Origin of the sequence: Rahnella aquatilis CIP 78.65 = ATCC 33071 (assembly GCF_000241955.1) — a bacterium.
GTDB lineage: Bacteria > Pseudomonadota > Gammaproteobacteria > Enterobacterales > Enterobacteriaceae > Rahnella > Rahnella aquatilis.
Map to the genome: position 1 here is coordinate 2,181,265 of NC_016818.1, position 230,686 is coordinate 2,411,950.

Genomic DNA, 230,686 nt, shown 5'->3' on the forward strand with positions numbered 1-230,686 from the left:
TCCTACGGCTCGCGGCGCGGTAACCACGAAGTGATGATGCGCGGGACGTTCGCCAATATCCGTATCAAAAATGAAATGGTGCCGGGTGTGGAGGGCGGATATACACGTCATATTCCGTCGCAGGATCAACTGGCGATTTACGATGCGGCGATGCGCTATCAGCATGAGTGTGTGCCGACAGCGGTGATTGCCGGTAAAGAATACGGTTCGGGTTCAAGCCGTGACTGGGCGGCGAAAGGGCCGCGTCTGCTTGGGGTACGTGTGGTTATCGCAGAATCATTCGAACGCATTCACCGCTCGAATCTGATCGGGATGGGGATTTTACCGCTCGAGTTCCCGCAGGGAGTGACGCGTAAAACGCTGAAACTCACCGGCGATGAACAGCTGAGCATCAGCGGGTTACAAACCCTGACGCCGGGGCAGGCTGTCGCGGTGCATATCACGTTTGCCGACGGTCATACCGAAACGATCGATGCACGCTGTCGTATCGATACCGGCAACGAGCTGACGTACTTCCGCAACGGCGGCATTCTGCATTATGTGATCCGTAAGATGCTGTAAACCTGATCTTCTGCCACTAAAAAAGGGCACCTTCTTAAGGTGCCCTTAATATTTTCATCAGACTATAAACCCTTACTTGTCGAGCAGGTGGCCCATTTTGGCGGCTTTGGTCGACAGATAGCGTTCGTTTTCCGGATTACGGCCAACGATCAGCGGAACGCGTTCCGTAATGTTGATACCGGCTTCAGTCAGAATTTCGACTTTCTTCGGATTGTTGGTCAGCAGGCGGACGGAATCGACGCCCAGCAATTTGAACATGTCGGCGCACAGCGTGAAGTCGCGTTCATCTGCGGCAAATCCGAGCTGATGGTTAGCTTCGACCGTGTCGTAACCTTTATCCTGTAAGGCGTAGGCGCGGATCTTATTCAGCAAACCAATGTTACGGCCTTCCTGACGGTGATACATCAGGATGCCGCGGCCTTCTTCGGCGATATGATTCAGTGCGGCTTCGAGCTGAAAACCGCAGTCACAGCGCAGGCTGAATAAAGCATCACCGGTCAGACATTCGGAGTGAACGCGCGCGAGAACCGGCGTTTCACCGGTGATGTCGCCAAAAACTAACGCCAGGTGGTCGTGCCCGGTGGCCAATTCTTCAAAACCCACCATCAGGAAATCGCCCCAAGGTGTTGGCAGATTGGCTTCTGCCACCCGTTTCAGCTGCATTTTACGCTCCAAAAAAACCACAAATAGTCTTTATTTACAGTAAGTATTGTACTTGTTGATGCGCATCCTACTTTCTGATGCGGCCTCTGGATAGGGAATCGGTGCCTTTCCATTACGACAGGGCACCATTTTGCCACAGTTTGAGTCACATTTTAGCGGGAATATTTGAACGATTAGTTCATAACTTATGAATTATAACCGCTTCTTCAACAACTCACGCTAAAGGAATGTTAAGCAATAACAACGTTGATACACTCCCACTCTTTTTACGCATGACTGAAAGGACGACTATGTTTGATATCGCCAGACGCACCGCTCTCGGGGCTGTTCTTTTACTACTGATGCCCGCAGCGGTGTGGGTAAGCGGCTGGATGTGGACGCCGGGCGGTAATCCCGCCGCGCTGCGTCTGCTTTATTGGATCACGGAAACGGTGAGTGAGCCATGGGGCATTTTGACGACTGTGATCCTTTGTGGCTGGTTTCTATGGTGCCTGCGATTTCGGCTGAAACCGGCCGCAGGCCTGGTGGTGATCATCGTCTTGTCCGTGCTGGCCGGTCAGTATGTTAAAGATTTTATCAAAGGCGAAGTCCGTGAACCTCGCCCCTATGTCGCATGGCTGGGGACAGATCATCAGATGAACATCGATGAATTTTACGCTCAAAAAAGTAAAGCGCGTGCCCGGCAGGTGAAAGAGGTGCTGGGCGACAACGTGCAGATCCCGCACTGGCTGAATAAAAGCTGGCAGAATGACACGGGATACGCATTTCCTTCGGGCCACACAATGTTTTCCGCTACCTGGGCTTTACTGGGTATCGGGCTATTGTGGCAGCGTAAACACTATAAAACGGTCACCGTACTGATGGTGTGGGCGGTGGTAGTGATGGGCAGCAGGCTGATGCTCGGCATGCACTGGCCACGTGACCTGATGGCTTCTGTGGGCATCAGCTGGCTTCTGGTGACGCTGGCCTGCTGGCTGACGGAACGCTATATCGGACCGCTGGCACCACCACCGGCAGAAAAGCAGGAAATCAGCGAGCGCGAATAATCCTGCTTTCTGATCCCTCAGAGGGCGGAAACCTAAAGGGGTTCCTGCTAAACCCCTTTAATTCATGATTTTCATCCCCATATATTTCCCATAGCCCAAATTGCCGTGGTGTTCACGGCACCACCCAAAAGTCGAATGAAGTTTCTACAGACGGCACTTAAAACCTTCGCAATGTTTCCCTGCTTTGTGCGGAAATGCTAACTTATTAGGTCGGAACGAGAGTTTTTGGCATAATTCATCCGGTACATCCGGCATTACAGGAATGAATGTGAAATATCTGCTGATTTTTTTATTTTTGCTGGTCATCGTTGTGATTTCTATCACCCTCGGTGCCCATAACGATCAGACTGTGACCTTCAATTATTTGCTGGCGCAGGGGGACTACCGTGTTTCCACATTGCTTGCCGTGCTGTTTGCGACCGGTTTTATTCTTGGCTGGATAATCTGTGGTTTGTTCTACCTGCGCGTACGCCTGTCACTGGGACGTGCTCAGCGTAAAATTAAACGCCTGGAACAACAAATCGAACCCGCGGCTGTCGTTACGCCGCCAGCAGCATCTTACGATGTCAGCAAGGAATAACCCTCTATGTTAGAACTGCTGTTTCTGTTGTTGCCCGTTGCGGCCGCCTATGGCTGGTACATGGGGCGCAGAAGTTCTCAGCAGGACAAACAGGAAAATGCTAACCGCCTGTCACGTGAATACGTCGCGGGGGTTAACTTCCTGCTTTCCAATCAGCAGGATAAAGCGGTCGACCTGTTCCTCGAAATGTTGAAAGAGGACAGCAGTACGGTCGAAGCGCACCTGACTCTGGGTAACCTGTTCCGCTCCCGTGGTGAAGTCGATCGTGCGATCCGTATCCATCAGTCGCTGATGGAAAGCGCTTCGCTGACTTTCGAACAGCGACTGCTTGCCGTGCAGCAACTGGGGCGGGATTACATGGCTGCCGGTTTCTATGACCGTGCGGAGGACATGTTCAACCAGCTGGTGAAAGAGCAGGATTTCCAGTTGTTTGCTCTGGAACAGTTGTTGATTATTCATCAGGCCACCAGCGACTGGCAGAACGCCATTGATGTGGCGGAACGTCTGGTCAAGCTCGGCAAAGAAAACCGCCGTAAAGAAATTGCGCATTTCTGGTGTGAACTGGCATTGCAGGCAATGGTGTCTGAAGATTTCGATAAGGCGACCGGCTTGCTGAAAAAAGCCGCAGCAGCGGACAAACTCTGTGCCCGAGTCTCCATTATGCAGGGGCGGATTTTACTGGCGCAGGGCGAATACCGCAAAGCGACAGAGGCCTTGCAGCGGGTGCTGGAGCAGGATAAAGAGCTGGTCAGCGAAGCGTTACCGATGCTGCAGGAGTGTTACCAGAATCTTGATGATACGCTGGCATGGGCGGAGTTTCTCAAACGTTGCGTGGACGAAAATACCGGCGCTACGGCAGAACTGATGCTGGCTGAAATCATCCATGACGAAGAAGGGCGTGAGACAGCGCAAAACTATATCAACCGTCAGTTGCAACGCCATCCGACCATGCGGGTGTTCCATCATCTGATGGATTACCACCTGGCCGATGCGGAAGAAGGGCGTGCAAAAGAGAGTCTGGTATTGTTGCGGGATATGGTGGGTGAACAGATCCGGACGAAGCCACGCTATCGTTGTCATAAATGCGGCTTTACCGCGCATTCACTCTACTGGCATTGCCCGTCGTGCCGTGGCTGGGCAACGATAAAACCGATCCGCGGATTAGATGGTCAGTAGTTTTCCCGTCCTGCTTCGCGTTGCAGATGCGTTTACCGCCTTTCTGCAACACGAATTATTTAGGGAAAACGGGAGATGTTTAAATCTTACTTTTTCTTGCTGCTCGTCTTACGGGCACTTAGTAACGTACGTAATTTCTTGATTTCTTTGGTGGTCAGCGCCGGTTCAGTCTCTTCTGCAAGATGCTGATTATCAATTTCGTGTTCAGTGGCTTTTGCGGCTTTTTTGCCTTTGGGCGCAGCAGGGTTAAAACTCTCTTCCAGGCGTGCCGCGACTTCTGCACTTAATGAATGTTCCGCGTCTGCAGCGGCGTTTTTGATCAGTTCTTTTAATTCAACCGGGATCTTAACGGTCAGGGTTGTTATCTCACTCATTTTTCAGCCTTTCCTTAGAGTAAAAGTAACAAGCTATGCCAGCCTTGTTGCATCGTCTAGTGCTTCACAAAAATTTAATAAAACTGTCACATTATGTGTAGCTGTGAATTCAGTGCCTTGCCATGTAAAATGCGGGCGGCAAAAATAATATTTTTCCTTCCTGATTTAAAAACTGACAAGAGGCTGACGAGATGAAGTCCGAAAATAACACTAACAACAAAGACTTAAATACATCACCGATTGTTGTCGCTCTCGATTATGCAGATAAAGCCTCGGCACTGGCGTTTGCCGACAAAATCGATCCGCGTGATTGCCGTCTTAAAATTGGCAAAGAGATGTTCACCCATTTTGGTCCGCAGATGGTTAAAGATCTGCAAACCCGTGGTTTCGACGTTTTTCTGGATCTGAAATTCCATGACATTCCTAACACCACTGCGCGCGCGGTGGCGGCTGCGGCAGATCTGGGTGTCTGGATGGTGAATGTGCATGCCAGTGGCGGTGCACGCATGATGACGGCGGCCAGAGAAGCGCTGGCACCTTTTGGGAAAAATGCGCCGTTACTGATTGCCGTCACCGTGCTGACCAGCATGGAAGACAGCGATCTGGCGGATTTAGGTATCGAACTTTCTCCGGCTGATTATGCTGAACGTCTGGCGCGCCTGACACGTGACTGCGGCCTCGACGGCGTTGTGTGTTCCGCGCAGGAAGCGACCCGCTTTAAATCCGTTCTCGGGCAGGCCTTCAAACTGGTGACGCCGGGTATCCGCCCGGCTGGCAGCAAAACAGACGATCAGCGTCGTGTCATGACGCCGCAGGACGCGCTGGCGGCAGGCGTGGATTATATGGTGATTGGCCGGCCGATCACGCAATCTGCCGATCCGGCGCAGGCCTTGCGTGAAATTCTTGCCTCACTGCGCTAAGAAGGAAAACCATGAGCAATGACAGCAACAGCCGTTTAGTGTATTCGACAGACAGCGGCAGAATTGATGAACCCAAAGCCGTGGCAGAACGTCCGAAAGGCGACGGTATTGTGCGTATTCAGCGCCAGACCAGCGGGCGCAAAGGAAAGGGCGTGTGCCTGATCACCGGTGTCAGTCTTGATAATATTGCCCTGGAAAAACTCGCGGCAGAACTGAAAAAGAAATGCGGTTGTGGCGGTGCAGTGAAAGAGGGCGTGATTGAGATCCAGGGTGATAAACGTGACCTGCTCAAACAACTGCTGGAAGCCAAAGGGATGAAAGTGAAACTGGCGGGGGGTTGATCTGTCTGTAACGATCTCGGACCGTTAATAATAAGATGCTGCATCCGCAAAGGAGCAGCATCTTGCTTTAGCTTTTAGAGATATCACAACGCGAAAACACGTTGTTTGTCATCCATCTGATGACAATAAAGGTGACCTGAAAAACAATCCAATCCTATTTTTAGCTTTATTCGTTGCTTAACGCTTACGTTTTTGATGCCAGTTAAATAGAACTTATCTCCCGGTTGTTTTACTTGCTGACCTGGTGTCCGACGATACCGCCGACCGCCGCGCCACCTAACGTCCCTAAGGTACTGCCATCGGTCAGAACTGCACCACCCAGCGCACCTGCACCCGCACCGATTGCGGTGTTACGATCACGCTTAGACCAGTTACCACAAGCGCTGACAGACATCGCCAGAGTCAGAACCAGTGCAATACTGGCAACACGTTTATTTACGAGCATCATAATTTTTCTCCTATCCAGACGCAGTTGTGCATCCGTTAATTAAAAATAGTGAAATTGGTATACATTCACTAGGTGAATAATCTTAATTCACCAAGGATGCTCTTTCTCACCACACAAAAGACTAAAAAGCTGGACAAACATTCAACGGTTTGTAGAACAAACGGGCACTTTTACGTTTGCAGCAGATCTGTACGCACTCTTTAGCGATTTTCCCCATACCTGCATACACCCGCCACCCAGACAATAAAGCATCGCAATAAGAGGAAACCAAGATGCTAAAGCAACTGAAAGAGCAGGTATTAGAGGCCAACCTGGCACTGCCTCGCCATAATCTGGTGACCTTTACCTGGGGAAATGTCAGCGCCGTTGACCGCAAGCTTGGCCTGGTCGTGATTAAACCGTCGGGAGTGGAATACGACCACATGGGCGTGGACGACATGGTGGTAGTGGAACTGGAGACCGGCAAAATCGTCGAGGGCAGCAAAAAGCCCTCTTCCGATACCGATACCCACCGGGTACTGTACCTGAATTTCCCGGAAGCAGGGGGTATTGTTCATACGCATTCGCGCCACGCGACCATCTGGGCGCAGGCCGGTTTGGATATTCCCGCCTGGGGCACCACCCACGCGGATTATTTCTATGGCAACATTCCCTGCACGCGGCTGATGACCGAAGAGGAAATCGCCGGGCGTTATGAATGGGAAACCGGTGAAGTGATCGTCAAAACCTTCGCAGAAAGACATCTGTCACCGGCAGACATCCCGGCTGTACTGGTACATTCGCACGGGCCGTTTGCCTGGGGGAAAGATGCCGATAATGCCGTGCATAACGCAGTCGTGCTGGAAGAGATCGCCTACATGGGCATTTTCTCCCGCCAGTTAACGCCGCAGTTGCCGGATATGCAGCCGCAATTACTGGATAAGCATTACCTGCGTAAACATGGTAAGAATGCCTACTACGGCCAATAATCCCCTGCAACCCGAGACAGATAAGAATGGGTCAGCCCACCAGGCTGACCTTAATACCGGCGGCGGAAAGCTGCTGCTGATATTCAGGGGATAATTTGTCGTCGGTAATGACGTGGTTGAAGGCGCTGACCGGTCCCAGCGGGTTAAGGTTTATTTGGCCGAATTTCGATGAATCCGTCAGCACAATGTTTTCCGCGCCTTTAGCCACCACCGCATTTACTACATCAGCACGCAACATGTCACGGCCGGTAAAGCCGGTGGTATCGGTGAAGCCGTCGATCCCCATGAACGCTTTGCTGAAATTCATCTGTTGCAGACACAGTCTGGTCAGCGGGCCGACCACGGTCTGGCTGGTTTTCTGATACATTCCGCCAAGCAGAACCACGTCACAGGGCATACTTTTCAGTAAAGAGGCCACATAGCTGCTGACGGTAATCACCGTCAGGTTCTTCTTGTCGGTAAGATATTGCGACAGCAGGGCGATGCTGCTGCCACTTTCGAAAAATACCGTCTCACCATCGTGGATCAGTGAAGCCGCAAACTTCGCCAGTTTCTGCTTCTGGGCAAAATTCGACATCATGCGGGTATCCACATCATCGGTCTGGATCGCGACAGCGAAACCATGGGCGCGGCGCAGATAATGCCGCTGTTCCAGCAGCGTAAGATCGTGGCGGATCGTCACTTCTGACACCTGACAAATCTGTGACAACTCACTGACGCTGATGCGTTGCTTATCGTTTACCCATTGCAGAATAACTTGCTGTCTGTCGTTCATAACCGCCCAAAATACGGGCGGCCTGCGCCGCCCGGAGAAAGTAAAATTCAGATGCGAACTTTAAAGTGAATGTTCAGTGCGGGCGATAATATCATCCTGAGCCTCCGGCGATAAGGCCGTAAAGAATGCGGAGTAACCGGCAACACGTACCACAAGGTCGCGATAGTTCTGCGGTTCCTCACGCGCTTTCAGCAAGGTCTCGCGGGAAACAATGTTGTACTGAACATGCCAGCCGCGATGTTCCTCAAAGAATGTCCGCAGCATGAGCATTAACGTCTCGCGATCGCTTTCATTTTCCAGTGATGCCGGATTCAGTTTCTGATTAAGCAGTACGCCGCCGAGAATGGCTGCTGTCGGTAATTTGCCCAGTGAATTAAACACCGCCGTCGGCCCGAGATGATCGGTACCGGACGCCGGGCTGGCCCCTTCCGCCAGCGGCGTAAAGGCTTTACGTCCATCCGGCGTGGCGGTGGTTGCGGCACCAAACGGCACGTTGGCCGAAATAGATGATGTGCCCGCATAATACGTGCCCCCGACCGGGCCGCGTCCGAAGCGGGTGTTGTGATAATGCGACAGTTCATCGATATAGCACTGATACGCACGCACCAGCAGATTATCGACCTCGTCATGATCGTTGCCATATTTCTCTGCGCCGTTAATCAGCCGCTGACGCAGTCTTTCGCCGTCCAGCCCCGCATAATCCGACGCCAGCGCGTCTGCCAGTTCCTGCTGGCCAATCAGGCCCTGATCGAATACCAGTTTTTTCACCGCCACCAGGCTGTTACCCAGATTGGCGATCCCGACCTGCAAGCCTGAAACCCAGTCGTATTTCGCACCGCCTTGCTTGATGGTTTTCCCGCGTTCGATACAGTCATCGACCAGCGCCGAACACAGAATATCTTGGGCATTTTCTTCCAGAACCGTATCAACCACGCATTCGATTTCGATGGATTTACGGGTGTAATAACGGATTTGCTCATCCCACTGCGCAAAAACCTGCTCGAAATTATCGAAATTCCCCTGCGACAAACCTCGTTCCTGCGGCAGGAAACGGGTATGGCTTTTCGCATCGTACCCCTGTTCCAGCGCGGCAAGCATGACGCGGGCAAAATTGATAAAACTCATGCCGGTACAGCGATAGCCCCACTTGCCACCGACCGCCGTTTCGATGCAACCGATGGCGGCATAATCATACGCATCCTGTTTTTCGATACCCAGTTTGATGAATTCTGGAATGACAATTTCATCATTATTGAAGGCGGGCATGCCGAAACCGCAGCGGATTACCTGCACGCAGGCATCAAGGAAATCACTGCTCATGCCGGCGTGATAGCGCACGCTGAGATTTGGCTGAGTGGACCGCAATTGTCCGCAGGATTCCAGAATGGCGTATGACAGCGGATTTACGGCATCGGATGCCACGCCGTGATGCAAATTCTGACCGCCGATGGTGACGTTCTGGTACAGCGGGCTGCCCGCCGACGCTTTGGAATGCGTACCGGAGCGGATCTTGTTCACTTCCAGCAATTTCAGCCAGCAGCTTTGCAGCAGTTCGATGGCCTGATCGCGCTCCAGCGTGTGTTCCAGCTCAACGTCACGGCGATAAAACGGATACAGATACTGATCCATCCGGCCAAACGACACAGAATGACCATTGGATTCGATTTGCAAAATAAGCTGAATGAAGTAACACAGTTGCAACGCCTGCCAGAAATTTTGTGGCGGCTGATGGGCAATCACCTCGCAGTTGGCGGCGATCATCAGCAATTCGTTGCAGCGCGACTCGCGGGTTTCTGTCGCGGCCATGTCCCGTGCCAGTCGTGCGTAACGCGCGATGTGGTCACTGACCGCGCCGAGCGTGATATCAATGGCTTTCAGCAGTTGCTCTTTATGCAGATCTTCCCAGTCAGTCAGCTGAATGCGGCTGCGGCGCTCATCCACCTTAGTGCGTAACCCGTCCAGCCCCAGTTCCAGCAGCAGCGGGAAATTCACGGCCAGATGGGCATCACCGGAAGTCATATTGCCTTCGGCTTTCACGATGCCGCTGTCGAGCAAGGCTTTTTGTTCATCGGTAAACATGCCGTAGCAGCGGTCCTGCACGGTCTGCCCGCGCCACCACGGGCAGATTTCATGCAGGATTTTCTTATTGGCTTCACTGACCGCAAAGCCTGCACCCGGCCGGTCAGCCAGAGCATCAATTTCACTTTCGATCCATCCGACGGTGTACTCCGGGAAAATCGGTGCGGCGCGTACTTCGCTGGCCTGATTACCGACGATCAGCTCGTCATGTTTGATCCAGATAGTGCGTTTGCTCAGATGTTCAGCCAGCGCCAGGGCACGACGCACCGCGAGCGGTTTGTCGGCATGTTGCTGATAAACCTGCGTGTAATGCTGTGCCCGCTCGGTACACACCGGCGGCTTCACGATGTGGATCAGGGATTCTTTATGAGAACGGATACGGGCGGAAAGGGTGTTCAGATTCAGTTGGGTCATTTTTCTTATCCTCTTAACTGTGCACAAAGTCCTTTTTCTGCGGCGTATTGTTCAGCGAACGTCAGCAGGTCAGGGTCATTTAACGGCTGGCGTGGTGCCAGATAGGGTTGTCCCAGCAGGACATATTTATTGATGCCCAGCGTGTGGTACGGCAAAAAATGAATGGCTTCGCAGCCGGTTTCGTCCGCGGCAAAATCCACGATCTGGCGGATGGATGTCCGGTCGGCATTAAAATCAGGTATTAACGGCACACGGACGATGAGCTTTTGTCCGGCCGCTGCCAGGCGACGGAAATTATCCTTCACTCTTTTGACGGAACCGCCGGTCAGACGGCGGAAAGGTTCATCGGCCACATGCTTGAGATCCGCCAGCAATAAATCCAGCGCCCCCAGCGAAGGCTCAATGTATTTCCACGGCACATGCAGACAACTTTCCACGGCGGTGTGCAGCCCTTCATGATGGCAACGTTGAAGCAGTGTCAGCGCAGTTTGTGGCTGCATGAAAGGTTCGCCGCCGGAAAGCGTTACACCGCCGCCGGTGCGGGTATAAAAAGGTTTATCCCGCAGGATTTGCTGCATCAGGAGGTCAATATCCGCGTCATCGCCGCAAACACTCAGTGCGCCGGAAGGACAAACCTGCCCGATCTGACAGAGATCTTCGGCCTGAAATTTTTCTCTGCGAACCGCAATACTGCCGCTTTCCACGCTGACGGCATGGGGGAAAGTCTTCGCGCAGTGCTGACAACCCGCACTGCACAAACGTGAATCGAACAGCACGTCGGGTGTGGCGGAACGGCTTTCCGGGTTCTGGCACCAGGTACAGCTCAGGGAACAGCCTTTCAGAAAAACCACCGTGCGGATCCCCGGCCCATCATGTGTGGAATAACGCTGCACATTGAAAATCATCTTGATGCTCCTCGGTGCTCAATATCTTCTTTCGTAATTTACTATCTTTCATTCGAAAGTGATGTTGATGATGATCAACAAACCTTCTGCTTGCTGGCGTACACTCTCTGGACTTTGCATTCACTCACAAGTTTCAGGGGAAAAGGTCATGGAGCTATATCTCGATACTGCCGATGTCATCGCGGTAAAACGTTTGTCGCGCATCCTGCCGTTGCAGGGCGTCACCACCAATCCGAGCATTGTGGCGAAAGAAGGTAAATCGTTATGGGAAGTGTTGCCTGCACTGCGTGATGCTCTGGGCGGTAACGGTAAATTGTTCGCACAGGTATTGGCTGCCGACGCCGAACAAATGGTTGCAGAAGCGTTGTTATTAACGCAAAGGGTGTCCGGTTTAGTGGTGAAAGTGCCTGTGACCTGTGAAGGTCTGGCAGCCATTAAAAAGCTCAAGGGCATGAATATTCCGACGCTGGGCACGGCGGTATATGGCGCAGGTCAGGGGTTACTCTCGGCGCTCGCCGGGGCGGAATATGTTGCGCCTTACGTGAACCGTCTGGACGCGCAGGGCGGTGACGGCATCGCAATGGTGAAAGATTTGCAGGGCTTGCTCAGTCTGCACGCGCCGCAATCGAAGGTGCTGGCCGCCAGTTTCAGAACGCCGCGGCAGGCGATAGATTGTCTGCTGGCAGGCTGTCAGTCCATCACGTTGCCGGTTGATGTCGCTGAACAGTTGCTTAATACCCCTGCGGTCAACGCGGCGATTGAAAAGTTTGATACTGACTGGCGTCAGGCGTTCGGCACTTCCTCGCTGAGCTGATATTTTGCGTGACACCCGGCCCGCACAGGCAACTGCTGCGGGCTTTTCTGTTTTTGTGCGTTAAGAATTTTCGTACAAATAATTCGGAAATGTGATTTCCCTCCGCAATCAAATATTGACGAATTAAATTTATAAAACTAGCGATCTAAAAAATAGAAACATCGTTTCAATTTATGAAGTGAATCACTTTTATCACTCTGAGAAATGGATAACGTAGCGGCATTCGGTAGTCCGTTACTTTTAAATCAGGTGAAAAAATATGCACATTAAACGAGCGATAGAAAAAATCCCTGGCGGGATGATGTTGGTGCCTCTCTTCATTGGTGCGCTGTGTCATACCTTCGCGCCTGATTCCGGTAAATATTTTGGTTCCTTCACCAACGGACTGATGACCGGTACCGTACCGATTCTGGCGGTGTGGTTCTTCTGCATGGGGGCCTCCATCAAACTCAGCGCAACTGGCACGGTCTTGCGCAAATCCGGCACCCTGGTGGTCACCAAAATCGCGGTTGCCTGGGTTGTGGCGGCAATAGCATCACGGTTTATGCCGGAAAATGGCGTGGAATTCGGTTTCTTCGCCGGGCTTTCCGTGCTGGCGCTGGTGGCAGCGATGGACATGACCAACGGCGGTCTGTACGCCTCAGTAATGCAGCAATACGGCACAAAAGAAGAGGCGGGCGCATTTGTGCTGATGTCTCTGGAATCCGGCCCGCTGATGACCATGGTGATCCTCGGCACAGCAGGCATCGCCTCTTTTGAACCGCACGTCTTCGTCGGCGCCGTGTTGCCGTTCCTGGTCGGTTTCGGCTTAGGCAATCTCGACCCTGAACTGCGTGAATTCTTCAGCAAAGCGGTACAAACGCTGATCCCGTTCTTCGCCTTCGCACTCGGTAACACCATCAACCTGACCGTCATCGCACAAACCGGCCTGTTAGGCATATTACTGGGTGTGTCGGTTATCGTTATCACCGGTATCCCGCTGATCCTCGCCGACAAATTCATCGGAGGCGGTGACGGTACCGCCGGTCTCGCCGCCTCCAGTTCTGCCGGTGCCGCTGTGGCAACGCCGGTCCTGATTGCCGAAATGGTGCCGCAGTTCAAACCCATTGCCCCGGCTGCAACAGCGCTGGTCGCCACCTCGGTTATCGTCACCTCAATTCTGGTACCGATTCTGACCGCGATGTGGTCAAGAAGAGTGAAGAGTAAAGCGGTGAAAGGCAAAGTGGCGATGGATCCGCCGATGGCGAGTGTCAAATAGGGTAGAGCGGTTGGGGGGCGTTCAATCCCCCCGGTTCAGGATTGTGATAGTTTCGGTTTTGAACTGAAGCCGTAAACGTGGACACCAGTTTGGTGCAGGGGGAGGAGCAAAGCAAAACCCTCATTTTCAACGTTATTGCGCTTTAATCGCCATGGCATCCCGCATGGTAAAGAACAAATCCGTCTGGTCGGTCAGACCGACAACATTCGCTGCATGCGGGCCAAACGCCGCAATACGCAGTTGCGTGCCGGTATGTCCCTGCGAATCATCTTCTGAGTTGCCGTAACTGATGGTCATCGGCGCACCGTCTTTGGTGGTCAGCGTCTGCGTCAGGCCGGGAGCCTGTGCATCGGTTTCGATAATCTGACTGGAATGGGCGTGGTCGGCGGTGACGATAACCAGCGTATTGCCGTCCTGACGGGCGAACTCCAGCGCTTTTTGCACGGCTTCATCCAGATCCACCGTTTCACCGAACTGTCCGCACGGATTAGCGGCGTGATCCTGTTTGTCAATTGATGCCCCTTCAACCTGCAGGAAGAACCCGTTCTGATTGGCTTTCAGCAAATCGATGGCTTTTTCCGTCATGGCGGCAAGTGTCGGGATGTCGGCGGTGCGCTGCGGATTGGCTTCGCAGGTGACGGCGGGCTTATCAATGTTGCCGTGATAAGTGGCTTTCGGACCCTGCCAGCGCACCGGCATGTTGCCTTCAGAGAACAGGCCAAGAACCGGTTTCTTCTGGTCTGCCAGCGTGACCGCGTTGAGCTGTTCTGCGTTTTCCACCCACACATAACCCTGAGCCAGCGCTTGTTCTTTCAGGGACTTACCCTGGAACTCACCCGCTTTCGCCAGTTGGCTGAAAGATTTTCTGCCGCCGCCCAGCGTGACGTCTGCGCGGGCTTGCAATAACTGTTCAGTGATCGAACCGCGTCCGCCGTTTTCCAGTGCGTTGCTGGCGCATTTCTCTGCTGTTTCTTGCGGGCCGTAGCATTTGCGTGAGGTCACATGGGCGATTTGCGCAGCAGGGGTTGCGTCCTGTAATTCAGCAGTGGAGACGTTGCCGGTGGCTTTACCCGCAGCTTTGGCGATCTCAAGAATGGTCTGGTGATCTTTGCCGTTTACATCCACACCAATCGCGCCGTTATAGCTTTTAACGCCGGTTGCCCAGGCGGTGGCTGATGCTGCGGAATCAGTCACATAACTCGGTTTCTGCGTTTTCTTATCGAGAGAATAGTGTGTGTACTGGCCGGTCAGCGGCAGGGCGTCGATGCCTTTGAAATAGCCGCCTGCGCCTTCTGCATAGTTACGCGCAGATGTAATTTCAGAATCACCCATGCCGTCGCCAATCAGCAAAATCACGTTTTTCACTGTCTTGTCTGAGAGTGAAGCCTTCAGCGCGGCGGTCTGATCACCGCTCAGACGGCGGGCACCGCCCGGTTCCGTCAGCACACCTTTTGCCGCACGATCGGTCAGCGTGTCAGTTTCAGCGGCCAGGGTGGTGGCAGAAGCGGAGAGCAGCAGGGCGGCAGTGATTGCGCGGGCGACCAGAGATACGGATTGTTGCATTGTTAAAACTCCTTTTTATAAACCGTCGGAAATAGAAATACACATATAGATATTTTTTGTTACCGGTAGGTTAAGTCAGAGTTGTGACGTTTTAATGACAATGAAAAGAGCCCTTAAGTCCGACTCTGGCTTTCCCACTTTTTCGAAATATTTATCTCTTTTCTCATTTGTCAGTAAAAGATATATGCCCGCAAAAATCAGGTCTAAGGCAGGGCAGGTGTTGCTCTATGAATGATAAAAACCCTCTGATGGTCTTGCCTCTTTTACCGCAATTCTTTTGTGATTTTCGCAGGTTCTAACCAGGAAAAGACACTTCAATGCGTTCATAAACAGAGGTAAATGATGGTTGCGATGTGCAGAATTCAGGGCATTAAAAATAAGGGAGAGGAACAAAAAGGGCGTCTTTACAACGCCCTGAGATGATGAGGTTATTCGTCTGACGGGGGTTTCTTACCCGGCGTGCGCAACGGACGTTCAACAAATTGCATGGTGCGCTTATCGAAATACCGGCTTGGCCAGATAATCGAAGGCGGCACGCCGATAGCCTGGCTTATCAGCAATTCTCCTTTTGGCCACGGGCGGGTAAGCGCATTGGCTAAGGTGGTTGAACATAAACCCGCTGCGCGTGAAACCGCAGACAAGGTGGTGCCTTTTTTACGCAGTGCGGCAATGATGTCGGCGGGATGCCAGTCCTGATTAATCAGGGTTTCCCCCTCATGCTGCTGAATATACGAGGTAGGAAACGGCAGAAAAGTCGGACTATGGGGCAGTTTCATATGTATTCTCCGATGTGATAGTTAACCACCACTGGAGCTGCGAAACTCTTAGGGTGGTGGCTCAGACAAGGTTCGCAGTACCGGTCACATCGGAAGCCGGCCAGCCCGGAGGCTGCCTTGCCAGAGTCACCATAGAATGTACAAATTACAAGCATCTGTAACTGACAGGTGTACGGAGGCTAATACATAATTATTACATATGTATTTCCGATGTGGTATTCAGGCTGCGAAACCTCGCCGCGTTTTTTCACGCAGCGAGGCGAATATAACGTAAGGAAGGGTTATAAACCAACTGGATAACGACAGAGATGGGATATGCTTTCCAGAGAAACAGGTCTGTTGAAGAGAATGACAGCAGGCTTTTTTGTCCGTGAGGACGAGGATAATAAAAGGGCAGGCGCATTGCCGGAAAACCAGTAATACACCTGCTTAAAAACGTTCAATTAGTGAGTCGGATAATCAGCGTGTCGGATGATTCACTTCCACCGGACGCAAATCAAACAGCAAGACTTCTGCCTGGTCGCCATCCGTGAAGGTGAGTTTATCTTCCTGACGGATACGTGCACCATCACCGGTTCTGAATTCAATGCCGTTCACTTTGATGCTGCCGCGAGCCACGTGAACATAGGCATAACGGTCAGGGTCGAGGTCGAAGGTAGCCTGTTCCGCACCGTCGAAGAAACCCGCGTAAATTTTCATGTCCTGACGCACGGTCAGTGAGCCATTGTCACCTGCTGGCGAGATAATCAGGCGGAACTGGCCGCGTTTTTCCGCTTCAGGAACAGACACCTGCTGGTAACCCGGTTGGGTGCCATTTTCAGACGGTACAATCCAGATTTGCAGGAAATGCACGTTTTCCTCACCGGAGTGGTTGAACTCACTGTGTGTCACACCGGAACCGGCGCTCATCAGTTGCACGTCGCCGGGGACAATCACAGAACCGGTGCCCATTGAATCTTTATGCTCCAGTGCGCCTTCCAGCACATAAGAGATAATTTCCATGTTGCTGTGCGGATGCGCGCCAAAGCCGCGGCCCGGTGCAACCTGATCATCGTTGATGACCAGCAGGTCTGAGAAGCCAACCTGTTTTGGATCCCAGTAACTGGCGAAGGAGAAGGTGTGACGTGAATGCAACCAGCCGTGGTCACCCAATCCGCGTTGTTCAGAGAGACGTTGTTCAATCATGATGTACTCCTCAGTTTGTCAGGGGGGAAGCGCGTTTGCCCTTCCGATGAACAGAGAATACACGTAAACTAATTTGCTCAACAATGCGATGGTTTGACTATCACTGTCACGTTTGAGTTGACAATAAGTGACGTGATAATAAAAGGGCAGACAAGATGCAGATAGAAGATCTTCGTATTTTTATTGCCGTGGTGAAAGCGGGGAATTTTACCGCTGCGGCTGAACAACTGATGCTTTCAAAGCAATATGTCAGTCGCCGCATGGCAACGCTGGAGGCTGGTTTAAATGCGCGGCTGCTCAACCGTAACACCCGCAAACTGTCGGTGACTGAATCCGGCCAGTTGTTCGCGCAACATGCGCAGCGGATCCTCGACGATATCGAAGAGGCCGAACGGGCGGTGTCGCCCAAACGGCAGGCGCTTCAGGGGTCGTACCGCATCAGCATTCCGATGTCGTTCGGTATCAGCCATCTTTCGCCGCTGATTGCCGAATTTTTAGGCCAGCATCCGGCGATTCAGTTTCAGGTAGAACTGGTTGACCGCTATGTTGATCTGGTCGGTGAAGGTTTCGATATCGCGCTGCGCATTGGTAATCTGGCGGACTCCTCGCTGGTGGCGCGGCGGCTTGGCGAGCTGAAGCGGGCTATCTGTTGCAGCCCGGAATATCTTCAGCGCAAGGGGATGCCGGAAACACCGGAGGATTTGCTCAATCATGATTGTCTGCGTTACGGGCGCGAAGGGCAGACCGGCTGGGAGCTGGAACTGCACGGCAAACGCCGTCTGTTCGAGGTGCGCGGGCCGATTGTCAGCAATAACGGCGAAGTGCTGCGCGATGCGGCCGTCGCCGGACTCGGGCTGGTATTACTGCCGGAATTTATCGTCGGCCCGGCGCTGCAATATGGCGCACTGGTTCGGGTACTGGATGCATTTCATCCCGGCTCGCTCAGCCTGCACGCCATTTATCCGCAGCATCGCCAGCGCAGCGAAGTCACCCGCGTATTTCTCGATTTTTTACAGCAAAGGCTAAAGGCACAACTGCTGGTGTCGGCCTGAGATACGCGCCGCAGATGTTAGCTGACCCGCGTCACATTTTTTTAGCGATCACACATAAATCCAGTGTTTTGTAGGATTTGCATCGTTTTTTCCTATAAAAACTGCCGTACTTTGATGTTACGAGAACGTTAACTGAAGGGGCGGAAAATGAATCATTCATCTGAACAATATCTTGCTGCGCTGGGCGCAACACAACCGTTAACGCCAGCGCAGGCTGACGAGCTGGAGACGCGCGGATACCTTGTTATTCACGATGTTATCGACCAGGACTGGCTGGAAGATATGCGCGCCACCTTTGACGCGCTGGTGGAAAAGGAGGGCGATAATCTCGCCGTTGAACACCATCAGGAAGCCACCGCAACCCGTATCGCCAATATGATCAACAAAGGTACCGTGTGGGAAAAAGTGTGGTCGCATCCGCTGATCCTGTCCGTCTGCCACCATATCTTCGGCGGTGCGTTTAAGGTTTCGAGCCTCAATGGGCGCGAAGCACTGCACCGGGGCGGCCATCAGCCGCTGCACGCCGACTGGAAAAAGCCGCGTCCGGATTTCCCGAAAGTGCATCTGGTCAATGCCATCGTGGCGATTGACGATTTGAGCGCCGCCAACGGCGCACCACGCATTATTCCCGGCACCCATCACCGCCCGGAACTGCCGGAGGATGTGCTGGCGGATGTTGAATTATCGCATCCTGATGAAGTGGTGTTTGAGGCACCGGCGGGCAGTGTGATGATCTATAACGCTCACGCGTGGCACGGCGGCACCAATAACCGCGCCGGCACCCGTCGCCGCGTGCTGCACAGTTTGTATATCGACCGCGCCGATGCCCAGCAGCAGGACCAGCGTAAATGGCTGAAGCCGGAAACGGCAAGCCGCCTGACTCCTGCACAGAAATGGCTGCTCGACGTGCTGTGAATTGCTGTTTATTTCCTGAAGCCTGGCCTGCCGGTCAGGCTTTTTTATTGTCTTTTACCGGGCTTTTTGCCGGACATCAGAGGGCGGTCACAGTGCGGCAGGCTGCATCACCGCGTATTTGTTACGTGTATGTTATGATGAAAAGAAATCCTCTGAGAGACTGCCATGCTGCAAGACGTGATAGAAACACTGTTCCGGTCGCTGTCCGGCAGTGAGGCGTTTGCTGTCAGGTTTCCTGATAATTCCCAGCCGCCACCTGATCTGGCCTCGGTGGTCAGTTTTCCCCGTATTGAATTTGTGATTGAAGGTGAAGTCCGCGATCGCAGCATTGCCGCAGGTAAAGGGCTGCTCAGGCAGGGCGATGCGCTGTACATTCCGGGTGGAAAGTGGAATCTGACGGTGTGGGACAAACCCGCGACAGTTTTGAGTATTCTGTTCAGCAAAGAAAAACTGGGTTTCAGTTTGCAGTTCTGGGATGGCGTGACATTTACCAGCACGGATAAACAAAGTGTTTCGCGCCTTGGCCCGCGCGTGGGCTCGTTTTTGTTGCAGGCGATGAATGAAATTGTCTCCACGCCTGACGACCAGCAAACCGCGCGCTGCGTGGTGGCGGGGCTGTTAAGCCATTGCCAGGAACAACTCGCCAACAGGGCGCAGATCCTCACCCGCAGCGGGGCGCTTTTTGAGGTAATCAAAAAGTATATTGAAGAGAATGCCTCCCTGCCGCTGACGCGTGAAAATGTGGCAAAGCGTTTCCATATCACGCCGAATTACCTGTCTCATTTATTTCGCAAATCCGGTGATATTGGCTTCAGCGAGTACCTCAATCACGTCCGGCTGGAAAAGGCAAAACTGTTGCTTAAAGGCTATGAACTGAAGATTAAAGAAGTGGCGACCAGCAGCGGCTTCGTTGACAGCAACTATTTCTGCCGTGTTTTTCGCAAAAGCACCGCCCGTTCGCCTTCTGAATATCGCAGCCAGTGGCTGAGTCAGTTGTCGGAGCGAAAGTCGTAACCCGCCTGTAGCCAGAACGTAAAATATTTCGCACCGCAATGGGGCGAACAGTGTGTTTCTGGTGCAAAAAAACGTCATTCCCCGTTCACTTTTTTGCCTCACTGCCCGCCATATCCGCCGAAATCCGCCACTGTCCCTGCGTTTTGCGAAGTTGGCACTGTGCTTGCTAGGTTGTACATACAAGTTAGTACATGTCAGGTCTGCAAAATAATAACCAGCAGGCGCCCTGTGAAAAACACTCCGTAATGTGGCTGGAAACCTAATGATTTCATTTGAGAACATAAGCAAATTTTACGCAGATGGTACGGTGGCGGTAGACAGGCTGTCGTTCAGCGCGCCGACGGGAAAAATTACCATGCTGGTCGGACCGTCGGGCTGCGGCAAAACCACTTCATTGCGCATGATCAACCGGCTAACGGAACCCTCTTCAGGCAACATTTTGCTGAACGGACAGCCTGCTGCTGACATGGATCTGGTCAAACTGCGCCGCAAAATGGGGTATGTGATCCAGAATGCCGGCTTGTTTCCGCATAAAACCGTGCAGGACAACATTGCGGTCACGGCGCTGCTCAACGGGGCGACACGCACGGCAGCCCGTAAAAAAGCCCTCGGATTACTTGAACTGGTCGGGCTTTCCCTGACGATGGCGGAGCGCTATCCGTGGCAGTTGTCCGGCGGTCAGCAGCAAAGGGTTGGCGTGGCGCGTGCGCTGGCGTCGGACCCGGAATTCATGCTGATGGACGAACCTTTCAGCGCCGTCGATCCGGTGGTGCGCGAACAGTTACAGGATGAGTTTTTAAGATTACAAGGTGAAATCGGCAAGACCATTATTATGGTCACTCACGATATTGATGAGGCGATGAAATTAGGCGATCAGGTCGCCGTTTTCCGCCCCGGTGGTCGTCTGGCGCAAATCGCCTCGCCGGTTAAGTTGCTCAATGAACCGCAGGATGCGTTTGTTGCTGATTTTATTGGCCGTGACCGCGGATACCGTAAACTTTCCTTTGATAGGATCCCGGAGAATATCAGCCTGACGAAAGAACCGGTGATCGCGCCGGGTATTTCCGTCAGCGAAGCCAGAGCCCTTGCCGGAGATAATGCCTGGTTGCTGGTGGTTGAAAATGAGTGTCCGCTCGGCTGGTATGATGTGACCCAAAATAAAATCACCGTAGACCCTGAAGATATTAATCTCGGCAGCACTTTTGCGCCGAAAAATGGCACCCTGCGTCAGCTCATGGATTCGGTATTAAGTTCCCCCTGTCAGCGCGGTATCGTGGTTGATGAACATCAGCGCTTTATCGGCACGGCAAATATCGAACAGGTATTTTCACTTTCTCATTCCCGCGCTGTGAGGTAATGCCATGCGTTTTGACTGGTTATTTCAGCAGCGGGAAAATATAGCCACGCTGCTCGGCTGGCATATTTACCTGTCGGTTATTCCGGTATTAATCGGGCTGGCACTGGCTATTCCGGTAGGCGGTATTTTGCACCGCTGCGGGAAATTTAAAGACGGTATTCTTAATGTATTAGGTTTGCTTTATACCATTCCTTCTCTGGCGTTATTTGTTTTATTACCCGGCCTGCTGGGGACAAAAATTCTGGACACGGTGAATGTCGTGGTGGCCCTGACGCTTTATGCGTTTGCGCTGCTGATCCGCACCGTGTGCGACGGGCTGGATTCTGTTCCCCATGAAACCCGTCAGGCCGCCGTCGCCATGGGCTACCGGCCATTGCAGCGTTTTCTGAGCGTGGAATTGCCGCTGGCCGTGCCGGTTATTGCCGCCGGTATGCGGGTGGTGGTGGTATCGAACGTCAGCATTGTGTCCATTTCAGCACTGGTCGGCATGCCGCAACTGGGGGCGTTATTCACCCAGGGTTTCCAGTTACATTTCCTGACGCCGATTATTGCCGGTATTTTCCTGTGTATTGTGCTGGCGCTGTTGCTGGATAATCTGGTGCTGCGTACCGGCAATAAAATGACCACCTGGCAACCGAAAAGGAACGCTAAATGATTAACTGGTTGCTGGACTCCGGTCACTGGCTCAACGATGACGGCCTGCTGGTGCTGATATTTCAGCATCTGATTTACAGCATTGAAGCCTTGTTTATTGCGGTCATCATCGCTTTTCCGATCGGGTGTTATGTCGGTCATACCGGCAAAGGTGCGACGTTATTGATCGGCAGCGCCAATGCCATGCGTGCGTTGCCCTCATTCGGATTGATCATCTTACTGGTGATTATATTCGGGCCGGTGTTTGAATCGGATCTGGCCTTTATTGTGCCTTGTCTGATTGTGCTGATTATTCTGGCGTTGCCGCCCATCATGATGGGGGTCTATTCCGGTATCCGGGCGATCAATCCGGCGGTTATTGACGCCGCAACCGGCATGGGATATTCACCGCTGAAATTACTGCTGACGGTGGAAATACCCTGCGCGATGGCGTTGATATTATCCGGCATCCGCAGTGCTGCGCTGCAAATTGTGTCTACGGCCACGATTGCTGCCTATGTTTCCCTGGGCGGTTTGGGGCGGCTGATTATTGATGGCCGTGCGCAGAATGATTATCCGCAAATGGTTGCGGGTGCTTTTATGGTGGGAATATTAGCGTTACTGGTTGATGTATTTTTCTCTTTTTTAATTCGTTTCATTGTTTCACCAGGATTACGGCAACGTGAGCGTCGCCGTAAAAAAACAATTCCTTTATCAAATAACTGAATTATCTACTCACTCATTCCGGAGCCTGACAAAAATGAAATTGAAAAATCTGCTCGCCGTTGCCCTGTTTTCTGCTGCTGTCGTACACGTCCCTGTCGCTTTTTCCGCTGACACGGCGGGCACCATTATCATCGGTTCGGCGGATTTCCCGGAAAGCCAGCTGATTGCCACGATTTATCAGCAGGCGCTGGCGGCGAAAAACGTCAAGGTGGAAACCAAACTTAATATCGGCAGCCGTGAGGTATATATGCCTGCGCTGCTCGACGGCTCAATCAACCTGATCCCGGAATACAGCGGTGCCACGCTGAGTTATCTCGACGAAAAAACCCAGGCGCATTCTTCAGAAGATGTGGCGGCGGCGCTGGCCAAAGCACTGCCTGAGAAAATCAAAATGCTGGATATTTCTGCTGCGCAGGACAGCGATGTACTGGCGGTCACTGAGAAAACCGCCAAAAAACACAATCTGAAAGACATCAGTGACCTGGCACCGGTGGCAAAAACGCTGGTACTGGGCGGCCCGGCAGAATGGAAAACCCGTCGTGAAGGGGTGAAGGGGCTGAGTGAAGTGTACGGACTGACCTTTAAGAATTTCAAAGTGCTCGATGTTGCCGGTCCGCTGACGCTGTCTGCACTGACCAACAATCAGATTCAGGTGGCGGACATGACTTCAACCGATCCGGCGATGAAAACCAAAAATCTGGTGGCGCTGGAAGATTCAAAACACTTATTCCCGGCGCAAAACATTGTGCCGCTGATTGCTAAAGACAAAGCCAGCGAAGTGGTGGAAACCACGCTGAACAATGTGTCCAGGCAACTGACCACCGGCGATTTGATCGTGATGAACGGCAAACTGGCGAACTTCGAAAGTGTGGATGCCGTGGCAAAAGAGTGGCTGACCGGGCACGGGCTGAATAAATGATGACGCGTACTGTCATTTTAGGCACGGCGGAAACCACCGTCCGTGACATCACGGATATCGCTTACGGGGCGCCGGTGCTGCCGGACCCGTCAGCGTCAGAGGCCATGCTGATCGTGCACGAGAAAATCAGGCAGGCGATTGCTGACAATAAAGTGATTTATGGCCTGACCACCGGCGTGGGCGACCTGGTCACTCAGCGCCTGTCGCCGGAGCAAATCTCCGACGTGCAGATCAATATGCTGAAAAGCCATGCCTGCGGTACGGGGCCGGTTCTGGCGCAGCATGAAGTGCGGGCGATGATGGCGGTGATGATGAAATCCCTGCTACAGGGATTCAGCGGCGTCAGTCCGGCGCTGGTGCAGACGATGGCCGGGATGCTTAACAAGGGGGTGACGCCGTGGTCACCCGCCAAAGGGTCAGTCGGTTATCTGATTGCCACCGCGCATATCGGGCTGTCGGTGTTCGGCTACGGAAAATCGTTCTATCAGGGCGAACTGTTACCGGCACGGGAAGCGCTGGAACGGGCGGGGATTGCCGTGCGTATTCCCGGCCCGCGCGAGGGGCATGCGCTGGTCAGCGGCACGTATGAAATCACTGCGCTGGGGTGTCTGGCGGCAGACACCTTCCGCGAATTGCTGCCGGTGGCGGATGCCGCAGGGGGCATGAGCCTGGAAGTGCTGAAGGGGAATATCCGCGGATATGACGCCCGTCTTCACGCGCTGCGCCCGCACGATGGCCAGCAGGAAACTGCGCGGATTTTGCGCTGTCTCCTGCGAGACAGTGAGATCCTCGATAAATACCGTGATTTTCGCGTTCAGGACGCGCTGAGCCTGCGCTGCATTCCGCAAATGCACGGCGCGGTGCGGGACGTGTTGCGTTATTGCCTGAAAACGCTGACCACGGAAATCAATTCTGTCACAGATAATCCGGTGTTTATGGTGGAAGACGGCGAGCTGAACGTACTGCCGGGCGGCAACGGGCACGGTGCGCCGGTGGCGCTGTGTCTGGATGCGCTGGCGATTGCCATTGCACAACTCAGCACCGGTTCGCAGGCCCGTTCTGACCGCCTGACGAACAGCCATCTCAGCGGATTACCGGCTTTTCTGGTGGCGGGTGGCGGGGCACATTCAGGGATGATGATCCCGCCGTACGCTGCCGCCGCGCTGGCAGGGGAAAACCGTGCGCTGGCGGCACCGGCCAGCGTGCATACCGTTTCCACCTGTGCCGGACAGGAAGACCATATTTCCATGGGCGTGACAGCGGCGCGCAATGCCCTTGATGCGGTTGAAAATGCCATTGATATCGTGGCGATAGAAATCCTGTGTGCCACGCAGGCGGTGGAATTCCACCGGCCACTGCGCGCGTCGGCGGGCACGGAAACCGTGCTGTCTCTGGTGCGTGAGCAGGTGGCCTTCCGGCAAAGTGACGAGGAAATGTACCCGGATATGCTGGCCATCCGCCAGCTCATCAAACAGGGCGATATCTTCCGCGCGCTGACCCCTCTGATTTTCGCAGACATGGCTGACGGAGAAACCGCATGAGTGCATCAGCAACATCCCGGCCGCTGGAAGGGATCAAAGTGCTCGACCTTTCCCGCGTGCTGGCCGGACCTTACTGCGCTTCGCTGCTCAATGATTTGGGTGCGGAAGTGATCAAAATTGAAATGCCGGGGAAAGGCGACGATTCCCGCGATTTCACCCCGCATGTTAAGGGTGAAAGCACCTATTTCATGCTGCTCAATCATGGCAAAAAGAGCCTGACGCTGAACCTGAAATCTCCGCAAGGGCGGGCAATGCTGGAGCAACTGATTGAAGGCGCGGATGTGCTGGTGGAGAATTTCCGGCCCGGTGTGACCACCCGTCTGGGCATTGATTATGACGCCGTGAAGAAGATCAATCCGAAGCTGGTGTATGCGAGTATTTCCGGTTTTGGTCAGCACGGGGCGCTGGCGCATAAAGCGGCTTATGATCATGTGATCCAGGCGATGGGTGGCATCATGCAGGTCACCGGCTGGGCGAACGGCGAACCGACGCGGGTAGGGGATGCGATTGGTGATGTGGTGTCGGGGCTGTACTGTTCGTGGGGCATTCTGGCGGCATTGCTGCAACGAGGCATTACCGGCCTCGGGCAACATGTGGATGTCGCGATGCTCGATGCGATGGTATCGATGCAAATGGTCTCGCTGACACAACTGCTGGGCGGCATGCCGCTGGCCGGACGGCTGGGTAATGCACACCCTATCAGCGCCCCCATGGACAGCTACCGTGCGGCCGACGGTTATCTGGTGATTGCCGTCGCCAATGACAGCCTGTTCCGCCGTCTGGCACAGGCCATTGGCAAACCGGAAGTGGTACAGGATGCGCGCTTTGCCACGGATCCGCAGCGCCTGAAACATCAGTACGAATTACGGGTGCTGATTGAAGAATGGCTGCACGACAAAACCGTGGACGGGGCGCTCGCCCTGCTTGATGCAGACGGCATTCCTGCCGCCCCGGTCTGGGGGCTGGATCAACTGTTGCAAAGCCCGCATGCCGCCGAACGCGGATTACTGCATCAGGTGATGCATCCGGTCGCCGGTGAAATCAGTATCTTACCGCAGCCGGTGAAGCTGAGCGGCATGAAACAGATACCCGATTTAATGCCGCCACAACTTGGCGAACACACCCGTGCCATTCTCAGTGCGCAACTGGGTCTGTCTTCGCAGGAGATGGACACACTCACGCAACAGGGCGTTATTTAACCGGAGGCAGACAAGATGGGATCCACACAAGTTGCGGTGATTGGCGCGGGCACCATGGGCGCGCGCATCGCGGCGGTATTTGCTGCCAGCGGTTTTAAGGTGGCGCTTTATTCGCGCACTGAAAACTCGCTGCACAAGGCTGCAACAGTGATCGACAGCATCGCCGCCGGGCTGGCGTCGTCGGTCACCTTCACCACGTCACTGGCGGAATGTCTGAAAGGCGCACAGATTGTTTCAGAGAATATCGCTGAGGTGCTGGCACTCAAGCAGCAGATTTTTCAGGAGATCGAAAAACAGGTTAGCGACGACTGCCTGCTGACCACTAACACCTCCAGCGTTCCGGTCGGGCAGATTGCCAGCGTGCTGGCGGTGCCGTCGCGCTTTATCGGCCTGCACTGGTTTAATCCGGCGGAGGTGATGCCGATGGTGGAAATTGTCTGCGGGCCGCAAACGCATGAGAAAACGCGTCAGCAGGCCGCCGCGCTTTGTCAGCAACTGGGCAAACAGACGGTGACCATTCATAAAGAAGCGCCGGGTTTTATCGTCAACCGGCTGCAATACGCCATGCTGCGCGAGGCGTTGCATCTGGTCACGGCCGGAATTGCCAGCATTGAAGACGTGGATTTTGCCGTACAAAGTACGCTTGCACCGCGCTGGTCGGCGATGGGACCGCTGAAGCTGATGGATTTTGCCGGACTGGACACGGTGAAAAATGTCGCCGCGATATTACTGCCAGCCTTATCCTGCGACGACGAGCTGCCGCCGTGGTTGCTGGCGCACATTGAGCAGGGCAATCTGGGCACCAAAACCGGCGCCGGGTTTTATCCGTGGACGGCGCAGGCTATTGAAGAAGGTCTCGCGCACCGTAACGCCACAATCCTTGCCATCAGCGGGATGCAAAAACCATGAGCGCACTTATCCGCTGTGAACGTCATCAGGGCGTGGCGCATATCATTCTTAACCGGCCGGAAAAACTTAATGCCCTGAGTGCAGAAATGCTGACGCAGTTGCTGGAAAAAATGCGTGAACTGGACGGTGATAAACAGATCCGCGCGATAGTGATTTCCGGTTCGGCGCGCGCGTTTGCTGCCGGTGCCGATACCGGCACGCTGGCCACTGCCTCAGCGATAGCCCTTTACACCAGCGGTTTCAGTGAGAAATGGGATCAGATTGCCGCCATTGAAACGCCGGTTGTCGCGGCATTATCCGGTTATGCGCTGGGTGGCGGGCTGGAACTGGCGTTGCTGTGCGATATCGTGATTGCCGATGACACAGCCATTATCGGGCTGCCGGAAACGCACATCGGCATTATCCCCGGCGCGGGAGGCACCCAGCGGCTGGTCAAATCGGTAGGGAAATCACTGGCGATGGAAATCATCCTCGCCGGGCGGAAAATCACTGCCGCACAAGCGCTGGCCGCCGGACTGATCAGCCGTATCACCACGCCGGAAACGTTAACGGAACAGGCGTTAAAGATTGCGCAGAATATTTCCCGTGCTGCACCGCTTGCCATTAAGATGGCCAAAAAAGCCGTGCTGGCGAGTTTTGATATGGGCTTAACGGCGGGCGTCAGTTATGAACGTTCGTTGTCGGCCCTGATTGCGGCCAGCGAAGACCGCAACGAAGGCATGCGTGCACTGGCGGCGAAAGAACAGGCGGCGTTTACCGGCAAATAACGTCCGGCGAATAACGTCCGGAAAATTCGTCCGCCGCCGTGTTCCGTGCGACATACAAGGCAGGAATGATGTCATCAAACAGAACGCTATCAGAAGTCATTGCGGATGCCGGAGACGAGCCTTCTCCGCTGTATAAGCAGGTGAAACAGGGGATCATTAATCAGATCCTGCACGGACACTGGCAGCCGCATCAGCGTGTGCCTTCAGAAAGTGAACTGGTCGCCGAGCTGGGGTTCAGCCGGATGACCATCAACCGGGCATTGCGCGAGTTAACCACCGAGGGCTATCTGCTGCGTTTGCAGGGCGTCGGCACCTTTGTGAATGAAATGAAAGCCTTCACGCCGATGCTGGAAGTGAATAACATTTCTGACGAGATCAAAAGTCGCGGGCATTTTCATACCTCCCGCGTATTGCACCTGGGGGAGCAAATTGCCAGTGACAGCGTGGCGATGAAATTTATGTTGCCGCCCGGCGTGATGTTGTTTCATTCGGTGATTGTGCATTACGAAAATGACATTCCGGTGCAGCTTGAGGACCGGCTGGTGAATCCGGACATTGCGCCGTTGTATTTACAGCAGGACTTCACTCAAACAACCCCTTTTGCCTATCTGACCCAACGGGCACCGCTGACGGCGGGCGAGCATACTATTGAAGCGGTGATGGCCGGTAACGACGAGCAGCGCCTGCTGAATATTGAGCAGACCGAACCGTGCCTGCAAACCCTGCGCCGCACCTGGCATCATGAAAAAGTGGTGACCTGCGCCCGGCTGTTATATCCGGGCGGACGCTACAAAATGTTCGGCAGCTTTAAGAAATAAACTGAACAGGATCAGGCAAGGATTCAGGAGAACTGTGGCTTGTGACTTCGGCGGTAAATTCTATAGTGAATGCGTCATTAACGACTCAGGAGTTGACTGATGAAAACTGTTGGATTTGCTGCTTACGATCCGAAAAAACCGCTGGCGCCGTATACGTTTGAACGCCGCGGCCTGCGTGATAACGATGTCGCGATGGAAATTCTGTATTGCGGCGTTTGCCATTCCGATTTACATACCGCAAGAAATGACTGGGGCTGGAGTTATTATCCGATTGTTCCCGGTCATGAAATCGTCGGGCGTGTCACCAGTATTGGTAAAGGCGTCACCCGCTACAAATTGGGTGATCATGTCGCCGTGGGGTGCATGGTGGACAGTTGTCAGGAATGCGATCAGTGCAAAAAAGGTGAAGAGCAGTTGTGCCGCGAAGGTAACACCGGCACGTACGCCGGTTATGACCGTTTCACCAAAGAGCCGACGCAGGGCGGATACTCCAAGCATTTAGTGGTGCGCGAGGAATTTTGTCTGCGTATGCCGGAAGGGTTAGATCTCGCCAAAGCCGCGCCGCTGTTGTGCGCCGGTATTACCACCTGGTCACCATTGAAAACCTGGAACGTCAAACCGGGCAGCCGTGTTGGCGTGATTGGTCTGGGCGGTCTGGGGCATATGGCAGTGAAACTGGCGGTCGGTCTGGGTGCAGATGTGACGGTGGTGAGCCGTTCAAATGCCAAAGAAGCCGATGCGCTGGAATTAGGCGCAGGCCGTCTGCTGGTCAGCGCGGACAGTGACGCGATGGCGCAGGCACACGATCATTTCGATCTGATCATCGATACCGTGCCGGTCAGACACGACATCACGCCGTATCTGCCATTGCTGGATGTGGACGGTACGCTGGTGCTGGTCGGGCAGGTCGGGCCGATGGAAGAATTTAACACTGTCCCGCTGCTGTTAGGCCGTCGTCGCGTGGCCGGTTCGCCAATCGGCGGGATCCGCGAAACGCAGGAAATGCTCGATTTCTGTGCGGAGAAAAACATTCTGCCGGATTGCGAAATGATCCGCATGGATGAAATTAACGAAGCGTTTGAGCGTATGGAAAAAGCCGATGTGCGCTATCGTTTTGTGATTGATATGGCTTCGCTGGCCGCGCCTGCCACGGTCTGAACTGTCGCAGCAAATTAAGACAACCATGGCTCCTGCGGGAGCCATTTTTTCAGGCAGAAACCGGTAATGCGGCGCGTCTTTTCAGCGGCACGGTGATAAAAATCAGGCACGCGACCACCAGCCCGATGCCTGTCCAGCCCACCGGTGACAGCCGTTCGCCGACAATCACCGCCGCCAGTACTGCGGCGACCGCCGGTTCCAGCAGCGTCAGGGTGGTTGCCATGCTGGCCGGAATGCGGGCCAGGGCATAACCGAAACAGACATAACCGACAAACATCGGGATCAGCGCCATGTAGGCGCCGACCAGGGCGTTATTCCATGACGCCAGCAGGGGCGCACCGGTCACTAACAGCACCGGCATCAGCAGCACACCGCCGAGCCCGAACGTGGCACCCATTGCCGCGCGGGAAGGGACGCCGCGCTGCATTAAATGACGCGCGGCCCACGAGTAGAGTGCGTAAGTCAGTCCGGCAATCAGGCCGAGCGCCACACCGGCAATCGCGTAGTCGCCCTGACCGGCGGCGGCATGGCCTGTGCTTTTCCCGATGCACAGTAACGCCATACCCGCCACACCCATGGCCGCGCCGGTCATCCAGCGGCGGCTGAGGCGTTGTCCGTCGAGATAATATTCAATCAGCGCGGATAACAGCGGGGCGGAACCGAGGGAAATCACCGTGCCGACCGTAACGCCCGCCAGGTGCATCGATGCGTAAAACGCCAGCGGATAAACCGCGACTGCCAGCGCGCCGGTGAGTAACATGCGCCAGTTTTTCAGCAGTGTTGCCCGGCTGGCGACCATCCCGCTGGCGGAAATCAGCGCCTGCAATAATCCGCCCAGCCCCATCGCCACCGCACCAATCGCCAGCGGGCTGACCTCGGGCGCAAATGTCGCGGCCGTACCGGTTGTCCCCCAGAGAAAGGAAGCAAATACCACCGCGAGTACGCCTGTCATACGCTCACGAGGCGTTATCATCATGGTGCCTCCATCATTGAGGCCGCCATCGCCATCGCCTGACGGACGCATTGACCGTTGCCTTCCAGGCCCGCACGTGAAATCGCGCCTTCCAGTAAAAATGAAAAATGTCGTGCCATCAGCCGGGCTTTGGCCTCGTCATCCGGGAACAGTTCGAGAAGATGCGTGGTCACGATGGCTTCAACATGTTCTTTATGCCCGCGCACGGCCTGCCTGCCGGGCGCTCCGGCGGGCAGTTCGGCGGCGGCATTCAGCAACCCGCAGCCACGAAAGCCATGTTCATAGGCAAATTCAGCGTGATCGTCATAGGCCTGAAATACGGCGAGCACTTTTTCCTGCGGCGTTTTGGCTTTTTTAACACGTCGGGCGTACAGCCCCAGCCATTCGTCATGACGGATTTCAATGTACGTCGCGACCAGTTCGGCCTTGGATTCGAAATTGTTATAGAGGCTTTTTTTGGCGACACCGGCACGTTTGACGATGGCATCAATCCCGGTCGCGGCAATGCCGTCGTTATAAAACAAAACGCGGGCGGCACCGAGCAGCCGGTCGCGTGCGCTTTCAGGAGCGGATTCAGTCAGGGGCATTTATTTATCTCGCGCTGTTCAGATGATAGGTAGGTATACCAGTCTACCTACTTCTTGTAAACACCGGCTGAGAATAAGAAAAAGTGACGACTTAACCGTGCCTTTAGTAAGGGAAAGAGACATAATCCGCTAAAAGCCGTGGAGAGACAGCAGGTTGAGGTCATCCGCCGCAGGCAGAATTATTGTTAACTTCCGGAGGGATAAAAATGCTTCATGAATGGCTCAATGCCTTGCACGTGATTGCGGGCGTATTGTGGATTGGCGGCATGCTGGTCATGGCGCTGGTGTCGATGGCCTGTTCGCAGACATCCGGTGCAGCGGAAAGCGCAGGGCAGAGGTTGTTGCTCGTGACGGTACGCAAATGGACGCGCAGTGTCACCAGCCCGGCGATGATCCTGCTTTGGGTGGCCGGGATTGTGATGATCGTCAGTTATGGCAAATTTCCGCACGCCTGGCTGCTGATAAAAATGGTGATAGTGCTGGTTCTCTCCGCGCTGCACGGCCTGCTTTCAGGCGATTTACGCCGCCGCGCCACCGGTCAGCCGGTCAAAGATTTTGCGCTGGTGCGCAATGCCGGTGCGGTGATTATTGTCGGCGTGATCCTCATCGGCATTCTGGCGATCATCAGGCCTTTTTAAAGGTGCCACCAAAAGCCCGCAAATTTGGACTGCACCCCCAAATTTGCGGGCTTCTTTTTATGGCGTATTAAATTAAGTACAGGGCAAAAATCACGCCACTGTCAGTTTTTCGTGCATGTTATCCCTCTGTTAATCCCTGCCCGGGATATGTTTCACCGCTAATCATTAACTTCGATGCCGATCACATTAATGATTTTCCCCGGTCCGGGCGGATTGTCACAGATACCAATCCCTCTGATAATGTTACCGATAACATGTTACCGGTAACGTCGAGGAAGAAACATCAATAGCGTTCCGGAAGATACCGGTGTCGGCCGGATGGCTTTTACGATGTTTTAGAAGGGGGAATACTATGATTAATAAAGCGTTAGTCCGCGTGACGCAGCGCATTACCGCACGTTCTGCGAAAACCCGTGAAGCCTATCTGGCCCGTATGGACGCTGCCCGTTCGCAAACCGTTCACCGCGCCCGGCTTGCGTGCGGCAATCTGGCGCATGGCTTTGCCGCCTGCCAGCCGGATGAAAAGAATTCCCTGAAAAATTGGGTACGCAGCGATATCGCCATTATTACCGCCTACAACGACATGCTGTCGGCGCATCAGCCTTACGGCCTTTATCCGCAACGTCTGAAAGACGCCCTGAAATCGGTGGGTGCGGTCGGGCAGGTGGCGGGCGGTGTCCCGGCAATGTGTGACGGTGTCACGCAGGGGCAGGACGGCATGGAGTTGTCATTGATGAGCCGCGATGTGATTGCGATGTCGGCGGCCATCGGCCTTTCACACAACATGTTCGACGGTGCGTTGTATCTGGGCATATGCGATAAAATCGTGCCGGGCTTAGTGATGGCGGCGCTGTCATTCGGCCATCTGCCTGCGGTGTTTGTGCCCGCCGGGCCGATGAGCACCGGTTTGCCAAATAAAGAGAAAGTGCGCGTACGTCAGCTTTATACCGAAGGCAAAGTGGACCGTCAGGCATTGCTGGAAGCGGAAGCCGCGTCGTATCACGACATCGGCACCTGTACATTTTATGGCACCGCCAACACCAATCAGATGATGATGGAAGTGATGGGGCTGCATTTACCGGGTGCATCGTTTGTGCCGCCAGATTGCGCACTGCGCGATGCGCTGACCGGCGCGGCAGCGCGGCAGGTCACCCGTCTCACCGAAACCTGCGGTAACTATCAGCCGCTCGGCCAGATGGTAGACGAAAAAACCGTGGTGAACGGCATTGTTGCGCTGCTGGCGACCGGCGGTTCCACCAATCTGACCCTGCACATGGTCGCCATGGCACGGGCGGCAGGCATTATCATCAACTGGGATGATTTCTCTGAATTGTCTGATGCCGTGCCGTTGTTATGCCGCATTTACCCGAACGGCCCGGCGGACATCAACCAGTTCCAGGCCGCAGGCGGCGTACAACAGGTGGTGCGCGAGTTGCTGAAAAATGGCCTGTTGCATCACGATGTTAATACTGTGGCCGGTTTCGGGTTAGCGCGTTATACGCAGGAACCCTGGCTGGAAAACGGCGTGCTGGCGTGGCGCGGAGCAGCGGAGCATTCGCCCGACACAAACGTCATCGCCAGCGTGCAACAGCCGTTTGAGCATCATGGCGGCACCAAAGTGTTGTCGGGCAATCTGGGGCGTGCGGTGATGAAAACCTCGGCGGTGCCCGCGGATAATCAGATTATCGAAGCGCCTGCTGTGGTGTTCGAAAGCCAGCATGACATCGTGCCCGCATTCGAGGCCGGTATGCTGAACCGCGATTGTGTGGTGGTGGTACGTTTTCAGGGGCCGCAGGCCAATGGCATGCCTGAGCTGCATAAACTGATGCCACCGCTGGGGGTATTAATGGATCGCGGATTCCGTGTCGCGCTGGTCACCGACGGCCGCTTGTCCGGCGCTTCCGGCAAAGTGCCTTCCGCCATCCACGTGACACCGGAGGCTTTCTGCGGCGGCATGTTAGCAAAAGTGCGAGACGGTGACATTATCTGCGTCAACGGGCGAACCGGCGAACTCGAATTGCGGGTTGACGCTGGCGAACTGGCTGAACGAAAAGCCTGTCAGCCTGATCTGAGCGCAGAGCATATCGGTTGCGGGCGTGAGCTGTTCAGCGCCTTGCGCAGTCAGCTTTCCGGCGCGGAACAGGGCGCCTGCTGCATTACTTTTAACTGAACGTGACGGAGAATATCTCTCCGCGATGCCCCTTTAAGAATTCCTTAACGTAACGTCTGTAGGATGAGCGTTCTGACTGCCAGAAGTCTGGAATTCTCACCGCAGATATTTTCAATAAAGGGGCATCGTCATGGTATTAAACACCGCAGTGACCGCCACGATTGGCAGCATATTGATCACCCTTCAGTTTTCCTCTCTCATCATCGCCTGGTGGCGGATGCGCAGCGGCGTTCCGCGCGATGAAGCGCATGAAACCTCGGAATTTATCGTGCTGGTGCGGCCGTTGTGCGGGCATAACGCCTTCGAAGAGGAGACCATGCGCTCCAGTTTTTATCAGGATTATCCCGCTTACGAAATTGTGTTCTGTGTGGCGTCACGGTTTGATCCGGTGATCCCGCTGGTGGAGAAACTGATGGCGGAATTCCCCGATAAGCCTGCACGCCTGCTGATTGGCGATGACAGGATATCCGCCAATCCGAAAGTGAATAATCTTAATAAGGCCTGGAACAATACCACCGCAGGCGTGGTGGCGATGGCAGACAGCAACCTGCTGTTACCGCCGGATTATCTGCGTTCACTGGCGAATACCTTTGACAGTCAGACCGGGCTGGTGAGTTCTCCGGCAGTCGGAATGATCCCGGAGAATTTATGGGGTGCCGTAGAAGCTGCGATGCTGAATACACATCAGGCGCGCTGGCAGTATCTGTCGGATTTTCTCGGTAACGGTTTTGCGCAGGGGAAAACGCTGTGCTGGCGGCGCGAGGTGCTTGATAATGGCGGCGGAATGGCCGCGCTGGGCAGTGAGCTGGCGGAAGATGTCGCCTCAACCAAACTGGTACGCCGTGCGGGGCTGAAAGTCCGTCTGCCCGCGCAACCTTTTGCGCAGCCCATCGGGCATCGCAGCCTGGAAGCGGTCTGGAGCAGACAACTGCGCTGGGCGCGCATCCGGCGTGCCGGTTTTTTCTGGCTGTTTGTGCCGGAAATTATTATGGGTTTCCTGCCTGCGCTGGCGGCAGTGGTCTGGCTGACCCTCCGCGGTGATTTACCCCTGTTTGCACCGCCCGCGCTTTTTGTGTTGTGGTATGGCGGCGAATGGGCGCTGGCCAAAGCGCTCGGCTGGCCGCATCAGCCAAGAGATATTCTGGCGATGTGCATCCGCGATATTCTGCTGCCTGCCTTGTGGTTATGGTGCTGGACCGGACGCGGCTTTACGTGGCGCGGCACGATGTTGGGGGAAAGGCACTTAGCTAAAAAACAACCGGTGTCTGCCAGTCAGCACTCAGGGAAATAAGGACAGTATGTTTTCTCTTGAAACACTCGAAACGCTTATCAGAACGCACGGCCTGTTGATCATGACGCCGCTGGCCATCCTTGAAGGGCCGGTAGTGACGGTGATTGCGGGCTATTTCGCACGTCTCGGCTATTTCAGCGTGTCCGCCATGTTTACCGTGGTGATGGTGGGAGAAGTGCTGGGGGATATCATTTTTTACTCGCTCGGGCGCTGGGTGATCAAAGCTGACGGACAACCGCCCGGCTGGCTGGCCCGTCTCGGGCTGACACAACCACGGCTGGAAAAAATGGTGAAAAGTTTTGATCGCAAAGGCGGGCGGTTGCTGGTGATCGCCAAGCTGACCCATTCCGCTGGCGCACTGGTGCTGACCGGCGCGGGAATGGCGCGGATGCCGCTGGTGCCTTTTCTGTTCTATAACATCGTCGCAGCCATTCCCAAAAGCCTGTTTCTTCTGGGCATCGGCTGGGTGTCCGGCGATATCATCGCAGAGGTGAACAACTGGATAGCCTGGGTATCCCTTGGCCTGTTCATCCTGCTGGCCGTGACGGGTGTGCTCTGGGTAAGGTCTAAACAATGATCACGGTGAGTTGCATTATTCCGGCACACAATGAGGCCGGTCGTATCGGCAGGGTGCTGGATGTGGTGCAGAACCATCCTTTGCTGCTGGAGATTATCGTGGTGGATGACGGTTCCACCGATAACACCGCGCAAATCGCGCAGGGCAGGAACGTCAGGGTGATCAGCCTGCCTGAAAATCGCGGTAAAAGTTTTGCCGTGGCCGAAGGCATTGCTGCGGCAACGGGCAGCCATCTGCTGATGCTGGATGCGGATCTTGTCGGGCTGAGTGATGACGATATTACCGCGCTCATCCGGCCGGTGATGCAACATCAGGCGGATGTCACGATAAGCCTGAGGCGTAACAGCCCGTGGGTCTGGCGGTTTATCGGACTGGATTATATTTCCGGTGAGCGGGTGTTTGCGCGCGGGTTAGTGGCAAAGCATCTCGGGGAGATCCGCCGGTTGCCGCATTTCGGGCTGGAAGTCTGGATCAATCAGCGCTGGATTGCCGCCGGATTTCGCCTGCAGGTCGTCAGATGGCCGGACGTTATCAGCCCGTATAAAGCCGCAAAAATCGGCTGGTTGCGCGGATTACAGGCTGATGTGTCGATGATGCGCGATATATTCCGTACCATCAGTTTGCGCGAAGCCGTGCGGCAAATTATCTGCCTTAAGCGCAAAGCCGGCGCCTGAATGTGCGTGCCTTTTTGTCCCGCTGCTGTCTGCATCGCGGCATTAATCTCCCATAAAGTCTCCGGTACGCCGCTGACCGGCACCCACAAGTTTGATACCCCGAACTTTAAGAAATGACCAGTCCTGATATAGGTTGATACTTTTCAACTCAAAAAAAAGCCCCGACAGTCGCGGGGCTTTTTCACTAAAACGTCGGGGACGCAATTAGTTGATCTGAACTGGCATACCGGAACGCATCTCGATAGCGCGCTGAACCACCGTCTGATTGACCGCAGGATCCATCGATACACTGCTTGCGCTGCCGGTCAGCGTGATTGGCAGTGGTTGCTGAGAATCAAACTCTTCCTGGTTAGAGGACAGCGGGTTGTGGATCTCAACATAACGTTTGCCGTCTGGCTCAACGGTGGCTTTCACCGGCTCGTTGATGAACTGAACGCGGGTACCTTGCGGGACGTTGTCAAATAACCATTTGATGTCGGCATCACGCAGACGCACACAACCGTGGCTCACGCGCAGACCGATACCGAAGTTGGCGTTGGTGCCGTGAACCGCATACAGGCGGCCAACGTACAATGCGTACAGACCCATCGGATTGTCCGGGCCGGCAGGGAAGACGGCTGGCAGGAATTCACCACGGGCAGCATATTCTTCATGCATTTTCGCCGTCGGGGTCCAGGTCGGACCGGCTTTTTTACGCTGAACGGTAGTGACCCAGTTCATCGGGGTGTCTTTACCCAGTTCACCGATACCGATTGGCAGCACGACCACAGTATTGGTGCCTTTCGGGTAATAATACAGACGCATTTCAGCACTGTTGATTACGATGCCTTCATGCGGAGTTTCCGGCAGGATCAGTTGCTGAGGAATGGTCAGCACGGTGCCCGGGGTTGGCAGGTACGGGTCAACGCCAGGGTTAGCTTCGAGCATGTTGCTCAAACCCATCTGGTATTGCGCTGCAAAATGTTCCAGCGGCAGGCTGCTGCCCTGCGGAACAGTAACTGTGATGTTTTCACCGACCAGACGACCATTATTGGCCGGAAGAGGGTAGACCACAGCAAAAGACGCCTGGCTATATGCAGCAACTGCCAAAACCAGGGTAAGGATTGCGCGAATGCTCATTTTCATATTTTCGTTGGTCGTTAATGCCACACTGGCAGTTGTCAGGATGTTAATTCCCCCCGATCCGATCGAAACCGGCCGGAGGAATAGTGTACTTGCACATAGCACTTGAAAGGGATCCGGTATGTGTAACGAATCGCATTTCAGGGCCGCTAATTATAAGGATTTATTTCAAACAGGCCAAAGCTTTCTCACCTTGTTCGAAAAGTTCCCTGCCACAACCGCATTTTTTGCGGCAGCCTGCACATTTCCTTCACATTCCTGCGCTTATTTACGGCAAAACGGCACCATGACCAGCGCGGCAATAAACATCCAGGCCATGACCTGAAAGATGTCATTGAACGCCAGCGTCAGAGATTGCGCCGCCACTTCCGTGCCAAACACGCCTTTCGCCATCAGCAATGCCTGCGCTGTGTCAGGCGTCAGGTGGCCGATTTTTTGCGCCAGCGATCCTATTACTTCCTGCGCATGATCCCCGTATTGCCCCAGTGATTCACCGAAACGTGCCGCATGTACCCGGGTCCAGTCCTGCAACCAGGTATTCACCGTGGCAATACCCACCGCGCCGCCGAGATTACGCATCAGATTAAACAGCCCGGAGGCGTAGCGCAGTTCAGGCCCCTGAAACGCAGTCAGCGCCATGTTCACACTCGGCACGATGCACAACATAATGAACAGGCCGCGCACCACCTGCGGCCAGAAAAACTGTTCTGCTCCCCAGTAAGGGGTCACGGCGGTCGTCAGCCATAAACTCAGGGCAAAACCGGATAAACCCACGCTGATCAGTATCCGCCGGTCAACGCGGTTGATTAATCTGGCGGCAATAATCGTGCTGAAGAATTGCCCGACGCCGACCACAAACACCGTTGTGCCGATTTCCAGACTGTTGAAATCGCGGATGCGGCCAAGGAAAACCGGCGTCAGGTACGTTGAGGCATAAAGACCAAAACCGACCACCAGATTGAACAGACAGGCGAAGGTGAATGTCGGGTCACGGAAGGGCGTCAGGCGAACGATCGGGTTTTTGGAATAAAAGGATCGTTCGAGAAACAAGACAAAGGCCACCAGCGAGAACCACGCCGAAATCTGGATGTGCGGATCGCTGAACCAGTTCTTGCGCGGGCCTTCTTCCAGCACATATTCCAGACAACCGAGCGCTGTCGCCATCGACAATAAATGTATCCAGTCGATGCGTTTAAGCATCGGGAAATCGGCTTTATCCACATGAATAAACAGTACGGCACCGGTGGCGACCAGAGCGCCGGGCAGGATGTTAATGAAGAAAATCCAGCGCCAGTCAAGTAATTGTGTCACCACGCCGCCGACTGTCGGCCCCAGTGTGGGAGCCAGTACGCTGACCATGCCAAGGATCGCCGGGATCAGCGCCTGTTGCTTGCCCTTAAACATGGCAAAGCCGGTCGCGAAGACTGTCGGCACCATCGCCCCGCCGGTAAACCCCTGCAACGCGCGAAAGAAGATCATCGACTCGATATTCCACGACAATCCGCAACCGATGCTGCTGAGGGTGAACAGCGCTGCCGATGCGCTGAACAGCCAGCGGGTGGAAAGTGCCTGTGTCAGAAACGCGGAGAAGGGGATCATCACCAGTTCGGCGATCAGATACGAGGTTTGTACCCAACTGATTTCATCCGGTCCGGCGGAAAGCCCGGCCTGCACATCGTTTAACGAGGCGGCAACAATCTGAATGTCGATCAGCGCCAGAAACATACCGAACGCCATGATACTGAAAATCAGAAACTTACGTGATGTCGGGTAATCCGCAGGCGAAAGCGTCGCGGATGGCGTCAGGGTAGCAGACATTTTTGTGAGATCCCGGGGACTTGTTTATATGATGATCATCATATTAATATGATGGCAATCATGCAATGAGTGGAAGTAAAAATGAGCGAAGCAATAACAGGTGAAGAGAACCCGGCCCCGGCATTAAAAGCCCATAAACGATCAAAGCGCATTTTTGTGGTCAGCGGTATTGCGCTGGTGGTCGCCCTGGGCGGTACGGCATGGCTACTGGCGGCGCCCGCGTCGGAATCCACGGATGATGCGTACCTGACGGCGGACGCCACCACCGTTGCGCCAAAAGTAAAAGGTTTTGTGTCGAAGGTGCTGGTGCGTCATAACCAGCGGGTACACGCCGGAGATAAACTGGTGCTGATCGACAGCGAAGAGTTTACGGCGCGTCTGGCCTCTGCGCAGGGAGAACTTGACGATGCCCGCGCACAGGTGGCGCAACAGGAAGCGGCGTTGCTGAGCCAGCAGGCACAGGAAAATCTGGCGCTCACCCAAATCAATGCTGCGCGTACAGCGATCCGTTCCTCGCGTGCGGAACAGCAACATGCTGAAGCTGAACAGCAGCGTTATCAGTCGCTGGCGGTCAGCGGTGCCACATCGCGTAATGATGCCGACCGGTACAAAACGGTGGCGGTGACGGCAGAACAAACCTCGGCGCACGCTGCGGCCATGCTGGATGTCGCCCAAAATCAGGCGGCGGTGACACACGCCCAGCGGGCAGAAATTCTGGCGGCGCTGGCCCTGGCGAAGGCCGCAGTGGTGAAAGCGCAGGCGGCACAAGCGCTGGCGCAGCAGGATCTCAGCCACACCACTATTGTTGCTGCCGTTGATGGTGTAGCGGGAAACCGGCAGGTGCAGGTTGGCGATTACGTCACACCCGGTCAGCGGCTGATGACGCTGGTACCGGAGCAGGGCATTTATGTAACGGCCAACTTCAAAGAAACGCAGACTGGCAGAATGCAGCCGGGACAGCGCGCGGACGTGCATGTGGATGCGCTGCCGGGCGTGACATTTCGCGGTGAAGTCGACAGCCTCGCGCCGGGTTCCGGTTCAACGTTCGCATTGCTGCCCTTTGAGCCGGGCACCGGTAACTTTACCAAGATTGTTCAGCGGGTGCCGGTGCGGATCCGTCTTGACGCCGGTCAGCCAGATTTAGCGGCGCTGCGCCCCGGATTATCCGTGGATGCGCGCGTTTCGTTAACCGATCCTGTCAGGTAAACTATGACAGCAATTTTCTGATTATCAGGGTGTTACTATGCGCTACGAAAGTGAACATAAACCTAAAATCCGCGAGCGGATCGTGAAGGAAGCGGCGAAAGCCATCCGCGCCAAAGGGCCGTTGCAGGTCAGCGTGGCGGGCGTGATGAGCAAAGCCGGTCTGACGCACGGTGGGTTTTATGCGCACTTTGCCTCGAAAGATGCCCTGATCGAAGCGGCCATCGGACAGATGTTTAATCAGGTCATGGCCCGCTGGGATAAAGATAATCAGGGTCTGACGGCGCAGCAGCAACTGGCGGGCTATATCGATTTTTACCTGTCGCCATGGCACCGTGATAATCGTGCACAGGGCTGTCCGGTGTCGGCGCTGGCCTCAGAAACACCACGCATGCCTGCGCCTTGTCAGGCTGAGTTCGCGCGCGGCATCGAACGTATCCGTGGGATGATTATCCGTCAGCTGACTGAAATGGGCGTGAACGAGCCGCAAACGCAGGCGATATCGGTGAGTGCGGAACTGATGGGCAGTTTGTCACTGGCGCGCTGCGAGCCGGACAGGCAGGTATCCGATGCCCTGCTGGAAAGGGCGAAGACGTCGCTGAAAGCGCGGTTAAATTTGCAGGAAGAATAAACTCTCAGAATTGCTCCCTCCCCAGCGAAGGGGAGGGTTGGGGTGGGGTATTAAGTAATAAATCAAAAAGTTAAGGTTTTCTTAAACAAGGTGTTAGCCCTTAAAACCCCCTCCCAGCCTCCCCCTTCGCAGGGGGAGGAGCTGAAAAATCTATCAGAAGTCATAACCTACAGTGGCCACCACAGTACGTTCCTGACCCCAGTAGCAGTAGCTGGTGCCGTAACAGGCTGCGACATATTTTTTGTCCAGCAGGTTGTTGGCATTCAGTTGCACATACGCGCCTTTCAGCTGCGGGCTAAACTGCACCAGATTCATACGCAGTGACGCATCGACCAGCGTGGCAGAAGGCATGTGACGGGTGTTTTCGTTATCCGCCCATTGGGTGCCGATGTAACGGACACCTGCCCCCATATCCACCCCAATCGGCGTGTTGTACTGACCCCAGATGGACGCCATTTGTTTTGGCGTCACATACGGCGTGTTGCCGTTGTTCTCAGCCGCATCACGGATACGCACTTTGTTATAGGTATAACCGGCCATCACGTTGAAGCGTTCGGTAACCTGTTTCTTGGCTTCCAGCTCCAGACCTTGTGAACGGATTTTACCTGCCGGTTCGTAGTAGCTGCCGACCACCACGCGGTTACCCACGTCTTTTTGCGTCAGATCATACAGCGCTGCGGTGTACATATCGGAAGTGCCGACCGGCTGGTATTTGATCCCGGCTTCGTATTGCTCGCTCTGCATCGGTTTTAGCAGCGTGCCGTCAGCGCCCGGCAGGGCAGACGGTGTCATCGCCTGGCTGTAGCTGACGTACGGAGAAATGCCGCTGTCAAAGGCGTACAACAGGGAAGCGCGGCTGTTGAAATGACTGTCTTTACGTTCGCTGTTGCTGGTGGTGCCGTAGATGCTTTCTTCGCTGCGGCTGGAGGTTTTCAGCGTGTCGTAACGGCCTGACAGAGTCAGATACCATTTGTTCCAGTTCATCTCATCTTGCAGATAGGTGCCCATCTGCTCATAACGGTTTTTACCGCGCTTAAGGCTGTAATAATCCAGAACATCACCGCCCACACCAGTATACGGGTTGAGGTTTTCTGCGTAGGCAGCGTCAGATTTCACGTCATTGATAAAGTGGGAGTAATCAAAGCCCAGCACCACTTTATGCGCCAGTTCGCCGGTGGCGAAATCGGCTTCCAGCTGGTTATCAATCGCGAAGGTGTCCAGAGACGATTTTTCACCGGAATAATAACGGCTCATCTCGGTACGATCTGCATTCCAGCCTGCCTGATACACCTGATCCAGTTCGGTATTGGAATGGGTGTAGTTGGCGTTCTGGCGGAACGACCAGACGTCGTTAAACGCGTGCTGGAATTCATAGCTGTAGATTTGCTCCCAGCGTTTGAACTGGTTGCGCGTGCTTTCACCATCGAAGAATCCACGGCTCAGTTTCTGACCGTAGAGGCTACCGTCAGCCGGAACCGCAGCGTGATAGCCACCGGACGGATCTTTTTGCAGATACGCGCGCAGTAAAAGCGAGGTATTTTCATCCGGTGTCCACAGCAACTGTGGCGAAATCGCGTAACGCTCTTCACGCTGGTGATCGTACTGGGTATCGCTGCTGCGGGTCATACCGGTCAGACGGAATGCCAGCTGATCGTTGATGGCGTTGGTATAATCGAACGCGCCGCCTTTGGTGTTTTGCGTGCCGCCGGAAAGCTGGAAATGGCCTTCTTCTGCAAACTGCGGCCGCTTGGTGGATTCCACCACGACACCGCCGGGAATGCTCTGGCCGTAAAGGGCAGAAGACGGGCCCTTCACCACATCAATACGCTCAAGGAACCATGGATCAACCTGAATGGAGTTGTAGGTCGCGCCGTCGCTCAGGATACGCAGGCCATCGAGGAAGGTGTTGTTGACATCACCGCCGTGGAAACCGCGCAGGGAAATCGTGTCATAACGCGTTGCGCCACCGGCAAAGTTGGTGAATACGCCCGGCGTATAGTTCAGTGCAGCGTTAACAGTCGTCGCGTTCTGATCCGTCATTTGCTGACGCGTCACCACTGAAACTGCCTGACCGGTGGTGATCAGCGGCTGATCGGTTTTGGTGGCGCTTTTACTGGTTTTCGCGCTGTAACCCTGCGTCGCAGCATCGGCGGTATCCGCTGGTGCGGCTTTGACAACGACGGTGTCTTCAGCAGCCATTGAGGCAGCCGGCACAGCCAGTGCCAGGGCGCACAGGAGCACTGAGCGTTTGAGGGGGAAAGCCAACAACATATTCATAATCCCTATAAATAACTCAATAATGATCGAGTGATTAATTGATGCGTGTGTAATGAAACCAAAAGCCAACATGTGTTCCGCACAAAAGCCGTTACGCGCTAAGGGCGGTAACTTAACCGAAACGTGACGGATGTTAAACTTAATGATAATTGTTATCATTATTATTTTATAAATTCAAGGGAACTTTACGCTAAAAGTGTGAAGTGGTGCATTTTTAACCTGATGAAAATGAGGGTTTTTTGCGTGAAGCAATAAAAAATCTGAGCAAAATGGCCGGAAGTGATTAGGGTTAATAGTGAGATTTTTAAACAGGTTCTTTACGTAAAAATTCATGGCCGGGAGGCGAAAATGAGTCAGGGGAGTCAGGAGGAGTACAACGGGAAATGGGCAGCGGTCGATAACTATCTGGTGAGTCATTTAGTGGAAAGCGATCCGGTTCTGGAACAGGTACTGAAAAATAATCATCTGGCCGGTTTACCCGCGCATGATGTGGCCCCCAATCAGGGGAAATTACTGGCGCTGCTGGCACAAATCACCGGTGCGCAAAAAGTTCTGGAAATCGGCACGCTCGGCGCGTACAGCACTCTCTGGCTGGCGCGGGCGTTACCGGTGCTCGGAAAAGTCGTGACGCTGGAAGCCGATCCGCACCATGCGCGTGTCGCACAAATCAATATTGATCTGGCCGGTTTACAGGACAAAATTACCTTACATACCGGTCCTGCGTCCGAAACGCTGCCAACGCTTCAGGCAGAAGCCCCCTTTGATCTGATTTTCATTGATGCAGATAAACCGAACAATCCGCTTTATCTCGAGTGGGCGCTGAAACTGTCAAAACCAGGCACATTGATTATCGGCGATAACGTGGTGCGGGAGGGTGCGGTGGCCGATGCTCACAGCAACGACGCCCGGGTGCAGGGCGTGCGTCGTTTCATTGAAATGATTGAACAGGAACCGCGTTTATCGGCGACCGCGCTGCAAACCGTCGGCAGCAAAGGCTGGGACGGTTTTGTGATAGCACGGGTCACCGGTTAACAACGTTTAACGCGCCAGACCAAAGCCAATGGGAAACAGCGGACTTTCGCTGTCATGGGGCATATCGGACTGTTGTTTAAGCACCGCCTCTTCAGAGGATGGCAGTTCAAACGGCAGCTTGCCGGTATAAGCTTCGTCGCGGGTCAGTCGGGTAAACAGCACGGTATCGCTGACACCGAAATTGCCAATAATCACTTTCGCTTTGTCCTTCACGTTGGTCAGGATCGCCGGACGGTCGAGATAAACGGTGACGATGGTCGGCACTGCTTTGCTGGCTTTCACGATCGCCTGATAATCTGCGTTGTCACCGGTAAAGGCCAGCGAGCCTTCGTGATGGCGCTTGCCAAAGAACCAGGCTTTATGCGGTTGTTCGTACGGGGCATGGGCGCGGATCAGCGCAATATCGGCTTTCTCCGGCGCATCCACCACGGTAAAACCGGCCGCTGTCGCGGCCTGCGGTTCGATGCCATACAGCCAGATCTTTTTGCCTTTTTTCAGCGGTAACACATCATCGGTGTTTTGCAGCAATACCAGCGCATGTCCCTGCGCCGCATTGGCTTCTTTTTGCCAGTCAGCGCGCCCGACGGTTTGGGTGGCTTTCTGCACATCGACATACGGATTTTCAAACAGTCCGGTCTGGAATTTTTGTTCAAGAATACGCACAACAGATTCATCAAGGCGTTGTCCGGTCAGTTGCCTTTCATTCACCGCGCTGACCAGCAACTGCGAGTTGGTCACACCGCCAAACTGATCGACACCCGCCAGCACGGCTTTCACAAAACGCTGTTGCGGCGTCAGGTTTTCGACACCCCATGGCATGCCACCGGGCACCGGTTCTTTGCCTTCCGGCGAACCGTTCAGGCATTCGCCTTCGCAATTGCTGGTGATCAGCCAGTCGCTGAGAATGACGCCTTTGAAGCCGTATTGCCCGCGCAGAATGTCGGTCAGCAACTGATGACTGAATCCGGCACCGACCTGTTCGAGCGGTTTGCCGTCCACGGAAACATTTTTCAGGATGGAATATGTTGGCATGACGCTGGCGACGTTGGCTTCAAACGCGCCGGTAAACGGATAGATGTGTTCTTTGAGATTATTGCCGGGGAAGACGGCGTTTTTGCCGTAGACGTTGTGGCTGTCAAAACCGTTCTCAGCCGCGCCATAGCCGACCCAGTGTTTGACCACGGAAATCACGCTGCCCTGATTTAACCCGTCAGGACCGTTTTGCATCCCTTCGATATACCCGCGCACCATGTTATGCACCCGTGTCGGATCTTCGCCGAAGGTGCCGCTGATACGTGCCCAGCGCGGCTCTGTGGCCAGATCGGCCTGCGGTGAAAGTGCCTCACGAATACCGACGGCCAGATATTCCTGACGGACGATATCGGCGTAACGGCGGGTGAGTTTCTCATTGCCAATCGCCGCCAGTCCTAAGGTTTCCGGCCATCGGGTGAATTTACCGGAAGAGGTACTCGCACCGACCAGATACTCGAATGCGTTACGCGGGTCACTGCTGATGGTGACCGGAATACCCAGTCGCGTCTTTTCGGCAATCTGCTGCAGTTTATTGTTTTCCTCCGCCATCATGGCCGGATCGTCCGCAGAAAGCCGGGTGATCAGACTGTTGACCTTCGCACCGGCAATCATCTTTTCCGCCGCTGCCATGTCATAATGCGTTCCGGCACCCACCGGGCTGCTGGCCGTCGGGGCCGAGCCGTGCATCATCACCCCTGCTTTTTCCTCCAGCGTCATGCGTTTCACCAGATCCGCTGCGCGTTCTTCCGGCGTCAGTCGCCAGTCTTCATAAGGTTCCAGTTTCCCGGAATGATCGAGATCTTTGAACTGTAAACCGTCGACAGTCAGCAGCGTTACGTCGCGCTGGCTAAGTTCCGGTTGGTTATCGGCGGCAAAAACAGAAGGTGAGCAAAGCAGCAGGGCAGCGACAGCAAGGCTCAGAGGTTTGATTTTCATCATCGTCCTTAATGGTTGATAACTATAGAAGAACTCAATTCCCCATCAATAACCTATTTGCCTGCTGAATGTTGCGATCTGCTTCGCAATGATGTCAGCCGAATGCCAGTCCGAGCACCGCACCAACGGTCAGTACCCATAACGGGTGGATACGCTTACTGAGCGCCAGCAGGGTACACAAGACGATCACCCCCGCAAGCGTCAGCGTGGTGGCAGAGGCTTTGGCGATCAGTAAGCCGCTTGACACCACCAGCCCGACGGTCACCGGCACCAGCCCGCGCTGCACGATTTGCCGCCACGGACGGTCTTTATATCGTTTCCAGCCGCCCATCACGATAAGCGTAATAACCGACGACGGACCGAATTTCGCCAGTGAAGACACCAGCAAACCTGACCATCCGGCAACCTGCCAGCCAATCAGCGGTACGATCATCATATTCGGACCGGGGGCGGCCTGCGCCAGGGCAAACAGGGCACTGAATTCCTGCGCGCTCATCCAGTGATGCACCTCCACTACCGCGCGTTGCATCTCGGGGAGAATGGTATTTCCGCCGCCAAATGCCATCACGGAAAGTTCGGTAAATAACAGGGCAAGAGAAAGTAAAACCGGCATCAGAATTTACTCCTCGCGCAGATGAAAATACTGACCGGCGCCAGCACCAGCATGACCGGCAGCATCGGGAAACGGAATGCGGCAATTGCCATCACACCGACAGCGACCAGCGCCAGTTGCAGCCATTTACCCCGCAGCGGGGCGAGCATTTTGATGCCGGTCGAGAGCAGTAAACCGGCCGCCGCCGCCGCCGCCATCCCGGCGAACAGATGTTCCACCAGCGGTTCATTCTGATAGCGTGCATACACCAGACCGAGCAGTACCACGCAAATCGTCGGCGCGAGGATCAGCCCGAGCAGCGCCGATAATGCGCCGCGCAACCCGCGAAACTCCATCCCCAGCGCCACCGAAAGATTAATGATGTTGCCACCCGGTAAAAACTGACACAGCCCGAGCAGTTCGGTGAACTGAGCGGCGGTCAGCCAGCGGCGTTTATCGACCAGCATGTGTCGCGCCATCGGCAGCACGCCACCGAAACCGGTCAGACCAAGGACGAAAAAGCCCATAAACAGTTGCCTGCAATCGGGTTGCGCTGCGGTATTGTCCTCTGTCTCAGGCATTAATTTTTCCTGCGTTTGCGCTGACATTTTCCTACTCTCCCTCAACGTTAATTCAAAGCCGCCAGAGGCGTAAATTCTGTTAAGGATCATGCGCGTGGATGTGCCATGATGTCTAATGCATTTATTAATGGATAAAGATACCCTCAAGGTATGGTTATGATTGAACTGAAACGTCTGAATGCGTTTGTCACCGTGGTGGAAGCGGGCAGCATTACCCGTGCCGCAGAACTGCTGTTTATCCAGCAGCCGCCGCTGACGCGCCTGTTACAGGGGCTGGAGCAGGAATTTGGCATCCCTTTATTACAACGCCTGCCGCGTGGGGTGATCCCGACCGAAGCGGGCGAAGTGTTATTGCAGGAAGCCCGTGCCGTGCTGGCGCGCGCCGCTCAGCTCAATGCCGCCATGCACCGCGCCGCGCAGGGCGAACAGGGACGGATCCGCATCGGTTTCACCAGTTCCGCCGCGCTGCATACTTTTGTGCCCGCACTGCTGCGGCGCTATCGGGAAATTTATCCGGCAGTCAGTACTCAGCTTGAGGAAAGTGGCAGCGGCGAATTGCTGGCCGCCGTGGTGGCGGGCGAGCTGGATGTCGCCTTTGTGCGCATGCGGGTCAAAGATATGCCGGAATTAGAGATGGAAAAGGTGCTGGAGGAACCGATGTGGGTGGCAGTGCCGGCCGGACACAAACTGGCGTCGCCACCAGCCAGTCAGCCACTCAGACTCGAAGATCTGAGTAACGAGCCTTTTGTATTATACCGTCGTCGCGCCGGTCAGGGATTGTACGATGCCATACTGGGGGCGTATGTCCGCGCCGGTTTCAGTCCGCACATTGTGCAGGAAGCGCCGCGTTTAACCTCGTGCCTGAGCCTGGTTGGTGCAGGACTGGGGATTTCTATTGTGCCGGAATCCATGACCCGGCTGGGCGGAGACGGCGTGGTATTTTTGCCGCTGGACGCCACCACACAACTCAGCGCACCGTTGTATCTTGCGCGGCGGGAAGACAGCCATTCATCGGCTATAATCAATACGTTTTGCGATCTCGTAAAATCGCAACTGACTGTTCGTTAAAGATGTTGTTCGGAAATGTGTTTCTGTGTGGATTCCAGCGTAATGTCGTCGGATTCGATGGCGCTGAGCAGAGAATCAAGCAGGCCGGGGAAGCGGGCGTCCAGATCTTCGCGGCGCAGGGAAAGCAAATTGGCGCGGCCGTCCGGACGCTGCCAGATGACACCGCTGTCACGTAATACGCGCCAGTGATGGGTCAGCGTCGATTTCGACAGTCCCTGCAATAATGTCCCGCAAGGATGCTCGCCACCTTTTGCCAGTGTGCGTACCACGGCCAGACGTAACGGATTTCCCAGCGCAGTCAGAACATTTTCGAGGCGGATCTGCTCGCGCTCCGGGTGATTGGCTATCATATTCTTCCTTTACGTTAATGACGCTCATTGGCGGCCGCGCAATATAGCCTATCCCTCTGCCGCTGTACAACGCGACGGCCTCTGCCCAATTTCATCAATAGAATAAAATTATTGTACGACTATACACGTACAATTGTAGTATACTCTCCGCATTAAGAATTTTAGTACTCATTACTTTGTGACGGGACGTGAAAACCACTCCCCGCCAACTTAGCCATCAACCAGTAAGGACGTTATATGGCTCGCAAAACGCCAATCGAGCGCTACCGCAATATCGGTATCTCAGCACACATCGACGCAGGTAAAACCACCACCACCGAGCGTATTCTTTTCTATACCGGCATGAATCATAAGCTGGGAGAAGTGCATGACGGCGGTGCGACCACAGACTGGATGGCTCAGGAGCAGGAACGCGGCATAACCATTACCTCTGCCGCCGTGACCTGTTTCTGGCGCGGGATGGATCACTCCTTCGATGAGCACCGCATTAATATTATCGACACCCCGGGGCACGTGGATTTCACTATCGAGGTGGAACGTTCCATGCGTGTACTCGACGGTGCGGTGATGGTGTACGACGCCGTGGGCGGTGTGCAGCCACAGTCTGAAACCGTCTGGCGTCAGGCCAATAAATACAAAGTGCCGCGTCTGGCCTTCGTGAACAAAATGGACCGCCAGGGCGCAGATTTCTTTCGTGTCCGTCAGATGATGGTGGATCGCCTGAAAGCCAATCCGGTGCCGGTTGTGATCCCGATCGGTAAAGAAGAGCATTTCACCGGCGTGGTGGATTTGCGCAAAATGCGCGCCATTTTATGGGACGACGCGACACAAGGCATGACCTTTACCTATGAAGCGATCCCGGCAGAATTGCAGGCGCTGGCGGAAGAGTGGCGCGAGAAAATGGTCTCGGCAGCCGCCGAAGCCAATGACACGCTGATGGATAAATATCTCGAAGAAGGCACGCTGACTGAGGATGAAATTACCGAAGGGCTGCGTCTGCGCACCATCGCTGGTGAAATCCAGCCGATGCTGTGCGGCAGTGCGTTCAAGAATAAAGGCGTGCAGCGCATGCTTGATGCCGTCATCGAACTGATGCCGTCTCCGCTGGATATTCCCCCGGTTGCCGGCACCGACGAAGACGGTAACGAAGCATTCCGTCATTCCGATGACGACGAGAAATTCTCGGCGCTGGCGTTCAAGCTGATGACTGACCCGTATGTCGGCCAGCTGACGTTTGTGCGCGTGTATTCCGGCGTGCTGAAAAAAGGCGACAGTGTGTATAACCCGGTGCGTGGTAAGAAGGAGCGTATTGGCCGTATCGTGCAGATGCATGCCAATGACCGTATCGAGATTGACGAAATCCGTGCCGGTGATATTGCGGCCTGCGTCGGGCTGAAAGATGTGACGACCGGCGAAACCCTGTGCGACCCGTCGGACATTATTACGCTGGTGCGCATGGAGTTCCCGGACCCGGTGATCTCGCAGGCCATCGAGCCGAAGACTAAAGCCGATCAGGAGAAAATGGGGATCGCACTGTCACGGCTGGCGTCGGAAGACCCGTCGTTCCGCATCCGCACTGATGAGGAATCCGGCCAGACGATCATTTCCGGCATGGGTGAACTGCATCTGGAAATCATCGTTGACCGCATGAAACGTGAGTTCGGCGTGGAAGCCAACATCGGTAAACCGCAGGTGACGTACCGTGAAACGGTGCGCAAAACGGTGACGGATGTTGAAGGGAAATTTGTGCGTCAGTCCGGCGGTAAAGGCCAGTACGGCCACGTGGTCTTCACGCTCGAACCGCTGCCTGCGGGCACGGGTTTTGAGTTTGTCGATGCGACAAAAGGTGGCGTGGTGCCACGCGACTATATCCCTGCGGTTGAAAAAGGGGTCACGGAAGCGCTGAACAACGGCATTCTGGCCGGTTATCCGGTAGTCGATGTGAAAGTCACGCTGACCTTCGGTTCATACCATGAGGTCGATTCCTCGGAAATGGCGTTCAAAATGGCGGCGATCTTTGGTTTCAAAGAAGCAGCGAAACGTGCCGATCCGGTGATTCTGGAACCGATGATGAAAGTGGAAGTGGAAACACCGGAAGAGTATGCCGGTGGCGTGATGGGGGATTTATCGTCGCGTCGCGGTACGGTGCAGGGCATGGAAGAGATCGCGGGCGGTGGCGGTAAAATTATCAAAGCCGAAGTGCCGCTGTCTGAAATGTTCGGCTACTCCACCGTTTTGCGGTCGATGTCGCAAGGCCGTGCAACCTACAGCATGGAGTTCAACCACTATGCCGAGGCACCGCGCAATGTGGCGGAAAACATCATCGCATCGCGTGGAAAATAAGCATAACAGGCGTACTCTCCGCCAGAGACAAAACGGTCCGCAAGGGCCGTTTTTTTGGTTTTTGAAAAGGATGCGATAGATTATGGCTTCATTGTGTGACACTCTTATGCGCATGTCATGTGTGTATAAAGAGGGTGTTATGTTATCCATAGCAGGAAATAAAAAGCGAACCAATGTCACCTTGAGTGCCGATCTGCTTGAACAGGCCAAAGCATTCGGCATTAACCTGTCAGCCACGTTTGATAAAGCATTAGGAGAAGCGGTGAAAGAGAAACAAAGGACACTGTTTTTAGAAGAAAATCAGCAAGCAATGGATTCATGCAATGCCTTTACTGAAAAGGCAGGACTCTTCTCTCAGGGACGCGGAGTATTGTAATGGCGCAATTTGATGTGTATGAAAACCGGGGGGATGGCAAAAACCTTTATCCCTATTTTATGGATATCCAGAATCCATTATTTGAAAGGCTGAACGAACGGGTAGTGATCCCGCTGACTTCACTCAGTAATCTGAGACCCGTCAGGCATCTTCACCCTCTGGTGCGTATACACAATCAACAATATGTGCTGATGACAAATCTGCTCACCAGCATCAGTACAACGCAGTTGCGACATGAGCCCGAGTTTAATGCTGATATTCATCGTGCGGATGTCGTGGCTGCTCTGGATTTACTGGTGACAGGAATTTAAGGCGCAGATATCTGCGCCTTATTTATACACGCTGAATTAGCTGACCAGTTTACTGACGATGGTTGCCACGTGTTTGCCCTGATGTACGGCAATACGCAGTTCTTCTGCGCTCGGCTGTCGTGAACCATCGCCACCGGCAAGCGTGGTTGCACCGTAAGGGGTGCCGCCGCGAACCTGTGAAATATCAAACAGTTCAGGCGTAGTGTAACCGATCGGGACGATAATCATGCCGTGATGGGCGAGGGTGGTCCAGGTGGATGTAATCGTCATTTCCTGACCGCCACCGGTACCGGTTGAGCTGAATACGCTGGCGACTTTGCCAGCCAGTACGCCTTTAGCCCACAGGCCACCGGTCTGATCGAGGAAGGTGCGCATCTGTCCTGACATGTTACCGAACCGGGTCGGTGTGCCGAAGATGATGGCATCGTAATCCCCGAGTTCTGCGGGAGAAGCCACTTCCGCTGTCTGGTCAGTTTTACCGCCAGCGGCTTTAAACGCCTCTTCAGGCATGGTTTCGGGTACGCGTTTTATCGTGACTTCAACTCCGGGTACGCTGCGTGCCCCTTCTGCAACACTTTGCGCCATCGTTTCAATATGACCATACATGGAATGATAGAGAACCAGTACTTTTGCCATCTTTAACTCCTGTTGAGGTGATGTTTTTACCGTATCCTGCCCGGTTTTAGAGCCGGTAATACGGGCGAAAAATTCGCTTAAAAATCCCACGTTTACTCCTCCGCCAGGCAGGCGGTTTTGATGAGCAAGAGAGTTCATCGTCCGCGCATCAGCTCTGAGTTACAAACGCAAATTTTTGAACAGACTCATCAATTAATTAGGGCAATGGGTCGGATAAACGCATTGCCTGATCAATAAGAAACAAGCGGAAGGAACGTTTCGCTCATCTACATACTAGAACAGATGTGCGCATTTCGCGGGAGGGGAGGTTAACCCCTGTCAGGGGGCGCTTTCCCAACTGACCAATATGGAGACTTCATCCGGTTTGGCAATAAACTTACTGAGCGTGGCGGTGTGACCGTCTTTCATTATCACCGAGACGGCAACGCCTGTCACACCCTCGGTCAGAGGGGTTTCCTCGACGCGCTGTAACATTTTCAGGCAGGCATATTGCTGCTCCGGCGGCAGGTGTTTGAATTTATCGCTATGGCGTTTTTTCATTTGAGACTGGCCTTGAAAGAGATGAAGAGGCTGAAACGGTCAGCCTCTTTTTAATCGTGCGATTACCAGCCAACGCTCATGCCTGCGCCATAACCCACGTTATTCTGTGAGTCATCGGAGACTGACATTTTTACGATGGTGGCTCTGCCCGCGTGGAAGGAAGCACCGACTGACAGCGCATTCTCTGAATCGTAACCGCCCACACCAGCACCCACCGCGAACTGCTGAGATTCCTGCACCTGCGGAATATTGGCCTGAGCCATGGCTGAGGCTGAACCGGCAGCCGCTTCTTTTTTGTTGTCATCAACCTGCGTTTTCAGATCAGAGAATCTTTTATTGGTGTAGTCATTTGCCTGAGCCAGTGTATGGGCATCGCCCTCAGTCCGGCTGTGGGATTCAGCTAAAACTTCGGCGTGAGCCCCTGCGGCTAATTGCTGGATTTGCTGATCGTAGTATATATGTTCGATCTGCTGTTCATGGGCAATTTTAGCCTGAGCGGCGGCGATCTGTTTTTTCGTTTCTGCCTGCGTTTTCTGTGTTGAGTTCTGAGCTGTCTGGGCGAGAGCAACCACATCTACATGTTGCATCGAAGTCCGCTGACGATTCGCTTCTGCCATTTCATCACCCTGGATAGATTCGCTGTTGGCATTAACTTTAGACATGTCGGCATCTTTTCCGTCAGTACCTGCTAAGCCGGTATCGCCCTTAGCGCCATCTTTACCATCAAGGCCATCACGTGGGGCATTCGCCGCCGCATAACGCAAAGCAACCTGTTCAGCTTGTTTTTTTTGCATCTGTGTCTGAACGTCTACCGGTATACCAGTGGGATCATTTTTTATGGGTGTGAGTAACACCGGCGTTCCTGTTGGATCATTTTTGACAGGTGGCTGTGCAACTGAAATCGTGTGTTCCGCCGGAGTCAGGTTGGTCATGGGAAGAGTGGCTGTCTGTGTAATCGGCGTTTCCATTCTTGCCAGTGGATCAAAAACGGGCATCTGGACATTTCTTGAGCCATTCCAGTAGGTGTTGTTTTTGAGATAGTCGGAAACCTGAATAAGGTCGTTTTTCCGCAAGATCTCATTCTGCTTATCTGAAGGAATTTCCGGATTATTGGCAAAATAGGCTCTGGCAGCATCCAGGTTATCCCCCGAAAGTTGTGCATGAACAGCCTGAATAACACTTGTTGAGAGCACCACACCAAGGCATATGCGCTGAATGGCTATGCGTAGTGCCCGGAAGTCCGCCGGAGCCTGAAGCCTGTGTTTCTTACAGGCTTTGCCAGCGGCGATGATCTGAGTGTTGCGTTCTGTAAACTGAGTGTTCATTTGTTTTTTCCGATCTTGAAATAAGTATCTACTAGCGACAAATAATAGGCGTTATCAGGACGATATTTTTGTCTCTTCAACAAAATCATACATGCGATGAATGTGACTTGCTTCACGCATTAGCCAGTCATTTGACTTATGTCAAGAAATGTAAAGTTATTGCGCTACATGAATTTGTTTCATGCAGAGCGCTTTTTAGTGGCTAACAGGCACATATTTTTGTTTCTGGGGTTATAAAAGGAGCATTTTTAGTCGCCAGTAGCGACCAGATGAAATATCTATGGGATTCTTGTACAATATGCGCGGGTTTAAGAAATTGGGGATAAGTGAATGGCTGATAACGCAAAAGAGTTCCTGGACTATGTCCGGAGGCTGGATATTGATCAGCCCGCGTTGTGTATCCTGCTGGGACTGCCACGCAGTACGCTCAATAAGTGGATCAATGGTACGGTGACACAGATCCCTCAGGTGGCCGTAACGGCAGTCAGGATGCTTTGGTTTATGCGCAACAGTGATGAAGCACTGTTTGAAAAATGGGCAATGGTGCAGGATTTTGGTGTGACTGCCGACTATGCCGTCAATGACAAAGCCCAGGAGTTTTTACATACCATTAAGCGCGAACCGAGTGCGTCGATCAAAAAGTTGCTGACCCAATAATTGCGCTGACAGGACGTGGTGTGCGAGATAAAGAACGCGAAAAAGGCGATTACCTGAGAGGTTAATCGCCTTTTTTACGATCAGGGCAGGGTGGAAACGTCAGACAACGACGTCGAAAATCATCTTCACTGGTTCGATATTAGTGAAGTTCGCCACGTCAGCGACGAAATCCGCAGCATTGTCTTTCATGCCTTTTTCGAAGTCTTCCATTGAGTTGCAATAGATGTGGCAGGCGGCGACAAAGGGGGCTTCAGCCGGTGCGCCTTCAGGCATTTTATCGATGGCGTAAGAATGGCAAAACTCGCCCATGCGGCGTTTGATCAGCGGTAAATGCACATCGCGATAGTAATCATGATCAAAGGTTCCGTTTGCGATATTTGGATACAGCACGCTGTATTTAATCATTTTATGTCTCGTCTCTTTCCCGGATAAAAATCCATTTTAGCCTACCAGCACAGGATGCGCCGCGCCATTTGTGCCTGATGTTATTTGTCTGAAAAATCATCCATCTGCCTACATGTACTATGCTTAATGAATTGATATTTAGTATGGGATAAACATGGGATTTTTAGGTTGGACAGCAGCGGTCGGAGGACTGCTATTGATTATGTCACTCGCCTCGGGGTGGATTTCCCGCGGTCCGGTGACGACGTTTGGTTTATATCTTGCTGCCGGGATCGTTTGCGGTCCCTGGGTTCTGGATTTATTGCATATCGATCTGGTGGCGTATTCCACGCTCACCGCACATTTCACTGAAATCGCCATGGCGGCGTCTTTGTTTATTACCGGGCTGAAACTGCGGTTGCCTTTTAGTGCCCAAAGCTGGCGCGTTGGCGTATTACTGGCCTTTCCTGCCATGTTACTTACCGTCCTGTGCGTCGCGGCTATGGCTCATTACATTACCGGTATTTCCTGGCCGCTGGCACTGGCGCTGGGCGCCATTATCGCGCCAACGGATCCGGTGCTGGCCAGCATGATTGCGGTGAATGATGCCAATGACGATGACGGGCTGCGGGTAGCGCTTTCCAGCGAGGCGGGGATGAATGATGGTTCCGCGCTGCCGATCCTGATGCTGGCCCTGATGCTGATTACCGCACACGACGGGTTGTCCTCGCAGGAACTGTGGCACTGGGCGGGCCGCGATGTGGTGTGGGCTTTACTGGGCGGGCTGGCGATAGGGTTTGCGATGGGGAAACTGGTGGGGCTGAGTGCGACACGTTTTCACAGCCGTCAGCGCACGGTTGCACCGAGTGATTTTCTGGCGTTGTCACTGATTGCACTCAGTTATGCCGCCGCGCAATCTCTTGATGCTTCCGGTTTCCTTGCGGCCTTTGCCGCCGGTGTCGGGCTGCGCAGCGCGGAAGTGCGCGTGGTTTCCCTGCATCCGCCGGAGGATATGACTGAGGGTTCGCGCCCGCCACCCGCTGAAGGCATGGTTAATCCGCACCAGCGTCACTCCATGCAGGCTGAGAAGCCGCGCAATTCGATCGGACTGATGGTTGGTGATGCGCTGTCGTTTGGCGATACCATTGAGCGGATTTTTGCCGCCGGGATTGTCATGGTGCTCGGGATAACGCTGGCAGAACATTGGGAGCCTATGGGACTGCTGATTGCCGCGCTGCTGTTTATCGTCATCCGTCCTCTGGCTGTTTATATCACGACAATAGGCGTACACGTGCCGAAGGGGAGGCGGCTGATGATTGGCTGGTTTGGCATTCGCGGTATCGGCAGTATGAACTATATCGCTTACGCCTGGACGCACGGATTACAGGGGGCGGATGCCAACTATATGACCAATATTGCGTTCACGGTGATTGTCACCAGCGTGGTGATCCATGGCATAACCGTATCACCGATATTGCACTGGCGGCAGGCGAGGCAGGAGGCGGCGCAGGAAGAACGGGAGGCGAGGGAAAGAAGCCAGGAAAAAGAAGCATAAAGAAACGGACGCTCAGGGCGTCCGTTTTTGTCTCTGGCATTGCGGTCAGGCAATCTGTTTTTTACTGAGGCTGAGCATAAAGAGCACCGCAGCGCACAGCACAACAGAAGGGCCTGCCGGCGTATCATAGAATGCCGAGAACGTCAGGCCGCCGGTCACGGCAATGATGCCAGTCGCCACCGCGAAGCAGGCCATTTGCTCCGGCGTTTTAGCGAAGCGTCGCGCTGTCGCGGCGGGAATAATCAGCAACGAAGTAATGATCAGCGCGCCGACGAACTTCATCGCCAGACCGATCGTCAGGGCCGTTACCAGCATCAGGACGATGCGCGAACGTTGCAGATTCACACCATCGACATGAGCAAGTTCCGGGCTGATGGTCATGGAAAGCAATGCCTGCCATTGCCAGCAGAGCACCGCAATGACCACCGTGACACCGACCGCAATCATCCAGATATCGCTGTAAGTGACTGACAGCAAATCGCCGAACAGATACGCCATCAGATCCACCCGCACGCCGGACATCAGGCTGACCACGACCAGACCGAGCGACAGCGCGCTGTGCGCCATAATCCCGAGCAGGGTGTCGACGGCCAGATGCGGTTTACGCTCCAGCACCACCAGCAAGACGGCCAGCAATAACGTGACGGCGATAACGGTATAGAAAGGGTTAACATTGAGCAGTAAACCAAACGCTACGCCGAGCAGAGAGGCGTGGGCCAGCGTATCGCCAAAATAGGACATCCGACGCCAGACCACGAACGAACCCAGCGGACCGGCCGCGACAGCCAGTAACACACCGGCCAGCCAGCCGGGTAATAACAGCGCAATCATGCGTCACGACCTCCGGTATTACGTAAAATGATCTTCCCTTTTAAATCGTGACGATGGTTGTGATTATGGCGGTAAATCGCCAGTTGCTCTGCGCCACGGTTACCGAACATCGCAATAAATTCGGGATGTGTAGAAACCACTTCCGGCGAGCCGGAGCAGCAGATGTGCTGGTTCAGGCACAGTACTTCGTCCGTTTTTGCCATCACCAGATGCAAATCATGCGACACCATGAGCACCGCGCAACCCAGTTCGCAGCGCAGGCTGTCGATCAAATTGTACAGCGCCAGTTGTCCGTTGACGTCAACGCCTTGCGTCGGTTCATCAAGCACCAGTAACTGCGGGCTGTTCATTAACGCACGCGCCAGCAGAACACGCTGATTTTCCCCGCCGGAGAGTTTTTGCATCGGTTGATCCAGCAGATGCGCGGCCTGGACGCGTTTGAGCGCAGGCAGAATATCGCTTTTCTTCACACCCGGTTTCAGGCGCATAAAGCGGCTGACGGTCAGGGGCATGGTGGGATCAAGATGAATTTTTTGCGGAACATAACCGATACGTAAACCGGGTTCGCAGGTCATCGTGCCTTCTGTCGGCGCAATCAGGCCAAGCACAACGCGTACTAATGTGGATTTTCCCGCGCCATTCGGGCCGAGAAGGGTCAGAATTTTCCCCGGTTGCAGGCTTAACGAGATGTTGGACAGCACCCGTCGCGAACCGAAAGTCACTGAAATATTTTGGAGCGTAGCTAATGTGGGCATGTCATAGGGTCTTGCAGAACAAATCGGATGTTATAATATTGCGTTTCGCTAAAAATAACCAGTTTTCCCCCAACCCGAAGGTGAGTTCACTCAGCATGATACAGAAAAAAAGCGTTAAACGGATGTTCCTGGCAGCCGCAATATTGAATTCAGGTGCGGTTTTCAGTACCCAGGCTGATGTTCTGACTTCCGTACGCCCGCTGGGTTTTATCGCCTCTGCCATTGCCGACGGCGTCATGCCAACGCAAGTGTTACTGCCGGACGGCGCATCGCCGCATGACTTTGCATTGCGTCCTTCAGATATTCAGCGCATGCGCAGCGCTGACCTGGTGGTGTGGGTGGGACCGGAAATGGAAGCCTTTATGACCAAATCAGCGGCGCAACTGCCGCCGAACCGTCAGGTGGCTATCGCGACGTTACCGGCAGTGAAACCGCTGCTGCTCAAAGGCAGTGACGACGATGAACATGACCCTGATCACGCCCATGATCATGACGATGATGAACACCGTCATGGCGAATATAATATGCACGTCTGGCTGTCGCCGGAAATCGCCCGCGAAGCCGCCATAGAGATCCATAACAAGCTCGTCGCGCTGGTTCCGCAGAAAAAGCAACAATTAGATGCAAATTTATCTCATTTTGAAGACAGCTTGACAAAAGCTGACAAAAACCTTGGTAGTATTCTGCAACCTGTTCAGGGTAAGGGATATTTTGTTTTTCACGATGCCTATGGCTACTTTGAGAAACACTTCGGCCTTTCGCCGCTTGGTCACTTCACGATCAATCCCGAAATTCAACCCGGTGCACAGCGATTACATCTCATTCGAACACAGTTGGTTGAGCAAAAAGCGACCTGCGTTTTTGCTGAGCCACAATTCAGGCCAGCCGTCATAACGGCTGTTGCCCAGGGAACAAAAGTGCGTATGGGCACATTGGATCCGCTGGGGAGCAGCATTGCACTGGGGGCGGACAGCTATGTGAACTTTCTGTCACAGCTGACGAACCAGTACCTGAGCTGCCTGAAGTAAGCTAAAAGGACAGAATTTAAGTGCAGCTGATAGCCCGTTCTATCGCTCTGGCGTATAGCAACCTTCCACGGCCCCACCGCATTATGCTGGGGTCGCTTACCGTCGTCACACTGGCTGTGGCCGTATGGAAACCGTTAGCTTATCACCCGGACAATGACCTCTCTGATACCCGACCGCTGGTTAAAAATATCACGCTTGATAATCAGCAACTGCGTTCGCTACTTCCTGAAGCCAGCGAGCCTATCGACCAGTCTCCCCCCGCTGATGATGACATCCCGCAAGATGATCTTGACGACAAAACTGTCAATGAAGCGGGCGTGCATGAGTACGTGGTTTCTACCGGCGATACCCTCAGCAGCATTCTGAATCAGTACGGCATTGATATGTCGGAAATCGCTGCGCTTTCAGACGCCAACCGCGATTTACGTAATCTGAAAATTGGTCAGCAAATTTCGTGGACGCTCAATGATGCCGGTGATTTACAGCGCCTGACATGGGAAAAATCGCGTCGCGAAACCTATACCTTTGACCGTTCCGGAAATACCTTCAAATCCTCTCTGGAAACCCTGAAAGGGGAATGGAAAGACTCCGTATTGAAAGGGACGCTGAACGGCAGTTTTGTCACCAGTGCCAAAGCGGCAGGGCTGAGCAGCGCTGAAGTCAGTGCTGTCATTAAGGCGCTGCAATGGCAACTCGATTTCCGTAAATTGAAGAAAGGCGACGACTTTGCGGTACTGATGTCCAATGAAGTGCTGGACGGTAAGAACGAGCAAAGTGAATTGCAGGCCGTGCGTATGCGCACTGGCGGTAAAGACTACTACGCTGTGCGCGCCGAAGACGGTAAGTTCTATGACCGTACCGGCAGCGGGCTGGCGAAAGGTTTTCTGCGCTTCCCGACAGGGAAACAGTACCGTGTTTCGTCTAACTTCAATCCGCGTCGTCTGAATCCGGTGACCGGGCGTATTGCGCCGCACCGTGGTGTCGATTTCGCCGTCCCAGTCGGTACGCCGGTGCTGGCGGTGGGCGATGGTGAAGTGGTCGTTGCCAAGAATGGCGGTGCTGCGGGTAACTATGTGGCAATTCGTCACGGTCGTCAGTACATGACCCGTTATATGCATCTGCGTAAACTGCTGGTGAAACCAGGCCAGAAAGTGAAACGGGGTGATCGCATTGCACTTTCCGGCAATACCGGCCGCTCAACCGGTCCGCATCTGCACTTTGAAATGTGGATTAACCAACTGGCTGTGAATCCGCTGACGGCTAAACTGCCTCGTACCGAAGGGCTGACAGGTAAAGATCGCAGTACTTATCTGGCCACCGTGCGTCAGGTTGTTCCTCAACTGAAGCTTGACTGATTTCTTCGCGCTTAATTTTCCAAGGCAGTGATTTATTGCAAAATAAATCACTGCACTTATCATTAAGGCAGAATTTGTCATAAGAGCCTGAGCATGCAGCCAGAAAAAGAAAAACGATCTACCGTAGAATTCATTCCGCAGTTTCAGAAAGCCTTCTATCATCCGCGCTACTGGGGCGTCTGGCTGGGCGTCGGGGCGATGGCCGTGATGGCGTATCTGCCTGCGAAGGTTCGCGATCCCCTCTTAGGCAGTCTTGGCCGTCTGGCCGGAAAGTTTGCGAAAGGCGCACGGCGTCGTGCGCAAATTAATCTGTTGTATTGCCTGCCCGAAACGCCTGAAGCCGAACGTGAACATATCATTGATGAAATGTTCGCCACCGCGCCACAATCCATGGTGATGATGGCTGAACTGGCGATCCGTGACCCTAAAAAAATCATGCAGCGTGTTCACTGGCACGGCAAAGAAATTGTCGACCAGATGCATGCCGAAGGCAAAAATGTGATTTTTCTGGTACCACACGGGTGGGCTGTGGATATCCCGGCGATGCTGATGGCCGCTGACGGACATCCGATGGCCGCTATGTTCCATAATCAGAAAAACCCGCTGACCGATTATTTATGGAATACCGTCCGCCGCCGTTTTGGTGGCCGCATGCATGCGCGTAATGACGGCATTAAGCCGTTCATCAGTTCGGTGCGTCAGGGTTACTGGGGTTACTATCTGCCGGATCAGGATCACGGTGCTGAGCACAGCGAGTTCGTCGATTTCTTCGCGACCTACAAGGCGACATTGCCTGCTGTCGGGCGTCTGATGAAAGTGTGCCGTGCGTCGATCATTCCGTTGTTCCCGGTCTATAACGGCCGCGAACAACGGCTTGATATTTATGTGCGCCCGCCGATGGATGATCTGGCCACTGCCGATGATAACCGTATCGCGCGGCGGATGAATGAGGAAGTGGAAGTCCTGGTCGGGCCGAATCCGGAACAGTACACCTGGATCCTCAAGCTGTTGAAAACCCGCAAACCGGGTGAGCCGGAGCCGTATTCGCGCAAAGAGCTTTATCCCAAAAAGTAACCGTAAAAAGATTTGAACAAGCTGAGGCTCACACCTCAGCTTTTTTTATGCCTTTTCAGGAATGCGCCTGAGAAACGCGGCAATCAGTAATGCGCCGGTCAGGCCGGGAATCATGCCCGCCAGCATAAAAATGCCGTTGCCCAGCGCGAAATATAACTGCTTTGTCACTTCAATGCCCGCCGCAAAAACCACAATAGTGAGCAGTCCCAGCGCCGCAGCGACCGTGCCTTTGCCGGTTGGGCTGGAAAACAGCGTCAGGCGGTAAAGCCCGGCATTCACCAGTCCTGAGCCCAGCGCATAGAGGCTTAACCCGCCAATCATCCAGCCCCAGGCGTGTTCCATAAACAGCGCGGCATAGGCACTGACTGCCAGGCCGAGAGCGATCGGTGCGATACCGAGCCAGACTGGCGTGCGGATATTCACTTTGCCACTGAGTTTGCTCAGGGTGATGTTACCGATAATCAGCCCGGTGAACACCGGCACCTGTAAACCTCCGTACTGAAGTGGCGTCATCCCCGCATCCTGAATCAGCAACACCGGCGACTGTGCCACCCAGGCCAGCAGCGGAAGGGTGACCAGCCCGATAGACAACGAGCCGAGAACCACGCCGGTATTGGTGAAAACTTCGCGATAATCGCTCAGTAACCGGCGCATTGAGAATCTTTCTCCGCGTCCGCTGGCGGTTTCCGGCATGCTGCGCCACAGACCCCAGAATGAGAATGCAGCGACCAGTGAGAACAACACAAACATGGCTTTCCATGGCGCGTAATGAATGAACGCCGCGCCAGCCAGCGGCCCGAGCAGGGGGGCTATCAGCGTGATATTTGCCATCAGTGCCATCAGTTTAACGCTCATCGTTTCACTGAACGCTTCCTGAATGGCGGCATAACCCACCGCGCCGATAAAGCACAGGCTCATCCCCTGTAAAAAACGCATCAGAATGAACTGTTCGATGTTTTGGGTGAAAACCGTCAGCAGACAGGTGATGGTAAAAAAGGCCACGCCTGCCAGCAACACCGGCCTGCGCCCGAGCCGGTCAGAAAGCGGCCCGAGCAGCCATTGCAGCAAGATACCGCCGCACAGATAAGCGGTCAGCGAGGTTGAAACCCAGTCGGCACTGGCGCTGAAGTCATTGATTACCTGCAACATACCCGGCTGGATCATATCGTGGGCGATATAGGTGGCAAATTCGAATAATACCAGCGACAGCGGGAACAGCCACTGGCGTGTGCGTAGCCTTGACGCGGGCGGTGAAAGTGACGACATAACGTTAACTCTCCGGATCTTAAAATCGAAAAAGCGCGGCCTGTAAAAGCCGCGCTAATAACCATCACATTAAGAGGATTTTTCAGTAGCGGTTGGCATAGGCCGCAATGGGGTTTTCCAGCGTACCGGCGAATTTCAGGTTCTGCGCCGGGTCTAACAGGTTGATCATCTGCTGGTTATTCGCCAGTTGCAGACGGTTCAGACACGAATGTGTGAACCGGGCGCCAAACATGTCATAACGGGCAAATTTCTCCGCCAGTTCCGGATACTGAATCTGGTAATCACGTACCACTTCAGCCACCCCCTGCCAGAACTGCCCGGCAGAATAATCGCTATGCTCTTCCAGAATACGGGCGATAAAGCGGAATACCCCGGCAAACACATCGGTGAAGATCGACAGAATTTTCAGATCTTCCGGTACATCTACCGCCAGACGTTTGGCTTTTTCAGGCAGACTGGCGTCCGGGTTCATTACCGCAATTTCCTCGGCGATATCCTTCATGAAGGCGTTGACCGGAATATTGTTTTCGAAACGCAGGATCAGGTTTTCACCGTGCGGCATGAACACCAGATCGTACTGATAGAAGCAGTGCAGCAGCGGGCTGAGATAGGCATGCATGTAGCGTTTAAGCCAGTCGCCGGTGGCCAGACCGGATGATTTGATCATCTCGACAATCAGCGCATCGCCATGTTTGTCGGTGTGCAGCAGGGCGGCCATGGTCATCAGCCGCTGGTTGGACTGTAACAAGGCGACCGGATTTTCACGCCACAGCGCCGCGAACATTTTCTTATAGGGGCTGTCGCCTTTGATGGCTTTTTCGAAATAGTGATTGTGATAACCGAGCGACGCCACTTCCTGCAAAATGCTGAAACCAGTGGATTGCAGATACGCATCGTTTTCCACCAGGTCTGCCAGCCATTCATTGATGCCCGGCGTGGTCGCCATGTAGTACGGTGAAAGCCCGCGCATAAAGCCCATATTCAGGATCGACAGCGCTGTTTTAACGTAACGACCTTTCGGACGGCTGGCATTGTAGAAGGTGCGGATCGACTGTTGCGCCAGATAGTTATCATCACCTTCACCGAGATAGATCAGAAACTGGCGGGCAATATCCGGCGCGAAAACGGTCAGTAATTTGTTCTGCCACTGCCACGGATGTACCGGCATGAAATAGTAATTTTTCGGATCGACACCTTTATCAATCAACTTTTGCGTGAAAGCACAAATCTGCGCTTCGCCCAGTTCTTCTGCGATCAGTTTTTCATACGGCAAACCTTCGACACTGGCGAAATGGGCTTTGTCATGATGAACCGCGACCCAGACCAGTTGCAGGGGACTGGCGGCTTCCGGCGCGTAACGGACGTAATCACCGGCATCAAAACCGATACGGCCGTTGTTGGCAATAAAGGCAGGATGGCCTTCGGTCATGCTGGTTTCGACGGTCTGGAAATCGGCCTCACACAGTTGTTTCGCTGTGGTGTGATTGTTCGCCAGTTTGTAGGCACTGCTGTAAAGCGTGCTGCTGATTTCTTCCAGATAGGTCGGCAGCATGGCTTGTGAAATGCCAATCTGTTGCGCGAATTCAATGATGAATTTAACGGCGTCCAGCGGCTGCGGGGTAAAATTATCCAGACGCTGAATGCTGCCGAGATCAATCATCCAGTCATTCAGAGGCAACTGACGCGCACGGAAACGGTATTCAATTTCTGAGGCCGGAACTGCCAGCTGATAGTCAGTCCAGGTGCCGGTTGTTTTCAACGCCTGAGGCGCGAGCAGACGCTCATGGGTCAGTTCGGACAGGCACTTACGCAGCAGAAGGGCATTCGCTTTCGCCCAGATTTCCGGTTGCAGGTGTTCACCGGTTTGCAGTTTTGCAGGAGTCATGATGTGTTTTTCCTTCTGGCTTGCCTGATAAAAATCTTCACGCTGACAAAATGCCAGCCATGCCGTTTTGTGTGTCAGTTGAATCTGTTTCTGATAGCGGAAACCGGCGCGCTTATTCAGCTTGTGAATTTTTTCGTTGCGAACATCCGGCTCGACCACCACACGGCGGACTTCGGGCTGGCTGAACAGATATTCCATGACGGCCGAAAACACCTGCCAGCTGAAGCCGGACAGCGGTTTTTCAGCCGGTGACAGCAGAATATGCATGCCCATATCGCCGGGCTGGACGTCGTAATGTTCATGCAGAGGGTCGTCCTGAACCGGATAGCATTCGATGAGAAATTGCGGCTGACCGTTGATTTCGCCCATCAGTGCGGCCTGCGGTTTACCCTTCGTCAGGTCGCGGTAAAAACTGTCGACTTCCGCGACAGTACTGTTTTGCATTCCCCAGAAATGCGCATAAGACTGCGTCATCCAGCCGTGTAACACGGCGGCATCTTTTTCCAGAGCCAGCGGGCGTAAAGACAGTGTTCCTGCGTCGCGCTGGCAGGAAAATAGGGAGGGAGAAGTGGCTTCAGACATGGGTAAATTCTCCGTTAGTTTGCGCCAGGGCTGCGGGTGCCGAAGGTCTGGAAGGCGATGGATTTCTCCACCGGATACACTTCACGGCCGAGCATTTCGCGGATAATGGTGCTGTTGCGGTAACACGCCATGCCCAGATCCGGGGTGACGAAGCCGTGCGTGTGCAGTTCGGCGTTCTGTACGAAAATCTGGTTGTGCGCATCAATGCTGTAATTGCGGTTAACCGCGTAACGGCCTGCGTCATCCCACTGAATGCGGTTGTAAATGCCTTCAACAAACTGCGGTGGCTGATAGGCGTAACCGGTCGCGAGGATCACCGATTCCGTGCGGTGAAGGTATTCCTGCTGTTGCTCGTGATGCAGCAGGCTCATTTCCAGTTCGCCGCTGCGGTTGCGGGTCAGCGCCGTCAGTTCAGAATGCGTATACAAATCGACATTCAGCGGGCCGTCGAGGCGTTTGATGTACATCAGGTCATAGATGTCATTGATCAGACTGATGTTAATGCCCTTATACAGGCATTTTTGTTCACGATTGAGCTGATCGCGCTTGCTCACCGGCAGTGCGTGGAAATAATCGATGTATTCCGGTGAGGTCATTTCCAGGGTCAGTTTGCTGTATTCCAGCGGGTAAAAACGCGGGGCGCGGGTCACCCACGTCAGATGGTAATCGTGCTTATCAATATCAGAGAGCAGATCATAGTAAATTTCCGCCGCGCTCTGACCGCTGCCGACGACGGTGATAGATTTTGAATTCTGAACCTGTGCTTTGTTAGGCAAATAGGCCGAAGAATGATGCACATTCCTGCCGGCATCCCGTGCACAGGCGGGCATCCACGCCGACGGTCCTGTGCCGAGAACCAGTCGTTTGGCGCGGTAAATCTGTTTTTCACCGCTTTGGGTGGAGCGTGTTTCGACCAGATAGCATTCCTGTGCGGCATCCCAGGTGACCAGTTCCACGCGCGTGGAGAATTGCAGGCTGGTCAGCTGACCGCATGCCCACTGGCAATACTGGTTGAATTCTTTGCGCATCATGAAGAAATCTTCACGGATGTAGAACGAATAGAGTTTTCCTTGTAATTTCAGGTAATTGAGAAAACTGTATGGGCTGGTCGGATCGGCGAGTGTCACCAGATCGGCCATGAACGGTGTCTGTAAATGTGCGCTTTCCAGCATCATACCGGTGTGCCAGTCGAAGCTGTCATTCTGGTCTAAAAACAGACCGTTCAGCTCTTTCACCGGTTCCGTCAGACAGGCCAGTCCGAGATTAAACGGACCGATGCCCACGGCGATAAAATCATATGTTTGGTCGTTTGAACGAGTACTCATAGTGCGGCTCCTTTTACCGGTTTTTCGCGGCGCTCAGCGTGCTGGCAGTCAGTTCTTTGCCGTAATGCGTGATCAGGCTAAGCACATCGGCAACGTCTTCCGTGGTGGTGGTGGGGTTCAGTAAGGTGAATTTCAGATACTGACGCTGATGCACTTTGGTACCGGCGATAACGGCGCTGCCGTCGCGGAAAATGGCCTTGCGGATCCCGGCATTGATTTCGTCAATCTGTTCATGACTCAGCGACACTCGTGGTACGAAACGGAACACCAATGTGCTCAGTTCCGGTTTATGCAGCACGTCAATATTCGGATTCTGTTCCATCATCTGATGCGTTTCTGTTGCGCGCGCCAGCAGCATATCGAACGATTCGCCTAATGCCTGCTGACCCATAATGCGCAACGTCAGCCACATTTTGAGGGCATCGAAACGTTTGGTGGTCTGGATACTTTTGTTCACCAGATTCGGCGTGCCTTCCAGTTTCGCACTCAGCGGATTCAGGTATTCGGCGTGATGCGTAACGTGCTCCAGATGGCTGTGATCGTTAACCAGGAATGCGCTGCAACTCACCGGCTGGAAGAAGGATTTGTGGTAATCCACGGTGACGGAATCGGCCAGATGGATCCCTTCAATGCGCTGGCGATGTTGAGGAGATACCAGCAAACCACAGCCGTAGGCGGCATCAGCATGCATCCAGATTTTTTCCTTGCGGCAGATTTCAGCGATCTCATGCAGCGGGTCGATGCTGCCAAAGTCAGTCGTACCGGCGGTTGCCACGATGGCAATCGGAATCAACCCTTCAGCGTGGCAGCGCTCAATCTCCTGAAGGAGCGCGGTAATATCCATGCGGAAAGCACTGTCGCAGGCGACCGGCACCACGGCGTCGTAACCCAGGCCGAGCAGGGCAGCGGATTTCTGAATACTGAAGTGGCTGACCTGTGAACTGAAAATGCGCCAGCGGTTGGCTTCCGGCGGCAGACCCTGATACTTGATGCTGTGTTGCGGACGGGTGCGCTTGCAATGGCTGTCTCGTGCCAGCAGCATGGCCATCAGGTTAGACTGCGTACCGCCACTGGTGAAAATACCGTCTGACTGTGCGCCAAAGCCGATACGGGCGAGTGTCCAGTCAATAACTTTTTGCTCAATGAGAGTGCCGCCTGCGCTCTGATCCCAGGTATCTACCGAGGAGTTGATGGCGCTGATAAACAGCTCCGCCAGCTGGGAAGGCACCACGGTCGGGCAGTTGAGATGCGCGAGGTATTTCGGATGGTGGAAATAGACCGCGTGCTGAAGATATAAATCATCCAGTTCTTCCAGCGCCAGTCGGGTTCCGTCTAAAGGTTTTGTCAGATCAATATGGCGAAATTGCTCAGCTAATTCAGTCGGGGAAACGCCGGAAAAAGGTTTCTCAGTATGGTTAATATGGGATTTAATTAATTCAAGACCTTGTTCAATCTGCGCCTGCCATTCAGGGGTACTGTTCTGGTTAAAAATATAACCTTTATTTTTGCTTATATTCGCCTGAGTGGTTGTCAGGTCTTTCGTGCCGGATTGCATTAATTCCCAGTTATTTATCTGGCTCATTCTGGATCCTTTTGGTTAGTCCTTTTCATCCTCAGCAGGCGTGGGGCGGCCACCCGGATAAAGTCAGGATTTAGCAGTGAACGTAGGCATCAGCAGGCAGGGCTGATGGCCATGCCTGTAAAATGTATGGTTAAATATTTTATGTTATAAAAAATAAATAGTGATATGTCTTGTTTGATTTCCTTAGTGCGGATTTATACAAGGTTTTAACGATTGAGCATTATTATAAATGCAAATCATTATCATTCAATAACGAGAGTGAACATTTGCTCATAACGAAACTTTTTGATTGTTTAATGTGATCAGAGTCACACTAAAGCTTAAATCAAATGCAATATATACATATTCCTATGGGAAGAATCTGTATCTGTTATACGTTTGTTGACTTAAAAGGCTGGCTGTTTTGTGATGAAAAGTTATATTTAAGCGTAATGTTTGTAGGTGTAATAAATTTCGCTGCACAATGTTTTATACGGTGAATCAGATTATTTCAAAGTAATGGCAAAATAATGATCACCTTAAGAAGGTTGGCTGACCAGCAGGCGGGAAAATAAATTTCGGGGCAGGGCGAAAGTAAAAAGGCCGGTTAAGTTAACCGGCCCCATGTTTATATCTTATTACATTTTGACATTATTCTACACGCAGAATACGGCTGGTATTGGTGGTGCCGACGGTGCTCATGACATCACCCTGGGTGATGATCACCAGATCGCCTGACAAAAGGTAACCTTTATCACGCAGTAAATTCACGGCATCCTGTGCGCCCGCCACACCGTCATTCGCGCTGTCGAAGAAGACAGGAGTCACGCCGCGGTAAATCGCGGTAAGATTCAGTGTGTGTTCGTGGCGCGACATGGCAAAGATCGGCAGACCGGAACTGATACGTGACAACATCAGCGCGGTACGACCCGATTCAGTCATGGAAATGATCGCCGTGACGCCTTTCAGATGGTTTGCTGCATACATGGCGGACATTGCAATGGCTTCTTCGATGTTATCGAATTCCACGTCCAGGCGGTGTTTGGAGACGTTAATGCTTGGGATTTTTTCTGCGCCCAGACAAACGCGCGCCATGGCCGCCACAGTTTCAGCAGGATACTGGCCCGCTGCCGTTTCCGCTGACAGCATGACCGCATCGGTGCCATCGAGCACGGCGTTCGCGACGTCCATCACTTCTGCACGGGTTGGCATCGGATTGGTGATCATCGATTCCATCATCTGGGTCGCAGTGATCACCGCACGGTTGAGCTGACGCGCACGACGGATCAGTTTTTTCTGGATACCGACCAGCTCAGGGTCACCGATTTCAACACCCAGGTCACCACGGGCAACCATCACGACATCGGAAGCCAGGATGATGTCATCCATTGCTTCATCCGACGCCACCGCTTCAGCGCGTTCAACTTTAGAGACGATCTGCGCATTACAGCCTGCATCGCGGGCCAGACGGCGTGCGTAGTTAAGATCTTCGCCGGTGCGTGGGAATGAAACTGCCAGATAATCTACGTCCATTTTGGCCGCAGTAATAATGTCTGCTTTATCTTTTTCAGTCAGGGCTTCGGCAGAAAGACCCCCGCCCAGCTTGTTGATGCCTTTATTGTTAGACAGCGGGCCGCCCACGGTGACTTCCGTAAACACCTTCATGCCCTGAACTTCCAGCACTTTCAACTGCACACGGCCATCATCAAGTAACAGAATGTCACCCGGCACCACATCAGCAGGCAAACCTTTATAGTCGATACCGACTTTTTCTTTATCGCCTTCACCCTTACTCATGTTGGCATCGAGCAGGAATTTATCGCCGATATTGAGGAAAACTTTACCTTCCTTGAAGGTTGATACGCGGATTTTTGGACCTTGCAGATCACCAAGAATCGCGACGTGGCGGCCGAGGCGGGCGGCAATTTCACGCACCTTGTTTGCACGAAGAATGTGATCTTCAGCGGTTCCGTGGGAGAAATTCATACGCACAACGTTTGCACCGGCAGCAATGATCTTCTCAAGATTATTGTCGCGGTCAGTTGCAGGGCCGAGCGTGGTAACGATCTTCGTTCTTCTGAGCCTTCTGGACATGCCTAACTCCGTTAACTGATGAAACATGGTATTGCAAAAAAACAGCGAGCCCACATTAGGTTTAGGTGTAATTGTAATACAAAAGGGTTTCACCTGTGTGACCCGCTGACCTCATGTCTGACATTTACCCTGCGCACTTTGCGTGAAGATTTCCTGCCAGACTCCCTATTAAATCAATGATGATACGGTCATATATTGTGTGAATGATTTGATGTGCCGACTCGAATGACGAGCTTACTCTGGCAGGTTTGGGACAACCATTCCCTTATCAAAGCGCGATTCTTTCAACGCTTCTTTGACCCGCTTCAGGTTATCTCTGAATTTTGCACCACGACGCAACGTAAACCCGGTAGCCAGCACATCAATCAAGGTTAACTGGGCGATTCGTGAAACCATCGGCATATAAACGTCGGTATCTTCCGGAACATCCAGTAACAGGGCCAGCGTGGCCTCATGCGCCAGTGGCGTATTAAAGGACGTGATGGCGATGACCGTGGCGTCATTTTCGCGGGCAAGCTGCGCCAGCTCGACCAGATTTTTGGTGCGGCCAGTGTGGGAAATCAGCACCACCACATCGCCTTCGCTGGAGTTCATGCAGCTCATACGCTGCATGACGATGTCATCGAAATACACCACGGGAATGTTAAAGCGGAAGAATTTATTCATGGCATCATGCGCCACGGCGGCTGAAGCGCCCAGTCCAAAGAAGGAAATCTTTTTCGCCTGGGTGAGTAAATCGACCGCACGGTTGATGGCGGTAATATCAAGGGTATTTTTCACCTGATCGAGGCTGGCCATGGCGGATTCGAAAATTTTACTGGTGTAAGCGCTGACGCTGTCGCTTTCATCCACGTTACGGTTCACATAAGGTGTACCGTTTGCCAGACTTTGTGCCAGATGTAATTTAAAATCCGGAAACCCTTTTGTGTCGAGGCGACGGCAAAAACGGTTTACAGTAGGTTCACTGACGTCCGCCATGCGGGCGAGAGTGGCAATACTGGAGTGAATGGCAATGTGCGGGGCTGCGAGGATAACTTCGGCGACTTTGCGTTCTGACTTACTCAGAATGTCAAGGTGGGTCTGGATTTTTTCCAACGTATTCATAAGCATGACACTCATAGGTTTCAACGATTTCTTTGAAAAGAGGAAATCGTGTTGATTTGATGAAAATATACTACGCGCTTAATGCCGTTGGCAGCGTCAGTCAGGCGAAAAAACCGCTTTTTTTGTCAGAGTTTGACCGAGATCTAACTTTCAGTATGGTAAATTCTGTTCAGTTTTGTCATAAAATTACAGAATGTTGTGGGTTTTGACAGCAGCTGAGAGACTTATGATAAAAACAAGGTTTTCCGCAGAGTTATCCCCCTGTCAGATCATGGTTTACGGCTCACGGGCAATCAGAGTACATTGTTGCTGAAATAAAATTACAATATGTACCCGAGATAATTCGAGTTGCGGCTCACGCACAGCAACCAGAAATATGTTAGGTATTCCTGCATTGAGGAGAAGAACATGGCGGTAACTCAGACAGCCCAGGCTTGTGATCTGGTAATTTTCGGTGCAAAGGGCGATCTTGCGCGCCGTAAGCTGTTGCCTTCCCTGTATCAGTTAGAGAAAGCGGGTCACATTCACCCGGACACCCGCATCATCGGTGTCGGACGTGCGGAATGGGACAAAGCGGCCTATACCGAAGTGGTTAAAGAAGCGCTGACCACTTTCATGAAAGAAAAGATTGATCCGCAACTGTGGGATAAACTCAGTGCCCGTCTTGATTTCTGTAACCTTGATGTCAACGATGTGAAGCATTTCAAAGTGCTGGGCAAAATGCTCGACCAGCAAAATCGCGCCACCATTAACTACTTTGCCATTGCGCCAGGTCACTTCGGTGCGATTTGCCGCGGTCTGGGCGAAGCCGGGCTGAACAAAGAGCCTGCGCGGGTCGTGATGGAAAAACCACTGGGACACTCTCTGGAGTCTTCTCAGGTTATTAACGATCAGGTGGCGGAATACTTTGCTGAGTCCCAGGTTTACCGTATTGACCACTATCTGGGTAAAGAAACGGTACTGAACCTTCTGGCCCTGCGTTTTGCTAACAATCTGTTTGCCAGCAACTGGGATAACCGCACCATCGATCATGTGCAGATCACCGTCGCTGAAGAAGTCGGTATCGAAGGCCGCTGGGGTTACTTCGATGACGCGGGTCAGATGCGCGACATGATCCAGAACCACTTGCTGCAAATTCTGACCATGATCGCCATGTCGCCTCCGGCTGATCTGAGCACCGACCGTATCCGTGACGAAAAAGTGAAAGTGCTGCGATCCCTGCGCCGTATCGACCAGTCCAACGTGCGTGAAAACACCGTGCGCGGCCAGTACACCGCCGGCTTTGTGCAAGGCAAGAAAGTGCCGGGGTATCTGGAAGAAGAAGGCGCGAAAAAAACCAGCAGCACTGAGACCTTTGTTTCTATCCGCGTGGATATCGACAACTGGCAGTGGGCGGGTGTGCCGTTCTACCTGCGTACCGGTAAGCGTCTGCCGAGCAAATGTTCAGAAGTCGTGGTGTATTTCAAAAACCCTGCGCTGAACCTGTTCCGTGATTCTTACCAGCAGTTGCCGCAGAATAAACTGACGATTCGTCTGCAACCGGACGAAGGTATCGAGATCGAAGTACTGAACAAAGTGCCGGGTCTTGAGCACAAACACCGTCTGCAAACCACCAAGCTGGATCTGAGCTTCACTGAAACCTTCAATGAACAGCATATTGCGGATGCTTACGAGCGCCTGTTGCTGGAAACCATGCGTGGGATCCAGGCGCTGTTCGTGCGTCGTGATGAAGTGGAAGAAGCCTGGAAATGGGTCGACTCCATCATGAATGCGTGGGCGGCAGAAAGCGAAGCACCAAAACCGTATCAGTCCGGGACATGGGGTCCGGTAGCGTCTGTGGCGATGATCACCCGCGACGGTCGTTCATGGAACGAGTTCGAGTAACGGATAATGCATTGAGTAAATGACTCCCCAAAATAATTGAAGTTGCAGCTAACACCGTTGCGGCTTCAGGTGTGGCGGGGAGGGGAGTATCGTCCAATCGGGTGTGGTCGGTTTCTGGCAGGATTTTTTATTCTGCTGGTCCCTGTGGCAGGGGCGCGCCATCAATCACAACGGTGCCTGCGGGCATAAATGGAGAACAAGATGAAAAACTGGAAAACAAGCGCGGAACAAATTCTGACCTCAGGGCCGGTTGTTCCTGTGATTGTTATCAACAAACTGGAGCATGCGGTCCCGCTGGCCAAAGCACTGGTTGCCGGTGGCGTGCGTGTGCTGGAAGTGACGTTGCGTACCCCATGCGCGATGGATGCGATCCGCGCTATCGCAAAAGAAGTACCGGACGCCATCATTGGTGCGGGTACCGTGCTCAATCCTGAGCAACTGGCTGAAGTGACCGAGGCAGGTGCTCAGTTTGCGATTAGCCCTGGCCTGACTGAGTCTTTACTTAAAGCCGCCAATGCCGGTTCTATCCCTTTAATTCCCGGGATTTGTACTGTATCCGAACTGATGATGGGTCTGGATGCCGGTTTGCGTGAATTTAAATTCTTCCCGGCTGAAGCCAATGGCGGCGTGAAAGCGTTGCAGGCGATTGCCGGCCCGTTCCCGCAGGTGCGTTTCTGTCCGACCGGCGGGATTTCACCGGCGAACTATCGTGATTACCTGGCGCTGAAAAGCGTGCTGTGTATCGGTGGTTCATGGCTGGTACCAGCCGATGCGCTGGAAAGCGGTGATTACGCACGGATCACTGAACTGGCTAAAGAAGCCGTGGCCGGTGCTAAGATCTAAAACTGCGACGTACTAAGAATGAAAACCTCCCGCGGGAGGTTTTTTTATGCCTGAAAATCAGAGGCTAACGTGCCGCGATAATCTTAATTTCAATCTTGTATTTCGGATTCATCAGGTTGGCCTGCACGGTACAGCGCACCGGTGCATTGCCCGGCGATACCCAGGCATCCCAGGCTTCGTTCATCGCCGGGAAATCTTCTTTATTGACCAGAAACAGGGTGGCATCGAGAATTTTGCTCTTGTCTGAGCCTGCTTCAGTCAGCGCGGCATCGATGATTGCCAGTGTTTCCGTCGTCTGGTCTTTTGCATTCGCGTCCAGATTTTCCGGCACCGCCGTGTAATAAATGGTGTCGTTATGAATAACGATGTCGGACATCCGTGGTTCAGGGCGGATACGTTCGATGGTCATGTTTTTGGCTCCGGTTAGTCACTTTTTTTGATGGCGCTAAGGGTATCACAAAGGTTGAATGCGTTGGATTGGCAGATGGCGGTGGTAGTCGGGGCGAGGGATTGGCATAATCACTGCTGATCCGTACAGGTAGAGAGACAGAGTGACAGACGATTTCGCAACAGACGGCGCACTGGCGCAGAAAATTGAAGGTTTTAAACCCCGTGAACCTCAGCGTCTGATGGCGCAGGCTGTCAGCAAAGCCATCAGCGGTAAGCAAGGGCTGGTGGTGGAAGCCGGTACTGGTACCGGTAAAACCTACGCGTATCTGGCACCGGCATTGCGCTCCGGCAAAAAAGTCATTATCTCCACCGGATCCAAAAACTTACAGGATCAATTGTATTCCCGTGATTTGCCCAAAGTTGCCAGTGCGCTGAACTTCAAAGGCCGTCTCGCTCTGCTGAAAGGGCGCTCAAACTATTTATGTCTGGAACGTCTGGAGCAGCAATCGCTTTCCGGCGGCGATCTCGCCAGCCAGGCGCTCAGCGAACTGGCACATCTGCGTCACTGGTCGAGCAGTACAGAAGAGGGCGATATCAGCACCTGCACCGTGGTGCCGGAAGACAGCTTTGTCTGGCCGCTGGTGACCAGTACCAACGACAATTGTCTTGGCAGTGACTGCCCGTTATACAAAGAATGCTTCGTGGTAAAAGCCCGCCGTAAGGCGATGGACGCCGATGTGGTGGTGGTGAACCATCATCTGTTTATGGCGGATATGGTGGTGAAAGAGAGCGGCTTTGGCGAGCTGATCCCCGAAGCTGACGTGATGATTTTTGACGAAGCGCATCAGATCCCGGACATTGCCAGCCAGTATTTTGGCCAGCAGGTCACCAGCCGCCAACTGCTTGATATGGCTAAAGACATCACCATTGCTTACCGCACGGAGGTCCGTGACTCGGTGCAGTTGCAGAAAAGCGCGGACCGGCTGAGCCAGAGCACAATGGATTTCCGTCTGGCGCTCGGCGAGCCCGGTTTTCGCGGCAATCTTCGTGACGTTCTCAGCCAGCCCGCCATTCAGCGTGCCTTACTGTTGCTCGATGACGCGCTGGAGCTGTGCTACGACGTGGTCAAATTATCACTCGGCCGTTCTGCATTGCTGGACGCCGCGTTTGAACGGGCAACGCTTTACCGCAACCGTCTCAAGCGCCTGAAAGACGTGTCGATCCCGGGTTACAGTTACTGGTACGAATGTAACTCCCGCCATTTCGTACTGGCGCTGACGCCGTTGTCAGTGACTGACAAATTCAGCGAGATGATGAAAGAAAAACCGGGGGCGTGGATTTTCACCTCTGCGACGCTTTCGGTGAACGACCAGTTGCATCATTTTACCGAGCGCCTGGGGCTGGATGAGGCAGAAACATTGTTGCTGCCGAGCCCGTTTGATTACGCCAGACAGGCGTTGTTGTGCGTTCCGCGCTTTTTGCCTGAATCGAACGGGCAGGGCAGTTCGAAACAGCTGGCGCGCATGCTGCGTCCGCTTATCGAAGCCAACAAAGGCCGCTGTTTCTTCTTGTGTACGTCTCATAAAATGATGCGCGAACTGGCGGAAGAATTCAGGGCCAGCCTGACGCTGCCGGTTTTATTGCAGGGCGAAACCAGTAAGGGTCAGTTGCTGGCGCAGTTTGTCGAAGCCGGTAACGCGTTACTGGTCGCCACCAGCAGCTTCTGGGAAGGCGTGGATGTGCGTGGTGACGCGCTGTCGTGTGTAATCATCGACAAACTGCCGTTCACGTCGCCTGACGATCCGTTGCTCAAAGCCCGTATTGAGGATTGCCGTCTGCGCGGCGGAGATCCGTTCAATGACGTACAATTACCGGATGCCGTCATTACCCTTAAGCAGGGCGTCGGACGCTTGATCCGTGATACGGCTGATCGCGGCGTGATGGTGATTTGTGATAACCGGCTGGTAATGCGTCCGTATGGTGAAGTTTTCCTCAACAGTTTGCCGCCCACACCGCGCACCCGTGATCTGGCACAAGCGATCCGCTTTTTACAGAACGCCGGAGAGCAGAATTAGCCCTTTGTTTATGCTAAGATGCCGCCCCGAAAAAGGTTCTTATACCGGTCGTATTTCACGTTGCAGATGCGTTGACTGCGCTCGCTCACCCCTGTCACTTAGTTATCTAAGCTCCCGGGGATTCACAAGCTTGTCGACTTCCTGCAACCCGAAGTATTTAGGGTATAACTTATTAATTTCCCCGCCTGAGGTTTGGCATGTCCACGCGAATTTTAGCAATTGATACGGCGACAGAAGCCTGTTCCGTTGCGCTTTACAATCAGGGCGAAACACTCGCTCATTTTGAACTCTGCGCCCGCGAACATACGCAGCGCATTCTGCCGCTGGTGCAGCAGATCCTCGCCGAAGCGGGGCTTTCACTGAAACAACTCGACGCCCTGGCTTTTGGCCGGGGACCGGGCAGTTTTACTGGCGTGCGTATCGGCATTGGTATTGCTCAAGGTTTATCGCTTGGCGCAGAACTGCCTTTGTTACCCGTCTCAACATTGCAAACGATGGCGCAGGGCGCCTGTCGCCAGACCGGCGCTGACCGGGTGCTTACCGCCATTGATGCGCGTATGGGGGAAGTCTATTGGGGCGAATTTACCCGCGATGCACAAGGTGTCTGGCATGGCGAAGATACTGAAAAGGTGATCAAACCTGAACAGCTTCTGGCGCGTGCGGGTGAGCTAACCGGGCGGTTTGCCACCGCAGGTACTGGCTGGGAAGCTTATCCACATTTGTTGGGTGAATCTCCGATGGTGGAATTATTTGATGGCAAAATGTTACTGCCGCAGGCGGAAGACATGCTGCCGCTGGCGCTCCGGCTCTGGGAAAACGGTATTCGCGTTAATCCGGAAGATGCTGAACCGACCTACCTGCGTAATGAAGTGACGTGGAAAAAGCTGCCAGGCCGATAAGTCATGGCAACTTGTGCATCAAAAGACGGTCAAAATGAAGAGTTTGCACAGGAGTCATCGTAATGCGTAAGTGGTCTGTTGTTCAGCAGTTATCAGGGATCGCGGGTAAGAAAATGGTGCTGAGTGCCGTGGCGCTCAGCGTGTTGGTATTATCAGGTTGTGTCACGGTACCTGATGAAATTCGCGGTACCACGGCTACACCGCAAATGAATTTACAGGCGGTGCAGGGCGCGCCGGGGTTGTACGTCGGGCAGGAATCGCGTTTTGGCGGTAAAGTGATTTCCGTGACCAACTTGCAAAACAAGACGCGTCTGGAAATCGCGACCGTTCCGCTGGATGAGGGTGCACGCCCGATTTTAGGCGCAGCATCGCGCGGACGCATCATGGCTTACATTAACGGTTTTGTGGATCCGGTGGATTACCGCAATCAGCTGGTGACCGTCGTCGGGCCAATTACCGGCGTGGAAAAAGGCACCATTGGTCAGACGTCTTATGACTTCGTTACCGTCAATGTCAACAGCTACAAACGCTGGCGGATACAGCAACAGGTCGTTATGCCGCCTCAACCTATCGGCCCGTGGGGGTATGGTTTTGGCGGGCCGTATGATTCCTGGGGGCGAGGATTTGGGCCTGGTTGGGGTCCCGGCTGGTATAACACAGCACCGGCACGGGTCGAAAACGTCGTTACAGAATAGACCGCCTGCGCCGCACGAAACAACGCCTGCACAGGGCGCACTTCTCCCGGCGACAGTAAAACCGGCAGCGACACATTCTGTTGTGTCGTGGCCAAAGAAATGACATGAAGAGAAGATCGTTGTTAAGGCGGCTTAATTGCCGCCTTTTTATTTTCTGCCATGGATGGTTTGGCAAAGTAAGGGCACAGAAAAAGTGACCCGCCTCTCAACCTCGACATTGTTTGAAACGCAACTGGTAAGCTGAGTTAAAATATTGTTAAAGACGTGATAAAACTCGTCGAATAGAGACGGCAACAGAACATGATTTCAGGAGTGATACCTTGGAAAAGGTTTGGCTAAAACGATATCCGGCAGATGTTCCTGAGAACATCGATCCTGACCGCTACAGTTCGCTGGTCGAGATGTTTGAAAATGCCACATTGCGTTACGCAGACAACGCGGCATTTATCAACATGGGCGAGGTGATGACTTACCGCAAGCTCGAAGAGCGTAGCCGTGCTTTCGCCGCCTATTTACAAAATGAACTGGGACTCAGAAAGGGCGACCGCGTTGCCCTGATGATGCCGAATCTGCTGCAATATCCGATTGCCCTGTTTGGCGTATTGCGCGCCGGTATGGTGGTCGTCAACGTCAATCCGCTGTATACGCCGCGTGAACTCGAGCATCAGCTTAACGACAGCGGTGCCAGTGCCATTGTGATTGTTTCCAACTTCGCCCATACCCTGGAAAAAGTGGTATACAAAACCCAGGTTAAGCATGTGATCCTGACCCGAATGGGCGATCAGCTTTCTGCAGCGAAGGGCACACTGGTTAACTTTGTGGTGAAATATATCAAACGGCTGGTGCCGAAATACCACTTGCCGAACGCGATTTCCTTCCGCACCGCCTTACAGCGCGGGCGTCGCCTGCAATACATCAAACCCGATATCATTAATGATGATCTGGCTTTTCTGCAATATACCGGCGGAACGACAGGCGTGGCGAAAGGGGCGATGCTGACCCACCGCAACATGCAGGCAAATCTGGAGCAGGCGAAAGCGGCCTATGCACCGTTGTTACAGCCGGGGCATGAACTGGTGGTGACCGCACTTCCGCTGTATCACATTTTCGCACTGACAGTGAATTGCCTGCTGTTCCTTGAACTGGGCGGTAAAAGCCTGCTCATCACCAATCCGCGCGACGTGCCGGGGATGGTCAAAGAACTCGGCAAATATCCTTTCACGGCTATCAGCGGCGTGAATACGTTATTCAATGCATTGCTCAACAATGAAGATTTCCGTGAGCTTGATTTCTCTTCACTGCGCCTTTCAGTCGGCGGAGGAATGTCGGTGCAGAAATCAGTGGCTGAGAAGTGGGAAAAACTGACTGGTAAACATCTGCTGGAAGGTTACGGACTGACAGAATGTTCACCGCTGGTGGCTGGCAACCCGTATGATCTGAAACATTACAGTGGCAGTATCGGCCTGCCGGTTCCGTCTACGGAAGTCCGCCTTGTGGACGATAACGGTCAGGATGTCGCGCCGGGCCAGCCTGGTGAGCTGTGGGTTAAAGGCCCGCAGGTTATGCTGGGTTACTGGCAACGACCTTCCGCCACCGATGAGGTGCTAAAAGATGGCTGGTTATCGACGGGCGATATCGTTACAGTGGACGAGCAGGGTTTCTTACGAATTGTTGACCGTAAAAAAGACATGATTCTGGTTTCCGGTTTCAACGTCTACCCTAACGAAATTGAAGAGGTGGTTTCACAACATGACAAGGTACTCGAAGTTGCCGCCATTGGCGTGCCGGATGAGTCGTCGGGTGAAATCGTCAAAATTTGCGTGGTGAAGAAAGACCCATCACTGACCAGCGAAGAGCTCCTCGCACATTGTCGCCGGTTATTAACCGGTTACAAAGTACCGAAGATTGTTGAGTTCCGCGATGAGTTGCCGAAGTCAAATGTTGGTAAAATCCTCAGAAGGGAACTTCGTGATGAGCAGGTGAAACCGAAAGCCAGTCCGAAGCAGGATGCGGCATAGCGGGTTGCCTGTTCAGTCAGAAAGAGTCAGATTCTTAACGCCGGCGATGTCCGGCGTTATCACGTTATAACGCAGTAATGATTAAGAGAATGATGTTTTGAATTATCAGTTGATCACCACCAATGACGCGCTGGAGCAAGTTTGTCTTCAGGCCAAAGCGCACAGTAAAATTGCGCTGGATACCGAATTTGTTCGCACCCGCACTTACTATCCGCAACTGGGGCTTATCCAGCTATTCGATGGCGAACGGCTGACGCTGATTGACCCTTTACCGATCACCGCCTGGCAGCCTTTCATCGATTTGCTGGTCAATCCTGATGTCATCAAATTCCTGCATGCCGGCAGTGAAGATCTGGAAGTGTTTCTGAATGCTTTTGGGGTGATGCCTTCACCGCTGATTGACACGCAGATCCTTGCCGCGTTCAGCGGGCGCCCGTTGTCCTGTGGTTTTGCACGTCTGGTAGCTGAAACTACCGGCGTTGAGCTGGATAAAAGCGAATCGCGCACGGACTGGATAGCCCGTCCTTTGAGCGAAAAGCAATGCGTTTATGCCGCGGCTGACGTGTGGTATTTACTGCCGCTGGCCGATCAGCTGATGCGTGAAACACAAGAAGCAGGGTGGATGGACGCCGCGCTGGATGAATGCCTTGCACTGTGCCGCCGCCGTAAGGAAGTGCTGCAACCGGAACTGGCTTATCTGGAAATCAGTAACGCTTTTCAGTTGCGTCCACGTCAGTTGGGGTGCCTGAAATTGTTAGCCGCGTGGCGCCTTAACCAGGCCCGTCAGCGTGATCTGGCCGTTAATTTTGTCGTACGTGAGGAAAACCTCTGGCAGGTGGCGCGCTATCAGCCAACATCGCTGGGGGAGCTGGAAGCGCTGGGGCTGAGTGGCCCGGAAATTCGCTATCACGGGCGTACATTGCTGGCGCTGGTGGATGAATCTAATGCACTGGATGAAACGGAACTTCCTGCACCGATTTTGAACCTGATAGATCAGCCGGGTTACCGCAAAGTCTTTAAGGATATTAAGGCTCTTATTCAGACTGTCAGTGAAGAGAGCAAACTGAGCGTTGAAATGCTGGCATCACGTCGTCAGATTAATCAGTTACTCACCTGTCACTGGAAGCTAAAAGATAAAGAATCACAACCGGAATTAATCAGTGGCTGGCGCGGGAAGTTGTTAGCTGAAAGGCTAAATGACATTTTGAGCAATTATTAATCCCTTCTTTTAAGAAGGAAAATGAACAGGTGTTAAAAAGGAGCGGGCAAATGTCCCGCTCTTTTTATTTTATATTTCCCGATAATCCTTAAGCATAAAATATCGCTAATCAGGCCAGTGTAGGGATATTAAATTCCAGTCTGAATAAGATGAGTCTTAATCAAAATTATCACCAATAAACATAAACAGACGGGAAATTAGCCCGTTCTATGGAGATATATACAGTGGTTATTTTGAGTCAGGAAGAAAAAAACAGAAGGGAACGGGATAAAAGGCAATAGCCCCCTGAGAAAACAGGGGGCGTTATGCTGAAAAAAACACCTGCAAACACGGCAAACAGACTGCTGTCATTTAGGCGTTTCTTCCGATTCTGGCAGGGTGACGTTAAGTTCCAGTACAGAAATATCGTCACCTTTTTGCTCGAACTGAACCTGCAACATTTCCGGGTCAATCTTAATGTACTTACAGATGACCGCCAGAATGTCACGTTTCAGTTCAGGCAGATACGATGGTTCACTATCCCCTCGACGCCGTTCGGCTACGATGATCTGTAGCCGTTCCTTGGCTATATTGGCTGTCGATTTTTTGCGGGACAGAAAGAAATCTAACAATGCCATGGTTTATCCCCCAAAAAGGCGTTTCAGGAAACTCTTCTTCTCTTCCTCAATGAAACGGAATGCACGTTCTTCCCCAAGCAGACGGCTGACCGTATCGTCATACGCTTTCCCTGCATCGGATTCCTGATCAAGAATAACCGGCTCGCCCTGGTTGGACGCACGCAGTACAGACTGATCTTCAGGGATAACCCCAATCAGAGGAATACGCAGGATTTCCAGCACATCTTCCATGCTCAGCATGTCGCCACGGCTGACACGGCCCGGGTTGTAACGGGTAAGAAGCAGATGTTCTTTGATAGGCTCTAAGCCTTGTTCCGCACGGCGAGATTTTGAAGACAAAATGCCCAGAATGCGGTCGGAGTCACGAACGGAAGAGACTTCTGGGTTGGTGGTGATCACGGCTTCATCGGCGAAATACAACGCCATCAGTGCGCCGGTTTCGATGCCCGCAGGGGAATCGCACACCACGAAATCAAATTCCATTTCGGCTAAATCGTTCAGGATCTTCTCCACGCCTTCGCGGGTCAGCGCGTCTTTATCGCGTGTTTGCGAAGCCGGAAGAATAAAGAGGTTTTCGGTGCGTTTATCTTTGATAAGCGCCTGATTCAGCGTGGCATCACCCTGGATCACGTTAACGAAATCATAAACCACCCGGCGCTCACAGCCCATAATCAGGTCGAGATTACGCAGACCGATATCGAAATCGATAACAACAGTCTTTTTGCCTTTTTGAGCTAAACCGGTAGCAATGGCCGCGCTTGAAGTGGTCTTGCCAACGCCCCCTTTACCCGATGTAACAACTATGATGCGTGCCATGAATGGATTCCTTGTCAAAAGGGCTTAGTTTAAAGGTTGAATGGTTAACACATTATTTAACAGGCTGAGGCGCGCTGCCTGACCGAGGTAATCGGTCGGGATTTGATCACTCAACCAGTATTGCCCTGCGATAGAGACGAGTTCAGCGCCTAACTGCGTGCAAAAAATCTGACAATTTGCATCGCCTGCGGCGCCAGCCAGCGCTCTGCCTCGCATCATGCCGTAGATGTGGATATTGCCATCGGCAATCAGTTCCGCACCTGCGCTGACACTGTTGGTCACGATGAGGTCGCTGTTACGGGCATAAATTTGTTGGCCGGATCTGACCGGGGTACTGACAATGCGTGTTTTAGCCGGGGCATTGTCGGGCACGACAGGAACCGGTGGTTCTGCGGCGATACGCTGTGCGCGGCCTTCACTCAGCAGCGGTAAACCGGTGCGGGAAAGGGCGCGTTTTTGCGCTTCATCTTTGCAACCACTGATGCCAACAATGCGAAAGCCTGCAGAAGCGACAGCCTGTTGAATGTCTTTCCAGTTTGCTTCACCGGTCAGCGAGGCAACGTTGATAACAACAGGGGCATTTTTCAAAAAGGCTGGAGCTTGCTCCACTTTTTCCTGTAATGCCTGATGAATAACCTCAGGTTGTGAACTATGTAAATGAACAACCGATAAGGTAAAACTGCTGCCTTTTAGTTCTATTGGCGATTGTGACATCTATCCTGACTCAGTCTCAGCAACTCTAAATCCCCGGAATACCACTCGGGGGGCGATATTCCGATGTACGATAAGCATGTTATAGTTACAGTTATATCTAGGCAAGCCACCGTTTCAATAAAATAGAGTTAAAAAAATGCTTTGTGTGATCTATAGAAGTACTAAACGAGACCAGACTTATCTGTATGTCGAAAAAAAAGACGATTTTTCCCGTGTGCCTGAAGAATTACTCAAAGGTTTTGGCGTGCCTCAGTTCTCAATGATGCTAAACCTGGCAAACCGTGAAAAACTTGCCACGGCAGATATTGCTAAAGTGCGTCAGTCGCTGGAAGAACAGGGTTATTATCTGCAGGTTCCACCGCCGGTAGAAAGTTTATTGAATATTCATCTGAACGACGCCAGCAAATAACACATTTCTGACATTTGTTTCGGCAATCCCCCAACTTTCAGACGGCATGACTTGCATTCATCGTTGTCGTGCTCAAAGCTTATAGTGATGAATCACTTGCAGAAGTCAAAAGGAAGAAATTGATGAAATTGTCGGCACTGGCCGTGTTAACACCGCTGATTATCCTTAGCGGTTGTGCAGCGCAGAAAGCGACTTCAGGGCAAACAACCACGCCGTCCGCGACGGCCACCGCGCCAACCGCTGCCGCACCGGCAGCGCCTTCTGGTAAAACCTCTCTGGCTGAACAGGGGCGGGACCCGGCTGAATTCCCGGCTTATATCGAAAAACTTAAAGCACAGGCGCTCTCACAAGGGATCAGCCAGCAGACTGTCGACAGCACCTTCGCTAACATTCATTTTGTTGATCGCGTAATCAATTCAGACCGCAATCAGCTCGAAAAGAAAATTACTCTCGATGATTATCTGACCCGCGTTCTGCCTGAATGGAAGATCAAACAGGGGCAGGAACAGCTGCAGAGTAATTTGCCTGCGCTGACCAAAGCCAGTGACCGTTATGGCGTCCAGCCGCAGTACATTGTGGCGTTATGGGCGATGGAAAGCAGCTTTGGGAAAATACAGGGCAAAGAAGATGTGTTTTCCGCGCTGGCCACGCTGGCATTCGAAGGGCGTCGTGAAGCGTTCTTCACTAAAGAATTTATGTCCGCACTTAAAATTGTCGATTCAGGGCATGCCACCAGCGACATGATGAAAGGTTCCTGGGCAGGAGCGATGGGGCAGTCGCAGTTTATGCCAAGCTCTTACCTGACTTACGGCGCTGACGGCAACGGCGACGGCAAAATAGACATCTGGAAAAACACCGATGATGTTTTTGCCTCCACGGCCAATTATCTGGCGAAAGAAGGCTGGAAAGGCGATCAGGGCTGGGGCCAGGAAGTGAAATTACCGGCTAACTTTGATGGTGCTCTGGCGGGGCTGAAAAACAACCAGATGCATCCGGCCAGTTACTGGCAGCAGCGCGGCGTGACGCAGGTTGACGGCAGCCCGCTGACGTCCACAGCCACCCGTGCGTGGATTATCACACCGGATGACACTCAGGGGCGCGCGTTCCTGGTTTACGATAACTTCCGTACGATCATGCACTGGAACCGTTCAACCTATTTCGCGCTGAGTATAGGCATGATGGCGGATGGTATAACGGGCGTACAGGCCCCGGTGGTTTCCGGCGATTCTGCACCGGCTACAACCCCGGCGCCTTCTGCACCGTTAGCACCGGCACCGCATAACCCGTTCAGCGGCTGAAATTCCTAACTTCAAGGAGAGGCTGTATGTACCAACACAGAGACTGGCACGGCGCATTACTGGATTTTCCGGTTAACAAAGTCGTGTGTGTCGGCAGTAACTACGCGGATCATATTAAAGAGATGGGCGGGCAGAAAGCGGCGGAACCGGTGTTATTTATCAAACCGGAAACCGCCTTGTGCGATTTTCGCCAGCCCATAGCCCTGCCGAAGGATCTGGGTTCGGTACATCATGAAGTCGAACTGGCTGTGCTTATCGGTACACCGCTAAAACAGGCGACGGAAGATCGCGTCGCTAATGCTATCGCCGGTTACGGGCTGGCGCTTGACCTGACGCTGCGGGATTTGCAGTCAGCGTTCAAACAAGCCGGACAACCCTGGGAAAAAGCCAAAGGGTTTGACGGTTCCTGCCCGATGAGCGGATTTATTCCGGTGAGTGAATTTGGTGATGCACAGCAGGCCGAACTACGGTTAGAGATCAATGGAGAAGTGCGTCAGAGCGGGAATACCCGCGATATGCTGACGCCGCTTCTGCCGCTGATAGCCTACATGAGCCGCTTCTTTACGCTGCGTGCGGGCGACATCATTCTGACCGGTACACCACACGGCGTCGGCCCGTTAAATGCGGGTGATGAAATTGTGGCTACACTGAATGGTAAACAGGTTAACTCCCGCGTCATCTGACGGTGTTTCTCCTTTGCGCCGGAGTTGATTTCCGGCGGCTTTACTTGCATCTGCAGGCTAAAGCGTCTATATAAGCACCCTCATTTTCTTTATACCGGATGCACATTATGACTGAACCCGCTTTTTGGCAGCAAAAAACGCTGTCTGAAATGACCGACGAAGAATGGGAAGCATTGTGCGACGGCTGCGGACAATGCTGTCTGCATAAGCTGATCGACGAAGACACCGATGAAATCTACTTCACCAATGTTGCCTGTAATCAGCTCAACATCAAATCTTGCCAGTGCCGTAACTACGAACGTCGTTTCACGCTGGAAGAAGATTGCATCAAACTGACCCGCGAAAATCTGACAACCTTCGACTGGCTGCCGCCAACCTGTGCCTATCGCCTGATCGGCGAAGGACGTCCGTTGCTGCCGTGGCATCCGCTGCTGAACAAAGCATCGAAATCGGCCATGCATACGGCGCAGATCTCCGTACGCTACATTGCTGTGCGCGAAGATGATGTTGAAGACTGGCAGGATCATATTTTGAATAAACCGAGCTGGGCGAGATAACCTGCGTTGTTGATGCTCTGAAAACAAAAATCCCCGGCAATCGCCGGGGATTTTTATTGCAGATGCTTTTACTCTAGATTTCAGAATCGGGTCTGACACTGTTCATCGCACTGAGTGCTTCGGCATCCAGCTCCGGATCTTCTTTATCAATCAACCGGGTGAGTTCAATGAGTGCCTGGAATTGCTCGAACAAAATCTTAGCGTCTGATTTAAGCACCTCATCAGCAGAGTCGAGCGCTGAGTTGATGGCTTTGTTCACGCTTTCGATAATTTCCTGGGGGCCGCCATTTTTACCGACAGTTAAAAATATAGCACTCAGCAAAAGGGACTGAGCCTCAACCTGCGCGGTAAGTTGCTTGGAATCAGCTTCCATCCGGGAGATTTTTGCGACCATACTTAAGATGATATTTTTCATTCATTGCCCCCTTCAGACAAAGAGTATTTATTGCTTCTTATTTCTACGCCAGGTTATGAAAACTTCATAATCATATTTGGTAAAACCCGGCAGATTGTCTCAGCCGCTGAGAGTATCAGGCATCCGGGTGGTTTTTCCCTTCTTCGATAAAGTCTTCATCAATCTCATCGGTATTGTTCTGATGATCCCGGCCAGAAAGAATGTTCCAGCAGGCGATGAATAATGCTGCAATCAGCGGACCAATCACGAAGCCATTGATGCCATACACTTCCATGCCACCAAGCGTGGTGATCAGGATAAGATAATCCGGCATTTTGGTGTCTTTGCCGACCAGCAGCGGGCGTAAAACGTTATCCACGATGCCAATCACCACCACAAAGAAGGCCACAATGAAGATCCCCTGCCATAGCATCCCGGACGCGAAGAAATAGATGGCGGCTGGCACCCAGATAATGGCTGAACCTACTGCCGGAATGATCGACAGGAACGCCATCAGTGCGCCCCAAAGCAGGCTTCCGTCCAGACCGGCGATGTAAAATGCAATACCGCCCAGCGCGCCCTGAACAATCGCCACCACAACGGTACCTTTTACTGTTGCCCGCGAAACGGCTGCAAACTTCATAAACAGGTGATGCTTTACATACCGTGACAATGGCAAGGTGGCGAGTGTCATATTGACCAGATAAGCGCCATCCTTGATCAGGAAGAACAGGATATACAGCATGATGCCGAAACCCACGACAAAGCCGAATGTGCTCTTACCTATCACGAAAACGCTGCCAGCCAGGTACTGACTGCCTTGCAGTGCAACATCAGAAAGTTTTTTCTGGATCTCCGCGGTGCTGTCGAGATCATTGTCTGACAGGAAGTGCCGTGCCCATCGTGGTAAATGACGGATGAAATCCGCGAGGATCACGGGTAACTGTGTCTGATTTCCCTGCAGTTTGGTGTAAACCGCATTGAATTCAAGCGCCAGCGACGAGGTTATAATAGCCAGAGGGGTGAAGACAATCAGACAAATAATCAAAACGGTCAGCAGAGAGACCAGGCCGTTACGATCACCGACAACCTGTTTCAGCCGGTTCTTTAACGGATTGAAAATGACAGCGAGAATAATTGCCCATAGTACGGAAGAGTAGTAAGGCCTTAATACATCGAAAAAAGCCAAAGTGACGATAAAAAGAATCGCGATGAAAAAGCCTTTGGAAAATCCCTTAATGAACATTTTTGTTCCTCTGATAAATCTTTTAGCCCTCGTAGCATAGAATGCATTGACGAATTTACAAACGTAGGTCTTTTTTTGTGCAGTGTGTGCAGTGTGTGCAGTGTGTGCAGTGTGTGCAGTGCGGAGAAGGAAGAGAAAATCTTACCTCTGATCAAAGCAACGCCGGGATTAATGGAACTCCGCCATTGCACCCGCGTTAATACCAGTCATTCCATTTCCCTTAAACGTCACTGTTGATTTCTTCCCTGATGTTTAAATTTTATTTAAACAGGCCGTATAACACGAAACCTGCGACGACCCAGAAGACGACGCAGGTTCCAACACAAATGGCCCAAATGGCCCAGACGGGAAGATTTTTCATTGCACGTTCCAATAATGGTAATAAAACTCACAGAGGCAGAGGGCCCGAGTTGAACAGGCGCTGCAGATAATACATCACGTCTGTTTTGGAAAACATCTTCTCCTCCACAGACATAAAAAAAGCGCCATGACAGGCGCTTTTCTGTTACTGCGATGGCTGAATTAACGACCAAATAAATCGCGGCGTTTTGGTTTGACGAACTGAGCCAGCAGCACCAGAACAGCAATCACCATAAACACGCTGAAAATCACCACCAGCCACTGCGGCATACCCAGTGACAGGAATTCCCATTGTTTTTCTGCACAATCACCGCTGGCGATAAACATCCACGGGAACCACTTGTCCAGTGGCAACCAGGTTGGGAAACGCGCGGCAAAATCACAGGTGGCAAACGGAGAAGGATGCAACTGAATCATGGTGTGTTCCCACGACAGACGGATGCCTTCGTAAGCACTGTAGATCCAGATAAGGATCCCGGCATAGCGTAACCACGTGGAAGGCGCGATAGCACCGACGAGGCCAGCCAGCAGAATACCCATCAGGGCACAACGTTCATAAATACACATGACACAGGGCTTAAGTAACATCACGTGTTGGAAATACAAGGCAACCAGCTCAAGTGCCAGCGCAGTCAGAGCCATCAGAAGCCATGCACCGCGGCCTTGTGAACAGCGGTTAAGATATTGCAACATAGAAAATTTTTCCCTGCAGTTAGCTACTGACACGCAGTGTAAACCAATTGCTTGCTGCTGCCAGCCTGTCCGAATAAATATTCGGTAAATAATTAATATAAATCGGACAATTCGACTTTAAATTCGGTAATTTTCTGAATGAAGCCACTTACAGGAAATTACCGACTCAATCTCTACCCGATCAATGCACCGGCATGATGTCATTTACCGGCGGCAAACTCAGCCATCCCATATCGCTGTACCACTGCGTCATATCCGGCAGCAGATACTGAACACACAACAGACCGACGAGCGTCATGACAATAGTGTACGGCAACGCCATCCAGACCATCCTTCCGTAAGAAAGTCGGATCAGCGGGGCAAGGGCAGAAGTCAGCAGGAACAGGAATGCCGCCTGACCATTGGGTGTCGCGACTGAAGGCAGGTTGGTGCCGGTATTAATAGCCACGGCCAGCATCTCAAATTGTTTCAGATCGATTATTCCACTTTCCAGCGCTGATTTTGCTTCATTGATGTAGACCGTACCGACGAAAACGTTATCTGAAACCGACGAGAGCAGTCCGTTGAACAGATAAAAGAGCGAAAGCTGGTTGGACGGCGCAGCCTGAAGCACAAAGTGAATGACCGGGCTGAACAGATGCTGTTCGATGATCACGGCGACAATGGCAAAAAAGACCGTCAGCAGGGCGGTAAACGGTAATGAATCCTGGAATGCCTTGCCGATCGCATGTTCATCTGTCACACCACATAACGCGGTAGCAAAGATAATCACCGTCAGCCCGATCAGGCCAACTTCAGCCAGATGAAATGCCAGCGCAACAATCAGCCACACGCCAATCACCGCCTGCACAACCAGTTTGATACGCTCCTGCCTGGTATTGTTCTCGCTGTTTTTTTGATCAAACTTTTTAAGCACTTCATACACCGGATGTGGCAGTTGTGCGCCATAGCCAAACCAGCGGAAGCGCTCTACCAGCGCACAGACAATAAAGCCGCAGATGAAAACGGGCACGCTGACCGGTGACATGCGGATCAGAAAATCGGTGAACTGCCAGCCTGCGCTTTTCGCGATGATCAGGTTTTGTGGCTCACCGACCATCGTCATCACGCCACCGAGCGCCGTACCGACCCCGGCGTGCATCATCAGACTGCGTAAAAATGCGCGGAATTGTTCGAGCACCGCCTGATGCTGCTGATTGCCGGTAAAAGAGCTGTCGTCATTGACCTCAGCATTTTCGTTCTGATTGGAAGCGACGTTGTGATAAATCGAATAAAAGCCCACTGAAACGCTGATTACCACGGCAATAACGGTCAGCGCATCCAGGAATGCGGAAAGAAAGGCGGCAGCAAAACAGAACGCCAGTGAAAGGGCGATTTTATTGCGCAGATTCAACAACAGCTTGGTGAACACGGTTAACAGCAACTGTTTCATGAAATAGATGCCCGCAACCATGAAAATCAGCAACAGGATGACTTCAAGATTAGACGAGATTTCTTCGCGGATCCGCTCTGCGCTGGTCATGCCGATCATCACGGCTTCGATGGCGAGCAATCCACCCGGCTGAAGCGGGTAGCATTTGAGCGCCATGCCTAATGTGAAGATGAACTCGACCACCAACAACCAGCCCGCTAAAAAGGGGCTGACGAGGAAGAAAATCAGCGGGTTAATAATCAGGAAAGCCAGAATAGTTATTTTGTACCAGTCTGGCGACTGACCGAGAAAATTCTTTATGAATGCGCGGCTGTAGGTTGTTTCCATATTCCCCATAGGTCCTTTATATATATTTTGTCAGTGTTTCAAAAAGATAGATAAGTTTAATCGTCTGACTGGATTTTTCCACTGGAAAGGGCAATGCAATAAATTCATGAAAAATGTGCAATTCTGCCAGCCCCTGCACAGTTTCAACATTAGTTCCGTCCCGGCGCTATAACAGGCCATTTTCATCTGGTATGATGAGCTGAACTATATCCCTAATAAAAGCCCCACACGGAACGACAAACACATGGTTATTAAGGCACAAAGTCCTGCCGGTTTTGCCGAAGAGTATATCATCGAAAGTATCTGGAACAGCCGCTTCCCTCCGGGTTCAATTTTGCCTGCTGAAAGAGAGCTTTCAGAACTCATTGGCGTAACCCGAACCACATTGCGTGAAGTGTTACAGCGGCTTGCCCGCGACGGTTGGTTAACTATTCAGCATGGTAAACCAACGAAAGTGAATAATTTCTGGGAAACATCCGGCCTGAATATTCTTGAAACGCTGGCGCGTCTGGATCACGACAGCGTACCGCAGCTTATTGATAATCTGCTGTCCGTGCGTACCAACATCGCGACGATCTTTATCCGCAAAGCGATGCGTACCAATCCGGAAGAAACCCAGCAGGTTCTGGCAAAAGCCGCTGAGGTAGAAGATCATGCCGAAGCCTTTACTGCGCTCGATTACGGCATTTTCCGTGGTCTGGCATTTGCTTCCGGCAACCCGATTTATGGCCTCATCATCAACGGGCTGCGCGGACTTTATACCCGCGTCGGGCGCTATTACTTTTCCAATCCTGAAGCGCGTAAACTGGCGATCAGTTTCTATAAAAAACTGTCAGAAATCTGCCACGAAAAAAGTTACGAGCAGATTGTGGATTGCGTGCGCAATTACGGTCGTCAGAGTGGGGAAATCTGGCACAGCATGCAGGGTGCGATGCCGGGTGATCTCACCGAGCAAAAGCATCGTTAAGTGTGAGATAGACAAATATCAGAAAGGGCGCTTAGCGCCCTTTTTTAATGCCAGAAGCCCATTCAGTTACAGCGGGGTCGGACGTGGCGGGCAACGCTCCAGCAGCTCAACGCTGCCGTCTTCATTGAGTTGCTCGATAAAGACATCAAAGCCCCACAGGCGGTGGACGTGTTTCATCACTTCACGGCGGCTCTTATCAAGCGGCGCACGATCCTGCGGAATGTAGCGCAGGGTCAGCGAGCGGTCCCCGCGCAAATCCACATTCCACACCTGAATATTCGGTTCGTGATTACTCAGATTATACTGCGCTGACAGCTCCTGACGAATTGCACGGTAGCCTTCCTCATTGTGGATCGCCGAGATTTCCAGATAGTTATTGTGATCGTCATCAAGCACAGTAAACAGGCGGAAATCACGCATCACTTTCGGTGACAGAAACTGGCTGATAAAGCTTTCGTCTTTAAAGTCACGCATCGCAAAATGCAGTGTGTCGAGCCAGTCTGTACCGGCGATATCCGGGAACCAATAGCGGTCTTCTTCCGTCGGCTCCTGACAGATACGCTTAATGTCCTGCATCATCGCGAAACCCAGCGCATACGGGTTGATGCCACTGTAATACGGACTGTTATACGGCGGCTGATACACCACATTTGTGTGACTGTGCAGGAATTCCAGGATGAAACGGTCGGAGACTTTTCCTTCGTCATACAGATGATTCAGGATGGTGTAATGCCAGAATGTCGCCCAGCCTTCGTTCATGACCTGTGTCTGTTTCTGCGGATAAAAGTACTGGCTGATTTTACGCACAATACGCAAAATTTCACGCTGCCAGGATTCCAGCAGAGGCGCATTTTTTTCCATGAAATACAGCAGGTTTTCCTGCGGTTCCGGCGGGAAACGGCGCGCCTGTTCCGGCGCATCTACGCTGTCTTTGCGCGGCAGCGTTTTCCACAGGGAATTGACCTGGCTCTGCAGGTATTCCTCACGGCTTTTTTGCCGCGCCAGTTCTTCCTGCAGGGAGATTTTTTGCGGACGTTTATAACGGTCAACACCGTAATTCATCAGTGCGTGGCAGGAATCCAGCAGCCGCTCGACCTCATCAACACCATAACGCTCTTCGCATTCGCTGATATAACGTTTGGCGAACAGCAGGTAATCAACGATGGAACTGGCGTCGGTCCAGCTTTTAAACAGGTAGTTATTTTTGAAGAAAGAGTTATGCCCGTAGCAGGCATGCGCCATCACCAGCGCCTGCATGGTGATAGTATTTTCTTCCATCAGATAGGCAATACACGGGTTGGAGTTAATGACGATTTCGTACGCCAGACCTTGCTGCCCGTGCTTATATAACTGTTCAGTTTCGATGAATTTCTTCCCGAATGACCAGTGCGTGTAATTGATCGGCATGCCAATGCTTGAATAGGCATCCATCATTTGTTCGGAGGTAATAATCTCGATTTGATGCGGATAGGTTTCAAGCCGGTAGGATTTGGCCACCCGGTCAATCTCTTCGAGGTAGGTTTGCAATAACTCAAACGTCCAGTCCGGTCCATCGCTAAGACGTTTGTCCTCAGTTTTTTGCTTTTGGGTCACTGTCGTCATAAGCCGCACCCTCATTCAGTTATGGACGCTACAGAGTGTTTGATTCACAACCTTTTCTTAAGATTTCGCACGTCCATTAATAATCGTAGCTCAATCTGAGTGTGCCGTTAAATAAACACCATGAATCCATTCCTCAACAAATCTATATCCTTAAGGCAGGATACTGTCAATCGGTGAGCAATGAAGAACCCAAAGCCGCGTACAGTCTGGCTTTGGGCGAACAATATCCGGGGAAGGCGTAAACAGCGGGGGATTAACTGCGGATAAACGCTAACAAATCCTGGTTTATCTGATCTTTATGTGTGCTGCATAAACCATGAGATGCGCCCGGATAAACCTTACCTTTGCCATTTGGCAACAATTTAAGCGCAGCTTCGCTGGAGGAGGCCGGTGGCACAATCTGGTCATCATCACCGTAAATCACCAGCGTCGGGATGGTCATCTTCTTCAGGTCTTCGCGCTGATCGGTTTCAGAAAACGCTTTAACACAATCATAAAGTGCTTTTATTGAACCCTGCATGCCCTGGCGCCAGAAACTTTGGCGTAAACCTTCTGACACCTCGGCGCCGGGGCGGTTGAAACCATAAAATGCGTCGGGCAAATCCAGGAAAAATTGGGAACGATCTTTTGTCACACCGTCACGGATACCATCGAAAACAGAAAGAGGTAACCCGCCGGGATTAAAATCTGTTTTGATCATAATCGGTGGCACAGCTCCAATCAGCACGGCTTTTGCCACACGCGAGGTACCATGGCGGCCAATATAACGGGCCACTTCGCCACCGCCGGTAGAGTGCCCGACGTGTATCGCGTCCCTGAGATCCAGATAGGCCGTCAGTTCGGCCATGTCATCACCGTACTGGTCCATATTATTGCCTTCCCATGACTGAGAAGAACGCCCGTGCCCGCGGCGGTCGTGGGCAATAACACGATAACCATGGTCTGCCAGAAACAGCATCTGATCTTCAAAAGCATCTGAAGAAAGGGGCCAGCCGTGACTAAAAACCACCGGCTGTCCGCTGCCCCAATCCTTATAAAAAAGCTGTGTACCCTCTTTAAGCTTCAGAAAGTTTGAGTTATTCACAAGCGACTCCTTATGGCTGAAAATTGCTGAAATGAACGGTGCAAAACAGAAACCGATTGAAGTGTAGGTCAGTAATTGCGCTGTTGCGATATGAGTCACATTTTAAAATGGCAACGCAGCGGGAGCCCGGGGCAAAAATTAACCTGATACCTGGTAGGGTTTATATCTTGAAGCCTGATTTTTACAGGCACCGCATTCACCTCCGCTTTGCCTCTTTTTATCAATCCCCGTTCAACCTGAACGTCAGTTCCCTGCGCGGCGTGAGGGAATATCATATGCATGTTGGTTTTTAGGTTTTTATTCTGAAAAATAACCTGTATGCAAGAATAATAATCTGCAAAGAAACTCACCCTGATGCGGCGAATGACTTGTGATATCAAGGCAATCAATGCTGCCATAACATCATAAATTTCTTCCGGGAGGGTGGTAATGTTGCGCAATATCGTTATTTATTGCTGGCTATTGAAATAAATGCTGTCATGAACGATAAATACATGTGAAAGACCTCACGGTTATGAGTATCTGTGTTGGTGATTTTTCTCAGTCAGGTTAATTTTCTGTCATCAGAATATTATGCTTTTTTTTGTCATGGAGTGGAGTCGATATGCGTGTGGTGATTTTAGGCAGTGGTGTGGTCGGTGTCGCCAGTGCATGGTATCTGGCTAAAGCGGGTCATCAGGTGACAGTCATTGATCGTCAGTCAGGTCCGGCAGAAGAAACCAGCGCAGGTAATGCAGGACAGATCTCACCGGGCTATGCTGCGCCGTGGGCGGCTCCGGGTGTTCCGGTTAAAGCCGTCAAATGGATGTTCCAGAAGCACGCGCCGCTGGCGATCCGCCTCGACGGCACGCAGTTCCAGCTGAAATGGATGTGGCAAATGCTGCGTAACTGCAACATGGACCATTATCAGATCAATAAAAGCCGCATGGTTCGTCTGGCAGAATACAGCCGCGACTGTATGAAAGCGCTGCGCGAAGACACCGGCATTCAGTACGAGGGGCGACAGGGCGGTACGTTACAGCTTTTCCGTACCGTGCAGCAGTTTGAAAGCGCAGCCAAAGACATTGCGGTGCTGGAAGACGCCGGCGTGCCGTATCAGTTGCTCGAATCCAGCCAGCTGGCAACCGCAGAACCGGCACTGGCACAGGTCGCACACAAACTGACGGGCGGTCTGCGTTTACCCAATGATGAAACCGGCGACTGCCAGATGTTTACCCGTAAACTGGCAGACATGGCGCGTCAGGCGGGCGTTATTTTCGAATTTAACCGCACGGTGGATAAGCTGCATATTGAAAATGGCGAAATCACTGGCGTGCAGTGCGGCAATGAGATCGTCAAGGCGGATGCTTACGTGGTGGCGTTCGGCTCCTATTCCACCGCGTTGCTGCGCGATCTGGTCTCCATTCCGGTTTATCCGCTGAAAGGCTATTCCCTGACGATTCCGATTACCGATCCGGCATCTGCACCGGTGTCTACTGTCCTTGATGAAACCTACAAAATCGCCATCACCCGTTTTGATGACCGCATCCGCGTCGGCGGAATGGCGGAGATTGTTGGCTTCAACCTGAAGCTGGCGCAGGCACGCCGCGAAACGCTGGAGATGGTGGTGAAAGATCTCTATCCGAACGGTGGCAACGTCGGACAGGCCACGTTCTGGACAGGGTTGCGCCCGATGACGCCGGATGGCACGCCAATTGTCGGACGTACGCGCATTAAGAATTTGTATCTCAATACCGGCCACGGCACGCTGGGCTGGACCATGGCCTGCGGCTCAGGGCAGTTGCTCTCGGACATTATGTCCGGCGTGACGCCTGCGATCCCATCCGATGATCTCTCGGTTGAGCGTTACAGTCCGGATTTCATCGTCCGTCCGGCTGGCCCGCACAAAATGCATCCGGTAGGCTGAACCTGCTGTCATCCGATCCCATGCGGGGGTTGATACCGCATGGTTTTTACTTTGCTTATTGCCGGAGCTGGTATGCCACGCCCGATTTCAGCCACATTATCTCTGTCTGCGTTAACTCAAAACCTGAACATCATTCGCGGTTTTGCCCCCAACAGTAAAGTCTGGACGGTGGTGAAAGCCAACGGCTACGGCCACGGTATATCCCGTATCTGGCGCAGTTTATCCGCCACTGACGGGTTTGCCTTACTCGATTTCAACGAAGCCATTTTATTGCGTGAATCCGGCTGGCAGGGGCCGATATTACTGCTTGAAGGATTTTTTACCGCAGAGGATTTGGCGATGGTTGATCACTATCGCCTGACCACGTCCATACACAGCGAATGGCAGATAAAAGCCCTTGCGCAGGCCAGTGTCAGCCAGCCGGTCAGTATTTACCTGAAAGTTAACAGCGGCATGAACCGCCTGGGCTTTGCGCCTGAGCGCGCCGGTGCTGTCTGGCAGCAGTTACGCGAGCTGAAGCAGGTGGGGGAAATCACGCTGATGAGCCATTTCGCCACCGCTGACAGTGTGGAAGGGGTTGATGCGCAGATGACGGTGATTAACCTCGCCGGGCAGAACATTCGCGGCCCGCGATGTCTGGCCAATTCCGCTGCGACGTTGTGGCATCCGCATACACATCATGACTGGATCCGTCCGGGAATTATTATCTATGGCGCGTCGCCAAGCGGAGAGTGGAATGATATTGCGCATACCGGCCTGCAACCGGTGATGACGCTTAAAAGCGAGCTGATCGCCATACAGGAACTTAACGCTGGTGCGCGTGTGGGGTATGGCGGACGTTACAGTGTAACGAGTCCTCAGCGTATCGGCGTGGTGGCCTGTGGCTATGCGGACGGATATCCGCGCCATGCGCCTTCCGGTACACCGGTTTGGGTAGACGGCGTGCGAACGACGACGACGGGCACGGTTTCAATGGATATGCTGGCTGTGGATTTAACGCCATGCCCGCAGGCGCAGATTGGTGCGCCGGTTGAATTGTGGGGGAATAATTTACCGGTGGATGACGTGGCAACAGCGGCCGGTACGCTGGGTTACGAACTGCTGAGTGCGCTGGCACCCCGCGTACCGGTGTCGACAATCGGTTAAAAAACGTATTACGGCTCCAGACGGGTCAGCCGGCCCGTCGATTTTTTGCTGGCGCGACGTGCCAGCATCGCCAGACATCCTCCCGCCAGCATCACCAGCGACAGGCTCAGCTTAGGCTGTAGCGGTAATGCCATCGCGATAAAACCAAGCAGGGCACCGCCCGCCATTTGCACCGAACCGACCAGTGCCGAAGCCACACCTGCTTCACCGGAGAACGGTTCCAGCGCATAACTGGTGGCCGGGCCCATCAGGAAAGCCAGACCGGCACAGGCGCTGGCGACCGGCACCATATACAGCCAGGTTGCGGTTTGTTCCGCAGGCGGAACCAGCGTGATCCCAGCGATTAGCCCGAGGCAGCCAATAAACATCAGGATGCCGCCTGTTTTCAGACATACCGGACGTCCCACTTTGCGGATAATCCGATTGGCGATAAAGCTCATCCCCATGATCCAGAAGCCATTTGCGCCGAATACCAGTGAAAACTGCAGTGGCGTCAGCCCGGCAGTGTTCATCAAAACGGTCGGCGCCAGCGAGACATAGGTCAGCGCCATACCCATTGCACCTGCATTCACCAGAGCAAAAGTAATGAAACGCGCATTGAATAAAATGCGGGCATACTGACGGAACGGCAGGCCGCTGTGGGTCCGGGTATCAGCAGGGCGCGTCTCCGGTAGTTTGAATATCACCAGCAGCATCACTGCCAGCGTATAACCGGCCAATGCCCAGAACGGCGCGCGCCAGCCATAATATTGTGCGATCAGTCCACCGATCAGCGGAGCCAGCGCAGGGATAATATTCAGCGTGCCGTTAAGGAAACCATACGCACGGGCGGCATCGTTGCCACTCATCCGGTCGCGTACACCGCTGAAAATCACCACGGAAGTGCAACACACCGCCAGCCCCTGAATGACTCGGGATAATAAAAACATCCACGGTGTTACGGACGTCGCGGCCACTATCGCCCCCGCCAGATACACCACGACGCCAGTAATGGCGAGAGGACGACGACCGAATTTATCGGCCAGCGGACCGGCCACCAGTTGCCCGAGCCCCATCACCAGAATAAATAACGAAATCGAGGACTGAATGACCGCCTCGGTGCTCTGTAAACCGCGCGCGATGGCGGGAATGGCAGGCAGGTACAAATCAATACCTAAAGGGCCAAGCAGCACCATGCTCAGCAGCAGGAAAAGGAATTTTTGCATTGAAAACATCACTGTCAGTCATCCGAAAGGACGCTAAGGGTAATGATTTCGTTAATGAATGGAAAGAAGCTTGTGATAATCAGGCTGGCGGACGCTGTGAATAAAAACGGACACCCGCGGGTGCCCGTGATCTAAGCCGTGACGAAAGACTTATTTTTTCTTCCAGAAATCATCAAACACCGTGACCGGCGGCTGACGTTTATGTTCAGTGCGCAGGTACCAGCCTTCAATAATGGTGGCATATTTATCGTCGATTTTCTTGCCTTCCAGATAGTCGTCGATCAGTTCGTAGGTCACACCGAGCGCGGCTTCATCTGGCAAGGCAGGGCGGTTATCTTCCAGGTCAGCGGTCGGGGCTTTGGTATAAAGATGTTCCGGGCAGCCCAGTTCTTTCAGCAGCGCTTTCCCCTGACGCTTATTCAGACGGAAAATCGGGTTAATGTCCGTGCCGCCATCGCCGTATTTGGTGAAGAAACCGGTCACGGCTTCGGCCGCATGATCAGTTCCGACCACCACGCCTTTTTTCATCCCGGCGATGCTGTACTGCGCTTTCATGCGCTCGCGGGCTTTTTCGTTCCCTTTAATGAAATCACTCAGTTCGATACCAATTTCACGTAAGGTCGCTTCGCTCGCGAGTACGGCATTTTTGATATTGACGGTCAGAACCTGATCCGGCTGGATGAAGGTAATGGCATCCTGACAGTCCGATTCATCAGCCTGCACGCCATAGGGCAAGCGCACCGCAATGAACTGGTAATCGCTATCGTTGGTTTGCGCACGTAATTCGCTAATTGCTGTTTGGCAAAGTTTGCCGGTAAGAGTAGAATCTTGCCCGCCGCTGATACCCAGAACCAGTGTCTTGATGAACGGGTGGGCCAGCAGATAACTTTTGAGAAAATCGACGCTCACACGAACTTCCTGTGCGGCATCGATGTGCGGTTTAACGTGCAGAGCCTGAATAATCTCTTGTTGTAAAGCCATGACCACTCCTCCTGAAGGCTGCCTTCGAGGAACCCGAGGCAAAAATAAGACGTTATCAAGACAAAACTACCCCGCATCGCTCAAAAGGACAAGATTCAGCGACGAGTTAGGCGGAAATCTGTACGCTGCCAGCTCGCAATATTTCGAACCAAAGTGGCAGGAAGAACTCAAGTGTGGCGCGTCATAAATCATTTTCACTCCTCATTGAAATAAGAAATCAATGAAAGAAAGCGTAATGATTTCGTATGTTTCTATTGCCGGAAATATATGTCACTCGGAACTATCCAAAAAAGCCGCTTTATTAAGATATTCCGGGCTGAGTGCGTTATATTTGTTGCGGTAGAAATATTTGTATGCATATGCCATCGAAATGGAGTTGCCAGGCTTGATTAACGGATCCTAATTAATGGCATAAATCGTGTGGTTCCAGTGTCGTTATTTGCCTTAAGTCTTATTGGGGAAACAAAATGTTTTTTCGGGTTGTACGTCGTTTACCAGCTTGTGCCGTCGTCTGCGGTGCAGCGCTGTTCAGTATTTCAAGCCTTGCAGACACCACAATCTTCACCGCGTTAGATGATCCGGCTCAGGCGAAAAAGCCGTTCGAGGGCAATATTCAGGCGGGTTACAGTGCGCAAACCGGTAACACCAGCAACTCCACGCTGAATGCTGATACCACCATGACCTGGTTTGATACCAACACGGCTAACAGCCTGTGGGGTTCTGCGCGTAACACCTCTTCTTCCGGTGTCCGTTCATCAGAGAAGTATCAGGCCGGTGCCCGTACGCGTTATAACCTTGACAACGCGAACTATATTTTCGGACAGGGAAGCTGGCTGAGCGACCGTTATAACGGTTACCGTTCGCGTTCTGTTGGCGCTGTCGGTTATGGTCGCCAGATCTGGAGCGGTCCGGTTCATACGCTGAATCTGGAAGCAGGTCCGGGTGTTCGTCATGATGAATTCGAACAGGGCGGTAACACCACCCGTGCGCTGGCTTATGCTTCAGGCACTTACGGTTACCAGATCAGTGATACTGCGCGCTTCACGCAGGGTGTTTCTGTATTAGCGAACGATGAAACGACGCTGAACTCAGAAACCGCGCTGACCGTTGCGATCAACTCCCACTTCTCGTTGAAAGTGGCGTATGACGTTACCTATAACACCAAGCCACCAGCCAGCGCGCCGGATAAAACCGACACCGTGACGTCTGTAAACCTGGTGTACGGTCTGTAATTTCCCCTCAGGAAATTATGCAAAAAAGCCGGAGGAGAAATCCTCTGGCTTTTTTTATGGGTTATTTTTGCCGCTCTATGGCACTCAATTTTCATTAAACCGATGGTTATTAAGTCTCTCAATTATATTCTCTGAATCCTGTTATTAAGCCACGCAATATACCCCTATAAACCATGTTTTCTTATGTTTCGCGTTCTGCCGCCAGCAATGTGTTTTTCATAAGCTTAAAAAAAATCCTAAAGTAAATGTTATGTCTGCCGATAGAAGCTGGATGTTTAATCTTAAATCAATGCCATAGCCACTTCTGATGCTGTGTTTTTGAGGCATACAGGAAAGCGGTTCAGGCCATAGAAAACACCCGGATATGGAAATCATAAGCTTTGTTACACCATTAGCCCGCACTGTTTCGGCGTGTGCGCGTTCTTCCCGGCGGTGGCAAGTTTTCAGCCTGCTGGCACTTAGCGGAATGTTTTCCCTCGCCGTGCAGGCCGCGCCGCTCAGCCCCGCCGACCGCGACAGTATCGAACAGCAGCAGCGGCAACTTCTGCAGCAGAACCAGCAGCAGCGTCAGGAACTGGAGCGCAGCACGTCAGTCGCCCCCGCTCCGCAAACTCCCGTACACTCCGGCGGCCCGTGCTTTGATATTCACGACATTACCCTCAGCGGCGCAGACCATATGCCCGCGCGCATCCGGCAAAAACTGACTCAACCCTATCTGCAACAGTGCCTCGGTATTGGCCAGATTAATGCCCTGGTGAAACAGGTCTCCGACTGGTATATCGGCCAGGGCTATATCACCAGCCGCGCATTTCTCACCGAACAGGATTTATCTTCCGGCACGCTCAGCCTGACGGTGATGGAAGGCAAACTCGAAGCCATCAAAATGGAAAACCAGCGCGGCGCAATGCTGGCGATGGCGTTTCCGGGGCTGACCGGCAACATCCTTAACCTGCGCGATATCGAACAGGGGATGGAGCAGATTAACCGGCTGCGCAAAACGCCGGTGCAGATTGAAATCCAGCCCGGCAGCCAGCCGGGATACTCCCTCGTCAGCCTCACCTCAAAGCCTGAGTTTCCCCTGCAGACCAGCGCCGGTTTTGATAACTCAGGGCAGAAAAGCACCGGCACCGGACAGGTCAGCGGCTCGCTGACCGGCAATAACCTGCTCGGGCTGGCGGACCAGTGGTTTGTCAGTGCGTCACGCAGCAGCGACGGCGCAAGCGACCACGACGCGAAAAGCGTGCAGGCGGGCGTTAATCTGCCTTACGGCTACTGGCTGTTTGATTACAACTACAGCTACAGCGACTACCTGAGCACCATTGAATCGCAGGGCTATCTCTGGCGCTCCACCGGCGACAGCCAGGCACACCGCTTCACCCTTTCCCGCGTACTGTTTCGCAACGGCGACATGAAAACCGCCGCCAGCCTCGGGCTGACGCACCGCCTCAACCGAAATTATCTCAACGACGCCCCGCTGGAAAGCAGCACCCGCAGCCTGACCAGCTGGACCGCAGGCATTAATCACAGCCAGAAACTCTGGGGCGGATACGCCACGCTTAACCCGGCGTTCAGCCGTGGCGTGCCGTGGTTTGGCGGCGAGAGTGATGAAGATAAAAACCCGGATGCCCCGCGCGCGGAGTTCTCCAAATGGACGCTGTCCACCAGCTATTACCGGCCTGTCACCCAACGCATTACCTGGCTGACCAGCGCCTACGGCCAGTGGGGCGATGACCGTCTTTACGGCAGCGAACGCCTCACACTCGGCGGTGAAAGCTCGGTGCGCGGGTTCAAAGAGCAATACCTCTCCGGCGACAACGGCGGCTACTGGCGTAATGAGCTGGATACCCAACTTTTCACGCTGCCGGTGCTCGGCCAGATCAGCGCCGTGACCGCGCTTGACGGCGGCTACCTGCAACGCAGCAATCACGACACCAATGCGTCCGGCACCTTATGGGGCGGGGCGGTGGGTTTATCGAGCAGTAACGCACATTTCTCCAGCCAGTTTACCGTCGGCTGGCCGCTGAGCTATCCGGACTCCCTGTCGCCTGACCGCGTCACGGTCTACTACCGTATCGGCTTCGTACTGTAAAAATGAGAAGGAATTCGGCGATGAAATCGATCACAGAGCAACCGGTCGCGTTATGGCGTAAAGCGCTGGCCTACGGGCTGATGGGATGGCTGGTCTGGCAACCGGTGATGCCCGCATTTGCGGCGGGTATCACGGTAGCCGAAGGCAACACCCGCACCGATCAGGCGGGTAACGGCGTGCCGGTGGTGAACATCGCCACCCCGAATCAGGCCGGGATTTCGCATAACAAATATAACGATTTCAACGTCGGCCAGCAGGGCCTCATTCTCAACAACGCCACCGGCAAACTGACCCGGACTCAGCTGGGCGGGCTGATCCAGAACAACCCCAATCTCACAGCAGGTCAGGAAGCGAAGGGCATCATTAACGAAGTGGTGTCGTCGAACCCTTCACAGCTTAACGGCTACATGGAAGTCGCGGGAAAAGCGGCGAACGTCATGGTCGCCAACCCCTACGGCATCACCTGTAACGGCTGCGGCTTCCTCAACACCCCGAACGCCACGCTGACCACCGGTAAACCTGTGCTGAACGCGGACGGTTCGCTGCAGTCCCTCGACGTCACGCAGGGCGCGATCACCGTTGAAGGTCAGGGGCTGGATGCCCGCACGAGCGACTCTTTTTCACTGATTTCCCGCGCCGCGCAGATTAACGCCGGGCTGTACGCCAGAGACCTGAACGTCACCCTGGGTGCCAACCGTGTCGATGCGCAGGGCAATGCCACGCCGATATCCGGCGCAGGCGTACCGTCGGTGGCGATTGACACCGGCGCACTCGGCGGCATGTACGCCAACCGCATTCATCTGGTTTCCAGTGACAAGGGCGTCGGGGTCAACCTCGGCAACCTGAATGCCTCGGTCGGCGATATGCAGATTGATGCCAGCGGCAGGCTGACGCTAAGTAATGCGACCGCCGCCGGCAAGCTGACGGCGAATGCGCAGGCCATCGCCCTTAACGGTACCCAGCAGTCGGGCGGCGATATGGCGATCAACAGCCAGGGGCAACTGGCCGTTCAGGGGAGTCAGGTGACCAGCGGCGGCAATATGACGCTGGCCGCTGACCAGCTCAATTCAGGCAATACCGCGCAGGTGTCTGCGGCAGGTAATATTCATGCTACCGCCGGTAATGGCAGCCAGTGGCAGGGCAAGCTGACGGCGGGGAAAGATCTCCAACTGAACACCGGAGATCTGACCAATAACGGGCTGATTGCTGCAAACGGAAACGCCCGTATCACCACGCAGCGGCTGACCAATACCGGCACGCTGCAGGCACAGGGGACGCAAGATCTTCAGGCGACAACGCTGGATAACAGCGGGGTGGTGCAGGCCAGCGGTGCCCTGACCCTCACCGCCGGAGAAACACAGCTTGGCGGATTGCTGTCGACTGACAACCAACTGACCGGGCGTTTCGGGCAACTTTCCACCCTCGCAGGGTCGCAGATTCAGTCCGGTACCGATGCGGATATCGGCGTGCAGGGCAGTGCGGTACTCGGCGGTAACGTCCGCGCCGGACAAAACCTGCGGCTCAGCAGCGGTTCACTGAGTTCGGCCAGCAGCGCTAAGCTTTACGCCGTCGGGAATGTGCAGGCGGAGGCGGGTAATAACGGTGTGTGGAACGGCAGCCTGACGGCGGGCGGTAATCTGGGCGTCAGTGCGGGCGACATGACCAACAACGGCACGCTGGCCGCCAGCGGCAACACGCAGCTGAATGTCGGTTCACTCAGTACCACCGGTGATTCGACGATCACCAGCGCAGGCGCGCTTTCGCTGACGGCTGATGACGCGCAGCTTGGCGGTCTGATCTCCGGTGATAATTTGCTGACCGGACGTTTCGGCGAGCTGACCACGCTGGCAGGGTCGCAACTTCAGTCGGGCACGGACGCAGATGTTCAGGCAACCGGCAAAGCGATATTAGGTGGCAACCTGCGCGCCGGGCAAAATCTTCTGCTCAGCAGCGGGTCACTCAGCTCAGATAATACCGCGCAGGTTTATGGCGTGGGCGATGTGCAGGCCAATGCGGGCAATAACGGCGTGTGGAACGGCAGCCTGACGGCGGGCGGTAATCTGGGCGTCAGTGCGGGCAACATGACCAACAACGGCACGCTGGCCGCCAGCGGCAACACGCAACTCACCACGCAAACACTGACCAACGGCGGCCTGATCCAGGCGCAGGGCACACAGACTCTGAACGCCAGCGAACTGAACAACAGCGGCAAAATGCAGTCCGGCGGTGCGCAAAACATCACTGCCAATACCCTCAGTAATCAGGGGCTGATCGGCTCGCAGAAGGGGCTGGATTTACAGGTTGCTGACCAGATGACCGTAGGTGAACAAGGCTCGCTGTTTGCCGGAGACCGGCTGAACATCGGCGGCGGTCAGATGATTGTCGACGGCACGCTGACCGGCAAAAATGGCCTGACGCTCAACAGTACTTCCCTGAACGCCGGGCAAAACTCGCTGATCACCAGCCTTGGCGATATTCAGCTCAATGCTGCGCAGCAGGCGCTTGGCGGCCAGTTGTCGACCTCCGGCAACGTGGGCCTGAACGCCACGGATCTGTCCGTCGGGGCGCTGGGTTCCGTTCACAGCGATAAAGATTTATCCCTGACGGCAACCGGCAGCGCCACGCTGGCCGGTGCGCTCGACGGCAACACGCTGGAAGCCGGTGGCGGTACATTGCAGGTGACCGGCAGCGGTTCACTGGCCTCCACGGGAGATATGCAGTTATCCGCCCGCCAGCAGCAGCTCGACGGCACCACCAGCGCGGGCAATACTCTTTCGATCACCGCTGACCGGCTGAATGCCGCACAGGGTGGTAAAACCTCGGCGCAAAATGACGTGCAGGCCACGGTTGCCAGCGGCGGCCAGTGGTCCGGCAGCCTGATCGCCGGGCGTGACCTGAACTTTACCGCACACGATTTCAGCAATGGCGGCACGCTGGCCGCTAACCGCAACGGCCAGTTCAGCTTCGGCACCCTGACCAATAACGGCCTGCTGCAGTCCCTCGGCACGCAGCAGCTTGACGGCGACACCTTCAATAACAACGGCACGGCGCAGTCCGGCGGTGACCAGACGCTGACCCTCAGTCAGTTCAACAATCAGGGGCTGACCGGTACCCGCGGCGACATCATACTGAACGCGGACGGCGTGACCAACGGTGATACGGCAACCTTACTGGCTGGCGGTCAGCTGACACTCAACACCGCACAGGCGGATCTGGGCGGCACGCTGACCGGCACGCAGGGGGCGACGTTTAACGCCACCGCGCTGACCACCCGCGCCGGATCGGTACAGTCCAGCCAGGGCGATGTGGCTCTGAAGACTGATACTGCGAACTTAAACGGTTTTCTCTCCGCCGACGGCAACGCGGCGCTGACCACGCAACAGCTCACCACCGGCAACGGCTCGCAGACGCAGGGTAAAAACGCGCTGGGGATCAGTGCGTCTGAAAAAGCCGATCTGGCCGGGAAACTGGTGACTCCGGGCACGCTCACGGTGCAGGCCGGTACGCTGACCAACGGCGCGGCGCTGGGCGCGGACAATGTGGATATCACGGCCACCTCGCTGACCAACAACGGTGCCATCACCGCCGACGACGGCCTGCATGTGAAAGCCGGTACCTTGCAGCAGCAAGGCAGCCTGTCTGCGCAGAACCAGATGACGCTGGAAGGCCAGACGCTGGTCAATCAGGGCAATATCTCCGGCGGTAACGTCGGCGTGAATGTTAGCGGCAGCCTGACCAATCAGGGCACCGGCGTGATATCGGCGGGTAATGGTCTGACCGTGACGGCACCGGTTGTGATCAACAACGGCCAGCTTCTGGCACAAACGGTCGGCGTGAATGCCACGGGTATCAGCAACAACGGGTTGATGCAGGGCAACGGCGGTACCACGCTCACCGCCAGCACCTTAACCAACGGTGCGCAGGGGCAGGTATTGTCCGGCGGCACGCTGGGTGTGCAGGCAGGCGATACGCAAAATCAGGGCAGGCTACAGGGCAGCCAGCTGACCCTGACCGGCAACAGCCTGACCAACGGCGGCACGGCATTAGGCACGAATGGCCTGAACGCGCAGATGCAGGGGGATCTGAACAACAGCGGCAGCCTGCTCTCTTCCGGTGATGTCACGGTGAACGCCGCCACGCTGGAAAACAGTGGCCAGTTGCTCAGCGATAAAACCGCCACGGTGACGGCTGACCACGTCAGCAACACAGGGCAGATACAGGGCGACACGCTCGCGCTTACGGCGAACAACGCGGACAACAGCGGCAACCTGATTGGCCTGAAGGGCCTGACGGCGCAACTGCAGCAGGATTTAACCAACGCCACGTCCGGCAAGATGCTGACGCAGGGCGCACTCACCGTCACCGCCGCGCACGTCACCAACAACGGCAACTGGCAGGCCGACAGCGCCGATTTACACGCCGGTCAGTTAGATCTTAATGGCGCGATCCAGACCGCCGCACTCGCGAAGCTGACTCTTACCGGTGGGCTCAACACGCAGGCGCAGGGCAAAATCATCTCAACCGGTCTGGCTATTTTGCAGGCGGCGAACCTGAATAATCAGGGGAACTGGTCGGCGGATAACCTGACCCTGACCGGCGGTGCGCTGATCAGCAGCGGCGGCATCAGCGGTGTCAGCGCGCTTGCGGCCACGCTCAGCGGGCAACTTCAGGTTCAGCAGGGCGGCACATTACTCAGCGGCGGCAGCGCCACGCTGAACGCCGGGAATATTGCTAACAGCGGTACGCTTCAGGCCGGTAACCTGACGTTCACCACCAACAGTATTAGTAACACCGGGCAGTTACAGGGCCAGCAAAGCCTGCAGGGTACGGTACAAAACGGCATCACCAACCTGAGCGGCGGCACCGTACGCAGTCAGGGCACGTTAGATTTGGGCGCACAGACGCTGCTCAATCAGGGCCAGATGCAGGGCGACGGCGTCAGCCATCTGACCCTCACCGGTAATCTCAACAACCAGGGCACCTTACTGACCGGCGGCAGGCTGACAGTGTCTGCACCGGTGCTGACCAACAGCGGCACGCTGCAGGCGCAGGGCCTGACCATGACCGGCGGCACGCTCAACAACAGCGGTACGCTGACCGGACAGGGCGACAGCGCGCTGAACGTCACGCAGATGACCAATCAGGGCCAGCTTCAGGGCGACCGGCTGACGCTGACCGGTAACGAACTGCATAACACCGGCACGGTATTGGGCAGCCAGTCGCTGGGGCTGAATGTGCAGAACGCCGACAACCAGGCGGGCGGCAAACTCTACAGCGCAGGCAACCTGACGCTGGTGACGCCGGTGCTGAATCAGGCGGGCAGCCTGCTGGCGCTGGGGGATATGACGCTGCAACTCGGCTCGGGCTTTACCCAGACCGGCACGCTGGCGGCAGGGCAGACCCTCAGCCTCAGCGCGCAGGGCGACCTGAACGTGCTCGGCACCCTGCAGGGCAACGGCATCCAGCTCAGTTCCACGGGCAACTTTACCAACAGCGGTCAGCTGCGCGGTGGCGGCGGTACGGTGGGCGTGGACGCCGGCAACATCCAGCTCAACGGCAGCGGCAGCGTGCAGTCCGGCGGGGATATCCGCGTGGCCAGCCGTGGCGTACTTAACAACAGCGGCTTTGTCGGCGGGGCGGGCAACGTGGTGATGTCCGCTGGTGGCCAACTGACGAACAGCGCGCTGCTGTACGCCGGTAACAACATGCAGTTGCTGGCCGACAGTATTCACAATAACTACGGCGATATTCTGGCGGGCAACAGCCTGTGGCTGCAGCGGGACGCGGCGGGCAACGCCAACAGCGAAGTGGTCAACACGTCGGGGGATATCGAAACCACCAACGGCGATATCACCATCAATACCGGCCATCTGCTGAATCAGCGGGACGGGTTGAGCACGTCGAGTTCTTATCAGGCGGCGAATAGCCCGGCATCTCTGGGGCAGGCCACGATGAGCATTCAGCTCGGCTTGTTAGATGATGATGAAATTGGGGTTTATACCGGAACGGGCTGGCGTCACACCGGTGGGAGCAATGGCAAAGGAGACGGCGCTGAAGAAGAATATACTTTTGTTGGTTTAGCGCCTACGAAAGCTGCCTCTGACAGAAAATTTCTTGTAGGTACTTCCACTGTAACCGCCATTGCCAGTGGCGGGGCGGGCCGCATTGCCGCAAACCGCAATTTAACGATATCTGGCGACACGTTAGATAATATTGCCAGTACTGTTCTTGCCGGAAGCAACATAACGCTTTCCGGCACCAACCTGAACAACCAGTCCTATGAAAACAGCATTGAGAATGAGTACCTGACCTATCAGTACAGTGGCACAACAGGGGTGCAACCGGCCGATGCCACCGTTATCCCTGATATCCGGAAAGGGAAAAGAAGGGGGGTAGACTACAGGACGGATTTAGGGGATAAGTTTACCTACACATTAACCGGTGGACCCGCTTACGAAACCCTCAGCACCGGCGAAGGTCTCCGCGCCGTTATTCAGGCCGGTGGGGCGGTTAACGCCAGTTTCAGTAATAACATCAGCAATACCACGACCTCTGCTAACGCAGGCGGTTTATCCCATGCGATAAGCGCCCCGTCTCTGAACGGTACGTCGGGCCTGCAACAGGTCAGCGGCTCGCAAAGCAAACAGCTGGCATCCGCACAAAACCTGACCGTCGGCTCGGTACAGTGGAACAATTCCGTCACCGATGCGTTAAAGCAGATTGGCAATCAGGGCGCTGCGCTGACGGATTACCCGCTGCCGACCGGCAATAACGGTTTGTTTGTGGCGAGCACTAATCCTGCCAGCCCGTATCTGATCACTACCAACCCACAACTGGGCGGGATCGGTAAAACCGATCCGTCACTGTTCAATGCGCTGAACGATTACCTTGCGCGACCGACGTCTGCGATATCTGCCGTGGGCAAACAGGCCACCTCGGGTGGTACCGGCCTGAGCTCTGCGGCCTTTTCTGCAACGCCGGTGGCAGGTCAGGTTGTCCATCCTGCGGTTCAGCCGGGCACACCTTCCGGCCCGCGTATTGAAACGGCACCGGTCTATACCGACGAGAGCAAATTCCTCGGCTCGGCCTACTTTATGGACCGGCTGAAGCTGACGCCGGATTACGACTACAAATTCCTCGGCGATGCCGCCTTCGATACCCGTTATGTCGATAACGCCGTGCTCAGCCAGACCGGGCAGCGCTACGTCGGCGGCACAGGGTCAGACCTCGCGCAGATGCAGTATCTGATTGATAACGCCGCCGAACAGCAGGCCGGTCTGGGCCTGCAACTGGGCGTCAGCCTGTCGCCGGAACAGGTCGCTGCGCTGACCAAAAGCATCGTCTGGTGGGAAAAAACCACCGTCAACGGCCAGACGGTTCTGGCACCTAAACTCTATCTTTCTGCCAACGACACCCACGCGGTGACCGGCAGCGTGATTTCCGGGAACACCGTCAATCTCGACGCCGGGCATATCGTCAACGCCGGCAGCACCCTGCAGGCCGAAACGCAACTGGCTGCGAAAAGCAGCAGTTCGCTGGATAACCTTAACGCCGGGCTGATTGCCTCTAACGGCAGTCTGCAGCTGAGCGCGCTGGGCGATATCAATAATATCGGTTCCTCCATTAGCGGACAGACCGTGGCACTGGCCTCGGTCAGCGGCGATATCAACAACGTTACGCAGGCGCAGCAGTGGACGGCCGCGCCGACCACCAGCAAAAGCAAAACGTCTCAGCTGACCTTCAGCCAGACCCAGACCGGCGACGTGGCCGGTATCTCGGCCACTGACGGGCTCTCGCTTACCGCCGGTCACGACATCAACAACACCGGCGCCCGGCTCACGGCGGGCAGTGACCTGCAACTGGTGGCGCTGAACGACATCAGCATCACCGGCAATGCGCTCAGCACCAGCAAAACCACGGCGAAAAGCAGCGCGCAGACCACCGACAGCCAGGCCAGCACGGTCAGCGCGGGCGGTAATTTGTCGGCCAGCGCGGGGCACGACCTGACGGTGGCGGGCAGCGCCGTCACCGCCAAAGGCGACGCCACGCTGGCGGCAGTCAACGACATCAACCTCAACACGATGGACCAGAGCAGCCATCAGACCAGCGGTAAAAATCAGACAGACAGCAACAATGCCACCCGCACGGTGGTGAGCAGCGGCGGTGACCTGACGCTCAGCGCCGGGCGCGACCTTAACTCGCAGGCGGCGCAACTCACCGCTGACCTCAACGCCTCACTTAGCGCCGGCCGCGACGTCAACCTGAACGCGCAACAGACCAGCACCTACAGCGAAACACACGGCAGCAAAAGCGTGAGTATCCGCGAGAATGTGGGGCAGGAAGGAACGGCGGTGGTCAGCGGCGGGAGCACCAAAATTAAAGCGGGTCAGGATGTAAATGCTAACGCAGCAAGTGTTACGGCGAAGCAGGACATTGCCGTCAATGCTGGCCGAGATGTCAATCTTGATACCGCCACAGAGAGCAGTTATGCCTACGATGAGAAGACCAGAACCAGGAAGCACCTTTTCTCGAAAACCACCACACACACAATCAGTGAAGACAGTTCCACTCACGAAAAAGGTTCGCTGCTAAGTGGCGATAATGTTGCTGTTACGGCGGGCAATAATTTACTGGTGAAAGGTTCTTCGGTGGTCGGCGATGGTGATGTGACGCTGAAGGCAGGGAGCAATGTCGATATTGTCGCGGCTACAAACACGGATTCAAGCTGGCGGCTGAGCGAGACCAAAAAAAGTGGCCTGATGGGCACGGGTGGTCTTGGCGTGACGATTGGGTCATCACAGACACGCCATGAACTGAAAGAGCAGGGAACATCGCAAAGTCAGAGTGTGAGTACTGTGGGAAGCACCGCTGGCAATCTGAGTATCACTGCGGGGAGTCAGGCGCATATTGGTGGCGCAGACCTTGTAGCGGCTAAGGATATGTCGATAACTGGCGACAGCGTCGTTATTGATCCCGGACACGATAAACGCAGCAGTGATGAAAAATTTGAACAGAAATCAACGGGGCTTACGCTTGCACTTTCCGGTGCTGTTGCTGATGCGGTGAATTCTGCTATTGCTGCCACACAGAGCGCGAAGCAGGAAAGTGATGGACGTCTGGCGGCGCTGCAGGCGACCAAAGCGGCACTTTCCGGTGCTCAGGCCATGCTCGCTAAACAGCAGGCTAACGTCAGTGCAGACCCGAATAACGGCGTAGGTATCAGCATTTCGCTGACGTCGCAGCAGTCAAAATCATCGCAACATCAGCAAAGTGATACCGTCAATGGCTCCACGCTGAATGCGGGGGACAATTTATCGATTACTGCGACAGGCAAAGGTAACGACTCACACAGTGGTGATATTGCTATTGGCGGCAGTCAGCTAAAAGCGGGTGGTAATACGTCTCTGAATGCCGCCCATGATATCTTGCTGACCGGCGCGGCAAATACCCAGGAAAGCACGGGCAAAAATAGCAGCAACGGCGGCGGTGTTGGCCTGAGTTTCGGAGTAGGCAGCGGGAGTGCCGGACTGAGCATATTTGCCAGCGTTAATGGGGCAAAAGGCAATGATAAAGGTAATGGCACCCGTTGGTCAGAAACCACGCTCGACAGCGGTGGTAAAGTCACCCTCAACAGCGGACGTGATACCACCTTGTCAGGCGCGCAGGTGAACGGCAATAAAGTCGTGGTTGATGCTGGCCGCGACCTGACTATCACCAGTCTGCAGGACAGCGATGACTATAAATCGAAGCAAACCAGCTTCGGTGCAGGTGGCAGCTTTACCTTTGGTTCCATGAGTGGCTCAGGCTACATCAACCTCAGCCAGGATAAAATGAACAGCACCTACGAGAGTGTCGTAGAGCAAAGTGGCATTTATGCTGGGCAGGATGGGTTTGATATCCATGTGGGCGATCATACCCAACTGAACGGTGGTGTGATTGCCAGTCAGGGAACGGCGGACAAAAACCTGCTGGATACCGGTACGCTCGGTTTCAGTGATATCGGCAACGAAGCAGATTATAAGGTCAGCCACAGCGGCATCAGTCTGAGCGGTGGCAATGGTGCCAGCGTGATGAGCAACGCGATGTCGAACGTGGGTAACGTTCTGGCCGGGCTGAACGGTAAAGGCCATGCGGATGGCACCACCCAGTCGGCGGTGGCAGACGGAACCATTATCGTTCGTGATACCGCCAATCAGCAGCAAAGCGTGGCCGATTTAAGCCGTGACACAGACCATGCAAATGGCAGTATCAGTCCGATTTTTGACAAAGAAAAAGAGCAGAAGCGCCTGCAGGCGAGCCAGCTGGTGGGTGAGATTGCGGGTCAGATGACCGATATCGTCAATACTTATGGCGATATCCAGGCGTTGAAGGATCTGGGCGGTGTGCCTGAAGGGATGTCTGCGAATGACAGAGAAAGTTATCTCAAAACTCTGCGAAACAGTGATGCTTATCAGGCCGAAATTAGAAATTATGGTATTGGCAGCAATAACCAGATGGTGGTACAGGCACTCAGTGGCGTATTGCAGGGGATTGTCAGCGGCAACATCAGTGGAGCAATCGCAGGGGGAATAAGCCCGCTGATTGCCCGGGAAATCAAAAGTCACACGCTGAATGAAGACGGTACGACCAATGTCGCGGCTAATGCGATGGCCCATGCCGTCTGGGGCGCTGTAGCAGCGCAAATATCCGGAGGCAATGCAGCAGCGGGGGCTGCCGGCGCGTTCAGTGGTGAACTTGCCGCGCGTTATATAGCGGAATATTATTACCATGCGACCACTCAGGCGGATATAGATAAACTTTCGCAGAGCGACCGGCAGGAAATCAGCTTACTGAGTACGCTGGCGGCGGGTGTTGCCGGAGCAACAGCGGGCAATAACCTGTCTTCTGCGACGACAGGGGCGCAGGCGGGGAAGAATGCGGTTGAGAATAATACGCTTGGAGCGGTTATTCAGGGCGGGAAACTGGCGATTCAAGGTTGCGCCGAAGTCACGGTATGTCGAAATGCGCTGGTTGAGAAAGGGATGGGAGCCCTGCTCGGTATAGGTGCAGCTAAAACAGTATTGGATAATCTCTCTTCAACTGAAAGGGATTATGTCTTTAGTGTGGCGATGTCGGGTAAGGCTGACCTGATAGAGAAACTGACGCCTGAACAACGGGCTGCCTATAATTATATGGTAGGTCAGGATCAGAAAGGACTCATCACCATTTTCCCGAAACCGGACATGGATCTGACGGGCGGCAAGCTGGTGAATCCGGCTCAGGATGAGCAGAAAGGGACGGCGTTTGTTACGCCAGATCAAAGTGGTAGTCAGGGTGCCAGTAACACAGGTAACAACGCAGGTGTGCCTGATGTGGGTAGTAATACCACGACTACGCCGATTGCAGAGCAGAATCCGGATGATTTGGCTTATACATCAGAGAAAAGTAAATATGTTCCTAGTCCCAAACATGCTGCTGGAGGTTGGGGAACTCCTATGGACTTAAGTGATTCGAAGGCTCAGGAAGTATTAAATAACTCCATTCAAGGTGGTAAGCAAAAATATGGTGTTAGTGATGGTAAAATCTATGAATTTCAACCTGATAATGTTGGCGGATGGCATGGTTATCCAGTGCCTGGGACAGAAGCACCACCAAAAGTATTACGTGAGTTTCTTGCTAGAGGTGATATTAACAAAGCCGAATACAATAAAATGATTAAAGGTAAATAGTTATGAATAAGCTGAATATCATTTTGCTTAATTCTGCTGAATCGAAAAAAGCACAAGCTGTTGAAATATCGATAAAAAACAATGGCGTTTTGCATGCATTGTTTACCGGGATAGTCGATTTTCAAGCATTAATTGAGTGGTTAAAAGAAAATGAAGATGCAATTCGAAAAGCGGACTTTCCGATAGTTAATTTAACTCAAGACTCTTTAGCAAAAAAAGTCCATTGCTTTTATGAGAGTGTGGACGTTGATGACGATGATCTCATTGATGCAATGTTTGATTATAGAACATCCCATTGCCTTAGATTTGCATGTCGTGGAGTGGATTTCCCTGAGATTTATATTGGGAAGTTAGGAAGTAAACATGAAATATCTTTATTTACAGACAATGAAACTTGGCGATATTTTTTTGATGTTGATGATTTTTTTGGCAAATTGAAATGCTGAATAAGTCCCGACTCTAGAGCCGGGATTTTATTCTATAGCCTCAGCTATGATGCTGATTCTGTAGTCCCTCCGCTTTTTAGCACCACCGCCAATGAGGATCTCCGGCCAGTTTTTGCCTCGCATAGATAACGGGTGGCATATCACCCAGTGAGCTATGCGGACGTTCTTCGTTATATTCTGCGCGCCAGTCTGTTAGCACACGGACTTTTGACAGTGTTCTGAACAGATACATATCGAGTATTTCTGTTCGTAGCGTTTTGTTAAATCGCTCAATAAATCCGTTCTGCATTGGCCTGCCTGGCTGAATAAAATCGAGTATCACGCCGTGCAACTCTGCCCATTCAGCTAAAGCAGCGGCTGTAAGTTCTGGCCCGTGATACCTATTGAATGCATCTGGTTAGCGTTTAAGTCAGCCATTTTCTACAACTTGTAGTGTCTGTCACAAGTGGAGAAAATCAATGAACACTCCTGTTAGCAATGTCAGCATGTCGGGGACACTGATTGCCCTGGATATCTCTAAAAAACATCATGATGCAAAAATTCGGTACCCGGATGGACGAACGTCTTATCTGCGTATTGAAAACACACTGGAAGGGTTCAACCGACTGCTTGCTCTCACCGCTTCACCCCATGACAGTATTATCGCCGCCTTTGAACCTACCTCTGATTATCATCGCAACATCGCATGGTGATTACATCAGCAGGGAGTAAAGTGCCATCTTGTTTCATCTGTCAGATGTGCTCGGGCCCGCGAGATGCTGTTTAAAACCTGGGATAAAAATGATCGTAAAGATGCCAGTGTCATCATGTATTTGCTGGAACAGGGTTTATCTTCGCCATTTTATGATCCTCTGGCGAATGGCGTTATCGATATACAGGAAATATCAAACACCTACCATCAGGTTACGCTGGCACGAACCCGCTGTCTGAACAGCCTGGTGAATCACTATCTGACCCTTTATTTTCCCGAGGCTGAACAATTTCTGCATATGTCCCGGGCAGAGTGGTTCTGTCAGTTTTTACTTCAGTTTCCCACACCGTCCTGTATCACATCACTGAACCGGGATTTGTTTGTAAAACAGGCATGGGATGTTGTTGGCCGGAAGCAGTATAAACAGCAGTTTCTTGAGCACCTCTATGATATTTCAGCGAATTCCATTGCGTTACCGTTGTCGGATGGTTCTCTGGCAGTAACGACGTTCAAATTACAGCTTCATCGATATGTCGAGCTTTCGGCTCAACGGTTGCAGCTTGAGAAACAGGCAGAAAATTATTTACAGGAACGGAGTGATTACCAACATTTACGTACAATCCCGGGTATTGGCGCAGTCATTGCCCTGATGATAATTGCTGAAAGTGGTGATTTGACACGTTTCGCGCATTACCGACAGTATCTCAGCTTCTGCGGTTTTAACCTTTCCGCCAGCCAGAGCGGGCAAAAACACAGTGGTTACCGATTGTCAAAACGTGGAAACGCACGGTTAAGATATGCATTCTGGCTTGCCGCCACCGTAGCCGTAAGAACGAGAGAAAACAGCTTCCGGTACAAATATGAACGTTATATCCGGGAAAATGGAGATAAACCCGATCAGAAAAGAAAAGCCATGACGGCAGTGGCAACAAAAGTCGCCAGAGTAGCGCATGCGATTGTAAAACAGGATATTGATTATAAAGGGTATTATGAAATAAGCCATGGGACGTGATTCAATGGGCCGTAAGGCGCATCGCGACCATTAGATAATGCTCAACGTCCATGGCTTCCCAAAATGCTGTGTTAAGTCCTGTCGGGCCATCCGGACCCTTGTATATCATGGTAAGCATGTTTATAAGCCAAAAGGAAATGAGCAATATCGGATATAAAATAAACCATCACCTTCTTATCAGATGGCGGGAGCCCTTTGCGTAAAAACAGTTGACTCAGACGGTAGTCCGTGATACCAGCCGGCAAGCGCAGGATGTGGGTACGCTGAGCCGAAATACCGACGATGCCAATGGTCATATCGACAAGATTTTTGATAAGGACAAAATTCAGACCGATCAGCAGGTGACACAACTGGCTGAGCAGGTCATGCAACAAACGGCAAGCAATGTTTTAAACCAGTTGTCGGTCAATGCGAAAGACGATGCCGCGAAAAAACTGTCATCAGATGCTGCTTATCAGGCGGCTGATGCAGGCCAGAGGAAAAGCATGGAAGATGCTGCTTTTCTGGCGGTGGATCAGAAATACGGCATTGGCAGTCCGTACTGGACCGCAGCAACGGCTATCAGCGGAGCGCTTGCCGGGCTCACCGGTGGTGATATGGGACAGGCGCTGGCGGGCTGGCCCCTTATCTGTCCCTGGCCGTGAAGGCGGCGACCACAGACGCCAAAGGCAACGTTAACGAAGTCGAAAATATCACCGGGCATGCGCTTGCCGGCGCAGTGGTCGCCTATCTGCAGGGCGGTTCTGTGTCGGGCGGTGCAGCGGGTGCCGCGACAGGCGAACTGGCTGCACAACTGATTGCGAAAGAGCTGTATCCGGGGGTAAAACCGGAAAACCTGACGAATGAGCAAAAAGCTAATGTCAGCGCACTGAGCACGCTGGCCGCCGGACTGGCAGGCGGCGTGGCGGGGAATTCTTTGCTTGCTACAGGGACGGGGGCGGTTGCTGGGAAAACGGCGGTGGAGAATAATGCAGTTGGCTGCTCAGCGCGTACCTGCCCAACTAGTCTCGGTGACGATATTATGCACGGTGGCGGCATGGGCGGCGGAACAACAGGTGGCGCGGCCGGTGCAGGAATTGGGGCGATTATTGCCGGGATGTTTGGTGATGATGAGAAGCATGACCAACCGAATGTTGGCAAGGATCTGACAGATGCCGATAAAGCCGAACTGGGTGGTACGGGTTCAGGAACACCGGGCGGCTGGGGGCCAGAGGATGAGGAAAATGCGCGGAATCAAGAATCTACTTAATCTATTGAATGACCCATCATTTAGGAAGGCGATCAATAAAGGGTTGACTCAGTATTTAGGAGAGAAGAAATGAAGTGTAATTATTTGATGGAAAAGGAAATGAAGGTTGCAGATTGGAGGGGGTTATCTCTTCCTGATGATTTGCAGTCATGGATTAATGGCGGTTTTTTAGAAGATAACGGCTGTGTTTTTTTACGCTCTCTATACAAAAATTACCAAGGGTTAGATAATTTCCCTGATAGGACAGGGGTTGAATGTTTTGTAAACTCTTTTCATATTGATGATTATGTATCCGAACGGTATCTGGATTACTCATTTTTATTTTGTGAGCAAATATTAGCTTGCTGGAAAAAATACAATCAGTCCCAGAAATTAAATGTGATTATTTCTCATGATGAATTTGGTGCAGTGGTTAAGTTTCATGTGAAGCGTCAGAACGAAAATTGGTTAAGTAGTAATCTTGAAGGATATAAGGAAGCAGTTTTAGAAACCAGTGAACCTATTTAACGTTAAAAACGTCCTAGCCCTCGCGCCGGGAACGTTATTTTTACCGGTCAGACTCTCCGTGCTGCCTTCATCCCATTGCTCTTGTTCGTGATCTTTGGCGGTGGTCTGGAAATGCTTCAGCAACCGGACAGGAAATCTTTTGTGGCCACCGCCAGTTGGCCATGCCCCGACACCCTAGCGTTAAAATAAAAAACCCCCGGCGCTGGCCGGGGATGAGGGTGTGATTACTCGGCAAACATCAGGCCGCCGGGGTAATGCTTCATCCATTTCGCTGCCGTGTCCGTGTCAAAGGCTTCGCAAAAGCTCAGTTTTATTTTTCAGTCTGTAAAAGCATCTGTAGGTGACTCACTGACGGGCAAAGACGATCTGTAAGCGCCCCACATATCAAAATAATCGGAAATTGTTAGCTATAAATATTTAAAATTCAGTTGGTGCTAAGAAACTGCTGGAGTTGTTCAAAATGTTGCGCAGTCTGGGGGCGATGAGTGCCTGAATCTAAATAAGTCTCTGGCGAGTGAAGCGCAGTGGGCTGGCAATGGGGTTAAAGATCCTTTATATGATGCACCTAGTTAGCAGCAGAATGTGCTTACAAGGACGTAAAATTTTCCCTCATACACGTCATGGCCTCACAGGGAATCGTAAGAAAAGATTTTGCAGAGAAAAGCGCTTCCCCAGAATGAAGGGTAAATATCTGCTCTGATTGAAAAGGGAAAGCGCTTGGGAAGAGGGAAAACAGCTGGATAATGCCACTTAACCAGCTGTTTTAAAGGCTAAACATCAGCGGTCTTGAACTTGCTTATGAAACAGTTCCCTGAATACCGGATAAATATCTTCCTGTTCACGGATATGCTGCATGGCGAAATTATCGAATTTCTCCTGTAGCACTTCGTATTCACGCCACAGCGTCTGGTGGGCGCGGCGGGTGATTTCGATATAGCTGTAATAACGCACCATCGGCAGGATCTTCTGTGCCAGAAGCTGGTGGCAGAGCGGGGAGTCGTCAGCCCAGTTATCGCCATCGGAGGCCTGCGCGGCATAAATATTCCACTGTGCCGGGTCGTAGCGTTCCTGAATGACTTCATCCATCAGTTTCAGGGCACTCGACACGATGGTGCCGCCGGTCTCCTGCGAGTAGAAGAACTCCTGTTCATCCACTTCTTTAGCTTGTGTATGGTGACGGATATAGACCACGTCAACGTTCTTATACGTCCGGCTCAGGAACAGATAGAGCAGGATATAGAAACGCTTGGCCATGTCCTTGGTTGCCTGATCCATCGAACCGGAGACATCCATCAGACAGAACATCACCGCCTGGCTGGAAGGCTCGGGGCGACGTTCATAGTTTCGGTAGCGCAAATCAAAGGTATCGATAAACGGCGTTTTGGCGATTTTTGCCCGCAGCTCAGCAATCTCTTTGCGCAACCGTTCTTCTTCCAGTAATTGTGCCGGTTCGCTGTGCTCGACCTCGGTCAGCGTCGATTCCAGTTCACGCAGCTCCCGTTTTTTACCCGCGGTCATCGCCGTACGGCGGGCCAGCGAGTTTTGCAAAGAGCGCACCACACTGATATTAGCCGGTACGCCGTTAGACGTATAACCGGAGCGGTGGGTTTTAAATTCATTCAGCTGTTTATGCTGGTTTTTTCTCAGGTTAGGCAGCGCCAGATCTTCAAACAGCAGATCGAGATATTCGTCCTTTGAAATCTGGAATGAAAACTCATCTTCGCCTTCACCATCCTTGCTGGCATCGCCCTGACCACTGCCGCCGCCACCGCCCCCCTGCGGCCGTTCGATGCGGTCATTCTGTACAAAGTGGTCGTTGCCGGGATGAACACGGTGGCGCAAGCCACCGCGACCCTGATGAAACATGGGCTCGTTGATATCGGAATTGGGGATCGAAACTGATTCCCCGCTATCCACGTCGGTAACCGAACGCTTGTTGATGGCCTCGGCAATCGACTGTTTGATTTGCGACTTATAGCGGCGCAAAAAGCGCTGGCGGTTCACCGCGCTTTTATTCTTGCCATTCAGCCGACGGTCAATAAAATACGTCATATTTCCCCCAAACGACGTTGCCAACGATCTTCTGTTACGAGGATTTTCTTACGCGCAGGTACCATTCACACAGCAGTCGTACCTGTTTGCGTGTGTATCCTTTCTCCATCATTCTGTCGACAAAATCATCATGTTTTTTCTGTTCATCCGTCGACGTCTTGGCGTTAAACGAGATAACTGGCAGTAATTCCTCGGTATTTGAGAACATTTTTTTCTCAATCACCGTGCGCAGTTTTTCGTAACTGGTCCAGTTTGGATTGCGGCCGCTGTTATTGGCACGGGCACGCAGCACGAAGTTGACGATTTCGTTACGGAAATCCTTTGGATTACTGATCCCGGCCGGTTTTTCAATTTTTTCCAGCTCGGCATTCAGCGATTCACGATCGAAAAGTTGTCCGGTATCCGGGTCGCGGTATTCCTGATCCTGGATCCAGAAGTCGGCGTAGGTAACATAACGATCAAAAATGTTTTGTCCGTATTCTGAATAGGACTCCAGATAAGCGGTCTGGATCTCTTTGCCGATAAACTCAGCGTATTTCGGGATCAGATAACCTTTCAGGTGTTCCAGATATTTTTCAGCGATGTCCTGCGGGAACTGTTCGCGCTCGATTTGCTGTTCAAGTACGTAGAACAAATGCACCGGGTTGGCGGCCACTTCTGCATGGTCAAAGTTGAAAACACGGGAGAGGATTTTAAACGCGAAACGCGTCGACAGCCCGTTCATGCCTTCGTCCACACCCGCATAATCGCGGTATTCCTGATAGGACTTGGCTTTCGGATCGGTATCTTTCAGGCTTTCACCGTCATATACCCGCATTTTGGAATAGCTGCTGGAGTTTTCAGGCGTTTTCAGCCGCGAGAGAATCGAGAAGCGCGCGAGCGTTTCCAGGGTTCCCGGTGCACAAGGTGCATGCGAGAGTTCACTGTTGCTGAGCAGTTTGTCGTAGATTTTCATCTCTTCAGACACGCGCAGGCAATAAGGCACTTTCACGATGTACACACGGTCAAGGAACGCTTCATTATTCTTGTTGTTACGGAACGTCACCCATTCAGATTCGTTGGAGTGCGCCAGAATAATGCCGTTGAACGGCAGGGCGGAGATCCCTTCCGTACCGTTATAGTTACCTTCCTGAGTCGCCGTCAGGAGCGGGTGCAGCACTTTAATCGGTGCCTTGAACATCTCAACGAATTCCATCACACCCTGGTTTGCACGGCATAATGCACCGGAATAACCGTAAGCGTCAGGATCGTTCTGTGCGTGGTTTTCCAGTTTACGGATATCCACTTTCCCGACCAGTGCGGAAATGTCCTGGTTGTTTTCGTCGCCCGGTTCCGTTTTGGCAATGGCAATTTGTTCGAGAATCGACGGCCAGACTTTCACGACTTTAAACTTCGTGATGTCGCCCCCGAATTCATGCAGACGTTTTGCCGCCCAGGGCGACATGATGGTGCCGAGATAGCGCGGAGGAATGTTGTATTCTTTTTCCAGAATATGCGCATCTTCCTGCGGGTTAAACAGGCACAGCGGATGGTCGTTTACCGGGCTGCGTTCGCCGTTGGCGCTCAGCACGTAAATCGGTACGCGTTGCATCAGGGATTTCAGCCGTTCGGCCAGTGACGATTTACCGCCACCCACCGGGCCCAGTAAATAGAGGATTTGTTTCTTTTCTTCCAGACCCTGCGCGGCGTGTTTCAGGTAGGAGACAATCTGTTCGATAGCCTCTTCCATGCCGTAAAATTCTTCAAATGCAGGGTAACGTGCAACAACACGGTTCGAGAATAAACGCGACAGGCGTGGTTCAAGCGCGGTATCTACCATCACTGGTTCACCGATTGCCATCAACAGACGTTCCGCCGCATTGACATAAGCACTGCGATCTTGCCGTGCAATGGTAAGAAATTCCTGCAGTGTGAACTCTTCGTCCTTGGCAGCCTCATAGCGCTGGCGATAGTGGTCAAATATGTTCATACGATGCCCGTCCTTCGTTATTTTACCCTTGGTTCTTGAAGCGTTAGCGCAACTTCAATGACTCGGGTAACGCACAGGTTAATGAGAGCTTTTTTCAGCGCCCCCGGAAGAAAGATCTCCCACCTGAATACAGCAACCCTTATGCCAACTTGCAGAACCCCTTCAAAGCTGACAGTCGCGATGATATGTTTACTGTCAGACCCGGTGGGACGGGCAACCGTTCAGGCTAAGTCTTTCATCTATTTATAAGCGTAGTTTGGCATTAAGAAAATTTCCTCTATGGTTTTGGCGTTTTTTAAGTCATATCAATGACTCAGTTATCAGGAATGCTCTGAAAAGCCTTGCAGGACGTGCTCTGCAGAGCGGAAGGTGTTTCTTTAGTCATTTTTATTTCATATTTTGCAGTTAAATTGTGCGATCGCCCCGGTTTTTCTGGATATGTCTTTTTATAGACCCAGAATTGCTAAGCGTGACGTTTAAGGTTCATTTACACTAGCGACGTTTTTTTACTTAATGGAATTAAGACAATGAAAATGATTAATCTAAAAACACTGTCCATTGTTAGCGCGGCAGTGCTTTGCAGTCATGCTGCTGTGGCGGGAACCTGGCAGGTAGGTGCATCTGCGCTGGTCGCTCCGGATCCGTACCGTGGTAATAATGACCACGTCTACCCGGTGCCGGTCATCAATTATGACAATGATGATTTCTACTTCCACACCCTGATGGCGGGCTATTACCTGTGGAATGATGATGCCAACAAACTCAGCATCACCGGCAGCTACTTCCCGTTAAGTTTCGACCCAAGTGACAGCGACGATAAACGCATGAAGCGCCTGGATAAACGTCACTCAACGCTGATGGCAGGTCTGGCCTATTCGCATGACGCTGAGTGGGGGACAATCCGCGCCAGCTTTAATGCCGATACGCTCGACACCAGCAATGGCATGACCGCCGATCTGGGCTATCTGTATGCCATCAAAGGCTCTAACTGGGCTGTGGTGCCGGGCTTTGGTGTGACCTGGTTCAGTTCGAATCTGACCCAATATTATTATGGTGTCACCAAAGACGAATCCCGTCGCAGTGGTTTCCACAGTTATTCCCCGAACGACAGCTTCAGCCCATATGTTGAAGTTTCTGCTAAATATAACTTCACGCCAGCCTGGCAAGGCTTCGTGACCGGCCGCTACCTGCGTCTGTCCAGTGAAGTCACCGACAGCCCGATCATTGAAAATGACTGGACGGGCGTGTTATGGACGGGTGTGACTTACACCTTCTAAGGCAATGCACCATTATGGTGAACATATTGCACATTGATGGGGCGTATCGCCCCATTTGCACATTTATAGATCAGTAAATTTTCAAAGAATCGAATCAACTTTTCAGCCATGACCCAACCGGAGGAAACAGATGAAAGCGAAGACCGTGCAATTGCCTGATGGCACGACAGTACCCGCAATCGGACAAGGGACCTGGTATATGGGGGAACGAAACAGTGATCTCCGTGCCGAAGTGAAGGCCTTGCAGCAGGGGCTGGATGCCGGTATGACGCTGATCGACACCGCAGAAATGTACGCGGATGGCGGCGCGGAAAGGGTGGTCGGTGAAGCGATATCCGGGCGGCGTGATGAGGTGTTTCTGGTATCAAAAGTGTATCCGCATCATGCCGGTGGCGCGAAAGCGATCGCTGCCTGTGAGCAAAGTCTGAAGCGTTTAAAAACAGATTGTCTAGACCTGTATCTGTTGCACTGGCGTGGTTCGATTCCGCTACATGACACTGTTGCGGCGATGGAAAAATTGCAGCAATCCGGCAAAATCCGGCGCTGGGGTGTCTCTAATCTTGATACTGACGATATGCAGGCGCTGTGGAAAATCCCCGGAGGCAATGCATGCATGACCAATCAGGTGCTGTATCACGCGGCAGCCCGTGGCATTGAGTTTGACCTGCTGCCGTGGTGTGAGGAGCACGGCGTTCCTGTTATGGCCTATTGCCCGCTGGCACAGGCCGGAAAGTTACGTCATGACGTTCTGACGGCGCCGGTGATGCAGGAAATCGCCAAAACACGGGGCGTTAGCAGCGCGCAGATTGCACTGGCCTGGGTAATACGCTCGGGTAACGTGATCGCCATTCCTAAAGCGGTGCAACCACAACATGTGAAAGATAATGCGGCGGCGCTGACAATCAGCCTGACGGAAGATGAAATAGCGCGAATTGACACAGCGTTTCCGGCACCGAAACATAAAATGCCGCTGGATATGGTCTGAGGTCAGCAATTCGTATCAACCAGCAGACGACAAAAGGGGCCAGTTGGCCCCTTTGTCATGTTTGCGGCAAACTCACACCGGTTATTTCCGGATTGAGAAAGTCACCGCCAGGCGTGCCGGAGCGGCATGCGTAGATTTATGCGTGTGGGAAACCTGCGCCGTTTCAACACACACCATGGTTTTATATCCGTCATCCGGCATATCAGCCATGCTCACCGACAGTGCAGAACCCGGATTCCAGGCCACCACATCGGCGTTATTTTCATGCGCGACAACCAGCGTACGTTTCAGAACCGGGTCAACGATTTCGCTGATTGCTTGTGGCTGGGTGTAGATGCGGTCAGTCTGGCCCGTGAAGGTCAGATCACCTTCTTCCTGTTTGGCTTTCGCGCCATCGACTTTATCAATAAAGCTGTTACCCAGACCTTTAATACTGACATCGGCGATATCACCAATGTTGAAATAGGTGTGCAGGGCGCTGTTGGCTTCGAAATCACCGGTAGATTCCAGCTCGATGTGGCAGGTGGCGCCTAGCGTGAAGCGCGCTGTCAGTGTGAACGCATGCGGCCATAATTCCAGGGTCTCAGGGGAATTTTTCAGCGTTAAGGTCAGTACCACACCGTCGTCAGTTTCTTTGTGGTCAGTCAGTTCCCACGCAACGTTACGCGCAAAGCCGTGTGAAGGTTTGCCCGCAGGACCAAACCACGGCCAGCAAATAGGGATACCACCACGAATAGCGACGCCTTCTTTGAAAGCGCTGGCACTGCTCATCCACAGCACCGGTTCTTCGCCTTCAGGCTGCCATGACAGCAAATGCGCGCCTTGCAGGGCAACCGCAGCGCGTACTTTAGGATGGGTTACCACAAGCACCGGCAGTTCGTCGATAAGACGCTGGCTGACGGAGGCAGAGATTTGGTTTACGACCGGAAGAGAAAAGAGTTGTTCTGTCATTATTTAAAGTCCTGTCAGGGTTAAACAATTACGATTTAAAACCAAGACTACACATGAACCAAACCTGTCTGTTTGATCGCACTCATGTGCTGATAAAAAAGTGCATCCGACAGAAAGCAAAAGGGCGACTTGCGTCGCCCTTCAATCAGTTCATTCACATAACCAATTATTTGGAAACGTGAGCGATCAGATCCAATACTTTGTTGGAGTAGCCAGTTTCGTTATCGTACCAGGAAACCAGTTTCACAAAGTTGTCGTTCAGCGCGATACCTGCTTTCGCATCGAATACGGAAGTCAGTTTTTCGCCGTTGAAGTCGGTAGAGACTACGTCGTCTTCGGTGTAACCCAGAACGCCTTTCAGGTCGCCTGCTTCAGAAGCTGCTTTGATTACTGCGCAGATTTCTTTGTAAGACGCTGGTTTTTCCAGACGTGCAGTCAGGTCAACAACAGAAACGTTAGGGGTAGGAACGCGGAACGCCATACCGGTCAGTTTACCGTTCAGAGCCGGAATTACTTTACCGACTGCTTTAGCAGCACCGGTAGAAGAAGGGATGATGTTCTGGGATGCGCCGCGGCCGCCGCGCCAGTCTTTGTGAGACGGGCCATCAACGGTTTTCTGAGTTGCGGTAGTCGCATGAACAGTGGTCATCAGGGCTTCAACGATACCGAAGTTGTCGTTGATAACTTTAGCCAGTGGTGCCAGGCAGTTAGTGGTGCAAGATGCGTTAGAAACGATTTCCTGACCTGCGTATTCTTTATGGTTAACACCCATAACGAACATTGGGGTGTTGTCTTTAGAAGGACCAGTCAGAACAACTTTCTTAGCGCCTGCAGTGATGTGCTTACGAGCCGTCGCATCATCCAGGAACAGACCAGTCGCTTCAGCTACAACGTCAACGTTAACTTCATTCCATTTCAGGTTAGCTGGGTCACGCTCAGCGGTAACACGGATGGTTTTGCCGTTAACAACCAGGTGACCGTCTTTAACTTCAACAGTACCGTTGAAACGACCATGAGTTGAGTCGTACTTCAGCATGTATGCCATGTAGTCTGCGTCTAACAGATCGTTGATTGCTACGATCTCGATGTCAGAACGTTCTTGAGCAGCACGGAAAACAATGCGACCGATACGGCCAAAACCGTTGATACCTACTTTGATAGTCATATATTCCACCAGCTATTTTTTTAGTGAATAAAAGGTTGGTTGTAAAATTACAAAAACCTTGCTGAGCGTCAAGCGGAATCGTGTCAATTATTGCTGTAAGTCAAAGCGACGACCTACTGTTGCTCGCTTATTGCACGTTCCGTTTTTTTAATCGGCTCACAACCACATGGGGGCGAAAAACAGAATATAAAGAGCCGGATGAACAGGAGTGTGATCGCCATCACAAGTTGTAAGCTGGCTAACGCTGATGCCATACAGTTTAGGACAAAACAGACAGACTCGTTGTTAATTTTTTGTTATTATAAACTGTTATTTAAGTTGATTTTTATATTCGTCAGAGAACGAGAATCATGAGCATTGAAGCCAAATCTTCCTCTACACTTGAGCAACTCACTGAAATTCAACGTTATGTCACACAGGAGCACGGAACGGAACCTCCATTTTCTGGAAAGTTGCTGCACAACCGGCGGGAAGGGATTTATCATTGTGTGGTTTGTGGCTCAGCGTTGTTCTACTCCGATACAAAATACGATTCCGGCTGTGGCTGGCCAAGTTTTTATCAGCCTGTACACCCCGATGCGATCAAATATCTTACTGATAAGTCGCATAATATGGCGCGCGTCGAAATCCGCTGCTCGCGCTGTGAAGCCCATCTGGGGCATGTATTTCCGGACGGCCCGAAGCCGACGGGTGAACGTTACTGCATAAATTCTGCCTCAATGAGTTTCACTGATGGCAAAAATGGCGACAAAACCGCCGGTTAATCCGCATAATAATTGTGCTGTAATCTTACCGACAAAATCGATTCAGCTATTATTCAAAACTGTATGAATAATAGGAGCGAACAGAGGTGCTCAGATGGAAATTAATCAACTTATTGATGTGATGACGCCGGAAATATACGCACGTCTCGTGCAGGCTGTTGAACTCGGAAAGTGGCCGGACGGCGTAGCGCTGACGCCGGAACAGAAAGACCACAGCCTGCAGGCTGTGATGCTGTATCAGTCGCGTCACAACGTCGATGCCCAGCACATGAGCATCGGCACGGACGGGCAGATCGTCACCAAAAGCAAGCAGGAACTGAAACAGCAATTTGCGCAGGATACGCTGATTAAACTGAAGCCTGAATGAGCGGGCGGGTTGCGAAACTGCTGTTTATTGATAAAAGGTGCTGAAGCGCCTTTTATCAAGTCAGGCGGGAAGGCAAATTCAGCCTGTTACTGCCTCAGATGTACTGATTTTTGCCCCTGCTTTACGCATCGCTTCAACCGCTTCAGCACTGTCTTCGGGGTGCAGATTTACGCCACGACAGCCATCGGTAAGTAATGTCACCTGATAACCCAACTCCAGCGCATCCAGCACCGTGAACTTCACGCAGTAATCCGTCGCCAGCCCCATCACATACAAATGCGTGATCTTCGCCGCTTTCAGCCAGTCATTAAGTACAGTGGCAGCACGGTGACCGTTATCGAAAAAGGCGCTGTAACTGTCGATATCCGGGTTGGTGCCTTTCTGTACCACAAAGTCTACCTGCGGCAGGTGCAGTGCCGGATGAAACTCTGCCCCCGGTTCACGCTGAACGCAGTGAACCGGCCACCAGACTTGCGGCAAACCGTTCAGATCGCCGATTGTCCAGGGTTCGGCGTGGGAATTTGCGGCAAAGCTGCGATGTCCGGCCGGATGCCAGTCCTGCGACGCCAGCACGGGGATGTCATGGCTTTTACACCATGTCATCATCCGGTTGGCGACCGCAATCGTGGCATCGCCGTCAGTCACCGCCAGCGCGCCGCCGCGACAAAAATCATTTTGCAGATCAACCAGCAACAACGCAGATTTCATAGTGCCCCTTATTTATTCAGTAAGTTCGCCACGCAGGTTTTGCTGCATCAGTTCGCGGATGTCTTCCGGAGAATGCGACTGGCTCAGCAGGTAGTGCAGCTTGGTCAGCGCCGCTTCCACCGTCATATCAAAGCCGCTGATCACGCCGGAATGGGCGAGAGCGTTGCCGGTGGCATAGCCGCCCATGTTGACGCGTCCGGAAATGCACTGCGTCAGATTGACCACCACGATGCCGCGCTCTGAAGCGTCTTTCAGCACTTTCAGCAGGTCCCCTTTTTGCGGTGCGTTACCCACGCCGTAGGAGCGCAGGATCAGCGCTTTCACCGGTTGCATCAGGAAATTTTGTACCACTTCGGCGGAAATGCCCGGATAAATTGTCACGACGCCAATAGGCTGCGGCGTGATGTGGTGAACTTTCAGTTTTGCAGCAGCGACTTGCGGCAATGATGGCGTAGAAAGGCGGCGGATGTGGATCCCGGCTTCCAGCAGGGGTGAAAGATTCGGTGACGCAAAGGCATCGAAACCATCGGCATGTGCCTTGGTGCTGCGGTTACCCCGGTACAGGCGGTTGTTGAAGAACAGGGTGACTTCGTTGACCGGATGATTCGCCGCGATATACAGCGAGTTCAGCAGGTTGATTTGCCCGTCAGAACGTAATGCTTCCAGTGGGATTTGTGACCCTGTCACAATGACCGGCTTGCTCAGATTTTCCAGCATGAACGACAGTGCAGAAGCGGTGAACGCCATGGTATCGGTGCCGTGCAGGATAACGAAACCGTCATAGTCGTCATAATGCGCCTGAATATCATCGGCAATATGCTGCCAGTCTTCCGGCGTCATATCGGAGGAATCCATCAGGGGGACATATTCCTGAATGGTGAATTCAGGCATTTCAGGGCGGTGGAATTCAGGCATCAGCGCCAGCTGACGTTGTAAATGGCCGGAAACCGGAATGTAACCCTGTTCAGAACGCTGCATACCGATTGTGCCGCCGGTATAGGCAACGTAAATAGATTTTTTAGTCATTGACGATGTTCTTTTTTTAGAAAGGTGAAAGCAACTGCGCTAAGTATAAAGGCTTATCTGCAGGTGTCCCACCCTAAAAAAGCCCGACGTTCTCAGTGAGAAGCGTCGGGCTGTGCAATCCGGTGGATCTTTATCCCAAAACGGAACGTTACTTCACGTCACCACAGGTCAGACAAAGTGCGTAACGGTTTTGCGGGTCGTTCATGTTGCTGAATAGGTCAGCCTGGGATTTCAGCTCTATGGCCATTTTGCTGACAGGCGCAGGCAGATACGCCTGGATCGCCGCCGGTAACATGGCGTGGACCGATGCGCTGACCTGCGAGAAAACCAGGTCGCTCAGGCTTGGTTCGCTGACATACCAGTTCAGTTGCCATTTTGGCAGTTTCGCCAGATCAGCGGCTTTCTTCACAGCATCATCAAAATCACCCAGTTCATCGATCAGGCCATTGGCTTTGGCATCTGAACCGATCCACACGTGGCCCTGAGCAATCTGATCGATCTGCTCAGGTGTTTTGTGGCGGGAATCGGCAACCAGACCAAGGAAAGTTTTATAACCATTCTCAATATTGAGCTGCATCATCTGCGAAAATTCCGGCGGCAGCGCTTTGGTGGACGCAATATCTGCCAGCGGTGACGTTGCCACGCCATCGGTATGCACACCCGCGTAATCGAGCGTGTTCTGGTAGGTATTGATCACACCAAAGATACCGATGGAGCCGGTGAGGGTGCTCGGGCTGGCGATGATGTAATTTGCTGGCGTTGAAATCCAGTAACCGCCGGATGCCGCCATACCGCCCATCGAGACTACAACCGGTTTACCTGCGGCTTTCGCAGCAGCCAGTTCGGAACGGATCACTTCAGAAGCACTGACGCTGCCGCCGGGGCTGTTAACGCGCAAGACAATCGCTTTCACTTTCGGATCCAGACGTGCATCGCGAATTTGCTGTGCCGTGGTGTCGCCACCGACTGCGCCCGGTTGTTCTTCACCGTCGTTAATCGCACCGGTCGCAAAGATCACCGCGATTTGCGGTTCGTTATTGTCCGGTTTTGGTTTCGGTGAATAATCGTAGATGCTCGTGTAGTTAAAGTCTTTGGTGTCTTTATTCCAGCCAAAAGCCTTCACCATATCGTTTTCGGCGTCGGTGCGTGAGGCCAGCACATCCACCAGTTTGGCTTTCAGCGCATATTGCGCCATATCACCGCCGGTGGCCTGCATACCGGCCAGCACACCTGCCGCACCCGGGAACAGTTGTTCAGGCGTTATCTGACGGTTGGCTGACACGGTGTTGAGATAGTTGGTCCACAATCCGCCAATCCAGCGGCCGTCTGCCTCACGGGCGGCGGGAGACATATCATCACGAATCAATGGCTCAACGGCAGATTTATACGTCCCGACGCGGAAGATATTGGTAGTGACTTTCAGCTTATCCAGCAGCGATTTGTAATACAGATTGTTGGTCGCAAAACCGTGAAGGTCGACCGCGCCCTGTGGCGACAGGTAAATTTTGTTGGCATAGCTGGCCAGATAATATTGTGACTGGTCATAGCTGTCGCCGATGGCGTAAACCGGTTTGCCTGCATCGCGGAATTCACGCAGCGCTTTACCGATATATTGCATCGATGACTGATCCGTGCCGGTGAAATCGGTCAGCTGCAACACAATCCCGGTGACGTTTTTGTCATCTTTTGCCGCGCGAATACTGTCGACGAGATCAAACAGCGAGTTTTCCTGCAAACGGCTGCTTGAGGTGCCCAGCAATTCACGGCCCCACTGGCGGACTTTATTATTCACTGATGGCTTATCGACCACCGATCCGCTCAGGTCAACCAGCAGTGCGCCTTTGGTGGTTTCAACCGGTTTGTCCTGCACGGCATACCAGATGCCAACACCGGCCAGAATGATCAGAATAAGAAATACGTTGAGAATAAATTCTCTGACGAAATTAAGAAGACGCCAGGTCCACTTAAAAAAACCGGCGATAATTCGCCACAATGTGCGCATGGTCTCTCCAACAAGACAGATAAGTCCCGCTATCCTAATGACCCGCCGGAAAAATGTCAGCTTTAAATCATGTCAGAGTTTGGCAGTGATGCATTATCCGAAAGCCAGTTGACCGTTGGAAAAAGGCGTTACGCTTATGTTAACGTAATCCCAATAGCCATTATTCTCAGGAGAACATGATGGACGCTTTGGACTTATTACTTAACCGCCGTTCCGCTTCACGCCTGGCTGCTCCGGCACCGGCGGGGGAAGCGCTGCAAAACATCATCCATGCCGGTATGCGGGCCCCGGATCACGGCGCGTTACAGCCCTGGCGTTTTGTGATTGCTGAAAACGACGGTCTGACCCGCTTCAGTGAAGTGCTGCGTGCGGCGGCCATCAAAGACGGCGCCGATGAAAAAGCCATTGAGAAAGCCACCCAGGCACCCTTGCGCGCCCCGCAAATTATCACCGTGATTGCCGCCTGCAAAGAAAGCCCGAAAGTGCCGCAGTGGGAACAGATGCTTTCTGCCGGTTGCGCGGTGCATGCCATGCAGATGGCCGCACTGGCGCAGGGTTTTAACGGCATCTGGCGTACCGGCGCGTGGACCGATCATCCGGACGTCCGTAAGGCATTCAAATGCGGAGACAGCGATAAAATCGTTGGCTTCCTGTATCTCGGCACGCCTCAGCTGAAAGCCAGTTTGCAGGTAATCCCCGCCGACAGCACGCCATTCGTCACGCATCTGTAAAATCATACCGCTCGCTTATTAACCGGTTTTGATCGGCCTTTTCCGATTAAACCGGTTTTTTGCTGCCTAAATGAGCGACCGCCGTCGCGGATCCTTTTAACCATCTTACTAATTACGCCGCCAGCGGCTAACATAGCCACTCTGCATGATGAGGACGTAGTGAAATGAAGGGTGGGATAATGGAAATCTTTGTCGTGATTACACCGCAAACAGGTGCCTGTTGATGCGTCTGTTCATTGCCGAAAAACCCAGCCTTGCCCGCGCGATTGCGGATGTCCTGCCTAAACCTCATCGCCGGGGCGATGGCTATATTGCCTGTGGTAACGATCAGGTGGTGACCTGGTGCGTCGGCCACTTACTCGAACAGGCACAGCCCGATGCCTACGACAGCCGATTTGCGCGCTGGTCACTGGCTGATTTGCCGATCATTCCTGAAAAGTGGCAGCTTCAGCCGCGTTCTTCCGTCGCCAAACAACTCAACGTCATTAAGCGTTTATTGCTCGAAGCCTCGCAGGTCGTCCACGCCGGTGACCCTGATCGCGAAGGGCAATTGCTGGTGGATGAAGTGCTGGATTACCTCGAACTGACGCCGGAAAAACGTCAGGCTACCCAGCGCTGCCTGATTAACGATCTCAATCCGCAGGCCGTCGAACGCGCCATTGAGCGTCTGCGCGACAACCGTGACTTTATTCCGCTGTGCGTTTCGGCACTGGCCCGTGCCCGCGCCGACTGGCTTTACGGCATCAACATGACCCGCGCCTACACCATTCTGGGGCGCAACGCCGGTTACAACGGTGTGCTCTCGGTCGGACGTGTACAGACGCCGGTTCTCGGACTGGTGGTACGCCGCGACGAAGATATTGAAAACTTCGTGCCGAAAGATTTCTTTGAAGTGAAAGCGCATATCGTGACGCCTGCCGAAGAGCGTTTTGTGGCGCTGTGGCAGCCAAGTGATTCCTGCGAGCCATATCAGGATGAAGAAGGGCGTTTGCTGCACCGGCCGCTGGCCGATCACGTCGTGGCGCGCATTGCCGGACAACCGGCGATGGTCACCGGCTATAATGACAAGCGTGAGAATGACATTGCGCCGTTGCCGTTTTCGCTGTCCACCTTGCAGATTGAAGGCTCGAAAGCCTTTGGCCTGAGCGCCCAGCAGATCCTCGATATCTGCCAGAAATTGTACGAAACGCACAAATTGATTACGTATCCGCGTTCGGATTGCCGATATCTGCCAGAAGAGCATTTTGCCGGCCGTCACGCTGTGCTGAACGCCATCGGTGTTCACCGGCCTGATCTGATGCCGCAACCGGCGGTGGATACCGACTTGCGTAACCGTTGCTGGGATGACAAAAAGGTCGATGCGCACCATGCGATCATTCCGACGGCGCGCAGCAGCAACGTCAACCTGAGCGACGACGAACGCAAAATTTATGGCCTGGTGGCGCGTCAGTATCTGATGCAGTTCTGCCCGGATGCGGTTTATCGCAAATGCGTCATCGACCTGGATATTGCGGGCGGTAAATTTATCGCCAAAGCACGTTTTCTGGCTGAGGCGGGATGGCGCACATTGCTGGGCAGTAAAGAACGCGACGAGGAAAACGAAGGCACACCGCTGCCTGTGGTCGCCAAAGGTGACGAACTGTTGTGCGAGCGCGGCGAAGTGGTTGAACGCCAGACGCAGCCGCCGCGGCCTTTTACCGATGCTACATTGCTTTCCGCCATGACCGGGATTGCGCGTTTTGTGCAGGATAAAGAACTGAAAAAAATCCTGCGTGCGACGGACGGACTGGGTACGGAAGCGACGCGTGCCGGAATTATCGAGCTGCTGTTCCGCCGCGAATTTTTGTACAAGAAAGGGCGCTATATTCATTCCAGCGATACCGGCCGCGCGCTGATCCACTCGCTGCCGGACATCGCTGCCCGCCCGGATATGACCGCCGACTGGGAATCCACGCTGACGCGTATCAGTGAAAAGAGCTGCCGTTATCAGGATTTCATGCAACCGCTGGTGGCGACGTTGCAGAATCTCATCATGCAGGCCAAAACGAACCGGGTGTCTTCGGCATTCCGCAGTCTGCCTTCCAAACCGGCGGCGGCGAAAGGCAAAAGCGCCCCTAAACGTCGCAAGGCGAGCACCAAAGGGAAGGAAGCAAACAGTGATGAATAATGTCTTTATCCGTAGCGTGCTGATGGCAACGCTGGTCAGTTCCGGGTTACTGGCGGCTCCGGCGATGGCGAACCGCAGCAATATCGGTAACGGTGCGGACGTTGTAGTGCCATTGCCGCCGCAAATCTGGGAGAACAGCGGCAATAACAATAACAGTGCGCCGACCTGCCATAATTGTTGTATCTACAACAACCAGAGTTATAGCGAAGGGGCCGTGGTCACCGCCGACAGCGTGGTGTTGCAATGTTCACGCGACCCGAATGTGGTGGGCACCAACGAACTGAAATGGGAAGTGTTGAAGAAATAACACAGTCTCACTATTCAGATAAAGAAAAGGCGCGTGACTGGCAACAGTCCGCGCCTTTTTATTTGCCGGGTTGTCGGCCCTGGCTGCTAGGCGGCAAATTTCGCCAGGTACGCTTCAATAAGCGGAATATCCGCCGGTGCCAGTTCAAACGACAGTACCTCGTCCGGCGTTACCCAACAGATTTCAGAGTGACACTGTAACCTAATCTCACCGCTAAACCCGCACACCCGCCAGCCATGCAAACGAATTAACCGTTCAGACTGTTGCACAACGCTGGTAGCGATGAAATCTTCCACCGTGGCAGTGATGCTCATTTCTTCCTGCAACTCGCGCACTAATGCGGCAGGCTGACTTTCCCCGACTTCCACTTTTCCGCCGGGGAATTCCCACAAACCGGGCTGGTCGCCGGACGCATCCCGGCGGGCGAGCAGCAATTTGCCTTCACGCTCAATCAGGGCGGCGACCACCTCAATCGTTTTGATGGTCATTATTTCAGGTCGAACGTTGCCCAGATTGGCGCATGATCAGACGGCTTTTCCATTCCACGGATATCGTAATCAATGCCGGTGGCGGTGCAACGCGCGGCCAGCGGCGTGCTCGCCATGATCAGATCGATACGCAGGCCACGGTTTTCATCGAAGCCACGTGAGCGGTAATCAAACCACGAGAATTTATCGGCAGTGTCCGGGTTCGCCGCACGGAAGGTGTCAACCAGCCCCCAGCCTTTCAGGCGATCCATCCACTCACGTTCTTCCGGCAGGAATGAACATTTACCCGTGCGCAGCCAGCGTTTACGGCTGTCTTCGCCGATACCAATGTCCAGATCGGTCGGGCTGATATTGACATCGCCCATCACCACCACCGGATTATTTACCGACAAACTGGTACTCAGGTAATCCTGCAAATCGCGGTAAAACTTCTCTTTGGCCGGAAATTTGGTCGGATGGTCGCGGCTTTCACCCTGCGGGAAGTAACCATTGATCACCGTCAGAATGCCTTGCGGGGTTTCAATATCGGTCATGATGATGCGGCGCTGAGATTCTTCACCATCACCGGGGAAACCACGGCGTACAGCGACGGGTTCTTGCCGGGTCAGCATGGCAACGCCGTAATGGCCTTTTTGTCCGTGATAAAACACGTGATAACCGTGCTGACTGACTTCTTCCAGCGGGAACATATCGTCATGCACCTTGGTTTCCTGTAAACCAATAACGTCAGGCTGGTGCTGTTCGATTATTGCCGCAAGCTGATGCGGGCGGGCGCGCAATCCGTTGATATTAAAGGAGACGAACTTCATAGTCGGGAACCATTTGGCGATGAAATCAGAAGGACGATAGTAGCAGAAAAAGGCGGCAGGGCGAAACCGGCATATGCCCGGTTCTGCCAGCAGAAAACACGGTGCCAGCAAAATGCATACCGGATCCTCATGGCAACCGGATGTCTTCCAGAGAATTATTTTGTCAACTTTTCGTGACAGTCTCTTCTTCCGCTGTACATGAAAGAGTATTATGCCTGCAGCGATTTCCGCACCGGCAGAAAAAGGTCAACACTGATGCGTCTGGAAGTTTTTTGCGAAGACCGCCTGGGTCTCACCCGTGAACTCCTCGATTTACTGGTTTTACGCAGTATTGATTTACGCGGTATCGAGATTGCCTCGATTGGCCGCATTTACCTGAATTTTTCCCAACTGGATTTTGATACTTTTCGCGCCCTGATGGCTGAAATCCGCCGCATTGAGGGTGTGACGGATGTCCGCACCGTGTCGTTCATGCCTTCTGAGCGGGAGCATCGTGCGCTGCGTGCTTTGCTGGTTTCCATGCCGGAACCGGTTTTTTCCATTGATATGAAAGGCAAGGTCGAGCAGGCCAACCCGGCCGCGATGGCATTGTTTGAACTCGATGAAGACAAAATCCGCAATGTGACGGCGGCAAACCTGATCACCGGTTACAACGTCACGCGCTGGCTGGAAAGCGAAAACGCCCAGCCGCACACCGAACGTATTGTGATCCGCAGCCAGGATTTCCTGATGGATCTGACACCGATCCACGTGGATGACGAAGACGAAAAAGGCGGAATTGCCGGTGCTGTCGTCATGCTCAAATCGGCGGCCCGTATGGGACGTCAGTTGCAGGATCTGACCGTTAATGACGACAGCGAGTTTGACCACATCGTCGCGGTCAGCACCAAAATGCGTCATGTTTTGGATCAGGCGCGCAAACTCGCCATGCTGGACGCGCCGCTGCTGATTGTCGGTGATACCGGCACCGGCAAAGATTTACTGGCGCACGCCTGCCATCTGCGCAGCGCACGCGGCAAAAAACCGTTCCTTGGCCTTAATTGTGCATCGCTGCCGGATGACGTGGTGGAAAGCGAGCTGTTTGGCTACGCGGCCGGTGCCTATCCGAATGCGCTGGAAGGCAAGAAAGGCTTCTTTGAACAGGCTAACGGCGGCTCTGTGCTGCTTGATGAAATCGGTGAAATGTCGCCGAGAATGCAGATCAAACTGCTGCGCTTCCTCAATGACGGCACGTTCCGCCGTGTGGGCGAAGAGCATGAAGTGAAAGTTGACGTTCGCGTGATGTGCGCCACGCAGAAAAATCTGGTGGAACTGGTGCAGCGTGGCGAATTCCGTGAAGACTTGTATTACCGCCTGAACGTGCTGAGCCTGACGCTGCCGCCGCTGCGCGACCGGCCTGCGGATGTGATGCCGCTGACCGAGTTGTTCGTGGCACGTTTCTCTGATGAACAGGGAATGCCGCGTCCGAAACTGTCTTCACAGCTGGCGAATTACCTGACGCATTACGGCTGGCCGGGTAATGTCCGCCAGTTGAAAAACGCCATTTATCGTGCACTGACGCAACTGGAAGGCGGAGAGCTACGCCCGCAGGACATCGTTCTGCCGGACTTTGACGCGGAAGTCACGATGGGTGAGGAAGCACTAAACGGTTCGCTTGACGATATCAGTAAACGTTTCGAACGTTCCGTCCTGACCCGGCTTTACCGCACTTATCCGAGTACGCGTAAACTGGCGAAACGTCTGGGCGTATCACATACGGCCATCGCCAATAAACTGCGTGAATACGGACTCAGCAGCCGTCGCGGAGAAACGGGCAACATCGAAGAGTAATTTGTTGTCGGAAAATAGCGCCTGAAAAAAAGCAACGGATTACGCCGTTGCTTTTTTTTCATCTGTGATCTGTGAAAGCGGGAATTACTTCAGCACAGCCAGCGCAGATTCATAGTCAGGTTCAGTGGTGATTTCATTCACCAGTTCGCTGTACAAAACGTTGTCCTGACCATCCAGAACCACCACCGCACGGGCGGTCAGACCAGACAATGCGCCGTCGGTGATGCCCACGCCGTATTCAGATTTGAAATCACCGCCACGCAGGGTGGACAGGGTGACCACGTTAGACAGACCTTCCGCGCCGCAGAAACGCGACTGGGCGAATGGCAGGTCAGCGGAAATGCACAGCACCACGGTGTTGTCGATTTCGCCCGCCAGCTGATTGAATTTACGCACAGACGTGGCGCAAACGCCGGTATCGATGCTTGGGAAAATGTTCAGGACTTTACGCTTGCCCGCGAAGCTGCTCAGGCTGACATCAGAAAGATCTTTGGCGACCAGGGTGAAAGGCCTTGCTACATCGCCTTTCTGAGGGATTTTGCCTGCAACGCTAACCGGGTTGCTTTGAAAGTGTACTGTCTGGGTCATGATTATTTCCTATTTCCATTTGAGTCAAACGGCTTTCAGTTTAGGGGAACAATGCTATGTTGGATATAGATTATTTGTTAATAACTTGTATGTATTGATTGTATCCCGCAGGGCGCATTTCACGACTGGAGACGCTATGAGAAGTGTTCGCTTTTATCCGCAAGCCTGGCCGCTGCATACGCCGTTTGTTATCTCCCGTGGCAGCCGCACTGAAGCACGCGTGGTGGTGGTCGAAATTGAAGAAAACGGCATTCGCGGCGTCGGGGAATGCACGCCGTACCCGCGTTATGACGAGAGTGAAACCTCGGTAATGGCGCAAATCGCCAGTGCGGTTACTGCCATCGAGCAGGGTGCCAGCCGCGAAAAACTGCAACATTTACTCCCGGCGGGCGCTGCCCGTAATGCGCTGGACTGTGCGTTGTGGAACCTTCAATCCCAGACGAGTGGCCTGAATTTATGGCAGCTGACCGCTACTGAACCGCTGCCCTCCGTCAGCATGGCGCAGACCGTGAGTATCGGTTCGCCGGAAACGATGGCCGAAGCGGCGCTGGCCCTGCAGCAAAAGGGGGCGACGCTGCTGAAAATCAAACTGGATGACCGGCTGATTGCCGAGCGGCTGGTGGCTGTCCGTGCCGCCGTGCCAAATGCTTCGCTGATTGTCGATGCCAATGAAGCCTGGCAAAGCGACGGGCTGGCGGCGCGCTGTCAGTTGCTGGCTGATCTGGGCATTCTGATGCTCGAACAGCCGCTGCCCGCCGGGGAAGATTCGGCGCTGGAAAACTTTATCCACCCGCTGCCGGTTTGTGCTGATGAAAGCTGTCATACGGTGGAAGGCTTACCGGCGCTGAAAAACCGCTATGACATGGTGAACATTAAACTGGATAAAACCGGCGGTCTGACCGGCGCGCTGCTGCTGGCTGAAGCCGCGCGTGAACAGGGTTTTGAGATTATGCTCGGTTGTATGTTGTGTACTTCGCGGGCCGTTCGCGCCGCGTTACCCCTGACGGCAGGTGCGAAGTTTATCGATCTTGATGGCCCGACCTGGCTGGCGCAGGATGTCGAACCCGGGCTGAAGTTCCACTGCGGCGGCATCGATGTTGCCGGTTCGGACTGATTTCATCCGGCTTTTTATTCATCAAACCCGGCGGTTTTGTGCGCGAAGGCAAATCTGTAACGATTTCTTATAGGGGATTATTACCGATAATGATAAAACTCGTGAATGTTTCAGGGCGTAGCCCTTTGTCAGTTCAGGAGAATTTATGCCGCAGGGAAATTCATTTCCGCTTTTATCGTATTCCGCATGCGCTGCGCTGGTGGCACTGACTGCCGGTCAGGCCATGGCCGCTCAGGTTCCCGCCGGTACTCAGCTTGCCGCGAAACAGGAAATTGTCCGTCACATTAAAGACGAACCCGCCTCGCTGGATCCGGCGAAAGTGGTCGGCCTGCCGGAAGCGCAGGTGGCACGTGATCTGTTTGAAGGGCTGGTGAATCAGGACGCCACCGGGAAAAGTATTCCGGGCGTGGCGGAAAGCTGGCAAAACCAGAACAATCAGGTGTTCCTGTTCACGTTACGAAAAGACGCTAAGTGGTCGAATGGCGATCCGGTCACGGCGCAGGATTTTGTTTACAGCTGGCAACGTCTGGTGGATCCGAAAGGGTCATCAACCGGTGCATGGTTTGCAGGGCTGGCCGGCATTGCTAATGCTGATGCGATCATCGCCGGGAAAATGCCGGTGGATAAACTGGGCGTGACCGCCGTCAGCCCGACGCTGTTACGCGTTACGCTGGATAAGCCGGTGCCTTATTTCGTCAGCCTGCTGGCGAATTTCAGCCTGTTCCCGGTACATAAAGCCACCGTTGAAAAATACGGTGATGACTGGACCAAACCGGGCAATCTGGTGGGTAACGGCGCGTATGTGCTGAAAGACCGCGTGGTGAATGAAAAACTGGTCCTGGAGCCCAATCCTCATTACTGGGATCACGCCCATACGGTGCTGACCAACGTCACCTTCGTGCCGATCAACAAAGAGTCCAACGCCACGAAACGTTATCTGGCCAATGATATCGATATCACCGAATCCTTTCCGAAAGACCAGTATAAAAAGTTACTGCGTGATCTTCCGGGGCAGGTTTATACGCCGTATCAGCTCGGCACTTATTATTACGCCTTCAATACCCGCCGTGCGCCGACTGACGACGCCCGCGTGCGTCAGGCCCTTTCCCTGAGTATCGACCGCAAAATCATCGCTGAAAAAGTGCTGGGTACCGGCGAAAAACCGGCGTGGCGCTTCACGCCGGATGTGACGAATGGGTTCAAACCGGCTGAAAGTGAGTTACAACAATATTCGCAGGAAGAACTGAACGCACAGGCGAAAAGCCTGCTGGCGGCGGCAGGTTACGGCCCGTCTAAACCGCTGCACCTGACGCTGCTGTATAACACCTCGGAAAGCCATCAGAAGATTGCTATCGCGGTGGCCTCGATGTGGAAAAAGACGCTGGGTGCCGATGTGAAGCTGGTCAATCAGGAATGGAAGACGTACATCGACAGCCGCAACACCGGTAATTTCGATGTGATCCGCGCCTCCTGGGTTGGCGATTACAACGAAGCGTCGACCTTCCTGTCGCTGCTGACTTCCACACATAACGGCAACATCAGCAAATTCAGTAACGCGGAATACGACAAAGTGATCAGTGACGCCAGCCGTGAAACCAGCGAAGCGCGCCGCAACAATGACTACAACAAAGCGGAGCAGATTATTACCGGGCAGGCACCCATTGCGCCGATTTATCAGTACACCAACGGCCGGCTGATCAAACCCTGGGTAAAAGGCTACCCGATTAATAATCCGGAAGACGTCGCTTACAGTCAGGAAATGTATATTCTGAAACACTGATCTGACTGACATAAAAAAGCGCCCGCAGCGAATAGCCGCGGGCGCTTATTTTTTATCCCATCCTTCAGCTTTTACGGCTGTACAGACGCAGCAAAAGTGCCGCACCTGCCGCAATCGTTGCCAGCGCTACCACACCTGTCCAGCCACCGGTTGCCAGCGCTTTACTGCCCAGCGCCGCACCGGCTGACATGCCGATAAAGACGACGGTGAACAGCAGGGCGTTCAGACGACCACGGGCCGCCGGTTCAAGACCATAAACCAGCGTCTGATGTGCTACCAGCGTAGCCTGAATACCTAAGTCAAAACCGATGGCGCTCAGTACAATCAGCGCCAGCTGAGCGTGCGGTGACAACAGCGGTAACAGGAACATCGCCGCAAAAGAAATCATCACCAGCGCTGATCCTATCTGAGTCACACGCGCCGGACCTTTCTTATCAGCTAACGCACCGGCCAGCGGTGCCGCCAGTGCACCGGCTGCCCCCGCCAGACCAAATGCCCCGGCTACCGCGCTGCCCAGATGAAACTGCTCGTTGAGCATAATCGCCAGCGTTGACCAGAAGGCGCTGAACGCCACGGACAGTAAACCCTGAGCCAGCGCCGCATGACGCAGCGTCTTATAGTTTTTCCACAGGCCAAACATCGAATGCAGCAGGCTGGCATAGCTGATGCGTGTGTCCGGTGTGAAACGCGGCAGAACGCGCCACAACGCCACGCCAATCAGCGCGACGCTCAGCGCCGCCAGCTGATACATCACCCGCCAGCCAAAATACCCGGCCACAAAGCCACTGAGTACGCGGGAAAGTAAAATCCCGACCAGAAGCCCGGTCATCACGGTGCCCACCGTTTTCCCCCGTTGCGCGGCTGGGGCAAGATGCGCCGAGGCGGGCACGATATCCTGCGCCATGGTTGCGCCGATACCGGTGATCAGGCTGGCGACCAGCAAGCCGTGAATACCCGGTACAAAACCACACAGCAGTAACGCAGCGGCCAGCAAAATGCTTTTCAGCAGGATAATGGTGCGGCGGTCATGGCGATCGCCCAGCGGAATGAGAAACAAGATCCCCAATGCATAACCGGCCTGAGTGAGCGTCGGGATCAGACCAACGGACGTGGTGCTGGCTTGCAGATTACCGCCCATAATGCCGAGCATCGGCTGACTGTAATAAATCGAGGCGACGCTTAACCCCGCACCGGCGGCCAGTGTAAAAATGATTTTGCCCGACAGGGCGGATCCCTCAACTTTGGACGTGCTGGTAAGTTCTGACATAACGTGACCCCTGAATGATAAGTTTGTCGCTGCAAGTGCGTGAATGCATTCTTCACCTGAATGGTTATAAGTGGTAGCCTGCATAAAGGTAAAACTGTTATACGTGAGGCGTATGAACACACCCGTCACCAGCGGTATTGACCGCATCGACCTGATGCAAACCTTTGTGCGTATTGTGGAAAGCGGCAGTTTGTCTGCGGCTGCGGCGCAACTGAGCACCAGCCAGCCGACCGTCAGCCGCCGTTTGCAGTCACTCGAGCGCCTGCTGGGTGCGAAACTTATTCTGCGCACCACCCACGCGATGAAGCTGACCGACGACGGCCAGCGGTGTTATGAGCAGGCAAAATTATTGCTCGAACGCTGGGTCTCGCTGGAAGATCAGCTAAGCGGTGCAGGTGATGAACCGGTGGGGATCCTGCGGGTGCGTGCGCCGCATGCGTTCGGGCAGGACCAGCTGATCGCGCCGCTGACCCGTTATTTGCAGCGCTATCCGAATCTCTCCGTGGACTGGATGCTCAATGACCGCACGCCGGACTTCATTTCCGAAGATATCGACTGCGCCATTCAGGTGGGCAATGTTGCCGATCCGTCGCTGGTCGCCATCTTGCTGGCCGAGGTGCCGCGTATTGTGGTGGCGACGCCGCAACTGTTGCAACGGCATCCGGTTAGCCAGGTCAGCGAGCTGTCGCAATTACCGTGGATTTCTTTCAGCACGTATTACCGCAACGAATTCACGCTTAAACATGACAATGACGGCAGAATGGAAAGTTGCAGCATCGCGCCGCGTATGGCGACTGACAGTTTATACGCCATGCGTAAGGCCGCGTTGTCGGGATTAGGAGCGGGCATTGTGTCCGCGTGGATTGTCAAAGAAGACATCGCCGAAGGGCGTTTGCAGCGCGTATTACCCGGCTGGAACGCCTTGCCGCTGCCGGTTTATCTGGTCTATCCGTATTCCAGTTATTATCCGGCGCGTTTGCGAAAATTTCTCGAAATGATGCGCAGCGTGATGCCTGAACTGGCCGAAATGCAGGCACCTGGCGGGTAGAAACACCTGACTCTATCGCGAAACTCAGAGACTTAACGCTAAACTTAAAACAGATAACGAAGAAAAAGCGAGGAACGTCGTGGAAGTCATTAAGGGAAAAGAACTACAGGTTTCAGATGCCGTTTATGCTTTCCAGATGGACGGACAGGGTGGCGTGAACGACATCAGTCCGCACTGTGTCGCCAGTGAAGATAAACCCTGCTGGCTGCATCTCGATTACACGCTTCCCGCCAGCGAAGAGTGGATCAACAGCACGCCGGTGCTGCCGGATACCGTGCGCGAGGCGCTGGCCGGTGACAGCGTCCGTCCGAAAGTTATGCGTGTTGGTGAGGGCACGCTGATCACCTTGCGCAGCATCAATCTTAATGCTGATGCGCGGCCCGATCAGCTGGTCACCATTCGCGTCTATCTCACTGATAAAATGATTGTTTCCACACGGCACCGGAAAGTATTTTCCATGGAAGAGATGATCGGGGATATGAAACAAGGCAGCGGGCCGAAGAATACCGGACGCTGGCTGGTGGAAATTTGCGATGCGCTGACCGATCACACCAGTAGTTTCATCGAAGACCTGCACGATAAAATTATCGATATTGAAGATGATTTGATGGAGCAGCAGGTGCCGGAGCGGGGCGCGATGGCGTTGCTGCGCAAACAGCTTATCGTTTTACGCCGCTATATGGCGCCGCAGCGTGATGTGTTCTCGCGCCTCGCCAGCGAACGCCTGCCGTGGATGAATGACGATGACCGCCGTCTGATGCAGGAAATTTCTGATCGTTTAGGGCGCGGGCTGGACGATCTGGATGCCAGCATTGCGCGTACTGCCGTGCTCTCCGATGAAATCAGTTCACTGATGGCTGATTCACTGAACCGCCGCACTTACACCATGTCGCTGCTGGCGATGGTCTTTCTGCCTGCGACCTTCCTGACCGGTCTGTTTGGTGTCAATCTGGGGGGTATTCCTGGCAATGCGTCGCCGTTTGGTTTCGCGATTTTCTGTGCCTGTCTGGTGGCGCTGGGCGGTGGTGTCGCGCTGTGGATGAAGAAAAGCCGTTGGTTGTAGAACCATTAACTTACTGAAAAACAGCAAAAAAAAGCCGGTCATAAGACCGGCGTCGTTCGAATTAAATTGTGCTATGCATTAATTCTAAAAATTTGGAAATAAGACAATATGGAGCACAACGCCCATCGCTTGACGTTGCATTCACCTGCGGAATAGATACTGCACCGATTCAGCCATTCTAATGTTGATTTCGCTCAATCTTTTTTAAGGTTTCTCCCCTGCGGAAGGCCTGTACAGGCATTTTTGCTTGCCTGTCTTATTTTCGACATAACAGGAGATCGCTTTGCATAACCGGGAAATGATTCATCAGGCGTATGAAAATACGACCGTTAAAACATCCGATATCTGGAATACTCACCGCGACACGGGCGAAATCCGCGCCGAACCTTTTTATCACCCGACGCGGCTGGCCATTACCAGCGGTAATCGCGCAGGGCCCTCGATGGCGGGGCTGCTGGCAGACTTAGCCACGGCTGCGCAGGGGGATCCGCTGGCCGATGTGGCGCGGGTTAACGGAATGCATTTCACCTTTTTCGCCATCACGCAGGCGCTGTATGAAAAACCAGAAGACGCGAAAGGTCTCGCGGATCTGATCAGCATCTTCGAACAATATTGCCGGGGCCATGTTATGCAGATCAGCGATCTGCGGCTGGTGGCTTTACCGGATCAACTTCTGCTGGCTGGATTTCCGGACGCGGAAAGTTTGCGGGTGAGGCAGGCGCTGGTGGAACATCTGCTGAATACGCCGTGGGCAGCGAAGATCAGAGAGCGATTTCCTGACACGGAAATCCCGCAAGTCTTCTGGCACAGCACCTTGCTGCGTTACAGCGCGCAATATCTGCCTGAATCGCTGCGTGTCTGGTTCCATGAAAACCAGCAGAAAGACTTTGGCTCGCTGAGTTTGCCGGTGAAACTGGTCATGACGAATTACAACTGGACTGAGACGTTCACATTAGCCTGAGAAACAAAAAGCCCGCATTGCGCGGGCTATAAGATTCACAACGAACGCGGCGCCGGAGACTATTTAATTTCCAGCACCTTCAGTCGTTCAACCGGCGCCGCCAATTCATCTTCTTCCGGCTGCCAGCCAGCAGGCTGCAGCGGAATATCTTCACGGTCAAACGCCAGATCTCCACCGTCGACTACGGCGTCGCCATGACGGATTCCTTTAAAATCGAACAGACTCATGTCGTTCAGATGTGAAGGCACCACATTTTGCATGGCGCTGAACATGGTTTCGATTCGACCCGGGTATTTTTTATCCCAGTCTTTCAGCATGTCGCCGATGACCTGACGTTGCAGGTTCGGCTGCGAACCGCAAAGGTTACACGGGATAATCGGATATTCGCGTGCAATCGCAAAACGTTCGATATCTTTCTCGCGGCAGTACGCCAGCGGACGGATCACGATGTGTTTACCGTCGTCGCTCATCAGTTTTGGTGGCATCCCTTTCAGCTTGCCGCCGTAGAACATATTGAGGAACAGCGTCTGCAAAATATCATCGCGGTGATGGCCGAGGGCAATCTTGGTACAACCCAGTTCTGTCGCGGTGCGGTACAAAATGCCGCGGCGCAGACGTGAACAGAGTGAACAGGTGGTTTTGCCTTCCGGAATTTTATCCTTAACGATGGAATAGGTATCTTCGGTGACAATCTTGTATTCCACACCCAGCGTTTCTAAATACTCAGGCAGGATGTGCGCCGGGAAACCCGGTTGTTTCTGGTCAAGATTGACCGCCACCAGTGAGAAATTCACCGGCGCGCTTTGCTGCAGATTGCGCAAAATTTCCAGCATGGTGTAGCTGTCTTTCCCGCCGGAGAGGCACACCATAATGCGATCACCTTCTTCGATCATACCGAAGTCAGCAATCGCTTTCCCTACGTCCCGACGCAGACGCTTTTGCAATTTATTGAGGTTGTACTGATCTTTTTTATTAACTGGTTGATTATCTGACATTTATTAATAACTCTAACTCAAAAAGGGGCACCAGAGGGGCATGGCGATCATTGTGCGAGTTTAGCATCTCTATCTGCTCGCTGTTCATGTCTTCCATCCAGGCGCCGTAAATTTCGTAAACCATCCGGGCATTTTCATGCCCCATCTGGTTCACGATGAATGATGGGGTTGCGCCAGCGGATAATAACCAGCAGGCGTAAGTGTGGCGCGTATAATACGGATTACGCCGTGAAATGTCAGCGTTTAACGCATCAGGAGCCGTTTCCTTAGAATCCCTTCACTCCTTCAATACTCGTATAAATGCAGTTTAGATTTTGGGGCCGTTGTTGGTCGTGCCGTTCCGTATCTGGGTTACGCTCAGGCTGTCATAATGATGACTCTTGTGTCGAAAGACACTCGCAATAAATACAACCTTATCGCCAGACCTGAGCACCGTATAGCGTGGACGTACTTCTGATGGCAATTGATGAAAATGAAATTCTCGCGTATATCACTGAAAATTATAGTGACCGGAAAAAGCCAGCTAGCAAAGACTGGACTTTTAGAGAACATTTTTATTTTGTACCTGAAGAACTAGAAGAGATGCTTTTAGACTTGTTCACCCGATACCACATCAAGTATGACAATTTTAATATTGATGATTATTTCATGCCTGAGTTTGCCTGGTGGCAGTTTAAGCTCAGGAAAGAATGGCGCGACCGCAAGTTTAAGCCGCTTACGGTGGACATGATCATTGAGTCTGCCAGGGCTGGCAGATGGCTTTACGATTAAGGGGCGCAACGCCCCTTTTGTAGTTACGCGGTTTGGCGGTCGTTCCACGGATCAGCAAAAATAATGTTGCCGTCGTTATTTACGAATGAATAAAAGTTCAGATTTTTAGAGATTTAGTATTGGTGAGTTGCCATGATTTCAAAGCTCGTTTTTAGGGGCAAAATAAAGGGCTGTGGTAGATCAGGGAGTCGGGTTTTTCTTCAACTAATTAAAAAACAAGATAATTATAGTAAAATCAGAGGATTAGGAATCGGCATGCTGTTTGTTGAGGTTGTATTACGCTTTTTTATTAACTAATTGACTATATGACATTTTTTGATGTTCGATTCGCCTGGTGGCGCTGCAGGAAAAACATGCAACGCGAGTTTCTTGTTCAGCATACCGGTGGGTCGCTTTCATGCTCCAGGTGCCGATGGTAAAAGGCGGGTGTGTTCCCGCCGTCAGCATCCGGCATGCATATGTGTCATTCTGTTACCCTGCTTTGATATCCCTCCATTCCTGTCCACCTCACCGGATTGATATGTTCTGGGGGTTAATCCTGGAAAAGCCCCAGCATCATTCACACGCCTGAAACACGCAGGATGATCAATTGATGTTTTAAAACTCAATGCGGTCAGAACACCTACACCAGAGACTGATTGTAACATCTGACAGACAGGATCTTTTCGGGCAATTTTTCCAGCATGTCGTTAAACTTTTCTATTTGACCGGAAAGAATCGGCCGTGTGTTCCGGTTGTTATGATCAGGGACTACAAAAGAAAATGAAAAAATGATATAAGTATGGATGTTTATGATTTTTATGGGGTATTGAGCATGAATGAGAGTGAAATTTCTTTTGCATACAACTATTATCTCCAACGCGAAGCAGATCCCCAGGGGATGTCTATTTATAAGGGATCTTCTAATTCGCTGAAAGATCTGGAGTATGATTTATTCAATTCGGAAGAGTACAAAAAAAATAAAAACATATTAATGTACCCTCGAGTTGAGATAGGTAGGAAAATTTGCATTTTACCCGAGGCGAAAATTATTTTTGTACCAATAGCTAAAAATGCACACACATCGATAACGGAGGCATTTTTAAGTTTCAGGGGAATCGATTGGAAAGAACTGCCAATTAAAGACAATCAGATTCTGAAATGTGGTGATGAAGAGCATAAGTTTCATGCAGCCATTGAAGAGAATGATACTGGGATTTTAATAAAAGACTTGCCACCTCGTGTCATTCATGAAGCTTTGAGTTCGCCTGAATATCTGCGTGTTGCTGTAGTAAGAGATCCATTTAAACGTCTCATAAGTGCTTATAATCACTTGGTAGTTCAATCGGTTAGAGATGAAATAATAAGAAGGAATACGAAATTAATATGGAATTTTTTCGAAAGAGGATTGAGTGAGGAAATTAACTTTATTGAACTTATGAAATATATTTCTTGTGTTCCAAATCATGAGATAGATTTGCATTTTGCGCCTCAGCATACGTTCATAAGTAACTTTAATATTAATAAATTCATACCCATAGAGAAATTAAATATTTTGGAGGAGCTAATTGAAAACAGGTCTGGTAAACCATTCAAAATAAAGCATATGAATACCCATTCTGCATCCTTAAAACCAGAAAATGTTGCTGTGAACGATGATACGAGAAGATTCATTAATGATAGATATTGGATGGATGTTAAGCTTTATCAGGATGCAGTTACGGAATCTTCAAAAAAAGAATAGAGATTCAAAGAAACAAGCAGCATGCACTTTGTTTGGGTGCGCACGCACCCATCCATCCATCCCTGGACTCTCCTCCCTTCCAGATCACCCCCCCTAAGACTATTATTTAGATATTTTTAACACACCTGTTATGAAGGTACGGGGGCAAATACAGATGTTTCTCAATGAACAGGCTGAAATGCTAACTATGCTTACTGAACGCATTGTTAAATCAGAATCCCTTTCAGGAGAGAAGTATGAACAGGAAAAACCTTATTGCCGCCTCACTTGCCGCTGTATCCATTCTTTTTGTCGCAGGTTGCGCGTCTAATCAGGCGATTAAAACCACGGACGGAAAAACCATCGTCACGGACGGTAAACCTCAGGTAGATGACGATACCGGTCTGGTGTCTTACAAAAATGCCGAGACGGGTAAAACCGAGCAGATTAACCGCGACCAGGTTAAAAATATGAGTGAACTGGATAACTGATTTATCCGGAAATTATAATGAAGGAGAGAATGATGAACAGGACTTTATTGAATCAAAAAATGCTTTTACCTTTAGCCGCTATCCTGTGTGTGGCAGCGCTGTCTGGCTGTACCCGCACGAGTTATGCTATTCAGACCAATGATGCGCGAACCATCATCAGCGACGGTAAACCGAAAGAAGCGGATTCAGGTCTGCTGGAATATACCGACGCCAATGGTGTAAAACAGCAAATCAGCAAAAATGAAGTGAAACAGGTAACAGAACTTCCGAAGTAAATCCGGTGCGTAATCTTTTTTGTTTGCTATTAAAACCCGCTGCTAAAGCGGGTTTTTTATGATCCGAACCCGGCGAGCTGTTTATCCACTTATGCTATTTTCTCTTTTCTGAGAATTCTCCATAACCCGTGAAGGTGAGCATGCGCCAGAGAACGATTGTCTGCCCGTTAATTGAACATGAAGGAACGTATCTGCTGTGTAAAATGCCGTCCGGTCGAGGCGTCTTTCCCGGCCAGTGGGCGTTGTCAGGCGGCGGCGTGGAACCGGGGGAAACCATCGGCCAGGCTTTGCTGCGCGAAGTGCGCGAAGAACTCGGTGAGGCGCTGGAACTGACGGATATCACGCCGTGGACTTTCCGCGATGATATCCGTACCAAAACTTATCCGGATGGGCGCAAAGAAGAAATCTACATGATTTACCTGATTTTCCATTGTCAGGCGAAGAATGCGACGATCACCCTGAACGATGAATTTGAAAGCTATGCCTGGGTGCGGAAAGAAGATTTGGCGAAGTACGATCTGAACGAAGCTACGCGCATGACGTTAAAACAGCGCGGGTTGATGTAAATAAAAACGCAGGGCTTACGCCGGAAACCCTGCGTGATTTTTCCTATCTTTGTGATGTCGCCACATTCTGTTTTAATGCTTTTTCGGCCTGTGCTGCTTTCATGCCTTTTTCTGCGCTGCGGTGCAATATCCAGCCGAAAAGCAGAATTGACAGGGCGCACAACAGGAACAGGATCCGTCCCCACAGCGGGTTCGGTACCAGTACCATCAGCAGTAAACCCGCGCCCATATACATCGAAATGCGACCGATTTTATCGCGTTGCAAGCGGTCAAACTCATCCTGTTCATGGTCGGCATAGACGGGTGTCTCCCTATCAGAAAAGAACTGTTGGCGCTGAGTTTCCCGCGCCGTATCGGACTCGCGCCAGAACAGTTGCGTCATGCAGAAGAATCCGCCGGTGAACACCAGATGCGCAAAGATATTCCACATGATCGCCACATCCAGCAGTTCACGTGCCGTCAGCGTGATGCCCAGCAGTCGGGCCACATCCGGCGCGGTGAACAGATTCGCCACTCCATAAGATACGCATAGTCCGAACAGCACGGTCACCCATGCGGCCCAGTCAGGGGTTTTGCGAATAAACACACCGAGGAACAACGGGACGACAATGGGTGCCTGCATCAGCGTGCCGACTTTCATCATCAGGTCGAACAGGCTGACCGTCTGCATGGTGTGCATGTATTGCGCCACCAGAATCACCAGCACGCCGTTCACCACGCAGGCAATCTGGCCAACGCGCAACTGATATTTGTCGCTGCGTTCACTGTTGCGGTTAATCACCGGCGTCCAGAAACTGCGCACAAAAATCCCGGAATTACGGTTCAGTGCGCAGTCCATCGATGACATGGTGGCGGCGAACAGTCCGGCCATCAGCAGGCCCACGGTGCCGACCGGCATGGCGCGCTCTGCAAAAATCAGATACACCGCATCGGTGGCGTTTTTGCCGAGTTCCGGATGCGCGGTTGCCGCGTCAGGATAAAGGATCGCGACCGCCCATGGCGGAATGAACCAGATAATTGTCCCCACCAGCATCAGCACCAGCGCGAACAATGCCGCTTTTCTGGCATTAAAACTGTCTTTGGCATTCAGGAAACGGTAGGAATCCTGCAGGTTATTGATGCTCTGCACATTCTTGATAAAGAAGAACAGGAAACAGGCCACCAGCAGCGAAATATAATGCGGGCCAACATCCGGGCCGGTAAAGAAGCCGGAAGGGAACTCCGTCACCAGTTTCACCGGGCCGCCGACTTTAAACAGCGCAACGACCGCGCAGGCGATGGAAATAATCGCCACCACCAGTGTCTGCACAAAATCACTCGCTACGACGCCCCACGCACCGCTCAGCAGTGAAATCACCAGCACCACAATGCCCGTCACCCACAGCGTCAGCGTGATGTCATGCTGGAATACTGCGCTGGCAAACACTGCCAGGCTGTTCAGCCACACGCCTGCGCTGAGGATACTTAGCGGAATAATCATCCAGGTGAAAAACTGTTCGTTACCTTTGCCGAAGCGATGGTTGATTGCCTCTGTGGCAGTATCAACACGCAACTGGCGGAAGCGGGCGGCAAACCACCACCAGGCGACCAGATAACCGAACACGTTACCGGCAAACACGCTGACGACATTGAAACCGTAGCGGTAAGCCTGACCGGCCGCGCCGGTAAACGTCCAGGCGCTGAACTGGATCATAAAGGCGGTCGCCCCGACCATCCACCAGAGCATGCGCCCGCCGCCACGGAAATAGTGGCTTGAGGAGCCGGAAGCCATCTTCTTGAACGCATAACTGATGGCAATCATTAAGACGAAGTAACCGATCATGACCAGAACGTTGATATCCATTGTCGTTACTCTCTCGTTTGTAGGGTGAGATGTTTTTTGGTTATGTATTGAGCAAGCGTAGAAGAGGGAATTAAAATTAAAAGTCGGACAAATAAGAAATGCTTAGTTTGTTATCAAATTGTGATTTCGGTCGCTATTTGGGCGTACAGGCAGCTTTTAAGTCCATTCTGACTGGCGAAACTGAAGGTTCATTGCTTTATTAGTATGACTAAAGCGTGAAATCTCAACGAAGCAACGGCGTATCGCCGGGAGAAAACATGACGTTAATGCGGTGCGGTAAGGAGAAGGGGATCACGGCGGGCATCGCCCTGATGCTGGCGCTGATGGCGGGCGCACAGGCGGCAGAACCGGCATTTCTGAATACGGCGCAAATGACCGTTGTCCGCCAGCAACTGCACGATCACCATGCGGCACCGCAAACGACAGCGGCGTATCAGCACTTGCTGGCGGCGGCGGATGCCGCACTGAAAAAACCTGAACTGAGCGTGACCGACAAAGGTATGACGCCGCCGGGTGGCTCTAAACATGATTACCTCAGCCTGAGTGCCTACTGGTGGCCGGATGACAGCAAACCCGACGGGTTGCCGTGGATCCGCAAAGACGGTCATGTGAACCCCGCCAGTAAGAACGATGAAAGTGACGGCGTGCGGCTGGCCGATTTTACCGCACGGGTGCAGAACCTGACGCTGGCCTGGTATTTCTCCGGTGAGCAGAAATATGCCGATAAAGCCGCCAGCCTGCTGCGGGCCTGGTTTATCACGCCGGAAACGCGCATGAACCCGAACCTGAATTTTGCGCAGGGCGTGCCGGGCATTTCACCCGGGCGTAACGCGGGCGTGCTGGATGGCCGCTATTTTTCCACCCGGATTGTGGATTCTGTGGTGTTGTTGCAGGGCAATCCGGCCTGGACGGATAACGATGAACAGCAGATGCGGGTGTGGATGCAGGATTATCTGCACTGGTTGCTGGGCAGCAAAATCGCCAAAAAAGAAGGGCGCACAGAGAACAACCACGGCAACTGGTACGTGACACAGGTATCAGGCATTGCATGGTATCTGGGCGATAAAGCGGTAATTAGCGACATGGCAAAGCTGATGAAAAGTAAGCTGGATGTGCAGCTGAAACCCGACGGTACTCAGCCCGCCGAACTGGCGCGCACCCGCTCATTTCATTACAGCTATTTCAATTTGCAGGCGATCAGCATGATGGCGGTGCTGGCGCAGAAAAACGGTATCGACCTCTGGCATTACAAAACGCCACAAGGCGGCAGCGTGCTGACCTCGCTGGATTTCATGGCGCGCTTTACCGATCCTGCGGTGCCGTGGCCGTACAAGTCACTCGACCAGATCCGCGTGCGTCCGGTGCCGTTGCTGTCCTGGGCGGATAACGCGACGGGTGAAAAACGTTACGAACACTACATCCGCAGCGCGAAATTCACTTTGCCGCCTGCGCTGAAACCAGCGTCCGGCGGCTATCACGAAGATGTCACGCGTGGCGCGGTGATGGAAGCTGAACGCGAAACCTGGTTGCAGTCATTGCCATCCTTTGCGGCAGGTTATGTCGCGCCACAGCCGCCGGAGGTGCGAAAATGAATCACTGGCAGCCGTTGCTGATAAGCACCGACGAGGCGGAAAAACTGCGCGGACAGATTAACGCAGACTCTCCTCTGGGCGCGGCACTGCGTGCACAAATCGCTGCACTGGAAAACATGCTCGCGCAGCCGCTGACTATTCCCGGTCACGGTGAGGCGGGTGGCCCCGAGCATACGCAGCACAAGCAAAACTATCTGACCATTAATCTTGCCGGTCGCTTATTCCTGATCACCGGCGATCCGCGTTACAGCGCGCGGGCGTGCGCACTGCTGACTGGTTATGCCGACATTTATCCGTCGCTGGGCAGCGCGACCAGCAAAGACAGCAATGCGCCCGGAAGGTTGTTTCATCAGACCCTGAACGAAAATATGTTCTGGCTGTATGCCGTTGAAGGCTACCACTGCGTGATGCTGTCGCTTGCGGCGGCCCATCGGGAACATATCGAAACTAACCTGTTTCAGGTGATGGCGGATGATGCGCTGAACCGGCATACGAAAGATTTCGATATCGTGCATAACCACGGTATCTGGTCGGTGGCGGCGGCGGCGATCAGCGGTTATGTGCTGAGCGATCCGTCGCTGGTTGGAAAAGCGTTATATGGCCTGAAAGGCGACAGTGAAAGTGGCGGATTCTTTGCCCAGCTCAGCCAGCTTTTTTCGCCGGACGGTTATTACATTGAAGGGCCGTATTACCATCGCTTTGCGCTACGCCCGTTACTGCTACTGGCGGAGGTCATTGAACGGCGTCAGCCGGATTTACAGATTTATCAGTTTCGCGGGCAGATTATCCGAAAAACCTGTGAAGCCCTGATGCAGACGGCATTCCCCGACGGTGTCTGGCCTGCGCTGAATGATGCCTCAAAATCCATGCATATTCGTGATGATGGCGCGGTGATTGCTGCCAGCATCTGCTATGCCCGCTATGGTCACCATCCGCAGTGGATCGCTGTCGCGCAACAGCAGCAGACGGTGTGGGTCAGTGCGACTGCGACGGAACTCTCTGCTGCCCTGAACAATGCGCCGGCAATGCCCGTGAACTGGGGCAGTCTTGAACTGCGGGACGGTCCGCAAGGTATGCAGGGCGGCATCGGCATTTTACGCAGTGGGGCACAAAATCAGGCTATGGCGCTGATGTGGTACGGCCAGCACGGCAGCATTCCGCGCCTGCATTCGGCGCTCAATCACGGTCATTTTGACGGGCTGCATCTCAGCCTGTTCAGTGGCGGACGTGAGTTTCTGCGGGATTATGGCTTTGGGCGCTGGGTCAACGTCGAGCCCAAATTCGGTGGCCGCTACATCCCTGAAAACAACAGTTATTGCAAGCAGACCGTCGCGCATAACACCGTGGTGGTTGACGGACAAAGCCAGAATGGCGGCAACAGCCTGGAGGCTGAAAAACGCTGGGGTGAGGCGCATTTCTTCGTGACCGATAACCCGACAGGACAGGGCATGAGTGCGCGCCTCAGCGGCTATTATCCGGGGGTAAATCAGCAACGCACCGTGCTGATGCTCAGCCTGCCGGAACTGTCTTCGCCGCTGATCGTTGACGTGTTTCGCCTGACCAGCAATGAACCGCATCAGTACGATTATTGCCTGCATCATCTCGGGCAGTTTGTGCGCACGGATGCCGCCCTTAATGCAGCCAGCCACCTGACTCCGCTCGGCGAAGGTCACGGGTATCAGCATTTATGGGATTGCGCGCGGGCGGAGATCGCGGCGGGTGATTCGGTCTTATTCAGCTGGCTTGACGGCGACAGTTACCGCACGCTGGTCAGTGCCTTCCCCGTTGGTGGCGAACTGATTGTTGCCCGCACCGGGGCCAGCGATCCGCATTTTAACCTGCGCAGTGAACCGGCATTATTGCTGCGAACCCAGGGTTCTCACGCCATTTATGCCAGCGTGTTTGAAACCCACGGCTATTTTGACGAAAGCACTGAAACGTCTCTCGAGGCGCGCGGCAAGGTCGAACGCGTCAGCGTGGTCAGCCATGACGACGTGCAAACTGAACTGAATATTTTCTTTACCGCACACCGGACACTAAACGTTCGCATCAGTAACTGCGCCACGCCGGCAGCGGAAGACGCTTTCCGCGTGGTGTGGCAATCCGTCTCACCTCTGAACATCCCTGAATCATAAAGGAGTCACTATGTTTAACGATTTGAAAGGTCAGCGCGTTCTGATCACCGGTTCAACCAAAGGTATCGGACTGGCTGCGGCACAGGCATTTGCCGCAGCGGGGGCGAAAGTGGGGATTAACGGCCATCGTCATGATGCCAGCCTCGACAAACTGGCGGCAGAAATCGCTGAAAACGGCGGTGAGGTAGCCTATTTTGGCGCAGATGTGACGAAGTCTGCGGAATGCGAGGCGCTGGTGGCGAATTTCGTCGAACGCTTCGGCGGCATTGACGTGCTTGTCAATAACGCGGGCGGTCTGGGCGGACGGCAGGGACTGGAAAACATCGACGATGATTTTTATGACCATGTGATGGATCTTAATGCCCGTTCGGCGCTGATGGTGACAAAATTTGCTATTCCGCATTTGCGTCACGCGGCAAAACAAAGCGGCAAAACCACGTCGGTGATCAGCACCGGTTCGATTGCGGGGCGCGAAGGTGGCGGGCCGGGAGCCAGTCTTTACGCCGCCTCAAAAGCCTGGCTGCACAATGTACACCGCAACTGGGTGAAAGAATTCACCAAAGACAATATCCGTTTTAATGTGATTGCGCCGGGCACTATCGACACCGTTTTTCACGCAGATAAAAGCGCGGAGGTGCGTGAGAAAATCGCCGGTTCCATCGCGATGGGCCGCTTCGGCACGGCTGAAGAACTGGCACCGTCTTACCTGTTTTTCGCTTCGCACGCCTGCAGTGGTTACATTACCGGCCAGATTCTGGATGTGAATGGCGGCCAGATGGCGCCGTAGCGCACAGTTCGGGTGTTTCAGTGCGGCGGGGGCATGCAGCGCGCCGCCGCCTGAACTATGATGTCGGCAATCTGCACAGAAAAAAGGGAAGAGCATGACGATGCAGTTTGAAACCGCCGCAGGCATGACCCGTGGCCTGAATACCCATATCGCCCGCGACATCGCCCGCAAAATACTGTCGGGTGAACTGGCGTCGGGGGCGATACTGCCGAGTGAAATCGAGCTGGGGGAACAGTTTGGCGTCAGCCGCACCGCGTTGCGTGAAGCGCTGAAGTTGCTGACCTCTAAGGGATTACTGGAGTCACGGCCCAAAATCGGCACCCGCGTGAAAGAGCGCCCGCAATGGAACATGCTGGATCCGCAGTTGCTGGAATGGATGCAGGGCATGGAAGCGACGGAAGATATCTATCACCAGTTTCTGGAATTCCGCAAAGCGATTGAACCGCACGCCACCGCGCTGGCGGCGGTGAACGCCAGTAAAGAGCAACGCATCGAGCTCTCGCGGATTTACCGCCAGATGTGTCACGTTGCCGAAAACTTCGAGGCACAACATTGGGTGGATATTGATACCCAGTTTCACCGGATGATTTTCATCTCCTCCGGCAACTGTTTTTACGTGCCGTTCGGCAACGTTCTGACCACCATTTTCAAATGGTTCTTTGAGTATTCCTCAAAAGAAGGCGGCATGTGCCTGAATGAGCATAAAAGGATTTATGAAGCCATTATGGCCGGCGACGAAGGTGCGGCGTTTTCAGCGTCGCTGAGTCTGATGAAAGGGCATAAGCACCGGTTGCATCAGACATAACGTTCGGTAAAACCGTCACATGCCATGTCTCCCGATGCGCAGATTTCCCTGCGCATTTTTATGTTTGCTGATCCTTAAATGAGTGTTCTGATACAAAAATGAAACAAATGTCACGGGCGGTTACGCCACAGTGCCAACGGGGCATATAGACTTGTCATAATTATTACGGTCTAATCATTTCATCAGGGCATTATATTTTTATTACAGAGTGATCAAAGATATTTATTTTAGTCATTAACCCGGTGAATGTATGAAAATACTCAAGGTCAGTGATTTCTTTCTCTCAGAACATCATGCTTTCAGTTTATTCGATATGAACCGCCAGTCGATGGAAGATGTACACGGGCATGAGTTTGATGAGCTGGTTATTGTCCGTAATGGCAGCGGATTTCATATAATCAACGATCAGGTGGAGTTTATTCATAAAGGCGATTTTTTCATCGTCAGTGCTCATGATGTTCATTGTTACGAATCCACCAATAAATTATCAATTATCAATATATTGCTACATAAAGGACGATCTTTTTATTTTCTCAATAACATTGATCAACTGCTGGCGGGGATCAAAAAATATACCGCCCCGGTAAAAAAACGGCGTGCAGGATTAACGGACGACGAACTGGCGAAAGTTATTGAGCTGACCGATAACATCACCCGGCAGTGTGATGCCCGTTACGATAACGCCTACTTTGCCACAGCAGAGTCTTATTTATTATCAATGATGGTCATGCTGTATCAGTGCGCCACCCGCAGGGAATGTCGCGCCAGTCAGACTGATTCCGGCAAGCGACATCTGCTGAATTATTTACGCGAGAATTATACGAGCAGTATTAACTGGGGTTATTTATGTGAAGAAAGCGGCGTGGCAAAAAGAACCATGTTCAGATTTATAAAAGAGATCACCGGGTTTACACCGGAGAAGTTTCAGCAGCGTTATCGTTTATTAAAAACACAAGAGTTATTACGCACCTCAGATTTTACTGTTGGCAAGATTGCAACGTTATGCGGTTTTTCTACCACGTCACGCCTGACGGAAGCCTATAAAAAAGAGTTTCACAGAACACCTTCGCAGGAGCGAATGCGAGTCAGTAATAGTGTTATTAAAACGCGCTGTTAATAATAAAGAATCTCAAAATGGAATAATAATATCAGTAAGTATTTAGGATAACTCACGGACCATTTTATTCACGGTAACCTCTGAAGGACATGATTATGTCAACCACTAAACAACCTAATCCCTGGTACGTCGGGGTGGTTTCCGGCATGGCGTCATATATTGATTCTGCCGCGATTGTTTCAAACGGAACGGCTCTGGTAATTTATCAAAAAGCGATAGGGACGACATCGGCTCAGATAGGCATACTTTCCGGTATATTAACGCTGAGTATTGCGCTGGGCGCATTTCTGGGCGGCAGACTGGGGGATTGTTATGGCAGACGCAAAGTCTTTATTGTCACCATGGCGATGATCATTATGGGTACGCTGTTGCTGGCCTTTGGTCACACTTTCCCGGTGCTGCTGATCGGCACATTGCTCGTCGGGCTGGCCACCGGCGCAGACTTACCGGTATCCCTGGCGACCATTGCTGAAGCCGCAACGGATAAAAATCGCGGGAAGATTATCGGGCTGTCAAATTTACTGTGGTTTTTGGGGATTGGCACGACCATGGCGATCTCCGCCATGGTTGGCGGCTGGGGGCGGCCCGGGGCACAGATTATGTATCTGCATGTTTGTGTTGTGGCCGTTGTTCTGCTGGCGCTGCGCTGGACGATCCCGGAATCGCCTTTATGGCTGATTGCCCGAAGCGAACGGCGTGCAGGTATTGTCACGGTTCGTGCACAGAAAGCGTCGTTTAACGATCTCATCCACGGGAAATACCTGTGGCCGTTTGTTGCGCTGTGCCTGTTCTATGCCTTTACCAATCTTGCCGCGAATACCGGCGGTCAGTTTGGGACGTATATTGCGGTCAACGTGGTGGGTATTTCCGTCGCGCAACACTCGCTGTGGAACCTGCTGACCATGCCGGTCGGCGTATTTGCCGGGATCATGTTTATGCGTTTTGTTGATACACCGAAACGTATCCCCGCGTTTATTTTGGGGGCCTTTTGTTTTGCAGGTGGATTCTTCCTGCCGGTATTATTTAACTTTTCCCCTGTATCCTGGTTCTGCTGTTTATTCTTTACCGCCATAGGCAGCGGTCTGGCATTCGAAGGGATAATGAAAGTCTGGTCGCAGGAATCTTTTCCGACCATGCTCCGCGCTACCGCGCAAGGCATTATTGTCGCTATTTCCCGGTTGTTGTGCGGTGTGCTGGCATTTGTTACGCCGCTGCTGCTCGATGCCGGTCCGCTGGTGCTGTATTCCATTTTATCCGCTACGGTGGCTTTAGGGTTATCGATCGGCTGGATCTGTTTCCACGGCAAGCAAAGGAACGAATTTAACAGCGAAGACGGTTCGGTGATTAAGGAGCCAGCCTCTGCATACCCGGCATCCGTCATAGAGCAAATCTAATTTTTTATTTTATTTCTCAGGACACATTACACAAGGAGTAAAGCATTATGCCTGCAGTGATCAGACTTACTTTGAATCAGGAATCCGCATTGTCCGGTGTGCAGCAACTTCCTGTACTCGGCTGGGAAATTGAAAGCCGTAACAGAAACGTCCGGCAAACCGCTTACCGGCTTCAGATCAGTCAGGATCAGGATTTTGATAATATCCTGCTTCGCGGTGAATGGCAGGAAAGCGAATGTTCAAATAATATTCCCCTGACGGAATTAATGCTCACCTCTTCGCAGCATTATTTTATCCGGGTTCAGGTACGTGATAATTATGGCGAAACCAGCGGCTGGAGTTCGCCCGCGCAGATGATTACCGGCGTGCTTTATCCCCATGAATGGCTGGCTGATTTTATTACCGCCGAAACGTCTGCGGATAAAGACAATTCCCACGCGACATTATTGCGGAAATCGTTTGTTCTGAACCGGGCGCAAGATATTCAGTCGGCTTTTATTCATGTCAGCGCTCTCGGGCTTTATGAATTATATCTGAACGGTCATAAAGCCGGAGAAGATGCCCTGACACCCGGCTGGACGAGTTATCACAATCATTTACTTTATCAGACCTATGATGTGACCGGTCATCTGGAAAAAGGTGAAAACGTCATCGGCGCTATTTTGGGGGCAGGCTGGTACAAAGGTGATATGGGTTTCAGCCGTCATCGCAATTATTATGGCGAACGGAGTGCGCTTATTTCCCAACTGGTCATTAATTATAACGATGGCTCGCAAGAAATTGTGATCAGTGATGAAAGCTGGAAAGGACAGGATTCCGCCATTCTGTTTTCAGAAATCTATGACGGTGAAATTTACGATGCACGCCGGGAAATTCCCGGCTGGTGCACGAAAGATGTTTCAGGAGAGGGCTGGCGGCCAGTCAGTCTGGTGACACATGAAAAATCCACGCTGGTGGCGCAGGGAAGTAATACAGTCAGGAAAATGGCAGAGATTAAACCTGTTGCGCTGATCACCACACCCCAAGGCGACACGGTCATTGATTTTGGCCAGAACCTCAGCGGCTGGGTTGAGTTCAGGGTCAGCGGCAAAGCGGGCGATGAAGTGGTGTTGCGCCACTTTGAGGTACTGGATGCAGACGGCAATGTGTATCTGGATAATCTGCGCACGGCCAGACAGCGAACCGCGTATGTGCTCAAAGGCGAGGGCGAAGAAATCTGGCATCCGCACTTTACCTGGCAAGGCTTCCGCTTCGTGAAAGTTGAGGAATATCCGGGGCAGTGGGATCTGAATAATTTCACCGCCATTGTTTTGCACTCAGCGATGGAACAGACCGGGCATTTCGCCTGTTCAAATCCACAGCTTAATCAGCTACATCACAATATTCTGTGGGGGCTGAAAGGTAATTTTGTCGATGTACCGACGGACTGCCCGCAGCGTGACGAGCGGCTTGGCTGGACGGGCGATGCGCAGATTTTTTGCCGCACGGCGAGTTACCTGATGCAAACCCGTAATTTCTTCGCCAAATGGCTGACCGATCTTCGTTATGATCAGACGCCAGAAGGCGGTGTGCCGCACGTTATCCCGGATATCCTGACCGGCTACTGTGGCAAAGACCGCCTGCTGTCTGAAGGCGGAACCCATTCCGCATCGGCCTGGGCAGATGCCGCAGTGATTAATCCGTGGACGATGTACCTGATGTATGGCGATACCTGTGTGCTGGAAAACCAGTACGCCAGCATGAAAGGCTGGATAGATTTCATGACCGCACATGCGGAAAACCACATCTGGCATTACAAATTACAATTTGGTGACTGGGTCGCGCTGGACGCCAAAGAGGGCAGTTATTTCGGTGCCACGCCCAACGACCTGACCTGCACGGCGTATTACGCTTATTCCACGCAATTGTTCGCCAAAGCGGCAAAAGTGCTGAACCGCACTGAAGACTATGACCATTACCATGCCTTATATCAGGCGATTGTCAGGCGTTTTCAGGAGGCGTTCTTCACACCCTCCGGCCAGCTGGCGGCCAGAACGCAAACCGCACATATTCTGGCTCTGTACTTTAATCTGGTACCTGACGAATTCCGTCAGCGCACCACCGATACGCTGGTTGAATTGCTCAATGAGCACGACGGGCATTTAGTCACCGGTTTTGTCGGCACGCCGTACTTCTGCCATGCCCTCAGCCAGAATGGCCGCACTAAAGAAGCCTGGAATTTACTGCTGAAAGAGGATTTCCCGTCATGGCTGTATCAGGTGAAAGCCGGTGCCACCACCGTCTGGGAACACTGGGACGGTATCAAACCGGACGGCAGTATGTGGAGCGCTGACATGAACTCCTTTAATCACTATGCTTACGGCGCGGTAGGCGAATGGCTCTACCGCGTCGCGGCCGGAATTGAAGCCGACGAGGCACAACCCGGATTCAAACATTTCATCATCAAACCGCTCACCGGCGGCGGTCTGAGCTGGCTGGATACCCGCTATCAGTCCATTTACGGCGCAATTGGCGTGCGCTGGGAAGTGAGCGGTCAGACCGTGTTCCTTAACGTCACTGTTCCGGCGAATACCTCCGCCACCGTGGTCCTGACGGACGGTCAATCTGTGCAGGAGGCGGACGGGATTGATTTTGCGCGCTGTGCCGAAGGGTACACCGCCGAGGTGGGATCGGGGGAATATCGCATCGAATACCGGTTAGTTTAAGGTCAAGTTCAACACCGTGGGGGCAACCTACGGTGTTGAACTTAAGGTCAGTTTGGACGGCGAGTCCAGGGTTTTAAAGTGTGCAACCGACATTTCCATTTCAACATTCAGCAGACCCATCCAAAAAGCTTATGCTTAATTGATCCATATATATCCTTTTTTGTTAGTGGCATCGTATTCATTCCTTATGCAATCCTCTGACTCACAAAATAAAAACAGGTTTGTTTTCATTTAAAAACGTCATGTTGAAAATTTGGGGCGTGAGCCCTTTGAAGACTATTCATAAGGAAAAACGATGACCGTTGTGACTCGTGATAAAAGCAAAATTGCTGCTGGTTTGTTTCTGGCACTCAGCACGCTTTCCACCTTTGCCGCGCATGCCGACCAGCTGGCGGATATCAAAAAAGCCGGTGTCGTCAAAGTGGCGACATTTGATTCCAATCCGCCGTTTGGGTCTGTGGATGCGAAAACCCACGATATCGTCGGTTATGACGTGGATTTCGCCAAAGCACTGGCGAAAACCCTGGGTGTGAAATTGCAACTGGTGCCGACCAATCCGGCCAACCGTATTCCGTTATTGCAATCCGGTAAGGCGGATCTGATTGTGGCTGATATCACCATCACGCCGGAACGCGCAAAAGTGATCGACTTCTCTGTGCCATATTTCGTCACCGGTCAGCAGTTCCTGGTACCGGCTGGCTCACCGGATAAACTGGATGCCTATGCCACGGCGCGTATCGGGGCGGTGAAAGGCACCACCGGCGAGCAGGAATTGCATCACCGCTTCCCGCAATCGCGCGTGTTGTCTTATGACGATATTCCGCTGGCGCTTTCTGCTTTACGTAACGGCAACGTGCAGGCCATCACTCAGGACAGCACCATTCTGGCCGGTTTGCTGGATGGCGCGCCGGACAAGGCGAAATACAAAGTATTGCCTGAATTGCTGAGCAAGGAAGAGATTGGCGTGGGCGTGAAAAAAGGCGAAGCCAGCCTGCTGAAAGTGGTTAATGACGAGCTGCTGAATCTGGAGAAAAACGGCCAGGCGGTCAGCATTTATAACGTCTGGTTCGGCCCGCAGACGAAATCCCCTCAGCCGCGTCTGTTCAAAATCGAAGCCAAATAATCTGTTTTATGCAAGGTAAGACACATGCCGCAAGACACTTACTCAACCGCAGCGACGTCTGCGGTTTTTTCACATTCATCTGCCGGTAAAACCGCCGCTGTCGAATTCCGCCAGGTCAGTAAATCTTTTGGTCCGCATGAGGTGATCCGCAAGGTGGATTTGCGCGTGGACAGCGGCGAAGTGGTGGCGGTTTGCGGGCCTTCCGGTTCCGGGAAATCGACGTTGATCCGCCTGATTAATCAGCTGGAAACCGTCAGCGGCGGTGAAATTCTTATCGACAACCAGCCCACGCGAAACCTCAAAGGTGCCGCATTACGCCAGTTGCGCACGCACATCGGCTTTGTGTTTCAGCAGTTCAATCTGTATGCCCATCTTACCGCCGAGGACAACGTCAGTCTGGCGCTGATTAAAGTGCATGGCTGGAAGAAAACTCAGGCACGCGAGAAAGCACGCGCATTGCTGAAACGCGTTGGACTGGGCGATAAAGCCCTGCATTATCCCGAACAGCTTTCCGGCGGTCAGCAGCAGCGCGTGGCGATTGCCCGGGCGCTGGTCACCGATCCGGGCATTATTTTATTTGATGAACCGACGTCAGCGCTCGATCCGGAAATGATCGGCGAAGTATTGCTGGTGATGCAGGAACTGGCGAAAAGTGGCATCACCATGATTGTGGTGACGCATGAAATGACCTTTGCCCGTGAAATCGCTGACCGGGTGATTTTCATGGATGGCGGCGAAATTCTTGAGCAGGCTCAGCCGGAAGAGTTCTTCCTGCGTCCGCAGCATCCGCGTGCGCAGCGGTTCCTGCAAAAAGTGCTGTTCCCGCTGCATCCGCAGGCAGGAGCAGGGCGATGATCTGGCATCCCGACTGGGCTGGCGTGCTGAGCGGTCAGCCTTTGCAATGGATTATCTCCGGCTTTCTCACCACCCTGTATGTCAGCCTGGCGGGCAGCCTGATCGCCACGTTACTGACGGTGCTGCTGCTTGCGCTGCGCCTGAGCACGTCACGTATTGCCCGCGGTACGGTGGCGGCGTTTGTCTCTGTTTTCAGGAATACACCCCTGCTGGTGCAACTGCTGTTCTGGTATTTCGCCGCCTACGGCGCGCTGCCGCAAAGCTGGCGTTTTTACATCGGCGACACGCATCCGTGGGCGACGTTTCCTGGCAACATTGCCTGGCTGACGCCGGAATTTTTGTGTGCCGCCTGGGGGCTGGGGCTGTTCACGGCGGCGTTTCTGCTGGAGGAAGTGCAGGCCGGATTGAATTCCGTGCCCAAAGGCCAGACCGAAGCGGCAATTTCCCAGGGTTTCAGCCGCAAAACCTTACTGCTTTCCATTCTTTTGCCGCAGGCGCTGACCAACGCATGGCAGCCCGTCACCGGCCAGTATCTCAACCTGATGAAGCTTTCCTCGCTGGCAACCGGCATTGGTTTTTCAGAACTGACGTATCAGGTCAGCCAGATTGAAAGCTATAACGCACACGCCTTTGAAGGTTTTGCGGTCGGAACGCTGCTTTATCTGGCGCTCGGGCTGATCCTTGGCGGGCTGATGACGGCGTTTGGCCCGAAACGTCCGCAGCGCGGACCGCAGGTCGCAATGACGGAGGAAACCCGCGATGGAATTTGACCGGGCTGTTTTGCAGGATAATTTCACCTACATGCTGTGGGGAAGGCTGGCCGACGGCGAGCCGGGCGGCGTGTTACTGACGCTTATCATGGCTGTCTCGGCGGGGGTTCTGGCGCTGTTGCTGGGCGTGCTGATGGCTGCGCTGGCCTGGCGTTTCGGTGGCCTGACGCGAAAAATCCTGTTTGTCTGGGCATCGTTTATCCGGGGTATTCCGCTGATCTTCGTGATTTTCTGGCTGTATTTCCTGCTGCCGGTCGTGTTTGGCGGGTCGATTCCCGGCCCGCTGACGGTGATCCTGGCGCTGGCCTGGTTTACCTCAGCGGCGGTGATGCACTCGACGCTGGCCGGTCTGGAAGCCTTGCCGCGCGGGCAAACCGAAGCGGGGATCGCGTCCGGTATGAGCAACGGCAACGTGCTGTTGTTTGTGCTGTTGCCGCAGGCGTGGCCGAACCTGTTGCCGTCGTATCTCGGGTTACTGATTTCGCTGGTGAAAGATACGTCGCTGGCGTTTATCGTTAATGTGCCGGAGCTGACCACCGTGGCCGGGCAGGTGAATAACCGGGTGCAAATTTACCCGGCGGAAATCTTCCTGTTTGTCGGGCTGATGTATTATCTGCTGTGCGCGACGCTTGCGGCGTTAGCCGGTAAAGCCTTACAGCGCCGCCGCAGGTTGCGGGCGTAAACTCACTGACGGCAGCGCACGGATCAACTGACGCGTCCTCCGGGCCAGTTTGGGCGGCGAGCCCAAGGCTTTGTTGCCGCCCCTGACGCGGCTATCGTCAGAAATAACAGCATTATGCGCCGCTTTTCCCCCGATCATTCCCCCCATGGGCAGTGTCTAATAGCTACCATCAGAGGGGTGCAAACCCGGTCAGTCGTGACTCTGAGGGCTGAGGTCGTCCGAAGAAATATCCCTGGAACAACGTACAACCTTCTTCTTTCAGACGCCGGAACTGCTCGTCGGTTTCCACACCTTCTGCCGTGGTCTGAATATCCAGACTGCGGCTCATGCCGGTGATGGCGCGGATAATTGCCAGCGCTTCGCGGCTGTCGTGCATGTCGTTAATGAATGACCGGTCGATTTTGATTTTGTCGAACGGGAAAGACCGCAGATAACTCAGCGATGAATAGCCGGTGCCGAAATCGTCCAGCGCAATCCGCACACCCAGCGACTTCAGTTTCTGCAATGTGCTGATATTGCCATGCGTATTGTCGAGTAATACCGATTCCGTAATTTCCACCTCCAGACGTGACGGATCCAGCCCCGAGGCCTCCAGCGCCGATTCCACCACAGACAGCAGCCCGCTGTTTTTAAACTGAACCGGCGAAAGGTTAACGGCAACCGTCTGATTGCCTTTCCAGCTTGCGGCTTCGCGGCAGGCTTCGTGCAACGCAAATGAACCAAGACTGTGGATCAGCCCCGTTTCTTCGGCAATCGGAATGAAATCGACCGGCATGATCAGCCCGTTTTCCGGATGATGCCAGCGCATCAGCGCCTCGTAACCCATTACGGCATCGTGACGGGCATCAGTGATCGGCTGATAGTAAAGACGCAACTGATTACAGGTAATGGCGTCGCGTAAATCCATTTCAACCACACGGCGTTTGCGCGCGGCGGCATCCATCTCAAGACGGAAATCTTCATAGCGGTTGCGGCCGTTACGTTTGGCTTCATACAGCGCCATGTCCGCACAACGCAGCAATTGATCGGGGGTGTTTTCCGCCGAACCGGCGAGCGCAATACCGATGCTCAGGCCGACGGACAGTGAATGGCCGTCGATAATCACTGGCGGACGTACCGATTCAATCAGGCGTTTGGAAATCTGGTGCGCGGCAGAAATGTCTTTCAGCCCCGGCAGCACCACGGCAAATTCATCACCGCCGATGCGCGCCAGCGTATCGTCATCGCGCAGCGTCATACGCAGACGTTTGGCAATCGCGCGCAGCAGTTCATCACCAATCTGATGACCCAGAGCGTCATTAACATTTTTGAAGTTATCGAGATCCAGACACAGCGTGGCGGTGTGGCTTTGCGTGTAGCTGTCGCGCTGCAACGCTTCATTGAGACGCTGGCTGAACAGGATACGGTTCGGCAGGCTGGTCAGGTTATCGTGATGCGCCATGTGATGAATACGGGCGTGCGCGGCCTGTTGATCCGTCACGTCATCGGCAATCATCATCACATAGCTGGTCTGCGGATCGTGCCCGCGGATCACCGAACTGGTGGTCTGCAATGTCCGGTCACCAATGGCGGTCAGCAATTGCTGTTCGCTGCGGTGTACGCCTTCTGCACGCAGACATTCATCCGACTGTTTATTAATAAAGGTGCTCAGCCCGACGCCCATACAATCCTGCGGGCGCTTACCGAGCATTTTGTCGCGGGAAATCCCCAGCAGACGCTCTGCCTGACGGTTGACCAGCAGAATTTCGCGCGAGACGGCATTCTCGACAATCACCGAGGACGGGATATTGGCGATCACGGTATTAAGAAACTGTGACAGGGACGAGAGTTGTTCGCTGTTGGATTCGGCCTGCTCTTTGGCCTGCAACAGTGCCCGTTCTGTTTCACGACGCTCCGTGACGTCACGGGTGATTTTGGCGAATCCGATGATTTCCCCGGCTTCACGCAAGGCTTCAATAATGATGTGTGCCCAAAAGCGCGAGCCGTCTTTGCGCTGTCGCCAGCCTTCGGATTCGTAACGGCCGGTGGCACGCGCCGTTTCCAGCCCGCGCTGTGGCCAGCCGTTTTGTCTGTCTTCGTCGGTGTAAAAACAGGAAAAATGCTTACCGACCACTTCTTCAGGCGTATAACCTTTCGCCCGCTGCGCACCGGCATTCCAGTTCGCAATATGACCCTCGGGAGTCAGCATATAAATCGCATAGTCTTCTACGCGCTGAACCAGCAATCGATAAAGTACATCAGAATCTTCACTCATATTTTTTGCCTGATAGCGGGCCGTCTCTGCACGGGATCCGTCCAAATCAGAGTCCGGCTAAATAGTGCGCCTGTTCCCGACGCATTTTTGCTGTGATGTGCCCGTGAAACGTTAGCATAAGAAAATTCTTAGTTCGTCAAATTTTGCTTCTAACATGCTTAAATTTAAGCGTATTTAGCAAAAAGATCGGCCTTAAGTGAAATAGGTTATTTGGGTTTCAGCTAACGGGATTGTTATCGGCAGGAAAGGGTATCGCTTTAATAAAAAGGCACATAATGTTCATGGGTTACATGCAGTTAAAGATTCAATAAAAAAGCCGCAACACGGTGCGGCTGAGTCTTTGGCGCTTAAAGGCGCTCAGGTTTTATTTGCGGTTTAGGCTTCATTTGACCGGTAACCCCAAATCCGGATCACACCGCATACGATCCCAGCCGGTGTAATTTTTCACCTCAGGGACTTTGTTGGGGATGTTCTGGAAATTCGTTCGGTAAGCGAAAATGGTTCGTGGTGGTGTACCCTGCAATGAATTCCATGAAACGTAATTTTCTCCCCATTTTCCACCGCCATATCCTGGCCTTATATGGTTAGTTTGAGACTGCCCGCGGCTGTTGGTGAATGTGTAATCAATGCCGCTACCGCCGGGTTCAAGCCGTGGGTCGTCAAAGGGCTTTGAACTCATATAAAGGTCACCCGTTTTGGTCAGCACATAGCCCTGATCGTTGACGACAGTGATGGATTCAATTTCTTGGCGTTGGGGGCCGTCAGCTCCGTACTGAACTGCGCCGGTACCGGGGGAGAAACGTGCTCCCTCCCATGTGCGGCCATAATCTTTTGAAATCAAGAAACCAGATAAGTCATCCCATGGAATCGCAATATATTTTTCAGATGGATGCACAAATTTAAAAAATGAAATCCGAAATATTGGGTTGTCACGATGGACCACTTCAGTCCGTATATTTCTTGTTATGTCGACGTACCACAACGCGCCTTCGCAACGATTTCCTTCAAGTTCGAGATAACGATGAGCGTCAAATTGATAAACAACTTGTAAAGGCGTCTTATAGGGGGTTGATTGCCCGACTCCAGACCAAAAAATCAACAGGCTTGTTAATATTATTTTAGTGCTTTTCATAGAACTTCCTTGCTCAAATCTGAGGAGCTGGCATTTCCCACTGCAAAACATCTGTCAGATTCGTACCCGGACTATTTGGCCTGACACGAGCGCCATAGTCATTCAAAACACCGAAATCTCCCATAGGCATTCCTTTTTCCCGTTCGGGTTTGTTCATAAGTGCCTTTACTGCTTTCGGTAGTACGCCATCCAGATAGTACTTTTTAACACTTGGATCCGGATTCATTTCACGACGCCAGTCAGCTTTTAATAACAATCCTTCCCAGAACTCCTGATATTCAAATGCCTGACATTGTCCGATGGCCAGATCAAACGCGGTAGATTTCTGCGCCACTTCAATATTGGTCACAATAGAGGAGTGCTGGCTGAACGTGGTATCCATTTTTATTGCACGGTCCAGTTCTTTATCTGTCATCCGGCGTAACAGTACAAGCTGGCGGAAATAACCATTAAGTTCATGATAAATACCGCTGACAATATCCCAGGGATATTGGCTTCTCAGCTCTTCCAGCTGAGCTTCATTCAGCGCCACACCATTATCCAGATATTGAAATTGTGCGCAGGCGGGTACATCAATACATTCGGCAGGGAACCGTTCGGCTTTCATCGCGGCTTTGGCAATTTTAGGATCGTTACCGCTCAGTGCCGCCTTATAACCTTTGCCCTGTGCCATCAGCTTAAAGACAAACGGATCGGGTAAAACCGGGGCATTGACGGTGACGTCGGTAAATGAATAACCGGTATCGGCTGAGTCATCAGGTTGACGCGCAGGCATCTCAAAATGAAAAGCAGTCTTATCGCCCACCACGACGTCTTTACAGAAAACACGCTGATAGAGGTTATCGCCGGACTGCGCTTTGATTTTGTCAGGGATCCCGCGCCAGCCGAATCCCTGAATGGGTGACATGGACACCACCTGATCGTTAGGGCAGAAATAGTTATATACCTTGCCGAAATTATTGCGGTTATAAAGCGGGTCGTTCCACGGCGATTTATTTAATGAAATACAGCCGATATCGTGCAATTGCTGAAGATAGGCACTGTCATGAGAGATTGCTCCAGGCTGGTACAGAGCGTTTTGTGACATAAGCCGGCAAAAATTGCTCAGTGTTTTTTGCCGTCCCTGACGGGTTTGCTGATTTCCGGGCATGGCGTTTTCCAGCCAGCGGTTCTCCAGCGCATAGGGTGAATGATTGAGTATTACGCAGTCGGCAGGCGCCGCGCCTTCAGCCTGCACCCACATATTGGCCAACATGGTAATTATCGTGCCCTGACTGTGGGCAACAATATTGATGGTGTCATTCTGAGTTAACGGATTTTGTCTGATATCTAAAATCAGATCCGCCAGACGGCGTGCGGCATAAGCCTGATAAATCCGGTGCGGGTTTTGGTAAATAGGATGACTCCAGTCCCCGTGATTTTCGAGATCACTGCGGGATTTGAATAACCCGACGGCTTCTAAAATACGGCCGGATGCACCGGGACCAAACATATCAGGAATGCAGGTGGTGGCATTGGCAAAAGTGCCGCCGCCTTTGGCGGATGTCAGATCAAGCCAGTTATTGAGATTATCGATATTCTGGTTGTCATGTTGTCGTATTTTGACGGCGTCATTTTCGCGGTAGGTATCGTAAGGCAGGTCAGCGTTATGGTGTTTTTCGAGTAAGTCTTTTCGGTATTGCTTCTGATCCTGCTCCCAGGTGTCATGGTCGACCGGTTTATAACCCCAGTAAAACGGGATCACCGGTGAGCGGTTAGCGACCCCGATACAGGTGTGATCCTGCACACTACAGGTGAGTTTTGCGACATTGTCATCGGCGTCGGAAATCATGAATTCGTGCGTTTTCCATTCATGGGGATGAATATCCTGACGCCCGAGGCGGGTATTCAGTCCGGCACAAATGCCGGTATCCTGATCCTGATAAGCCTCACCGACATCATTTACGCCGTGGACCAGAATCACAATGCAGGGAAGCGGACGCATAACGGCACAGTTTTGGATTGTCATTGCACCTGCACTGACAGGGCGTCCAATATCATCCTCTGATAAAAACTTTGGATTGCGAATATTTTTGTGAATCATTTCACTCATCGTTTAATTCCTTCTAAACATCTATTTAATTAACGACTTCCTATAAGCACGTTCAATAATACTCTCTGTAAAATAATGGGTTAACTGTAATAATCTAACATGTTTCCCGAGATTTGAGATAGGGCCCGTCAACCACTGAGTCCCGCAGAATAAGCTCAGACACAAACTTATTCTGCTCGGACAAATAGCCGCCGTCGAGCATGGAAATAATCTGGCTGATGACTTCGCTGACCATATCGCTGACCGGATCTTTCACGCTCGACAGCGCGGGAATAAGAAACGGCGCGGTGGGAATATTATCAAACCCGATCACCGAAACCTGCGCGGGTACGGCAATACCGGCGTCGTTCAGTCTTTTCATTGCACCAATGGCCATTTCATCGTTACTGGCCAGAATGGCGCTGAAGGGTTCACCGCGCGCCAGCAGGGTGTCCGCAGCAGCAGCACCGCTGGCCGCAGACCATTTCCCCTGCGCAATCAGCGATTCTTTTACCGGTAATCCGGCTGCCGTAAGCGCCTCTTTATAACCCGAAAGACGTTCGATGGCGGTCGGGGAATCCAGCGAGCCGGTGATAAACGCAATATGATGGTGGCCGCGTTCAATCAGCGCCTGAGTAGCATTAAAACCGGAACCTTTGTGGTCGCAATAAATACAATGGCTCTGATGTTTGCGCAATTTACGGTTAACCACCATCACCGGTTTTTTATATTTGTCGATCAGTTCATCCATTTCATCAACAGATAAAAAGCGCGGATAAATAATAATGCCGTCACAGCGTAAATCATGCAGAAACTGAATGGCTTCGCGCTCTTCTCCGGCGCTGTGTTTGCCATCTACCAGGATCAGCTGACGTCCGTTGGCGTCGAGTTTTTTGGCCGCCTGAGAAATTATCTCACTGAAATAGTTGCCGTTATACAGCGTGTTGGTCACCACCAGACCGATGCACATCGACTTGCTGGTCGCCAGATTGCGCGCCAGCAGATTAGGCCGGTATCCCGCTTCCTCAATGGCTTTAAACACCTGATCTTTCGTTTCCTGGCTCACATAACCTTTACCGGAAAGCACACGGGAAACGGTGGCTTTGGAAACGCCCGCTTTGGTTGCCACTTCCTGCATTGTCGACATCAGGGCTTCCTGAAAGAGAAAAATGATGCGTCATTCTACACATTTCAGCCGTTTTGCGATGTTTTTGGCATGCCAGAACGGCAGTGGGCGATCGTCATCACAAAAATAAAACAGCATTGCAGATTTTTATTGAAGTATGAATAAGAACTGCACATTCTCGTATGAAACCGGTTACCTATCGTTTCACAGCATTTCGCAAAAGTAAGCATAACGTTCATCAATAACGGTTTCACAGAAGCCAGGGCTTCTGAAAAACATTCATAACCCTATGAATCCGAGAGAGTTGTTACTCATGTCTAAAAATTTTGCAGCAATATCACAGTCGATTGTTGATGCCATCGGCGGCCCACAGAACGTGGCGGCAGTGACGCACTGCATGACGCGTCTGCGCTTTGTGCTGAATGACGAATCTGCGGTTGATGCCGCCACACTGAAAGCCATCACCGGCGTGATGGGCGTGGTGCGCAACGAAAAACAGTGTCAGGTGATCATCGGTAACAACGTTTCTCAGGCGTACGCTGAAGTGCTGAAATTGCTGCCGGAAGGGTTTTCTGCCAGCGACAATGATGCGCCGGTAAAAAACAAAATCACCCTGAAACGCATCGGTTCCGGCATTCTCGATGCGCTGATCGGCACCATGTCACCGCTGATCCCGGCCATTATCGGCGGCTCCATGGTGAAACTGCTGGCGATGATCCTGGACATGACGGGCGTGTTCGAGAAAGGTGCCTCAACGCTGGTGATCCTCAATACCATCGGTGACGGCGCGTTCTTCTTCCTGCCGGTGATGGTGGCGGCCTCGGCGGCGGTGAAATTTAAAACCAATATGTCGCTGGCGATCGCCATTGCCGGGATCCTGGTCCATCCGGCGTTTATCGATTTAATGGCGAAAGCGGCGCAGGGGCAGAAAGTCGAATTTATCGGCATTTCCGTCACGGCGGTGAAATACACCTATACCGTGATCCCGGCGCTGTGCATGACCTGGCTGCTGTCTTACATTGAAAAGTGGGTCGATCGCATCACGCCGGTTGTCACCAAAAACTTCCTGAAACCGATGCTGATTATGCTGATCGCCGCCCCCATCGCTATCATGCTGATTGGCCCGCTGGGTATCTGGATCGGTACCGGGATTTCTGCGGTGGTCTATACCGTACACAGTTATCTGGGCTGGCTGTCTGTCGCGATTATGGGCGCGGCCTGGCCGCTGCTGGTGATGACCGGGATGCACCGGGTATTCACGCCAACCATTATTCAGACCATCGCTGAAACCGGCAAAGAGGGCATGGTCATGCCGTCTGAAATCGGTGCAAACCTGTCACTGGGCGGTTCTTCACTGGCGGTCGCGTGGCGTACCAAAAACCCGGAGTTGCGTCAGACTGCGCTGGCCGCAGCGGCTTCAGCGATTGTCGCCGGGATTTCTGAACCGGCTTTGTATGGTGTGGCGCTGCGCCTGAAACGTCCGCTGATTGCCTGTTTAATCAGCGGCTTTATTTGCGGCGGCGTGGCGGGATTAGGCGGACTTGCCAGCCATTCAATGGCGTCGCCGGGGCTGTTTACCAGCGTGCAGTTCTTTGACCCGTCGAATCCGATGAGCATTGTCTGGGTAGCGGGCGTGATGGTCCTCGCCGTGGTGATTTCCTTCTTCACCACGCTGCTGCTCGGATTTGAAGATATTCCGGTGGAAACCGTGACGCCGAAAGAAACAAAAATGGCAGAACCGGCAGCTTCCACCGCCTTTGCGGTTTCGCAAAGCGCAGTTAAATAAATTAAAGAAGAGGATTTCACATGGCAGCATCAGCATTTCCCGAAGGCTTTTTATGGGGCGGCGCGATCGCCGCAAACCAGGCCGAAGGCGGCAGTTTTGAAGGGGGCAAAGGACTGACGACGGTAGATATGATCCCGCATGGCGCGCACCGTCTGGCAGTGAAAACCGGTCAGGAAAAACGTTTCTCGCTGAAAGACGACGAGTTTTATCCGGCGCATCAGGCGATTGATTTCTACCATCGCTACAAAGAAGACATCGCCCTGATGGCGGAAATGGGCTTTACCGTGTTCCGCACCTCGATCGCCTGGAGCCGCCTGTATCCGAACGGTGATGAGCTGGTGCCGAACGCTGAAGGTATCGCGTTTTACCGCGACGTATTTGCGGAATGCAAAAAATACGGCATCGAACCGCTGGTAACGCTGTGCCATTTTGATGTGCCGATGCATCTGGTCATCGAATACGGTTCGTGGCGTAACCGCAAAATGGTGGAGTTTTTCGCCCGCTATGCGCGGACCTGTTTTGAAGCGTTCGACGGGCTGGTGAAATACTGGCTGACCTTCAACGAAATTAACATCCTGCTGCACAGCCCGTTCTCCGGTGCCGGTTTAGTCTTTGAAGAGGGCGAAAATCAGGAGCAGGTGAAATATCAGGCGGCGCATCATGAGCTGGTAGCCAGTGCTTTAGCGACAAAAATTGCCCACGAAATAAACCCGGAGAATCAGGTCGGCTGTATGCTGGCGGGCGGGAATTTCTATCCGCAAACCTGCAAACCGGCTGATGTCTGGGCGGCATTGCAGAAAGACCGCGAAAACCTGTTCTTTATCGATGTGCAGGCACGCGGCGAATATCCGTCGTATACCCGGCGCGTGTTTGCGGAGAAGGGCGTGAACGTGGTCACCGAACCGGGCGACGACGAGATCCTGAAAAATACCGTCGATTTCGTATCCTTTAGCTACTACGCCTCACGCTGTGCGTCGGCAGACATGAACGACAACAACAGCAGCGCGGCGAACATTGTTAAATCACTGAAAAACCCCTATATCGAGGCCAGCGAATGGGGCTGGGGCATTGACCCGCTTGGCCTGCGTATCACCATGAACATGATGTACGACCGCTATCAGAAGCCGTTATTCCTGGTGGAAAACGGCCTCGGCGCGAAAGATGAAATTAACGCGCAGGGCGAAATCAATGATGATTACCGCATCAGTTATCTGCGCGAACACATCCGCGCGATGGGCGAAGCGATCACCGACGGCGTTCCGCTGATCGGCTACACCTCATGGGGCTGTATCGATCTGGTGTCCGCCTCGACCGGCGAAATGAGCAAGCGCTACGGCTTTGTTTATGTCGACCGCGACGATGCCGGCAACGGCACGCTGGAAAGAAAGAGAAAGAAATCGTTTTACTGGTACAAGAAAGTGATTGCCAGTCACGGCGTCGATCTGGACTGATGCCGCAACAGGGAATATCCGCATAGCGGGTATTCCCACCTCTCCCTGCGCGGCATTGCGTCGCCGTATTTTGCCTTTTACACATTATCAGAACGCTTAAATTTGCCTGTCGGCTCTGTAAATTACGTAAAAAGAGTGTGATCGCAATTAAATAACCCGGACACGCAATTTGCCGTCGTGGTTAAGAGGGAATAAAAAATGGCTCTTAATCGACGTTAATGCCTTTTAACATCAGGAGCGATGAATGAAAACGCAATGGAGCAGGGAACAGGCGGCTGCATGGAGTGAACAACAGGGCTGGATTTGCGGATTTAATTATCTGCCGCGCACGGCGGTTAACTGGACGGAGCTGTGGCAGCGTGAAACCTTCGATGCGCCGGTGATTGATCAGGAACTCGGCTGGGCACAGGAAGCGGGCTATAACCAGTTGCGTATCAATCTGCCGTTTATCGTCTGGCAGGCCGATCGCGACGGTTTGCTGGCGCGCATCGATCAGTTTCTCAGTATTGCCAGTCGTCATGAAATCAGGGTCATGCTCACGCTGATGGACGATTGCGGATTCTCCGGCGACGAGCCGTTTCTGGGGCCACAAAAAGCGCCGGAACCGGGAAAACACAACAGTCAGGCGGCAGCCAGTCCGGGGCGCGACGTGGTGTGCAACCGCGAGATGTGGCCCGAAGTGGAGCGTTATGTGCGCGATATCATCCGCCATTTCCGCACCGATGACCGCATTGCCATCTGGGATTTGTACAACGAACCGGGTAACCGTGGTACGTTCGCCACCGGACTGGAAGAAGTCATGTATGACGAAAAACTGGAAGGATTTGCCCTGGAACTGATGCATAAGGCGTTTGCCTGGGCGCGCGAGGAAGATCCTGTCCAGCCGCTGACCGCCGGTGCCTGGCATGTCTCACAGGATGCGGACCAGCCGGAAAGCGAGTTTTTCACCCATCCCATCGATGTCGCGGCGGCTGAGCTTTCTGACGTCATCAGTTTCCACGCGTATGTCACGACGCCGAAACTTTTACAGGCGCTGCGTTTCTGGCAGAAATTCAACCGTCCGGTGTTATGTACCGAATGGCTGGCGCGTCACGTCGGCAGCGTGTTTGAGGAACAACTGCCGCTGTTCAGCGCGCTCAATGCCGGTTGTTATCAGTGGGGATTAGTGCGCGGTAAAACCCAGACGACGCTGCCGTGGCCTTCGGTGCGCAAGGGCAATCAGGATTACGCCCATTTATGGTTTCATGACGTACTCGACGAATACGGTATTCCGTTCCGGCGCGCCGAAATGGATCTGGTCCGCCGTTTAACGTGCATTAAAAAGAATGACGTCTGGTAAGGGGGAACGCTTTATTTCGGCTATTACTTATTGGTGACTCATTAACAGGCCAGGAGACCGGGCGTTCACTTTTGCCCGGTATTTTCACATGCCCGGTGATGCGCAGGAATTTAAAATATTGCGGGGGAATCACCATTTGCAGATTATTCGCCATGCCTTGTAAGTCATTTAAATTATCACGGCAATGAAACTTACACTGACTGTACTCCATAATATCCCAGCGGCATTCCTTCAGTTGGCATAAAGGGACACGCGAAAACACTTTCAAAATCGTCGGGCCTTTGAAAGGATTAATACCGACAGCTTTTTTACCATGATGCGCCGGATTGAACATATCCCGCGACTCGGCTGCCCGTGAAAAATAACCCACTAAAAAATCATCATCTCTTGCGACATATAACCCTGAGCCTAAAGCGGCATAAGCATGGCTTTCTTTGGGGCCATATTTTACTAATTGCAAAGCAGAAGCCGCACTTGTTCCATGGTAGCCAAGCAAATACATATAACCTCCAATGTTATAAATGTTTTAATATAAATAAATTACGTTCAGGTTTTTCTGAATATTTCCAGCCTCACGGGCCTGTTCATAAACCGGCAGCAATATAACGTGTGCCAGGATATTTTAATAGTCAGCTAAATTTCACGCCGGATAAGGGATTTAGCAACACGCTGTTTTTCAGAGGGATTAGGTTACGGCTATATGATTTGATGAATGATTTATTAAGCATTGCAAAATACCTGAGGCGTTCAATTGCCATCATGAAGCACTTTCTATGAGCAAAATCGCAGGAGAGGGAGCTGACCGGGCCGTTTTGCTTTGCTCCTTCTCCGGCACACTTCTTGCTTTACTTCCTGAACTTCTACTCACTATCAGGTCCCTCCATGTCCCTTTCTGCCCTGAGTTTCGTACTGGCATCGAAAAAAAGTGAAATTATCTGCCTGCAACAACTGCTGGAGATGGGCAAGCTGGTTGGCGCAGTCAGCCAGCTTATCCACGTGCTGCAACGCGAGCGGGGCACGGCGAACATCTATTTATGTACGCACGGCGAACTGTGGGCGGAACAACTGAGTGAGCGGGCGTTACAGGTTCAGATGGCGGAACAGGCGGTGGATCAGCAGTTGCTGGCGCTGGATCTGAACGGGCAGAGCATGGGCAATGCGCCGCGTCTGTTCAGCCGTATCGCTGCCGTCTTACACAGCCTCAGCACGTTGCCGGTATTGCGCCGTCAGGTCCGGGCGCAGGATATCAGCCAGCCGGAAGCCATGCGGCAGTACAGCGAAGTGATCCGCACCCATCTGGCGCTGGTGTTTGAAGCCGCCGATATTTCGGGTGATCCGTCCATTTCACGGGCGTTACTGGCCATGTTCAGCTTTATGCAGGGTAAGGAACTGGCCGGACAGGAACGTGCATCAGGCGCTGCAGGGTTTGCCGCGCGGCATTTCGATGACGTGGCGCATCAGTTGCTGTTAGCGCTGATCGAAGGCCAGGAGCGGTGTTTTCAAACCTTCAGGGAATTTGCCGATGTCCGCTGTCTGGCGCTGTGGCAACAGCAACTGAGCGCTGACAGCAGCGAGTTCGAGCGGCTGCGGCGGATTGCCTGTACCCGCACCACGCCGGCAGATGACGGCCCGGTTGCCGCGCTGCGCTGGTTTGAGGTGACCACGGCGCGTATCGACGGCATGAAAGTGGTGGAAGATTTACTGGAAGAGGTTCTGATGGCGTGCTGCCGCGAGCGGATCCGCGAAGCGCAGGCGTCCCTTGCCCTTCAGCAGCAGGATATCGGACAAATTCCGCAACAGGAGTCGCATTATTCGGCGCTGATCCCGCCGCAGCTCAGCCGTTCCGTGCTGGAGCTGGTCGAGCAGCAATCCCGTCAGTTACAGGCGCTCGACACCGAACTGGCCGGTCTTCGCGCCACGCTGGCGGAGCGAAAATTGGTGGAACGCGCCAAAGGGTTGCTGATGCAACATCACGGCCTGACCGAACCGCAGGCGCATAAAACCTTGCGTGATATGGCGATGAACCAGAACAAGAAGCTGTCGGACATTGCCGAAGCCATGCTCGCGGTGTCGGCTGTATTCGGGAAGAAAGGCGAGTAATCCCTTAGGAGTATCTGCACTGTCCGTGTGCCATGGCGATGTGCACCGCGTGCCGTGGCGGTGCACCAGGCGGTCAGGCGCGCGCGGGAAATCCGCTAACGAGCTGATTTTATTACGATGCACGAAGTTGGCATACAAGCTGCATTGTTTTTCCACCATAAGGACTCAACCAATGGCGGTTTAGTCAGGATTACGGATAAAGGCGTCCGTCAGCGTTCAGGAAACTGAGCGCTGACTGGACGCTTTTTTTTTGCTCATTTTTCAACTTTACAGGAAGCCGCAATGACGCAAGACGATAAAAAAACTCCGGGGCAATTCTCCCGCCGCCGCTTTATTGCCGGGAGTGCGGTGCTGGGCGGCAGCATGATGATGCCGGGCTTTATGAACAGCGTCTGGGCGGCCGGTTCAGATGCGCCAGAGAAAAAAGAAATCCGTGTCGGGTTTATTCCGCTGACCGATTGTTCCTCCGTGGTGATGGCGGCAGTGAAAAAGTTTGATGAGAAGTACGGCATCAAAATTATCCCCAGCAAGGAATCAAGCTGGGCGTCGGTGCGCGACAAACTGGTGTCCGGTGAACTCGATGCCGCGCACGTGCTTTACGGGCTGGTGTATGGCCTGCAACTGGGCGTGTCCGGCCCGCAGCATGACATGGCGATGCTGATGTCGCTCAACAATAACGGGCAGGCAATCACGCTTTCAAATCAGCTGAAACAGGCCGGTGTCACCGACGGGGCCTCGCTGAAAAAAGGGGTCGATGCCAGCGCGAAAGGCACTTACACCTTTGCGCAGACATTCCCCACCGGCACTCATGCTATGTGGCTGTATTACTGGCTGGCGAACGCCGGTATCCACCCGTTTAACGATGTGCGCAACGTGGTCGTGCCGCCACCGCAAATGGTGGTGAACATGAAGATTGGCAACATGAGCGGTTACTGCGTCGGTGAACCCTGGAACCAGCGTGCCATTCAGGACGATATCGGTTTTACCGCTGCCACGTCACAGGAGATCTGGCCGGATCATCCGGAAAAAATTCTTGGCACCACCTCGGCCTGGGTCGCGGCCAATCCTAATGCCGCCCGTGCGCTGACTGCTGCCGTGCTTGATGCCTCACGCTGGATTGACACCTCTGATGCCAACCGCATCGAAACCGCGCAGGTCGTCGCCGCACGCGCCTACATCAATACGCCGGTGGCAACGATTCAGGGGCGGATGCTCGGCGATTACGAAAACGGGCTGGGCAAAAAGTGGAAAGATGCCCACAGCATGCGCTTCTTCAACGACGGCGCAGTCAACTACCCGTATCTCTCCGACGGCATGTGGTTCCTGACCCAGCACAAACGCTGGGGATTACTGGACAAAGACCCGGACTATCTGGCGGTCGCCAAAAAAATCAACCGCATTGATGTGTACAAACAGGCGGCGACGGCGGTCGGCGGCATCAATCTGCCGTCCGGTGATATGCGCAGCAGCACGCTGATGGACGGAAAAGTCTGGGACGGCAGTAACCCTGCTGAATATGCCAACAGTTTTGCCATGAAACGCTAAGTGAGGTCGCCGATGTCCGTGAATTCAAAACCTAATGTTATCGCGCTGACCGAACCGGTAAGTGCAGAAATCGTACCGATCGCCCCGGCAGCGCTAAACGTCGCACCGCCGGTCAGTGCCACAAAAACGGCTTACATCGCCCGGTTGCGTGTCGTGATGCGCCGCGTTGTGCAAAAAGCCATTCCGGCGTTGCTGGGCGCCATCGTCGTGATCGCACTCTGGCAGATTGCCGCGCTCAGCAGTAAAGGGTTTCCGACGCCGCTGAAAACCTGGGAAGCGGCCAAAGTGATTTTCGCCGATCCGTTTTACATCGCCGGGCCGAACGACATGGGCATTGGCTGGAACGTCCTGGCATCGCTCAAACGGGTGGCGATGGGCTTCGGGCTGGCGGCACTGATCGGCATCCCTGCGGGATTTCTGATCGGGCGCTTCAGTTTTATCGCCAGCATGCTCAATCCGATCATTTCATTGCTGCGTCCGGTCAGCCCGCTGGCGTGGTTGCCTATCGGCTTGCTGCTGTTCCAGCGGGCAGAACCCGCCTCGGCGTGGACCATTTTTATCTGTTCGATCTGGCCGATGATCCTCAATACGGCAGAAGGCGTAATGCGTATTCCGCAGGACTATCTCAACGTCGCGCGGGTGCTGAAACTCAGTGAATTCACCGTGATGCGCAAGATCCTGTTTCCGGCGGTACTGCCTTACATCCTCACCGGTGTGCGTTTGTCGATTGGTATTGCGTGGCTGGTGATTGTTGCCGCCGAAATGCTTACCGGCGGCGTCGGGATTGGTTTCTGGATCTGGAACGAGTGGAACAACCTCAACGTGGAAAACATCATTATCGCCATCCTGCTGATTGGCGTGGTGGGTATGGTGCTGGAGCAGGGGCTGATGGCCATTGCCCGCCGCTTCAGTTACGACAACCGTTAGGAGCCTGAGATGAAAAACGACAAAGCCATTATCCGCGTGCAGAACGTCAGCCAGAGTTTCCCTACCGCGAAAGGGCAGTTTCTGGCGCTCGACAACGTCAGCTTTGATATTGCGCAGGGCGAAACGGTCAGCCTGATTGGTCATTCCGGTTGCGGGAAATCCACCTTACTGAACCTGATTGCCGGGCTGAGCCGCCCGACGGAAGGCGTATTGCTGTGTGACAACCAGGAAATCACCGGCCCCGGCCCGGAACGCGGCGTGGTGTTTCAGAATCATTCGCTGCTGCCGTGGCTGACCACCTTTGAGAACGTCGCGCTGGCAGTGAATCAGGTGTTCAAAGGGGTGATGAGTAAAAGTGAAATGCGCGACTGGATTTCGCACAACCTCGACCTGGTGCATATGGGGCATGCGGCTGACAAACGTCCGGGTGAGATTTCCGGCGGTATGAAACAGCGGGTGGGCATCGCCCGTGCGCTGGCGATGAAACCGAAAGTGTTGCTGATGGATGAACCCTTCGGCGCGCTCGACGCCTTAACCCGTGCGCATTTACAGGATGCGGTGATGGAGATCCAGTCGCGTCTGAAAACCACGATTTTGCTCATTACGCACGACGTCGACGAAGCGGTGCTGCTTTCTGATCGCGTCATGATGATGACCAACGGACCGGCGGCGAAAGTCGGCGACGTATTGCAGGTGGACCTGGCGCGCCCGCGCTCACGGCTGGCGCTGGCTAACGATCCGCTCTTTCACCAGTACCGCCAGCAGGTGTTGCAGTTCCTGTATGAAAAACACCGGTCGGTTGCCTGATTCAGCAGGCGGGATAAGCGCAATGGATAAACCCACCCTGATAGTGATCGGCAACGGAATGGCAGGTGTGCGGCTGGTGGAACGGTTGTGCGAACGCGCGCCGGACCGTTACCGCATCCTGATCATCGGCGAAGAAAAACAGCCCGCGTATAACCGTATTCTGCTTACACCGGTGCTCGCCGGTGAGAAACACTTTGATGACATCGTGACCCATGACGCGCAGTGGTACAAACGTCACAACGTCACGTTTATCGCCGGTGCGGCGGCGACAGAAATTAACCGCGCTGCCCGCAGGGTGCGGGCTGGCGGCCAGATATTTGACTATGACCATCTGGTGCTCGCCACCGGTTCGCGGCCTTTTATGCCGCCGGTGCCGGGCGCACAACTGCGGGGTATTCACGGTTTCAGAAATCAGCAGGATGTGGAAAACATCCTCAGCGGAGATTATGCCGGACAACCGGCGGTGGTGATTGGCGGTGGCGTATTAGGGGTGGAAGCCGCTGCCGCACTGGCGCTGCGGGGCATGCAGGTCAGCCTGTTGCATCGCGGCGCTCATCTGATGGACAGCCAGCTCGATGAACATAGCGCAGAACTGCTTCGCGTCAGCCTCGCCACCCGCGGCATTACGTCTGTTTTACAGGCGCAGACACTGGCGTATGCCGGTGACCCTGCCGGCAATGTGCGGGCGGTGACGCTCAGCGACGGGCGTGAAATTCCTGCGCAGCGCGTGGTGGTGGCCGCCGGTGTCCGGCCCGATATTGCGCTGGCGCAGGCTGCCGGACTGGACTGCGATCGCGGCATTCTGGTCAGTGACACGCTGCAAACCTCCGACCCGGCTATTTCGGCCATCGGCGAATGTTGTCAGCAGGGAGAGCTGACTGCCGGTCTGGTCGCGCCGTGCTGGCAACAGGCTGAGGCGCTGGCGGCCCGTCTGGCAGGTTCGCCGGGGGTTTCGCCGGTGATGCACGCGGTGCCGCTGCGCCTGAAAGTGACCGGCATTGATTTGTTCTGCGCCGGTGAGCTGCACGGCGGTGACGGCGCACAGGTTCACACGGTGTCTGACCCGGTTGACGGCCATTACCGCCGCCTGTTGCTGCGTGATAACCGGCTCACCGGCGTACTGCTGTGGGGCGATATCAGCGACGGACCGGCGTATTTCGCCCGTATCAGCCATCCCGCCCTCCGCCAGACGCCACTGAGCATATTCAGCCCCGGCGATGAACCGGCCGCTTATGGCCTTCAGCCCGTTAAATCAGAACAGTTACCCGCCGAGGTAACGAGGAGCACTGCAATGTCGAAACCCGTATTAGTCATGGCCGGACACGGCATGGTCGGCCATCATTTCCTGCAACAACTGGTCGAGCGTGAACTGCATCTGCAATATCAGGTGATTGTGTTTGCGGAAGAAAAATCACCGGCTTATGACCGGGTACATCTGTCCGAGTTTTTCTCCGGTCGCAGCGCGGAGTCGCTGTCGGTGGTGGAAGAGGGTTTCTTTGCGTCGACCGGCATTGAACTGCGCCTCGGGCACAGCATCGGTCATATCGACACCCGCCACCGGTTTGTGGTCGATCATCAGGGGCGGCAGACGGCTTACGATTTGCTGGTACTGGCGACCGGTTCTTACCCGTTTGTGCCGCCAATCCCTGGCAACGATGCGCCGGGCTGCCTGGTTTACCGCACGCTGGACGATCTGGTCGCGATTCAGGCCAGCGCTGCCACCGGCAAAACCGGTGTGGTGGTGGGGGGCGGTTTGCTGGGGCTGGAAGCGGCGAATGCGCTCAAACATCTCGGGCTGCAAACGCATGTGGTGGAATTTGCGCCACGGCTGATGGGCGTTCAGCTTGATGAAGGCGGCGCGGCGATGCTGCGCCGTAAAATTGAAGCGCTGGATGTGCAGGTCCATACCGGTAAAGAAACCCGCGCGATTGTGGCCGGTGAAGCCAGTCGCTATCGCATGGAGTTTGCCGACGGCAGTCATCTGGAAACCGATCTGGTGCTGTTTTCCGCCGGTATCCGCCCGCGTGATCAGCTGGCAAAAGAGTGCGGACTGGAGGTCGGGCCGCGTGGCGGTATCGTGATTAACGACCAGTGCCGCACCTCTGATCCGGCCATTTTTGCTATCGGTGAATGTGCCTTGTGGAACGGGCAGATTTTCGGTCTGGTTGCCCCCGGTTATCAGATGGCGCGCACGCTGGCCGATACGCTTTCCGGCAGCGAGGTGGCGTTTAAAGGTGCGGACATGAGCACTAAACTGAAACTGCTGGGCGTAGAAGTGGCGTCAGTGGGCGATGCGCATGGCCGCACGCCGGGTAGTCAGAGCTATAGCTGGGTTGACGGTCCGGCGGAAGTGTACAAAAAAATCGTGGTTTCGCAGGACGGCAAACGTCTGCTCGGCGCGGTACTGGTCGGCGACAGCAACGAATACAGCACGCTTTTGCAGATGATGCTCAACGATATGCCGCTGCCCGCCAGCCCGGAAAGCCTGATCCTGCCCGCCAGTGCCGGTGCAGCGCCCCAAACGCTGGGCGTCGCGGCATTGCCGGACGGTGCGCAAATCTGTTCCTGTCATAACGTCAGCAAATCAGATATCTGTGACGCGGTGAAGGGCGGCTGCGGTGATATGGCGGCGGTCAAAGCCTGCACCAAAGCAGCGACCGGCTGCGGCGGCTGTGCGGCGCTGACCAAACAGGTGATGGAATTCGCACTCACCGAAATGGGTGTCGAAGTGAAAAAAGACGTCTGCGAGCACTTTGCTTATTCCCGTCAGGAAATTTATCACCTGGTGCGGATGGGCAACATCCGCAGCTTTGCCGAACTGATTGATAAACATGGCCACGGCAGCGGCTGTGAAATCTGCAAACCGCTGGCGGGATCCATTCTGGCGTCCTGCTGGAACGATTACCTGCTCAAACCGCAGCATTTACCCTTGCAGGACACCAACGATCGTTACTTCGCCAACATTCAGAAAGACGGTACCTATTCCGTGGTGCCGCGCATTCCGGCCGGTGAAATCACACCCGACGGCCTGATCGCCATCGGTCTGGTCGCCAAACGCTACAACCTCTACACCAAAATTACCGGCGGACAGCGGGTGGATTTATTCGGTGCCCGCCTCGAACAACTGCCGGAAATCTGGCAGCAACTGGTGGATGCCGGTTTTGAAACCGGTCACGCCTACGGCAAATCATTGCGCACGGTGAAATCCTGTGTCGGTTCAAGCTGGTGCCGCTACGGCGTGCAGGATTCCACCAGGCTGGCGCTGCAACTGGAGAACCGTTACAAGGGGCTGCGCTCCCCGCACAAAATCAAAATGGCGGTCTCGGGTTGTACCCGTGAATGCGCCGAAGCACAGAGCAAAGACGTCGGGGTGATTGCCACGGAAAAGGGCTGGAACCTGTACGTGTGCGGCAACGGCGGCATGAAACCGCGCCACGCTGATTTACTGGCGCAGGACATGAGCACGGAAGATCTGATCCGCACCGTAGACCGCTTCCTGATGTTTTACATCCGTACTGCCGACCGTCTGCAACGTACCAGCACCTGGATGGATAATCTTGAGGGCGGCATGGATTATCTGCGCCAGGTGGTGCTGGAAGACAGCCTGCACATCGGCGCAGAACTGGAAAGTGAGATGAATGCGGTGGTCGGCACATATCAGTGCGAATGGCAAACCACGCTGGCAGATCCGGACCGGCTGGCGCTGTTCCGTCCGTTCGTCAACAGCAATGAGCCGGATGAAGCGGTGGTAATGGTGACGGAGCGTCAGCAGGTTCGCCCGGCGACGTCGCAGGAACGCGCGGATATGGCAGTCGGCGCCGTAACTCAGCCGGTGATGGCGGTACAGGGCTGGGTGGAGTTGTGCGATCTCAGCGCCATTCCGGCCAATGCCGGTATGGCGGCGCGGCTGGCTAACCGGCAGATTGCGCTGTTCCATTTGCCGGATCACCCGCAGCAGGTTTTCGCGCTGAGTAACCATGAGCCGGACAGCGACGCCAACGTGCTGGCACGCGGACTGGTGGGCGATGTGAAAGGCGAGCCGGTGGTGATTTCACCGCTGTACAAACAGCGTTTCCGTTTACACGACGGGCGCAGCGTAGACGACGCGCAACGGGCGCTGAGCGTCTGGCCGGTGAAAGTGGAAAACGGTCGCGTCTGGGTGCAGGAACAGCCGGAGATGAAAACCGCCGACGCCGACATTATCGCGACGGTCAGCGTATGAAAACGCCTCCGGCAACAGCACCGGCGCTGACCACCTGCGCCTATTGTGGCGTGGGATGTGGTATCAGCATGCAACCGCAGGCCGGAGGTTTCAGCGCCAGCGGTGATAAAAATCATCCGGCTAATCACGGTCGATTGTGCGTAAAAGGCAGCGCGCTGGGAGAAACCCTGGGGTTACAGGGGCGGCTGTTACAGCCGGAAATCGACCATCAATCCGTCAGCTGGACGCTGGCGCTCGATACGATTGCACAGCGGTTACAGGCGGTCATTGACGAACATGGCCCGCAGGCGGTGGCGTTTTACGGTTCCGGCCAGTTGCTGACCGAGGATTATTATGTCGCCAATAAACTGATGAAAGGCTTTATCGGCGCGGGAAATATGGATACCAATTCGCGGCTGTGCATGGCGTCTGCCGTGGTGGGTTACAAACGCGCGTTCGGGGCCGACGCCGTGCCGTGCAGTTATCAGGATCTGGAACTGGCCGACTGTGTCCTGCTGACCGGTTCGAATACGGCCTGGGCGCATCCGGTGATTTATCAGCGGCTGGCACAGGCCAAAAAGAACCGGCCGGAGATGCGCATTATTGTTATCGATCCGCGCCAGACCGCCACCTGTGATATCGCCGATTTGCATCTGGCCTTGCGCCCCGGCAGTGATGCGGCGCTGTTCTGTGGTGCGCTGAACGCGATGGCGGAGAGCGGAAAACTCGACACCGCTTTCCTGCAACACCATACGCAGGGGGCTGAAGACGCGTTACGGGCGGCGCAGGACTGGACAGTGGCGCGTACCGCCGCGTATTGCGGATTACCTGTGGATCAGTTGCTGGCGTTTTATCAGATGACGGGTGACAGCCAGCGGCTGGTGACGCTGTATTCGATGGGCATTAATCAGTCCGGTTCCGGCGTGGATAAATGCAACGCCATTATTAACCTGCATCTGGCAACCGGCCATATCGGGCGTGCGGGCTGCGGGCCGTTTTCCATTACCGGCCAGCCGAACGCGATGGGCGGACGGGAAGTCGGCGGACTGGCGAATCAGCTGGCGTCGCACATGGGCTTTACGCCGGAAGATATCGGCCGCGTGGGGCGGTTCTGGAAGAGTGACAACGTCACGAAATCGGCGGGACTGAACGCCGTGGATCTGTTCCGCGCGGTGGAAGAAGGCCGGATAAAAGCGGTGTGGATCATGGGCACCAATCCGCTGGTGTCGCTGCCGGATGCCGACCGGGTACGGGCCGGGCTGGCGCGCTGCCCGCTGGTGATTGTCTCGGACATTATGCGCGACACCGATACCACCCGCGCCGCGCATATCTGTCTGCCCGCACTGGGCTGGGGCGAGAAAAACGGCACCGTGACCAATTCTGAACGCTGTATTTCGCGCCAGCGGGCATTTTTGCCCGCACCGGGTGAGGCGAAACCGGACTGGTGGATCCTCAGTCAGGTGGCGCAGCGTCTGGGGTTTGCTGAAGCATTTGCCTGGCAGCATCCGGCGGAGATTTTTCGTGAACATGCGGCGCTTTCCGGTTTTGAAAATCACGGCTCGCGGGCGTTTGATATCAGCGGGCTGGCGCAGCTTTCGGATGAAGAGTGGGACAGCCTGCGGCCTGTGCAGTGGCCGGTGAATGCGGCCAGTCCGCAGGGCACGGCGCGGCTGTTTACCGATAACAGATTCTTTCACCCTGACGGCAAAGCGCGGCTGATCCCCGTCACGCCACGGCTGCCGGTCAATCAGCCGGACGCCGCGTATCCGCTGATCATGAACACCGGCCGGGTCCGCGACCAGTGGCACACGATGACGCGCACCGGTAAGTCGGCGCGGCTGATGCAGCACATCAGCGAACCGTTTTGTCAGTTTCATCCCGCTGACGCGCCGCAGATCCAGTCCGGCGATCTGGTACGCGTTGTCTCCTCGCACGGCTGGCTGTTGCTGCGCGCCCGGCCTGACAATCTGCAACCGCGTGGCAGCGTGTTTGTGCCGATGCACTGGAACAGCCTGTTCAGCCAGCAGGCGCGGGTGGATGCGCTGATTGAAGCGCATGTTGATCCGCTGTCGGGACAGCCGGAAAGCAAACATATGCCGGTCAGCCTGAGCCGCTGGCCTGCCGCGTGGCAGGCCGAACTGTTTGTGCGGGGTGAAAATATTACGCCACCGGTGACCACTTACTGGAGCCTGATCACTCAGCCGGGGGTGACCCACTTTACGCTGGCCGACTCTTCGCTACCGGCAGACTGGATGGCGTGGCTGAAGGAGTCTTACGCCACGGACCACCTGCTCTGCCAGACCGCGCAACTGGGCGATGACGGTTTCAGCCTGCTGGCCTGGGCTGACGGTGCGTTACAACTGGCGTTCTATGCCCGCCGCAGGCCGCCGTCACCTGACCGGCAGGCGGTGCTGGCGGCATTCACCACACCGCCGCACACGGCGCAACAGCGTCTGGCGTTGCTGGCAGGCCGTGCAGGCAGTGATAAAGGGCCAGCCGGTGCCATCATTTGCAGCTGTTATTCCGTAGGGGAAATTTCGATCACGCAAGCCGTCCGCCAGGGATGTCACAGCGTGCAACAGCTTGGCGAAAAACTACAATGCGGCACAAATTGCGGCTCATGCATTCCTGAACTCAAAAAAATCATTGCCGGTCAGCTCGCCACGCTGACGGCGGGAGACAGCCAATGAACAACATTCTCGAAAAAACATTACAGATGCAGCAGATCGCGCAAATTCTGGCGGGTGCCAACCGGCGTAATCCGGTGTGTCGCGGTGAAGTCTGGCTGGTCGGCGCGGGGCCGGGGGATGTCGAGCTGCTGACCCTGAAGGCGTTGCGCGTGATCCAGCAGGCGGATGTGGTGGTGTTTGACCGGCTGGTATCCGCGCCGGTGATGGCGCTGATCCCCGACGAGGCGCTGCGCATCGATGCCGGTAAATCGACGCGCAATCACACGCTGGGGCAGGAAGAAATTAACCAGTTATTGGTCGATTTGGCGTTGACCGGTCACCGCGTAGTACGCCTCAAAGGCGGGGATCCGTTTGTGTTCGGTCGCGGCGGCGAGGAGATGGCGCATTGCCAGCAGAACGGCGTGCTGTGCCACATCGTGCCCGGCATCACGGCGGCGATGGGGTGCGCGGCATCCAGCGGTATTCCGCTGACCCACCGGAACCTGGCGCAGTCGGTACGGTTTGTGACGGGCCATGGCGCACAGGGTGAGCCGGACGTTGACTGGCGGGCCCTGGCCGAAGCGCGCCAGACACTGGTGTTTTACATGGGCATTGCAGGCAGCAGCAACATCAGCCAGAAACTGATTGCCCACGGCATGCCGCCGGAGATGCCGGTCGCGGTGATTGAAAGGGGCACGCAACCGGAACAGCGGGTATTCACCGGCACACTGAATTCACTGGAGAATATCATCGTGGCGAACCGTGTGGTCACACCCGCGCTGCTGATTATCGGTGAGGTGGCGGGAATGTACCGGCAGCCTGCACAAGCCGCGGCTGGTGTGTCACCTGCCAGTCAGTCAACAACTCGCCGTACAACGTTTCAGCTTGTGCCAGCGGCTGGTCGGGCTGACTGCTGGTGATGCGCGTAATAAGATTAAAATTTTGTTGCGCTTAAAACCCTTTGGGCCCGTGTGGGCGGCGAGCCCATGGCCTTGGTGTTGACCTTAACCTAAAGATTAAGACTCTGACCCGGTCTTCTTCCCCGCCAGCATGGCTAAAAAGTCATATTTGGCCTGCAGTTCTTTCTCCGCCGCCGCATACAACATTTCTGCCACTTCCGGCTGTTGGGAATTCAGCCTTCTGAAGCGCTGTTCATTATTGAGCGTGTCGGTCAGCCCGCTGGATGGCGGCCTTGAATCGAGCGCCAGTGCCGGTTTGCCTTCTTCCACACGACGCGGATCAAAGCGGTACAGCGGCCAGAAACCGGTGGTGGTCAGTTGCTTCATCTGGTCGTGGCTGAGCGCCAGATCGTAGCCGTGTTCCTCGCACGGGCTGTAGGCGATAATCAGCGACGGCCCCGGATAAGCTTCGGCTTCCTGAATGGCTTTGACGGTCTGATTGAGTTGTGCGCCGAGGGAAATCTGCGCCACATACACATGACCGTACATCATCATGCTCACCCCCAGGTCTTTGCGCGATTTGCGTTTGCCCTGTTCGGCGAATTTCGTGACGGCGCCGAGCGGGGTGGCTTTCGATTGTTGTCCGCCGGTGTTGGAATAACACTGCGTATCGAGTACCAGTACGTTGACGTTTTCGGTCAGGCTCAGCACGTGATCGAGCCCGCCGAAACCGATGTCATACGCCCAGCCATCACCGCCAATCAGCCAGATAGATTTATCCACCAGATAATCCGCGTCGGTGGCTAACTGACGCGCATCCGGCGTATCAATGTCTGCCAGGATTTTACGCAGCGCCGTGACGTGTCCGCGCTTCACTTCCGGTGTGGACGAGTCATCGCGCAGACCGCCGAGGACGTCTGCCGGAATATGCTCTTCCAGCGACGCAACCAGACGCAGCACACGGCGGCGATGCTGATCCACCGTCAGACGAAAGCCCAGCCCGAACTCGGCGTTGTCTTCAAACAGCGAGTTTGCCCATGCCGGGCCGCGGCCGTCTGCGTTGGTGGTGTAAGGCGTTGAAGGCAGATTACCGCCATAAATAGACGAACAACCGGTGGCATTGGCGATCAGCAAACGGTCGCCATAAAGCTGGGTCAGCAGTTTGATGTAAGGCGTTTCGCCACAACCGGAACAGGCTCCCGAATATTCAAACAGCGGGGTGATCAGCTGAGACGTGCGGATATCAATGCGTTCCAGCGTGGTTTGATCAATCTCAGGCAGTTTGAGGAAGAAGTCGTAACTGGCACGTTCTTCTTCCAGATGTTCGATGCGATCCGCCATGTTAATGGCTTTAATGGACGGATCCTGACGGTCTTTCGCCGGACACACTTCAACGCACAGATTACAACCGGTGCAGTCTTCCGGGGCCACCTGCAACACATATTTCTGACCGCGCATGTCGCGGGATTTCACATCCAGCGATTGCAGCGCAGACGGCGCGTCGGCCATAAATTCCGGCTGAACCACTTTGGCGCGGATCGCCGAATGCGGACAGGCGGCGACGCAGTGATTGCACTGCGTACACAAATCCGGTTTCCAGAGGGGCACTTCTTCGGCAATGTTGCGTTTTTCCCATTGCGTGGTGCCGGTCGGCCAGGTGCCGTCCGGCGGGAAGGCCGAGACCGGCAGCGCATCACCAAGTCCCGCCAGCATGGTGGCGGTGACGGTTTTGACAAAATCCGGTGCCGCGTCGGACACAATCGGCGGTCGTTTGCGTGGATTTTCAGGAATAGCCTGCAGCGGCACACAGACCAGCTCTTCCAGCGTGGCGGCCAGCGCCATCCAGTTGCGGGTCACAATCTCCTCGCCTTTGCTGCGGTAACTGCGGGCAATCGCGCCCTGCAATTCGGCGAGCGCCTGATCGCCCGGCAGAATTTGCGTCAGGTGGAAAAACGCCATCTGCATGACGGTGTTAATACGTGCACCCAGTTTACATTCACGGGCAATTTTGGCGGCGTTGATCACGTAGAAGCGGGCTTCGCGCTGAAGCAGCGTGGCCTGTACTTCGAGCGGTAAACGTGCCCAGACTTCACCGGCGCTGAACGGTGTATTGAGCAGGAAAATCCCGCCAGAACGCAGACGTTCTGCCATCTGATACAGGTCGATAAACTGCCACTGATGACAGGCGACAAAATGCGCCTGACTGACCAGATACGCGGATTTGATCGGCTTTTCACTGACGCGCAAATGCGACACCGTCAGGCCACCGGCCTTTTTGGAGTCGTAAACAAAATAACCCTGCGCATACATCGGGGTGCTGTTGCCGATAATTTTGATATTGTTTTTGGTTGCCGATACCGAACCGTCGCTGCCCAGCCCGTAGAACAGGGCTTCGAGTGACGCGTGCTGCGGTAACGCTTCTTCCAGCACCGGCAGTGACAAGCCGGTAACGTCGTCATAAATGCCGACGGTAAAGCGCGGACGCGGCCGGCTGAGCGACAGTTCGCGGAACACGGAAAGCACGCAGTCCGGCCCGAATTCTTTTGAGGATAATCCGTAACGGCCGCCAATAACTTTCGGCAGCGAATCGCGTTCGCCACGGGAATACGCTTCGGCCAGTGCGGTCATCACATCCAGATATAACGGTTCGGCCAGCGCACCCGGTTCTTTGGTGCGGTCCAGCACCGCGACGCTTTTCACCGTTTGCGGCAGCGCGGACAGCAAATGTTCAGCGCTGAATGGCCGGTACAGCCGCACTTTCAGTACACCCACTTTCTCGCCGCGCGCATTCAGGGTTTCAATCACTTCTTCGGCGGTGCCAATGCCGGAACCCATCAGCACGATCACCCGTTCAGCCTGCGGATCGCCGACATATTCGAACGGCTTATATTCACGGCCGGTCAGGGCGGCAAACGCATTCATCGCATCAATGACGTGCTGGCAGGTGGCGTTGTAATAGGGATTGGTGGCCTCACGGGACTGGAAATAGGTGTCCGGGTTAGCGGACGTGCCGCGGATCACCGGATGGTCCGGCGACAGCGCGCGGGCGCGGTGCGCATCAATCTGTGCCTGCGGTAACATCTGCTGGAGGGTGTCATCACTCAGCGGCGCAATTTTGTTGATTTCGTGTGAGGTCCGGAAGCCGTCGAAGAAATGGATAAACGGCACGCGGCTGTTGAGGCTGGCGACCTGAGAAATCAGCGCGAAATCCTGCGCTTCCTGCACGCTGGCGGCAGAGAGCAGGGCGCAACCGGTCTGGCGTACGGCCATGACATCGGAATGATCGCCAAAAATGGACAGTGCATGTGTGGCGACGGTGCGCGCAGCGACATGCAGCACGAACGGCGTCAGTTCACCGGCCAGTTTGTACAGCGTCGGGATCATCAGTAACAGACCCTGCGACGAGGTGAATGAAGTTGATAACGCGCCGGTTTGCAATGCGCCATGCACGGTGGAAATCGCACCGGCCTCCGACTGCATTTCCATTACCGTCGGGACATCGCCCCATAGATTTCTCTTCCCTTCGCCTGACCAGGCACCGGCAATTTCGGCCATGGTAGAACTGGGGGTGATCGGATAGATGGCAATCACCTCGTTGGTGCGATAAGCCACGGAAGCAACTGCGTTATTACCGTCAGTGGTGATCATGGAAGGCCCTTTTTGCTTTGCTCACAATGGCCGCCAGAGGAAAAATAGTTTTGCTGGCGAGAATGTGAAAAGCTTAGCAGAGGGCCGATTAATCGATTTATCCTGATTGTGTGCAGGGCTATTTCGGTTGTTATTTGAAGCGGTTACTGAATAACCCAAAGCACCAGGATTATTATTAGCTGTCGTGCAGAAGCCGGTTCGGGACAGCGGCTAAACAGGGTGCGTGAAGGGCGCGCGCGATGATTAATGAATATCTTTCGACAAATTCCGTCAGCATATAAGCGCCTCATCATTATATTTTCCCATGAATACAGGGGGAAAAGCGGTTAATTACGGTTGGTTTTATGAATTAAAGAAATAACCGGCCGAAATAAAATGTGTCTGAGTGTTTAAATTTGAGATTATTTTAGGAAAAAGTTGATGTTATTTTGCCGAAAGGCTCGACGCAGGCGAAAAACGTCGGATATGATGGCGATTCGCAAGAAATCCCCGTTATATTCAGGAGCAGGACAGATGATCACTGCGTTTCGCGTGTTACTGGCCGCCGGTGTGCTGGTGTTATCCGCATGCAGCAGCCATGACGATTCGGCTGACGTTCCACAAAAAGGCAACAGTGTTAATATCGGACAACGTACCGTTAATATGGACAGCCCGGCGTATGCAGCCTGTTCAATGGCGGGCGGGCAATTGCGCATGGCGCCGCAACTTGATGGCAGCCGCGTTGGCATGTGTTCGATGGCTAACGGTCGTCAGTGCTCGGAAAGTGCGTTGATGCAGGGTGTGTGTAAAGCCTGATAAGCGCCAGACAGGGGTCTGGCGTTTTTGCATTTTATTAACACGGCAGAAAATAACGCGGCAAAAAATTGCGCGCTTACCTCCGGTCTTTCAGACGATAAACCAACTGGTGTTTACCTTGTGTCAGGGTCAGTTTGTTTTCCTGCAAGGTCAGCGCCGCGCCGTTATTTAGCACATCGCTTATCACGTGATCCCACTTATTCAGGTTTTCATCCGGACACAACATCATAGTGGACGCCAGTCCTTTCACGGTCAGTACGTTGTTATGCAACTGGCCCTGGCCCATGAAGTTATTACACATCTTGCCGGAAACGTGCATGTTTGAGCCGAACTCAATGTCCGGTATGCGCCCTTGTGCAGCAGGGACCGTCTGACCATCAACGCTCAGCAATTCAAAACGGTGATGCTGCAAATCGGTCTGCTTTACGGTGGTATTCTGATTCATGCTGCAGGCCCCCAGGGTCATCGCGGCGGCCAGAACAAACAGTGACTTCTTCATCTTCTCTCCTGAGAAATATTCCTTTAACATTTGTCATGTCGATATATTCAACTGATTTATGCGACATTTTCGGGGATATTATAGCGTGAATGAGTTGCGAATTTAAAGCCTGCCATATTCCTGTCGTCATCTCCCCATCATAAAAACGTCATTTTAGCCCGCTAGGTTATGCCCATCACAGGTCAGAGAGACTTACAGCGGCATGAGCTTTTTATCACTCCGTCACATTCGCAAATCCTGGGGGACTAAAGTCGCCCTCAATGACATCAGTTTTGATGTAGAAGAGGGGGATTTTATCGCCTTGCTCGGCCCCTCGGGCTGCGGGAAATCGACGTTACTGCGCACCATCGCCGGGCTGGAAACGGCACAAAGCGGTACGTTGTATTTTCAGCAATCCGATGTCACGTCGCTGGCACCTTCACAGCGCAAGCTGTCGATGGTGTTTCAGTCTTACGCATTATTCCCGCACATGAATGTCCGCGAAAATCTGCTTTTCGGGCTGCGCGCGCGCGGTGAAGACAAGCAACATTTTGCGGCGCGGCTGGCGGACGTCAGTAAGTTGATGGAACTGGAGCCGCTGCTCGACCGGTTGCCTTCACAGCTTTCAGGCGGTCAGCAACAGCGCGTGGCGCTGGGCCGGGCGGTGATCGCCAATAACAGGCTGTGCCTGATGGATGAGCCGCTTTCTAATCTTGACGCCAAGCTGCGCCAGAGTATGCGCCGCGAAATCCGTGCGATTCAGAAAAAGCTCGGCCTGACCCTGTTGTATGTCACGCACGATCAGACCGAAGCGATGAGCATGGCCGACAAAATCATCCTGCTCAACGATGGCTGCATTGAGCAGCACGACACGCCGGACAACCTATATAACAACCCGACCAGCATTTTTGCCGCGCAATTTATCGGTGCGCCGCCGATGAATATTCTGCCGCTCGAACGCCGCGGTCAGCATCACTATCTCGCCGGTACGCCGCTGCCGGTGCTGGAAAATATCAACGAAGACGCCCTGAGTCTCGGCCTGCGCGCCGAAGATATTCAACTGATTTCGCCTGAACACGCCAGCCTGACCGCGCAGGTCGTCAGCCATGAATACATGGGTGCGGATACGCTTGTGGCCTGCGCGCTGGCCGGATATCCGGAGCTGCTGACTGTGAAAGTTGCGGGCATGAAGCGCTTTGCCGACGGCCAGAACGTCGGGCTGCAATGGATCACGGGCGCACAATATTTTTTCATCACAGCAGACGGAAAACGCTGCTTCCACGCTGAGCAATCCTGTTTGCAGTCAGATCAGAGAGTTGCCGTGTAGTGGTCAATTTTTGCTGTTATTGACTTTTTCTGACTCATACAACACCTATTGCCGAAGGGAAAACTATGTCACCTGTTCACCGTTTTTCACGTCTTGCTACCGCCGTTCTGCTTATCACCGGAACCTCTGCTTTTGCGGCAGATCCGGTGAAATTACAAATGTATTACCCGATTGCTGTCGGAGGGAAAATCAGTCACACGGTGGATACGCTGGTAGAGGATTTCCAGAAAACGCACCCTGATATCAGCATTCAGCCGGTATACACCGGTGATTACGCCACGACAGTCACCAAAGCGCTTACGGCATTCCGTGGCGGCAATGCCCCGCAAATTGCGGTGATCGGCGATATTGAAGCCTATTCCCTGATCGACGCGGGCGCGATTTTGCCGGTCAGCGATCTGGCGAATGACGCAGACGGCAAAAAATGGATCGACGGTTTCTATCCGGCCTTTATCCGCCATATTCAGGATAAAGTCTGGGGCATCCCGTTCCAGCGTTCGACGGTGGTGTTGTACTGGAACAAGCAGGCATTTGAGAAGGCCGGTCTGAACGGCGATACGCCGCCTGCCAACTGGCAGCAGGTGGTCGATTTCGGTAAAAAACTGGTGGTGCGTGACGGTTCAGAAGTGAAGCAGTGGGGCATTGAAATCCCCTCAACGCCGAACGGTTACTGGAATTTCCAGGGGATCGCGGCCACCAACGGCAGCCATCTGGATAATGGCAAAGGCACCGCGGTAACTTTCGACACGCCAGCCAACGTGGAAGCCCTGCAATGGCTGACTGATCTGGCGCAGAAAGAAGCGGTGTCACCGAAAGGCACTATCGCCTGGGGCACCACGCCGCAGGACTTTATCGACGGCAAAACCGCGATGATGGTCACGACGACCGGCAACCTGACCACCGTGCGTGAGAATGCGAAATTCCCGTTTGGCGTGGCGATGCTGCCGGAGAAAACACAGCGCGGCAGCCCGACCGGCGGCGGCAATCTTTACGTCTTTAAAAACACCACGCCGGAGCAACAGAAAGCGGCGCTGGAATTTATCCGCTGGGTTTCTGCCCCTGAACAGGCAGCGCGCTGGAGTATCGCCACCGGTTATGTCGCCACATCCCCAGCCGCGTGGGAAACCCCGGTCATGCAGGATTACGTGAAACAGGTTCCGCAGGCGCTGGTGGCCCGCGAACAACTGAAATATTCGCAGCCGGAACTCTCGACCTATAACAGCGTGCAAATTCAGGAACTGATGAACCATGCGATTGAAGCGGCGGTGACACAGGCTAAAACACCCGCCGATGCGCTGAGTTCGGCGCAGAAACAGGCTGACCGCCTGCTGAAACCGTATCAGTAAGTAGGAAAAGGAACAGCATGAGCACATTTCACGCGGTCCTTCCGGCCACCCGCACACGCGGGTTGTCATTACAGCTTTACGGCTATTTGTTGCTGTTGCCTGCTTTAGGATTTCTGCTGTTATTTACTCACTATCCGGCGCTGGCAACGGTGTGGGAAAGCCTGTTCAGCGCCGGTCGCAGCGGGCATCCGCCGCAGTTTGTCGGGCTGGATAACTACCGTGCGCTGCTTGACGACGATGTGTTTATGTTGTCGTTACGCAACAATCTGCTCTACGCCCTTATCACCATTCCGCTGTCCGTCGCCCTGGCGTTGCTGATGGCGCTGGCGGTGAACCGCCGTTTGCGCGGCAATGCACTGACCCGCGCCGCTTTCTTTATTCCTTCGCTGTTGCCGATGGTGGCGATTGCCAATCTGTGGCTGTTTTTCTATACGCCGCAACTCGGTTTGCTCAACAAGATGCTGGCGCTGTTTTCGCTGCCCGCGGTTAACTGGCTGGGCGAACCGGGCACGGCACTCTACAGCCTGATGGCGGTTTCAGTCTGGCGTGAGGCCGGATTCTTCATGATTTTTTACCTGGCTGCATTACAGCAAATCGACCCGCGCCTGGCCGAAGCGGCACAAATAGAAGGGGCGTCGCGCCGCTATTTCTTCCGCCGGGTGCAGTGGCCGTTGCTGATGCCGACCACGTTATTTGTGCTGATCAATGCCTCGATGAATGCGTTCAGGATTGTCGATCAGGTGATTGCGATGACCAACGGCGGGCCGAACAACAGCACCAGTTTGCTGCTGTTTTACATCTACCGCACGGCGTTCAGTTACTGGGATTTACCGGCCGCGTCGGCAATGACCGTCGTGTTACTGGTGATCCTCGCCGCCATCGCGCTGATTAAATTCAATCTGCTGGATAAAAGGACGCACTATCAGTGAAACCATTTTCTTTCAGCCGTCTGGTCCTCAATCTCGCCATCTGGCTGGCGGCGTTACTGTGGTTTTTACCGGTGCTGGTCGCGGTCTGGGTGGCCCTTCATCCGGCATCCGTGCAGGGCAGTTTTTCACTGTTTGCACCGCTGACTTTTCAGAATTTCATTAATGCCTGGCAGGCGGCACCGTTTGCCCGCTACTTCATGAATACCACCTTGCTGGTGCTGATGATTGTGGTCTGTCAGCTGATTCTGGCGACACTGGCGGCGTATGCTCTGGTGCGGTTTAAACTCAAAGGTGCCGGATTTATCTTCGCGCTGATCCTGCTGCAACTGATGATAAGCCCCGATGTGCTGATCCTGAATAATTACCAAACCATTGGCGCGCTCGGGTTGCGCGATACGCTGGCAGGCATCGCGCTGCCGTATTTTGCCTCGGCGTTTGCCATTTTCCTGCTGCGCCAGACGTTTAAAAGTATCCCGCTGGTGCTGGAAGAAGCGGCGATTGTCGAAGGTGCCAGCCGGTTTTATATCCTGCGCAAAATCTATATCCCGCTGGCGAAACCGATTTATGTCGCCTTTGCGCTGGTGTCCATCAGCTTCCACTGGAACGATTTTCTCTGGCCGTTAGTGATCACCGATTCAGTCAACGTGCGGCCGGTAACGGTCGGGCTGCAGCTGTTTTCCGCGCCGGAGCAGGGCGTGCAATGGGCGCTGATCAGTGCCGCCACCCTGATGACGGTGTTGCCGCTGCTGGTGCTGTTCCTGATATTTCAGCGTCAGTTTGTTCAATCCTTTATGCGGGCAGGGATCCGATAAGATCCCGACAGGAGAATGTTATGACCGTCACTACGTTATCCCCTTTGTTATCCGAACGGCAGGAACAGGCGCTGGGCAATGTGAGTTCGTTTTATCAGTTGCCGGAAGTTCACGACGCGCTGGTCAACGGCGCACGGCTGCGTTTCGGGCTGATTGCTGACCCGCAGTATGCTGATGCCGATCCCCAGAAAATCCGTTATTACCGCAACAGCCTGAATAAACTGGCCACCGCCATCAATGAACTGAATGATTTAAAGCTCGATTTTGTGGTCACGCTGGGTGATCTGGTGGACCGCGACTGGAGCAGTTTTCAGGCGGTTCTTGATTGTTATGACACGCTGCGCCACCCGCATGCGGCGGTGATCGGCAACCACGACGCGCAGGTAATCTCCGAGCATCTCGGGGCGCAGAAACCGGCTATCGGATTACCGAAAAGTTATTATTCGTTCAGTTTGCCGGGCTATCGTTTTCTGGTCATCGACGGTAACGACGTCAGTTTGTATTGCAACCACGCCAATGCCGATGACCGCCAGTTAGCAGAATATATGCTGGAAGAACTGACAGAATGTCAGCAGTCGCAGGCGCAGCCATGGAACGGTGCGGTCGGACCGAAACAGCTTGAATGGATTGAGAAAAACTTGCTTGAGGCGCGTGAGCAGTGCGAGGTGGTACTGGTTTTCGGCCATTATCCGCTGACACCGGTTAACAGCCACAACCTGTGGAATTGTGAAACGCTGGTGGAATTGCTGTGCCGTTACGACGTTCGCGCCTATTTCGCCGGTCACGATCACCGTGGTGGTTATGACCGTGTGGGCAATACTGATTTTATTACCCTGAAAGGCATGGTCGACGGCGAAAGCAGCCTGCCATTTTCCTCGGTCACGCTGGCTGATGACGTGCTGACCCTCACCGGTTACGGCACGGAAATCAGCCGGGTGCTGAGCCGCTGAGTGTATTTCAGCACGGCGGCAGAAAGTAAAAAGGCTCACCGGAGTGAGCCTGGGAAGCCAGACTGTGTTTACGCGGTCAGAGCAGATTCGGGCAGGCCACACCTTTTGCCAGTTGATCAATATTCAACAGCGTCGTTTCTGAAATGCTGGTTAACGCATCGCTGGTCAGGAAGGCCTGATGGCCGGTGAACAGCACGTTGTGGCAGGACGACAGGCGGCGGAACACGTCGTCAAGGATCACTTCGTTAGAATTGTCTTCAAAGAATAAGTCACGTTCATTCTCATAAACGTCCATGCCCAGTGCGCCAATTTTTTGCTTTTTCAGCGCATCAATAGCCGCAGTGGCATCCAGCAATCCACCACGGCTGGTGTTCACGATCATCACGCCGTCTTTCATTTTAGAGAACGCTTGTGCATTGAGCAGATGGTGGTTTTCCGGTGTCAGCGGGCAGTGCAGGGAAATGACATCAGATTCGGCATACAGCGTATCCAGGTCGACATATTCTGCGCCGAGTTCGAGGGCCAGCGGGCTGGGATACGGATCAAACGCCAGAATGCGCATGCCGAAACCTTTCAGGATCCGCATCGCCGCTACGCCAATTTTACCCGTGCCGATAATGCCTGCGGTGCGCTGATACATGTTAAAACCGATCAGGCCTTCCAGTGAGAAGTTGGCTTCACGGGTACGTTGATAAGCGCGATGAATGTGGCGGTTAAGACACATCATCATACCCACTGCATGTTCGGCTACCGCTTCCGGCGAATAGGCCGGTACGCGCACCACTGAAATCCCCAGTTCTTTCGCGGCATCTAAATCGACATTGTTAAAGCCCGCACAACGCAGTGCCAGCGTTTTAATGCCCAGAGACGCCAGCTCCTGCAACACTTCGCGGCTGCCATCGTCATTGACAAAAAGACAGACTGCATCGGCACCTACCGCCGTTTTCGCCGTTTGCGGGGTCAGCAGAAAATCGAAAAATTCCAGTTTATAGCCATAATGTTCGTTGACCAGTTCCAGATATTTCCGGTCGTAATTTTTAGTACTGTAGACAGCCACTTTCATGGTGTTTCTCCGCAGTGAGTTTGAATCTCTGGCAAAACGCTTTCCGCATGTTTTATAAGGAATAAACAGTTTCAGAAACAATTCGCAATAGGCCATCAAACTAGCAGAGCGCAGCAAGGCAGACAATTTATCCTGTGCTATTTGATGCAGGTCTTCTGGCATTCCTGTCATCAGTTATTACGCTAATTATGATATCTTGCGGGCGTTTAGACCATTTAGTGAAGCATAAGACAGGGCAAGTCATGAGGAACGGACTGAAGAAAAGCGCGCAGATACTCCTGAGTATAGTGGTGATTATTATGTTGCTGCTGTGGGTGTTATGGAAAACCGTGCCGCGCTGGTTACCCGTTGTCGCCAGCCACTGGCTGCCAGGGGGAACGCAACTGCTGCTGAGCGGTTCGCCACACTGGTCACACGGCGTTCTGCAATTACCGGGCCTGCGCTATCTGGCCGGGGACTGCACGCTCGCGACGGCACGAAATGCCCGCCTCAGTCATAATACCGGCCGCTGGGCGCTGAAGCTTGACGTGCTGACGGCCGACACCGCCTGTCTGGCAAAACTGCCCAACAGCGAAAGTCAGTCAACGCTTTCCCTCGCAGAGATACAGCAAATGCTGCCTGCCGGTGACCTCAGTATCGGCCAGCTTTCCGTGACGCCGTGGCAGCGTTACGCCGCAAATGTGCAGCTCAGCAATCTGGACGGCGTACAACATCTTTGGGTTAACGGCGAGGCCCTGAAACTTGACGCCGTGCTCGACGGTAACCGTCAGCTTGCCATCCGGTCATTCAGTCTGACGCCGCCGGGCAGCACGCAGCCGGTCACGCTCAGCGGTAAACTGCTGCTTCCGGCGAATCTCGATCATTTGCCTGAATCCGGCGAACTGCACGCCGAAATGCAAACCGCGCAGGTGCCACAACCGCTGGACATTACGCTGAGCTGGCAGGCGACCGAAGGCATTCTGACGCTGACCGAAAAGGGCAGCGATCAGCCTCTGGCGATGCTGCCGTGGAAACTCAACAATAACGAATTACAGATTACGCAGGGACAATGGCGCTGGCCTTATGCGACGCAACCGCTGGCCGGGGGCGTAAATCTGACGCTCAGCGACTGGTCACCGGCGTTTGATCAGACCAACCTTACCGCACGGCTGAACGTGCTGACGCAGGGCCACAACGGCAAGGCCAACGTGGTGCTGACGCTCGGGCCGGGACGTATCGGTTTACTCGACAGTGATTTAGGCTTCCGCCTGACCGGTCAGGCAAATTTACAGTCCACCTCCCTGAGTGCGTCATTGCCCGGTCAGCTCAGCGGCTCGGTGCTGAACCCGACGCTTTTGCTGCGCAGCGGTTCGCTGTTACGTGCGTGGGGTAAGCCGACACCGGAACTGACGATCAGCGATGCGCGTTGGCCGCTGGCGGGGGTAAAAGTGTCCGCAGAGGGTGTGAGCGGGCCGCTGCAAGCGATCCTCAAAGCCCGTCATCGTTTCTGGGGTGCGTTTGATCTGCATCTCAGCGGCAAATCGCTGGCATTCTGGCCGGATGCCGGACTGTGGAATTTCAATTACTGGGGCAATGGTCATCTGCCGCCGCTGAATGGCCGCTGGGATATGTCCGGCAAAGGGCAGTGGCATGACAACCAGATCAGCATAAATTCGCTCTCGACCGGCTTTGACCGCCTGCATTACGGGCTGGTGGATGTTGATGCGCCACGTCTTACGCTCGAACACCCGTTGGTCTGGAAACGTCCGCCATCCCCCCGCTTCAAACCGCAGTATCCTGATGAGCCGATGGCGTTTAAAGGCGACATCAAACTGGTGGCAAAAAAGATTGCGCTGGCGAACGGCGGCTATCTGCCGCCCGCCACGCTGACGTTACAGCTCAGCGGTGACAGCCCGGACAGTTTCATCATGCGCGGGATGCTGGATGCCAAACCGATCGGTCCGATCCGTCTCAACGGGCGCTGGGACGGCGAGCGGCTGCGCGGGGAAGGCTGGTGGCCGAGACAACAACTGACGGCGTTCCAGACGCTGCTCACGCCGGATCTGAACATCAGGTTACGCGAAGGCACCTTCTACGCGCAGTCGGCATTTTCGGCCGCGCGCGGGCAGGGTTTTGTGGCCGGTGGTCACTGGGTGGTGAAAAACGGTGGCTTCTGGATGAAAGACGGCGACCTGAGCGGGCTGGATTTCAGCCTGCCGTATCGCCTTCAGGATCAGGTCTGGCAGCTCGGCGTGAAAAAGCCGGTGACGCTGCGTATCGGCGAAGTGAACAATCTGGTCAAAATGCATAACGTCACAGCCGATTTACAGGGGCATTATCCGTGGAGTGAAGAAACGCCGCTGACCCTGAGTAATCTGGGGGTCGATATGTTGCGCGGTCATCTCAGCCTCTCGGCGTTGCGTATGCCGCAGCATGATGCGGCGGTGCTGAAGCTGGAAAAAATCAATCTCAGCGAACTGTTTACGGCACTCAAACCCAAGCAACTGGCAATGTCGGGGGTGATTTATGGCGAGTTGCCGCTGTATGTGGAAAATCCGCAATGGATCATTCATAACGGTTGGATCAAAAACGACGGCAGCCTGACGCTGCGCCTCGACCCGCAATTTGCCGATGCCATGGCCAGCGGCAATTTCGCCAACAATATGGTGATTGGCCTGCTGCGCTATCTGGAAATCAGCCGTTCCGATGCGCAGGTCAGTCTGGATAATCTCGGCGTGCTGACCATGAAGGCTAAAGTGGACGGCGTGAATTACACCGACACAACGCACGGTGGTGACAAAGAAAAACGTGAAATCGACCTCAATTATACCCATGAGGAAAATATCTATCAGCTCTGGCGCAGTTTGCGTTTTGGCGACAATCTTCAGGAATGGCTGCAACAGCAGATGTCTTTGCCTGCTGATGCGCTGTCAAAAAGTCCGTCTGCGGCGGGACAGAAAAAGGATCCAACAGTGAGGAAGGAACAATGAAACTGCGAGTTGTCGGCCCCGGCCTGGCGCTTTGCGTGATGATGCTCAGCGGCTGCGTACCACGCATCGAACTGGCCGCGCCGAAAGAGCCGATTACCATCAACATGAACGTGAAAATTGAACACGAAATCCATATTAAAGTGGATAAAGACGTGGAAAACCTGCTGAAAAATCAGAGCGATCTATTCTAGGAGCGCGTATGTCCGGGCTATTTATCAAAAAGAACGGCATCAAAAAAAACAGTATTAAAAAAATCAGCCTGATGTTGGCGGTCGCGGGATTACTGTTTTGCAGCCAGGCGTTCGCGTTAACGCTCAATGAAGCTAAACAACAGGGGCGCGTGGGTGAAACGTTGTCGGGTTACCTGGCTCCGCTGAAACAGGACGCGGAAACTGTCGCCCTGGCTTCAAAAATCAACGACGCCCGTCAACAACAATACGAACAGGTGGCGCGGGACAATAACGTCAGTACTGACGATGTGGCAAAACTGGCCGGGCAAAAACTGGTTGCCAGAGCCGGAAAAGGCGAATATGTCAGAGGCATTAACGGGCAGTGGTTGCAGAAGTAGGCGGGGAGATCGCAGCCAAAAAAAAGCGCGCCTTTCAGCGCGCAATAGCTTTATCACAACATCATCTGAGCGGAACGGACAGATTCTTAAGTGAATGGGTGCTCAGATTGTGATAACGATAATTATGCTGCAGACAGTTCTTTAATGGCTGCATCGATGGCTGCTTTCGCATCGGTCTGTGCTTTCGTCGCCACTTCAGGACCGTATGCGATGCCTTCCGCGTAAACGAATTCTACGTCGCTCATCCCCAGGAAGCCCAGGAACAGAGACAGGTATGGCGCAACCAGGTCGCTCGGGGTGTCTTTATGGATACCACCACGGCTGGTCAGAACGATAACGCGTTTGCCTTTCACCAGACCTTCAGGGCCTTTCTCGGTGTATTTGAAGGTCACACCAGCACGGGCAACCAGGTCGAAATAGTTTTTCAACTGGGTAGGAATGTTGAAGTTGTACATAGGTGCCGCGATAACAATCACGTCATGCGCCTGCAGTTCTTCAATCAGGGTGTTGGACAGCGCCAGGGCTTCTTCCTGACGTGGTGTCAGCGGAGCATCGGATGGACGCAGTGCGCCCACCAGTTCACCGTCAAGTACAGGGATCGGATCAGCCGCCAGGTCACGAACTGTCACAGAAGAACCGCTGTTTGCAGACTGATACTGGGCAACCAGATAATCGGCCAGTTGATTTGACTGAGAGAAGTTAGCCAGAATGCTTGATTTCAGGACGAGTACTTTGCTCATGAGTGAGTTCCTTAACTGTGTGATACATAGGGTGTTGGTTTTTATAACCAGAATGTCCCCGGAATGGAACTTACTTTATTCACAAAGCTTATTCAGTGATAGCGCAATATTTAGAGACCTATCATCGATTTTTTTGAACAACTTAATATCCCGGCATTGCACGCCCGTTTTCAGCATGTTCAATCCCTTGTGTTAACATAGACGCAAGCAGGTAAGGCATAAACCTTCCTCATCACCCATTCAGATTCAGCCGGTGGCAGTAGTGCCCTCCGCCTGACATGTAACAAGGAATTCCGACGTGAAATCACCGCTCGCGGCATTATCAGCGCAGTTAGACGGGCTGATGCTACGTGACCGGCAACGCCTGCAACGTCGTTTGCAGGGTGCCAGAAAGATTGATAAACCCGAAGCACTCGATGCGTTAGGTGCTGAAATCCAGACTGCCATCAACGAGAGTCTGAAGAAAGTCAGCGCCCGTGAAGCCTCGCGGCCAAAAATCAGTTACCCAGAAAACCTGCCGGTCAGTCAGAAGAAAGACGACATCTATAACGCCATCCGTGACCATCAGGTCGTGATTGTGGCGGGGGAAACCGGCTCCGGTAAAACCACGCAGATCCCTAAAATCTGTATGGAGCTTGGACGCGGTATTAAAGGCGTGATTGGTCATACCCAGCCGCGACGTCTGGCGGCGCGTACCGTGGCCAACCGTATTGCCGATGAACTCGATACCACGCTGGGTAACACGGTCGGTTATAAAGTACGCTTTAACGATCAGGTCAGTGAAAACACGCTCGTTAAGCTGATGACTGACGGTATTCTGCTGGCCGAAATCCAGCAGGATCGCATGCTGATGCAGTACGACACGCTGATCATCGATGAAGCGCATGAGCGTAGTCTGAATATCGACTTTATCCTCGGTTATCTGCGTCAGTTACTGCCAAAGCGCCCGGATCTGAAAGTCATCATTACGTCGGCGACCATTGATCCGCAGCGGTTCTCGCGCCATTTCAATAATGCGCCGGTCATTGAAGTTTCCGGCCGGACTTATCCGGTTGACGTGCGTTATCGCCCGATTGTGGATGACGCAGACGATGTGGATCGTGACCAGTTGCAGGCGATTTTCGACGCGGTCGATGAACTGGGTCGCGAAAGCATGGGCGACATCCTGATTTTCATGAGCGGTGAGCGTGAAATCCGGGATACCGCCGACGCGCTGAACCGTCTGGATTTGCCTCACACCGAGATTTTGCCGCTGTATGCACGGCTGTCGAACAGCGAGCAGAACCGCGTGTTCCAGTCGCATTCCGGCCGCCGTATCGTGCTGGCGACCAACGTTGCCGAAACCTCGCTGACCGTGCCGGGCATTAAATATGTCATTGACCCCGGCACCGCACGTATCAGCCGTTACAGTTTCCGCACCAAAGTGCAGCGTTTGCCGATCGAGCCGGTTTCACAGGCTTCGGCTAACCAGCGTAAAGGGCGTTGCGGACGCGTTTCCGAAGGTATCTGTATACGCCTGTATTCCGAGCAGGATTTCCTGTCGCGCCCGGAGTTCACCGATCCGGAAATCCTGCGCACCAATCTGGCCTCCGTTATTTTGCAAATGACCTCGCTGGGTCTTGGTGATATTGCGGCATTCCCGTTTGTTGAAGCCCCGGATAAACGCAACATTCAGGATGGCGTCCGTCTGCTGGAAGAGCTGAACGCCATTAATAACGCCGTCGATGGCCGTTATACGCTGACCCCGCTGGGGCGTCAGCTGGCGCAGTTGCCGGTGGATCCGCGTCTGGCGCGGATGGTGCTGGAAGCGCAGAAAAACGGCTGTGTGCGTGAGGTGATGATCATTACCGCCGCGTTGTCGATTCAGGATCCGCGTGAGCGTCCGATGGATAAACAGCAGGCGTCTGATGAAAAACATCGCCGTTTTGCTGACAAAGACTCTGATTTCCTGGCGTTCGTGAATTTGTGGGACCATCTGAAAGTGCAGCAAAAAGAGCTGTCTTCGGCGCAGTTCCGCAAGCTGTGCCGCAGCGATTTTCTTAACTATTTGCGTGTGCGTGAATGGCAGGACATTTATACCCAGTTGCGTCAGGTCGTAAAAGAACTGGGGCTGCCGGTTAACAGCGAACCCGCTGAATACCGTGAAGTTCACTGCGCATTGCTGACCGGTTTGCTGTCACATATCGGTCAGAAAGATGTCGATAAGCAGGAATATACCGGCGCGCGCAACGCCCGTTTTGCGGTCTTCCCCGGCTCCGGGTTATTCAAAAAGCCACCGAAGTGGGTGATGGTCGCCGAACTGGTGGAAACCAGCCGCCTGTGGGGACGTATTGCCGCACGTATCGAACCGGAATGGATCGAACCGCTGGCGAAACATCTGGCGAAAAGCAGTTACAGCGAGCCGCACTGGGAAAAAGCGCAGGGTGCGGTGATGGCGACGGAAAAAGTCACGCTCTACGGTCTGCCGATTGTGGCGGCACGTCGGGTGAATTACGGCACGATTGATCCGGTGGTGTCGCGCGAACTGTTTATCCGTCATGCGCTGGTGGAAGGCGACTGGCAGACGCGTCATGCGTTCTTCCGCGCTAACCTGCGCCTGCGTACGGAAGTGGAAGAGCTGGAACATAAATCCCGTCGCCGCGATATTCTGGTCGACGACGAAACCCTGTTCCTGTTCTATGAGCAACGCATCGGCCAGGAAGTGGTCTCGGCGCGCCACTTTGATACCTGGTGGAAAACGCAGCCGCAGGACAGCCTCAACTTCGAAAAAAGCATGCTGATCAAAGAGGGCGCAGGCAATATCAGCGCTCACGATTACCCGAACTTCTGGCATCAGGGCAATCTCAAACTGCGCGTTACGTACCAGTTTGAGCCGGGCACTGATGCTGACGGCGTGACGGTACATATTCCGTTGCCGCTGCTCAATCAGGTCAGCGAAGAAGGCTTTGACTGGCAAATTCCGGGGATCCGCCGTGACCTGATCATGGCGCTGATCAAATCCCTGCCGAAACCGGTTCGTCGTAACTTCGTGCCCGCGCCCAACTATGCGGATGCCTTGCTCGGTCGCATAAAACCTTTTGAGATACCGTTGCTGGATGCGATGGAAAAAGAACTGCGCAAAATGAGTGGCGTGACGGTGTCACGTGAAGACTGGCAGTGGGATCAGGTGCCTGATCATCTCAAAATGACGTTCCGTATTGTCGATGATAAAAACAAAACACTTCGCGAAGGTAAAGATCTGACTGCGCTGAAATCCGGCCTGAAAGAGCAGGTTCAGCAAACGCTTTCTGCGGTCGCGGATGACGGCATCGAACAGCGCGACCTGCATGTCTGGAGCTTTGGCACCTTGCCGGAACGCTATGAACAAAAGCGCGGTGGTTATGAAGTGAAAGCTTATCCGGCGATTGTTGATGAAAAGGACAGCGTGGCAATCCGCCTGTTCGACAGCGAACTGGAACAGCAACAGGCTATGCTCAGCGGGATGCGGCGCTTACTGCTGCTGAATATCCCTTCGCCGGTCAAATATTTGCACGAGAAATTGCCGAACAAAGCCAAGCTGGGACTGTATTTTAACCCGTACGGCAAGGTGCTGGATTTGATTGACGACTGCATTTCCTGCGGCATCGACAAACTGATTGCAGAGTCCGGCGGGCTGGTGTGGCGCGAAGAAGATTTCGCGAAATTACATGAGCATGTTCGCGCAAATCTCAATGATACGGTGGTGCAAATCGCCATTCAGGTGGAGCAGATTCTGACGACCGTTTTCAGCATCAACAAACGGCTGAAAGGGCGGATTGATATCACCATGGCGCTGGCGCTTTCTGATATCAAAGCGCAGATGTCCGGGCTGATTTACCGGGGCTTCGTGACACAAAACGGCTGGAAACGTTTACCGGATACGCTGCGTTATTTGCAGGGGATTGAACGCAGGATGGACAAACTGGCCATGGACCCACACCGCGACCGCGCCCAGATGATGAAAGTGGAAAACATCCGGGAGCAATGGCAGCAGTGGTTCAACAAACTGCCACCGGTGCGTCAGCAAAGTGACGAGGTGAAAGAAGTCCGCTGGATGATTGAAGAACTGCGCGTCAGCTATTTCGCTCAGCAACTGGGCACGCCGTACCCGATTTCAGATAAACGGATTTTGCAGACGATGGAGCAACTGATTTAACGGGTTCTCAAAACTAAAAAACCGCCTGATACACTCAAAGGCGGTTTTTTTATGTTCTGAAATGGTGATACTTACGGTTACTGAGCGGGCATCGTTACCGGCGTACTCGCGCTGATAACGCCTGAAGAAAGGGTATTCAGGGCATCGCGGATAGCCGGAACGGCCAGTGCGCGGTTATCGGCCAGATAGCGGTCTTGTGCCGCTGGCGCGGAGCTTTGAATCGCGACCAGAGACCAGCCATCGGCGTTTTTCAACAGCAACGGTGAGCCGCTGTCGCCCGGCAAAGTATCGCAGCGGTGCGATAACACCCCCGGTTGCGCCCATCCGGTGATCAGACAATCCTGATGTACATACAAATCATCCAGATGATCTTCCGGATATCCGGCCTGGGTCACTTTTCTGCCTTCCTGTTTCAGCAGGGCGGTCAGGTCGTCACGTGAGCCTTCCCACAATGGCAGCGGCTTGATCGGCAATGCCAGCTTTTCATCCGTCAGGCGAACCAGTGCGAAATCAAACGGCGCCGCTTTAGGCGGAACAATCCAGCCATCACCATCGGCTTTCAGTTTCTTACCCAGTTTCGGATCGACCAGCGTTTGCAAGGCGGTGATCTGATATCGCCATTTCTGATCATGAGAAATGAATCGCAGTGCCACGACTTTGTCTATTTTGCCCGGAGGTGCCAGCACACAGTGGCCTGCCGTGAGGGCAAGATGTTTAGAAATAAGCGTTGCGGTGCATAAATTGCCGCTCTCGGTTTCAATCTGCCCGATGGCCTGCCATGGCCAGTGCGCCGCTGCAGCTACAGGTGTTCGCTGATCGTGGCCAAAAAAAAGGGCCGTTTTTTCTTTCATGCTGATTGAAGGTACATCCGAATCTGCATCATCTGGAGAGTCAGCATGTACGAAAGGACTGGTGGTAAAACAGAAAAAGCACAAAAACAGCGGTAACGCGATGCGCATAACATTCTGACCTTGAAAACAGGGAGAACCCGGGAAGCCGTTATTATGGAACGATTATAGACGGTTATGTTTCGTGGTGGATATATTTGTCTGGTAACTCAGCCTTTTGAGCCGATGACGGGCGTCATCGCGGAGTAATTCAGAAGTAGAAAAACAGGGTGATCAGACCGCAGAGGATCAGAGAGCACAGGGTGATTTCGAACAGGTAGCGGCGCAGCATCTTCCATCAGTACCTCAAGATAGAAAACCGGAGAAAAAAACACCCGGCGAACCGGGTGTTAAATCATCAGTCTTGATAATGGTGAGTAGATACGCTCACAAAGACTTATTAGTGACGACTTATGCTGCTGGAGTTGCTTTTGCAGCTGGAGCCGCTTTCTTAGCGTGTTTCACGTGTTTTTTAGCAGCCTGCGCTTTCTGAGCTACCGGCGCTGCTTTTTTAGCGTGTTTCACGTGTTTTTTAGCAGCCTGCGCTTTCTGCGCTACCGGAGCCGCTTTCTTAGCGTGTTTCACATGTTTTTTAGCAGCCTGTGCTTTCTGAGCGACTTTCTTGTGAGTCTTGTGCTTAGTCACGTGCTTGGCAGCAGGTGCCGGAGCAGCGGTAGTTGCGGCAGCGGCTGGTGCCGGAGTTGCTGTAGTTTCAGCAGCGAAAGCGACAGAAGACAGGCCCATTGCAGCGGCTACAACCAGAGCTAATACTTTTTTCATCTTTAATTCCTCAGAATTTTTGTTTAAGTGTCCACCCCACTGCGGGGCCGGTATGAAGAATACTAGGCGTGTTAGATCAGGTTGTCCGTGAGTGATTGGTTTCGGCGTGTAACGGAATGTACAAATGGGGAGTGTAATAAAATCAGTGGATTGGAGGCTATGGTCGTATACCTGTCGCAGTGGTGACTGAAACATAGCCAGCGAGCGGTAGCGGGGAGTTAAAGCGAAGGGAGATTCAGGAGGGAAAAGCACTTTTCCCTCCTGGTCGGTTTCGGCGCGAAACGCCGGGTGATCACCGTTATTGAAAAACCGAAATTTTCACCATTCAGTTATTAAGAAGCGCGAAATCATTCGCTAAAGAAGCTCTGCTTCAACGCCCGCTCAACTCCCCGCAGTTCTGACAGTCCACGCAGGCGTCCAATCGCCGAATAACCTGGATTGGTTTTCTTATGCAAATCATCCAGCATCTGATGGCCGTGATCCGGACGCATCGGGATAGCGCGCAGATTCCCCGCGCGGCGACGGGTTTGCTCTTCAGTCAGAATCGCTTTTATCACCGCGACCATATCCACATCACCGTCTAAATGGTCGGCTTCATGGAAGCTTCCCGGCACGTCTTCGCGCTGTGTGGCACGCAGATGAATGAAGTGCACGCGGTCGGCATAGGTGGTCATCATTTTCACCAGGTCATTATCTTCGCGCACGCCGTAAGAACCGGTGCAGAAACAAAAACCGTTGTGAATGCTGTCGACCGTTTCTTTCAGCCATTGCATATCTTCAATGGTGGAGATAATACGCGGCAGGCCGAGGATAGGGCGCGGAGGGTCATCCGGGTGAACTGCCAGACTTAATCCGCACTGTTCGGCAACCGGCACAATGCTGCGCAGGAAATGCGCCATGTTTTCACGCAATTTCGCTTTATCAATACCGTCGTACGTCGCCAGACGCGCACGGAACTGATCCAGCGTGTAGCCTTCTTCCGCGCCCGGTAAACCGGCAATAATATTAGACACCAGCTGATCTTTCTCCGCCTGCGTCATCGCCGCAAAATATTCAGCCGCTTGTTTCTGTTCATCCTCGCTGTAATAAGACGTCGCACCTTCGCGCTTGAGCAGATGTAATTCAAATGCCGCAAATGCGATATGGTCGAAGCGCAGGGCGCGTGAACCGTCCGGCAGCAGATAGCCGAGGTCCGTGCGTGTCCAGTCCAGAACCGGCATGAAGTTGTAGCAGACGGTATCGATGCCGCATTCCGCCAGGTTGCGGATAGATTGCTGATAGTTAGCAATGTGTTTCTCAACATCACCGCTGCGGGTTTTAATTTCCTCATGCACCGGAATGCTTTCCACCACAGACCACACCAGACCTTTGGCTTCAATTATCGCTTTACGCTTTTTGATTTCATCTACCGGCCAGACTTCACCGTTCGGAATATGGTGCAGGGCGGTAACCACGCCGGTTGCGCCAGCCTGACGCACATCATCGAGTGAAACCGGATCGTTCGGGCCGTACCAACGCCATGTCTGTTCCATGTGTTTTCCTTAAAATTGTTAACTGTGTCTCTGAATGTAGTTGACGCATGGCCGGTGATAAGTTCAATCTTAATGCGCGGTCTGGTCAGGTGGTCTGCTGGTCAGGCCATCAGACCGACATATGATTCAGCATCAAACCGAACATTAATGTGACCGGGATAACAGATTTGGGATTCAGCATGCACACGGAGAAAATAATGGCATTACCCACCCTTAAAGTCGAACGGCTGTATCGCCAGATTTCTAATGTATTGATTAACTGCATTAATACGGGTCAGTTTGCCCCGGGCGCGATGATCCCGTCAGAACGGGATTTGTCTAAACAACTTGGCGTCAGCCGTTCATCGATTCGTGAGGCCCTGATTGCGCTGGAGATCACCGGCTGGGTGGAAATCCGCACCGGTAACGGCGTGTATGTCAGCGATCCGTTGCCACAGGCCACACCGGCAGTGCAAACGGTGAGTACCGAAGAGGAATTCAGCCTGCAATCGCTGGTGAAAGCACGTCAGGTTTATGAATCGATGACAGCAGAACTGGCGGCAATTAACGGCACTGACGATCAGCGCGAAAAACTGAAAGCCATCGCCCGCGAATTAAACGAACTCAATGCTAACAACGACGCCTTCCTCGAAGCCGATCGCCGTTTTCATATGATGATCAGCGAAATGACCGGCAACGAAGTACTGCACGATATGATGGGATATTTGTGGGATAAACGACGTTCACGCCGGTTTATGCGCCTGGAGAGTCATTACACAGAAGTGGATTTCGCCCGTGAAATGAATGCTGATCATCAGGGGATCCTGGATGCCATTCTGGCGAAAGATGGCGCAGGGGCGCGGGCAAGAATGAGCCGCCATTTACAGCATGTGTATGACCAGTTATTTGCAGAATGAGAGTGTCAATGCCGGACACAGGCGGCTTTTAAATCAAAACCTTGGGTTGCCACCCAAACTGGCCTTAAGGGTGGCTTATCGCCGCCACCCTTAAGAATCCCGGGCTCTTCCACTGCGCGCTATCGCTAGATGCCATGTTTCAGGTGCCACAGAGACAGGCTGGAAATCTTGCCGCTGCGCGATTCCTTCTCTCGGTCTTCGAGCCGAGGTCTCGAAGCCGCTCCGTTCAGCAAGATTTCTGAATCGTCTCTGGCTTTTAAAAAAACAAAACAGAACAAGCAAGGTTGTGAAGTAAAGGTCTGAGGCCGGTTTCAAAATATCGCCGGACGAGAGGTGGAAAACCGCGTGTCTTTATTACGCGGGTTGTAACCCGAAGGGAGGGAACCGCGCAGCGGCGGGATTTTGCGGCTATCGCTGTGGTCCCTGAAACATAGCCAGCGAGCGGAGCGCGCAGTTAAAAAACGCAGGATTCTAAAGGGTTTCGTTTAAAACCCTTTGGGCCCGTGTGGGCGGCGAGCCCACAAACATAGTATCAGCTCGGATACGGCACCCACCCGCCGCCATTCAGCCGGATGTAAATTTTCCCCTGATATTCCATCACCACAGAGTTCTCATTTTCTGACACCAGCGGCGTTTGCGGCAGGTCCGAGCCGAAGGTTTTTTTGCCCGGGCCGACAGCTGGGTAATACGCGAAGACAGTTTTCCTGAAGACAAACCGATGGAAAGCCTGCGGGAGGTACTGGGGCTGGGGATCCGTGGTTATCTGCGGATGCTGGATATCGCTCCGCAACGCTACCGTCCGCTGGCATCCGCAACCCGGTCGTTTGGCCGCTGGTTGCTGTCTTTTGCTCCGCGTAATCCACCGCTGGCCGTTCAGCCTGATGAATCCAACCTGATGATGACAAAACAATGAAAAGACTTCCGATAACCCCTTTTATGGCATCCGCATTGATGACATTGGCGTTGGGTTCTGCGGCTCCGGCCTTCAGTGAACAGGCTCCTGCACCAGCTGTGCCGGGAAACGCCACGCCGGCGCCTGAGGTGACCTTGCCGGGGGTGGCGCCAGCGGTAAACCCGATGATTATTCCGGGCGCGCCGGTACGCAGCGTGACATTACCTTTTGCCGATGTGGCACCGAAGCCGGGGGCCATTATCTTGCGCGGTATTCAGCCGAACGGGCAGATTGAATTCGGTGTGCGCAGTGACGAAGTCGTGACACAGGCCACGCTGAATCTCGAATTCACGCCGTCGCCGTCGCTGATCCCGGTTCAGTCGCATCTTAAGGTGTATCTCAACGACCAGCTGATGGGCGTTGAAGTGATTGATAAAGACCAGCCCGGCAAGAAAAATCATCTGCAGATGACAATTGATCCGCGCTATGTCACCGACTTCAACCGCATCCGCCTGGAGTTTATCGGGCATTACCAGAACGTCTGTGAAAACCCGGCGAACACCACGCTGTGGCTGGAAATCGGCAAGGGCAGTTCGCTCAGCCTGCAATACCAGAAACTGCCGCTGAGCAATGATCTGGCGCATTTCCCGGTGCCGTTCTTTGATGCGCGCGACAGCCGTCCGCTGAGTCTGCCGATGGTCTTTGCCACGTCTCCGGATGCCAGCCAGCAACAGGCGGCGGCGATTCTGGCCTCCTGGTTCGGCAGCAAAGCCCAGTGGCGCGGACAATCCTTCCCGACGCTCTATAACCAGTTGCCGGACAGTCACGCCGTGGTGTTTGCGACCAACGGCAAACGCCCGGATTTCCTCAAAGAAATGCCGCCGGTAAAAGGACCGGTGGTGCAGATGGTCAGCCGCCCGGATAATCCGTACGTCAAAATGCTGCTGATCCTCGGTCGTGATGATCAGGACTTACTGACGGCAGTAAAAGGCATTGCGCAGGGGAATATTCTGTTTCGTGGCGAAACGATCGGCGTCGGTAAAGTGGAAAGGATCCAGCCACGCCAGCCGTATGACGCACCAAACTGGGTGCGTACTGACCGCCCGATGAATTTTGGCGAACTGAAACAGTATGCGGAACAGTTACAGTCTGACGGCATTCAGCCGAATCCGGTCACGCTCAACATTAATTTGCCGCCGGATCTGTTCCTGATTAACAGCACCGGCATTGATATGCGGCTGAAGTACCGTTACACCTCGCCGCAGCTGAAAAACACTTCGCGTCTGAGCATCAGCCTGAATAACCAGTTTGTACAGGATCTGACCCTGAAAACCGGACACGATGAGGATTCACAGTTACTGCATCTGTCACTGCTGCAGGGGCTGCTGGATGGCAGCAAAGACCTGAATATTCCCGCGCTGAAACTGGGTGCGGTTAACCAGATGCGTTTTGATTTCGACTACACCTCGCTGCTGGCGAGCGGCGCCGATGGCCGTTGCGAAACCTATAACAGCGTACCAAATCATGTGGTAATCGATGACGGCTCCACCATCGATTTCTCCGGTTACCGTCATTTCATGGCGATGCCTGATTTGCGCGCTTTCGCCAACGCCGGTTTCCCGTTCAGCCGCCTGGCAGATTTATCCCAGACGCTGGTTCTGGTTCAGTCAAAACCGCAACCGGTTCAGCTCACCACGCTGCTTGATGCCATGGGCAATATTGGCGCACTCACCGGTTATCCGGCGCTTGGCGTGGGGCTGACCGAAGACGCGGCAAAAGCAAAATCCACCGACGCAGATCTGCTGGTGATCGGCAATCTGCCTGCGGATTTGCGCGACGACAGCATGCGCGATGACACAAAAGCCAACTTACTGATCGGGGCTGTGCGCGATACAGTCAATACGCCAGTCCGCCAGGTGTCGTTACCGGATAACGCTGCTCCGGACGGCGATGCGCGGGTGGATGCCAGTGCGCAAATCAGTGCGCAAGGCCCGATTGCGGCCATCGTCGGCGTCAGGTCGCCATACTTTGATCAGCGCAGCATCGTCGCGCTGATGGCAAACGGTCAGCAGGGCTTTGAAATGCTGAACACCTCGATGCAGGATACCCAACAGCGTGCGCGGATCTTTGGCTCAGTGGCGGTAGTGCGTGATTCCGGCGTCAGCAGCCTGCAGGTCGGCGATACCTATTATGTGGGCCATTTGCCGTGGTGGGAGCGGGTATGGAACGCACTGGCGAACCATCCGGTATTGCTGGCGGTGATGGCGGTGATTTCGGTGCTGCTGGCGGCCATTCTGTTGTGGACCGGTCTGCGTTCTCTGGCCCGTCGTCGTCTGTCTGATGATGACCAGGAATAAGTTCGTGAACACACACCGCACACATCTGTTTTTTCGCAGCAGACTGGCCCTGACGGTAGGGCTGGCTTTGCTGACTGCGCCTGCGGTTTCAGCCCCCGTTGTTTCACCGGAACAATGGTTGCTGGAACAGGTGCGGATCGGTGAAGCCAGTCATCAGGACGATCTGGTGCGTCAGTCACTGTTTCGCCTGGAATTAATGGATCCGCAGAACCCGAAAGTGATGTCCGCCCGTTTGCGTCTGCATCTGCGCGAAGGCGATCAGGCCAAAGCACAGCAGCAACTGGAAAAAATTAAACAGGTTGCGCCCGGTTCGGATGAATACCGGCAGGCGCAGCGGAGCCTGAAAATCGCCTCGCCGGAAATGCAGCAAAAACTCCAGCAGACGCGGTTGCTGGCGACGGCAGGGCGGCTTGATGAAGCCAAAGCACAATATGATGAATTGTTTGGCGACCAGCCGCCAACCCTGGATCTGGCGGTGGAATACTGGCAACTGATTGCGCGCCTGCCGGGGCAAAAAGGCCGGGCACAGGCGCAGCTTCAGGCGCTGAATAATCAGTATCCGGGGGATGTGCAGTTACGCCTGCAACTGGCGCAGATGGCGTTTGACGAAGGGGATAACGCCAAAGCGGTCAGGCTGATTAAGCAAATCGCCGCCACCAGTGAAGGGCATTCTCCCGCCGCTGATTTATGGCTGGCAAAGATTAAAGACCAGCCTGTGGGCAATCCGACCGTTGATGCCCTGCAGCAGTTTATTGCGACGTTCGACAGCGGTCCGCAGGTGATTGCCGCGCAGCAGGAACTTCAGCGCCAGCAGGCGTTGCTGGCCGATCCTCGTTATCAGGCGCGACTCCGCGGTCTGGCGCAGATTAATAATGGTGGTTCAACCGGTGCGATTGCGCCGCTGAAACAGGCATTGCAGGCGAAACCTGACGATGCCGAAGTTCTCGGTGCAATGGGGCTGGCTTATTCCCGCGCCGGTAACCGTCAGCAGGCGCTGACCCTGTTTCAGCGGGCGAAGGTCGCCGAAACCGACGGCTATAATGCAGGTAAATGGAACAGTCTGATCCAGACCAACAGTTACTGGCTGAAAATTGAACAGGGCGATAAGGCGTTGAAAGCCGGGCGGCTTGATCAGGCCGAAGCAGCCTACAATCAGGCGCAGCGTCTGGACTCCCGCGACCCGTGGGCGCTGATCGGCCTCGGGGATGTGGCGGTGGCGCGCAAAAATGACCCGATGGCGGAGCAGGCTTACCGCCGCGCACTGACGCTGGAGCACGACAACAGCAGCGCCCGGCGCGGGCTGGCGAACATCTATCAGCGTCAGTCGCCGCAAAAAGCGCTCGATTACATCAGTTCACTGCCTGCCGCTGCGAGGGCGAAACTCAGCGATAAACAGCGTGGGCTGCAACGTGACGTTGTCACTGGTCAGGCAGAGAAATATGCCGCCGCACACAACTGGCATCAGGCCGCGAACCGCTATGGCGAAGTGCTGAAGCTGGATCCGGACGATGTCTGGACGACCTACCATTACGCCAGTGCCCTGCGTGAAGCGGGCGAACCGGCGCAGGCGGATGCGGCTTTTGCGCAGTTTGCGGCGAAGCACCCGGCGGATCCGCAACAGGTTTACGCTTATTCGTTGTATCTGTCCGGCTCCGATCGTGACGCCGCCGCACTGCGCCATCTGAATACCTTGCCGCAGGCGAAATGGGACGACAACATGCGCGAAATGGCGCAGCGCATTCAGCTCGGTAAAACCCTGACTGCCATCGATACTTCCCTTGCTGCGGGTAATACCACGCGGGCGAAACAGCAGTTGCAGCAGGCTGATCTGCATGACCTCAGCCTGAATCAGCAACGACAGGTCGCCATGGCCTGGCGCGATGTTGGTGAAACCACCCAGGCCGCTGCGCTGATGCAGCCATTGAAAACAGCTGCGCGTTCACAACCGCCCGGCCAAGACAAGGCACTGATTTATCGCAACGCCGCCAGCCTGGAACAGCAACTCGGACAGCCAGAACTGGCGCGTGAGGATTTCGGGCAGGCAATGGTCGCCAGCGGTATCACCGGTAAAGTGCCGGAAGATAACGACAGCTATACGCGCCTGACCCGCAACAGTGGGACGGATGACTGGCTGAAACGCGGTATCCGCTCCGACGCACATGATCTGTACCGTCAGCAGGATGTGAATTTCACGGTGGATACGGATTCCTGGACGTCGAGCGGTACGCCGGGTAAATCGGATCTCACGGCCAACACCACCATGTTGCAGGCGGATATGCCGGTGTATCAGGGCCGCGGATTCCTGCGGGCCGACTGGGTGCGTATGGATGCCGGAACCTTTGATAACGAAAACGGTGATTACGAAGCCAGTTTCGGCACCTGTAGTGATCAGAATTGCCGCCGTTACCGCAGCCAGACCGCTAACGGCGTCAGCCTTGGCGCGGGCTGGGAAAATGACAAATGGAAAGGGGATTTAGGCACCACGCCGCTGGGCTTCCCGGTTGTCGACTGGGTCGGCGGGCTGGCTTACCGTGGTGACTGGGGCGATATCGGCTGGACGACCACGGTTTCACGCCGTCCGGTTTCCAGCTCATTACTTTCATTCGCGGGCGCAAAAGATCCGGGCACCGGCACCACCTGGGGCGGCGTTCGCGCGACCGGTGCCAGCCTGGGGTTAAGTTACGATCAGGGGCTGGCTAACGGCGTGTGGGCTGATCTCAGCGCGCATCAGCTGACGGGTGAAAATGTTGAAGACAATACCCGCGAACGCCTGATGGGCGGTTATTACTACAAAGTCATCAACGAAGATAACCGCCGCGCCACGGTGGGCCTCAGCTCCATGCTCTGGCATTACCAGAAAGACCTCAGCGGTTACACACTGGGACAGGGCGGTTACTACAGTCCGCAGCAATATTTCTCACTCTCAGTGCCCGTCAGTTATCGCCAGCGAACTGAAAACTGGTCATGGCAACTCGGTGGTTCGGTCTCCTGGTCACGTTCCTCAACCCGCGATCAGAAACGTTATCCGATCCAGAATCTGATCCCGGATTCATTACCGGATAAAAATGCCACCGAAACCGGCAGCAGTGGATCCGGTTTTGGCTATACCTTGCAGGCACTGGTTGAACGGCGGGTCAGTTCTCACTGGACCGTCGGCGGAGGAATTGATATTCAACAGGCGAAGGATTACACGCCAAGCCACTTTCTGCTTTACGCGAGATATTCGATGAGCGGCTGGCAAGGGGACCTGGATATGCCGCCGGAACCGTTAGTGCCGTATGCGGACTTTAAGTAGGGTTTTAGACGAAAAATATCGCGATTTGAAGGGTGAGCATGGACAACTCCCTCCCCTGCGAAGGGGAGGGTTGGGGTGGGGTATTAAAGGTAAATCAGAAGGTTAGAGTGTGCGCTGGCTATGGTTTTGTCTGTAAAACCCCCTCCCGTCCTCCCCCTTCGCAGGGGGAGGAGCAAAGGAAAAACAGCTATTTAGCCACTGTTCCCTGTTTATAAGCATCTTCCCCCCAGCCCACCATCCCTTCCAGCAACTGTTTCAATAACACCTGCAATTCGGCCGCCTTATCAGGCGAGTAAGCAAACGGCTCCATCTCCTCCATGTAATTCACCTGCGCCAGCTCAAGCTGAACAGCGTGAATATCTCTGTCAGGCTGGCCGTAAGCCCGCGTGATATAGCCCCCTTTAAACCGGCCATTAAGCACATGACTGAAGCGGGTTTGCTGCTGGCAGGTTCTCTCAAGGATTTCACTCAGCGCCGGTGAACAGCTTGCGCCGCTGTTGGTGCCGAGGTTGAGATCCGGTAGCTGGCCGTCGAAAAGACGCGGGATCACCGACGCAATGGAATGCGCATCAAACAGCAACGCATAGCCGAATTCCTGTTTCATACGCGCCAGTTCTGACTGAATTTGCTGGTGATATGGCTGCCAGATTTGATCTAAATATTGCTGGCGCTGAGTGTCAGTCGGCGTCATGCCCGGTTTGAAGGTCGCGCGGCCATCAAATAACGTCTCGGGATATAACCCCGTGGTGGCAGTGGTATACAACGGCTTATCATCGGAAGGCCGGTTCAGGTCGATGACGAACCGTGAATACTGACCGACCAGAATACTGGCACCCAGTGAGCGCGCAAAATCGTACAGTTGCGGGATATGCCAGTCGGTATCGGATAGCGGAAGGGCGGCTTCGCTCAGACCGCTGGCGACTTCTGGCGTCAGATGTGTACCTGCGTGGGGGATGCTGATCAATAACGGCGCGGTACCCTGGATAAAATGGTACGGTTCAGCGATAACATTGGCAGTTGAAAGGCTCATTAACGGAACTCTCCTCGTACTTCTCCACGAAAAACAACGGTGCAGGGCAACTGACCGCCCAGCCAGTAAACCAGTTCGGCAGGACGCGACAGGGGCCAGTGTATAAAGTCAGCGACTTTTCCTGCTTCCAGCGTGCCGTGTGTTTCCTGTAAACCCAGCGCACGTGCGCCATGACAGGTGATCCCGGCCAGCGCTTCTTCAGGCGTCAGGCGAAACAATGTACATCCCATGTTCAGCATCAGACGCAAAGAAAGTGCAGGCGATGTGCCCGGATTGGCGTCACTGGCCAGCGCCATCGGCACCTGAAGTTTGCGGAACTCATCCACCGGCGGGCATTGTGTTTCGCGCAGCAAATAATATGCCCCCGGCAGTAATACGGCGACGGTGCCGCTGGCGGCCATGGCCTGCGCATCTTCAGCGGTGGCGTATTCCAGATGGTCGGCTGACAACGCATGATGCCGTGCCGCCAGGGCGCTACCATGCAGCGAAGACAGTTGCTCGGCGTGTAATTTAACCGGTAACCCCAAGGCTTTTGCGGCATTAAAAACCCGTTCAACCTGTGCCGGAGAGAACGCCAGATGTTCACAAAAGGCATCGACGGCGTCGGCCAGGTTTTCACTGGCAACCACCGGCAATAATGTTTCGCAGATGAGATCAATATAGTCATCCGCGCGTCCTTTGAACTCCGGCGGCAGGGCATGGGCGGCAAGACAGGTGGATTTCACCTCCACCGGCAGCATAACGCCCAACCGGCGGATCACCCGCAGCATCTTCAGCTCACTTTCGACGCTCAGCCCGTAACCGGATTTAATCTCAACACACGTCACGCCTTCTGCCAGCAACGGTTGTAAGCGGAACAGTGCCTGCGCCAGAAGTTCATCTTCGCTGGCCTCGCGGGTGGCATTGACGGTGGAGAGAATGCCACCACCGGCTGCGGCGATTTCTGCATAGCTGACGCCGTTGAGCCGCTGTTCAAATTCTGCGCTGCGATCGCCGCCAAATACCAGATGCGTATGGCAATCAACGAAGCCCGGGGTGATGATCCCGCCGCTGAATTCATGCTGTGTGGCTCCCGCGAAAACCGGACAATCTGCGGCAGAGCCGGTCCAGACGATCTTCCCGTCTGCGACCGCCATCGCGCCGTTTTCAATCAGGTTGTAATGCCCGTCCTGCATGGTGACCAGCGTGGCACCGCGCCATACGCTGTCACAACGGGAAGGGGGTTCGGCTGAAAAAGAAGGGGATATCGCTACCGGCATGACAGGCTCCAGGCTGAATTCATCTTGTATAGACAACTAAAGTCAACCTAACGCATAACCGTGAAACCGGCAAGGCAGCCAGCGATAGTTTTTTCTTATTACGAGACGTCTTCCAAAATTTGAACGAAGAGATAGCGGCCTTGCAAAGCCGCCATTAAGGTGTGCCGGAATCAGCCGTGGCTGGTGAAACGTCCAAATAATTGATAGCGGGAACCGGGATAAATCAGGCGCGCGGAAGTCACCACGCGGCTGCCGCTCCAGGTCCTGCGGTGGATCAGGAGGCAAGGCTCATGTTCGTTCAGTTGCAACAGCTCGCGTTGCTCATCGCTGGCACTGATGGCTTCAACACGGTGTTCACCCGCCGTCAGCGGCGCGATTTCCATCAGATACGTATAGGGTGTCTGCTTGTTCAGCACCTGTTGCAGATAATCGGGGGCGGTTTCCGGGTTCACAAAACGGTCTTCAATCTGCACGGGTACGTTGTTTTCGTAATGAACAATCTGCGAGTAAAACATCAACGTACCCGTGGCGATACCCAGTTGCAGCGCCTGATCGGCGTCCGCCAGTCGCGCTTCGCACACCAGAATCTTGCTGTCATGACGATGACCGCGCTGGGCAATTTCATCGGCAATGTTGTGCACTTCCAGCATCGGGGTATAAGCCTTGGCTTCGGCCACAAAGGTCCCGACGCCCTGCATGCGGATCAAAAATCCCTCGCTGGTCAGTTCGCGCAGGGCGCGGTTGATGGTCATGCGGCTGACGCCAATTTCATTGACCAGCTCACTTTCAGACGGTACACGCTGATGCGGTTTCCAGACACCGGCGCGGATCTGGCTGATGATCGCCTGTTTGACCCGCTGATAAATGGGCGCGGGTGTGTCGCTCATCGCAGCCGCCAGTTCGGACAATGTCTGCTGTGATACTCCCTGTTGTGACACAGCCTGTTGTTGTGACACACCCTGTTGTTGTGACACACCCTGTTGTTGTGTAGCACCATTTTGCAAAAGTGGTGTGGGCTCCGACATGACTCTTACCTCACTCAATGAAATTCCAGAAATATTGGGAAAGTTTGCCTGTCCGCCCGGCAGTTTCCATCAAAGGAAAGTAAACGGAAAGGGCGTGACGGAAAACTAAATTTATAAAAAAAGGGTTGTTGCAAGTTTACAGCGCAATCAGGCATATGTATATGTATAGACAAGTCGCTTAAAAGTTTTGCAATTGTTTCCATAAAATTGCGTTTATGTTTCTTCTTACTGCTCAGGAATGCTGTCATGCCTGCTTATTTTGCTCCACGCGCTTTACTTGCTGATGGCTGGGCGCACAACGTGCGGCTGGATGTCGATGTTGCCGGAATGTTGACGGCGGTGACCCCGGACGGCGATCCGCAGGGGTGTCTGCCCCTTTCCGGCCCGGTGGTTCCGGGAATGCCGAATCTTCATTCGCATGCATTTCAGCGGGTGATGGCCGGGCTGGCGGAAGTTGCCGGCGATCCGCAGGACAGCTTCTGGACCTGGCGCGATCTGATGTATCGCATGGTGCAGCGCCTGACACCTGAGCAGGTTGGCGTAATAGCCCGTCAGTTGTATATCGAAATGCTCAAAGGTGGCTACACGCAGGTGGCTGAATTTCACTATCTGCATAACGACATCAGCGGTCAGGCTTATGCCGACCACGGTGAAATGACCGCGCATCTGAGTGAAGCCGCTTCACAAACCGGCATCGGGTTGACCCTGCTGCCGGTGCTTTACCGTTACGCCGGATTTGGCGCGCAACCGGCACAGGCCGGACAGAAACGGTTTATTCAGGATGCGGACAGTTATCTGAAACAACAGGAAATTATCCGCAAACAGCTCAGCGGCAAAAGTCTGCAAAATCAGGGGTTGTGTTTCCATTCCCTGCGCGCCGTGACGCTTGAGCAAATGCAGCAGGTGTTGCAGTCCGCAGACAAAAGTCTGCCGGTGCATATTCATATCGCCGAGCAGCAGAAAGAAGTGAACGATTGTCTGGGCTGGAGCGGACAGCGCCCGATTTCCTGGCTGTACGACAATCTGGATATTGATTCCCGCTGGTGTCTGATCCACGCCACGCACGCTGACCGCTTCGAGCTGGCGAGCATGGCAGGCAGCGGGGCGGTAGCCGGACTATGCCCGACCACTGAGGCTAATCTGGGCGACGGGATTTTCCCCGGCGTCGATTATCTGGCGCAGTCCGGGCGGTGGGGGATCGGTTCCGACAGCCATGTTTCCCTGAATGTAGTTGAAGAACTGCGCTGGTTTGAATACGGCCAGCGCCTGCGTGACCAGCGACGTAACCGGCTGACGACCGCCGCGCAAAATTCTGTGGGCGATGTGCTGTATACCCAGGCATTGCAGGGCGGTGCACAGGCTTGCGGCGCGCTTATCGGACAGCTTTCTGCGGGGTATCGTGCCGACTGGCTGGTACTCGACGGGCAGGATCCTTATCTCGCTGCCGCAAAAAACAGTGAACTGCTTAACCGCTGGCTGTTCGCCGGTAATGCCGGGCAGATCCGTGATGTCTATGTTGGCGGTATTGCGCGCATTGTGAACGGACAGCATGAGCAGCAACAGGCTGCGGCGGCAGATTTCCTCGCGCTTCTCCGTCAGCTGGCGGAGGACGTCGCATGATTGCCTGGCAGCACTTCACTTTCGATGGCCTGCCGGTCAGTCCGTGGCGTAATGGCGGTGGCGAGACCCGCGAAATCTTCAGTTTTCCTGCCGGTAGCCGTGATTTTGACTGGCGCGCCAGCATTGCCACCATCGCGCAGGATGGTCCGTTCTCGGCATTCCCCGGTATTGACCGCTCCATCACCTTGCTGAGCGGGGAAGGTGTGCATTTACAGGCGCAGCCTGATGTTGATCACTTACTCAATGTCACCGGCGAGCCGTTTGCTTTTAGTGGTGATATTGCACTCAGCGCCCGCCTGCTGGGTGATGTGACGACCGATTTCAACATCATGACGCGGCGCACGGAATGTGCCTCGCGGGTGGTTGCCGCACGGGAACCTCTTCGGGTGACAGGTGAAAGAGGCGGCGTGATTTATGTCATCAGCGGGACGTGGCAACTGGCGGATGGCGGGCTACTGCGGGCGGGCGAGGGATATTACTGGTCTGAGACAGCGGCACAATCGCAACAGGGTTCCGTGAGTCTGACCCCTGCTGCTCAGCAACATAAGTGCCTGCTGTTGTGGGCGGCGATCAGCTGATAAATACCTTACAGGGTTGCGCTAAAAGGGAGCATGCCGCGCACCGAATTGATTCATCAGCCCGTGCAAAACGCCCCATAACCGGCGCTGAATGTTGTAAAAGTGCATCTGCAGAAACTGGCATAAAGCTTGCTTAAATATTGTCGACTGACTTGTATAGACAAGAATATACAGTAGCGTAATTTGCCTGCGGCTTTCACTGCCACAGGCATTTCCCCCGAGACAGATACTTTGGCAGGAGTGGCAGATGAGCAACATGATTTCCAGGGCTGTACTGAAGCGTTCGTTGTCGTTGTTAGGGCTGGCCGTGGCGCTGGGCAGTGTGACCGTCAGTACGGCGCAGGCGGCCAGTACGCCGGTTGCTATTGGTATTTCTGGCTGGACTGGTTTTGCGCCACTGACGCTGGCAGACAAAGCGGGCATCTTTAAAAAGAACGGTCTGGATGTCACGCTGAAAATGGTGCCGCAGCAGTCGCGTCATCTGGCCATTGCTTCCGGTTCCCTGCAATGTGCGGCAACCACCGTTGAAACCTATTTAACCTGGAATGCCAGTGGTGTGCCGATCAAACAAATCGTACAGCTGGATAAATCTTACGGTGCGGACGGTATCGCGGTGCGCAGCGGTATCAACAAGATTACCGATCTGAAAGGCAAAACCATCGGCGTGGATGCACCGGGTACTTCCTCTTACTTCCTGCTGGCGTGGATCCTCGATAAAAACGGCATGACGATGAAAGACGTCAAACTCGCCACGCTCGGACCGGACGCCGCTGCGCACGCCTTTATTGCCGGGCAGAATGACGCTGCAGTGAGCTATGAACCCTACCTTTCCAACATCCGTCAGAGCCCGGATAAAGGAAAAATTCTGGCAACGACGCTGGATTATCCGATGGTGATGGATACGCTGGGCTGTACGCCGGACTGGCTGGATAAAAATCCAAAAGCCGCACAGGCGCTGGTGAACAGCTATTTTGAAGCGCTGGATATGATCAGGAAAGAACCGGAGAAATCCAACGAAATCATGGGCGCGGCGGTCAAAGAGACCGGCAAACAGTTTGCAGAGGAATCCAGTTATCTGCGCTGGCAGGATCGTGAGGCCAACCAGAAATTCTTCAGCGGTGAAATCGTGACCTTCACTAACGAAGCTGCGCGGTTGCTGACTGAGATGAAAATCCTGCGTAAAACACCGGATATCAATACGTTATATGACGCGAAGTACGTGAAATAGCCATGAAGGACCGCGATATGAACAGTCCTGTCAGTCAGGCAGCAGAAAAACAGATAACAGCGCAGTCAGTTCTACGTGAGCCGGCACCGTTGCCCGCAAGCAAAAAAGTCTGGCATAACCCGATGATGGTGCCTTTGCGCCCGGTAGACTCACGGCGTCGATGGTTTCTCGGGTTCTGTTTTTTTGTGCTGTTTTTTGCCGTATGGGCGCTGGTGACGTTTACCGGCCTCGTTTCCGCAACATTCCTCGCCAGCCCGGCGAGCATGTTGCAGGAAGGGATTTTACTGTTTACCGATTTTGATTTTACGACCGACATCGGCATGACGGTAATGCGCGTGCTGGGCGGCTTTATTCTGGCCTGCGTTATTGCCGTTCCGCTCGGGATCCTCATGGGATCTTACAAACTGATCGAAGCCTTTTTCGAGCCGTTTGTGTCGTTTTGTCGTTATCTGCCTGCCTCAGCGTTTGTGCCGTTGCTTATCCTGTGGGCGGGTATCGGTGAAATGCAGAAAATACTGGTGATTTTCATCGGCTCTTTCTTCCAGATAACCCTGATGGTGGCGGTGACTGTCGGGGCAGCACGGCGTGATCTGGTCGAAGCCGCGTATACGCTGGGTGCAACCAACCAGAGTGTTGTGCGCAGGGTGATCATTCCCGGTGCGGCCCCTGAGATTGCCGAGTTGCTGCGCCTCGTGCTCGGCTGGGCATGGACTTACGTCATTGTGGCGGAGCTTATCGGATCGTCGAGCGGTATCGGTCACATGATTGTTAACAGCCAGGCGCTGCTTAACACCGGGCAAATGATCTTCGGCATTATCGTGATTGGTTGCATTGGTTTGCTCTCCGATCTGTTGTTCAAAGCGGCCAACCGTCGCCTGTTTGTATGGAGTTCATTGTGATGAGCCATCCGAAACTGAGTGTCCGTCAGGTTGAACGTATTTTTACCGGCCCGAAAGGTGAGAAAACGCAGGCGCTGTTGCCGGTGGATTATCAGGTTGAAGAAAACGACTTCATTACCATTCTCGGACCTTCCGGCTGCGGTAAATCCACGCTGCTGCGCATTGTCGCCGGGCTGGATCAACCTACGCGAGGCGAAGTGTGGCTCGACGGTGAACAGGTGGATGGCCCCGGTGCCGATCGCGGCATGGTCTTTCAGAGTTATACCTTGTTCCCGTGGCTGACCGTTGAGCAAAACATCCGTTTTGGTTTGCAGGAGCGTGGCGTAAGTAAGGCAGCGCAAAAAGAGCGCAGCGACTACTTTATTAATAAGGTCGGGCTGCGGGGCTTTGAGCAGCACTTCCCGCGTCAGCTTTCCGGCGGGATGCAGCAACGTACCGCCATCGCGCGCGCACTGGCGAATGACCCGAAAATTTTGCTGATGGATGAG

Annotated in this window: 191 protein-coding genes and 5 pseudogenes (2 of these 196 running past the window's edge); 120 read left to right on the plus strand and 76 right to left on the minus strand. The window is 53.7% G+C overall.

Translation table 11 applies throughout. The features are described 5' to 3' along the window. Positions 1 to 561: the 3' end of an aconitate hydratase AcnA gene (acnA, locus tag RAHAQ2_RS10010; protein WP_015697115.1), read on the plus strand. It extends 2,112 nt beyond the left edge of the window; the window shows 561 of its 2,673 coding nt (coding positions 2,113-2,673); the start codon falls outside the window, past its left edge; the stop codon is at positions 559 to 561. 72 nt (positions 562 to 633) lie between these two features. Here acnA and ribA read toward each other — a convergent pair whose 3' ends face one another. Beyond that, positions 634 to 1,224, minus strand: coding sequence for a GTP cyclohydrolase II (gene ribA / locus RAHAQ2_RS10015; RefSeq protein WP_015690066.1), 591 nt, complete (start codon positions 1,222 to 1,224; stop codon positions 634 to 636). Positions 1,225 to 1,514: 290 nt separating this feature from the next. Here ribA and pgpB point away from each other — a divergent pair, with 290 nt between their 5' ends. The 3 genes from pgpB to lapB all read left to right on the plus strand — a co-directional run bounded on the left by pgpB (position 1,515) and on the right by lapB (position 4,026). Next, positions 1,515 to 2,270, plus strand: a complete 756-nt coding sequence (gene pgpB / locus RAHAQ2_RS10020) for a phosphatidylglycerophosphatase B (protein ID WP_015697116.1) — start codon at positions 1,515 to 1,517, stop codon at positions 2,268 to 2,270. A 268-nt stretch (positions 2,271 to 2,538) separates the two neighbouring features. Further along, entirely contained in the window at positions 2,539 to 2,850 is a 312-nt protein-coding gene (locus RAHAQ2_RS10025) for a LapA family protein (protein ID WP_013575907.1), read from the plus strand. A gap of 6 nt (positions 2,851 to 2,856) precedes the next feature. Beyond that, positions 2,857 to 4,026 (plus strand): lipopolysaccharide assembly protein LapB, encoded by a 1,170-nt coding sequence (gene lapB, locus RAHAQ2_RS10030; RefSeq protein ID WP_015697117.1) that lies wholly within the window; start codon positions 2,857 to 2,859, stop codon positions 4,024 to 4,026. Positions 4,027 to 4,112: 86 nt separating this feature from the next. Here lapB and RAHAQ2_RS10035 read toward each other — a convergent pair whose 3' ends face one another. Beyond that, positions 4,113 to 4,400 (minus strand): hypothetical protein, encoded by a 288-nt coding sequence (locus tag RAHAQ2_RS10035; RefSeq protein WP_015697118.1) that lies wholly within the window; start codon positions 4,398 to 4,400, stop codon positions 4,113 to 4,115. 191 nt (positions 4,401 to 4,591) lie between these two features. Between RAHAQ2_RS10035 and pyrF the strand changes: the two genes are divergently transcribed. Continuing rightward, positions 4,592 to 5,320 (plus strand): orotidine-5'-phosphate decarboxylase, encoded by a 729-nt coding sequence (pyrF, locus tag RAHAQ2_RS10040; protein WP_015697119.1) that lies wholly within the window; start codon positions 4,592 to 4,594, stop codon positions 5,318 to 5,320. A gap of 11 nt (positions 5,321 to 5,331) precedes the next feature. Beyond that, positions 5,332 to 5,661 carry a stress response translation initiation inhibitor YciH gene (gene yciH / locus RAHAQ2_RS10045; protein ID WP_015697120.1) on the plus strand — a complete coding sequence of 110 codons (330 nt, stop codon included), beginning with the start codon at positions 5,332 to 5,334 and terminating at the stop codon, positions 5,659 to 5,661. Positions 5,662 to 5,890: 229 nt separating this feature from the next. On the opposite strand, the gene osmB is transcribed toward yciH, so the two are convergent. After that, positions 5,891 to 6,109, minus strand: a complete 219-nt coding sequence (gene osmB / locus RAHAQ2_RS10050) for an osmotically-inducible lipoprotein OsmB (protein ID WP_015697121.1) — start codon at positions 6,107 to 6,109, stop codon at positions 5,891 to 5,893. Between the two features lie 272 nt (positions 6,110 to 6,381). Between osmB and araD the strand changes: the two genes are divergently transcribed. Next, positions 6,382 to 7,077 carry an L-ribulose-5-phosphate 4-epimerase gene (gene araD / locus RAHAQ2_RS10055; RefSeq protein WP_015697122.1) on the plus strand — a complete coding sequence of 232 codons (696 nt, stop codon included), beginning with the start codon at positions 6,382 to 6,384 and terminating at the stop codon, positions 7,075 to 7,077. 31 nt (positions 7,078 to 7,108) lie between these two features. On the opposite strand, the gene RAHAQ2_RS10060 is transcribed toward araD, so the two are convergent. From RAHAQ2_RS10060 to RAHAQ2_RS10070, 3 genes are read right to left on the minus strand one after another with little or no spacing between them, the layout of a single operon-like run. Beyond that, positions 7,109 to 7,852, minus strand: coding sequence for a DeoR/GlpR family DNA-binding transcription regulator (locus tag RAHAQ2_RS10060; protein WP_015697123.1), 744 nt, complete (start codon positions 7,850 to 7,852; stop codon positions 7,109 to 7,111). A 60-nt stretch (positions 7,853 to 7,912) separates the two neighbouring features. After that, positions 7,913 to 10,345 carry a formate C-acetyltransferase/glycerol dehydratase family glycyl radical enzyme gene (locus RAHAQ2_RS10065; protein WP_015697124.1) on the minus strand — a complete coding sequence of 811 codons (2,433 nt, stop codon included), beginning with the start codon at positions 10,343 to 10,345 and terminating at the stop codon, positions 7,913 to 7,915. Between the two features lie 5 nt (positions 10,346 to 10,350). Next, on the minus strand, positions 10,351 to 11,250 hold the full coding sequence (locus RAHAQ2_RS10070) for a glycyl-radical enzyme activating protein (RefSeq protein ID WP_015697125.1): 900 nt from the start codon (positions 11,248 to 11,250) through the stop codon (positions 10,351 to 10,353). Between the two features lie 148 nt (positions 11,251 to 11,398). On the opposite strand from RAHAQ2_RS10070, the gene fsa reads away from it, so the two are divergent. Beyond that, the gene (fsa, locus tag RAHAQ2_RS10075; RefSeq protein WP_015697126.1) at positions 11,399 to 12,064 is read left to right on the plus strand and encodes a fructose-6-phosphate aldolase; all 666 of its coding nucleotides are present in this window, start codon (positions 11,399 to 11,401) and stop codon (positions 12,062 to 12,064) included. Positions 12,065 to 12,323: 259 nt separating this feature from the next. Then, positions 12,324 to 13,322 (plus strand): 2-keto-3-deoxygluconate transporter, encoded by a 999-nt coding sequence (kdgT, locus tag RAHAQ2_RS10080; protein WP_015697127.1) that lies wholly within the window; start codon positions 12,324 to 12,326, stop codon positions 13,320 to 13,322. A 132-nt stretch (positions 13,323 to 13,454) separates the two neighbouring features. Here kdgT and phoA read toward each other — a convergent pair whose 3' ends face one another. The 3 genes from phoA to RAHAQ2_RS10095 form a co-directional block, all read right to left on the minus strand. After that, entirely contained in the window at positions 13,455 to 14,885 is a 1,431-nt protein-coding gene (phoA, locus tag RAHAQ2_RS10085; RefSeq protein WP_015697128.1) for an alkaline phosphatase, read from the minus strand. Between the two features lie 428 nt (positions 14,886 to 15,313). Beyond that, a complete protein-coding gene (locus tag RAHAQ2_RS10090; RefSeq protein WP_223509806.1) occupies positions 15,314 to 15,589 on the minus strand; it encodes a helix-turn-helix domain-containing protein in 276 nt (91 codons plus the stop codon). 531 nt (positions 15,590 to 16,120) lie between these two features. Continuing rightward, on the minus strand, positions 16,121 to 16,846 hold the full coding sequence (locus RAHAQ2_RS10095; RefSeq protein WP_015697130.1) for a pirin family protein: 726 nt from the start codon (positions 16,844 to 16,846) through the stop codon (positions 16,121 to 16,123). Positions 16,847 to 17,001: 155 nt separating this feature from the next. Between RAHAQ2_RS10095 and RAHAQ2_RS10100 the strand changes: the two genes are divergently transcribed. The 13 genes from RAHAQ2_RS10100 to RAHAQ2_RS10160 all read left to right on the plus strand — a co-directional run bounded on the left by RAHAQ2_RS10100 (position 17,002) and on the right by RAHAQ2_RS10160 (position 29,854). Then, positions 17,002 to 17,898, plus strand: coding sequence for a LysR family transcriptional regulator (locus tag RAHAQ2_RS10100; RefSeq protein ID WP_015697131.1), 897 nt, complete (start codon positions 17,002 to 17,004; stop codon positions 17,896 to 17,898). 147 nt (positions 17,899 to 18,045) lie between these two features. After that, positions 18,046 to 18,813, plus strand: coding sequence for a phytanoyl-CoA dioxygenase family protein (locus RAHAQ2_RS10105; RefSeq protein WP_015697132.1), 768 nt, complete (start codon positions 18,046 to 18,048; stop codon positions 18,811 to 18,813). A 165-nt stretch (positions 18,814 to 18,978) separates the two neighbouring features. Further along, positions 18,979 to 19,827 carry an AraC family transcriptional regulator gene (locus tag RAHAQ2_RS10110; RefSeq protein ID WP_015697133.1) on the plus strand — a complete coding sequence of 283 codons (849 nt, stop codon included), beginning with the start codon at positions 18,979 to 18,981 and terminating at the stop codon, positions 19,825 to 19,827. 262 nt (positions 19,828 to 20,089) lie between these two features. Beyond that, the gene (locus tag RAHAQ2_RS10115) at positions 20,090 to 21,184 is read left to right on the plus strand and encodes an ABC transporter ATP-binding protein (RefSeq protein ID WP_015697134.1); all 1,095 of its coding nucleotides are present in this window, start codon (positions 20,090 to 20,092) and stop codon (positions 21,182 to 21,184) included. A gap of 4 nt (positions 21,185 to 21,188) precedes the next feature. Continuing rightward, entirely contained in the window at positions 21,189 to 21,839 is a 651-nt protein-coding gene (locus tag RAHAQ2_RS10120) for an ABC transporter permease (RefSeq protein ID WP_015697135.1), read from the plus strand. Then, positions 21,836 to 22,543: an ABC transporter permease gene (locus RAHAQ2_RS10125; RefSeq protein ID WP_015697136.1), complete on the plus strand. Its 708-nt coding sequence runs from the start codon at positions 21,836 to 21,838 to the stop codon at positions 22,541 to 22,543. The genes RAHAQ2_RS10120 and RAHAQ2_RS10125 overlap by 4 nt, the downstream gene beginning before the upstream one ends. Before the next feature lie 34 nt (positions 22,544 to 22,577). Further along, the gene (locus tag RAHAQ2_RS10130; protein ID WP_015697137.1) at positions 22,578 to 23,462 is read left to right on the plus strand and encodes an ABC transporter substrate-binding protein; all 885 of its coding nucleotides are present in this window, start codon (positions 22,578 to 22,580) and stop codon (positions 23,460 to 23,462) included. Beyond that, positions 23,459 to 25,003, plus strand: a complete 1,545-nt coding sequence (locus RAHAQ2_RS10135; RefSeq protein WP_015697138.1) for an HAL/PAL/TAL family ammonia-lyase — start codon at positions 23,459 to 23,461, stop codon at positions 25,001 to 25,003. The genes RAHAQ2_RS10130 and RAHAQ2_RS10135 overlap by 4 nt, the downstream gene beginning before the upstream one ends. Continuing rightward, complete coding sequence (locus tag RAHAQ2_RS10140) at positions 25,000 to 26,202, plus strand: CaiB/BaiF CoA transferase family protein (RefSeq protein ID WP_015697139.1); 1,203 nt, start codon at positions 25,000 to 25,002, stop codon at positions 26,200 to 26,202. Before RAHAQ2_RS10135 ends, RAHAQ2_RS10140 begins: the two co-directional genes overlap by 4 nt. Positions 26,203 to 26,217: 15 nt before the next feature. After that, a complete protein-coding gene (locus RAHAQ2_RS10145) occupies positions 26,218 to 27,111 on the plus strand; it encodes a 3-hydroxyacyl-CoA dehydrogenase family protein (RefSeq protein WP_015697140.1) in 894 nt (297 codons plus the stop codon). Next, the gene (locus RAHAQ2_RS10150) at positions 27,108 to 27,878 is read left to right on the plus strand and encodes an enoyl-CoA hydratase (RefSeq protein ID WP_015697141.1); all 771 of its coding nucleotides are present in this window, start codon (positions 27,108 to 27,110) and stop codon (positions 27,876 to 27,878) included. The genes RAHAQ2_RS10145 and RAHAQ2_RS10150 overlap by 4 nt, the downstream gene beginning before the upstream one ends. Positions 27,879 to 27,946: 68 nt before the next feature. After that, on the plus strand, positions 27,947 to 28,696 hold the full coding sequence (gene hutC, locus RAHAQ2_RS10155) for a histidine utilization repressor (RefSeq protein WP_015697142.1): 750 nt from the start codon (positions 27,947 to 27,949) through the stop codon (positions 28,694 to 28,696). A gap of 99 nt (positions 28,697 to 28,795) precedes the next feature. Next, positions 28,796 to 29,854 carry an NAD(P)-dependent alcohol dehydrogenase gene (locus RAHAQ2_RS10160; protein WP_015697143.1) on the plus strand — a complete coding sequence of 353 codons (1,059 nt, stop codon included), beginning with the start codon at positions 28,796 to 28,798 and terminating at the stop codon, positions 29,852 to 29,854. A 49-nt stretch (positions 29,855 to 29,903) separates the two neighbouring features. On the opposite strand, the gene RAHAQ2_RS10165 is transcribed toward RAHAQ2_RS10160, so the two are convergent. Then, on the minus strand, positions 29,904 to 30,830 hold the full coding sequence (locus tag RAHAQ2_RS10165; RefSeq protein ID WP_015697144.1) for a DMT family transporter: 927 nt from the start codon (positions 30,828 to 30,830) through the stop codon (positions 29,904 to 29,906). Next, positions 30,827 to 31,414, minus strand: coding sequence for a TetR/AcrR family transcriptional regulator (locus RAHAQ2_RS10170; RefSeq protein ID WP_015697145.1), 588 nt, complete (start codon positions 31,412 to 31,414; stop codon positions 30,827 to 30,829). The genes RAHAQ2_RS10165 and RAHAQ2_RS10170 overlap by 4 nt, the downstream gene beginning before the upstream one ends. 206 nt (positions 31,415 to 31,620) lie before the next feature. Here RAHAQ2_RS10170 and RAHAQ2_RS10175 point away from each other — a divergent pair, with 206 nt between their 5' ends. The 5 genes from RAHAQ2_RS10175 to RAHAQ2_RS10195 all read left to right on the plus strand — a co-directional run bounded on the left by RAHAQ2_RS10175 (position 31,621) and on the right by RAHAQ2_RS10195 (position 36,764). Next, positions 31,621 to 32,052: a CopD family protein gene (locus tag RAHAQ2_RS10175; protein WP_015697146.1), complete on the plus strand. Its 432-nt coding sequence runs from the start codon at positions 31,621 to 31,623 to the stop codon at positions 32,050 to 32,052. A gap of 352 nt (positions 32,053 to 32,404) precedes the next feature. Beyond that, a complete protein-coding gene (gene edd / locus RAHAQ2_RS10180) occupies positions 32,405 to 34,222 on the plus strand; it encodes a phosphogluconate dehydratase (RefSeq protein WP_015697147.1) in 1,818 nt (605 codons plus the stop codon). A 130-nt stretch (positions 34,223 to 34,352) separates the two neighbouring features. After that, a complete protein-coding gene (locus RAHAQ2_RS10185; RefSeq protein WP_015697148.1) occupies positions 34,353 to 35,513 on the plus strand; it encodes a ceramide glucosyltransferase in 1,161 nt (386 codons plus the stop codon). A 7-nt stretch (positions 35,514 to 35,520) separates the two neighbouring features. Continuing rightward, positions 35,521 to 36,090, plus strand: a complete 570-nt coding sequence (locus RAHAQ2_RS10190) for a DedA family protein (RefSeq protein WP_015697149.1) — start codon at positions 35,521 to 35,523, stop codon at positions 36,088 to 36,090. Continuing rightward, positions 36,087 to 36,764 carry a glycosyltransferase family 2 protein gene (locus RAHAQ2_RS10195; RefSeq protein ID WP_015697150.1) on the plus strand — a complete coding sequence of 226 codons (678 nt, stop codon included), beginning with the start codon at positions 36,087 to 36,089 and terminating at the stop codon, positions 36,762 to 36,764. Before RAHAQ2_RS10190 ends, RAHAQ2_RS10195 begins: the two co-directional genes overlap by 4 nt. Positions 36,765 to 36,968: 204 nt before the next feature. On the opposite strand, the gene RAHAQ2_RS10200 is transcribed toward RAHAQ2_RS10195, so the two are convergent. Together RAHAQ2_RS10200 and RAHAQ2_RS10205 are read right to left on the minus strand one after the other, a co-directional pair. Beyond that, the gene (locus tag RAHAQ2_RS10200) at positions 36,969 to 37,889 is read right to left on the minus strand and encodes a L,D-transpeptidase family protein (RefSeq protein ID WP_037039107.1); all 921 of its coding nucleotides are present in this window, start codon (positions 37,887 to 37,889) and stop codon (positions 36,969 to 36,971) included. A gap of 261 nt (positions 37,890 to 38,150) precedes the next feature. After that, the gene (locus RAHAQ2_RS10205; RefSeq protein WP_015697152.1) at positions 38,151 to 39,704 is read right to left on the minus strand and encodes a DHA2 family efflux MFS transporter permease subunit; all 1,554 of its coding nucleotides are present in this window, start codon (positions 39,702 to 39,704) and stop codon (positions 38,151 to 38,153) included. 81 nt (positions 39,705 to 39,785) lie between these two features. Here RAHAQ2_RS10205 and RAHAQ2_RS10210 point away from each other — a divergent pair, with 81 nt between their 5' ends. Beyond that, on the plus strand, positions 39,786 to 40,910 hold the full coding sequence (locus RAHAQ2_RS10210) for an HlyD family secretion protein (RefSeq protein ID WP_015697153.1): 1,125 nt from the start codon (positions 39,786 to 39,788) through the stop codon (positions 40,908 to 40,910). A gap of 37 nt (positions 40,911 to 40,947) precedes the next feature. Further along, positions 40,948 to 41,538: a TetR/AcrR family transcriptional regulator gene (locus tag RAHAQ2_RS10215; protein WP_015697154.1), complete on the plus strand. Its 591-nt coding sequence runs from the start codon at positions 40,948 to 40,950 to the stop codon at positions 41,536 to 41,538. Between the two features lie 153 nt (positions 41,539 to 41,691). Here the strand turns inward: RAHAQ2_RS10215 and RAHAQ2_RS10220 are convergent, their stop codons facing one another. After that, positions 41,692 to 43,809, minus strand: a complete 2,118-nt coding sequence (locus RAHAQ2_RS10220) for a TonB-dependent siderophore receptor (protein ID WP_037039111.1) — start codon at positions 43,807 to 43,809, stop codon at positions 41,692 to 41,694. A gap of 354 nt (positions 43,810 to 44,163) precedes the next feature. On the opposite strand from RAHAQ2_RS10220, the gene RAHAQ2_RS10225 reads away from it, so the two are divergent. After that, on the plus strand, positions 44,164 to 44,847 hold the full coding sequence (locus RAHAQ2_RS10225; RefSeq protein ID WP_015697156.1) for an O-methyltransferase: 684 nt from the start codon (positions 44,164 to 44,166) through the stop codon (positions 44,845 to 44,847). Between the two features lie 6 nt (positions 44,848 to 44,853). Here the strand turns inward: RAHAQ2_RS10225 and RAHAQ2_RS10230 are convergent, their stop codons facing one another. The 3 genes from RAHAQ2_RS10230 to RAHAQ2_RS10240 form a co-directional block, all read right to left on the minus strand. Next, entirely contained in the window at positions 44,854 to 46,815 is a 1,962-nt protein-coding gene (locus RAHAQ2_RS10230) for a glycoside hydrolase family 3 protein (RefSeq protein ID WP_015697157.1), read from the minus strand. 94 nt (positions 46,816 to 46,909) lie between these two features. After that, entirely contained in the window at positions 46,910 to 47,428 is a 519-nt protein-coding gene (locus RAHAQ2_RS10235; RefSeq protein WP_015697158.1) for a chromate transporter, read from the minus strand. Further along, positions 47,428 to 48,015 carry a chromate transporter gene (locus RAHAQ2_RS10240; RefSeq protein WP_015697159.1) on the minus strand — a complete coding sequence of 196 codons (588 nt, stop codon included), beginning with the start codon at positions 48,013 to 48,015 and terminating at the stop codon, positions 47,428 to 47,430. Before RAHAQ2_RS10240 ends, RAHAQ2_RS10235 begins: the two co-directional genes overlap by 1 nt. Positions 48,016 to 48,138: 123 nt before the next feature. Here RAHAQ2_RS10240 and RAHAQ2_RS10245 point away from each other — a divergent pair, with 123 nt between their 5' ends. After that, complete coding sequence (locus RAHAQ2_RS10245; RefSeq protein WP_193785493.1) at positions 48,139 to 49,056, plus strand: LysR family transcriptional regulator; 918 nt, start codon at positions 48,139 to 48,141, stop codon at positions 49,054 to 49,056. On the opposite strand, the gene RAHAQ2_RS10250 is transcribed toward RAHAQ2_RS10245, so the two are convergent. After that, positions 49,053 to 49,406 carry an ArsR/SmtB family transcription factor gene (locus RAHAQ2_RS10250; RefSeq protein ID WP_015697161.1) on the minus strand — a complete coding sequence of 118 codons (354 nt, stop codon included), beginning with the start codon at positions 49,404 to 49,406 and terminating at the stop codon, positions 49,053 to 49,055. The two genes, RAHAQ2_RS10245 and RAHAQ2_RS10250, sit on opposite strands and share 4 nt — an antisense overlap. Before the next feature lie 237 nt (positions 49,407 to 49,643). Here RAHAQ2_RS10250 and fusA point away from each other — a divergent pair, with 237 nt between their 5' ends. From fusA to RAHAQ2_RS10265, 3 genes are all read left to right on the plus strand, one after another. Further along, positions 49,644 to 51,749, plus strand: coding sequence for an elongation factor G (gene fusA / locus RAHAQ2_RS10255; protein WP_015697162.1), 2,106 nt, complete (start codon positions 49,644 to 49,646; stop codon positions 51,747 to 51,749). An 82-nt stretch (positions 51,750 to 51,831) separates the two neighbouring features. Then, positions 51,832 to 52,125, plus strand: coding sequence for a type II toxin-antitoxin system CcdA family antitoxin (locus RAHAQ2_RS10260; RefSeq protein WP_015697163.1), 294 nt, complete (start codon positions 51,832 to 51,834; stop codon positions 52,123 to 52,125). After that, positions 52,125 to 52,436 carry a CcdB family protein gene (locus tag RAHAQ2_RS10265; protein ID WP_015697164.1) on the plus strand — a complete coding sequence of 104 codons (312 nt, stop codon included), beginning with the start codon at positions 52,125 to 52,127 and terminating at the stop codon, positions 52,434 to 52,436. The genes RAHAQ2_RS10260 and RAHAQ2_RS10265 overlap by 1 nt, the downstream gene beginning before the upstream one ends. Before the next feature lie 36 nt (positions 52,437 to 52,472). Here RAHAQ2_RS10265 and wrbA read toward each other — a convergent pair whose 3' ends face one another. The 3 genes from wrbA to RAHAQ2_RS25960 form a co-directional block, all read right to left on the minus strand. After that, the gene (gene wrbA / locus RAHAQ2_RS10270) at positions 52,473 to 53,072 is read right to left on the minus strand and encodes an NAD(P)H:quinone oxidoreductase (protein WP_037039117.1); all 600 of its coding nucleotides are present in this window, start codon (positions 53,070 to 53,072) and stop codon (positions 52,473 to 52,475) included. Between the two features lie 318 nt (positions 53,073 to 53,390). After that, the gene (locus RAHAQ2_RS10275; protein ID WP_015697166.1) at positions 53,391 to 53,612 is read right to left on the minus strand and encodes a hypothetical protein; all 222 of its coding nucleotides are present in this window, start codon (positions 53,610 to 53,612) and stop codon (positions 53,391 to 53,393) included. Between the two features lie 62 nt (positions 53,613 to 53,674). Then, positions 53,675 to 54,937 carry a YadA C-terminal domain-containing protein gene (locus RAHAQ2_RS25960; RefSeq protein ID WP_015697167.1) on the minus strand — a complete coding sequence of 421 codons (1,263 nt, stop codon included), beginning with the start codon at positions 54,935 to 54,937 and terminating at the stop codon, positions 53,675 to 53,677. A gap of 330 nt (positions 54,938 to 55,267) precedes the next feature. Here RAHAQ2_RS25960 and RAHAQ2_RS10285 point away from each other — a divergent pair, with 330 nt between their 5' ends. Continuing rightward, the gene (locus RAHAQ2_RS10285) at positions 55,268 to 55,594 is read left to right on the plus strand and encodes a hypothetical protein (protein ID WP_015697168.1); all 327 of its coding nucleotides are present in this window, start codon (positions 55,268 to 55,270) and stop codon (positions 55,592 to 55,594) included. A gap of 99 nt (positions 55,595 to 55,693) precedes the next feature. On the opposite strand, the gene RAHAQ2_RS10290 is transcribed toward RAHAQ2_RS10285, so the two are convergent. After that, positions 55,694 to 55,999, minus strand: a complete 306-nt coding sequence (locus RAHAQ2_RS10290) for an EthD family reductase (protein WP_015697169.1) — start codon at positions 55,997 to 55,999, stop codon at positions 55,694 to 55,696. Positions 56,000 to 56,153: 154 nt separating this feature from the next. Between RAHAQ2_RS10290 and RAHAQ2_RS10295 the strand changes: the two genes are divergently transcribed. Beyond that, complete coding sequence (locus RAHAQ2_RS10295) at positions 56,154 to 57,533, plus strand: cation:proton antiporter (protein ID WP_015697170.1); 1,380 nt, start codon at positions 56,154 to 56,156, stop codon at positions 57,531 to 57,533. A gap of 45 nt (positions 57,534 to 57,578) precedes the next feature. Here RAHAQ2_RS10295 and znuB read toward each other — a convergent pair whose 3' ends face one another. Together znuB and znuC are read right to left on the minus strand one after the other, a co-directional pair. Next, positions 57,579 to 58,364, minus strand: a complete 786-nt coding sequence (znuB, locus tag RAHAQ2_RS10300) for a zinc ABC transporter permease subunit ZnuB (protein ID WP_015697171.1) — start codon at positions 58,362 to 58,364, stop codon at positions 57,579 to 57,581. Then, positions 58,361 to 59,119: a zinc ABC transporter ATP-binding protein ZnuC gene (gene znuC, locus RAHAQ2_RS10305; protein ID WP_013575305.1), complete on the minus strand. Its 759-nt coding sequence runs from the start codon at positions 59,117 to 59,119 to the stop codon at positions 58,361 to 58,363. The genes znuB and znuC overlap by 4 nt, the downstream gene beginning before the upstream one ends. 95 nt (positions 59,120 to 59,214) lie before the next feature. On the opposite strand from znuC, the gene znuA reads away from it, so the two are divergent. The 3 genes from znuA (at position 59,215) to lpxM (ending at position 62,576) form a co-directional block, all read left to right on the plus strand. After that, positions 59,215 to 60,147 carry a zinc ABC transporter substrate-binding protein ZnuA gene (znuA, locus tag RAHAQ2_RS10310; protein ID WP_015697172.1) on the plus strand — a complete coding sequence of 311 codons (933 nt, stop codon included), beginning with the start codon at positions 59,215 to 59,217 and terminating at the stop codon, positions 60,145 to 60,147. A gap of 20 nt (positions 60,148 to 60,167) precedes the next feature. Next, complete coding sequence (gene mepM / locus RAHAQ2_RS10315; protein ID WP_013575307.1) at positions 60,168 to 61,502, plus strand: murein DD-endopeptidase MepM; 1,335 nt, start codon at positions 60,168 to 60,170, stop codon at positions 61,500 to 61,502. A 93-nt stretch (positions 61,503 to 61,595) separates the two neighbouring features. Then, positions 61,596 to 62,576 carry a lauroyl-Kdo(2)-lipid IV(A) myristoyltransferase gene (gene lpxM / locus RAHAQ2_RS10320; protein WP_015697173.1) on the plus strand — a complete coding sequence of 327 codons (981 nt, stop codon included), beginning with the start codon at positions 61,596 to 61,598 and terminating at the stop codon, positions 62,574 to 62,576. Positions 62,577 to 62,621: 45 nt separating this feature from the next. Here the strand turns inward: lpxM and RAHAQ2_RS10325 are convergent, their stop codons facing one another. The 6 genes from RAHAQ2_RS10325 to RAHAQ2_RS10350 all read right to left on the minus strand — a co-directional run bounded on the left by RAHAQ2_RS10325 (position 62,622) and on the right by RAHAQ2_RS10350 (position 72,393). Next, positions 62,622 to 63,842 (minus strand): MFS transporter, encoded by a 1,221-nt coding sequence (locus RAHAQ2_RS10325; protein ID WP_015697174.1) that lies wholly within the window; start codon positions 63,840 to 63,842, stop codon positions 62,622 to 62,624. Between the two features lie 82 nt (positions 63,843 to 63,924). Beyond that, the gene (locus RAHAQ2_RS10330) at positions 63,925 to 66,309 is read right to left on the minus strand and encodes a GNAT family N-acetyltransferase (RefSeq protein ID WP_015697175.1); all 2,385 of its coding nucleotides are present in this window, start codon (positions 66,307 to 66,309) and stop codon (positions 63,925 to 63,927) included. 14 nt (positions 66,310 to 66,323) lie between these two features. Beyond that, on the minus strand, positions 66,324 to 67,634 hold the full coding sequence (locus RAHAQ2_RS10335) for a lysine N(6)-hydroxylase/L-ornithine N(5)-oxygenase family protein (RefSeq protein ID WP_015697176.1): 1,311 nt from the start codon (positions 67,632 to 67,634) through the stop codon (positions 66,324 to 66,326). A 13-nt stretch (positions 67,635 to 67,647) separates the two neighbouring features. Then, complete coding sequence (locus RAHAQ2_RS10340; protein WP_015697177.1) at positions 67,648 to 69,216, minus strand: pyridoxal phosphate-dependent decarboxylase family protein; 1,569 nt, start codon at positions 69,214 to 69,216, stop codon at positions 67,648 to 67,650. 630 nt (positions 69,217 to 69,846) lie between these two features. Further along, complete coding sequence (gene pyk, locus RAHAQ2_RS10345) at positions 69,847 to 71,289, minus strand: pyruvate kinase (protein ID WP_013575313.1); 1,443 nt, start codon at positions 71,287 to 71,289, stop codon at positions 69,847 to 69,849. A gap of 234 nt (positions 71,290 to 71,523) precedes the next feature. After that, positions 71,524 to 72,393 (minus strand): MurR/RpiR family transcriptional regulator, encoded by an 870-nt coding sequence (locus tag RAHAQ2_RS10350; RefSeq protein ID WP_015697178.1) that lies wholly within the window; start codon positions 72,391 to 72,393, stop codon positions 71,524 to 71,526. 408 nt (positions 72,394 to 72,801) lie between these two features. Between RAHAQ2_RS10350 and zwf the strand changes: the two genes are divergently transcribed. Continuing rightward, the gene (gene zwf / locus RAHAQ2_RS10355; RefSeq protein WP_015697179.1) at positions 72,802 to 74,277 is read left to right on the plus strand and encodes a glucose-6-phosphate dehydrogenase; all 1,476 of its coding nucleotides are present in this window, start codon (positions 72,802 to 72,804) and stop codon (positions 74,275 to 74,277) included. A 201-nt stretch (positions 74,278 to 74,478) separates the two neighbouring features. Continuing rightward, positions 74,479 to 75,120, plus strand: a complete 642-nt coding sequence (locus RAHAQ2_RS10360; RefSeq protein WP_015697180.1) for a bifunctional 4-hydroxy-2-oxoglutarate aldolase/2-dehydro-3-deoxy-phosphogluconate aldolase — start codon at positions 74,479 to 74,481, stop codon at positions 75,118 to 75,120. 64 nt (positions 75,121 to 75,184) lie between these two features. Here the strand turns inward: RAHAQ2_RS10360 and RAHAQ2_RS10365 are convergent, their stop codons facing one another. After that, the gene (locus RAHAQ2_RS10365) at positions 75,185 to 75,529 is read right to left on the minus strand and encodes a RidA family protein (RefSeq protein WP_015697181.1); all 345 of its coding nucleotides are present in this window, start codon (positions 75,527 to 75,529) and stop codon (positions 75,185 to 75,187) included. A gap of 142 nt (positions 75,530 to 75,671) precedes the next feature. Here RAHAQ2_RS10365 and RAHAQ2_RS10370 point away from each other — a divergent pair, with 142 nt between their 5' ends. The 5 genes from RAHAQ2_RS10370 (at position 75,672) to rnd (ending at position 82,416) form a co-directional block, all read left to right on the plus strand. After that, the gene (locus tag RAHAQ2_RS10370; RefSeq protein WP_015697182.1) at positions 75,672 to 77,585 is read left to right on the plus strand and encodes a DNA repair helicase YoaA; all 1,914 of its coding nucleotides are present in this window, start codon (positions 75,672 to 75,674) and stop codon (positions 77,583 to 77,585) included. A 197-nt stretch (positions 77,586 to 77,782) separates the two neighbouring features. Beyond that, positions 77,783 to 78,484, plus strand: a complete 702-nt coding sequence (gene tsaB, locus RAHAQ2_RS10375) for a tRNA (adenosine(37)-N6)-threonylcarbamoyltransferase complex dimerization subunit type 1 TsaB (protein WP_015697183.1) — start codon at positions 77,783 to 77,785, stop codon at positions 78,482 to 78,484. A 62-nt stretch (positions 78,485 to 78,546) separates the two neighbouring features. Further along, complete coding sequence (locus tag RAHAQ2_RS10380) at positions 78,547 to 79,179, plus strand: Slp family lipoprotein (RefSeq protein WP_015697184.1); 633 nt, start codon at positions 78,547 to 78,549, stop codon at positions 79,177 to 79,179. A 320-nt stretch (positions 79,180 to 79,499) separates the two neighbouring features. Next, entirely contained in the window at positions 79,500 to 81,197 is a 1,698-nt protein-coding gene (fadD, locus tag RAHAQ2_RS10385; protein WP_015697185.1) for a long-chain-fatty-acid--CoA ligase FadD, read from the plus strand. Positions 81,198 to 81,294: 97 nt separating this feature from the next. Then, on the plus strand, positions 81,295 to 82,416 hold the full coding sequence (gene rnd, locus RAHAQ2_RS10390; RefSeq protein ID WP_015697186.1) for a ribonuclease D: 1,122 nt from the start codon (positions 81,295 to 81,297) through the stop codon (positions 82,414 to 82,416). 347 nt (positions 82,417 to 82,763) lie between these two features. Here rnd and minE read toward each other — a convergent pair whose 3' ends face one another. From minE to minC, 3 genes are read right to left on the minus strand one after another with little or no spacing between them, the layout of a single operon-like run. Next, on the minus strand, positions 82,764 to 83,033 hold the full coding sequence (gene minE / locus RAHAQ2_RS10395) for a cell division topological specificity factor MinE (RefSeq protein WP_013575323.1): 270 nt from the start codon (positions 83,031 to 83,033) through the stop codon (positions 82,764 to 82,766). Between the two features lie 3 nt (positions 83,034 to 83,036). Further along, entirely contained in the window at positions 83,037 to 83,849 is an 813-nt protein-coding gene (gene minD, locus RAHAQ2_RS10400) for a septum site-determining protein MinD (RefSeq protein ID WP_013575324.1), read from the minus strand. A gap of 24 nt (positions 83,850 to 83,873) precedes the next feature. Continuing rightward, positions 83,874 to 84,563: a septum site-determining protein MinC gene (gene minC, locus RAHAQ2_RS10405; protein WP_015697187.1), complete on the minus strand. Its 690-nt coding sequence runs from the start codon at positions 84,561 to 84,563 to the stop codon at positions 83,874 to 83,876. A gap of 136 nt (positions 84,564 to 84,699) precedes the next feature. On the opposite strand from minC, the gene RAHAQ2_RS10410 reads away from it, so the two are divergent. The 4 genes from RAHAQ2_RS10410 to RAHAQ2_RS10425 all read left to right on the plus strand — a co-directional run bounded on the left by RAHAQ2_RS10410 (position 84,700) and on the right by RAHAQ2_RS10425 (position 87,510). Next, positions 84,700 to 84,972: a YcgL domain-containing protein gene (locus RAHAQ2_RS10410; protein WP_013575326.1), complete on the plus strand. Its 273-nt coding sequence runs from the start codon at positions 84,700 to 84,702 to the stop codon at positions 84,970 to 84,972. Between the two features lie 122 nt (positions 84,973 to 85,094). Next, entirely contained in the window at positions 85,095 to 86,270 is a 1,176-nt protein-coding gene (locus RAHAQ2_RS10415) for a lytic murein transglycosylase (protein ID WP_015697188.1), read from the plus strand. A gap of 26 nt (positions 86,271 to 86,296) precedes the next feature. After that, complete coding sequence (locus RAHAQ2_RS10420) at positions 86,297 to 86,953, plus strand: fumarylacetoacetate hydrolase family protein (RefSeq protein ID WP_015697189.1); 657 nt, start codon at positions 86,297 to 86,299, stop codon at positions 86,951 to 86,953. Between the two features lie 107 nt (positions 86,954 to 87,060). Beyond that, complete coding sequence (locus tag RAHAQ2_RS10425) at positions 87,061 to 87,510, plus strand: YcgN family cysteine cluster protein (RefSeq protein ID WP_015697190.1); 450 nt, start codon at positions 87,061 to 87,063, stop codon at positions 87,508 to 87,510. A 73-nt stretch (positions 87,511 to 87,583) separates the two neighbouring features. Here the strand turns inward: RAHAQ2_RS10425 and iraP are convergent, their stop codons facing one another. The 4 genes from iraP to nhaB form a co-directional block, all read right to left on the minus strand. Continuing rightward, complete coding sequence (iraP, locus tag RAHAQ2_RS10430; protein ID WP_015697191.1) at positions 87,584 to 87,925, minus strand: anti-adapter protein IraP; 342 nt, start codon at positions 87,923 to 87,925, stop codon at positions 87,584 to 87,586. Between the two features lie 115 nt (positions 87,926 to 88,040). Next, positions 88,041 to 89,150 (minus strand): AI-2E family transporter, encoded by a 1,110-nt coding sequence (locus RAHAQ2_RS10435; protein ID WP_015697192.1) that lies wholly within the window; start codon positions 89,148 to 89,150, stop codon positions 88,041 to 88,043. Positions 89,151 to 89,672: 522 nt separating this feature from the next. Next, complete coding sequence (gene dsbB, locus RAHAQ2_RS10440; protein ID WP_015697193.1) at positions 89,673 to 90,203, minus strand: disulfide bond formation protein DsbB; 531 nt, start codon at positions 90,201 to 90,203, stop codon at positions 89,673 to 89,675. 181 nt (positions 90,204 to 90,384) lie between these two features. After that, positions 90,385 to 91,962 carry a sodium/proton antiporter NhaB gene (gene nhaB / locus RAHAQ2_RS10445; protein WP_015697194.1) on the minus strand — a complete coding sequence of 526 codons (1,578 nt, stop codon included), beginning with the start codon at positions 91,960 to 91,962 and terminating at the stop codon, positions 90,385 to 90,387. Between the two features lie 244 nt (positions 91,963 to 92,206). Here nhaB and fadR point away from each other — a divergent pair, with 244 nt between their 5' ends. Further along, positions 92,207 to 92,929, plus strand: a complete 723-nt coding sequence (gene fadR / locus RAHAQ2_RS10450) for a fatty acid metabolism transcriptional regulator FadR (RefSeq protein ID WP_015697195.1) — start codon at positions 92,207 to 92,209, stop codon at positions 92,927 to 92,929. Positions 92,930 to 92,995: 66 nt separating this feature from the next. On the opposite strand, the gene RAHAQ2_RS10455 is transcribed toward fadR, so the two are convergent. The 3 genes from RAHAQ2_RS10455 to RAHAQ2_RS10465 form a co-directional block, all read right to left on the minus strand. Then, the gene (locus RAHAQ2_RS10455; protein WP_015697196.1) at positions 92,996 to 94,531 is read right to left on the minus strand and encodes a SpoVR family protein; all 1,536 of its coding nucleotides are present in this window, start codon (positions 94,529 to 94,531) and stop codon (positions 92,996 to 92,998) included. Positions 94,532 to 94,784: 253 nt separating this feature from the next. Further along, complete coding sequence (locus RAHAQ2_RS10460) at positions 94,785 to 95,615, minus strand: alpha/beta fold hydrolase (protein WP_015697197.1); 831 nt, start codon at positions 95,613 to 95,615, stop codon at positions 94,785 to 94,787. 95 nt (positions 95,616 to 95,710) lie between these two features. After that, a complete protein-coding gene (locus tag RAHAQ2_RS10465; RefSeq protein ID WP_037039151.1) occupies positions 95,711 to 96,013 on the minus strand; it encodes a hypothetical protein in 303 nt (100 codons plus the stop codon). A 206-nt stretch (positions 96,014 to 96,219) separates the two neighbouring features. Here RAHAQ2_RS10465 and RAHAQ2_RS10470 point away from each other — a divergent pair, with 206 nt between their 5' ends. Together RAHAQ2_RS10470 and dadX are read left to right on the plus strand one after the other, a co-directional pair. Continuing rightward, positions 96,220 to 97,521 carry a D-amino acid dehydrogenase gene (locus RAHAQ2_RS10470; protein ID WP_015697198.1) on the plus strand — a complete coding sequence of 434 codons (1,302 nt, stop codon included), beginning with the start codon at positions 96,220 to 96,222 and terminating at the stop codon, positions 97,519 to 97,521. Between the two features lie 72 nt (positions 97,522 to 97,593). Continuing rightward, positions 97,594 to 98,667 carry a catabolic alanine racemase DadX gene (dadX, locus tag RAHAQ2_RS10475; protein ID WP_015697199.1) on the plus strand — a complete coding sequence of 358 codons (1,074 nt, stop codon included), beginning with the start codon at positions 97,594 to 97,596 and terminating at the stop codon, positions 98,665 to 98,667. A gap of 8 nt (positions 98,668 to 98,675) precedes the next feature. Here the strand turns inward: dadX and RAHAQ2_RS10480 are convergent, their stop codons facing one another. Further along, positions 98,676 to 99,872, minus strand: coding sequence for a multidrug effflux MFS transporter (locus RAHAQ2_RS10480; RefSeq protein WP_037039157.1), 1,197 nt, complete (start codon positions 99,870 to 99,872; stop codon positions 98,676 to 98,678). A 150-nt stretch (positions 99,873 to 100,022) separates the two neighbouring features. Next, complete coding sequence (nadE, locus tag RAHAQ2_RS10485) at positions 100,023 to 100,853, minus strand: ammonia-dependent NAD(+) synthetase (RefSeq protein ID WP_015697201.1); 831 nt, start codon at positions 100,851 to 100,853, stop codon at positions 100,023 to 100,025. A 467-nt stretch (positions 100,854 to 101,320) separates the two neighbouring features. On the opposite strand from nadE, the gene RAHAQ2_RS10490 reads away from it, so the two are divergent. From RAHAQ2_RS10490 to RAHAQ2_RS10505, 4 genes are all read left to right on the plus strand, one after another. Then, positions 101,321 to 102,085, plus strand: coding sequence for a DUF481 domain-containing protein (locus tag RAHAQ2_RS10490; RefSeq protein WP_015697202.1), 765 nt, complete (start codon positions 101,321 to 101,323; stop codon positions 102,083 to 102,085). 466 nt (positions 102,086 to 102,551) lie between these two features. Beyond that, positions 102,552 to 104,174, plus strand: a complete 1,623-nt coding sequence (locus RAHAQ2_RS10495; protein ID WP_037039161.1) for a ShlB/FhaC/HecB family hemolysin secretion/activation protein — start codon at positions 102,552 to 102,554, stop codon at positions 104,172 to 104,174. A 20-nt stretch (positions 104,175 to 104,194) separates the two neighbouring features. Beyond that, complete coding sequence (locus tag RAHAQ2_RS10500) at positions 104,195 to 115,882, plus strand: hemagglutinin repeat-containing protein (protein WP_015697204.1); 11,688 nt, start codon at positions 104,195 to 104,197, stop codon at positions 115,880 to 115,882. Positions 115,883 to 115,884: 2 nt separating this feature from the next. Further along, positions 115,885 to 116,328 carry a hypothetical protein gene (locus RAHAQ2_RS10505; protein WP_015697205.1) on the plus strand — a complete coding sequence of 148 codons (444 nt, stop codon included), beginning with the start codon at positions 115,885 to 115,887 and terminating at the stop codon, positions 116,326 to 116,328. A 76-nt stretch (positions 116,329 to 116,404) separates the two neighbouring features. Here the strand turns inward: RAHAQ2_RS10505 and RAHAQ2_RS24905 are convergent. Next, a pseudogene (locus RAHAQ2_RS24905) lies at positions 116,405 to 116,704 on the minus strand (integrase core domain-containing protein); the annotation flags it as partial. Between the two features lie 82 nt (positions 116,705 to 116,786). Between RAHAQ2_RS24905 and RAHAQ2_RS10510 the strand changes: the two are divergent. The 4 genes and pseudogenes from RAHAQ2_RS10510 (at position 116,787) to RAHAQ2_RS10525 (ending at position 119,787) form a co-directional block, all read left to right on the plus strand. Then, positions 116,787 to 118,031 (plus strand): annotated as a pseudogene (locus RAHAQ2_RS10510) (IS110 family RNA-guided transposase). Positions 118,032 to 118,240: 209 nt separating this feature from the next. Then, the gene (locus tag RAHAQ2_RS10515) at positions 118,241 to 118,675 is read left to right on the plus strand and encodes a hypothetical protein (RefSeq protein ID WP_037039167.1); all 435 of its coding nucleotides are present in this window, start codon (positions 118,241 to 118,243) and stop codon (positions 118,673 to 118,675) included. After that, a complete protein-coding gene (locus RAHAQ2_RS25965; RefSeq protein WP_238532066.1) occupies positions 118,672 to 119,280 on the plus strand; it encodes a VENN motif pre-toxin domain-containing protein in 609 nt (202 codons plus the stop codon). The genes RAHAQ2_RS10515 and RAHAQ2_RS25965 overlap by 4 nt, the downstream gene beginning before the upstream one ends. 69 nt (positions 119,281 to 119,349) lie before the next feature. Further along, a complete protein-coding gene (locus tag RAHAQ2_RS10525) occupies positions 119,350 to 119,787 on the plus strand; it encodes a hypothetical protein (RefSeq protein ID WP_015697206.1) in 438 nt (145 codons plus the stop codon). A 777-nt stretch (positions 119,788 to 120,564) separates the two neighbouring features. Here the strand turns inward: RAHAQ2_RS10525 and RAHAQ2_RS10530 are convergent. Together RAHAQ2_RS10530 and yeaG are read right to left on the minus strand one after the other, a co-directional pair. Beyond that, complete coding sequence (locus RAHAQ2_RS10530; protein ID WP_015697207.1) at positions 120,565 to 121,839, minus strand: YeaH/YhbH family protein; 1,275 nt, start codon at positions 121,837 to 121,839, stop codon at positions 120,565 to 120,567. A 34-nt stretch (positions 121,840 to 121,873) separates the two neighbouring features. Continuing rightward, entirely contained in the window at positions 121,874 to 123,808 is a 1,935-nt protein-coding gene (gene yeaG / locus RAHAQ2_RS10535; protein ID WP_015697208.1) for a protein kinase YeaG, read from the minus strand. Positions 123,809 to 124,335: 527 nt separating this feature from the next. On the opposite strand from yeaG, the gene RAHAQ2_RS10540 reads away from it, so the two are divergent. Further along, positions 124,336 to 125,085: a MipA/OmpV family protein gene (locus tag RAHAQ2_RS10540; protein ID WP_015697209.1), complete on the plus strand. Its 750-nt coding sequence runs from the start codon at positions 124,336 to 124,338 to the stop codon at positions 125,083 to 125,085. Positions 125,086 to 125,215: 130 nt separating this feature from the next. Further along, a complete protein-coding gene (locus RAHAQ2_RS10545; protein ID WP_015697210.1) occupies positions 125,216 to 126,070 on the plus strand; it encodes an aldo/keto reductase in 855 nt (284 codons plus the stop codon). 81 nt (positions 126,071 to 126,151) lie between these two features. Here the strand turns inward: RAHAQ2_RS10545 and RAHAQ2_RS10550 are convergent, their stop codons facing one another. Both RAHAQ2_RS10550 and gapA read right to left on the minus strand, forming a co-directional pair. Next, positions 126,152 to 127,021, minus strand: coding sequence for a D-hexose-6-phosphate mutarotase (locus RAHAQ2_RS10550; RefSeq protein WP_015697211.1), 870 nt, complete (start codon positions 127,019 to 127,021; stop codon positions 126,152 to 126,154). Between the two features lie 166 nt (positions 127,022 to 127,187). Then, a complete protein-coding gene (gapA, locus tag RAHAQ2_RS10555; protein ID WP_013575362.1) occupies positions 127,188 to 128,186 on the minus strand; it encodes a glyceraldehyde-3-phosphate dehydrogenase in 999 nt (332 codons plus the stop codon). A gap of 350 nt (positions 128,187 to 128,536) precedes the next feature. Between gapA and msrB the strand changes: the two genes are divergently transcribed. Both msrB and RAHAQ2_RS10565 read left to right on the plus strand, forming a co-directional pair. Next, the gene (gene msrB / locus RAHAQ2_RS10560; RefSeq protein WP_015697212.1) at positions 128,537 to 128,950 is read left to right on the plus strand and encodes a peptide-methionine (R)-S-oxide reductase MsrB; all 414 of its coding nucleotides are present in this window, start codon (positions 128,537 to 128,539) and stop codon (positions 128,948 to 128,950) included. A gap of 94 nt (positions 128,951 to 129,044) precedes the next feature. Beyond that, on the plus strand, positions 129,045 to 129,317 hold the full coding sequence (locus RAHAQ2_RS10565; protein WP_015697213.1) for a YeaC family protein: 273 nt from the start codon (positions 129,045 to 129,047) through the stop codon (positions 129,315 to 129,317). 78 nt (positions 129,318 to 129,395) lie between these two features. Here the strand turns inward: RAHAQ2_RS10565 and pncA are convergent, their stop codons facing one another. The 3 genes from pncA to sppA form a co-directional block, all read right to left on the minus strand. Next, positions 129,396 to 130,025 (minus strand): bifunctional nicotinamidase/pyrazinamidase, encoded by a 630-nt coding sequence (gene pncA, locus RAHAQ2_RS10570; RefSeq protein WP_015697214.1) that lies wholly within the window; start codon positions 130,023 to 130,025, stop codon positions 129,396 to 129,398. A gap of 12 nt (positions 130,026 to 130,037) precedes the next feature. After that, complete coding sequence (gene ansA, locus RAHAQ2_RS10575) at positions 130,038 to 131,051, minus strand: asparaginase (RefSeq protein ID WP_015697215.1); 1,014 nt, start codon at positions 131,049 to 131,051, stop codon at positions 130,038 to 130,040. A 148-nt stretch (positions 131,052 to 131,199) separates the two neighbouring features. Next, positions 131,200 to 133,053 carry a signal peptide peptidase SppA gene (gene sppA / locus RAHAQ2_RS10580; protein WP_015697216.1) on the minus strand — a complete coding sequence of 618 codons (1,854 nt, stop codon included), beginning with the start codon at positions 133,051 to 133,053 and terminating at the stop codon, positions 131,200 to 131,202. A 179-nt stretch (positions 133,054 to 133,232) separates the two neighbouring features. Between sppA and RAHAQ2_RS10585 the strand changes: the two genes are divergently transcribed. The 3 genes from RAHAQ2_RS10585 (at position 133,233) to RAHAQ2_RS10595 (ending at position 136,258) form a co-directional block, all read left to right on the plus strand. Beyond that, the gene (locus RAHAQ2_RS10585; protein ID WP_015697217.1) at positions 133,233 to 133,784 is read left to right on the plus strand and encodes an NAD(P)H nitroreductase; all 552 of its coding nucleotides are present in this window, start codon (positions 133,233 to 133,235) and stop codon (positions 133,782 to 133,784) included. A gap of 223 nt (positions 133,785 to 134,007) precedes the next feature. Next, a complete protein-coding gene (locus tag RAHAQ2_RS10590) occupies positions 134,008 to 135,951 on the plus strand; it encodes a DNA topoisomerase III (RefSeq protein ID WP_015697218.1) in 1,944 nt (647 codons plus the stop codon). Next, positions 135,944 to 136,258: a DUF1496 domain-containing protein gene (locus tag RAHAQ2_RS10595; RefSeq protein ID WP_015697219.1), complete on the plus strand. Its 315-nt coding sequence runs from the start codon at positions 135,944 to 135,946 to the stop codon at positions 136,256 to 136,258. The genes RAHAQ2_RS10590 and RAHAQ2_RS10595 overlap by 8 nt, the downstream gene beginning before the upstream one ends. Positions 136,259 to 136,344: 86 nt before the next feature. Here the strand turns inward: RAHAQ2_RS10595 and RAHAQ2_RS10600 are convergent, their stop codons facing one another. After that, the gene (locus RAHAQ2_RS10600) at positions 136,345 to 136,746 is read right to left on the minus strand and encodes a pyrimidine (deoxy)nucleoside triphosphate diphosphatase (protein ID WP_015697220.1); all 402 of its coding nucleotides are present in this window, start codon (positions 136,744 to 136,746) and stop codon (positions 136,345 to 136,347) included. Further along, entirely contained in the window at positions 136,746 to 137,555 is an 810-nt protein-coding gene (xthA, locus tag RAHAQ2_RS10605) for an exodeoxyribonuclease III (RefSeq protein WP_015697221.1), read from the minus strand. The genes RAHAQ2_RS10600 and xthA overlap by 1 nt, the downstream gene beginning before the upstream one ends. Before the next feature lie 255 nt (positions 137,556 to 137,810). On the opposite strand from xthA, the gene tyrR reads away from it, so the two are divergent. Continuing rightward, positions 137,811 to 139,385 (plus strand): transcriptional regulator TyrR, encoded by a 1,575-nt coding sequence (gene tyrR / locus RAHAQ2_RS10610; RefSeq protein ID WP_015697222.1) that lies wholly within the window; start codon positions 137,811 to 137,813, stop codon positions 139,383 to 139,385. Positions 139,386 to 139,469: 84 nt separating this feature from the next. Here tyrR and tpx read toward each other — a convergent pair whose 3' ends face one another. Next, the gene (gene tpx / locus RAHAQ2_RS10615) at positions 139,470 to 139,973 is read right to left on the minus strand and encodes a thiol peroxidase (protein ID WP_015697223.1); all 504 of its coding nucleotides are present in this window, start codon (positions 139,971 to 139,973) and stop codon (positions 139,470 to 139,472) included. A gap of 136 nt (positions 139,974 to 140,109) precedes the next feature. On the opposite strand from tpx, the gene ycjG reads away from it, so the two are divergent. Then, complete coding sequence (ycjG, locus tag RAHAQ2_RS10620) at positions 140,110 to 141,087, plus strand: L-Ala-D/L-Glu epimerase (RefSeq protein ID WP_015697224.1); 978 nt, start codon at positions 140,110 to 140,112, stop codon at positions 141,085 to 141,087. A gap of 223 nt (positions 141,088 to 141,310) precedes the next feature. Beyond that, the gene (locus tag RAHAQ2_RS10625) at positions 141,311 to 142,867 is read left to right on the plus strand and encodes an ABC transporter substrate-binding protein (RefSeq protein ID WP_238532080.1); all 1,557 of its coding nucleotides are present in this window, start codon (positions 141,311 to 141,313) and stop codon (positions 142,865 to 142,867) included. Positions 142,868 to 142,931: 64 nt separating this feature from the next. On the opposite strand, the gene RAHAQ2_RS10630 is transcribed toward RAHAQ2_RS10625, so the two are convergent. Next, entirely contained in the window at positions 142,932 to 144,134 is a 1,203-nt protein-coding gene (locus RAHAQ2_RS10630; RefSeq protein ID WP_015697226.1) for an MFS transporter, read from the minus strand. A gap of 112 nt (positions 144,135 to 144,246) precedes the next feature. On the opposite strand from RAHAQ2_RS10630, the gene RAHAQ2_RS10635 reads away from it, so the two are divergent. From RAHAQ2_RS10635 to RAHAQ2_RS10645, 3 genes are all read left to right on the plus strand, one after another. Then, a complete protein-coding gene (locus RAHAQ2_RS10635; RefSeq protein WP_015697227.1) occupies positions 144,247 to 145,182 on the plus strand; it encodes a LysR family transcriptional regulator in 936 nt (311 codons plus the stop codon). A gap of 79 nt (positions 145,183 to 145,261) precedes the next feature. After that, entirely contained in the window at positions 145,262 to 146,245 is a 984-nt protein-coding gene (gene zntB, locus RAHAQ2_RS10640; RefSeq protein WP_015697228.1) for a zinc transporter ZntB, read from the plus strand. Between the two features lie 283 nt (positions 146,246 to 146,528). Continuing rightward, positions 146,529 to 147,206, plus strand: coding sequence for a hypothetical protein (locus RAHAQ2_RS10645; protein WP_015697229.1), 678 nt, complete (start codon positions 146,529 to 146,531; stop codon positions 147,204 to 147,206). Between the two features lie 59 nt (positions 147,207 to 147,265). On the opposite strand, the gene ttcA is transcribed toward RAHAQ2_RS10645, so the two are convergent. Both ttcA and RAHAQ2_RS24910 read right to left on the minus strand, forming a co-directional pair. Beyond that, complete coding sequence (ttcA, locus tag RAHAQ2_RS10650) at positions 147,266 to 148,201, minus strand: tRNA 2-thiocytidine(32) synthetase TtcA (protein WP_015697230.1); 936 nt, start codon at positions 148,199 to 148,201, stop codon at positions 147,266 to 147,268. Beyond that, positions 148,191 to 148,442: pseudogene (locus tag RAHAQ2_RS24910) on the minus strand (hypothetical protein); the annotation flags it as partial. The gene ttcA and the pseudogene RAHAQ2_RS24910, both read right to left, overlap by 11 nt. A 24-nt stretch (positions 148,443 to 148,466) precedes the next feature. Here RAHAQ2_RS24910 and RAHAQ2_RS26195 point away from each other — a divergent pair. Both RAHAQ2_RS26195 and RAHAQ2_RS10660 read left to right on the plus strand, forming a co-directional pair. Then, a pseudogene (locus RAHAQ2_RS26195) lies at positions 148,467 to 148,658 on the plus strand (STM2901 family protein); the annotation flags it as partial. Beyond that, positions 148,658 to 148,972, plus strand: coding sequence for a DUF1493 family protein (locus tag RAHAQ2_RS10660; RefSeq protein ID WP_015697231.1), 315 nt, complete (start codon positions 148,658 to 148,660; stop codon positions 148,970 to 148,972). The pseudogene RAHAQ2_RS26195 and the gene RAHAQ2_RS10660, both read left to right, overlap by 1 nt. 440 nt (positions 148,973 to 149,412) lie before the next feature. On the opposite strand, the gene RAHAQ2_RS26200 is transcribed toward RAHAQ2_RS10660, so the two are convergent. Then, positions 149,413 to 149,619 (minus strand): transposase, encoded by a 207-nt coding sequence (locus RAHAQ2_RS26200; protein ID WP_072010215.1) that lies wholly within the window; start codon positions 149,617 to 149,619, stop codon positions 149,413 to 149,415. A gap of 134 nt (positions 149,620 to 149,753) precedes the next feature. Here RAHAQ2_RS26200 and RAHAQ2_RS10665 point away from each other — a divergent pair, with 134 nt between their 5' ends. The 4 genes from RAHAQ2_RS10665 (at position 149,754) to nudI (ending at position 152,006) form a co-directional block, all read left to right on the plus strand. Next, on the plus strand, positions 149,754 to 150,695 hold the full coding sequence (locus RAHAQ2_RS10665; RefSeq protein WP_015697232.1) for a sulfotransferase family 2 domain-containing protein: 942 nt from the start codon (positions 149,754 to 149,756) through the stop codon (positions 150,693 to 150,695). Positions 150,696 to 150,931: 236 nt separating this feature from the next. Further along, a complete protein-coding gene (locus RAHAQ2_RS10670) occupies positions 150,932 to 151,165 on the plus strand; it encodes a YgdI/YgdR family lipoprotein (protein WP_015689902.1) in 234 nt (77 codons plus the stop codon). Between the two features lie 32 nt (positions 151,166 to 151,197). Further along, entirely contained in the window at positions 151,198 to 151,440 is a 243-nt protein-coding gene (locus RAHAQ2_RS10675; RefSeq protein ID WP_015697233.1) for a YgdI/YgdR family lipoprotein, read from the plus strand. 140 nt (positions 151,441 to 151,580) lie between these two features. Then, positions 151,581 to 152,006, plus strand: coding sequence for a nucleoside triphosphatase NudI (nudI, locus tag RAHAQ2_RS10680; protein ID WP_015697234.1), 426 nt, complete (start codon positions 151,581 to 151,583; stop codon positions 152,004 to 152,006). Positions 152,007 to 152,049: 43 nt separating this feature from the next. Here the strand turns inward: nudI and RAHAQ2_RS10685 are convergent, their stop codons facing one another. Continuing rightward, on the minus strand, positions 152,050 to 153,849 hold the full coding sequence (locus tag RAHAQ2_RS10685) for a sodium:solute symporter family transporter (RefSeq protein WP_015697235.1): 1,800 nt from the start codon (positions 153,847 to 153,849) through the stop codon (positions 152,050 to 152,052). A 257-nt stretch (positions 153,850 to 154,106) separates the two neighbouring features. Here RAHAQ2_RS10685 and RAHAQ2_RS10690 point away from each other — a divergent pair, with 257 nt between their 5' ends. From RAHAQ2_RS10690 to RAHAQ2_RS10740, 11 genes are all read left to right on the plus strand, one after another. Beyond that, positions 154,107 to 155,441, plus strand: a complete 1,335-nt coding sequence (locus tag RAHAQ2_RS10690; RefSeq protein WP_015697237.1) for an alginate lyase family protein — start codon at positions 154,107 to 154,109, stop codon at positions 155,439 to 155,441. Then, positions 155,438 to 157,576 (plus strand): heparinase II/III domain-containing protein, encoded by a 2,139-nt coding sequence (locus tag RAHAQ2_RS10695; protein WP_015697238.1) that lies wholly within the window; start codon positions 155,438 to 155,440, stop codon positions 157,574 to 157,576. Before RAHAQ2_RS10690 ends, RAHAQ2_RS10695 begins: the two co-directional genes overlap by 4 nt. Positions 157,577 to 157,586: 10 nt before the next feature. Further along, on the plus strand, positions 157,587 to 158,363 hold the full coding sequence (locus tag RAHAQ2_RS10700) for an SDR family NAD(P)-dependent oxidoreductase (RefSeq protein ID WP_015697239.1): 777 nt from the start codon (positions 157,587 to 157,589) through the stop codon (positions 158,361 to 158,363). Between the two features lie 94 nt (positions 158,364 to 158,457). Continuing rightward, positions 158,458 to 159,168 carry a FadR/GntR family transcriptional regulator gene (locus RAHAQ2_RS10705; RefSeq protein WP_037039227.1) on the plus strand — a complete coding sequence of 237 codons (711 nt, stop codon included), beginning with the start codon at positions 158,458 to 158,460 and terminating at the stop codon, positions 159,166 to 159,168. A gap of 250 nt (positions 159,169 to 159,418) precedes the next feature. Then, the gene (locus RAHAQ2_RS10710; protein ID WP_015697241.1) at positions 159,419 to 160,285 is read left to right on the plus strand and encodes a helix-turn-helix domain-containing protein; all 867 of its coding nucleotides are present in this window, start codon (positions 159,419 to 159,421) and stop codon (positions 160,283 to 160,285) included. Between the two features lie 95 nt (positions 160,286 to 160,380). Next, on the plus strand, positions 160,381 to 161,679 hold the full coding sequence (locus RAHAQ2_RS10715; RefSeq protein ID WP_015697242.1) for an MFS transporter: 1,299 nt from the start codon (positions 160,381 to 160,383) through the stop codon (positions 161,677 to 161,679). 47 nt (positions 161,680 to 161,726) lie between these two features. Then, positions 161,727 to 164,384, plus strand: a complete 2,658-nt coding sequence (locus RAHAQ2_RS10720; protein WP_015697243.1) for a glycoside hydrolase family 78 protein — start codon at positions 161,727 to 161,729, stop codon at positions 164,382 to 164,384. Positions 164,385 to 164,679: 295 nt separating this feature from the next. Further along, complete coding sequence (locus RAHAQ2_RS10725) at positions 164,680 to 165,507, plus strand: ABC transporter substrate-binding protein (protein WP_015697244.1); 828 nt, start codon at positions 164,680 to 164,682, stop codon at positions 165,505 to 165,507. 24 nt (positions 165,508 to 165,531) lie between these two features. Then, positions 165,532 to 166,362 (plus strand): amino acid ABC transporter ATP-binding protein, encoded by an 831-nt coding sequence (locus RAHAQ2_RS10730; RefSeq protein WP_015697245.1) that lies wholly within the window; start codon positions 165,532 to 165,534, stop codon positions 166,360 to 166,362. Beyond that, positions 166,359 to 167,132 (plus strand): amino acid ABC transporter permease, encoded by a 774-nt coding sequence (locus RAHAQ2_RS10735; RefSeq protein WP_015697246.1) that lies wholly within the window; start codon positions 166,359 to 166,361, stop codon positions 167,130 to 167,132. The genes RAHAQ2_RS10730 and RAHAQ2_RS10735 overlap by 4 nt, the downstream gene beginning before the upstream one ends. Then, positions 167,122 to 167,814 carry an ABC transporter permease subunit gene (locus tag RAHAQ2_RS10740; RefSeq protein WP_015697247.1) on the plus strand — a complete coding sequence of 231 codons (693 nt, stop codon included), beginning with the start codon at positions 167,122 to 167,124 and terminating at the stop codon, positions 167,812 to 167,814. Before RAHAQ2_RS10735 ends, RAHAQ2_RS10740 begins: the two co-directional genes overlap by 11 nt. Positions 167,815 to 167,983: 169 nt before the next feature. On the opposite strand, the gene RAHAQ2_RS10745 is transcribed toward RAHAQ2_RS10740, so the two are convergent. The 4 genes from RAHAQ2_RS10745 to RAHAQ2_RS10760 all read right to left on the minus strand — a co-directional run bounded on the left by RAHAQ2_RS10745 (position 167,984) and on the right by RAHAQ2_RS10760 (position 174,418). Further along, positions 167,984 to 170,068, minus strand: coding sequence for a putative bifunctional diguanylate cyclase/phosphodiesterase (locus RAHAQ2_RS10745; RefSeq protein WP_015697248.1), 2,085 nt, complete (start codon positions 170,066 to 170,068; stop codon positions 167,984 to 167,986). A 382-nt stretch (positions 170,069 to 170,450) separates the two neighbouring features. Further along, the gene (locus RAHAQ2_RS10750; RefSeq protein ID WP_015697249.1) at positions 170,451 to 171,200 is read right to left on the minus strand and encodes a T6SS immunity protein Tli3 family protein; all 750 of its coding nucleotides are present in this window, start codon (positions 171,198 to 171,200) and stop codon (positions 170,451 to 170,453) included. Positions 171,201 to 171,213: 13 nt separating this feature from the next. Next, positions 171,214 to 173,292 carry a T6SS effector phospholipase Tle3 domain-containing protein gene (locus RAHAQ2_RS10755; RefSeq protein ID WP_015697250.1) on the minus strand — a complete coding sequence of 693 codons (2,079 nt, stop codon included), beginning with the start codon at positions 173,290 to 173,292 and terminating at the stop codon, positions 171,214 to 171,216. Positions 173,293 to 173,386: 94 nt separating this feature from the next. Further along, positions 173,387 to 174,418, minus strand: a complete 1,032-nt coding sequence (locus tag RAHAQ2_RS10760; protein WP_015697251.1) for a LacI family DNA-binding transcriptional regulator — start codon at positions 174,416 to 174,418, stop codon at positions 173,387 to 173,389. Between the two features lie 292 nt (positions 174,419 to 174,710). On the opposite strand from RAHAQ2_RS10760, the gene ascF reads away from it, so the two are divergent. The 3 genes from ascF to RAHAQ2_RS10775 all read left to right on the plus strand — a co-directional run bounded on the left by ascF (position 174,711) and on the right by RAHAQ2_RS10775 (position 178,973). Continuing rightward, positions 174,711 to 176,183, plus strand: coding sequence for a PTS cellobiose/arbutin/salicin transporter subunit IIBC (gene ascF, locus RAHAQ2_RS10765; RefSeq protein WP_015697252.1), 1,473 nt, complete (start codon positions 174,711 to 174,713; stop codon positions 176,181 to 176,183). Between the two features lie 20 nt (positions 176,184 to 176,203). Continuing rightward, positions 176,204 to 177,634, plus strand: a complete 1,431-nt coding sequence (locus RAHAQ2_RS10770) for a 6-phospho-beta-glucosidase (protein WP_015697253.1) — start codon at positions 176,204 to 176,206, stop codon at positions 177,632 to 177,634. Positions 177,635 to 177,878: 244 nt separating this feature from the next. Next, positions 177,879 to 178,973 (plus strand): glycoside hydrolase 5 family protein, encoded by a 1,095-nt coding sequence (locus RAHAQ2_RS10775; protein ID WP_015697254.1) that lies wholly within the window; start codon positions 177,879 to 177,881, stop codon positions 178,971 to 178,973. On the opposite strand, the gene RAHAQ2_RS10780 is transcribed toward RAHAQ2_RS10775, so the two are convergent. After that, positions 178,951 to 179,475, minus strand: a complete 525-nt coding sequence (locus RAHAQ2_RS10780; protein ID WP_015697255.1) for a hypothetical protein — start codon at positions 179,473 to 179,475, stop codon at positions 178,951 to 178,953. The two genes, RAHAQ2_RS10775 and RAHAQ2_RS10780, sit on opposite strands and share 23 nt — an antisense overlap. 380 nt (positions 179,476 to 179,855) lie before the next feature. On the opposite strand from RAHAQ2_RS10780, the gene RAHAQ2_RS10785 reads away from it, so the two are divergent. The 7 genes from RAHAQ2_RS10785 (at position 179,856) to cobA (ending at position 192,142) form a co-directional block, all read left to right on the plus strand. After that, positions 179,856 to 181,073, plus strand: coding sequence for a nitrate regulatory protein (locus tag RAHAQ2_RS10785; RefSeq protein ID WP_015697256.1), 1,218 nt, complete (start codon positions 179,856 to 179,858; stop codon positions 181,071 to 181,073). 282 nt (positions 181,074 to 181,355) lie between these two features. Then, positions 181,356 to 182,618: a CmpA/NrtA family ABC transporter substrate-binding protein gene (locus RAHAQ2_RS10790; protein WP_015697257.1), complete on the plus strand. Its 1,263-nt coding sequence runs from the start codon at positions 181,356 to 181,358 to the stop codon at positions 182,616 to 182,618. Between the two features lie 12 nt (positions 182,619 to 182,630). Further along, the gene (gene ntrB / locus RAHAQ2_RS10795; protein ID WP_015697258.1) at positions 182,631 to 183,545 is read left to right on the plus strand and encodes a nitrate ABC transporter permease; all 915 of its coding nucleotides are present in this window, start codon (positions 182,631 to 182,633) and stop codon (positions 183,543 to 183,545) included. Positions 183,546 to 183,554: 9 nt separating this feature from the next. Next, on the plus strand, positions 183,555 to 184,352 hold the full coding sequence (locus RAHAQ2_RS10800) for an ABC transporter ATP-binding protein (protein ID WP_015697259.1): 798 nt from the start codon (positions 183,555 to 183,557) through the stop codon (positions 184,350 to 184,352). 22 nt (positions 184,353 to 184,374) lie between these two features. Continuing rightward, a complete protein-coding gene (nirB, locus tag RAHAQ2_RS10805) occupies positions 184,375 to 188,574 on the plus strand; it encodes a nitrite reductase large subunit NirB (RefSeq protein ID WP_015697260.1) in 4,200 nt (1,399 codons plus the stop codon). Beyond that, complete coding sequence (locus RAHAQ2_RS10810; protein WP_015697261.1) at positions 188,571 to 191,243, plus strand: nitrate reductase; 2,673 nt, start codon at positions 188,571 to 188,573, stop codon at positions 191,241 to 191,243. Before nirB ends, RAHAQ2_RS10810 begins: the two co-directional genes overlap by 4 nt. A gap of 26 nt (positions 191,244 to 191,269) precedes the next feature. Then, positions 191,270 to 192,142 carry a uroporphyrinogen-III C-methyltransferase gene (gene cobA / locus RAHAQ2_RS10815; protein ID WP_238532081.1) on the plus strand — a complete coding sequence of 291 codons (873 nt, stop codon included), beginning with the start codon at positions 191,270 to 191,272 and terminating at the stop codon, positions 192,140 to 192,142. Between the two features lie 96 nt (positions 192,143 to 192,238). Here the strand turns inward: cobA and nifJ are convergent, their stop codons facing one another. Further along, a complete protein-coding gene (gene nifJ, locus RAHAQ2_RS10820; RefSeq protein ID WP_015697263.1) occupies positions 192,239 to 195,769 on the minus strand; it encodes a pyruvate:ferredoxin (flavodoxin) oxidoreductase in 3,531 nt (1,176 codons plus the stop codon). A gap of 513 nt (positions 195,770 to 196,282) precedes the next feature. Between nifJ and RAHAQ2_RS10825 the strand changes: the two genes are divergently transcribed. Beyond that, positions 196,283 to 196,564, plus strand: coding sequence for a putative hemolysin (locus RAHAQ2_RS10825; RefSeq protein WP_015697264.1), 282 nt, complete (start codon positions 196,283 to 196,285; stop codon positions 196,562 to 196,564). A 76-nt stretch (positions 196,565 to 196,640) separates the two neighbouring features. Here the strand turns inward: RAHAQ2_RS10825 and hslJ are convergent, their stop codons facing one another. After that, positions 196,641 to 197,063 (minus strand): heat shock protein HslJ, encoded by a 423-nt coding sequence (gene hslJ / locus RAHAQ2_RS10830; protein WP_015697265.1) that lies wholly within the window; start codon positions 197,061 to 197,063, stop codon positions 196,641 to 196,643. Between the two features lie 202 nt (positions 197,064 to 197,265). Here hslJ and RAHAQ2_RS10835 point away from each other — a divergent pair, with 202 nt between their 5' ends. The 5 genes from RAHAQ2_RS10835 (at position 197,266) to RAHAQ2_RS10855 (ending at position 202,406) form a co-directional block, all read left to right on the plus strand. Continuing rightward, positions 197,266 to 198,369 (plus strand): ABC transporter ATP-binding protein, encoded by a 1,104-nt coding sequence (locus RAHAQ2_RS10835; RefSeq protein WP_015697266.1) that lies wholly within the window; start codon positions 197,266 to 197,268, stop codon positions 198,367 to 198,369. A gap of 65 nt (positions 198,370 to 198,434) precedes the next feature. After that, the gene (locus RAHAQ2_RS10840) at positions 198,435 to 199,715 is read left to right on the plus strand and encodes an ABC transporter substrate-binding protein (protein ID WP_015697267.1); all 1,281 of its coding nucleotides are present in this window, start codon (positions 198,435 to 198,437) and stop codon (positions 199,713 to 199,715) included. Positions 199,716 to 199,732: 17 nt separating this feature from the next. Continuing rightward, entirely contained in the window at positions 199,733 to 200,644 is a 912-nt protein-coding gene (locus RAHAQ2_RS10845) for a carbohydrate ABC transporter permease (RefSeq protein ID WP_015697268.1), read from the plus strand. Continuing rightward, positions 200,641 to 201,456: a carbohydrate ABC transporter permease gene (locus RAHAQ2_RS10850; protein WP_015697269.1), complete on the plus strand. Its 816-nt coding sequence runs from the start codon at positions 200,641 to 200,643 to the stop codon at positions 201,454 to 201,456. The genes RAHAQ2_RS10845 and RAHAQ2_RS10850 overlap by 4 nt, the downstream gene beginning before the upstream one ends. A gap of 20 nt (positions 201,457 to 201,476) precedes the next feature. Next, positions 201,477 to 202,406 carry a metallophosphoesterase gene (locus tag RAHAQ2_RS10855; RefSeq protein WP_015697270.1) on the plus strand — a complete coding sequence of 310 codons (930 nt, stop codon included), beginning with the start codon at positions 201,477 to 201,479 and terminating at the stop codon, positions 202,404 to 202,406. Between the two features lie 76 nt (positions 202,407 to 202,482). Here the strand turns inward: RAHAQ2_RS10855 and RAHAQ2_RS10860 are convergent, their stop codons facing one another. Further along, positions 202,483 to 203,469 carry a 2-hydroxyacid dehydrogenase gene (locus tag RAHAQ2_RS10860; RefSeq protein ID WP_015697271.1) on the minus strand — a complete coding sequence of 329 codons (987 nt, stop codon included), beginning with the start codon at positions 203,467 to 203,469 and terminating at the stop codon, positions 202,483 to 202,485. 242 nt (positions 203,470 to 203,711) lie between these two features. On the opposite strand from RAHAQ2_RS10860, the gene RAHAQ2_RS10865 reads away from it, so the two are divergent. The 3 genes from RAHAQ2_RS10865 to RAHAQ2_RS10875 all read left to right on the plus strand — a co-directional run bounded on the left by RAHAQ2_RS10865 (position 203,712) and on the right by RAHAQ2_RS10875 (position 207,006). After that, the gene (locus RAHAQ2_RS10865) at positions 203,712 to 206,438 is read left to right on the plus strand and encodes a YdbH family protein (RefSeq protein ID WP_015697272.1); all 2,727 of its coding nucleotides are present in this window, start codon (positions 203,712 to 203,714) and stop codon (positions 206,436 to 206,438) included. Then, entirely contained in the window at positions 206,435 to 206,629 is a 195-nt protein-coding gene (locus RAHAQ2_RS10870; RefSeq protein WP_015697273.1) for a YnbE family lipoprotein, read from the plus strand. Before RAHAQ2_RS10865 ends, RAHAQ2_RS10870 begins: the two co-directional genes overlap by 4 nt. 71 nt (positions 206,630 to 206,700) lie before the next feature. Continuing rightward, positions 206,701 to 207,006 (plus strand): YdbL family probable chaperone protein, encoded by a 306-nt coding sequence (locus RAHAQ2_RS10875; RefSeq protein WP_037039264.1) that lies wholly within the window; start codon positions 206,701 to 206,703, stop codon positions 207,004 to 207,006. Between the two features lie 122 nt (positions 207,007 to 207,128). On the opposite strand, the gene RAHAQ2_RS10880 is transcribed toward RAHAQ2_RS10875, so the two are convergent. Next, positions 207,129 to 207,746 carry an FMN-dependent NADH-azoreductase gene (locus tag RAHAQ2_RS10880; protein ID WP_015697275.1) on the minus strand — a complete coding sequence of 206 codons (618 nt, stop codon included), beginning with the start codon at positions 207,744 to 207,746 and terminating at the stop codon, positions 207,129 to 207,131. A gap of 298 nt (positions 207,747 to 208,044) precedes the next feature. Here RAHAQ2_RS10880 and hrpA point away from each other — a divergent pair, with 298 nt between their 5' ends. Further along, positions 208,045 to 211,920, plus strand: a complete 3,876-nt coding sequence (gene hrpA, locus RAHAQ2_RS10885; protein WP_015697276.1) for an ATP-dependent RNA helicase HrpA — start codon at positions 208,045 to 208,047, stop codon at positions 211,918 to 211,920. 77 nt (positions 211,921 to 211,997) lie between these two features. Here hrpA and RAHAQ2_RS10890 read toward each other — a convergent pair whose 3' ends face one another. The 4 genes from RAHAQ2_RS10890 to uxuA all read right to left on the minus strand — a co-directional run bounded on the left by RAHAQ2_RS10890 (position 211,998) and on the right by uxuA (position 215,119). After that, positions 211,998 to 212,879: a trypsin-like serine peptidase gene (locus RAHAQ2_RS10890; protein WP_015697277.1), complete on the minus strand. Its 882-nt coding sequence runs from the start codon at positions 212,877 to 212,879 to the stop codon at positions 211,998 to 212,000. A 139-nt stretch (positions 212,880 to 213,018) separates the two neighbouring features. After that, entirely contained in the window at positions 213,019 to 213,099 is an 81-nt protein-coding gene (ydgU, locus tag RAHAQ2_RS26295; protein ID WP_455567028.1) for a small membrane protein YdgU, read from the minus strand. A gap of 119 nt (positions 213,100 to 213,218) precedes the next feature. Further along, positions 213,219 to 213,587, minus strand: coding sequence for an acid resistance repetitive basic protein Asr (asr, locus tag RAHAQ2_RS10895; RefSeq protein WP_015697278.1), 369 nt, complete (start codon positions 213,585 to 213,587; stop codon positions 213,219 to 213,221). A 347-nt stretch (positions 213,588 to 213,934) separates the two neighbouring features. Next, positions 213,935 to 215,119 carry a mannonate dehydratase gene (gene uxuA, locus RAHAQ2_RS10900; RefSeq protein WP_015697279.1) on the minus strand — a complete coding sequence of 395 codons (1,185 nt, stop codon included), beginning with the start codon at positions 215,117 to 215,119 and terminating at the stop codon, positions 213,935 to 213,937. A 197-nt stretch (positions 215,120 to 215,316) separates the two neighbouring features. On the opposite strand from uxuA, the gene RAHAQ2_RS10905 reads away from it, so the two are divergent. Next, positions 215,317 to 216,015 carry a FadR/GntR family transcriptional regulator gene (locus tag RAHAQ2_RS10905; protein WP_015697280.1) on the plus strand — a complete coding sequence of 233 codons (699 nt, stop codon included), beginning with the start codon at positions 215,317 to 215,319 and terminating at the stop codon, positions 216,013 to 216,015. A gap of 532 nt (positions 216,016 to 216,547) precedes the next feature. Here RAHAQ2_RS10905 and bcsG read toward each other — a convergent pair. Next, a pseudogene (bcsG, locus tag RAHAQ2_RS25525) lies at positions 216,548 to 216,664 on the minus strand (cellulose biosynthesis protein BcsG); the annotation flags it as partial. On the opposite strand from bcsG, the gene RAHAQ2_RS10910 reads away from it, so the two are divergent. Genes RAHAQ2_RS10910 through RAHAQ2_RS10920 form a run of 3 tightly spaced genes read left to right on the plus strand, consistent with a single transcriptional unit; the run spans position 216,650 to position 222,559 of the window. Then, positions 216,650 to 216,928, plus strand: a complete 279-nt coding sequence (locus tag RAHAQ2_RS10910) for a hypothetical protein (protein WP_037039273.1) — start codon at positions 216,650 to 216,652, stop codon at positions 216,926 to 216,928. The pseudogene bcsG and the gene RAHAQ2_RS10910 overlap by 15 nt on opposite strands. Then, positions 216,925 to 219,264, plus strand: coding sequence for a cellulose biosynthesis cyclic di-GMP-binding regulatory protein BcsB (gene bcsB / locus RAHAQ2_RS10915; protein WP_015697281.1), 2,340 nt, complete (start codon positions 216,925 to 216,927; stop codon positions 219,262 to 219,264). Before RAHAQ2_RS10910 ends, bcsB begins: the two co-directional genes overlap by 4 nt. A gap of 4 nt (positions 219,265 to 219,268) precedes the next feature. After that, positions 219,269 to 222,559, plus strand: a complete 3,291-nt coding sequence (locus RAHAQ2_RS10920) for a cellulose biosynthesis protein BcsC (RefSeq protein ID WP_015697282.1) — start codon at positions 219,269 to 219,271, stop codon at positions 222,557 to 222,559. A 187-nt stretch (positions 222,560 to 222,746) separates the two neighbouring features. Here RAHAQ2_RS10920 and hutG read toward each other — a convergent pair whose 3' ends face one another. The 3 genes from hutG to hutC (RAHAQ2_RS10935) form a co-directional block, all read right to left on the minus strand. Beyond that, on the minus strand, positions 222,747 to 223,589 hold the full coding sequence (gene hutG / locus RAHAQ2_RS10925) for an N-formylglutamate deformylase (RefSeq protein ID WP_015697284.1): 843 nt from the start codon (positions 223,587 to 223,589) through the stop codon (positions 222,747 to 222,749). Further along, positions 223,589 to 224,848, minus strand: coding sequence for an imidazolonepropionase (gene hutI, locus RAHAQ2_RS10930; protein ID WP_015697285.1), 1,260 nt, complete (start codon positions 224,846 to 224,848; stop codon positions 223,589 to 223,591). Before hutI ends, hutG begins: the two co-directional genes overlap by 1 nt. A 170-nt stretch (positions 224,849 to 225,018) precedes the next feature. After that, positions 225,019 to 225,735: a histidine utilization repressor gene (gene hutC / locus RAHAQ2_RS10935; RefSeq protein ID WP_193785514.1), complete on the minus strand. Its 717-nt coding sequence runs from the start codon at positions 225,733 to 225,735 to the stop codon at positions 225,019 to 225,021. 384 nt (positions 225,736 to 226,119) lie between these two features. Between hutC (RAHAQ2_RS10935) and RAHAQ2_RS10940 the strand changes: the two genes are divergently transcribed. From RAHAQ2_RS10940 to RAHAQ2_RS10960, 5 genes are all read left to right on the plus strand, one after another. Beyond that, entirely contained in the window at positions 226,120 to 227,493 is a 1,374-nt protein-coding gene (locus RAHAQ2_RS10940) for a formimidoylglutamate deiminase (protein ID WP_015697287.1), read from the plus strand. Then, positions 227,490 to 228,071, plus strand: a complete 582-nt coding sequence (locus RAHAQ2_RS10945) for a HutD/Ves family protein (protein WP_015697288.1) — start codon at positions 227,490 to 227,492, stop codon at positions 228,069 to 228,071. The genes RAHAQ2_RS10940 and RAHAQ2_RS10945 overlap by 4 nt, the downstream gene beginning before the upstream one ends. Positions 228,072 to 228,318: 247 nt before the next feature. Next, entirely contained in the window at positions 228,319 to 229,299 is a 981-nt protein-coding gene (locus RAHAQ2_RS10950) for an ABC transporter substrate-binding protein (protein WP_015697289.1), read from the plus strand. A 17-nt stretch (positions 229,300 to 229,316) separates the two neighbouring features. After that, a complete protein-coding gene (locus tag RAHAQ2_RS10955) occupies positions 229,317 to 230,198 on the plus strand; it encodes an ABC transporter permease (protein WP_015697290.1) in 882 nt (293 codons plus the stop codon). After that, on the plus strand, positions 230,198 to 230,686 hold the 5' portion of the coding sequence (locus RAHAQ2_RS10960; protein ID WP_015697291.1) for an ABC transporter ATP-binding protein. The gene runs 297 nt beyond the window's last position; the window shows 489 of its 786 coding nt (coding positions 1-489); its start codon is at positions 230,198 to 230,200; the stop codon falls past the right edge of the window. The genes RAHAQ2_RS10955 and RAHAQ2_RS10960 overlap by 1 nt, the downstream gene beginning before the upstream one ends.

Bases quoted from the DNA above. Each gene is read 5' to 3' on its own strand.
- nadE (WP_015697201.1), bottom strand. From the start codon at position 100,853: ATGGCTTTACAACAAGAGATTATTCAGGCTCTGCACGTTAAACCGCAC.
- RAHAQ2_RS10855 (WP_015697270.1), top strand. From the start codon at position 201,477: ATGACCGTCACTACGTTATCCCCTTTGTTATCCGAACGGCAGGAACAG.
- znuB (WP_015697171.1), bottom strand. From the start codon at position 58,364: ATGATTGCGCTGTTATTACCCGGCTGGCTGGCCGGTGTGTTACTGGCT.
- RAHAQ2_RS10165 (WP_015697144.1), bottom strand. From the start codon at position 30,830: ATGATGATAACGCCTCGTGAGCGTATGACAGGCGTACTCGCGGTGGTA.
- asr (WP_015697278.1), bottom strand. From the start codon at position 213,587: ATGAAAAAAGTATTAGCTCTGGTTGTAGCCGCTGCAATGGGCCTGTCT.
- RAHAQ2_RS10595 (WP_015697219.1), top strand. From the start codon at position 135,944: ATGAATAATGTCTTTATCCGTAGCGTGCTGATGGCAACGCTGGTCAGT.
- RAHAQ2_RS10235 (WP_015697158.1), bottom strand. From the start codon at position 47,428: ATGCCGGTTTTACTTTCTCTTGCCCTGTTATTTACCGAACTTTCCGTG.
- RAHAQ2_RS10710 (WP_015697241.1), top strand. From the start codon at position 159,419: ATGAAAATACTCAAGGTCAGTGATTTCTTTCTCTCAGAACATCATGCT.
- RAHAQ2_RS10265 (WP_015697164.1), top strand. From the start codon at position 52,125: ATGGCGCAATTTGATGTGTATGAAAACCGGGGGGATGGCAAAAACCTT.
- ribA (WP_015690066.1), bottom strand. From the start codon at position 1,224: ATGCAGCTGAAACGGGTGGCAGAAGCCAATCTGCCAACACCTTGGGGC.
- RAHAQ2_RS10065 (WP_015697124.1), bottom strand. From the start codon at position 10,345: ATGACCCAACTGAATCTGAACACCCTTTCCGCCCGTATCCGTTCTCAT.
- RAHAQ2_RS10685 (WP_015697235.1), bottom strand. From the start codon at position 153,849: ATGGATATCAACGTTCTGGTCATGATCGGTTACTTCGTCTTAATGATT.
- pyk (WP_013575313.1), bottom strand. From the start codon at position 71,289: ATGTCCAGAAGGCTCAGAAGAACGAAGATCGTTACCACGCTCGGCCCT.
- dadX (WP_015697199.1), top strand. From the start codon at position 97,594: ATGCCACGCCCGATTTCAGCCACATTATCTCTGTCTGCGTTAACTCAA.
- RAHAQ2_RS10200 (WP_037039107.1), bottom strand. From the start codon at position 37,889: ATGAAAATGAGCATTCGCGCAATCCTTACCCTGGTTTTGGCAGTTGCT.
- ntrB (WP_015697258.1), top strand. From the start codon at position 182,631: ATGTCCGTGAATTCAAAACCTAATGTTATCGCGCTGACCGAACCGGTA.
- RAHAQ2_RS10675 (WP_015697233.1), top strand. From the start codon at position 151,198: ATGAACAGGACTTTATTGAATCAAAAAATGCTTTTACCTTTAGCCGCT.
- RAHAQ2_RS10835 (WP_015697266.1), top strand. From the start codon at position 197,266: ATGAGCTTTTTATCACTCCGTCACATTCGCAAATCCTGGGGGACTAAA.
- RAHAQ2_RS10275 (WP_015697166.1), bottom strand. From the start codon at position 53,612: ATGAAAAAACGCCATAGCGATAAATTCAAACACCTGCCGCCGGAGCAG.
- RAHAQ2_RS10205 (WP_015697152.1), bottom strand. From the start codon at position 39,704: ATGTCTGCTACCCTGACGCCATCCGCGACGCTTTCGCCTGCGGATTAC.
- nirB (WP_015697260.1), top strand. From the start codon at position 184,375: ATGGATAAACCCACCCTGATAGTGATCGGCAACGGAATGGCAGGTGTG.
- RAHAQ2_RS10725 (WP_015697244.1), top strand. From the start codon at position 164,680: ATGACCGTTGTGACTCGTGATAAAAGCAAAATTGCTGCTGGTTTGTTT.
- RAHAQ2_RS10215 (WP_015697154.1), top strand. From the start codon at position 40,948: ATGCGCTACGAAAGTGAACATAAACCTAAAATCCGCGAGCGGATCGTG.
- RAHAQ2_RS10945 (WP_015697288.1), top strand. From the start codon at position 227,490: ATGATTGCCTGGCAGCACTTCACTTTCGATGGCCTGCCGGTCAGTCCG.
- lpxM (WP_015697173.1), top strand. From the start codon at position 61,596: ATGCAGCCAGAAAAAGAAAAACGATCTACCGTAGAATTCATTCCGCAG.
- tyrR (WP_015697222.1), top strand. From the start codon at position 137,811: ATGCGTCTGGAAGTTTTTTGCGAAGACCGCCTGGGTCTCACCCGTGAA.
- RAHAQ2_RS10415 (WP_015697188.1), top strand. From the start codon at position 85,095: ATGAAATTGTCGGCACTGGCCGTGTTAACACCGCTGATTATCCTTAGC.
- RAHAQ2_RS10110 (WP_015697133.1), top strand. From the start codon at position 18,979: ATGCTGCAAGACGTGATAGAAACACTGTTCCGGTCGCTGTCCGGCAGT.
- ydgU (WP_455567028.1), bottom strand. From the start codon at position 213,099: ATGCTGCGCCGCTACCTGTTCGAAATCACCCTGTGCTCTCTGATCCTC.
- RAHAQ2_RS10245 (WP_193785493.1), top strand. From the start codon at position 48,139: ATGGTTATGATTGAACTGAAACGTCTGAATGCGTTTGTCACCGTGGTG.
- RAHAQ2_RS10190 (WP_015697149.1), top strand. From the start codon at position 35,521: ATGTTTTCTCTTGAAACACTCGAAACGCTTATCAGAACGCACGGCCTG.
- RAHAQ2_RS10700 (WP_015697239.1), top strand. From the start codon at position 157,587: ATGTTTAACGATTTGAAAGGTCAGCGCGTTCTGATCACCGGTTCAACC.
- RAHAQ2_RS10175 (WP_015697146.1), top strand. From the start codon at position 31,621: ATGCTTCATGAATGGCTCAATGCCTTGCACGTGATTGCGGGCGTATTG.
- RAHAQ2_RS10770 (WP_015697253.1), top strand. From the start codon at position 176,204: ATGGCAGCATCAGCATTTCCCGAAGGCTTTTTATGGGGCGGCGCGATC.
- RAHAQ2_RS10735 (WP_015697246.1), top strand. From the start codon at position 166,359: ATGATCTGGCATCCCGACTGGGCTGGCGTGCTGAGCGGTCAGCCTTTG.
- RAHAQ2_RS10170 (WP_015697145.1), bottom strand. From the start codon at position 31,414: ATGCCCCTGACTGAATCCGCTCCTGAAAGCGCACGCGACCGGCTGCTC.
- RAHAQ2_RS25960 (WP_015697167.1), bottom strand. From the start codon at position 54,937: ATGAACACTCAGTTTACAGAACGCAACACTCAGATCATCGCCGCTGGC.
- hutC (WP_015697142.1), top strand. From the start codon at position 27,947: ATGTCATCAAACAGAACGCTATCAGAAGTCATTGCGGATGCCGGAGAC.
- nifJ (WP_015697263.1), bottom strand. From the start codon at position 195,769: ATGATCACCACTGACGGTAATAACGCAGTTGCTTCCGTGGCTTATCGC.
- RAHAQ2_RS10660 (WP_015697231.1), top strand. From the start codon at position 148,658: ATGGCAATTGATGAAAATGAAATTCTCGCGTATATCACTGAAAATTAT.
- RAHAQ2_RS10940 (WP_015697287.1), top strand. From the start codon at position 226,120: ATGCCTGCTTATTTTGCTCCACGCGCTTTACTTGCTGATGGCTGGGCG.
- RAHAQ2_RS10745 (WP_015697248.1), bottom strand. From the start codon at position 170,068: ATGAGTGAAGATTCTGATGTACTTTATCGATTGCTGGTTCAGCGCGTA.
- RAHAQ2_RS10470 (WP_015697198.1), top strand. From the start codon at position 96,220: ATGCGTGTGGTGATTTTAGGCAGTGGTGTGGTCGGTGTCGCCAGTGCA.
- pyrF (WP_015697119.1), top strand. From the start codon at position 4,592: ATGAAGTCCGAAAATAACACTAACAACAAAGACTTAAATACATCACCG.
- RAHAQ2_RS10750 (WP_015697249.1), bottom strand. From the start codon at position 171,200: ATGAAAAGCACTAAAATAATATTAACAAGCCTGTTGATTTTTTGGTCT.
- minC (WP_015697187.1), bottom strand. From the start codon at position 84,563: ATGTCACAATCGCCAATAGAACTAAAAGGCAGCAGTTTTACCTTATCG.
- RAHAQ2_RS10545 (WP_015697210.1), top strand. From the start codon at position 125,216: ATGAAAGCGAAGACCGTGCAATTGCCTGATGGCACGACAGTACCCGCA.
- hutC (WP_193785514.1), bottom strand. From the start codon at position 225,735: ATGAGCGACACACCCGCGCCCATTTATCAGCGGGTCAAACAGGCGATC.
- RAHAQ2_RS10715 (WP_015697242.1), top strand. From the start codon at position 160,381: ATGTCAACCACTAAACAACCTAATCCCTGGTACGTCGGGGTGGTTTCC.
- RAHAQ2_RS10870 (WP_015697273.1), top strand. From the start codon at position 206,435: ATGAAACTGCGAGTTGTCGGCCCCGGCCTGGCGCTTTGCGTGATGATG.
- hutG (WP_015697284.1), bottom strand. From the start codon at position 223,589: ATGAGCCTTTCAACTGCCAATGTTATCGCTGAACCGTACCATTTTATC.
- RAHAQ2_RS10125 (WP_015697136.1), top strand. From the start codon at position 21,836: ATGATTAACTGGTTGCTGGACTCCGGTCACTGGCTCAACGATGACGGC.
- RAHAQ2_RS10410 (WP_013575326.1), top strand. From the start codon at position 84,700: ATGCTTTGTGTGATCTATAGAAGTACTAAACGAGACCAGACTTATCTG.
- RAHAQ2_RS10070 (WP_015697125.1), bottom strand. From the start codon at position 11,250: ATGATTTTCAATGTGCAGCGTTATTCCACACATGATGGGCCGGGGATC.
- RAHAQ2_RS10335 (WP_015697176.1), bottom strand. From the start codon at position 67,634: ATGAGTACTCGTTCAAACGACCAAACATATGATTTTATCGCCGTGGGC.
- RAHAQ2_RS10140 (WP_015697139.1), top strand. From the start codon at position 25,000: ATGAGTGCATCAGCAACATCCCGGCCGCTGGAAGGGATCAAAGTGCTC.
- RAHAQ2_RS10635 (WP_015697227.1), top strand. From the start codon at position 144,247: ATGAACACACCCGTCACCAGCGGTATTGACCGCATCGACCTGATGCAA.
- RAHAQ2_RS10625 (WP_238532080.1), top strand. From the start codon at position 141,311: ATGGCCGCTCAGGTTCCCGCCGGTACTCAGCTTGCCGCGAAACAGGAA.
- RAHAQ2_RS10780 (WP_015697255.1), bottom strand. From the start codon at position 179,475: ATGTATTTGCTTGGCTACCATGGAACAAGTGCGGCTTCTGCTTTGCAA.
- tsaB (WP_015697183.1), top strand. From the start codon at position 77,783: ATGTCCACGCGAATTTTAGCAATTGATACGGCGACAGAAGCCTGTTCC.
- RAHAQ2_RS10705 (WP_037039227.1), top strand. From the start codon at position 158,458: ATGACGATGCAGTTTGAAACCGCCGCAGGCATGACCCGTGGCCTGAAT.
- ycjG (WP_015697224.1), top strand. From the start codon at position 140,110: ATGAGAAGTGTTCGCTTTTATCCGCAAGCCTGGCCGCTGCATACGCCG.
- RAHAQ2_RS10230 (WP_015697157.1), bottom strand. From the start codon at position 46,815: ATGAAAATCAAACCTCTGAGCCTTGCTGTCGCTGCCCTGCTGCTTTGC.
- RAHAQ2_RS10435 (WP_015697192.1), bottom strand. From the start codon at position 89,150: ATGTTCATTAAGGGATTTTCCAAAGGCTTTTTCATCGCGATTCTTTTT.
- RAHAQ2_RS10115 (WP_015697134.1), top strand. From the start codon at position 20,090: ATGATTTCATTTGAGAACATAAGCAAATTTTACGCAGATGGTACGGTG.
- RAHAQ2_RS10285 (WP_015697168.1), top strand. From the start codon at position 55,268: ATGGCTGATAACGCAAAAGAGTTCCTGGACTATGTCCGGAGGCTGGAT.
- RAHAQ2_RS10670 (WP_015689902.1), top strand. From the start codon at position 150,932: ATGAACAGGAAAAACCTTATTGCCGCCTCACTTGCCGCTGTATCCATT.
- RAHAQ2_RS10160 (WP_015697143.1), top strand. From the start codon at position 28,796: ATGAAAACTGTTGGATTTGCTGCTTACGATCCGAAAAAACCGCTGGCG.
- RAHAQ2_RS10775 (WP_015697254.1), top strand. From the start codon at position 177,879: ATGAAAACGCAATGGAGCAGGGAACAGGCGGCTGCATGGAGTGAACAA.
- msrB (WP_015697212.1), top strand. From the start codon at position 128,537: ATGAGCATTGAAGCCAAATCTTCCTCTACACTTGAGCAACTCACTGAA.
- znuA (WP_015697172.1), top strand. From the start codon at position 59,215: ATGATACAGAAAAAAAGCGTTAAACGGATGTTCCTGGCAGCCGCAATA.
- kdgT (WP_015697127.1), top strand. From the start codon at position 12,324: ATGCACATTAAACGAGCGATAGAAAAAATCCCTGGCGGGATGATGTTG.
- fadR (WP_015697195.1), top strand. From the start codon at position 92,207: ATGGTTATTAAGGCACAAAGTCCTGCCGGTTTTGCCGAAGAGTATATC.
- cobA (WP_238532081.1), top strand. From the start codon at position 191,270: ATGCAGCAGATCGCGCAAATTCTGGCGGGTGCCAACCGGCGTAATCCG.
- RAHAQ2_RS10130 (WP_015697137.1), top strand. From the start codon at position 22,578: ATGAAATTGAAAAATCTGCTCGCCGTTGCCCTGTTTTCTGCTGCTGTC.
- RAHAQ2_RS10295 (WP_015697170.1), top strand. From the start codon at position 56,154: ATGGGATTTTTAGGTTGGACAGCAGCGGTCGGAGGACTGCTATTGATT.
- lapB (WP_015697117.1), top strand. From the start codon at position 2,857: ATGTTAGAACTGCTGTTTCTGTTGTTGCCCGTTGCGGCCGCCTATGGC.
- araD (WP_015697122.1), top strand. From the start codon at position 6,382: ATGCTAAAGCAACTGAAAGAGCAGGTATTAGAGGCCAACCTGGCACTG.
- RAHAQ2_RS26200 (WP_072010215.1), bottom strand. From the start codon at position 149,619: ATGTTACAATCAGTCTCTGGTGTAGGTGTTCTGACCGCATTGAGTTTT.
- RAHAQ2_RS10250 (WP_015697161.1), bottom strand. From the start codon at position 49,406: ATGATAGCCAATCACCCGGAGCGCGAGCAGATCCGCCTCGAAAATGTT.
- fsa (WP_015697126.1), top strand. From the start codon at position 11,399: ATGGAGCTATATCTCGATACTGCCGATGTCATCGCGGTAAAACGTTTG.
- osmB (WP_015697121.1), bottom strand. From the start codon at position 6,109: ATGATGCTCGTAAATAAACGTGTTGCCAGTATTGCACTGGTTCTGACT.
- RAHAQ2_RS10455 (WP_015697196.1), bottom strand. From the start codon at position 94,531: ATGACGACAGTGACCCAAAAGCAAAAAACTGAGGACAAACGTCTTAGC.
- iraP (WP_015697191.1), bottom strand. From the start codon at position 87,925: ATGAAAAATATCATCTTAAGTATGGTCGCAAAAATCTCCCGGATGGAA.
- RAHAQ2_RS10785 (WP_015697256.1), top strand. From the start codon at position 179,856: ATGTCCCTTTCTGCCCTGAGTTTCGTACTGGCATCGAAAAAAAGTGAA.
- RAHAQ2_RS10100 (WP_015697131.1), top strand. From the start codon at position 17,002: ATGCAGATAGAAGATCTTCGTATTTTTATTGCCGTGGTGAAAGCGGGG.
- znuC (WP_013575305.1), bottom strand. From the start codon at position 59,119: ATGCCCACATTAGCTACGCTCCAAAATATTTCAGTGACTTTCGGTTCG.
- RAHAQ2_RS10425 (WP_015697190.1), top strand. From the start codon at position 87,061: ATGACTGAACCCGCTTTTTGGCAGCAAAAAACGCTGTCTGAAATGACC.
- edd (WP_015697147.1), top strand. From the start codon at position 32,405: ATGATTAATAAAGCGTTAGTCCGCGTGACGCAGCGCATTACCGCACGT.
- RAHAQ2_RS10860 (WP_015697271.1), bottom strand. From the start codon at position 203,469: ATGAAAGTGGCTGTCTACAGTACTAAAAATTACGACCGGAAATATCTG.
- RAHAQ2_RS10120 (WP_015697135.1), top strand. From the start codon at position 21,189: ATGCGTTTTGACTGGTTATTTCAGCAGCGGGAAAATATAGCCACGCTG.
- RAHAQ2_RS10195 (WP_015697150.1), top strand. From the start codon at position 36,087: ATGATCACGGTGAGTTGCATTATTCCGGCACACAATGAGGCCGGTCGT.
- RAHAQ2_RS10955 (WP_015697290.1), top strand. From the start codon at position 229,317: ATGAACAGTCCTGTCAGTCAGGCAGCAGAAAAACAGATAACAGCGCAG.
- RAHAQ2_RS10500 (WP_015697204.1), top strand. From the start codon at position 104,195: ATGAAATCGATCACAGAGCAACCGGTCGCGTTATGGCGTAAAGCGCTG.
- RAHAQ2_RS10720 (WP_015697243.1), top strand. From the start codon at position 161,727: ATGCCTGCAGTGATCAGACTTACTTTGAATCAGGAATCCGCATTGTCC.
- RAHAQ2_RS10260 (WP_015697163.1), top strand. From the start codon at position 51,832: ATGGCTTCATTGTGTGACACTCTTATGCGCATGTCATGTGTGTATAAA.
- pgpB (WP_015697116.1), top strand. From the start codon at position 1,515: ATGTTTGATATCGCCAGACGCACCGCTCTCGGGGCTGTTCTTTTACTA.
- tpx (WP_015697223.1), bottom strand. From the start codon at position 139,973: ATGACCCAGACAGTACACTTTCAAAGCAACCCGGTTAGCGTTGCAGGC.
- RAHAQ2_RS10330 (WP_015697175.1), bottom strand. From the start codon at position 66,309: ATGTCTGAAGCCACTTCTCCCTCCCTATTTTCCTGCCAGCGCGACGCA.
- RAHAQ2_RS10240 (WP_015697159.1), bottom strand. From the start codon at position 48,015: ATGTCAGCGCAAACGCAGGAAAAATTAATGCCTGAGACAGAGGACAAT.
- hutI (WP_015697285.1), bottom strand. From the start codon at position 224,848: ATGCCGGTAGCGATATCCCCTTCTTTTTCAGCCGAACCCCCTTCCCGT.
- nudI (WP_015697234.1), top strand. From the start codon at position 151,581: ATGCGCCAGAGAACGATTGTCTGCCCGTTAATTGAACATGAAGGAACG.
- minE (WP_013575323.1), bottom strand. From the start codon at position 83,033: ATGGCATTGTTAGATTTCTTTCTGTCCCGCAAAAAATCGACAGCCAAT.
- RAHAQ2_RS10740 (WP_015697247.1), top strand. From the start codon at position 167,122: ATGGAATTTGACCGGGCTGTTTTGCAGGATAATTTCACCTACATGCTG.
- pncA (WP_015697214.1), bottom strand. From the start codon at position 130,025: ATGAAATCTGCGTTGTTGCTGGTTGATCTGCAAAATGATTTTTGTCGC.
- RAHAQ2_RS10350 (WP_015697178.1), bottom strand. From the start codon at position 72,393: ATGAATACGTTGGAAAAAATCCAGACCCACCTTGACATTCTGAGTAAG.
- uxuA (WP_015697279.1), bottom strand. From the start codon at position 215,119: ATGGAACAGACATGGCGTTGGTACGGCCCGAACGATCCGGTTTCACTC.
- RAHAQ2_RS10105 (WP_015697132.1), top strand. From the start codon at position 18,046: ATGAATCATTCATCTGAACAATATCTTGCTGCGCTGGGCGCAACACAA.
- fusA (WP_015697162.1), top strand. From the start codon at position 49,644: ATGGCTCGCAAAACGCCAATCGAGCGCTACCGCAATATCGGTATCTCA.
- hslJ (WP_015697265.1), bottom strand. From the start codon at position 197,063: ATGAAGAAGTCACTGTTTGTTCTGGCCGCCGCGATGACCCTGGGGGCC.
- xthA (WP_015697221.1), bottom strand. From the start codon at position 137,555: ATGAAGTTCGTCTCCTTTAATATCAACGGATTGCGCGCCCGCCCGCAT.
- RAHAQ2_RS10755 (WP_015697250.1), bottom strand. From the start codon at position 173,292: ATGAGTGAAATGATTCACAAAAATATTCGCAATCCAAAGTTTTTATCA.
- yeaG (WP_015697208.1), bottom strand. From the start codon at position 123,808: ATGAACATATTTGACCACTATCGCCAGCGCTATGAGGCTGCCAAGGAC.
- nhaB (WP_015697194.1), bottom strand. From the start codon at position 91,962: ATGGAAACAACCTACAGCCGCGCATTCATAAAGAATTTTCTCGGTCAG.
- RAHAQ2_RS10890 (WP_015697277.1), bottom strand. From the start codon at position 212,879: ATGCGCATCGCGTTACCGCTGTTTTTGTGCTTTTTCTGTTTTACCACC.
- dsbB (WP_015697193.1), bottom strand. From the start codon at position 90,203: ATGTTGCAATATCTTAACCGCTGTTCACAAGGCCGCGGTGCATGGCTT.
- RAHAQ2_RS10905 (WP_015697280.1), top strand. From the start codon at position 215,317: ATGGCATTACCCACCCTTAAAGTCGAACGGCTGTATCGCCAGATTTCT.
- RAHAQ2_RS10135 (WP_015697138.1), top strand. From the start codon at position 23,459: ATGATGACGCGTACTGTCATTTTAGGCACGGCGGAAACCACCGTCCGT.
- minD (WP_013575324.1), bottom strand. From the start codon at position 83,849: ATGGCACGCATCATAGTTGTTACATCGGGTAAAGGGGGCGTTGGCAAG.
- RAHAQ2_RS10550 (WP_015697211.1), bottom strand. From the start codon at position 127,021: ATGACAGAACAACTCTTTTCTCTTCCGGTCGTAAACCAAATCTCTGCC.
- RAHAQ2_RS10525 (WP_015697206.1), top strand. From the start codon at position 119,350: ATGAAGTGTAATTATTTGATGGAAAAGGAAATGAAGGTTGCAGATTGG.
- RAHAQ2_RS10530 (WP_015697207.1), bottom strand. From the start codon at position 121,839: ATGACGTATTTTATTGACCGTCGGCTGAATGGCAAGAATAAAAGCGCG.
- RAHAQ2_RS10220 (WP_037039111.1), bottom strand. From the start codon at position 43,809: ATGTTGTTGGCTTTCCCCCTCAAACGCTCAGTGCTCCTGTGCGCCCTG.
- RAHAQ2_RS10095 (WP_015697130.1), bottom strand. From the start codon at position 16,846: ATGATTGAACAACGTCTCTCTGAACAACGCGGATTGGGTGACCACGGC.
- RAHAQ2_RS10380 (WP_015697184.1), top strand. From the start codon at position 78,547: ATGCGTAAGTGGTCTGTTGTTCAGCAGTTATCAGGGATCGCGGGTAAG.
- RAHAQ2_RS10150 (WP_015697141.1), top strand. From the start codon at position 27,108: ATGAGCGCACTTATCCGCTGTGAACGTCATCAGGGCGTGGCGCATATC.
- RAHAQ2_RS10760 (WP_015697251.1), bottom strand. From the start codon at position 174,418: ATGTCGACAATGCAGGAAGTGGCAACCAAAGCGGGCGTTTCCAAAGCC.
- RAHAQ2_RS10465 (WP_037039151.1), bottom strand. From the start codon at position 96,013: ATGGCAGCATTGATTGCCTTGATATCACAAGTCATTCGCCGCATCAGG.
- ascF (WP_015697252.1), top strand. From the start codon at position 174,711: ATGTCTAAAAATTTTGCAGCAATATCACAGTCGATTGTTGATGCCATC.
- RAHAQ2_RS10880 (WP_015697275.1), bottom strand. From the start codon at position 207,746: ATGAGCAAAGTACTCGTCCTGAAATCAAGCATTCTGGCTAACTTCTCT.
- RAHAQ2_RS10505 (WP_015697205.1), top strand. From the start codon at position 115,885: ATGAATAAGCTGAATATCATTTTGCTTAATTCTGCTGAATCGAAAAAA.
- RAHAQ2_RS10800 (WP_015697259.1), top strand. From the start codon at position 183,555: ATGAAAAACGACAAAGCCATTATCCGCGTGCAGAACGTCAGCCAGAGT.
- RAHAQ2_RS10060 (WP_015697123.1), bottom strand. From the start codon at position 7,852: ATGAACGACAGACAGCAAGTTATTCTGCAATGGGTAAACGATAAGCAA.
- RAHAQ2_RS10665 (WP_015697232.1), top strand. From the start codon at position 149,754: ATGGATGTTTATGATTTTTATGGGGTATTGAGCATGAATGAGAGTGAA.
- RAHAQ2_RS10845 (WP_015697268.1), top strand. From the start codon at position 199,733: ATGAGCACATTTCACGCGGTCCTTCCGGCCACCCGCACACGCGGGTTG.
- RAHAQ2_RS10875 (WP_037039264.1), top strand. From the start codon at position 206,701: ATGTTGGCGGTCGCGGGATTACTGTTTTGCAGCCAGGCGTTCGCGTTA.
- RAHAQ2_RS10950 (WP_015697289.1), top strand. From the start codon at position 228,319: ATGAGCAACATGATTTCCAGGGCTGTACTGAAGCGTTCGTTGTCGTTG.
- RAHAQ2_RS10035 (WP_015697118.1), bottom strand. From the start codon at position 4,400: ATGAGTGAGATAACAACCCTGACCGTTAAGATCCCGGTTGAATTAAAA.
- yciH (WP_015697120.1), top strand. From the start codon at position 5,332: ATGAGCAATGACAGCAACAGCCGTTTAGTGTATTCGACAGACAGCGGC.
- zwf (WP_015697179.1), top strand. From the start codon at position 72,802: ATGGCGGTAACTCAGACAGCCCAGGCTTGTGATCTGGTAATTTTCGGT.
- RAHAQ2_RS10585 (WP_015697217.1), top strand. From the start codon at position 133,233: ATGGACGCTTTGGACTTATTACTTAACCGCCGTTCCGCTTCACGCCTG.
- ansA (WP_015697215.1), bottom strand. From the start codon at position 131,051: ATGACTAAAAAATCTATTTACGTTGCCTATACCGGCGGCACAATCGGT.
- RAHAQ2_RS10185 (WP_015697148.1), top strand. From the start codon at position 34,353: ATGGTATTAAACACCGCAGTGACCGCCACGATTGGCAGCATATTGATC.
- RAHAQ2_RS10325 (WP_015697174.1), bottom strand. From the start codon at position 63,842: ATGTCGTCACTTTCACCGCCCGCGTCAAGGCTACGCACACGCCAGTGG.
- gapA (WP_013575362.1), bottom strand. From the start codon at position 128,186: ATGACTATCAAAGTAGGTATCAACGGTTTTGGCCGTATCGGTCGCATT.
- RAHAQ2_RS10365 (WP_015697181.1), bottom strand. From the start codon at position 75,529: ATGACCATCGAACGTATCCGCCCTGAACCACGGATGTCCGACATCGTT.
- RAHAQ2_RS10540 (WP_015697209.1), top strand. From the start codon at position 124,336: ATGAAAATGATTAATCTAAAAACACTGTCCATTGTTAGCGCGGCAGTG.
- RAHAQ2_RS10690 (WP_015697237.1), top strand. From the start codon at position 154,107: ATGACGTTAATGCGGTGCGGTAAGGAGAAGGGGATCACGGCGGGCATC.
- RAHAQ2_RS10810 (WP_015697261.1), top strand. From the start codon at position 188,571: ATGAAAACGCCTCCGGCAACAGCACCGGCGCTGACCACCTGCGCCTAT.
- RAHAQ2_RS10840 (WP_015697267.1), top strand. From the start codon at position 198,435: ATGTCACCTGTTCACCGTTTTTCACGTCTTGCTACCGCCGTTCTGCTT.
- RAHAQ2_RS10420 (WP_015697189.1), top strand. From the start codon at position 86,297: ATGTACCAACACAGAGACTGGCACGGCGCATTACTGGATTTTCCGGTT.
- RAHAQ2_RS10865 (WP_015697272.1), top strand. From the start codon at position 203,712: ATGAGGAACGGACTGAAGAAAAGCGCGCAGATACTCCTGAGTATAGTG.
- RAHAQ2_RS10695 (WP_015697238.1), top strand. From the start codon at position 155,438: ATGAATCACTGGCAGCCGTTGCTGATAAGCACCGACGAGGCGGAAAAA.
- wrbA (WP_037039117.1), bottom strand. From the start codon at position 53,072: ATGGCAAAAGTACTGGTTCTCTATCATTCCATGTATGGTCATATTGAA.
- RAHAQ2_RS10490 (WP_015697202.1), top strand. From the start codon at position 101,321: ATGTTTTTTCGGGTTGTACGTCGTTTACCAGCTTGTGCCGTCGTCTGC.
- ttcA (WP_015697230.1), bottom strand. From the start codon at position 148,201: ATGTCAGATAATCAACCAGTTAATAAAAAAGATCAGTACAACCTCAAT.
- RAHAQ2_RS10825 (WP_015697264.1), top strand. From the start codon at position 196,283: ATGATCACTGCGTTTCGCGTGTTACTGGCCGCCGGTGTGCTGGTGTTA.
- bcsB (WP_015697281.1), top strand. From the start codon at position 216,925: ATGAAAAGACTTCCGATAACCCCTTTTATGGCATCCGCATTGATGACA.
- RAHAQ2_RS10480 (WP_037039157.1), bottom strand. From the start codon at position 99,872: ATGCAAAAATTCCTTTTCCTGCTGCTGAGCATGGTGCTGCTTGGCCCT.
- RAHAQ2_RS10495 (WP_037039161.1), top strand. From the start codon at position 102,552: ATGTTTTCCCTCGCCGTGCAGGCCGCGCCGCTCAGCCCCGCCGACCGC.
- RAHAQ2_RS10590 (WP_015697218.1), top strand. From the start codon at position 134,008: ATGCGTCTGTTCATTGCCGAAAAACCCAGCCTTGCCCGCGCGATTGCG.
- RAHAQ2_RS10600 (WP_015697220.1), bottom strand. From the start codon at position 136,746: ATGACCATCAAAACGATTGAGGTGGTCGCCGCCCTGATTGAGCGTGAA.
- sppA (WP_015697216.1), bottom strand. From the start codon at position 133,053: ATGCGCACATTGTGGCGAATTATCGCCGGTTTTTTTAAGTGGACCTGG.
- RAHAQ2_RS10360 (WP_015697180.1), top strand. From the start codon at position 74,479: ATGAAAAACTGGAAAACAAGCGCGGAACAAATTCTGACCTCAGGGCCG.
- RAHAQ2_RS10340 (WP_015697177.1), bottom strand. From the start codon at position 69,216: ATGAGCCAGATAAATAACTGGGAATTAATGCAATCCGGCACGAAAGAC.
- RAHAQ2_RS10565 (WP_015697213.1), top strand. From the start codon at position 129,045: ATGGAAATTAATCAACTTATTGATGTGATGACGCCGGAAATATACGCA.
- RAHAQ2_RS10630 (WP_015697226.1), bottom strand. From the start codon at position 144,134: ATGTCAGAACTTACCAGCACGTCCAAAGTTGAGGGATCCGCCCTGTCG.
- RAHAQ2_RS10290 (WP_015697169.1), bottom strand. From the start codon at position 55,999: ATGATTAAATACAGCGTGCTGTATCCAAATATCGCAAACGGAACCTTT.
- RAHAQ2_RS10730 (WP_015697245.1), top strand. From the start codon at position 165,532: ATGCCGCAAGACACTTACTCAACCGCAGCGACGTCTGCGGTTTTTTCA.
- RAHAQ2_RS10790 (WP_015697257.1), top strand. From the start codon at position 181,356: ATGACGCAAGACGATAAAAAAACTCCGGGGCAATTCTCCCGCCGCCGC.
- RAHAQ2_RS10210 (WP_015697153.1), top strand. From the start codon at position 39,786: ATGAGCGAAGCAATAACAGGTGAAGAGAACCCGGCCCCGGCATTAAAA.
- RAHAQ2_RS10225 (WP_015697156.1), top strand. From the start codon at position 44,164: ATGAGTCAGGGGAGTCAGGAGGAGTACAACGGGAAATGGGCAGCGGTC.
- RAHAQ2_RS10145 (WP_015697140.1), top strand. From the start codon at position 26,218: ATGGGATCCACACAAGTTGCGGTGATTGGCGCGGGCACCATGGGCGCG.
- phoA (WP_015697128.1), bottom strand. From the start codon at position 14,885: ATGCAACAATCCGTATCTCTGGTCGCCCGCGCAATCACTGCCGCCCTG.